The 225,736-nt window shown below is 71.2% G+C and carries 206 protein-coding genes (2 of these 206 cut by a window edge); 131 read left to right on the top strand and 75 right to left on the bottom strand.

The window, feature by feature from the left end; genetic code table 11:
• A protein-coding gene (locus EJV46_RS03185) for a CoA ester lyase (protein ID WP_131547131.1) crosses the window boundary here: on the top strand, positions 1-54 show its 3' end. Its footprint begins 849 nt before the window's first position; only the last 54 of its 903 coding nucleotides appear in the window; the start codon falls outside the window, past its left edge; its stop codon occupies positions 52-54.
• A gap of 7 nt (positions 55-61) precedes the next feature.
• On the opposite strand, the gene EJV46_RS03180 is transcribed toward EJV46_RS03185, so the two are convergent.
• A complete protein-coding gene (locus EJV46_RS03180; RefSeq protein WP_131547130.1) occupies positions 62-1,390 on the bottom strand; it encodes an LLM class flavin-dependent oxidoreductase in 1,329 nt (442 codons plus the stop codon).
• A 204-nt stretch (positions 1,391-1,594) separates the two neighbouring features.
• On the opposite strand from EJV46_RS03180, the gene rpmH reads away from it, so the two are divergent.
• From rpmH to EJV46_RS03145, 7 genes are all read left to right on the top strand, one after another.
• Positions 1,595-1,729 carry a 50S ribosomal protein L34 gene (gene rpmH / locus EJV46_RS03175; RefSeq protein ID WP_131547129.1) on the top strand — a complete coding sequence of 45 codons (135 nt, stop codon included), beginning with the start codon at positions 1,595-1,597 and terminating at the stop codon, positions 1,727-1,729.
• A gap of 36 nt (positions 1,730-1,765) precedes the next feature.
• Entirely contained in the window at positions 1,766-2,113 is a 348-nt protein-coding gene (rnpA, locus tag EJV46_RS03170) for a ribonuclease P protein component (RefSeq protein WP_131547128.1), read from the top strand.
• A complete protein-coding gene (gene yidD / locus EJV46_RS03165; RefSeq protein ID WP_131547127.1) occupies positions 2,110-2,379 on the top strand; it encodes a membrane protein insertion efficiency factor YidD in 270 nt (89 codons plus the stop codon). The genes rnpA and yidD overlap by 4 nt, the downstream gene beginning before the upstream one ends.
• 9 nt (positions 2,380-2,388) lie before the next feature.
• Positions 2,389-4,176 (top strand): membrane protein insertase YidC, encoded by a 1,788-nt coding sequence (yidC, locus tag EJV46_RS03160; protein WP_131547126.1) that lies wholly within the window; start codon positions 2,389-2,391, stop codon positions 4,174-4,176.
• Positions 4,173-4,844: a ribosome biogenesis GTP-binding protein YihA/YsxC gene (yihA, locus tag EJV46_RS03155; RefSeq protein WP_206020686.1), complete on the top strand. Its 672-nt coding sequence runs from the start codon at positions 4,173-4,175 to the stop codon at positions 4,842-4,844. The genes yidC and yihA overlap by 4 nt, the downstream gene beginning before the upstream one ends.
• A gap of 95 nt (positions 4,845-4,939) precedes the next feature.
• Entirely contained in the window at positions 4,940-5,821 is an 882-nt protein-coding gene (argB, locus tag EJV46_RS03150) for an acetylglutamate kinase (protein WP_131547125.1), read from the top strand.
• Positions 5,822-6,050: 229 nt separating this feature from the next.
• Positions 6,051-8,846: an ATP-binding protein gene (locus tag EJV46_RS03145; RefSeq protein WP_165585306.1), complete on the top strand. Its 2,796-nt coding sequence runs from the start codon at positions 6,051-6,053 to the stop codon at positions 8,844-8,846.
• Between the two features lie 24 nt (positions 8,847-8,870).
• Here the strand turns inward: EJV46_RS03145 and EJV46_RS03140 are convergent, their stop codons facing one another.
• Entirely contained in the window at positions 8,871-9,320 is a 450-nt protein-coding gene (locus EJV46_RS03140) for a thioesterase family protein (RefSeq protein ID WP_131547123.1), read from the bottom strand.
• 83 nt (positions 9,321-9,403) lie between these two features.
• Here EJV46_RS03140 and EJV46_RS03135 point away from each other — a divergent pair, with 83 nt between their 5' ends.
• Positions 9,404-10,363, top strand: coding sequence for a tripartite tricarboxylate transporter substrate binding protein (locus EJV46_RS03135; RefSeq protein WP_165585305.1), 960 nt, complete (start codon positions 9,404-9,406; stop codon positions 10,361-10,363).
• Between the two features lie 66 nt (positions 10,364-10,429).
• Positions 10,430-11,407, top strand: coding sequence for a tripartite tricarboxylate transporter substrate binding protein (locus EJV46_RS03130; protein WP_131547121.1), 978 nt, complete (start codon positions 10,430-10,432; stop codon positions 11,405-11,407).
• Positions 11,408-11,934: 527 nt separating this feature from the next.
• On the opposite strand, the gene EJV46_RS22650 is transcribed toward EJV46_RS03130, so the two are convergent.
• Together EJV46_RS22650 and EJV46_RS03120 are read right to left on the bottom strand one after the other, a co-directional pair.
• Positions 11,935-12,399 carry a hypothetical protein gene (locus tag EJV46_RS22650; protein WP_165585304.1) on the bottom strand — a complete coding sequence of 155 codons (465 nt, stop codon included), beginning with the start codon at positions 12,397-12,399 and terminating at the stop codon, positions 11,935-11,937.
• Positions 12,400-12,707: 308 nt separating this feature from the next.
• Entirely contained in the window at positions 12,708-13,685 is a 978-nt protein-coding gene (locus EJV46_RS03120) for a hypothetical protein (RefSeq protein WP_131547119.1), read from the bottom strand.
• Positions 13,686-13,861: 176 nt separating this feature from the next.
• Between EJV46_RS03120 and EJV46_RS03115 the strand changes: the two genes are divergently transcribed.
• Positions 13,862-14,272 (top strand): hypothetical protein, encoded by a 411-nt coding sequence (locus tag EJV46_RS03115; RefSeq protein WP_131547118.1) that lies wholly within the window; start codon positions 13,862-13,864, stop codon positions 14,270-14,272.
• 63 nt (positions 14,273-14,335) lie between these two features.
• Here EJV46_RS03115 and EJV46_RS03110 read toward each other — a convergent pair whose 3' ends face one another.
• The 6 genes from EJV46_RS03110 to EJV46_RS03090 form a co-directional block, all read right to left on the bottom strand.
• Entirely contained in the window at positions 14,336-14,587 is a 252-nt protein-coding gene (locus EJV46_RS03110) for a hypothetical protein (protein ID WP_131547117.1), read from the bottom strand.
• 196 nt (positions 14,588-14,783) lie between these two features.
• Positions 14,784-15,599 (bottom strand): ABC transporter permease, encoded by an 816-nt coding sequence (locus tag EJV46_RS03105; RefSeq protein WP_165585303.1) that lies wholly within the window; start codon positions 15,597-15,599, stop codon positions 14,784-14,786.
• An 85-nt stretch (positions 15,600-15,684) separates the two neighbouring features.
• Positions 15,685-19,581, bottom strand: coding sequence for a hypothetical protein (locus EJV46_RS22645; RefSeq protein ID WP_165585302.1), 3,897 nt, complete (start codon positions 19,579-19,581; stop codon positions 15,685-15,687).
• Positions 19,582-19,678: 97 nt separating this feature from the next.
• The gene (locus tag EJV46_RS03100; protein WP_131547115.1) at positions 19,679-23,713 is read right to left on the bottom strand and encodes a glycoside hydrolase family 99-like domain-containing protein; all 4,035 of its coding nucleotides are present in this window, start codon (positions 23,711-23,713) and stop codon (positions 19,679-19,681) included.
• A gap of 45 nt (positions 23,714-23,758) precedes the next feature.
• Positions 23,759-24,853 carry a bifunctional 2-polyprenyl-6-hydroxyphenol methylase/3-demethylubiquinol 3-O-methyltransferase UbiG gene (locus EJV46_RS03095; protein ID WP_165585301.1) on the bottom strand — a complete coding sequence of 365 codons (1,095 nt, stop codon included), beginning with the start codon at positions 24,851-24,853 and terminating at the stop codon, positions 23,759-23,761.
• Between the two features lie 179 nt (positions 24,854-25,032).
• Positions 25,033-26,403 (bottom strand): ABC transporter ATP-binding protein, encoded by a 1,371-nt coding sequence (locus EJV46_RS03090; RefSeq protein WP_131547113.1) that lies wholly within the window; start codon positions 26,401-26,403, stop codon positions 25,033-25,035.
• Positions 26,404-26,623: 220 nt separating this feature from the next.
• On the opposite strand from EJV46_RS03090, the gene EJV46_RS03085 reads away from it, so the two are divergent.
• Positions 26,624-27,754 carry an acyltransferase gene (locus EJV46_RS03085; protein ID WP_131547112.1) on the top strand — a complete coding sequence of 377 codons (1,131 nt, stop codon included), beginning with the start codon at positions 26,624-26,626 and terminating at the stop codon, positions 27,752-27,754.
• Here EJV46_RS03085 and EJV46_RS03080 read toward each other — a convergent pair.
• The 9 genes from EJV46_RS03080 to EJV46_RS03040 form a co-directional block, all read right to left on the bottom strand.
• Positions 27,724-30,546: a glycosyltransferase gene (locus tag EJV46_RS03080; protein ID WP_165585300.1), complete on the bottom strand. Its 2,823-nt coding sequence runs from the start codon at positions 30,544-30,546 to the stop codon at positions 27,724-27,726. The genes EJV46_RS03085 and EJV46_RS03080 overlap by 31 nt on opposite strands.
• A gap of 131 nt (positions 30,547-30,677) precedes the next feature.
• Positions 30,678-31,589 (bottom strand): glycosyltransferase, encoded by a 912-nt coding sequence (locus EJV46_RS03075; RefSeq protein WP_131547110.1) that lies wholly within the window; start codon positions 31,587-31,589, stop codon positions 30,678-30,680.
• 10 nt (positions 31,590-31,599) lie between these two features.
• Entirely contained in the window at positions 31,600-32,010 is a 411-nt protein-coding gene (locus EJV46_RS03070; protein ID WP_240782377.1) for a GtrA family protein, read from the bottom strand.
• Entirely contained in the window at positions 32,007-33,290 is a 1,284-nt protein-coding gene (locus tag EJV46_RS03065) for an NAD(P)/FAD-dependent oxidoreductase (RefSeq protein ID WP_131547109.1), read from the bottom strand. Before EJV46_RS03065 ends, EJV46_RS03070 begins: the two co-directional genes overlap by 4 nt.
• Before the next feature lies 1 nt (position 33,291).
• Entirely contained in the window at positions 33,292-34,221 is a 930-nt protein-coding gene (locus EJV46_RS03060; RefSeq protein ID WP_131547108.1) for an NAD(P)-dependent oxidoreductase, read from the bottom strand.
• 2 nt (positions 34,222-34,223) lie between these two features.
• A complete protein-coding gene (locus EJV46_RS03055) occupies positions 34,224-34,967 on the bottom strand; it encodes an SDR family oxidoreductase (RefSeq protein WP_131547107.1) in 744 nt (247 codons plus the stop codon).
• Positions 34,964-36,310 (bottom strand): FAD-binding oxidoreductase, encoded by a 1,347-nt coding sequence (locus tag EJV46_RS03050; RefSeq protein ID WP_206020684.1) that lies wholly within the window; start codon positions 36,308-36,310, stop codon positions 34,964-34,966. Before EJV46_RS03050 ends, EJV46_RS03055 begins: the two co-directional genes overlap by 4 nt.
• The gene (locus tag EJV46_RS03045; RefSeq protein WP_165585299.1) at positions 36,307-37,767 is read right to left on the bottom strand and encodes a UbiA family prenyltransferase; all 1,461 of its coding nucleotides are present in this window, start codon (positions 37,765-37,767) and stop codon (positions 36,307-36,309) included. The genes EJV46_RS03050 and EJV46_RS03045 overlap by 4 nt, the downstream gene beginning before the upstream one ends.
• Positions 37,768-37,901: 134 nt before the next feature.
• Positions 37,902-39,167: a DNA polymerase IV gene (locus EJV46_RS03040; protein ID WP_131547104.1), complete on the bottom strand. Its 1,266-nt coding sequence runs from the start codon at positions 39,165-39,167 to the stop codon at positions 37,902-37,904.
• A gap of 89 nt (positions 39,168-39,256) precedes the next feature.
• On the opposite strand from EJV46_RS03040, the gene EJV46_RS03035 reads away from it, so the two are divergent.
• The gene (locus EJV46_RS03035; RefSeq protein WP_131547103.1) at positions 39,257-40,210 is read left to right on the top strand and encodes a tripartite tricarboxylate transporter substrate binding protein; all 954 of its coding nucleotides are present in this window, start codon (positions 39,257-39,259) and stop codon (positions 40,208-40,210) included.
• 63 nt (positions 40,211-40,273) lie between these two features.
• Complete coding sequence (locus EJV46_RS03030; RefSeq protein ID WP_131547102.1) at positions 40,274-41,320, top strand: AI-2E family transporter; 1,047 nt, start codon at positions 40,274-40,276, stop codon at positions 41,318-41,320.
• Positions 41,321-41,329: 9 nt separating this feature from the next.
• Here EJV46_RS03030 and EJV46_RS03025 read toward each other — a convergent pair whose 3' ends face one another.
• Positions 41,330-42,091: a bifunctional 2-polyprenyl-6-hydroxyphenol methylase/3-demethylubiquinol 3-O-methyltransferase UbiG gene (locus tag EJV46_RS03025; protein ID WP_165585298.1), complete on the bottom strand. Its 762-nt coding sequence runs from the start codon at positions 42,089-42,091 to the stop codon at positions 41,330-41,332.
• A gap of 112 nt (positions 42,092-42,203) precedes the next feature.
• Between EJV46_RS03025 and EJV46_RS03020 the strand changes: the two genes are divergently transcribed.
• From EJV46_RS03020 to EJV46_RS02980, 9 genes are all read left to right on the top strand, one after another.
• Positions 42,204-43,610: an amidase gene (locus EJV46_RS03020; protein ID WP_131547100.1), complete on the top strand. Its 1,407-nt coding sequence runs from the start codon at positions 42,204-42,206 to the stop codon at positions 43,608-43,610.
• Between the two features lie 54 nt (positions 43,611-43,664).
• Positions 43,665-44,549 (top strand): fumarylacetoacetate hydrolase family protein, encoded by an 885-nt coding sequence (locus EJV46_RS03015; protein ID WP_131547099.1) that lies wholly within the window; start codon positions 43,665-43,667, stop codon positions 44,547-44,549.
• Between the two features lie 36 nt (positions 44,550-44,585).
• Entirely contained in the window at positions 44,586-44,774 is a 189-nt protein-coding gene (locus tag EJV46_RS03010; RefSeq protein WP_131547098.1) for a hypothetical protein, read from the top strand.
• Positions 44,771-45,745, top strand: a complete 975-nt coding sequence (locus EJV46_RS03005) for a tripartite tricarboxylate transporter substrate binding protein (RefSeq protein ID WP_131547097.1) — start codon at positions 44,771-44,773, stop codon at positions 45,743-45,745. The genes EJV46_RS03010 and EJV46_RS03005 overlap by 4 nt, the downstream gene beginning before the upstream one ends.
• A 27-nt stretch (positions 45,746-45,772) precedes the next feature.
• Positions 45,773-46,969, top strand: coding sequence for a M20 family metallopeptidase (locus EJV46_RS03000; protein WP_131547096.1), 1,197 nt, complete (start codon positions 45,773-45,775; stop codon positions 46,967-46,969).
• 130 nt (positions 46,970-47,099) lie between these two features.
• The gene (locus EJV46_RS02995) at positions 47,100-47,489 is read left to right on the top strand and encodes a hypothetical protein (protein WP_131547095.1); all 390 of its coding nucleotides are present in this window, start codon (positions 47,100-47,102) and stop codon (positions 47,487-47,489) included.
• Positions 47,489-50,074, top strand: a complete 2,586-nt coding sequence (locus tag EJV46_RS02990; RefSeq protein WP_131547094.1) for a response regulator — start codon at positions 47,489-47,491, stop codon at positions 50,072-50,074. Before EJV46_RS02995 ends, EJV46_RS02990 begins: the two co-directional genes overlap by 1 nt.
• Positions 50,075-50,398: 324 nt before the next feature.
• A complete protein-coding gene (locus EJV46_RS02985; RefSeq protein ID WP_131547093.1) occupies positions 50,399-52,582 on the top strand; it encodes an EAL domain-containing protein in 2,184 nt (727 codons plus the stop codon).
• Positions 52,583-52,586: 4 nt separating this feature from the next.
• Positions 52,587-55,082: an ATP-binding protein gene (locus EJV46_RS02980; RefSeq protein WP_131547092.1), complete on the top strand. Its 2,496-nt coding sequence runs from the start codon at positions 52,587-52,589 to the stop codon at positions 55,080-55,082.
• A 43-nt stretch (positions 55,083-55,125) separates the two neighbouring features.
• Here the strand turns inward: EJV46_RS02980 and EJV46_RS02975 are convergent, their stop codons facing one another.
• A complete protein-coding gene (locus EJV46_RS02975; RefSeq protein WP_131547091.1) occupies positions 55,126-56,076 on the bottom strand; it encodes a crotonase/enoyl-CoA hydratase family protein in 951 nt (316 codons plus the stop codon).
• Positions 56,077-56,357: 281 nt separating this feature from the next.
• Here EJV46_RS02975 and EJV46_RS02970 point away from each other — a divergent pair, with 281 nt between their 5' ends.
• Positions 56,358-56,678 carry a plasmid stabilization protein gene (locus EJV46_RS02970; protein WP_131547090.1) on the top strand — a complete coding sequence of 107 codons (321 nt, stop codon included), beginning with the start codon at positions 56,358-56,360 and terminating at the stop codon, positions 56,676-56,678.
• A 109-nt stretch (positions 56,679-56,787) separates the two neighbouring features.
• Here the strand turns inward: EJV46_RS02970 and rpoH are convergent, their stop codons facing one another.
• Both rpoH and EJV46_RS02960 read right to left on the bottom strand, forming a co-directional pair.
• Positions 56,788-57,648 (bottom strand): RNA polymerase sigma factor RpoH, encoded by an 861-nt coding sequence (rpoH, locus tag EJV46_RS02965; RefSeq protein WP_131547089.1) that lies wholly within the window; start codon positions 57,646-57,648, stop codon positions 56,788-56,790.
• 273 nt (positions 57,649-57,921) lie between these two features.
• Positions 57,922-58,923: an RluA family pseudouridine synthase gene (locus EJV46_RS02960; protein WP_240782376.1), complete on the bottom strand. Its 1,002-nt coding sequence runs from the start codon at positions 58,921-58,923 to the stop codon at positions 57,922-57,924.
• On the opposite strand from EJV46_RS02960, the gene EJV46_RS23160 reads away from it, so the two are divergent.
• The 5 genes from EJV46_RS23160 to EJV46_RS02940 all read left to right on the top strand — a co-directional run bounded on the left by EJV46_RS23160 (position 58,924) and on the right by EJV46_RS02940 (position 65,968).
• Positions 58,924-59,214 carry a DUF6476 family protein gene (locus EJV46_RS23160; protein ID WP_240782375.1) on the top strand — a complete coding sequence of 97 codons (291 nt, stop codon included), beginning with the start codon at positions 58,924-58,926 and terminating at the stop codon, positions 59,212-59,214.
• Between the two features lie 183 nt (positions 59,215-59,397).
• Positions 59,398-60,579 (top strand): efflux RND transporter periplasmic adaptor subunit, encoded by a 1,182-nt coding sequence (locus EJV46_RS02955; protein ID WP_131547087.1) that lies wholly within the window; start codon positions 59,398-59,400, stop codon positions 60,577-60,579.
• A 9-nt stretch (positions 60,580-60,588) separates the two neighbouring features.
• On the top strand, positions 60,589-63,750 hold the full coding sequence (locus tag EJV46_RS02950; RefSeq protein ID WP_131547086.1) for an efflux RND transporter permease subunit: 3,162 nt from the start codon (positions 60,589-60,591) through the stop codon (positions 63,748-63,750).
• A gap of 2 nt (positions 63,751-63,752) precedes the next feature.
• Positions 63,753-65,207 (top strand): efflux transporter outer membrane subunit, encoded by a 1,455-nt coding sequence (locus tag EJV46_RS02945; RefSeq protein ID WP_131547085.1) that lies wholly within the window; start codon positions 63,753-63,755, stop codon positions 65,205-65,207.
• 74 nt (positions 65,208-65,281) lie between these two features.
• Positions 65,282-65,968, top strand: coding sequence for a TetR/AcrR family transcriptional regulator (locus EJV46_RS02940; RefSeq protein ID WP_165585297.1), 687 nt, complete (start codon positions 65,282-65,284; stop codon positions 65,966-65,968).
• Positions 65,969-66,043: 75 nt separating this feature from the next.
• Here the strand turns inward: EJV46_RS02940 and EJV46_RS02935 are convergent, their stop codons facing one another.
• Positions 66,044-67,357 carry a cytidylyltransferase domain-containing protein gene (locus tag EJV46_RS02935; RefSeq protein ID WP_131547083.1) on the bottom strand — a complete coding sequence of 438 codons (1,314 nt, stop codon included), beginning with the start codon at positions 67,355-67,357 and terminating at the stop codon, positions 66,044-66,046.
• Between the two features lie 149 nt (positions 67,358-67,506).
• On the bottom strand, positions 67,507-68,340 hold the full coding sequence (gene kdsA, locus EJV46_RS02930; RefSeq protein WP_131547082.1) for a 3-deoxy-8-phosphooctulonate synthase: 834 nt from the start codon (positions 68,338-68,340) through the stop codon (positions 67,507-67,509).
• 261 nt (positions 68,341-68,601) lie between these two features.
• Here kdsA and rfbB point away from each other — a divergent pair, with 261 nt between their 5' ends.
• From rfbB to rfbD, 4 genes are read left to right on the top strand one after another with little or no spacing between them, the layout of a single operon-like run.
• On the top strand, positions 68,602-69,657 hold the full coding sequence (rfbB, locus tag EJV46_RS02925) for a dTDP-glucose 4,6-dehydratase (RefSeq protein ID WP_131547081.1): 1,056 nt from the start codon (positions 68,602-68,604) through the stop codon (positions 69,655-69,657).
• Positions 69,654-70,535 carry a glucose-1-phosphate thymidylyltransferase RfbA gene (gene rfbA / locus EJV46_RS02920; protein WP_131547080.1) on the top strand — a complete coding sequence of 294 codons (882 nt, stop codon included), beginning with the start codon at positions 69,654-69,656 and terminating at the stop codon, positions 70,533-70,535. Before rfbB ends, rfbA begins: the two co-directional genes overlap by 4 nt.
• The gene (gene rfbC, locus EJV46_RS02915; RefSeq protein ID WP_131547079.1) at positions 70,532-71,098 is read left to right on the top strand and encodes a dTDP-4-dehydrorhamnose 3,5-epimerase; all 567 of its coding nucleotides are present in this window, start codon (positions 70,532-70,534) and stop codon (positions 71,096-71,098) included. Before rfbA ends, rfbC begins: the two co-directional genes overlap by 4 nt.
• A gap of 22 nt (positions 71,099-71,120) precedes the next feature.
• On the top strand, positions 71,121-72,005 hold the full coding sequence (gene rfbD / locus EJV46_RS02910; RefSeq protein WP_131547078.1) for a dTDP-4-dehydrorhamnose reductase: 885 nt from the start codon (positions 71,121-71,123) through the stop codon (positions 72,003-72,005).
• Positions 72,006-72,080: 75 nt separating this feature from the next.
• Here rfbD and EJV46_RS02905 read toward each other — a convergent pair whose 3' ends face one another.
• Positions 72,081-73,457, bottom strand: a complete 1,377-nt coding sequence (locus tag EJV46_RS02905; RefSeq protein ID WP_131547077.1) for an amidase — start codon at positions 73,455-73,457, stop codon at positions 72,081-72,083.
• Positions 73,454-73,648, bottom strand: a complete 195-nt coding sequence (locus EJV46_RS02900) for a hypothetical protein (protein ID WP_131547076.1) — start codon at positions 73,646-73,648, stop codon at positions 73,454-73,456. The genes EJV46_RS02905 and EJV46_RS02900 overlap by 4 nt, the downstream gene beginning before the upstream one ends.
• Positions 73,649-73,756: 108 nt before the next feature.
• On the opposite strand from EJV46_RS02900, the gene EJV46_RS02895 reads away from it, so the two are divergent.
• The 6 genes from EJV46_RS02895 to EJV46_RS02870 all read left to right on the top strand — a co-directional run bounded on the left by EJV46_RS02895 (position 73,757) and on the right by EJV46_RS02870 (position 80,318).
• On the top strand, positions 73,757-75,385 hold the full coding sequence (locus EJV46_RS02895) for a thiamine pyrophosphate-requiring protein (protein WP_131547075.1): 1,629 nt from the start codon (positions 73,757-73,759) through the stop codon (positions 75,383-75,385).
• Complete coding sequence (locus tag EJV46_RS02890) at positions 75,385-76,434, top strand: ABC transporter ATP-binding protein (RefSeq protein ID WP_131547074.1); 1,050 nt, start codon at positions 75,385-75,387, stop codon at positions 76,432-76,434. The genes EJV46_RS02895 and EJV46_RS02890 overlap by 1 nt, the downstream gene beginning before the upstream one ends.
• A 37-nt stretch (positions 76,435-76,471) precedes the next feature.
• On the top strand, positions 76,472-77,800 hold the full coding sequence (locus tag EJV46_RS02885; RefSeq protein WP_131547073.1) for an ABC transporter substrate-binding protein: 1,329 nt from the start codon (positions 76,472-76,474) through the stop codon (positions 77,798-77,800).
• Between the two features lie 101 nt (positions 77,801-77,901).
• Positions 77,902-78,858 carry a carbohydrate ABC transporter permease gene (locus EJV46_RS02880; RefSeq protein WP_131547072.1) on the top strand — a complete coding sequence of 319 codons (957 nt, stop codon included), beginning with the start codon at positions 77,902-77,904 and terminating at the stop codon, positions 78,856-78,858.
• Between the two features lie 222 nt (positions 78,859-79,080).
• A complete protein-coding gene (locus EJV46_RS02875) occupies positions 79,081-79,956 on the top strand; it encodes a carbohydrate ABC transporter permease (protein ID WP_131547071.1) in 876 nt (291 codons plus the stop codon).
• On the top strand, positions 79,956-80,318 hold the full coding sequence (locus EJV46_RS02870) for a VOC family protein (protein WP_131547070.1): 363 nt from the start codon (positions 79,956-79,958) through the stop codon (positions 80,316-80,318). The genes EJV46_RS02875 and EJV46_RS02870 overlap by 1 nt, the downstream gene beginning before the upstream one ends.
• Before the next feature lie 10 nt (positions 80,319-80,328).
• Here the strand turns inward: EJV46_RS02870 and EJV46_RS02865 are convergent, their stop codons facing one another.
• Entirely contained in the window at positions 80,329-80,949 is a 621-nt protein-coding gene (locus EJV46_RS02865; protein ID WP_131547069.1) for a transglycosylase, read from the bottom strand.
• 531 nt (positions 80,950-81,480) lie between these two features.
• Between EJV46_RS02865 and EJV46_RS02860 the strand changes: the two genes are divergently transcribed.
• The 6 genes from EJV46_RS02860 to EJV46_RS02835 all read left to right on the top strand — a co-directional run bounded on the left by EJV46_RS02860 (position 81,481) and on the right by EJV46_RS02835 (position 85,949).
• Positions 81,481-82,374, top strand: coding sequence for a tripartite tricarboxylate transporter substrate binding protein (locus EJV46_RS02860; RefSeq protein WP_165585296.1), 894 nt, complete (start codon positions 81,481-81,483; stop codon positions 82,372-82,374).
• A 153-nt stretch (positions 82,375-82,527) separates the two neighbouring features.
• Positions 82,528-83,694 carry a thiolase domain-containing protein gene (locus tag EJV46_RS02855; RefSeq protein WP_131547067.1) on the top strand — a complete coding sequence of 389 codons (1,167 nt, stop codon included), beginning with the start codon at positions 82,528-82,530 and terminating at the stop codon, positions 83,692-83,694.
• A gap of 5 nt (positions 83,695-83,699) precedes the next feature.
• Complete coding sequence (locus EJV46_RS02850) at positions 83,700-84,095, top strand: Zn-ribbon domain-containing OB-fold protein (RefSeq protein WP_131547066.1); 396 nt, start codon at positions 83,700-83,702, stop codon at positions 84,093-84,095.
• Positions 84,096-84,208: 113 nt separating this feature from the next.
• The gene (locus tag EJV46_RS02845) at positions 84,209-84,850 is read left to right on the top strand and encodes a hypothetical protein (protein WP_131547065.1); all 642 of its coding nucleotides are present in this window, start codon (positions 84,209-84,211) and stop codon (positions 84,848-84,850) included.
• Positions 84,851-84,886: 36 nt separating this feature from the next.
• On the top strand, positions 84,887-85,219 hold the full coding sequence (locus tag EJV46_RS02840; protein ID WP_131548005.1) for a DHCW motif cupin fold protein: 333 nt from the start codon (positions 84,887-84,889) through the stop codon (positions 85,217-85,219).
• A gap of 1 nt (position 85,220) precedes the next feature.
• The gene (locus EJV46_RS02835; RefSeq protein WP_131547064.1) at positions 85,221-85,949 is read left to right on the top strand and encodes a bifunctional 2-polyprenyl-6-hydroxyphenol methylase/3-demethylubiquinol 3-O-methyltransferase UbiG; all 729 of its coding nucleotides are present in this window, start codon (positions 85,221-85,223) and stop codon (positions 85,947-85,949) included.
• A 7-nt stretch (positions 85,950-85,956) separates the two neighbouring features.
• On the opposite strand, the gene EJV46_RS02830 is transcribed toward EJV46_RS02835, so the two are convergent.
• Positions 85,957-86,934 (bottom strand): tripartite tricarboxylate transporter substrate binding protein, encoded by a 978-nt coding sequence (locus EJV46_RS02830; protein ID WP_131547063.1) that lies wholly within the window; start codon positions 86,932-86,934, stop codon positions 85,957-85,959.
• A gap of 82 nt (positions 86,935-87,016) precedes the next feature.
• Between EJV46_RS02830 and EJV46_RS02825 the strand changes: the two genes are divergently transcribed.
• Positions 87,017-88,099: a mandelate racemase/muconate lactonizing enzyme family protein gene (locus EJV46_RS02825; RefSeq protein WP_165585295.1), complete on the top strand. Its 1,083-nt coding sequence runs from the start codon at positions 87,017-87,019 to the stop codon at positions 88,097-88,099.
• Here EJV46_RS02825 and EJV46_RS02820 read toward each other — a convergent pair.
• A complete protein-coding gene (locus EJV46_RS02820) occupies positions 88,075-89,115 on the bottom strand; it encodes an amidohydrolase (protein WP_240782373.1) in 1,041 nt (346 codons plus the stop codon). The genes EJV46_RS02825 and EJV46_RS02820 overlap by 25 nt on opposite strands.
• A 173-nt stretch (positions 89,116-89,288) precedes the next feature.
• On the opposite strand from EJV46_RS02820, the gene EJV46_RS02815 reads away from it, so the two are divergent.
• The 6 genes from EJV46_RS02815 (at position 89,289) to EJV46_RS02790 (ending at position 94,112) form a co-directional block, all read left to right on the top strand.
• Complete coding sequence (locus EJV46_RS02815) at positions 89,289-90,089, top strand: SDR family NAD(P)-dependent oxidoreductase (protein WP_131547060.1); 801 nt, start codon at positions 89,289-89,291, stop codon at positions 90,087-90,089.
• Positions 90,090-90,192: 103 nt separating this feature from the next.
• Positions 90,193-90,549: a hypothetical protein gene (locus tag EJV46_RS02810; protein ID WP_131547059.1), complete on the top strand. Its 357-nt coding sequence runs from the start codon at positions 90,193-90,195 to the stop codon at positions 90,547-90,549.
• Positions 90,550-90,560: 11 nt separating this feature from the next.
• A complete protein-coding gene (locus EJV46_RS02805) occupies positions 90,561-91,334 on the top strand; it encodes an ADYC domain-containing protein (RefSeq protein ID WP_131547058.1) in 774 nt (257 codons plus the stop codon).
• 84 nt (positions 91,335-91,418) lie between these two features.
• Positions 91,419-92,219: an SDR family NAD(P)-dependent oxidoreductase gene (locus EJV46_RS02800; protein ID WP_131547057.1), complete on the top strand. Its 801-nt coding sequence runs from the start codon at positions 91,419-91,421 to the stop codon at positions 92,217-92,219.
• A 12-nt stretch (positions 92,220-92,231) separates the two neighbouring features.
• Positions 92,232-93,092: an aspartate/glutamate racemase family protein gene (locus EJV46_RS02795; RefSeq protein WP_131547056.1), complete on the top strand. Its 861-nt coding sequence runs from the start codon at positions 92,232-92,234 to the stop codon at positions 93,090-93,092.
• A 72-nt stretch (positions 93,093-93,164) separates the two neighbouring features.
• Positions 93,165-94,112 carry a tripartite tricarboxylate transporter substrate binding protein gene (locus tag EJV46_RS02790; RefSeq protein WP_131547055.1) on the top strand — a complete coding sequence of 316 codons (948 nt, stop codon included), beginning with the start codon at positions 93,165-93,167 and terminating at the stop codon, positions 94,110-94,112.
• A 1-nt stretch (position 94,113) separates the two neighbouring features.
• Here EJV46_RS02790 and EJV46_RS02785 read toward each other — a convergent pair whose 3' ends face one another.
• Together EJV46_RS02785 and EJV46_RS02780 are read right to left on the bottom strand one after the other, a co-directional pair.
• Positions 94,114-94,587, bottom strand: a complete 474-nt coding sequence (locus tag EJV46_RS02785; RefSeq protein ID WP_131547054.1) for a DUF192 domain-containing protein — start codon at positions 94,585-94,587, stop codon at positions 94,114-94,116.
• A gap of 8 nt (positions 94,588-94,595) precedes the next feature.
• Complete coding sequence (locus EJV46_RS02780; RefSeq protein WP_131547053.1) at positions 94,596-95,741, bottom strand: acetoin utilization protein AcuC; 1,146 nt, start codon at positions 95,739-95,741, stop codon at positions 94,596-94,598.
• Between the two features lie 36 nt (positions 95,742-95,777).
• On the opposite strand from EJV46_RS02780, the gene EJV46_RS02775 reads away from it, so the two are divergent.
• Entirely contained in the window at positions 95,778-96,173 is a 396-nt protein-coding gene (locus tag EJV46_RS02775) for a low affinity iron permease family protein (RefSeq protein WP_131547052.1), read from the top strand.
• On the opposite strand, the gene prpB is transcribed toward EJV46_RS02775, so the two are convergent.
• Together prpB and EJV46_RS23390 are read right to left on the bottom strand one after the other, a co-directional pair.
• Complete coding sequence (gene prpB / locus EJV46_RS02770; protein WP_131547051.1) at positions 96,174-97,097, bottom strand: methylisocitrate lyase; 924 nt, start codon at positions 97,095-97,097, stop codon at positions 96,174-96,176.
• Positions 97,098-97,109: 12 nt separating this feature from the next.
• Positions 97,110-97,232, bottom strand: a complete 123-nt coding sequence (locus tag EJV46_RS23390) for a hypothetical protein (RefSeq protein WP_255465941.1) — start codon at positions 97,230-97,232, stop codon at positions 97,110-97,112.
• A 216-nt stretch (positions 97,233-97,448) separates the two neighbouring features.
• Between EJV46_RS23390 and EJV46_RS02765 the strand changes: the two genes are divergently transcribed.
• The 7 genes from EJV46_RS02765 to EJV46_RS02735 are packed head-to-tail and all read left to right on the top strand — an operon-like array spanning position 97,449 to position 103,102.
• Positions 97,449-98,060, top strand: coding sequence for a carbon monoxide dehydrogenase subunit G (locus EJV46_RS02765; protein ID WP_131547050.1), 612 nt, complete (start codon positions 97,449-97,451; stop codon positions 98,058-98,060).
• A gap of 5 nt (positions 98,061-98,065) precedes the next feature.
• On the top strand, positions 98,066-98,944 hold the full coding sequence (locus tag EJV46_RS02760; protein WP_131548004.1) for a MoxR family ATPase: 879 nt from the start codon (positions 98,066-98,068) through the stop codon (positions 98,942-98,944).
• Positions 98,945-99,000: 56 nt separating this feature from the next.
• Positions 99,001-100,215, top strand: a complete 1,215-nt coding sequence (locus EJV46_RS02755; protein ID WP_131548003.1) for a VWA domain-containing protein — start codon at positions 99,001-99,003, stop codon at positions 100,213-100,215.
• Positions 100,216-100,231: 16 nt separating this feature from the next.
• A complete protein-coding gene (locus tag EJV46_RS02750; protein ID WP_131547049.1) occupies positions 100,232-100,546 on the top strand; it encodes an XdhC family protein in 315 nt (104 codons plus the stop codon).
• Complete coding sequence (locus tag EJV46_RS02745; protein WP_131547048.1) at positions 100,543-101,217, top strand: XdhC family protein; 675 nt, start codon at positions 100,543-100,545, stop codon at positions 101,215-101,217. Before EJV46_RS02750 ends, EJV46_RS02745 begins: the two co-directional genes overlap by 4 nt.
• Positions 101,214-102,866 carry an NTP transferase domain-containing protein gene (locus tag EJV46_RS02740; RefSeq protein WP_131547047.1) on the top strand — a complete coding sequence of 551 codons (1,653 nt, stop codon included), beginning with the start codon at positions 101,214-101,216 and terminating at the stop codon, positions 102,864-102,866. The genes EJV46_RS02745 and EJV46_RS02740 overlap by 4 nt, the downstream gene beginning before the upstream one ends.
• Entirely contained in the window at positions 102,863-103,102 is a 240-nt protein-coding gene (locus tag EJV46_RS02735) for a hypothetical protein (protein WP_206020682.1), read from the top strand. Before EJV46_RS02740 ends, EJV46_RS02735 begins: the two co-directional genes overlap by 4 nt.
• 43 nt (positions 103,103-103,145) lie before the next feature.
• On the opposite strand, the gene EJV46_RS02730 is transcribed toward EJV46_RS02735, so the two are convergent.
• On the bottom strand, positions 103,146-103,595 hold the full coding sequence (locus EJV46_RS02730) for a Fur family transcriptional regulator (RefSeq protein ID WP_240782371.1): 450 nt from the start codon (positions 103,593-103,595) through the stop codon (positions 103,146-103,148).
• A 44-nt stretch (positions 103,596-103,639) separates the two neighbouring features.
• Between EJV46_RS02730 and hisI the strand changes: the two genes are divergently transcribed.
• The 9 genes from hisI to EJV46_RS02690 all read left to right on the top strand — a co-directional run bounded on the left by hisI (position 103,640) and on the right by EJV46_RS02690 (position 113,831).
• Positions 103,640-104,068: a phosphoribosyl-AMP cyclohydrolase gene (gene hisI / locus EJV46_RS02725; protein ID WP_131547045.1), complete on the top strand. Its 429-nt coding sequence runs from the start codon at positions 103,640-103,642 to the stop codon at positions 104,066-104,068.
• A complete protein-coding gene (locus EJV46_RS02720) occupies positions 104,065-105,069 on the top strand; it encodes a GTP-binding protein (protein ID WP_131547044.1) in 1,005 nt (334 codons plus the stop codon). Before hisI ends, EJV46_RS02720 begins: the two co-directional genes overlap by 4 nt.
• On the top strand, positions 105,066-105,653 hold the full coding sequence (locus tag EJV46_RS23155; RefSeq protein WP_240782370.1) for a GNAT family N-acetyltransferase: 588 nt from the start codon (positions 105,066-105,068) through the stop codon (positions 105,651-105,653). Before EJV46_RS02720 ends, EJV46_RS23155 begins: the two co-directional genes overlap by 4 nt.
• The gene (locus EJV46_RS23150) at positions 105,650-106,534 is read left to right on the top strand and encodes a carbon-nitrogen hydrolase family protein (protein ID WP_240782369.1); all 885 of its coding nucleotides are present in this window, start codon (positions 105,650-105,652) and stop codon (positions 106,532-106,534) included. Before EJV46_RS23155 ends, EJV46_RS23150 begins: the two co-directional genes overlap by 4 nt.
• The gene (gene lpxB, locus EJV46_RS02710) at positions 106,531-107,640 is read left to right on the top strand and encodes a lipid-A-disaccharide synthase (RefSeq protein WP_131547042.1); all 1,110 of its coding nucleotides are present in this window, start codon (positions 106,531-106,533) and stop codon (positions 107,638-107,640) included. The genes EJV46_RS23150 and lpxB overlap by 4 nt, the downstream gene beginning before the upstream one ends.
• Before the next feature lie 33 nt (positions 107,641-107,673).
• On the top strand, positions 107,674-108,375 hold the full coding sequence (locus tag EJV46_RS02705) for an ABC transporter ATP-binding protein (protein ID WP_131547041.1): 702 nt from the start codon (positions 107,674-107,676) through the stop codon (positions 108,373-108,375).
• A 160-nt stretch (positions 108,376-108,535) separates the two neighbouring features.
• Complete coding sequence (locus EJV46_RS02700; protein WP_165585294.1) at positions 108,536-109,708, top strand: ABC transporter permease; 1,173 nt, start codon at positions 108,536-108,538, stop codon at positions 109,706-109,708.
• Between the two features lie 355 nt (positions 109,709-110,063).
• Positions 110,064-111,578 (top strand): TolC family protein, encoded by a 1,515-nt coding sequence (locus tag EJV46_RS02695; protein ID WP_131547039.1) that lies wholly within the window; start codon positions 110,064-110,066, stop codon positions 111,576-111,578.
• A gap of 6 nt (positions 111,579-111,584) precedes the next feature.
• Positions 111,585-113,831 carry an HlyD family efflux transporter periplasmic adaptor subunit gene (locus tag EJV46_RS02690; protein WP_131547038.1) on the top strand — a complete coding sequence of 749 codons (2,247 nt, stop codon included), beginning with the start codon at positions 111,585-111,587 and terminating at the stop codon, positions 113,829-113,831.
• 27 nt (positions 113,832-113,858) lie between these two features.
• Here EJV46_RS02690 and EJV46_RS02685 read toward each other — a convergent pair whose 3' ends face one another.
• Positions 113,859-114,656 carry a class II aldolase/adducin family protein gene (locus EJV46_RS02685; protein ID WP_131547037.1) on the bottom strand — a complete coding sequence of 266 codons (798 nt, stop codon included), beginning with the start codon at positions 114,654-114,656 and terminating at the stop codon, positions 113,859-113,861.
• Between the two features lie 173 nt (positions 114,657-114,829).
• Between EJV46_RS02685 and EJV46_RS02680 the strand changes: the two genes are divergently transcribed.
• Positions 114,830-115,609 carry a DUF2189 domain-containing protein gene (locus EJV46_RS02680; protein ID WP_131547036.1) on the top strand — a complete coding sequence of 260 codons (780 nt, stop codon included), beginning with the start codon at positions 114,830-114,832 and terminating at the stop codon, positions 115,607-115,609.
• A 98-nt stretch (positions 115,610-115,707) separates the two neighbouring features.
• Entirely contained in the window at positions 115,708-118,497 is a 2,790-nt protein-coding gene (locus EJV46_RS02675) for a hypothetical protein (protein ID WP_131547035.1), read from the top strand.
• A 9-nt stretch (positions 118,498-118,506) separates the two neighbouring features.
• On the opposite strand, the gene hemA is transcribed toward EJV46_RS02675, so the two are convergent.
• Entirely contained in the window at positions 118,507-119,718 is a 1,212-nt protein-coding gene (gene hemA, locus EJV46_RS02670) for a 5-aminolevulinate synthase (protein WP_131547034.1), read from the bottom strand.
• 232 nt (positions 119,719-119,950) lie between these two features.
• Here hemA and hemC point away from each other — a divergent pair, with 232 nt between their 5' ends.
• The 8 genes from hemC to EJV46_RS02630 all read left to right on the top strand — a co-directional run bounded on the left by hemC (position 119,951) and on the right by EJV46_RS02630 (position 128,164).
• The gene (gene hemC, locus EJV46_RS02665; protein ID WP_131547033.1) at positions 119,951-120,964 is read left to right on the top strand and encodes a hydroxymethylbilane synthase; all 1,014 of its coding nucleotides are present in this window, start codon (positions 119,951-119,953) and stop codon (positions 120,962-120,964) included.
• A gap of 165 nt (positions 120,965-121,129) precedes the next feature.
• Positions 121,130-121,870, top strand: coding sequence for a sulfite exporter TauE/SafE family protein (locus EJV46_RS02660; protein WP_131547032.1), 741 nt, complete (start codon positions 121,130-121,132; stop codon positions 121,868-121,870).
• A gap of 35 nt (positions 121,871-121,905) precedes the next feature.
• Positions 121,906-122,199: a hypothetical protein gene (locus EJV46_RS02655; RefSeq protein ID WP_131547031.1), complete on the top strand. Its 294-nt coding sequence runs from the start codon at positions 121,906-121,908 to the stop codon at positions 122,197-122,199.
• A gap of 178 nt (positions 122,200-122,377) precedes the next feature.
• The gene (locus EJV46_RS02650; protein ID WP_131547030.1) at positions 122,378-123,670 is read left to right on the top strand and encodes an ArgE/DapE family deacylase; all 1,293 of its coding nucleotides are present in this window, start codon (positions 122,378-122,380) and stop codon (positions 123,668-123,670) included.
• 321 nt (positions 123,671-123,991) lie between these two features.
• Positions 123,992-125,842, top strand: a complete 1,851-nt coding sequence (locus EJV46_RS02645; RefSeq protein WP_131547029.1) for a ribonucleoside-diphosphate reductase subunit alpha — start codon at positions 123,992-123,994, stop codon at positions 125,840-125,842.
• A gap of 168 nt (positions 125,843-126,010) precedes the next feature.
• Positions 126,011-127,063, top strand: a complete 1,053-nt coding sequence (locus EJV46_RS02640) for a ribonucleotide-diphosphate reductase subunit beta (RefSeq protein WP_131547028.1) — start codon at positions 126,011-126,013, stop codon at positions 127,061-127,063.
• 34 nt (positions 127,064-127,097) lie between these two features.
• Positions 127,098-127,793 (top strand): SCO family protein, encoded by a 696-nt coding sequence (locus EJV46_RS02635; RefSeq protein WP_131547027.1) that lies wholly within the window; start codon positions 127,098-127,100, stop codon positions 127,791-127,793.
• 83 nt (positions 127,794-127,876) lie between these two features.
• The gene (locus tag EJV46_RS02630) at positions 127,877-128,164 is read left to right on the top strand and encodes a hypothetical protein (RefSeq protein WP_131547026.1); all 288 of its coding nucleotides are present in this window, start codon (positions 127,877-127,879) and stop codon (positions 128,162-128,164) included.
• A gap of 92 nt (positions 128,165-128,256) precedes the next feature.
• Here the strand turns inward: EJV46_RS02630 and EJV46_RS02625 are convergent, their stop codons facing one another.
• The 3 genes from EJV46_RS02625 to EJV46_RS02615 form a co-directional block, all read right to left on the bottom strand.
• Positions 128,257-129,840, bottom strand: coding sequence for an ABC transporter substrate-binding protein (locus EJV46_RS02625; protein WP_131547025.1), 1,584 nt, complete (start codon positions 129,838-129,840; stop codon positions 128,257-128,259).
• An 83-nt stretch (positions 129,841-129,923) separates the two neighbouring features.
• Positions 129,924-130,904 carry an isopenicillin N synthase family oxygenase gene (locus tag EJV46_RS02620; RefSeq protein WP_165585293.1) on the bottom strand — a complete coding sequence of 327 codons (981 nt, stop codon included), beginning with the start codon at positions 130,902-130,904 and terminating at the stop codon, positions 129,924-129,926.
• Between the two features lie 92 nt (positions 130,905-130,996).
• Positions 130,997-131,953 (bottom strand): polyprenyl synthetase family protein, encoded by a 957-nt coding sequence (locus EJV46_RS02615; RefSeq protein ID WP_131547023.1) that lies wholly within the window; start codon positions 131,951-131,953, stop codon positions 130,997-130,999.
• Positions 131,954-132,161: 208 nt separating this feature from the next.
• On the opposite strand from EJV46_RS02615, the gene EJV46_RS02610 reads away from it, so the two are divergent.
• Both EJV46_RS02610 and EJV46_RS02605 read left to right on the top strand, forming a co-directional pair.
• Positions 132,162-132,359: a DUF2007 domain-containing protein gene (locus EJV46_RS02610; RefSeq protein WP_131547022.1), complete on the top strand. Its 198-nt coding sequence runs from the start codon at positions 132,162-132,164 to the stop codon at positions 132,357-132,359.
• 19 nt (positions 132,360-132,378) lie between these two features.
• Entirely contained in the window at positions 132,379-133,131 is a 753-nt protein-coding gene (locus EJV46_RS02605) for a tRNA1(Val) (adenine(37)-N6)-methyltransferase (RefSeq protein ID WP_240782368.1), read from the top strand.
• Here the strand turns inward: EJV46_RS02605 and EJV46_RS02600 are convergent.
• Positions 133,124-133,912, bottom strand: coding sequence for an SDR family NAD(P)-dependent oxidoreductase (locus EJV46_RS02600; RefSeq protein WP_131547020.1), 789 nt, complete (start codon positions 133,910-133,912; stop codon positions 133,124-133,126). The two genes, EJV46_RS02605 and EJV46_RS02600, sit on opposite strands and share 8 nt — an antisense overlap.
• Before the next feature lie 22 nt (positions 133,913-133,934).
• Entirely contained in the window at positions 133,935-134,873 is a 939-nt protein-coding gene (locus EJV46_RS02595; RefSeq protein ID WP_131547019.1) for an alpha/beta hydrolase, read from the bottom strand.
• A gap of 216 nt (positions 134,874-135,089) precedes the next feature.
• Between EJV46_RS02595 and EJV46_RS02590 the strand changes: the two genes are divergently transcribed.
• The 7 genes from EJV46_RS02590 to EJV46_RS02560 all read left to right on the top strand — a co-directional run bounded on the left by EJV46_RS02590 (position 135,090) and on the right by EJV46_RS02560 (position 148,046).
• Positions 135,090-136,028, top strand: coding sequence for a PfkB family carbohydrate kinase (locus tag EJV46_RS02590; protein ID WP_131547018.1), 939 nt, complete (start codon positions 135,090-135,092; stop codon positions 136,026-136,028).
• 72 nt (positions 136,029-136,100) lie between these two features.
• A complete protein-coding gene (locus tag EJV46_RS02585) occupies positions 136,101-138,599 on the top strand; it encodes a glycogen/starch/alpha-glucan phosphorylase (RefSeq protein ID WP_370323056.1) in 2,499 nt (832 codons plus the stop codon).
• 5 nt (positions 138,600-138,604) lie between these two features.
• Entirely contained in the window at positions 138,605-140,845 is a 2,241-nt protein-coding gene (gene glgB / locus EJV46_RS02580) for a 1,4-alpha-glucan branching protein GlgB (RefSeq protein WP_131547017.1), read from the top strand.
• Positions 140,838-142,103: a glucose-1-phosphate adenylyltransferase gene (gene glgC, locus EJV46_RS02575; protein ID WP_131547016.1), complete on the top strand. Its 1,266-nt coding sequence runs from the start codon at positions 140,838-140,840 to the stop codon at positions 142,101-142,103. Before glgB ends, glgC begins: the two co-directional genes overlap by 8 nt.
• Positions 142,104-142,159: 56 nt before the next feature.
• Complete coding sequence (gene glgA / locus EJV46_RS02570) at positions 142,160-143,602, top strand: glycogen synthase GlgA (RefSeq protein WP_206020731.1); 1,443 nt, start codon at positions 142,160-142,162, stop codon at positions 143,600-143,602.
• A 1-nt stretch (position 143,603) separates the two neighbouring features.
• Entirely contained in the window at positions 143,604-147,575 is a 3,972-nt protein-coding gene (glgX, locus tag EJV46_RS02565) for a glycogen debranching protein GlgX (RefSeq protein WP_131548000.1), read from the top strand.
• 36 nt (positions 147,576-147,611) lie between these two features.
• A complete protein-coding gene (locus EJV46_RS02560; RefSeq protein WP_131547014.1) occupies positions 147,612-148,046 on the top strand; it encodes an MgtC/SapB family protein in 435 nt (144 codons plus the stop codon).
• A 57-nt stretch (positions 148,047-148,103) separates the two neighbouring features.
• Here EJV46_RS02560 and EJV46_RS02555 read toward each other — a convergent pair whose 3' ends face one another.
• The 4 genes from EJV46_RS02555 to petA all read right to left on the bottom strand — a co-directional run bounded on the left by EJV46_RS02555 (position 148,104) and on the right by petA (position 151,813).
• Complete coding sequence (locus tag EJV46_RS02555) at positions 148,104-148,985, bottom strand: S-methyl-5'-thioadenosine phosphorylase (protein ID WP_370323068.1); 882 nt, start codon at positions 148,983-148,985, stop codon at positions 148,104-148,106.
• A 139-nt stretch (positions 148,986-149,124) separates the two neighbouring features.
• On the bottom strand, positions 149,125-149,904 hold the full coding sequence (locus EJV46_RS02550) for a cytochrome c1 (protein ID WP_131547012.1): 780 nt from the start codon (positions 149,902-149,904) through the stop codon (positions 149,125-149,127).
• Between the two features lie 3 nt (positions 149,905-149,907).
• Complete coding sequence (locus EJV46_RS02545; RefSeq protein ID WP_131547011.1) at positions 149,908-151,191, bottom strand: cytochrome b/b6; 1,284 nt, start codon at positions 151,189-151,191, stop codon at positions 149,908-149,910.
• Positions 151,192-151,255: 64 nt separating this feature from the next.
• On the bottom strand, positions 151,256-151,813 hold the full coding sequence (petA, locus tag EJV46_RS02540) for a ubiquinol-cytochrome c reductase iron-sulfur subunit (RefSeq protein ID WP_131547010.1): 558 nt from the start codon (positions 151,811-151,813) through the stop codon (positions 151,256-151,258).
• Positions 151,814-152,096: 283 nt separating this feature from the next.
• On the opposite strand from petA, the gene hemF reads away from it, so the two are divergent.
• The 5 genes from hemF (at position 152,097) to EJV46_RS02515 (ending at position 156,851) form a co-directional block, all read left to right on the top strand.
• The gene (gene hemF / locus EJV46_RS02535; protein WP_131547009.1) at positions 152,097-152,987 is read left to right on the top strand and encodes an oxygen-dependent coproporphyrinogen oxidase; all 891 of its coding nucleotides are present in this window, start codon (positions 152,097-152,099) and stop codon (positions 152,985-152,987) included.
• A 303-nt stretch (positions 152,988-153,290) separates the two neighbouring features.
• A complete protein-coding gene (locus EJV46_RS02530) occupies positions 153,291-153,788 on the top strand; it encodes a ferritin-like domain-containing protein (RefSeq protein WP_131547008.1) in 498 nt (165 codons plus the stop codon).
• Between the two features lie 104 nt (positions 153,789-153,892).
• Positions 153,893-154,873: a tripartite tricarboxylate transporter substrate binding protein gene (locus EJV46_RS02525; RefSeq protein ID WP_131547007.1), complete on the top strand. Its 981-nt coding sequence runs from the start codon at positions 153,893-153,895 to the stop codon at positions 154,871-154,873.
• Between the two features lie 102 nt (positions 154,874-154,975).
• Positions 154,976-156,088, top strand: a complete 1,113-nt coding sequence (locus EJV46_RS02520; RefSeq protein ID WP_131547006.1) for an S-(hydroxymethyl)glutathione dehydrogenase/class III alcohol dehydrogenase — start codon at positions 154,976-154,978, stop codon at positions 156,086-156,088.
• A gap of 256 nt (positions 156,089-156,344) precedes the next feature.
• The gene (locus EJV46_RS02515; protein WP_131547005.1) at positions 156,345-156,851 is read left to right on the top strand and encodes a hypothetical protein; all 507 of its coding nucleotides are present in this window, start codon (positions 156,345-156,347) and stop codon (positions 156,849-156,851) included.
• Positions 156,852-156,956: 105 nt separating this feature from the next.
• On the opposite strand, the gene EJV46_RS02510 is transcribed toward EJV46_RS02515, so the two are convergent.
• Positions 156,957-158,132 (bottom strand): deoxyguanosinetriphosphate triphosphohydrolase, encoded by a 1,176-nt coding sequence (locus tag EJV46_RS02510; protein ID WP_131547004.1) that lies wholly within the window; start codon positions 158,130-158,132, stop codon positions 156,957-156,959.
• Positions 158,133-158,213: 81 nt separating this feature from the next.
• On the opposite strand from EJV46_RS02510, the gene EJV46_RS02505 reads away from it, so the two are divergent.
• A complete protein-coding gene (locus EJV46_RS02505) occupies positions 158,214-158,561 on the top strand; it encodes an iron-sulfur cluster assembly accessory protein (protein WP_131547003.1) in 348 nt (115 codons plus the stop codon).
• 120 nt (positions 158,562-158,681) lie between these two features.
• On the top strand, positions 158,682-159,446 hold the full coding sequence (gene xth, locus EJV46_RS02500; protein ID WP_131547002.1) for an exodeoxyribonuclease III: 765 nt from the start codon (positions 158,682-158,684) through the stop codon (positions 159,444-159,446).
• Between the two features lie 247 nt (positions 159,447-159,693).
• Here the strand turns inward: xth and EJV46_RS22640 are convergent, their stop codons facing one another.
• From EJV46_RS22640 to EJV46_RS02485, 3 genes are all read right to left on the bottom strand, one after another.
• Positions 159,694-159,861 (bottom strand): hypothetical protein, encoded by a 168-nt coding sequence (locus EJV46_RS22640; protein ID WP_165585291.1) that lies wholly within the window; start codon positions 159,859-159,861, stop codon positions 159,694-159,696.
• 95 nt (positions 159,862-159,956) lie between these two features.
• Positions 159,957-161,897 (bottom strand): PhoX family phosphatase, encoded by a 1,941-nt coding sequence (locus EJV46_RS02490; RefSeq protein WP_240782367.1) that lies wholly within the window; start codon positions 161,895-161,897, stop codon positions 159,957-159,959.
• 102 nt (positions 161,898-161,999) lie between these two features.
• On the bottom strand, positions 162,000-162,875 hold the full coding sequence (locus tag EJV46_RS02485) for an ROK family protein (protein ID WP_131547000.1): 876 nt from the start codon (positions 162,873-162,875) through the stop codon (positions 162,000-162,002).
• A 77-nt stretch (positions 162,876-162,952) separates the two neighbouring features.
• On the opposite strand from EJV46_RS02485, the gene EJV46_RS02480 reads away from it, so the two are divergent.
• The 11 genes from EJV46_RS02480 (at position 162,953) to EJV46_RS02435 (ending at position 173,213) form a co-directional block, all read left to right on the top strand.
• A complete protein-coding gene (locus EJV46_RS02480; protein ID WP_131546999.1) occupies positions 162,953-163,198 on the top strand; it encodes a sulfurtransferase TusA family protein in 246 nt (81 codons plus the stop codon).
• Positions 163,195-164,121: a histone deacetylase family protein gene (locus EJV46_RS02475; protein WP_240782366.1), complete on the top strand. Its 927-nt coding sequence runs from the start codon at positions 163,195-163,197 to the stop codon at positions 164,119-164,121. The genes EJV46_RS02480 and EJV46_RS02475 overlap by 4 nt, the downstream gene beginning before the upstream one ends.
• 88 nt (positions 164,122-164,209) lie before the next feature.
• Positions 164,210-164,470 (top strand): exodeoxyribonuclease VII small subunit, encoded by a 261-nt coding sequence (gene xseB / locus EJV46_RS02470; protein ID WP_131546998.1) that lies wholly within the window; start codon positions 164,210-164,212, stop codon positions 164,468-164,470.
• 41 nt (positions 164,471-164,511) lie between these two features.
• The gene (locus EJV46_RS02465) at positions 164,512-165,432 is read left to right on the top strand and encodes a polyprenyl synthetase family protein (RefSeq protein WP_240782365.1); all 921 of its coding nucleotides are present in this window, start codon (positions 164,512-164,514) and stop codon (positions 165,430-165,432) included.
• Complete coding sequence (dxs, locus tag EJV46_RS02460; RefSeq protein ID WP_131546997.1) at positions 165,432-167,357, top strand: 1-deoxy-D-xylulose-5-phosphate synthase; 1,926 nt, start codon at positions 165,432-165,434, stop codon at positions 167,355-167,357. Before EJV46_RS02465 ends, dxs begins: the two co-directional genes overlap by 1 nt.
• Before the next feature lie 141 nt (positions 167,358-167,498).
• Complete coding sequence (locus EJV46_RS02455; RefSeq protein ID WP_131546996.1) at positions 167,499-168,281, top strand: TlyA family RNA methyltransferase; 783 nt, start codon at positions 167,499-167,501, stop codon at positions 168,279-168,281.
• Between the two features lie 130 nt (positions 168,282-168,411).
• Positions 168,412-171,108 (top strand): PAS domain-containing protein, encoded by a 2,697-nt coding sequence (locus tag EJV46_RS02450; RefSeq protein WP_165585290.1) that lies wholly within the window; start codon positions 168,412-168,414, stop codon positions 171,106-171,108.
• 86 nt (positions 171,109-171,194) lie between these two features.
• Positions 171,195-171,437 (top strand): YMGG-like glycine zipper-containing protein, encoded by a 243-nt coding sequence (locus tag EJV46_RS22635; protein WP_165585289.1) that lies wholly within the window; start codon positions 171,195-171,197, stop codon positions 171,435-171,437.
• An 8-nt stretch (positions 171,438-171,445) separates the two neighbouring features.
• The gene (locus EJV46_RS02445) at positions 171,446-171,931 is read left to right on the top strand and encodes a Dps family protein (protein ID WP_131546994.1); all 486 of its coding nucleotides are present in this window, start codon (positions 171,446-171,448) and stop codon (positions 171,929-171,931) included.
• A 27-nt stretch (positions 171,932-171,958) separates the two neighbouring features.
• Positions 171,959-172,321 carry a YqjD family protein gene (locus tag EJV46_RS02440; protein ID WP_131546993.1) on the top strand — a complete coding sequence of 121 codons (363 nt, stop codon included), beginning with the start codon at positions 171,959-171,961 and terminating at the stop codon, positions 172,319-172,321.
• A gap of 220 nt (positions 172,322-172,541) precedes the next feature.
• Complete coding sequence (locus EJV46_RS02435) at positions 172,542-173,213, top strand: PRC-barrel domain-containing protein (protein WP_131546992.1); 672 nt, start codon at positions 172,542-172,544, stop codon at positions 173,211-173,213.
• A 439-nt stretch (positions 173,214-173,652) separates the two neighbouring features.
• Here EJV46_RS02435 and uvrB read toward each other — a convergent pair whose 3' ends face one another.
• Positions 173,653-175,842, bottom strand: coding sequence for an excinuclease ABC subunit UvrB (uvrB, locus tag EJV46_RS02430; RefSeq protein ID WP_131546991.1), 2,190 nt, complete (start codon positions 175,840-175,842; stop codon positions 173,653-173,655).
• Between the two features lie 76 nt (positions 175,843-175,918).
• Here uvrB and EJV46_RS02425 point away from each other — a divergent pair, with 76 nt between their 5' ends.
• The 6 genes from EJV46_RS02425 to EJV46_RS02400 all read left to right on the top strand — a co-directional run bounded on the left by EJV46_RS02425 (position 175,919) and on the right by EJV46_RS02400 (position 180,591).
• A complete protein-coding gene (locus EJV46_RS02425) occupies positions 175,919-176,155 on the top strand; it encodes a hypothetical protein (protein WP_131546990.1) in 237 nt (78 codons plus the stop codon).
• Between the two features lie 11 nt (positions 176,156-176,166).
• Positions 176,167-176,907: a hypothetical protein gene (locus tag EJV46_RS02420; RefSeq protein ID WP_131546989.1), complete on the top strand. Its 741-nt coding sequence runs from the start codon at positions 176,167-176,169 to the stop codon at positions 176,905-176,907.
• A gap of 156 nt (positions 176,908-177,063) precedes the next feature.
• Positions 177,064-177,885, top strand: a complete 822-nt coding sequence (locus EJV46_RS02415; RefSeq protein ID WP_131546988.1) for a CoA transferase subunit A — start codon at positions 177,064-177,066, stop codon at positions 177,883-177,885.
• Positions 177,882-178,622, top strand: coding sequence for a CoA-transferase (locus EJV46_RS02410; protein WP_131546987.1), 741 nt, complete (start codon positions 177,882-177,884; stop codon positions 178,620-178,622). The genes EJV46_RS02415 and EJV46_RS02410 overlap by 4 nt, the downstream gene beginning before the upstream one ends.
• A complete protein-coding gene (locus tag EJV46_RS02405; RefSeq protein WP_131546986.1) occupies positions 178,619-179,857 on the top strand; it encodes a CaiB/BaiF CoA-transferase family protein in 1,239 nt (412 codons plus the stop codon). The genes EJV46_RS02410 and EJV46_RS02405 overlap by 4 nt, the downstream gene beginning before the upstream one ends.
• Complete coding sequence (locus tag EJV46_RS02400; RefSeq protein ID WP_131546985.1) at positions 179,857-180,591, top strand: hypothetical protein; 735 nt, start codon at positions 179,857-179,859, stop codon at positions 180,589-180,591. The genes EJV46_RS02405 and EJV46_RS02400 overlap by 1 nt, the downstream gene beginning before the upstream one ends.
• A 40-nt stretch (positions 180,592-180,631) precedes the next feature.
• Here EJV46_RS02400 and EJV46_RS02395 read toward each other — a convergent pair whose 3' ends face one another.
• Together EJV46_RS02395 and EJV46_RS02390 are read right to left on the bottom strand one after the other, a co-directional pair.
• On the bottom strand, positions 180,632-181,498 hold the full coding sequence (locus tag EJV46_RS02395; protein ID WP_131546984.1) for a phosphatidylcholine/phosphatidylserine synthase: 867 nt from the start codon (positions 181,496-181,498) through the stop codon (positions 180,632-180,634).
• Positions 181,495-182,193, bottom strand: coding sequence for a phosphatidylserine decarboxylase (locus tag EJV46_RS02390; protein WP_131546983.1), 699 nt, complete (start codon positions 182,191-182,193; stop codon positions 181,495-181,497). Before EJV46_RS02390 ends, EJV46_RS02395 begins: the two co-directional genes overlap by 4 nt.
• 49 nt (positions 182,194-182,242) lie before the next feature.
• On the opposite strand from EJV46_RS02390, the gene EJV46_RS02385 reads away from it, so the two are divergent.
• Entirely contained in the window at positions 182,243-182,632 is a 390-nt protein-coding gene (locus EJV46_RS02385) for a hypothetical protein (protein ID WP_131546982.1), read from the top strand.
• Here the strand turns inward: EJV46_RS02385 and EJV46_RS02380 are convergent, their stop codons facing one another.
• Positions 182,633-183,511, bottom strand: a complete 879-nt coding sequence (locus EJV46_RS02380) for a LysM peptidoglycan-binding domain-containing protein (RefSeq protein WP_131546981.1) — start codon at positions 183,509-183,511, stop codon at positions 182,633-182,635. It lies immediately after the preceding gene.
• Between the two features lie 712 nt (positions 183,512-184,223).
• Between EJV46_RS02380 and EJV46_RS02375 the strand changes: the two genes are divergently transcribed.
• Complete coding sequence (locus EJV46_RS02375) at positions 184,224-185,864, top strand: ABC transporter substrate-binding protein (RefSeq protein ID WP_131546980.1); 1,641 nt, start codon at positions 184,224-184,226, stop codon at positions 185,862-185,864.
• Between the two features lie 151 nt (positions 185,865-186,015).
• Here the strand turns inward: EJV46_RS02375 and EJV46_RS02370 are convergent, their stop codons facing one another.
• Together EJV46_RS02370 and aroC are read right to left on the bottom strand one after the other, a co-directional pair.
• On the bottom strand, positions 186,016-187,221 hold the full coding sequence (locus EJV46_RS02370) for a hypothetical protein (protein WP_165585288.1): 1,206 nt from the start codon (positions 187,219-187,221) through the stop codon (positions 186,016-186,018).
• A gap of 144 nt (positions 187,222-187,365) precedes the next feature.
• Entirely contained in the window at positions 187,366-188,472 is a 1,107-nt protein-coding gene (gene aroC, locus EJV46_RS02365; protein WP_131546978.1) for a chorismate synthase, read from the bottom strand.
• 90 nt (positions 188,473-188,562) lie between these two features.
• On the opposite strand from aroC, the gene EJV46_RS02360 reads away from it, so the two are divergent.
• Positions 188,563-190,329 carry a cation:proton antiporter gene (locus EJV46_RS02360; protein WP_131546977.1) on the top strand — a complete coding sequence of 589 codons (1,767 nt, stop codon included), beginning with the start codon at positions 188,563-188,565 and terminating at the stop codon, positions 190,327-190,329.
• Positions 190,330-190,359: 30 nt separating this feature from the next.
• Here EJV46_RS02360 and fabI read toward each other — a convergent pair whose 3' ends face one another.
• Positions 190,360-191,202: an enoyl-ACP reductase FabI gene (fabI, locus tag EJV46_RS02355; RefSeq protein ID WP_240782364.1), complete on the bottom strand. Its 843-nt coding sequence runs from the start codon at positions 191,200-191,202 to the stop codon at positions 190,360-190,362.
• Between the two features lie 187 nt (positions 191,203-191,389).
• On the opposite strand from fabI, the gene pdxH reads away from it, so the two are divergent.
• Genes pdxH through EJV46_RS02340 form a run of 3 tightly spaced genes read left to right on the top strand, consistent with a single transcriptional unit; the run spans position 191,390 to position 194,336 of the window.
• Positions 191,390-191,974 carry a pyridoxamine 5'-phosphate oxidase gene (gene pdxH, locus EJV46_RS02350; protein ID WP_131546976.1) on the top strand — a complete coding sequence of 195 codons (585 nt, stop codon included), beginning with the start codon at positions 191,390-191,392 and terminating at the stop codon, positions 191,972-191,974.
• Positions 191,974-193,422: a bifunctional aminoglycoside phosphotransferase/ATP-binding protein gene (locus tag EJV46_RS02345; RefSeq protein ID WP_131546975.1), complete on the top strand. Its 1,449-nt coding sequence runs from the start codon at positions 191,974-191,976 to the stop codon at positions 193,420-193,422. Before pdxH ends, EJV46_RS02345 begins: the two co-directional genes overlap by 1 nt.
• Before the next feature lie 35 nt (positions 193,423-193,457).
• Positions 193,458-194,336, top strand: a complete 879-nt coding sequence (locus tag EJV46_RS02340; protein WP_131546974.1) for a universal stress protein — start codon at positions 193,458-193,460, stop codon at positions 194,334-194,336.
• 139 nt (positions 194,337-194,475) lie between these two features.
• On the opposite strand, the gene EJV46_RS02335 is transcribed toward EJV46_RS02340, so the two are convergent.
• Positions 194,476-195,348: a LysR substrate-binding domain-containing protein gene (locus EJV46_RS02335; protein ID WP_131546973.1), complete on the bottom strand. Its 873-nt coding sequence runs from the start codon at positions 195,346-195,348 to the stop codon at positions 194,476-194,478.
• Positions 195,349-195,434: 86 nt separating this feature from the next.
• Between EJV46_RS02335 and EJV46_RS02330 the strand changes: the two genes are divergently transcribed.
• The 4 genes from EJV46_RS02330 (at position 195,435) to EJV46_RS02315 (ending at position 197,937) form a co-directional block, all read left to right on the top strand.
• Entirely contained in the window at positions 195,435-196,196 is a 762-nt protein-coding gene (locus EJV46_RS02330) for a sulfite exporter TauE/SafE family protein (protein ID WP_131546972.1), read from the top strand.
• On the top strand, positions 196,193-196,441 hold the full coding sequence (locus EJV46_RS02325; protein WP_131546971.1) for a hypothetical protein: 249 nt from the start codon (positions 196,193-196,195) through the stop codon (positions 196,439-196,441). Before EJV46_RS02330 ends, EJV46_RS02325 begins: the two co-directional genes overlap by 4 nt.
• A gap of 81 nt (positions 196,442-196,522) precedes the next feature.
• Positions 196,523-197,230, top strand: coding sequence for a pirin family protein (locus tag EJV46_RS02320; protein ID WP_131546970.1), 708 nt, complete (start codon positions 196,523-196,525; stop codon positions 197,228-197,230).
• 134 nt (positions 197,231-197,364) lie between these two features.
• A complete protein-coding gene (locus EJV46_RS02315) occupies positions 197,365-197,937 on the top strand; it encodes a GNAT family N-acetyltransferase (RefSeq protein WP_131546969.1) in 573 nt (190 codons plus the stop codon).
• Between the two features lie 13 nt (positions 197,938-197,950).
• On the opposite strand, the gene EJV46_RS02310 is transcribed toward EJV46_RS02315, so the two are convergent.
• The 9 genes from EJV46_RS02310 to EJV46_RS02270 form a co-directional block, all read right to left on the bottom strand.
• The gene (locus EJV46_RS02310) at positions 197,951-198,607 is read right to left on the bottom strand and encodes an ABC transporter ATP-binding protein (protein ID WP_131546968.1); all 657 of its coding nucleotides are present in this window, start codon (positions 198,605-198,607) and stop codon (positions 197,951-197,953) included.
• On the bottom strand, positions 198,594-199,355 hold the full coding sequence (locus EJV46_RS02305; protein WP_131546967.1) for an ABC transporter ATP-binding protein: 762 nt from the start codon (positions 199,353-199,355) through the stop codon (positions 198,594-198,596). The genes EJV46_RS02310 and EJV46_RS02305 overlap by 14 nt, the downstream gene beginning before the upstream one ends.
• Positions 199,352-200,284, bottom strand: coding sequence for a branched-chain amino acid ABC transporter permease (locus EJV46_RS02300; RefSeq protein WP_131546966.1), 933 nt, complete (start codon positions 200,282-200,284; stop codon positions 199,352-199,354). The genes EJV46_RS02305 and EJV46_RS02300 overlap by 4 nt, the downstream gene beginning before the upstream one ends.
• The gene (locus EJV46_RS02295) at positions 200,281-201,216 is read right to left on the bottom strand and encodes a branched-chain amino acid ABC transporter permease (RefSeq protein ID WP_131546965.1); all 936 of its coding nucleotides are present in this window, start codon (positions 201,214-201,216) and stop codon (positions 200,281-200,283) included. The genes EJV46_RS02300 and EJV46_RS02295 overlap by 4 nt, the downstream gene beginning before the upstream one ends.
• A gap of 27 nt (positions 201,217-201,243) precedes the next feature.
• The gene (locus EJV46_RS02290; protein ID WP_131546964.1) at positions 201,244-202,560 is read right to left on the bottom strand and encodes an ABC transporter substrate-binding protein; all 1,317 of its coding nucleotides are present in this window, start codon (positions 202,558-202,560) and stop codon (positions 201,244-201,246) included.
• A gap of 116 nt (positions 202,561-202,676) precedes the next feature.
• Positions 202,677-203,798 carry a 2-methylaconitate cis-trans isomerase PrpF family protein gene (locus tag EJV46_RS02285; RefSeq protein ID WP_131546963.1) on the bottom strand — a complete coding sequence of 374 codons (1,122 nt, stop codon included), beginning with the start codon at positions 203,796-203,798 and terminating at the stop codon, positions 202,677-202,679.
• Positions 203,799-203,874: 76 nt separating this feature from the next.
• Entirely contained in the window at positions 203,875-204,579 is a 705-nt protein-coding gene (locus EJV46_RS02280; protein ID WP_131546962.1) for an SH3 domain-containing protein, read from the bottom strand.
• Between the two features lie 40 nt (positions 204,580-204,619).
• Positions 204,620-206,245 carry an NAD(P)/FAD-dependent oxidoreductase gene (locus tag EJV46_RS02275; RefSeq protein ID WP_131546961.1) on the bottom strand — a complete coding sequence of 542 codons (1,626 nt, stop codon included), beginning with the start codon at positions 206,243-206,245 and terminating at the stop codon, positions 204,620-204,622.
• A 12-nt stretch (positions 206,246-206,257) separates the two neighbouring features.
• On the bottom strand, positions 206,258-207,490 hold the full coding sequence (locus tag EJV46_RS02270) for an ABC transporter substrate-binding protein (RefSeq protein ID WP_131546960.1): 1,233 nt from the start codon (positions 207,488-207,490) through the stop codon (positions 206,258-206,260).
• A gap of 127 nt (positions 207,491-207,617) precedes the next feature.
• Between EJV46_RS02270 and EJV46_RS02265 the strand changes: the two genes are divergently transcribed.
• The gene (locus tag EJV46_RS02265; protein WP_240782442.1) at positions 207,618-208,511 is read left to right on the top strand and encodes a LysR family transcriptional regulator; all 894 of its coding nucleotides are present in this window, start codon (positions 207,618-207,620) and stop codon (positions 208,509-208,511) included.
• On the opposite strand, the gene EJV46_RS02260 is transcribed toward EJV46_RS02265, so the two are convergent.
• From EJV46_RS02260 to EJV46_RS02240, 5 genes are read right to left on the bottom strand one after another with little or no spacing between them, the layout of a single operon-like run.
• On the bottom strand, positions 208,490-210,238 hold the full coding sequence (locus EJV46_RS02260) for an ABC transporter ATP-binding protein (protein WP_131546958.1): 1,749 nt from the start codon (positions 210,236-210,238) through the stop codon (positions 208,490-208,492). The two genes, EJV46_RS02265 and EJV46_RS02260, sit on opposite strands and share 22 nt — an antisense overlap.
• A 13-nt stretch (positions 210,239-210,251) precedes the next feature.
• Positions 210,252-211,454 (bottom strand): CCA tRNA nucleotidyltransferase, encoded by a 1,203-nt coding sequence (locus EJV46_RS02255; protein ID WP_131546957.1) that lies wholly within the window; start codon positions 211,452-211,454, stop codon positions 210,252-210,254.
• A complete protein-coding gene (locus EJV46_RS02250; RefSeq protein ID WP_131546956.1) occupies positions 211,451-211,696 on the bottom strand; it encodes a hypothetical protein in 246 nt (81 codons plus the stop codon). Before EJV46_RS02250 ends, EJV46_RS02255 begins: the two co-directional genes overlap by 4 nt.
• Positions 211,697-211,706: 10 nt before the next feature.
• Positions 211,707-212,300, bottom strand: a complete 594-nt coding sequence (locus EJV46_RS02245) for a CoA pyrophosphatase (protein ID WP_240782363.1) — start codon at positions 212,298-212,300, stop codon at positions 211,707-211,709.
• 13 nt (positions 212,301-212,313) lie between these two features.
• Positions 212,314-212,850 carry a DUF1285 domain-containing protein gene (locus EJV46_RS02240; RefSeq protein ID WP_240782362.1) on the bottom strand — a complete coding sequence of 179 codons (537 nt, stop codon included), beginning with the start codon at positions 212,848-212,850 and terminating at the stop codon, positions 212,314-212,316.
• 175 nt (positions 212,851-213,025) lie between these two features.
• On the opposite strand from EJV46_RS02240, the gene EJV46_RS02235 reads away from it, so the two are divergent.
• The 8 genes from EJV46_RS02235 (at position 213,026) to EJV46_RS02200 (ending at position 223,319) form a co-directional block, all read left to right on the top strand.
• On the top strand, positions 213,026-214,021 hold the full coding sequence (locus EJV46_RS02235) for a MoxR family ATPase (protein ID WP_131546955.1): 996 nt from the start codon (positions 213,026-213,028) through the stop codon (positions 214,019-214,021).
• On the top strand, positions 214,014-214,877 hold the full coding sequence (locus EJV46_RS02230) for a DUF58 domain-containing protein (RefSeq protein WP_240782361.1): 864 nt from the start codon (positions 214,014-214,016) through the stop codon (positions 214,875-214,877). Before EJV46_RS02235 ends, EJV46_RS02230 begins: the two co-directional genes overlap by 8 nt.
• A 55-nt stretch (positions 214,878-214,932) precedes the next feature.
• A complete protein-coding gene (locus tag EJV46_RS23455; RefSeq protein WP_206020680.1) occupies positions 214,933-217,620 on the top strand; it encodes a DUF4159 domain-containing protein in 2,688 nt (895 codons plus the stop codon).
• Positions 217,620-219,740: a hypothetical protein gene (locus tag EJV46_RS02220; protein WP_131546954.1), complete on the top strand. Its 2,121-nt coding sequence runs from the start codon at positions 217,620-217,622 to the stop codon at positions 219,738-219,740. The genes EJV46_RS23455 and EJV46_RS02220 overlap by 1 nt, the downstream gene beginning before the upstream one ends.
• A 98-nt stretch (positions 219,741-219,838) precedes the next feature.
• Positions 219,839-220,303 carry a peptidase S1 gene (locus EJV46_RS02215; protein ID WP_131546953.1) on the top strand — a complete coding sequence of 155 codons (465 nt, stop codon included), beginning with the start codon at positions 219,839-219,841 and terminating at the stop codon, positions 220,301-220,303.
• Positions 220,304-220,402: 99 nt separating this feature from the next.
• Positions 220,403-220,738, top strand: coding sequence for an FKBP-type peptidyl-prolyl cis-trans isomerase (locus EJV46_RS02210; RefSeq protein WP_131546952.1), 336 nt, complete (start codon positions 220,403-220,405; stop codon positions 220,736-220,738).
• A gap of 122 nt (positions 220,739-220,860) precedes the next feature.
• Entirely contained in the window at positions 220,861-222,603 is a 1,743-nt protein-coding gene (locus EJV46_RS02205; RefSeq protein WP_131546951.1) for an NAD(P)/FAD-dependent oxidoreductase, read from the top strand.
• A 119-nt stretch (positions 222,604-222,722) separates the two neighbouring features.
• The gene (locus EJV46_RS02200; protein WP_131546950.1) at positions 222,723-223,319 is read left to right on the top strand and encodes a hypothetical protein; all 597 of its coding nucleotides are present in this window, start codon (positions 222,723-222,725) and stop codon (positions 223,317-223,319) included.
• A gap of 83 nt (positions 223,320-223,402) precedes the next feature.
• Here the strand turns inward: EJV46_RS02200 and EJV46_RS02195 are convergent, their stop codons facing one another.
• The 3 genes from EJV46_RS02195 to EJV46_RS02185 all read right to left on the bottom strand — a co-directional run.
• A complete protein-coding gene (locus EJV46_RS02195; RefSeq protein ID WP_131546949.1) occupies positions 223,403-224,380 on the bottom strand; it encodes a tripartite tricarboxylate transporter substrate binding protein in 978 nt (325 codons plus the stop codon).
• A gap of 303 nt (positions 224,381-224,683) precedes the next feature.
• A complete protein-coding gene (locus tag EJV46_RS02190) occupies positions 224,684-225,484 on the bottom strand; it encodes a MetQ/NlpA family ABC transporter substrate-binding protein (RefSeq protein WP_131546948.1) in 801 nt (266 codons plus the stop codon).
• A 53-nt stretch (positions 225,485-225,537) separates the two neighbouring features.
• Positions 225,538-225,736, bottom strand: partial view of a hypothetical protein gene (locus EJV46_RS02185; protein WP_131546947.1) — the 3' portion only. It continues 8 nt past the right edge of the window; the window shows 199 of its 207 coding nt (coding positions 9-207); its start codon lies beyond the right edge, outside the window — the gene reads right to left on this strand; the stop codon is at positions 225,538-225,540.

The following is a 225,736-nucleotide window of genomic DNA, read 5'->3' as shown; positions in this document are numbered from 1 at the left end:
GCGCTGCTGGCCCGGGCCCGCGCGATCGCCGATCGGGCGAAGCGCGCCGGCTGAGCCGCCCTCAGGGCGTGTGGCGGTTCCTGGGCTTCGCCAGCCCGAGGTGGTCCCGCAGCGTCGGTCCGGAATATTCCGTCCGGAACATCCCGCGCGCGCGCAGCTCCGGCAGGACCAGCTCCACAGTCTGGTCCAGGCCGAGCGGGAGGACCGGCGGGCAGAGGTTGAAGCCGTCGGCGGCGCCGGCTTCCACCCATTCCTGCATGTCGTCCGCGACGTCCTTCGCCGTGCCGATCAGGCAGCGGCCGCCGAAGCCGGGGGTGATGGTCTGGTAGAGCTGGCGGATGGTGAGGTTGTCGCGCCGGGCCAGGGCAAGCAGCTTCGCGGCCATGCTCTTGATGCGCGGATCCGGCGGCTCGGGGACCGGCCCGTCCAGGTCATGGCCGCTGAGGTCGCCGAACTGCTGGTAGAGGTAGGAGAGGCCGAGCTCCGGCACGACCAGCTCGTTGAGCTGGTCGTATTGCGCGCGGGCCTCGGCGCGGGTGCGGCCCAGGAAGAGCGTCACGCCCGGCATGATCTTGAGCGTGTCCGGCGCGCGCCCGTATTTGGCCAGCCGGCCCTTGAGGCCGCCGTAATAGGCCTTCGCCGAGGCCAGGTCGAAATGCGAGGAATAGACCACGTCGGCGCTCCGGGCCGCGATCTCCATCCCCTGCTCCGCCGCGCCCGCCTGGACCAGCACCGGACGGCCCTGCGGCGTGCGCTGGATGGTCAGCGGCCCCTCGACCCGGAAATGCTTCCCCTTGTGGTGGAGCGTGTGCATCTTCGAGGTGTCGAGCAGGATGCCGCTCTCCTTGTCGAAGACGCCGGCCCCCTCCTCCCAGCTGTCCCAGAGGCCCTTCACCACCTCCACGAACTCGGCCGCGCGCTCGTAGCGCAGGTCGTATTCCATGTGCTTTTCGCGGCCGAAGTTGCGGGCCTCGATCTCGGACCAGGAGGTGACGACGTTCCAGCCCGCCCGGCCGCCGCTCAGATGGTCCAGCGAGGCCCATTTCCGGGCGACGTGATAGGGCTCGTTGTAGGTGGTGGAGGCCGTCGAGACGAGGCCGATCTGCGAGGTCACGGCGGAGAGCGCCGAGAGCAGCGTCAGCGGCTCCAGCTCGAAGGTCTGGTGCGAGCGCTGCAGGGCGCCGGGCGGCGTGTCCGGCGTGCGCAGCCCGATGCCGTCGGCCAGGAAGACCATGTCGAGCTTCGCGCGCTCGGCGGTCTGGGCGATGTATCTGTAGTGGCTGAACTTGGAGGCCGCGTCCGGATCGGCCGAGGGGTGCCGCCAGGCCGCGGCGTGGTAGCCGAGGTAGCGCATGGAAAGGCCGAGGCTGATCCGCTTCGGGCTGCTCATCATTCGGGTCTCGCCGCTGCCTGGCGGCACGCTGCCCGGCCTGCCGCGGGAGGTCCAGGGGGACCGCCGGCGATCTCCCCGCCCCGCGAATCCGCCCGCGAGGTTGACCCCCCGGACCCGCCTGCCTATACACCGCCGCACCGCCGGGGTGGGTCGCCCACCGCCGGCCCCTTCCCTTGTAGTGATACTACCCAGGAGCCTGCCGTGAAGCGCACCTATCAGCCCTCCAAGCTCGTCCGGAAGCGCCGGCACGGCTTCCGCGCCCGCACGGCCACGGTCGGCGGCCGCAAGGTGCTCGCCAACCGCCGCTCGAAGGGCCGGGCGAAGCTCTCCGCCTGAACCACCCCCCTCGCGGCGCTCGATGGAGGACCAGCCATGCTCGGTCGCCTCAAGCGCCGTGCGGAATTCGTGCAGGCCAGCAAGGCCGGCCGCAGGGCGGCGCGCGATTCGCTCGTGTTGCAGGCCCTCGCGCGTCCTGACGGCGAGACCCGCCTCGGCTTCACCGCCACCAAGAAGATCGGCAATGCCGTGGCGCGCAACCGCGCCAAGCGGCGGTTGCGCGCGGCCGCCCGGCTCGCGCTCGCCGCGGCCCCGCCGCCCGGCTGGAACCTCGTGCTGATCGCCCGCGACGCCACGGGCCGCTGCCCCTTCCCGAGCCTGCTCGCCGACCTCGAGGGGGCGCTGCGCAAGGCCGGCGTGCCGCGCCCCAGGGACGAGGCATGAGCCCCGCGGCCGGCATTCTCAAGGGGGCCGTGGTCACCTACCAGTGGACCCTGCGGCCCTTCATCGGCAGCCATTGCCGATTCCACCCTTCCTGCTCGCATTACGCGCTCGAGGCGCTGACCGAGCACGGGGCCCTGCGCGGGTCCTGGCTCTCCGCGCGGCGCGTCCTGCGCTGCAACCCCTGGCACTCCGGCGGCTACGACCCGGTGCCCCCCTCCCCGCTTCCGGCCGCGCCCGCCTCGGGCCGCGCCGGCTCCGGGATCTGATCGAGACCCATGGACCAGAAGCGCCTTATCGCGGCGATCGCGATCTCCATCGGCATCCTGCTGACCTTCGAGGTGTGGAACAAGTCGAACGCCCCGGTGCCGGCGCCCGCCGTCACCGCCCAGGCGCCGGGCGCCGGCCCCGCCCCGGCGGTGCCGGCGCCCCGCACGTCGGCGGGCCCGGCGGCCGCGCCGGCCGGCACCGAGGCCTCGGCGGCCGCACAGGCCGCTCCCGCCCAGGTCGTCACGGTGAGCAACGGCCGGGTGGAGGGCCGCCTCTCGGCCCGCGGCCTGATCCTCGAGCAGCTGACCCTCACGGACTACCGCGAAACGATCGAGCCCAACTCGCCGCTGGTCACCCTGCTCGCCCCGCGCGGCACGCCGGAGGGCTACTTCGCCCAATGGGGCTGGACCGCCGCCGACAACCGCACGCGCGTGCCGGACAACGACACCGACTGGACCGTGACCGGCGGCCCGCTCTCCGCCACCACCCCGGTGACGCTGAGCTGGGACAACGGCCAGGGCCAGGTCTTCGAGGCGGTGGTCTCGCTCGACGGCGACTACATGTTCCACGTCGACCAGCGGGTGCGGAACAATGCCGCCGAGCCGATCACGGTGCTGCCCTGGGGCCGCATCCGGCGCGAGCGCACGCCGCAGCTCGCGGGGTTCTACATCCTGCACGAGGGCTTCATCGCCGTGCAGGACGGTCGGCTGACCGAGATCACCTACAGCGACGGCAAGACCGCGCAGACCGGCGAGCGCCGCGCCCAGGGCTCCGCCTGGGACAACGAGGCCGTGCAGGGCTGGGCCGGCCTCTCCGACAAGTACTGGCTGACGGCGCTGACCCGCGCCGATGACGGCACCGCGCTGCGCAGCGCCTTCCGCCACATCGGCGACGGCGCGATCGACCGCTGGCAGGTGGACGTGGCGCCCCCGGCCGCCGTGACCGTGGCGGCGGGCGCGACCTCCAGCCTCGCGACCCGGCTCTTCGCCGGCGCCAAGGAGGTGCGGCTGCTCGACCGCTACCGCGACGGCCTGCACATCCAGGATTTCGACAAGGCGATCGACTTCGGCTGGTTCTACTTCATCACCAAGCCGTTCTTCTACGCGATCGATTGGCTGTTCAAGTTCACGGGCAACTTCGGCATCGCCATCCTGATCTTCACCTTCGCGCTCAAGGTCGCCTTCTTCCCGCTGGCGAACAAGGCCTACAAGAGCATGAGCCGGATGCGCATCCTCGGCCCGAAGATGACCGAGATCCGCGAGCGGTATAAGGAAGATCCGCAGAAGATGCAGGCCGAGATGATGGCCCTGTACAAGACGGAGAAGGTGAATCCCGCCTCCGGCTGCCTGCCGATCCTGATCCAGATCCCGGTCTTCTTCGCGCTCTACAAGGTGCTCTTCGTCACCATCGAGATGCGGCATGCGCCCTTCTTCGGCTGGATCCGCGACCTCTCGGCGCCCGACCCGACGAACCTGTTCAACCTGTTCGGCCTCCTGCCCTTCGATCCGCCCAGCTTCTTCCACCTCCCGGCCTGGGCCCTGATCATGGGCGTCACCATGTGGATGCAGCAGCGCCTGAACCCGCAGCCGCCGGATCCGATCCAGGCCAAGGTCTTCGCCTGGATGCCGGTGATCTTCACCTTCATGCTGGCCAGCTTCCCGGCCGGCCTGGTCATCTACTGGAGCTGGAACAACATCCTCTCCGTCGCGCAGCAGTGGTGGATCATGCGGCTGGATGCCAAGGGCAATCCCAAGCCGCCGGCCCAGGGCGGCTTGGCCGCCGCGGCGAAGAAGTGAGCCTTCCCGCCGGCGGCCTGATCGAGGCGCGCGACGAGGAGGAGCGCGCCCGGCTGATCGAGGCGGGGCGGCTGCTCTTCGCGCGGCACTGCGCCTTCTTCACCGCGGCCCAGGGCCTCGACCACCTGCCGCCGCCGGACGGGATCGAGGTCGCCCTGGCCGGCCGGTCGAACGTGGGCAAGTCCTCGCTCATGAACGCGCTGACCGGCCAGACCCACCTGGCCCGGGTCTCGGTCACGCCCGGGCGCACCAAGCAGCTCAACTTCTTCCGCGTCGAGGAGAGCCCGCTCACCCTCGTGGACATGCCGGGCTACGGCTATGCGAAGGCGTCCAAGGCGGTGAAGGAGGACTGGCAGGGGCTGATGTTCGACTTCCTGCGCGGCCGGCCGAACCTGCGCCGGGTCCTGCTGCTGATGGACAGCCGAATCGAGACCAAGCCCTCCGACACCGCCGTGATGGACCTGCTGGACCGCGCGGCCGTGCCCTTCCAGCTCATCCTCACCAAGGCCGACAGCGTGAAGCCCGGCCCGCTCGCGCGGCGCCGCGCCGAGGTCGAGGCCCTGGCCCGCAAGCATCCCGCCGGGCATCCGCTGGTGATCACCTCCAGCAGCGAGACCGGCCTGGGGATGGACGAGCTGCGCGCGGAGCTGGCGGCGCTGGCGGCGTGATCCGCGCCCCGGCCTGAACCGAGCCTGACCCGGCGCGGGTTGACGCGCCGCGGCGCGCATCGGATAGCCGGGTCAAAGCCTCCCAAGGACACGCCATGGACGACGCCCTCGCGCAAATGCAGACGCTGACCGGCGCCCTGCCCTATCTCAAGCGTTACGACGACCAGATCGTGGTGGTGAAATACGGCGGCCACGCGATGGGCGAGGAGGAGACCGCGCTGCGCTTCGGCCGCGACATCGCGCTGCTGGAGCAGGTCGGCGTCAATCCCGTCGTGGTCCATGGCGGCGGGCCGCAGATCAACGCGATGCTCTCGCGCCTCGGCGTGAAGTCCACCTTCGTGCAGGGCCTGCGCGTCACCGACCAGCAGATGGTCGAGGTGGTCGAGATGGTCCTGGCGGGCACCGTCAACAAGCAGGTGGCCGAATCCATCACCCGCGCCGGCGCGCTGGCGGTCGGCATCTCCGGCAAGGACGGCGGGCTGATCCGCGCCCGCAAGGCCACGCGCACGATCAAGGACCCCGGCTCGAACATCGAGCAGGTGCTGGACCTCGGCCTCGTGGGCGAGCCGGAGGAGATCGACACCAAGGTGCTGAAGCTGCTGATCGGCGCGGACATCGTGCCCGTCATCGCGCCGGTCGGCGTGGGCCCGGACGGCCAGACCTACAACATCAACGCCGACACCGTGGCGGGCGCCGTCGCGGGCGCGCTCTCGGCCGAGCGCATGCTCATGCTGACCGACGTGCCGGGCGTGATGGACGCGGACAGGAAGTTCATCACCGAGATGACGGTGGCCGAGGCCCGGGCGGGCATCGCGGCGGGCTGGATCGCGGGCGGCATGATCCCCAAGGTCGAGACCTGCATCTACGCGGTCGAGCAAGGGGTGAAGGGCGCCGTGATCCTGGACGGGCGCGTGCCGCACGCCGTCCTGCGCGAGCTCTTCACGGTCGGCGGCGCGGGCACCCTGATCAAGCCCTGAGGGCCCGACGGGAATGGCGGGCGGCGCGGCCGCTATTCGCGCCGGACGCGAAAATCCGCGCGACAGTTTCACCTCCAGGTAGTAGGAGTTCCGGCCAGAAGACGGCCCGCCACTGCGGCGCGCCGCGGGCTGCCGTGCCCAGGGGTGAGATCATGCGGGATTGCCAAGCCGAGGCATGGAGATGCGGGGAAGGCCCGGCCCGCTGGCATCGGCCCCCCTCGGCTTGAGCATGAGCCACGCCCGCCTGAAGAACCTCGTCATCGTCGCGACCGCGGCCGTGCTGCTGGCGCTGGGCGTGCTGGTGGCGCGGCTGCTGTGGCGCGGCGAGCTGATGTCGGTGACGGCCGCCGAGGGCGTGGTCACCCGCGCCGCCGACGTCGCGCAATCCCTGCTCAACCGCCACCTCCTGCAGGTGGAGGGCCAGATCACCAGCCTCGGCGAGCTGATGGGCCAGGACTTCCTGGACGTGGGGGATGCCGACCGGACGAGCCGGGCGCTACGCGAGATGACGGCGCACAGCTTCACCTACCGCAACCTCCTGCTGGCCGACACCGGCGGCATGGTCTGGGCCTCGGCCGTGGAGACGCGGCGCGGGCGCCCCCTGGCCATCCCGGCGGCGCAGCTCCAGGCGGAGCTGAAGCCCGACGCCGCCTCGATCCTCGGCCCCGTGCCGCATCCGCAGACCGGCGAGCTCATGCTGGTCATGGTCCGCCGCATCCCGTCCGGCGCCGGGCGGCCGGACGTGCTGGCCGCCGCCGAGATCCCGACGGCGCTGATCACCTCGGCCCTCGCCCCCATGGTCAACCCCTCGGCGCTGCGCATCCGGCTGGAGCGGGCGGACGGGCTGGTGCTCGCCGCGGGGCCCGGCCAGGAGGAGCTGGAGGGCCGCAGGCTGCCGGCCCCGGCCCGCATGCTGGCCCGGGAGGCGAGCGTCGTCCGCAGCCCCAACCGGCAGGGCGGCGGCGATGTCTTCGCCACTGCGCGGGCCATCTTCTATCCCGGTCTTTTCGCCGTCGCGGTGCTGCCGGAGCAGGTGGCGCTGGCCGAGTGGTTCCATATCCGCCAGCGCGTCCTCGGCGGCGGGGCGCTCATCGCCGCGCTCGTCCTGGCCTTCTCCGCCGCCCTGCTGATCGCGCTCAGCGCCCGCCAGCGGGCCGCGTGGGAGCGCGAGGCCGCCAGCCGGCGCCTCGTCGACGCGGTGGAGAGCCTGCCCGACGGCTTCGTGCTCTGGGACGCCGAGGACCGGCTGGTGGTCTGCAACTCGCGCTACCGGGCGCTGATGGGGGTGGAGGAGGGCCTCCTCGTGCCGGGATACCGCTACGAGGAGCTCGTGCGCGGCTGGCTCGCGCGCGGGCTTTACCGGGTCCGCCAGCCGGCGCCGCTGGAGGTGCAGGTCGCGACCGCGCTCGAGTCGCACCGCACCGCGGACGGCTATTTCGAGCGCGAGCTGGCCGACGGGCGCTGGCTCCGCGTCGCGAAGCAGCGGGTGGCGGAGGGCGGCACCGTCGTCATCCTCTGCGAGATCACCGCGGCCCGGCAGACCATGGCCGCCCTGGCCGAGGCGCGGGACACGGCGGATCGCGCCACCGCCGCCAAGTCGCGCCTGCTCGCCCATGTCAGCCACGAGCTGCGGACCCCGCTCTCCAGCCTGCTGCGCCTGGCGGAGCGCCTGGGGGGCGAGACCAGCCTCCCGGTGGCCCAGCGCCGCCAGGCGGTGCTGGTCGGCGCGACGGCGCGCCACCTGCTCGCGCTGGCCAACGAGGTTCTCGACATCGCGGCCATGGAGGCGCACAGCCTCACGCTCAACCTGGCCCCCGCGCCGCCCGCCGCCATCTTCGAGGATGCCCTCGCGATGGTGCAGCCGCTCGCCGAGGCCAAGGAGGTCCGGCTCAGCTTCAAGGCCGAGGGGCTGCCGGCGCGCATCAAGGCCGACGCCACGCGGCTGCGCCAGATGGTGCTCAACCTGCTCGCCAATGCGGTGAAGTTCACGCCGCCGGGCAGCACCGTCCGGCTGGATGCGACGGTGCATTCCAGCCCGGCGCTGCTGCGCTTCGAGGTCGCCGACCAGGGACCGGGCGTGCCGGAGAGCGAGCGCGACCGCCTCTTCACCGACTTCACCCGCCTCGCCCCCTCCGAGGCCGAGGGCACGGGACTGGGCCTCTCCATCACCGCGCGCCTCGCCGCGCTGATGGGCGGGCGGATCGGCTGCGCCGACGCGCGCGGCGGCACGGGCGCCTGCTTCTGGGTGGAGCTGCCGCTGGTCCTGGCCGGAGAGGATCGGGCGGAGAGGGAGCCGGAGGCCGCGCCCTTCGACGCCGGGCGTCCGCTGCGGCTGCTCGCGGTGGACGACGTGCCGGCCAATCTCTCCGTCCTGCGGGCGCTGCTGGCCACCACGGGCTTCGAGCTGGAGACCGTCACCGAGGGGGTGGCCGCGCTGGAGGCGGCGGCCGTCGCGGCGCGGGAGGGCCGTCCCTTTGACGTGGTGCTCATGGACGTGATGATGCCCGGCCTGGACGGCATCGAGACCACGCGGCGGCTGCGGGCCATGCCCGGGCCGGCGGGCCGCGTGCCGGTCGTGGCCCTCACCGCCAGCGCCTTTCCCGAGGATGTCGCGGCCTGCCGCGCGGCGGGCATGGTGGCGCATCTGAGCAAGCCGGTGGAGCGCGGGCAGCTCCTGCGGGTGCTGGCCTCGCTGGTCTCGGGCAGGCCCGCCGGGGGCAAGCCGGCCGGCGACGCGGCGTCGGAGGAGCTGGGCGCGCTCCGGCCGCTCTTCCTGGCGGAGCTGCGGAAGCGGCTGGACCAGCTGGAGGCCGCCGGGACGCAGAAGGGCGCCCTGCTGGAGGCGCTGCACGCGATCGCCGGGACGGTCGGGCATCTGGGCGAGCCGGAACTGGTCGCAAGGGCGCGCGGCGTGCTGAAGGCGCTGCAGGACGAGGAGCCCGGCGCGCCGGAGATGGCGCGGATGCTGCTGGCGGAGCTGCGGCGCGCGGTTCGGGGCTTCATGGCGGTGGAGGCGGCGGCCTGAGGGGCTGCCGGGGGCGCCGGCCGTTCAGGCCGGCCTGATTCCCTCGGCCTTCGCCCCATCCCGCTCGATCATCAGCCGCCGCGCCTCGGGCGGGATGGGCGTGCTGGCGCCGTCCCGCACGCAGACCAGCAGCGCCCGGCACTCGAAGCAGAGCCCCTTCCGCCAGACCGCGTAGTCCTGCGTGAAGCTGGTGTTGCGCAGGCCGGCCACGCGCAGGGTCAGCAGCACCTCGTCCTCGAAGGCGAGCGCGCGGAGGTAGCGCGCCTCCAGCTTCGCCACGACCGGCCCCGGCTGGTCCGCCCGCAGCGCCTGGCCGAGCGAGCGCCAGTGGTCCACGCGCAGGTCCTCGAACATCACGAGATAGGCCGTGTGGTTCACATGGCCGTAGAGGTCGCATTCGGCCCAGCGGATGCGATGGCGCACGGCCATGCTCCACTCGCCCTCGACGCCGAATTCCTCCATCAGCGATGCCATTCCATGCTCCTGCTTCCTGTCCGCAGGCTGGACGGAATCGGCGCGGGCATCCACCCTGCACGGCGTATCGAGCGAGAAACGACATGCCGCGCCGCAGGGCGTTCCTGCTGGCGGGGGGCGCGCTGGCCGCGCCGGGCGTGGCCCGGGCCGCCTGGCCCCTCGACCGCCCCATCGAGATCATCGTCCCCGCACCGGCGGCCAGCGCGCATGACGCCATCGCGCGCCTCGTCGCGCAGCACCTGCCCCGGCAGATCCCGGGCGCGCGCTGCGTCGCGACGAACCGGCCAGGCGCGGGCGGCCAGATCGGCTTCGAGGCGCTCTTCCACGCGCCCGCCGACGGCTACACGCTCGGCATGGTCACCGCGACGCCGCTGCACGCCATGGCGATCGAGCGGCGGCCGCGCTACGATCCGGAGGGCTTCACCTTCCTGGCCAATATCGTGGACGATCCCGGCGGCTTCTGGGTGAAGGCCAACAGCCCCTGGACCAGCCTGGCCGACCTCCAGATGGCGGCGCGCGGCGCGCCGGGCGAGATCGGCATCGGCACCACGGGCATCGGCAGCGACGACCACCTGCTCGTGCTGGGCTTCGAATCGGCCGCCGAGATCACGCTGCTGCACGTGCCCTATGCCTCGACCGGACCGATCCAGCGCGACCTGCTGGTGGGCACGCTGGCCGTCGGCGCCTTCAACGCCAGCGAGGCGCTGCCGCTGCTGCGTGGCCGGCGCATCCGCGGCCTGGCCCAGGCGGGGCCCGAGCGCTGGCCCGCGGCCGGGACCCTGCCGACCTTCCGCGAGGGCGGCTTCGACGTGACGGGCGGCGCGGCCCGCGGCATCGCGGCGCCGCCGGGCCTGCCGGCCGAGATCACCCTGCAGTTCGAGCTCGCGCTGAAGGACATGCTGGCCGATCCCGGCTTTCTTCAGGAGGCAGAGGCCCAGATGCTGCCGCTGCGGCCCCTGGTCGGCCTGCCCTACCGGCGGAGGATGGCGGCCGACCATGCCGCATTGCAGGCGCTGTGGCAGCGCCGGCCCTGGCGCGACTGAGCAGATTGCCCTTGCGCCGCGTGGTCCGGAGCCTCCAGGCTCCCTGAAAAATCCAGGGAGGAAGTCATGTCCGGTCGTCGCCAGATCCTGGCGGGAGGCGCCGCCGCGCTCGCGGCGCCGCGCCTCGCCCATGCCCAGGCGGCCGCCTGGCCGAACGAGCGCCCCGTCGAGGTCATCATCCCCTTCCCCGCAGGCGGCGGCGTGGACGTGATGGCGCGCCTGGTGATGCCGCTGGTCGCGGCGCAGATCCCGGGGATGCGGCACGTCGTCACGAACCGCAGCGGCGCGGCGGGGCAGATCGGGCTGGAGGCGATCTTCAACGCGGCGCCGGACGGCTACACGCTGGGGGCCACCACCCTGCCCGCGCACAACGCCATCCCGATGGAGCGGCCGGCGCGCTTCCGGGCGATGGACTTCACCTTCCTCGCCAATGTGGTGGGCGACGCGAACTGCTTCTACGTCCGCGCCGACAGCCCCTTCCGCCGCGTGGCCGACCTCGTGGCGGCGGCGCGGGCGCGGCCGGGCCAGCTCACCTACGGCACGACGGGGGTGGGCTCGGACGACCATCTCTTCATGATGAACTTCGAGCAGGCGGCGAATGTGCCGCCGCTGGTCCACATCCCCTTCGCCGGCGCGGCGCCGCTGATCCCGCAGCTGCTGGGCGGGCACATGGACCTCGCCGCGATCAACGTGGGCGACGCGCTCGCCATGAAGCGCGAGGGGCGGCTGCGCATCCTGGCCCAGGCCGCCGAGCGGCGGTGGGAGGAGGCGACGGACGTGCCGACCTTCCGGGAAGAGGGCTTCGAGGTGCTGAACGGCGCGGAGCGCGGGCTGATCGGGCCGCCCGGCCTGCCCGGGGCGGTCACGGCGCGGCTGACCGCGGCCTTCGCCGTGGCGCTGCGCGACACAGACTTCCTCCGCGAGGCGAAGCGGCAGTTCATGCCGCTGCACACGCTGATCGGGGCGGAGTACCGGGCGATGGCGCAGCGGACGGAGGCGCAGCTGCAGGCGCTGTGGCAGCGGAGGCCCTGGCGGGAGCGGTAGCTGAAAACCGGCCGGCAGCCGTTCGCGATGTGGGCCGGCGGGATCATGAATCTGTCGCTGCCCGCCGCTTGGACGTCCCTGTGTCCGCTCCTTGAGGCCACCAACGAATGGCACTGGAGATACCGACGCCAAAGCGCGCTGCCACGCCCCGTCGCTAAGCACCCGCAGCCGCCGCAGCAACCACACGTTCCCCCAAATCCACCGATAGGGCTTTCGACATCTCTGCCAACCTCCTCGCCGGCAGAGAGCTTGAAGCAGACTTCAATCGTGTCGGAAAAGGCTACCGATTCATTTAGGTCGAGGAACGCTCTAATCGCATATCAATTGTCGCTTCGGCTTGGCACCAGCTCGATGAAGGCGGCGCGGGTGGGACGGAAACCGCCTTCACGGAGCTGCTGTCGGGCCGCTGCCTCGATCTGCGGAAGCGATGGAAAGCTGCTCTGGCCTTGTGGAGAGGCAATTGATTGCGCCGATGAAGGGGCAGCCAAGCAAAGGCTAAGGACGAAGTAAAATTATCGTCTTGTACATCATCTAATCCTTCTAAATTTTTCCTTATCTAATTTTCTTTCTATAATAACTAAAAGATTTGCTACATTTTGAATTGTCTCGTCAAAATCAATGGCGATATTTCTATTATATAAGCCAACACCGACAATTTTCCATGAATGGATATTTCTTCCTTGTGTCGGATCATAATCACATCTTTCTTCTATCGTAACAACTTCAGTCCACAAGATACGTCTAATGACGTTACCAAAAACGATTTTTGAAATACTATCTGGACTAGTTATTATAGGGCTCCTATAAATATACCAATTTATACCGCCACAGAAAAATAATATCGAAGCAAGAAGCCAAAATATTACGAAATAAATGGATATGTATTGAATAACGCCTAAAATAGATATTGATATTCCCCACATGCTAACTATAAATATACAGATTAGTACAGTCCAACTCCTTGTTTCGTAATGAAATATCTGTTCCGACACAATCATTTCCTAGATGGAAAAAAATGGCAGATCCAATATATAAACTCGGCGCAGAAGATTGATTCTGAAGAGCCACAGGAGATAAGGGGCTGATAAAATCCACCCCTGCACCTAAACCTTGAACATAGCAGTCTGTCCAGAGAAAACGTCGTCAACTATCTTCGGCAGACCTAGTCGAGCTGCTCCGCCTAAGCCGATCAGCCCTACTTCAGCACTTAAAATTGGTGCTACAGCGCCGCTGAGAAGGCCGTTTAGCCTAGCGATTGGGACCGGCACTCGTCAGCAACGGTCCGGCTGACGAATGCAGATCACGCCCCCCGATACAGCGCCTTCAGTTGCAGCCGCCGCAGCATGTTGCGGCACAGCGCGTCCACCTCCCGCCGGTCCGTCAGCTGCGGATGCACGCTCGACCAGGCCGCCGCCAGCCTGCGCCAGAAGATGCCGAGGTCGACCAGCCGGTCCCGCACCTCCGCCTGGGCCGCGGCCAGCCGCGTCGCCGCCCCCAGCGTCGCATCGCCGTCCAGCATCGCGACGGCCGCGACGCGCAGGTTCTCCGCCGTCTCGCGCGGGGTGGCGGCCAGCGGATCGATCTGCCGCAGCGCATGCGCCAGCAGGTCGCCCGACCAGCCGGCGTCGCGCACGAGCACGCGGGTCGTGGCCGTGACCATCCGCTCCATGCCCTCGTAGTCGGGCTGGGCCGCGGAGGCGGCCAGCACCTCGGCATGGGCGCGGGCCAGCCGCTGCAGGCCCTTGGCGAGGCCCGCCATGCGCTCGAGCGCGAAGCCGCCCTCGCTGATGCAGCGCGCGGCCGCGACCTCGAACATGTTCAACCCCGGCGGCGTGCGGCGCAGCGCGTCGAGGAAGGCGCCGCCCGCCTCGCCCGCGCCCCGCTCCAGCGCCGCCACGAGCGCGGTGGTCGCGGCATAGAGCTGGTGGTCCTCGGGCGGCGGCAGCGGCTCGCCGCGCAAGGTCGGCGGCACGGGGTCGCCCGGGCTGACCGCCTCGACCAGCCGCAGCGCCGAAGGCACGAGGCGCAACAGCCGGAAGTCCCGGCTGCCGGGCGGGATGTCGAGCGCGGAATGCGCGTTGTCGATGTCGAGCACCAGCCGCAGCGCCTCGAAGCGGCGGACGAAGACGATCTCGCCCGAGATGCCGCGCTCGAAGGCCAGGCTGTCGCCGGCGAGCCAGGGGGCCGCGAAGTCGAAGGCCTCGGGCGGCCAGGCCTCGTCCGGCGCGACGCCCGGGAAGCGCACGGGATCAAAGGTCTGGGCGTCGGGGAGCGGCACGCGCGCAGCCTGCCGCGGGCCTGGTTAACGGAAGATGAGCGCAGGCCCTGGCAGTGTCTCGGTTTGAAATTGACGGCTGAGCGAATGCCGCATCGCGCCTAGCGCGCCGACCCTATATGGTTAACGGAAAGCATGGGCGACGACGATGACGATGAGCGACCTGGAAGCGTTCGTTGATGAAGGGGATCACCCGATGCCAGGCACGGGGCTACAATCCACACGTGTTTATGGACATGCGTGATCGGCACGGCACGGTGACAGCAATCAATCGATTGCTGCTGGAGGGCGAGATCCAAAGTGGCTTTCGGAAGCTTTACAGCATGAACATGCTGGAATGGACAATCGAGGCTGCCGCGCTTCGCTTCCCTGATCTTTTCAAAGCGGGAAGCCGCGAAGCAGCGCAGTTTCGATTGGATCAGGCCAACGGAAGGAATGGAATGCCTAAAGGCCCTCGCGGAGAGAACCTGATCAGGCGCCGCTATCCAAGGCCGCGCGCGTCGCCACTGCCGAGGAGCAGGACGACGCGCCTGCGCGCTCTGCCGGCGTGTCGGATCGGCTCTGGTCCATGGATGAATTGGTGGCGCTGATCGATGCGCGCGAGGCGCTCCCAATAGCGCGGGGCCTTACAAGCCACGGCAGATCGCCACGGCTTAGCGCCCAACTCCTTTTTGCGGCGCGCCGAGGGACTCAAGCGAATTTAGGTCAAGTTTGAAATTCGGGCCCGATACATTCCCTGTGGACCTGCCGTCCTCGGCCTTACTGAACCGGATACCGGATTCGCAGAACCAGAAGTTCGGGGTCTCACGGACCTTCACGTAGAGCCGAACAATTTCCGGGATTCGGTTAGCTGGCCCAGGACCGAAGATTTCGATGCGACCCAGGTGAGTCAGCAGCTTGCTCATGTGGCCTCCCGCAGCGTACCCGCGCCGTCAGGGTAGCGACAGGAGCAGCCGGGCGGCAAGGACCCGCAGGATTTCAAACTGAGACACTACCCCAGGCCCTAAATCATGATGCGTCCCGTTCACTCACTGGTATAGCCCAGTCGTTATAGCGCACGATTCAGTCCTACGGCGCCTTCGCGCCTTCGATCATCGCGCACTAAAGAACGTCGGCGAAGCCCGGCCGCAGCCGCTGGAAGGCCCAGAAGCCGATCGCCAGGCTCAGCAGCGCGCAGAGCGAGTAGATCGCCAGGCTGGCGAAATCCGGCAGCCCGCCATGGATGATCACGGTGCGGCTCTGCTCGATGATCGAGGTGAGCGGGTTCAGCCGCATGACGATGCGGAAGCGCTCGGGCACCGCCTCCAGCGGGTAGAAGATGGGCGTGAGGAAGAAGGTCATCGTCACCATGAGGCCGATCACCTGCGACAGGTCGCGCATGAAGACGCCGATGGCGGCGCAGAGCATCACCCCGGCGGCCACGAAGACCAGATAGGGCAGCAGGATCACCGGCAGGAAGACGACGGTCCAGTGCGCCACCCCCTTGAGCACGAGCTGTCCGCCGATCACGATCGCGAGCATGATCGCCGCGTTCAGCACCGCGGCCAGCACCGCCACGACGGGCAGGATCTCCAGCGGGAAGATCACCTTGGTCACGTAGCTCGGATTGCCGACGACCAGTCCCGGCGCGCGGCCCACGGCCTCGGCGAAGAGGCTGTGCACCGCCATGCCGATCAGCAGCATCAGCGCGAAGTCGGCATGGCTCTGGCTGTTGCCCCAGCGCGACTGGAAGATGGCGCTGAAGACGAAGGTGTAGACCACCGCGGTCAGCAGCGGCAGGAGCAGCGCCCAGCTCAGGCCCAGCATGCTGCCGCGGAAGCGCTGGGAGACCTCCCGTCCGACGAGCCGCGCGATGAGCTCGCGATGCATCAGGCAGGAGCGGAAGAACGCCGGGAGTCGGGACGGAAATCGCTGCATCTTCGACGCCTCTTCGGGCGGGGGGCGGGTGGTGTCAAGCGAGGCCGCCGGCCCCGCGCAACCGCGCCCGCCCAACCGCCGCCGCCTAGCCGCCCCCGCCTTCGCGCTCGGCCGACAGGATCCGGCAATGCCCCGCCTGGGCGAGCACCCGGCGCCCGGCGAGGAAGGCCTCGATCTGCTGATGGATCGCGGGGGCGTAGGGGTAACCGCCATGCAGGCAGTCCACGACCCCGGCGTAACGGGTGCCGGCGAGATGGGCCTGCGGGTCGCGCAGCACGGCCTCGACCTGCGCCGGCGGGGCCCATCCGGGCACGGTGAGCGCCTTCCGCCGGGCGTAGTAGGGCACCATGGAGGACCAGTCGTCCCCGACCACGATCAGCGCGCCGTCCTCCGGGATCGCGTCCCGCGCCAGCAGGCCGATCCGCTGCGTCGGGCTGCCCTGCGCGCCGGCGGCGATCCAGCCCATGTTCTGCCTCTGGAACCTCGCCGCCTGCGAGCCCAGCAGCAGCAGCAGCACCAGCGCCGCGAGGGGGGCACCGAGGCGGTATCGCGCCAGCGTCCCGAGGGCGACGGCCATGGCGGCGATCAGGAAGGCGCCATTGGCATATTGGTAATAGTTGTGGACCAGATGGAGGTTGGTGAAGACCAGGATGGGCGTCAGGAATGCCAGGATGCCGACCGCCACGGCCAGGAGGCTGCGCCGGCAGAGCAACGCGGCGAGCAGCGGGATCAGCGCGAAGGCGCCGAGCGTGCCGAAGATGTCCGGCAGGATCCGCCGCCCGATCACCTGCTCCCAGAGACGCCCGCTGAATCGCTGGTCCAGCGTGCCGTAGTTCCAGGTGCCCAGCGAGGCCGAGGTCAGGAACCCGCCGAGCATGTTCATGCCCTTCACGCCGTCGCTATAGGCCACCCAGGCGAGGCCGCTCACGAAGGGCAGGAACAGGGCCGCGCCGCCGCAGAGCACCAGGCCGAGGAGCCGGAGCGACAGGCCCTGACGCAGCCAGCGCCATCCATGGGGCAGCGCGATCAGCCCGCCCACCAGGGCAAAGGCCGGAAAGCTCGTGGCCTTGGCCAGGGTCGCGAGGCTGCCGGCCAGCACGGCGGCCAGCGCCGGCGCCGCGCGCCGGGTCAGCAGGAAACGCACGAACAAGGCCAGCCAGAGCAGGCCGAAGAACCAGGCGCAGGATTCGATCAGGAAGGTCCGGCCCCAGAAGAGGTAAAGCGGGGAGGCCAGAAGCAGCGCGCAGGCCATCGGATAGCCGACGGGCGGAAGCTTGAGGTCCCGCCAGAGCATCCGCATCGGCCAGGCGGCGGCCAGCAGGAAGGCAAAGCTCATCAGTCGCCCCGCCGCGTCCAGCGGCACGCCCAGCCTGGCCAGGAGCGCCACCGGCAGGTGGTAGACCGGCGCCTCGAAGGGGATCGCCCAGGGCGAGCCCAGCACCGGCGTCTCATAGGCCAGCCAGGGGCCGCCCTGCGTGATCCAATAGACGGAGAGGGCCGTCTGCGTCTGCCGGAAGGAATGCTGGTCGAGCAGCGGATCGTTCAGCGAGGCCAGCAGGATATAGGCGGCGTAGAGGCAGACGCCGCCGAGCGCGCCCCAGGCCAGCCTCGTCAGCCAGGGCGGCGCGGGCAGGTCGTTCCGGGCGAGCAGGCCGCGACGAAGCCCGGACAGGCTGGCACCGCGAAGCCCGGACAGGGAGGAACCGATCCGGGCCGTGGCCCGGCGGAGCTCTGCCCTGCCCGGAAGGAGCCGGATGATCGCCCGATGGCCCGTCGCGCCCGCAGCGAGCGCCAGGCCCGCCGCTAGGCCCAGCAGGCCCGTCCAGGCCAACCGATCGGCCCAGAGCAGGGTCGGGGCCACCCAGACCACGGCGGCATAGGTCACGGCGGCCGCCGGCACCGCCCAGGCCAGGCGGCGGGGCAGTCCATCGGCGAGCAGCAGCAGCCCCAGCAGGAGCAGCAGGACGCTGCCATAGGGCTGGTGGTGCAGCCAGGACGGCGGCAGGGTGACCAGAAGCGTGAAGGCGAGGCCCGCCAGGCCGAGTCCGATGAAGACGCCCGCGAGGCGCGGCGGCGAGAATTCGAGCCTCCCGACGCGGGCCAGCAGGGCCAGGGGCAGGACCAGCAGGGCGGCGTTGAGTGCCCGGGCCAGCGAGAAGAAATCCGCGATGCGCCAAGTTCCGAGGCCCGGCTGGCGGGGCGCCAGCGGGGCGGTCTCAGGCATGGCCATCCATGGCCGGGGAAGGCCCGCCAGCAAATGCAGGCCCTCCAGCTTCGCCGCGATCCAGCCTCTCAGGCCCAGGCCGCGATAGCTGGCCGCGATATCGGGCCAGATGGGGTCGCCGCGCCGATAGAGGCCGAAGTCATGGGCCAGGGCGAAGCGGAGCAGCGAGGTCGCGCCGGGCTGGATGAAGGCCTGCCACCAGAGCCAGGGCGCCACGACGACGAGCATCGTCAGGACCCCGGCCAGGATCGAGGGCAGCCCGGCCTGCCAGATCACGGGAACCGCGACGAGGGCCATCGGCACCAGCGCGAAGGCGTTGCTGGCATGGGCCAGATAGGCCAGGCCCGCGGCAGCCGCGATCGCCGGCAGGATTCCCGCCTTGCCGATCCTGGACCGGGCCTCGGGCGCGAAGAGCAGGATGGCGCAGAGGACCACATAGGCCGCGCCGAGCAGCTTCGGCCAGGCGTAGAGCGTGTTGAAGATGAGGAAGGGCGAGGCCACGAGCGCGGCCAGCATCCAGCCAGGGCGGCGGATCCCCACCTTCGCCGCGAGATAGGGCACCAGGAGAACCCAGCTCGCCTGCAGGAGGATCGCGGCCCCGGTGTAGATCTGCACGAAGAAGGAGCTGCCCCAGTGGCGGCCGAGCTCGGTCAGCATCACGCGCGGGAAGGCGAGGAGCGCGGTCATGAGCGGACCGCGGTCGGTCACCAGCCATGGCCATGAGAAGCGGAACTGCTCCCGGGCCTCCTTCGACATCAGCGCCTCGGTGAACTGCATGGGCAGCTGGTTGTCCGTGGACCAGCGCAGCGGCGCGAACAGGCCGTTGATCGCCCAGCTGCCGCCGCCGCTGTCGGCGGCGGCGACCAGCGACGTCGCGGCCAGCGAGACGCCGAGCCAGGCCAGGAGCGGAGAGGCCGCCTCATCCAGATCGGCCCTGAAGCGCGAGGGCGTCCGCCACGCGCGCGCCACCGTCACGAGCAGCGCGCCGATCACCATGGCCCAGACCCCCACCCGGCCATGAACCGGCCCGAGGGTGAAGAGGACGAACTGGACCATGGCCAGGATGCCGACCCCGATCATCGCGGCCGGCAGGGGATCCAGCGCGGGCAGCAGGCGCCCGAGCACCGCGATGCAGGCATAGCCGAGGAGGACGAAGATCAGCCAGCTGCCCAGGGCGGCCAGCAGCCGCGGGCCGGCCTGCGTATGGGCGATCCAGGCGAAACGGCTCGCCTCGAAGGGCGTGGCGACGCCCACGAGGGTCCTGGAGGTCGCATTGCTGGCGATCAGGCGCAGCGGGCCGGTGCAGAAGCCCCGCATGTCCAGGAACGCGACGGCCCATTGATTGTTGGTCCGCGAGCTCGACACGCGGCGTTCCGCGCCATTGGCCTCGCAGCGCACCGAGATCCGGGTGCCTTCCTCCTCGCCGGGAGACCCGACATAGGGGATGGCCAGATAGTCCCGCGGCCGGAAGGCGGCGGAGACGAGGGTGCCCGGCATCATGCCGAGCTCGGGCGCATAGCTCCTCCAGGCCCGGAGGCCGGGAAAGCCCCGGATCGCGGCGGGGGCGTCGAGCGGGTCCGACGGTCCGGCCGAGGCGTGGAAGTTGTCGGTCACCTCCCAGCCGGCCGGCCCCGCCACCTCGCCGATCGGCGTGAAACGCGCCGGCCCGCGGGCCTGATAGGCCCCCAGCAGAACCAGCGCGAGGATGCCGAGCAGGCCGTAGAGGACCAGTCGTCCGGCAAGGCGCTCCCCGGTCAATTCAGGCTCTCCGCGATGGCGCGGGCGCGGGCCACTCCGCTGGAGGCGCGCGAGGAGCGCGGAGCCGGGAACCGGGCTCCGGCGCGCCCGCCGTCGCTCAACCCCCCGCCCCCACCTTGCGCAGGAAGATGATGGGATGGGTCTGCCGCTCCGGATGGAACTGGAACTCCGCCAGCTCCATGCCCGGCAGCCAGGCCCTGCGCGCATAGGCCTCCGGGATGAAGGTCTCGCCGTAGAAGCTCGTGTCGCGCACGCCGCCGCCGGAGGTGCCCACCGAGGTCGCGAAGATGAGCTCCCCCGCATCGTAGCGGCGCATCGCCTCGTCCACGTCCGGGAAGAGCCGGCCGAGCTCGGCCTGGTAGGCCCCGATGCCCTCCGTGTCCGGATGGTCCGCGAAGGACCTGCAATATTCGAAGAACCAGCGGCCCCGCGTCGTCATCGCGACCATGCCGCCCGGCTTCAGGATGCGATGGAACTCGCGCACCCAGCCGTCCGTCGCCTCCTGGGAGAGGTGCGAGAAGACCGAATAGGCGACGCAGAAATCCACGCTCGCATCCGGCAGGTCGACCGGCGGATGCGGCTGGCAGACCAGGAACCGCCCCTCGGCGAACATGTCCCGGCAGAGGCCCACGAATTCGGGGTCCACGTCGATGCCGACGAGGTTCGCGGGGTCGAGGTCGCGCAGGAAGAAGCGGCCGATGCGCCCCCAGCCCACGCCGAAGTCGACCAGCCGGCTCCGGGCCGTCAGCGGCGCGCCGTGCCGCGCGAAGGTGTCGCGGCAGTCCTGGTAGAAGGCGAGCGCCTCCTTCAGCGTCGGGCGGCCGGCCTGCCCGGTCGTGGAGATCTGCAGCTCCGGCGTGGGGAAGCCGGGCAGGACGGCGCGCGGGACATGGGGCGGCCGGCGGCCCTCGGCCGTCTCGCAGACGGCCTCGAACCAGGCCGCGTCATCGGCCAGCGCGGCGATCGCGGCCATCCGCTCGGCCTCCTGCGGCGGCAGGCCGAAGAAGGCGCCGGCATGGCGCAGGAAGCCCGCGCCCAGCGCCCGCTGCGCCGGGTCCACGGGGGCAAGCCGCGCCGCCTCGGCCTGCATGCGCGCGATCTCGCGCAGATGCGCGGAATTGGCGGCGGCGAGGGTCACGCCGCCGGCGTGGCGCCGGTGCAGGTTCAGCGCCGCCGCGCGGAAGGCGATGCGCCCGGCCTTGGCCATGCGCAGGTAGAAGAGCCAGTCGGCCGCGTTGCGCAGCGCCACCATCTCCGGCAGGGCGCGGCCGAGAACCTCCAGCGCCGTGTCGCGCCGGAAGACCACGGCGCTGACATTGGGGATGGTGTTCTTCACCGCGAGCGCGCGGGAGATCTCCTCCGTCCCGTCCCGCACGTAGTCGGCCTTCCAGGCCGCGGCGCCGAGATCGGCCACGTAGTCCAGGTAGTCCGGGGCGGTGACCCGACCCTCGGCGTCGATCTGCTTGGACTGGGCATAGGCCAGCACGACGCCCGGCTCGTCCAGCGCGGGCAGCAGCCGCTCCAGGAAGGCCGGCTCGGCAAGGTCGTCGGCCTCGGCGATCCAGACCAGCGGCGTGCGGGCCATCTCCACCCCCCGCGCCCATTGCCGCGAGACGGAGCCGGAATTCTCCGCATTGCGATGCAGGCGGATGGGCAGGTCCAGCTCCTCGGCCAGCCGGCCGATGACCTCCCAGCTCTCGTCGGTGGAGCCATCGTCCAGCACGATGATCTCGGCGACCTTGCGGGTCTGCGCCGCGATGGAGCGGATCCGCTCCTCCAGGTAGCGGGCGTAATTGTAGTTCGGCACGACGGCCGTGACCGGCGAGGCCGCGCGAAGGGCCAGCTCGGCCAGCCGGTCCGCGTAGCGGCCGAAATCATGCCGGCGCGCGACCAGCGCCTCGGCCGCCTCGCCCGCCCGCCGGCACAGGGCCGTGTCGTCGATCAGCGCCGCGACGGCGCCAGCCATGGCGCGGCTGTCGGCCATCGGAACGGGGGCGAGGCCGGTCTCCTCGACGAAGGCGGGGAAGCCGCCGCTCCCGGCGAAGCAGAGCACCGGCACGCCGTGGGCCGCGGCCTCCAGCGCGGAGCTCGGGAAGGGATCCTCGCGCGAGGAGAGCAGAAAGGCGTCCGCGGCCGCGAGGAACTCCTGCGGCGCATCGGTCCGGCCGGGCAGCAGGAGCGACGATCCCAGGCCCTGCGCGTCGATGGCGGCGCGAAGCTCCGCCGCGACGGAGGGCTCCAGCGCGCCCACCCAGACGAGCCGCGCCTTGCGGCCGAGCGCCTGAAGCTCCGCGAGGATCGAGGGCCAGAGGTCGAGGCCCTTGCGCCGGTCGCCATAGCCCAGGCCGAGCACGACGAACTCGTCGCCGCCGATCCCGAGCCTCGCGCGCAGCGCGGCCCGCGCGGCGGCCCGCTTCTCCCGCGCGAGCACCGGCTGGTAGAGGCCCTGCGGCATCACGACCGCGCGGCCCGCGACGGCGCCGAAGGCGGCCTCGAAGCTCTCCTGCACGGCCGCATTCGGGAAGACGACCACATCCGCGCCCTGCGCGAGGTCGCGCGCCGCGCCGGCCAGGCCGTATTCCTCGATGATCCGGGGCAGTTCGTGCACGAGGCAGACGGTGGCCAGCCCCTCCGCCTGCAACGCGGGCAGCGCCTGCGCGGACACGACCGTGTTGACGAGGACGCTGCGCACGCCCTCGGCGGCCAGCCGGGACGCCTCCTCGCGCCAGGCCTCCGCGTCGCCGAAGCCCTGGCCGATGCGGCGGACCGGCGCCGCCTGGCGCATCGCCTCCTCCAGCTCGCCGCCCAGGCCGAGGGCGATGCGGAGCTGCGCGCGGCCGCGGGCGTAGTGGCGCGCGAGGTTGAGCGCCAGCATCTGCGCGCCGTGGAAATGCGCGTCATGCACCACGAGGCCGAGCCGGGGCGTGCCCTTCTCCTCGCGCGCGGCGAAGGGGCGCGGGGTCCGGACGGGCTTGCCGGTGGCGGCGGCGGCCTCGGCCAGCGCGGCGGCGGTGGCCGAGAGATAGGCGTGGCCGTAACGCCGGTCGGGCTCGAGATTCGCGCCCTCGGCCCATTCGTTCCAGGCATTGACGAAGACCAGCCGGTGCTCCGGCGGCCGTTCGCGGATCGTCTTCACGCAGGCCTGCGTCAGCCATTCCTGGTAGCGCGCGGGCGTGGCGCCGCTATAGGCCGTGCCGCGGCCCGGCTTGCGCGCCTCGTTGTCCCAGCGCGGGCAGACGCCGCGGAAGAGCAGGTAGGGGGGCGTCGCCTGCGCGAGCGAGCGCTCCACCATGTCGTCGTAGTCGAGGACGGTGCCTTCGTAGCCGGGCTGGTGGGGCGCGACGGGGATTTCCCGGCTGACGCCGAAGCCCACATTGTGCGGCGGGAACTCCACGGCGGCGTCGAAGCCCACGAGGCGCGGATCCTCCTGGCGGAAGCTGCGCGCCATGACCAGAAGCGGCTCGCCGAGGCCGGCGCGGGCCATCTCCACCCGCCAGCGGCGCGCGGTCGCGACGGGGTTGGGCAGCAGCTGCGGCCGGTACATCACCAGCAGCGGGCGGCCGTCCACGCGGATGTAGCGGGGGTCGCGGAAGGCCGGGAAGAGCGAGCGGATGAAGGCGACGTCGTCCTCCGGGCTGTGCTGCTGGCCCATCAGGACCTCGCTGTCGAGGCCGTCCCAGCGCCGCGTCCAGCTCTCATTGGCCCAGCAGAGGCAGAAGGGCAGGTCGATGGAGGGGTTCTCGAGCAGGATTTCCAGCGGCCGCTGCAGGAGCTGCTTCCCGGCGAACCAGTAGTGATGGAAGCAGAAGCCCTCGATGCCGTAGCGATGGGCCAGCTCGGCCTGGCGGGCGAGGATGCCGGGCAGCCGCAGGTCGTAGAAGCCGAGATCCGCCGGCAGGATCGGCTGGTGGTGGCCTGGGAAGCGCGGCAGGCCGCGGGTCACATTGGTCCATTCGGTGAAGCCCGTGCCCCACCAGGCGTCGTTCTCGGGGATCGCATGGAATTGCGGGAGGTAGAAGGCGAGCATGCGGACCGGCAGGCTGTCCGGCGGCCGCACCGCCTCCTCCGCGCCGAGGTGGTCCTCGCCCGGCGCATGGGCCTTCCGGAGGTCCTCGAAGAACGACGAACTCAACAGCAATCCTCCAGCTGGGCGGCCCACCAGCCAATGATATGGAAGTTAGTGCCTCGACAGGCGTTTTATGATGCCGACCGCCTTACGGAGCGGGGCCGTGATTCGCCAGGAGGTGGAATTGCGTAGGGCCGCCGCCTCGTCGCGGCTCGCCTCGAGCCGGGCCGCGATGGCCTGGGTCGCGATCTGCGCCGCGAGCTCGGCCTTTTCGCAGGAGACCTCGAGAGCGGAAATCTCGCGCCGAAGGGCGGCTGTCTCGCCCCGGAGGGCGGCTATCTCGCGCCGGAGGGCGTCGTTCTCGGCCGTGAGCGGCTCGCTCGCCTTGGATTCGGCCAGCAGCCGCAGCTCCTCCAGCCGCCAGATCCAGCGCGGATTGTAGAAGAGGCTGTCCGGCACGCTCAGCCCGGGCCGGTCGGAGGCGACGGCCAGCACATAGGGCGCATCGGGAACGCCGCCGACCCGCGTGAAGTTCTCGCAATCGGTGGTCCCGAAGCCCTCGACGGCCGAGGCCCGCGGACGCCCCCCCTCCCGGACGATGACCGAGCCGACGAAGGCCCGCTGCTCGAGCGGCGTCACATGCGCGAAGTGCCGCGAGACGACGTCCAGGAACTCCTGCTTGTCGAGCTCCTTGAGGTGGTAGGGATTCTCCTCGGCGTCCTTCAGGTACAGGTCCTTGTTGGGCGAGGACATGACGAGGATGCCATCGGGCCGCAGCACCCGCTTGATCTCGCGCAGGAAGGCGTCCTGGTCGGCGACGTGCTCGATGGTCTCGAAGGAGACCACCACGTCCACGGACTGGCTGGCGACGGGCAGCGACGTCGCGTCGCCGAGCTGGAAGGACACGCCCTTCGAGAGGTAGTTCCGGTTGGCGAAGTCCACCGATTCCTTGTCGATATCGACGCCGACGACGCTGCGCGCGACCTTGCCCAGCAGCGCCGAGCCGTAGCCCTCGCCGCTGGCCACATCCAGCACGTCCAGCCCCTCGCAGAGGCCGAGCGCGAAGAAGTAGCGGTGATAGTGCTCGTTCTGGATCTCGCCCACGAGGCCGCTCACATAGCGCTCGCCGGTGAATTCCAGGCTCTCGGCCGGCTTCGGCAATGCGAAGACCCGGGGCACCGACGTGCCGGTTTCGGCTTGGGGCATGATCGTCATCTCTGGGACACCTTCGCGGGCGGGACGGCCCGGCGAATCGAGGCGGGCGGGACAGGGGGGAGTCGAGCGGCCTGCGTGATCGCACGCGGCGGCAAATCGCTCCAGCGCCAGGGGTGCGGACGGGGGCGCGGATGGGGGCGCGAGCGGCGGCGGGGCCGGGGCGGTTCGGGTCACCCTGCCCGCTCCGGCAGCCGCTCGATGCCGCGATGGCTCACCTCCAGCAGCATCACCGCGCCCACGTCGCGGGTCGGGTGGACCTCGAAGACGATGGCGTCGTGGATCCAGTGGTGCTGGACGTGGTTGGCCAGGGTGCCGGAGGCGAAGGCCGGGCTGATGGAATAGGAGCCGCGGCGCAGGGCCGGCATGCGGAAGCGGAAGACGGCCTGCGCCGTGCCGCCCGCGGGCAGGTCGATCGGGGCATCCGCGTAGAGGTCGGCCGTGTTCTCGCCCAGGATGGGCTGGCCCAGCCGGTCCTTCACGACGATGCCGGCGATGCCGCCGAGGATCGCCGAGCGCGCCTCGATCCGGAAGGCGAGCTCGACCTCCTCCCCGCCCACGATCCAGGCCAGCGGCTGGCCGTCGACCCGCGCCAGGGTGACCTCGGCGATCTCGGCCTGGCCGGAGCCGTAGCTCGTCCGCTCGCCCTCCATCCGCAGGCCCCGCGACGGGTCCGCGAGGGCCATCGCCGGCCCTGGCGCGGGGTCCGCGACGGGGCCGGGCGCCCGGGCCGCGACCGGCGCCTCCGGCGGCAGCTGCCCCGAATGGACGAAGATGTTGTAGGCCTCCATCACGTCGCGCGCCGGGCCCGCCATCCGCACGTCGCCGCGGTCGATCCAGATGGCCTTCTGGCAGAGGCCGAGGATCGCGCCCGTGTCGTGCCCGCAATAGAGCAGGATGCCGCGCTCCTGGAAGCCGCGCAGCCAGCGGAAGCACTTCTGCTGGAAGATGGCGTCGCCCACCGCCAGCGCCTCGTCGATGACCAGCACGTCCGCATCGACATGGGCGACGACGGCGAAGGCCAGCCGCATGGCCATGCCGGAGGAATAGGTCTTGATCGGCTGGTCGATGAAGGCGCCGATCTCGGCGAAGGCGATGATGTCGTCGAGCCGGGCCTCGATCTCCTCGCGGGCCAGCCCGAGCACGCTGGCATTGAGGAAGATGTTCTCCCGGCCGGTGTATTCCGGGTTGAAGCCCGAGCCGAGCTCCAGCAGGGCGGCGATCCGCCCCCGCACCGTCACGCTGCCGAGGCTCGGCGTGAGGGTGCCGCAGACGATCTGCAGCAGCGTGGACTTGCCCGAGCCGTTCCGGCCGACGATGCCGATGGACTCGCCGATCACCGCCTCGAAGGAGAGATCGCGCAGGGCCCAGAACTCGGTGAAGTAGGACCGGTCCCGCAGCCGGCGCGCGAGCGGCGGCGCCAGGCGCGAAAGCAGCCAGCCCAGCCGCGGGAACACGGCCTGGCGCAGCCGGTCCTTCGGGTCCGCATAGACACGGTACGCCTTGAACAGCCCTTCCGCGCGGATCGAGACCTCGGTGGACATCAGCCGGCGCTGGTGCCCCGGAGCCTATGGCGGAAACCCCCGGGGATTCCCTGAATTCTGCGCGAAGAGCCGGTCATCTGAGCCTATGGACGGAGGGGCACCCGTGGGGCCGCCCCCATTCGGACGCCGGACCCGCAATGTCAAGGACGGCGCGGCTGCCCGCTTTACGGCGCGGGACCGCCCTCCGATAAGAGGTCTTCCCGCCTGAGGATCGCTATTCGTGCAGAGACTGGGTTTCCTGGATGGGCTGCGCGGCTTCGCCGCCTTCTACGTCCTTCTCTTCCACATGGCCCTCCTGCCGGTCTCGAAGCCGCCCCTCTCGGACTGGTGGCAGGGCGTGGTCATGTTCGGCGGCTCGGGCGTGACGCTGTTCTTCGTGGTCAGCGCCTTCTCGCTCTGCCTGACCATGGGCCGGCATGTCGGCACGGGCTCGACCTATCTGAGCTACGGGATCAGCCGCTTCTTCCGCATCGCGCCGCTCTTCTGGTTCCTCATGGCGGCGACCTATGTGATCCACGTCCTCGCCTTCGGCGTCTGGCACGGGCCGGCGGCGGTGCTGACCAGCCTCACCTTCGTCTTCAACCTCATCCCCGGCCAGGAGCAGGGCTATGTCTGGGCGAGCTGGACGATCGGCGTGGAGATGCTGTTCTACCTCGTCTTCCCCTATCTCTACTTCCGCCAGGGAACGCCGGCCCGGCAGGTCGCGACGCTTTGCGTCGCGCTGGCGGCCAGCATCCTGTTCAAGGGCGTAACGGCGGGCTTCGTGCCCGAGCCGCCGCGCACCTCCTTCGAGACCTTCAGCATCTTCCGCCACCTGCCGAGCTTCGTGATCGGCATGCTGGCCTACAGCGCCTATGCGAGCCCGCTCCTGGCCGGGCCGCGGCGGGACTATGCCGGCGCGCTGATCGCGCTCGGCCTGCTCGTGCTGGTCGGCATCGCCTCCGGGCGGCTGACCGGCGGGCTGGTGGACACCACCCACCTCATCGCGGCTGGCTATGCCCTGGTCCTGCTGGGCGTCTCCGCCGTGGAGTTCCGGCCGCTCGACAACCGCGTCACGCGCTTCATGGGCCAGATCAGCTATTCCATCTATCTCTGGCACGCGCCGGTCGTGTGGTTCATGTCGCCCGTCTACGCCTGGTTCACGGCCCTGCCGCTGCCCTCCTCCCTGCGCTTCGCCCTCTGCCTGGCGGCGACGCTCGGCGCCGTGCTGCCGCTGGCCTGGGCCAGCTATCGCCTCGTCGAGCTGCCGGGGATCGCATGGGGCAGGCGCGTCTTCCGGCGCTTCGCGCCGCTCGGCCAGGCGATCGACCGCGGCGCGGGTCAGGCCCGCCGCGCGGCCGCCGCCTCGTAGGCCTCGAGATAGGCGGCCGCGACCGTCTCCATGCCATAGGCGGCGCCGAGCGCCGCGGCGTCGCGGGCGAAGGCCGCGCGATCGGTGTCGTCCGTCATCGCCAGCATGGCCCCGGCCAGCGCCGCCACGAAGCGCGCGTCATCGGGGTCCGGCGCGAGGACGATGCCCGCCCGCCGCCCGTCGCGCAGCAGCATCCGGGCGATCTCGCCGAGGTCGGTCGAGATGGCCGGCCGCCCCTCCTGCATCGCCTGGACGAGCGCCAGCGGAAAGGACTCGCCCGCGAAGCGGGTCGGCAGGAGGACGACGTCGGCGAGGCGGTACACGCCCTGCACCCGCTCCTGGAAGCCGAGGAAGATCACCCCCGGCGCCCCCCCGCCCGGCCGCCCGAGCCGGTCCGCCTCGGGCCCGTCGCCGCAGAGCAGCAGGTGCAGCCGCCGCCCCGTCCGGGACTGGGCCAGGGCCAGGGCCTCGATCGCCGCCGCCCAGCCCTTCTCCGGAATGGCGCGGGAGGCCAGGGCGAAGACGAGGTCGTCCTCGCCGATGCCGAGCTCCGCCCGGCTCCGCCCGAAGGGGCGCGGGTCGGGCGGCATGCCGTTGGGGATCTGCCGCGTCGCGATTGCGGCCCGCTCCGCCTCGGAGAGCACCCGCAGATGGTCGAGGTTCTTCTCCGTCAGATAGACCCAGAGGTCCACATGCCGCGCCACCTTGCGCGTGAAGTCGGGATCGACCGCCGTGACCTCGTAGGAGCCGTGCATGGAGGCCACATAGGGCACCGCCGGCACCTCGCGCCCGGTGAGGAAGAGGTGCTCGGCGCCGACGAAATGCGAATGCACCACGTCCACGCCGGCCTCGGCCAGGAAGGCGGCCGGGCCGCGTGCCCGCACCGCCGCCGCGCCGTAGACCGGGATGCGCCGGTCCAGCCGGGCGCGGATGCCCGGATTCCAGTCCTCCGGCTGCAGCGCGAGCACCGAGACGGTGACGCCCCGCCGCACCAGCTCGTTGGCCAGGTGGATCGGGAAGATTTCGCCCCCGCCCAGGTAGAAGCCCAGGAGGACCATCAGCACGTGCCGGCCCTCGCGCGGGGTGGCGAGGACCTTCGCCTCGTCGAAGACCGTCTCCAGCGGGCCGAGCGCCGCGGCCGAGCGGTCGAACTGCGCGCGGAGCTCTTCGGCGAAGCGGTGCACCGTGGCCTCCGGCACGCCCCAGCGCGCGCGCAGCAGGCGGATCAGCCGCTCGTGCTCGGCGTAGTAGGCCGCCGTGCCGAAGGCGGAGGCCGAGGTGTTGCCGCCGTGCTGGCGGAAGTAGCTGACGGCCTGCGGCTCGTAGGCGATGCGCCCGCCGCGGGCGAGGCTCGCGTAGAGATACCAGTCGCCGAGGATCCCATAGGTCGCCGCCTCCCGCCACACGGCCTCCTCGACCGGCTGGGCGCGCAGCAGGCAGCCGCCGACATTGGCGATGACGTTGTGCACGCCGAAGGCGGTGTCGAACCAGGCCTTGGCCGGGCGCAGGTTGCGGCCCTTCCAGATGCCGGGCTGCGAGCGCTCGCGATAGGCGTCCAGGCCGGCATAGGGCTTGCCCGCGGCATCGGCGAACTGGATGCGGCCGAAGCCTATCATCACGCTCTCGTCGAGGAAGGCGGGCACCAGCGCTTGCAGGAAGTCGGCCTCGGCGAAGTCGTCGCTCTCGCAGATCCAGAGCAGGTCGCCCCGCGCCTCCTCCACGCCGCGGCGCCACTGGCGGAAGACGTTGCCGGAATTCTCCGCGTTCGCGATCACGCGGATGCGCTCCGGATGGGCCGCGCGATAGCGCTCGATCACGGCGAGGCTGTCATCCGTGGAGGCGTCGTCCAGCACGATCACCTCGAGATTCGGGTAGGCCTGGCCGAGGATGCTGTCGAGCCGCTGCGGCAGGAACCGCGCATGGTTGAAGTTGGGCACGATGGCGCTGACCAGCGGGGCGAATTCCGACTGGCGGCGCCGGCGCACCCGCCGGTGGCGCAGCGTGTGGCGCGAGCGGTAGATCCGGCGCAGCCCCTCGCGCAGCGCCCGCCGCAGCCCGGGAAACTTGGAGAGGATCCGGCGCAGCGGCCCGCTCGCGCGCCAGATGGTGCTGGTCTCGATGGCATTGGCGCGCTGGCGCTCGATCTCCAGCCGGTCACCGGTGGCGCGGGCGCGGGCCTCGCAATCCGCCAGCTCGTCGCGCAGCCGGTCGAGCTCGGCCAGCAGCGCCGCGATCCGGGGCGCGGCGCCGCCGGCGCCCGGTTCGGGCGGCAGCGGGGCGTCGGAGGCGAGCAGCAGCGGGCCGGTCTCCGGCCGGCGGACCGGGCCTTCGCGGGTCCAGGCGACGCCTTCCGGCATGGGGGCGCCGAAGAAGCGTTCCCCCTCCTGCCCCGCCGCTGGAAGCCCCCCCTCGCCCAGCACCGCGACCTCGGCGAAATGCGCGCGCAGCAGCTCCTCCACGCCGCCGGCCGGATCGCCGGCGGCGATGAGCAGCCCGCCCGGCCGCAGGAGGCGCCGGATGCCTGGAATCTCCGCGAGGCGGCCGGACAGCGCGAGAACCACATCGGCGCCCTCGGGCAGCTCGGCGCCGGGCGGCAGGAATTCCAGATTGGGAAGCCGGTGCCGGCCCGCCGCCGCGCCCGCGGCCTCGGCGGAAGGCGCGATCGCCGTGACCTGCGCCGCCCCGGCCGCCAGCATCGCGGCACCGGCGCCGTCGCCGCAGTCCAGGTCCAGCACGCGGCGGCCGGCCACGAAACCGCTGGCGAAAAAGTAGCGCGGGGCCAGTCCGACCATCCCTTCGCCGGAAGCCTTCGAACCCATCCAGATGCCCCTATGGCGCCGTCGCGAGACGGTCCTCGCATGAGGCGGTTCGCTCGCGATTCTCTATAGCGCGGAGATGCCGCCCGCCCAATTCCGCCGGCCGACTATTTCCGCCCGGGCAGCGGATGCAGCGCCACCCAGAGCCGAAGAAGCCAGTTCGCGCCCCGCGCATGATGCGCGAGGCCGGCACGCCGCAGGGCCGCGAGGCGCCGGAACGGCGAGGCGGCCCGCAACCCCTCCAGCGCCGCCAGGACCTGGCGGGCCGGATCCGTCAGCGGCGCGGCACGCAGCGCCTCCAGGTGTTGCGACAGCGGGGCGAGGAAGCCCGCCGCCCCCCGGCCGAGCGCACGGCCGGCGCGCTGGCGCAGCCCCGAGGCGCCGCCCACGAGGTTCCCCCCGTGCTGGCGGTAGAGCAGGCTCGGCTCGGGATCGAAGACCAGCCGCCCGCCGCAGCCCGTCACCAGCAGCGCGCACCACCAGTCGTGGTGGCCGCCCTCGGGCAGCGGCGCGGACAGCGCCAGCCGGCGCGCGGCCCCGTTCAACACCAGGGTGCAGCCGGCGGCGACGTTGTGCGCCAGCAGGGTCGCGAAGACGGGGGGGCGCGACGGCAGCGGCGAGAGCCCGAGCGGCGCGAGGGCGGATGACGCCAGCCGGAGCCGCGTGCAGACCGCCATGGGCTCCTCGCCGAGCTGCGCGGCCGCCCGCGCCAGCTTGCCCGGCAGCCAGACATCGTCCTGGTCCATGAAGGCGTAGAGCCCGCCCTCCGGCGCCGCCGCCAGCAGCGCCAGGAAGGAGGCGCCGGCGCCGAGGCGCCCCTCCGGCCGGGCGAGCCGCGCGACCCGGCCGGGATGGGCCTCCGCGAACCGCTCCAGGATCGCGACGGTCGCGTCCGTGGAGCCGTCGTCGCGCCAGAGCAGCGACCACTCCACCCCCTCCTGCGCGGCGAGGCTCGCGAGCTGCTCGCCCAGATGCGCGGCGCCGTTCCAGGTGGCCAGCAGGACGTGGACGGACGTCATGGGCCCGCCGTCATGCCCCGCGGCGGGCAAAGCTGAAGCGGCGGTGGCCGATGTAGCTGGTGCCGATGGGGCTCAGCACGCCGATGACATGGGCCACGGTCTCGGCGTGGAAGGTGAAGCCGATGGCGGGGAAGACCAGCCGCGCCAGCCCCACGCTCACCAGCCAGACCTGCGCGAGGGCGATCAGGTTCACCAGGGCGAAGCGCCAGAATTCGCCGGCCATGCTGCCGCCGCTGGCGGCGAAGACGAAGCGCCGGGCGAGGAGATAGGCCGTCGCCATGCCGATGAGATAGGCCACTGCCACCGCCGCCTCGTAGGGCATGGCCAGCGAGAGCAGCATCCGCGCGCCGATGTTCACGGCCGCGGCCGTGCCGCCGGTCAGCACGAAGCGGACGAACTCGTGGCCCAGCAGCGCCCTCACCGCGGGACGGCCTCCGCCATCATCCGGCCGAAGCGGATGCTCTCGGCGACGCCGCGATCCTCGGGGTAGTAGTGCGAGGTGTCGGCGATGAAGAGCCCCTCGATGGGCGAGCGGAAGGGCGGCAGGCCGTCGAGGAAGTTCGGCTCGCAGACCGGCTGGGCGTGGCGCAGGCGGCCCGCCCGGGAATCGATCAGGTCCGCCTCGGTGATGGAGGGGTTCACGCTGCGCACGGCGGCGAAGGCCTCGGCGATGAGCCGGTCGTCCGTCCAGGCCCATTTCGGATGGGTCACCGGCATGTAGTAGGGGACATAGACGATGGTGTCCCCGGTCGGGCGCAGGTTGGAGAACTCGATGATCCCCGGCACCTCGATGGCCGGGTCCACGATGTTCACCCAGAAGTTCCGCGTGACCGGCCGCTTCAGCTTCAGGATCACGCAGACCACGCCGATGTTGCGCAGCCGCGCATAGGCCGCGCGCGTCGCCTCCGGCAGGTCGGGCACCAGGCCCGGCACCAGCGGCAGGGGGATGGTGGAGATCACCGCATCGGCGCGGAACTCCCGCCCGCCGGCGACCAGGCCGGTGACGCGGCCGCTCTCCACGGTCACGCGCTCGCCGGGCGTGCCGGTGTGGATGCGGCCACCGCGCGCGCGGATGTCGCGCTCCAGCGCGTCCACCAGCGTCTGCGAGCCGCCCTCGATATAGCCCAGCCGCTCCTCGAAGATCGACTTGCGCGAGCGGCCGATGCGCTTCACCCGCGTGGCGATCCAGGAGGCCGAGACCTCGTCCGCCATCTCATGGAACTTGAGCTGCATCAGCCGCGACCAGAGCTTCGCATAGACCTCGCGGCCCGAGCCGCCCTCGATCCATTGCCGCGTGGTGAGGCCCTCGATGCGCTCGAAGCTTTTCGCCCGCGTGGTGAGGAACATCTGCAGGCCCGTGCGGAACTTCGCGATCCAGCTCAGATGCGGGAAGCGCAGCAGCGCGACGGGATCGCCCCAGGGATGCACCTTGCCGCCCATGAAATAGGCCATGCGCGTGTGCACCCAGCGCATCGAATCGCCGAGCCCCAGCTCCTGCATCAGCTCGAAGGTCGGGTGATCGGAGAGGCAGCAGAAGTGGTAGAAGCGCTCGATCGAGAGCCCCCCGAAGTCGAAATGCGCGGCCATGCCGCCGAGCACGGAATCCGCCTCGACCAGGTCCACCTCATGGCCGAGAGCCAGTGCGCGATGGGCGGCGGCCAGGCCCATGGGCCCGGCGCCGAGGACGAGGACACGTGTCACGTCAGAACTCCAGGACGGTGCCGGAATAGACCGGGTGGGTGAAGGTCTCGCGCAGTGCCGTCTCCAGCGGGGTCTCCGTGACGCCGAACCGGGCGGGCCAGTCGGTGATCGGGAAGGTCTCCGGGATCACCAGCGCCTCGAGCTGCGCGGTGGTGAAGGGCGGGTTGCGGTCGAGGCGCGCATAGAGCCAGAGCAGCGCCCAGAAGAGATGGTAGGGGATGTGCACGATCCGGGCGCGCGGTTTCACGATGCGGTGGATCATGCGGATCAGCTCGCCGTATTCCACCACGCTGCGGCCGGAGATGTCGTGTGTGCCGGTGGTGCGATTCGCGATGCAGCTCGCGATGATGGCCGCGAAGTTGCCCACATAGAGCGGCTGGCGCAGGAACTTCCCGTCGCCGGGGATGGGGAACACCGGCGCGCGGTCCATGAAGCGGCGCAGCCAGCCGAGATGCTTGCGGTCGAACCAGCCGAACATGAGCGTGGGCCGCAGCGAGGCATGCGGGATCTCGACCCCGTCCATATAGGCTTCCTGCCGCCGCTTGGTGTCCACGTAGAAATCCGAGGCCTGGCTGCGCACCACGGAGGAGGAGATCTGCACGAGGTAGCCCACGCCATGGGCGCGCGCGGCCTCCACGATGCGGGCGGTGGCGGCGACGTTGTTGCGCTCGAACTCGGCCGCGTCCAGGCCGCCGATCTGCGCCTGGTTGATCACGACCGTGTCGATGCCGGCGAACGCCTCCGCCCAGTCGCCCGCCTCGGCGAGATCGGCCTGGATCACCTGGACCTCGGGGTGCAGCCGCCGCAGCGTGGCGGTGTTCGCCGGATGCTTGTCGATGGCGAGGAGCCGCAGCGAAGGGTCCGCCTTCAGCCGCGCGATCAGGTTCTGGCCGACGAGCCCGGCCGCGCCGGTGACGAGGATTCCGCGCATGGTCAGAGCTTCGACCTGTGGAAGATCGGCCGCGGCAGCGACCTCACGATGAGGAGGATGAACCGCCAGAACCAGGGCGTGTAGAGCACCGCCTTGCGGCGATCGATGGCGGCGAGGATGTCGCCCGCCACCTTCTCCGGCGTCGCCCAGAGCGGGCCGCCCTGCGGGAGGTGCGCCGTCATGGGCGTGGAGACGAAGCCCGGGCGGATGTCCAGCACCGCGACTCCGGCCGGGTGCAGCCGGTGCCGCAGCCCCTCCAGGAAGCGCTGCAGCCCGCCCTTAGCGGCGCCGTAGACATAGTTGCTCTGCCGCCCGCGATCGCCGGCGACGGAGGAGATGGCGGCGATCACGCCGGCGCGCTGCGCCTCGAACCGGTTCGCGAGCTCGCCCAGAAGCAGGGCCGGGCTGTTGAAGTTCAGCGCCAGCGCGGCGGCGGCGGCCTCGGCCGAGGCGGCGCATTCCGCCTGCTCGGGCAGCGAGCCATAGGCGACCAGCGTGAGGTCGAGCCCGCCGAAGGCCGTCCAGGCCGCCTGCGCGGCCTCGGGCAGCGCGGCCAGATCCGCGAAGTCGGCCTGTTGCAGCACCACCTGCTCCGCGCCACGGACCAGCAGGTCCGCCTGCTCGCGCTCCAGCGCCGCCAGGTCGCGGCCGACCAGCACGAGGCGCGCCTTGCGATCGGCGTAGCGCCGCGCGACGGCCACGGCGATGGCGGAGGTTCCGCCCAGGATCGCGACGCGGGGGCTCAAGGCCGCAGCCCCACGCGCCGGGCGAAGCCGGAGGAAAAGGCGGGGTCGATCCACTCGGCAAAGGCGCCGGCGGCCGGGTAGCCACTCCGAAAGGTCTCGGCGGTCATGACGCTGTCCTTGGCCGGGTAGAGGCGCCCGCGCGCCTCCACGGTGATCGCCTCCAGGCGGGCGAGGAGCCGCAGCGTGTCGGGGCCCCTGGCGGGAAAATCAAGGGCCAGGGTCGTGCCCTCCCTCGGAAAGGAGAGCATTCCCGGTGAGGGAAGGTCGCCGAAGCCCTTCAGCACCACCAGCGGCGAGCCCTGCCCGCTGCGCGCGATCTCGCGCAGCAGCTCCGCCACCACGGCCGGCGCGTCGGCCGGCGGCACGACGCCCTGGAACTGGTGGAAGCCGCGCGGGCCGTAGAGCCGGTTCCAGCCGCCGATCGCGTCCAGCGGATAAAGCACCTTCTCGTAGCCGCCCACCGCATGCGACCGGCCGGAGCTGCCCAGCCGCCGCCGGTAGGCCGCGTTGAAGGCGCGCAGCGAGAGCCCGTTCACCATCGACAGGGGCGGCGTCGCCGGCAGGCGGCGGCGCGGCGCGGTGGGCGGCGGCGCGGCCCCCTGCCCGGCCGCGTGCCGCGCGCGGGAGAAGATGCCGCGGCCGAGCGCCTCGCCGGTGGCCAGGCAATCCACCCAGGCCGCCGTGTAGTCCCAGGACTGCTCGGATTCGGCGGCCAGAGCGAAATAGCCGGCGAGCGAGCCGAAAGCGATGTCCTCGGCCTCCATGGCCAGCCCCTCCACCCGCATCATCGCCAGCCGCAGGCGCAGGATCAGCCCGGTCAGCCCGAGCCCGCCGATCGTGGCGGCGAAGAGGCCGGCATTCTCCTGGGGCGAGCAGGTCATGACGCGGCCGTCCGAGCGCGCCAGATCGAGGGAGAGCACATGCCGCCCGAAGCTGCCCGTGCGGTGGTGGTTCTTGCCGTGCACGTCGTTGGCGACGGCGCCGCCCAGCGTCACGAAGCGCGTGCCGGGCGTCACGGGGAGGAACCAGCCGCCGCCGCCCGCCTCGGGCCGCGCCAGCACGGCCAGGACCTCGGCCAGGGCGACGCCGGCCTCGGCGTCGAGAATGCCCGTCGCGGGATCGAAGCGGAGGAAGCGGTCGAGCCCGCGCGTCTCGATCAGTGCGCCGTCCGGGTTCAACGCCACGTCGCCATAGGAGCGCCCGAGGCCATGGGCGAGCCGCGTCCCGCCGGGCGCGGCGGCGCAGGCCGCGGCGGCCTGCGGCGTGGCCGGCCGGCTCACCCGGTGCTCGGCGCGCAGGTTGCGGCCCCAGCCGAGATGGTCCCGCGAGGGGACCGCGCTCACCCCCATGCGGCGACCAGCACGATCGCGGAGACGACGCCCAGCCCGAGCGAGAAGCGGTCCGTCAGGGCGAAGGCCACGGGATCCTCGTTCATCCTGCCGTGCAGCGTGAGGTGCCAGACCCGCAGCAGCCAGACCATGATGATCGGCACCATCATCCAGAGCAGCCCGGGCGTGCCGTAGATCTCGCGCGGATACTGCTCCTGGATCAGGTAGATGGTGAAGATCACGATGGCGCTGAAGCCGGAGGCGAGGCCGGCGCCCAGCAGCAGCGCCAGGTCCTTGGCGGTGTAGCCGCGCGAATCGATGCCGGCGCCGCCCGCCGCCACCACCCGGTCGAGCTCCGCGTAGCGCTTCACCATGGCGAGGCCGACGAAGAACAGCATCGAGAAGGTCAGCAGCCAGAGCGAGACGCGCTCCTCCAGCAGGGCCGAGCCCGCCAGGATGCGCACGGTGAAGAGGCCGGCCAGCGTGATCACGTCCACGATCGGCATGCGCTTCAGCGCGAAGCTGTAGCAGGTCGTGGTGACGAGATAGACGCCCAGCACCAGCGTCGCGAGATAGGGCAGCAGCACCAGCGAGAGCAGGAAGGCCGCCGCCAGCATGCCGGCCGAGACGAGGGCCCCCTGCTGCGCCGTGATCAGCCCCGCGGCCAGCGGCCGGTAGCGCTTCACCGGGTGCCGGCGGTCGGCTGAGAGGTCGAAGAGGTCGTTGGCCAGGTAGCTCGCCGAGGCCACCATGCCCATCAGCACGAAGAGCAGCACGGCCTCGAGGAGGGTGGCCGGCGCGCGGTCCACCGGGAAGCCCAGCAGCGGCGCCACGAAGACGAGCAGGTTCTTCGACCAGTGCGAGAGCCGCAGCGCCTTGCGCCAGACGGCCCAGCCGGCGGCGGGCGCCGGGAACTCGGCCTCGACGCGGCTGCCGGGCGGCAGCATGCCGCGCAGCCGCGCCACGTCCCCCACCAGGATGGCGGCCTCGGCGCGGGCGAAGATCGGCACGTCCACCGCCGCATTGCCGACGTAGCAGAAGCCCTCGGGAAACTCGGCGGCGATGGCGTCGGCCTTGCGCGCGCCGGACAGGTTGAGGTGCCCGTCCGAGCCGCGGACGACCTCGAAGAGGCCCGGCAGCCGGGCGGCCACCGCATCGGCGACCGACTGGTCCGCCGCGGTGAAGAGGCCGAGGCGCCGGCCGCCGGCCTGCTCGGCCCGCAGCCAGGCGAGCAATTCTTCGTCAAACGGCAGCGTCTCGACGTCGAGCTCGGCGGCCTCGGCGACGGACCGCTTGAAGGCGGCCTTTCCCTCGCGGATGCGCAGCAGCGCGCCGGCCATGCCCGCCGGGTCGCTTTTGGCGAAGGAGCAGAGCGATTCGTGCAGCGTGTCGATGCGGAGGAGCGACCCGTCCAGGTCGACCGCGATGGGTGGGAGCCGCGCGCCCGGCGCGGCGGGAGATGGGTGGTCCACCATGCCTCTCTGACCGGTTCCCGCGGCGCGGCCCTCGGCGCGTTTCGGGCCGGGCGGCGAGGAGCCTCGCGGGCCTGCCTAACCAGAAAGGCCCGGAGGCGCAAGGCGCGGATGGCGGCCCATGGCGGCCCGGCTCAGCCCCCGCGCCGGCCGCCCAGGGCGCGGCCCGCCACCACGCTCCCGGCCCCGAACTTCTCGCGCAGCGCCTCGATCGCGCGCCACTTCGCCGCCCGCCGCGGGGCGTCGGGATCGGCGAGGTCGCCGTGATCGGCGTCGGCCGCCCCGGCCAGGGGGGCGGCGCCGACGCCCAGCAGGCGGAACCGCGTGCCGTCCGCCGCGCGCGCGAGCAGCGGCCGGGCCGCCGCGAAGAGCGTCTCGGGCAGCAGGGTCGGCGCGGCCATCCGGGCGCTGCGGGTGATCGTCTCGAAGCCGGAGGTCTTCAGCTTCAGCACCACGCCGCCCGCCGCGAGACCCTTCGCCGCCAGGCGCTTCGCCAGCTTCTCGCAGATCCGCCAGAGCACGGCTTCCAGCTCGGCGAGGCCGGCGAGGTCCTCGTCGAAGGTGGTCTCGGCGCTGACGCTCTTCGTCTCGCGGTCGGGAACCACCGGCCGGCCGTCCTCGCCGCGGGCGCGCGCGGCCAGCGACGGCCCCTCCGCGCCCAGCCGCGCCACCGCCGCCCGGTCGTCGAGCGCCGCGAGCTGGCCGAGCCGCGTGATCCCCGCCGCCTCCAGCCGCCGCGCCGCCGCCGGGCCGATGCCCGGCAGCACGCCCACCCGCTGCGGCGCCAGCCAGCCGGCCGCCTCGCTCCGGCCGATCACCGCGAAGCCGCGCGGCTTGTCCCGCCCCGCGGCGAGCTTGGCCATCAGCCGGTTGCCCGCGAGCCCGACCGAGACGGTCACGCCCACCTCCCGCTCCACGCGCCGGGCGAATCGCGCCAGCACCGCGGCCGGCGGCGCGTGGTGCAGGCGCTCGGTGCCGGCGAGGTCCAGCACGGCCTCGTCGATGGACAAAGGCGCGACCAGGGGCGTGAGCGCCTCCATCATCGCCCGGATGCGGCGGCCCTCGGCCACGTATTTCGCGATGTCCGGCCTGATCACCACCGCGTCCGGGCAGGCCGCCAGCGCCTTGAACATGGGCATGGCGCTGTGGATGCCGTAGCCGCGCGCGATGTAGCAGCAGGCCGCCACCACGCCGCGCCTCGAGCCGCCGACCAGCACGGGCCGGCTCGCCAGCTCGGGACGGTCGCGCTTCTCGACGCTCGCATAGAAGGCATCGCAATCCACATGGGCGATGGTCAGCGAAAGCAGCTCGGCATGGCGCAGCAGCCGGCGGCCGCCGCAATGGCGGCAGGCGGCGTCGGGGCCCGGATCCTGGAAGCAGTCGCGGCAGAGCGCGTCCATGGCGCGAGCATGAACCCCGGGCGCGCCTCGCGAAAGCCCCCGGTGACCTCCGCCGCGGGCTGGTCCAGACTGCGCGCGGAGGAATTTCCATGAAGCGTCGTACCGCCCTCGCGCTGCTCGCCACCCCTGCCCTCGCGCATGCGCAGCCCGCCTGGCCCCAGCGCCCGATCCGCATCGTCGTGCCCTTCCCGCCCGGCGGCTCGAACGACGTGGTCGCGCGCCCGCTGGCCGAGAAGATGCAGCAGCGGCTCGGCCAGCCCGTGGTCATCGAGAACCGGCCCGGCGCCGGCGGATCGATCGGCGCCGGGCAGGTCGCGCAATCGGCGCCCGACGGCTACACGCTGATGGTCTCCAGCAGCAGCTTCGCCGCCTCGGCCGCCATCCAGCGCACGTCCTACGACGCCATCGGCAGCTTCGACACCGTCTCGCTGCTGGCCCGCGCGCCCTTCCTCGTGCTGACGAACAGGAACTTCCCGCCGCGCAGCATCCAGGAGCTCGTCGCCTATTGCCGCGCCCGTCCGGGCGAGGTGGATTTCGCGAGCTCAGGCCCCGGCGGCATCAACCACTTCGTCACCGAACTCTTCGCGCTCCGCGCGGGGCTGCGGCTGAACCACGTGCCCTATCGCGGCATGCCGCCCGCCGTGACCGACCTCATCGCCGGCCACGTGCCGATGCTGATCACGACGATGGCCAGCGCGTCGGCCGCCATCCGCGAGAACCGCGTGCGCCTGCTGGCCTATTGCGCCCCCGGCGCGCCCCCGGGCAGCCCGCCGGCGCCCCTGGTGAGGGAGGCGACGGGCATCGACTACGAATCCTCGATCTGGTGGGGGCTGCTGGGCCCGCGCGGCATCCCGGCCGAGCCCCTGCGCCTCCTCAGCGCGGCCGTCGCCGCCGCGCTCGCCGAGCCGGAGGTGGCGCGGGTCTACGAGGCCGAGGGTGCGACGCCCGGCGGCTCGACGCCGCAGCACTATGCGGAGGTGCTCCGGCAGGACATCGCGCGCTTCCGCGAGGTGGCGCAGGCGGCGAATATCCGGCTGGACTGAGCGCCGCCTTCCCTTTTTCGGAAGCCGCGGCAACCGCGCGGCATCCGCCGTCATTCAGCGCCCATGTCCCGCACGCTCCTCTCCGCGCTCATCCTTCTCGCCACGCTGCTGGTGCTCTTCATCCTGACGCCGGGCGTGCTGCTGGTGCTCTTCGCCGGCGCGTTGCTGGCCGTGGCCCTGCGCGCGCTGGCGGTCCCGATCGCGGCACGCCTGGGGGTCGGGGAAGGCTGGGGCGTGGCGGCGGTGGCGCTGCTCGCGCTCGTGCTGGCCGGCCTGGCCTTCTGGTTCGCCGCCGACGCGCTCTCCGCCCAGGCCGACAGCTTCCGGCAGGAGCTGCCGGGCCTCGTGCAGGGCGTGCAGGAGCGGCTGTCGCGCTATGGCTGGGGCCGCTGGATCATCGAGCAGGTCGATCCCCGCCGCCTCATGCCCTCGGGCGAGACGGCGGGCCAGGTGGCCAATTATGCCGTCACCAGCCTCGGCGGATTGCTCGGAGGGCTCGGCGACGCCGTGCTGATCCTGCTGCTCGGCCTCTATCTGGCGAGCGACCCGGCGACCTACCGGAAGGCCGCGCTGTGCCTGGTGGCCCCGCCGGCCCGGCCGCGCTTCCGAGCGCTGCTCGACGAGGCCGGGGAGACGCTGCGGGGCTGGCTGCTGGGGCAGCTCTTCGCCATGGCCGTCACGGGCCTCATCACCGGCCTGGGGCTCTGGGCGCTCGGCGTGCCGCTGGCCGGCCTGCTGGCCCTGATCGCCGCGATCTTCGGCTTCATCCCCTATATCGGGCCGGTGATCTCGGTGGTGCCGGCGCTGCTGGTGGCCCTGGGCGAGGATCCGTCGCTGATCCCCTGGGTCATCGGGCTCTTCGTGCTGTCGCAGAACGTGGAGGGCAACCTGCTGACGCCCATGGTGCAAAGCCGCACCGCGGACATGCCGCCCGCCTATCTGCTCGGCGCCCAGGCGCTGATGGGCTCGGGCTTCGGGCTGATCGGGGTGGTGCTGGCGGCGCCGCTCGCGGCGGTCGTCATGGTGGCCGTGAAGGTGGGCTATGTGGAGGGTTGGGTGGAGGCGCCGGCCGAACCCTCCGCCGGACAGGTCACGGCCGAGGGCGTCTGACGGCGCCCGCTACAGCCGCCGGACCACGTAGAGATCCTGGTGCCCCCACCAGTATCCCTCGTCCAGGTCGAGGAGCTCCAGGCCGGGAATGGCCGCGATCTCGGCCTTCACGAAGGACGGCATCACGATGGTCTGGCCGTATTCCGCCGTGGAGAGGTCGATCTGCTCGCTGGTCGGCTGGAACCAGAAGCCGGATTCCGGAATGTCCGGATAGCCGAAGTGCATGCGGCTCGGCATGCCCTGGGTGGTGAAGATCAGGATGCCGCCCGGCCGCACCGCCCGTGAGAGCCGGGCCAGCCACCGCCCCCAGCTCTGCCGCGGCATGTGGGAGAAGAAGGAGAGCGCGAAGGCCACGTCGTAGCTCCGCGGCAGCTCCAGCGCCTCGGGCGCCGGGGAGGAGAGCACGGGCCTGGCGCCGATCCGGTCGCGCAGGAAGTCCATCGCCTGCTCGTGGATGTCGCAGCAATCCATGTCGAAGCGGTCCATCTTCACGAGATGGCGCGAGACGCAGCCATAGCCGCAGGCGAATTCCAGGAGATCCATCCTGGCGCGGCCCGGCAGGTGCTGGCCCACGATGTGGCACAGGGTCCGGGCGGAATGGGCGCCGTCGCGGAAGTAGTACTTCACGCGGGCGGCGTCGGTGGTGAAGGAGGGATGCTGGATGACGAAGTTGTAGATATGGTCTTCCGGATGGATCGCCGGCGAGACGCCGTAGAGGGCGGCGCAATCGCGGATCGCCTCGTCGACGGCGGACAGTTCTGTGGCAGTCATGGTGCTTCCAGCTCGCAATGGGCTCCGGATTAGCAAAGGCGCCCCCCCGCCACAATCGACCCTGCCGGAGCGCGGGCGTGACGGCCAGGCCGGTTCGGCGCATGCTTCCCCCATGCACGACATCACGACCAAGACCGACCCTGCGCTCATGGCGGCGGAGGAGCTGCTGTCCCTCTATGCCCGCCGGGCGCTCTCGCCGGTCGAGGCGCTGAAGGCCGTCTCCGAGCGCATCGCGCGGTACAATCCCTGGGTGAACGCCTTCGCCGCGCTGAACCCGCGCGCCGTCCAGCAGGCCGGCGAGAGCGAGGCGCGCTGGATGGCCGGGCGCCCCATGGGCCAGCTCGACGGCGTGCCCGCCACCGTGAAGGACCTGCTGAACCTGGCCGGCTTCCCCACCCGGCGCGGCAGCCGCACGACCGACAACACGCCCGCAGCCGAGGACGCCCCCTCGGTGATGGGGCTGAAGCAGGCCGGCGCCGTGATCGTCGGCAAGACCACCACCACCGAGTTTGGCTGGAAGTCGCCGGGCGACTGCCCGCTGCACGGCATCACGCGCAACCCCTGGAACCGGGAGCGGACGCCGGGCGGCTCTTCGAGCGGCGCCGGCGCGGCGGGCGCGGCCGGGTTCGGGCCGCTGCATATTGGCACGGATGCCGGCGGCTCCATCCGCATCCCCGCCGCCTTCTGCGGGCTGGTGGGCGTGAAGCCGAGCTTCGGCCGCATCCCGCAATGGCCGCTGGGCGCCTTCGCCAATGTCGCGGTGGCCGGGCCGATGACCCGCTCGGTGCGCGACGCGGCGCTCATGTTCAACGCCCTCGCGCGGCACGACCTGCGCGACCCCTTCTGCCTCCCCGACGAGAAGCGCGAATGGCGGGACGGCATCGAGGAGGGCGTGACGGGGCTGCGCGTGGCCGTCGTCCGGCGCCTCGGCTTCGACGCCCCGCTGGATGCCGAGGGCGAGGCGGCGCTGGACGAGGCCGCGAAGGCACTGGAGGCGGCGGGCGCCATCGTCGAGGAGGCCGATCCGCGGCTGCCCGACACCCGCGCCATCTTCGGCCGCGTCTGGGGCGTGGCGCTGGCCCGGCTGGTCGCGACGGTGCCGGCGGAACGGCGCGAGATGCTGGACGACGGCATCCTGGAGGTCGCTCAGGCCGAGACGGCCATGAGCGCCGTGGACTTCCTGGGCGCCGACGCGCTGCGCATCGAGGCCGCCCATGCCATGGCCCGCTTCCACCAGGTCTACGACCTGATGCTCACCCCCTGCACGCCCACCGCCGCCTTCGCCGCCGACCAGCCGACCCTGCATCCGCAGATGGCGCTCTGGCGCGACTGGGCGCCCTGGACCTTCACCCACAACCTCACGCGCCAGCCGGCGATCTCCGTGCCCGTGGGCCTGGATTCCGAGGGCATGCCGCGCGCGGTGCAGGTGGCGGCCGCGCTCTATCGCGACGACCTCTGCTTCCGCGCGGCGCGGGCCCTGGAAATCGCGAGGCAGATCCCCACCGCCCCGATCTTGTAACGCAGACGTAAAACTGCTTTCTCCCCCCTCACGGAATTTGGGCGGAATGGCAGCATGCGGTTGGTGACCTTCACCCGCACCGGGCAGGTGCGGCAGGAAGTCGGCGCGCTCGACGCGAGCGGCGCCATCCTCGACCTGGGCGCCGTCGAGCCGCTGCTGCGCGGCCAGACCATGATCGACGTCGCCGCCGGCGAGCCCGCCTTGCTCGGCAAGCTCCGCGAGGCGGCGGCCAAGGCTCCGGTCCTGGCCGAGGCCACGCTCTGCGCTCCCATCCCCCGCACGCCGAAGAACGTCTTCTGCGTCGGCAAGAACTACCATGAGCACGCCAAGGAATTCGCGGGCTCGGGCTTCGACGGCGGCGCCAAGGACGTGGTGCCGCCCTATCCCGTGGTCTTCAGCAAGCCGCACACCGCCATCATCGCCCATGGCGAGCCGATCCTGGGCCATCTCGATCCGACCGGCGGGCTCGACTACGAGGGCGAGCTCGGCGTCGTCATCGGCAAGGGCGGCCGCGGGATTTCCAAGGCCGACGCGCTCAGCCACGTCTTCGGCTACACCATCGTCAACGACGTCACGGCGCGCCACCTGCAGAAGCGCCACAGCCAGTGGGTCCTGGGCAAGGGGCTCGACAGCTTCTGCCCGATGGGCCCCGCCATCCTCACCGCCGACGAAGTGCCCGACCCGACCCGCCTCACCCTGACCACCTGGGTGAACGGCGAGAAGCGGCAGCACGCGCCCGTCTCCGACCTGATCTTCGACATCCCGACCCTGATCGAGGCGATCAGCGTGGCCATCACGCTGGAGCCGGGCGACCTCATCGCCACCGGCACGCCGGCCGGGGTGGGCATCGGGTTCAACCCGCCGGTCTTCCTGAAGACGGGCGACGTCGTGCGGATCGAGGTGCCCGGCATCGGGACCCTGGAGAATCGGGTGGCCTGAGGGCCATAAGGCAGTCCCGTGACGGGAGGATGACGAATGCGTGCTCTGAAGCTTCTTCCTTTGGCGCGCCGCCGCTGCCTGATGGCGGCGCCGGCAACCCCGCCCGAGCGCCTGCCGGACGCGGCCTCCTTCTATGAGCCGCCGCGCGGCGGCGCGGAGGCGGAGATGGCCGAGGGCCGCCCTTGGCAGAGCGAGACCGTGACGCGGATCGGCCCCAAGGAATGAGCCGGGCGTCGCTGCCGCGGCGCCTCGTCCTGGCGGCGCCCTTCGCCGCCCTGCCCGCCCGGGCGCAGGACTTCCCGAGCCGGGCCGTCACCGTCGTCGTGGGCTTTCCGCCGGGCGGCCAGGCCGATCTCGCGGCCCGGCCCGTCGCCGGGGCGCTGGAGCGCCTCCTGCGCCAGCCGGTGGTGGTGCAGAACCGGCCGGGCGGCGCCGGAGCGATCGGGTCGGGCTTCGTCGCGCGCGCCCCGGCCGACGGCCACACGCTGCTGATGGCGCTCTCCTCGCTGGCGGTGATCCCCGAGGCCGAGAAGCTCTTCGGCCGGCCCCCGCCCTATGCCGTCGACCAGTTCGCGCCCATCGCGCTGGTCAATGCCGACCCGACCATGCTGGCGGTCCCGGCCAATGCGCCCTGGCGCTCCATCGCCGATTTCGTGGCCGATGCGAAGGCGCGGCCGGGCGACATCCCCTACGGCTCCTCGGGCGCCTACGGCACGCTGCATGTGGCCATGGAGATGTTCGCGAGCTCGGCCGGCCTCCGCCTGCTGCACGTGCCCTTCCAGGGCGCGGGGCCGGCCATCACCGCCCTGCTCTCGGGCGACATCAAGGCCCTGGCCTCGGCGCCCGGCACGCTGACCCAGCACGTCCAGTCCGGGCGGCTGCGCGTGCTGGGCTGCTGGGGCCGCGAGCGCGCGCCGGCCTTCCCGGAGGTGCCGACCTTCATGGAATCCGGCTTCCCGGAGGTGGAGTTCTACATCTGGGCCGGGCTCTTCGCCCCCGCGGCGACGCCGGCGCCCGTCGTGACCCGCCTGCGCCAGGCGATGCGCGCCGCCATGCAGGACGCGGACCTGCTGCGCGCCTTCGAGGCCGCCGGCTCGCCCCCGCGCTACATGGACGCGCCGGATTTCGCCCGATTCCTCGCCGAGGACAGCGCGCGTCTCGTCAGGGCGGTTCAACGGATCGGCCGGGTGGAGTAGCCTGTCTCCCATTCCATGGAGGCCCGCATGAACACCGAAACCACCGAAGGCAAGATCACCGCCTGGCTCGCCACCCAGCAGCAGGCGATGCTCGACGCCCTGGAGGCCATGGTGAACACCGACGGCGGCAGCTACGACAAGGCCGGCGTCGATGCGGTCGGCCGGATCGTCAGGGATTTCTGCGAGTCCCACGGCATCGCGGTCGAGACCGTGAAGGGCGAGAAGCATGGCGACTGCCTCCGCGCCGTGCTGCCGCATGAGGGGGCGGGCGCCATCCGCACGCGCGGCAACCAGGCCGCCAACATCGTGCTGATGGGCCATCGCGACACCGTCTTCCCGAAGGGCGAGCCGACCCGCCGTCCCTTCACCATCCGCGACGGCCGCGCCTATGGCCCCGGGGTCGCCGACATGAAGGCCGGCCTCGTGATGAACATGTTCGTCCTCGCCGCCTTCAAGAAGTTCGGCGGCGCGCCGGGCCCCATGGTCGGCCTCTTCACCGGCGACGAGGAGATCGGCTCCCCCGAGGGCCGCGCCGTGATCGAGGAGGAGGCGCGCGGCGCCCGCGTCGTCTTCAATTCCGAGCCGGGCCGGCTCACCGGCAACGTGGTCACCGGCCGCAAGGGCGGCGTCTTCAGCATCTTCGAGATCGAGGGCAAGGCTGCCCATTCCGGCGGGAATTTCGAGGCCGGCATCTCCGCCATCGGCGAGCTGGCGCACAAGATCGTCGCGATCCACGCGCTGACCGACCTCAAGCGCGGCATCACGCTCAATGTCGGCCTCGTCTCGGGCGGGCAGAGCGTGAACACGGTGGCGCCCTCCGCCGCCGGCCAGATCGACCTGCGCTACGTGAATCCGGCCGATCGCGACGAGATCATGGGCAGGATCCACGAGATCGTCGCGAAGAGCTACGTGCCCGGCACGAAGGCGAAGCTGACCATCAAGGGCGAGTTCCTGCCGCTGACCCAGGACGAGGCCGCCGCGCGGCTCTTCACCATGTATCAGGGCGCCGCCAAGGACGCCGGCCTCGAGGTGAAGGGCGAGTTCTCCGGCGGTTGCGCGGATAGCGGCTTCACCGCCGCCCAGGGCGCGCCGACCCTGTGCTCCGTCGGTCCGGTGGGCGGGCTCGCGCATAGTCCCGAGGAGTATCTGGAGGTCGCGAGCTTCGTGCCGCGGGCGCAGGCGCTCGCGCGATCCGTGCTGCGGCTGGAGAGCGCGGGGCTCTGACCTTCCGCGCGGGGGCCGTCCCCGCGCCTTCGCGGCCGGGAGCCCAGGGCAAGCGCCGGCCGCGACGGAATGTTGCAGCTCGGCGCCGGGCGACGTGCTATATTCCTTATAATACTATGTGAGCTTATCGATGTTCGTCTCCCTCGCTGCCTCCGGCAGGAAGCACCCGACGGCGCCCGGCCCGCGTGACGGCCGCCGCCAGGACGGGGCCGCGGCGGTTCCCGTCCTTGCCCTTCTGCTCTTCAGCCTCCTGGCCCCTGTTGCGGTCGGGCTGATGCCGCAGGACGGGCAGACGCAGTTCGCCATCATCGCCGCGCCCTGGAAGGGATCCGATGCGATGGTGGCCCTCGTGGCCGCGGCCGACGGCACGATCGTCGATGCCGGCGGCCTGCCCAACGTGATCTTCGCCCATTCCGACAGCCCCGGCTTCGCCGCCGCCGCCTATCGCGCGGGCGCCTGGCTCGTGCTCGATCCCGTGCTGCTGCGCGGCTGCCTCGGCTCCGGCGGAGGGGCCGGCTGATGTCCGAGCTCGACGGCCTCCGGCGACGCTTCGGCCGCGCCTTCGTCGGGCTGCTCTGGCTGCATGTCCCTGCGGTCGCGCTGAGCGCGGTCCTGCTGGGCCGCGCGCCGGCCGCGCCGGCCGCCTTCTCCGCCGCCCTGGTGGCCGCCTACCACCTCTGCTGGTGGCTCCGGGGCCCCGCGCCCGTGTCGCGCTACGTCTCGGCGATCGCGCTGATGGGGCAGCCGGCCCTGATGCTCTACCTGCTGGCCGGGCACGGCTGGCAGATGGACATGCACATGTACTTCTTCGCCGGCCTCGCCCTGCTGATCGGATGGTGCGACTGGCGCGTGATCGTGGTCGGCGCGGGGACCGTCCTCCTGCATCACCTCCTGCTGAACTTCCTGCTGCCGGCGGCGATCTTCCTCGGCGGGGCGGATCTCGCGCGGGTCTATCTCCATGTCGCGATCGTCCTGTTCCAGAGCGCCGTGCTCGTCGCGCTCTGCGTCACCCTGGTCCGGACCTTCCGCCGGATCGCGTCGATGAGCGCGGAGATCCGGCACCAGAACGAGACGCTGGAGCTGCGCGTCGGGCAGCGGACGCGGGAGGCCCAGGCGGCGAATGCGGCGAAGAGCATCTTCCTGGCCAATATGAGCCACGAGATACGCACGCCGATGAACGCGATCCTCGGCTTCAGCCATCTCGCCCTGCGCACCGAGATGACGCCCAAGCAGCGCGACTACCTCGTCAAGATCCGCTCGGCGAGCGGCGCCCTGCTGGGGCTGGTGAACGACATCCTGGACTTCTCGAAGATCGAGGCCGGCAAGCTCACCCTCGAGCGGGCGCCCTTCGACCTGCGGGCCACGCTCGACGGCGTCGCCTCCATCGCCGGCGTGCGGGCCCAGGAGAAGGGCGTGGGCCTGCGCTTCGTGGTCGATGCCGGGGTGCCGGCGGCGCTGGTGGGGGATTCCCTGCGGCTCAACCAGGTGGTGCTCAACCTGGTCTCCAATGCGGTGAAGTTCACGGAACGCGGCGAGGTGACGGTCACCGTCCGGCCGATGTCCCCGCCGGGCGAGGACATCGCGCTCGAGATCGCCGTCCGCGACACGGGAATCGGCATGACGCCGGACCAGCAGGCCCGCCTGTTCCGCTCCTTCACCCAGGCCGACAGCTCCACCACGCGCCGCTTCGGCGGGACGGGCCTGGGGCTGGCCATCAGCAAGCAGCTGGTGGAGCTGATGGGCGGCACGATCTTCGTGGACAGCACGCCCGGCGAGGGAAGCTGCTTCCGCTTCATCCTCCGGCTGGGCGTCGCCGATGCGGCGACCATCGCGCAGCGGCCGGCGGTGGAAGCCCTCTCGCGCCTGCGCATCATGGTCGTGGACGACAACGCCGCCTCGCGGGCGATCCTGCAGGAGATGTTCGCGGCCTGGTCCGTCGGGGTGGAGCTCTTCGCCTCCGCCGCCGAGGCGCTCAGCGCGCTGGACGACGCCGAGGCGAGCGGCGCGCCCTTCGACCTCGTCCTCATGGACTGGAAGATGCCGGGCATGGACGGGATGGAGGCGGCCAGGCGAATCCAGGGCAAGGCGCCCGGGGTCAGGACGCCGCTCGTCGTGATGGTGAGCGCCTATGGCCGCGAGGAGATCGCCGAGAAGGCCGAGGCGAACGGCATCTCGGCGGTGCTCGTGAAGCCGGTGGATCCCGGGCTGCTGCTGGACACGCTGACAACCCTCCTCGGCGCCGGCCCCGAGGCCGTCCCCACGCCGCCCGGCCCGGCCCCGATCCCGCGTGTCGCGCCCGAGTTCCACGGGGCGCGAGTCCTGCTGGCGGAGGACAACGAGATCAACCGCCAGCTCGCGGTCGAGCTCCTCACCGATGCCGGCCTCGTCGTCGAGATCGCGGAGAACGGCCGCGTCGCCTGCGACAAGGCCCTGGCCGAGCCGCTGGGCTTCGCCGCCGTGCTGATGGACGTGCAGATGCCGGAGATGGACGGGATCGAGGCCACGATCCGGATCCGCCAGCGCATTCCCGCGCAGGACCTGCCGATCATCGCCATGACCGCGCATGCCTATGAGCAGGAGCGGGAGCGCTGCCTGCGGGCCGGCATGAACGACCATGTCGCCAAGCCGGTCGATCCGGCGGCGCTGATCGCGACGCTCGATCGCTGGCTCGCGGCCGGCCCCGCCGCGCCTCCGCCCGCACCGGCGGCGCCCGATGCCGACGGCCTTCCCCCCGCGCTGCCGCCCTATGATCTGGAGGCCGCGCTCGTCCGCGTGAACGGGAAGCGGAAGCTCCTGCGCAAGCTCATCGTCGACTTCGGCGAAAGCTTCGGCGACACCGCCGCCACGCTCGCCCGGCAGATCGCGGAGGGCCGCCTGGACGAGGCCGCGCAGCTCACCCACGCGCTCCGGGGCACCGCGGCCTCCCTGGAGGCCGGCGGCGTGGCCGAGGCGGCCCTGCGCCTGGAGGATGCCCTCACCGGGCGGGAACAGGCCGATCCGGAACCGCGGCTGCGGCGGTTGGAGGAGGCGCTTCGCCCGGCCATCGCCGCGGCCCGGTCGCTGAGCACGGCGCGGGGGCGGGAGGCTTTGGCGCCCTTGCCGTAGCGGTGCGGCCGCCGATGCGGGCGGATCTTCTGACCCCTGACGCGGCGTCGATGCGCCGCGGTCGCCCTGTCGGCCGGCGCTACGCCGCGCCCTATTTGCTTTGCAAGCCGGGCAAAGAACTGGGCAGCATGCGGGGCCTAAGCCGCACGCCAGGCGCAGGAGGGAGCAGTCCGTGAATCCTCTGGCATTTCAGCAGCTTCGCCTTGAGCTCGCGCGGCGCGGCGGGCGTCACGCCGCGATAGCCATGGCCATGGCACCCGGAAAGGTGCATCAGCATCCTTCGGCCGGGCAACCGCCGGATGCAAAACCACGGCCGGCGCCCCCATGTCCCTGATCCTGATCCTCGACGACCGCGGCACCAACCGGAAGATCCTCGCCCAGCTCGCGGTGTCGGTGGAACCCTCGGCCGAGGTCGTCACCTTCGGCAATCCGCTGCTCGCGCTGGCCTGGATGGACGGGCATCAGCCGGACCTCGTCATCAGCGACTACCGCATGCCGCATCTCGACGGCGCCGAGGTCGCGGGCCGCATCCGCGCCAAGGCGACCGGCGCCGACGTGCCCATCATCGTCGTGACCGCCTACAACGATCCCGTCTTCCGGCTGCGCGCGCTCGAGGCCGGCGCCACGGACTTCCTGGTCTCCCCGGTGGACCATGCCGAGTTCCGCACCCGCGTGCGGAACCTGCTGGCGCTGCGCCGGCACCAGCTCCAGGCCCGCCGGCAGGTGCAGGCGCTGGCGCGCGATCTCGAGGCCTCGGAGCGCTCGCGCCACGCGCTGCTGCGCGAGAGCCGCGAATCCCTGGCCCAGCTCATCGACACCGTGCCCGCCATGATCAGCGCGACCGACCGCGCGGGAAAGCTCATCTTCGTGAACGCCCGGCAGGCCACCATCGCGGGCTCCACCCCGGCCGAGCTGGTGGGCCACGGCGCGCTGCGCATCCTCGGCCAGGCGCGGCTGGAGCGGGGCCTTGCGGCCGATGCCGAGGTCTTCGCCTCCGGCCTGCCCATGGCCGGCTTCGAGGAGGAGCTTTCGGACGGCCAGGGCGGCTCGCGCACGCTGCTCACCACCAAGGCGCCGCTGCGCGACGGCGAAGGCCGGGTCACCGCCGTCGTCACCACCTCGATCGACATCACCGACCGCAAGCGGGCCGAGGAGCAGCTCCTCTACCTCGCCCGCCACGATGCGCTGACCGGCCTGCCCAACCGCTCCATGCTGGGCGAGCGGCTGCGCGACCGCTGCGCGCAAGGCCGCCAGGACGGGCGGCAGCCGCCACGCCCCGGCGGCCGACGCGGCGAGGCGGCCTTCGCGCTCCATATCCTCGATCTCGACCGCTTCAAGGCGGTGAACGATGCCCTGGGCCACGAGGCGGGCGACCGGATGCTGCGCGACGTGGCGGCCCGCCTCACCGAGGCGGTCGGCCCCGACCACCTCGTCGCGCGGCTCGGCGGCGACGAGTTCGCCATCCTCCAGGCCGAGATCGGGGCCGCCCAGGAGGCCGCGCAGCTGGCCCTGCGCGTCCAGGAGGCGCTGGAGCGGCCCTTCACCGTGCTGGGCCGCAGCGTCCAGGTCGCCGTCAGCATCGGCGTCGCCCTCTTCCCCGGCGACGCCACCTCGGCCGAGGAGCTGCTGCGCCACGCCGACCTCGCCATGTCGCGGGCGAAATCCGAGGGCGGAAAGGGCTACTGCTTCTTCGACCCCGCCATGGACCACGCCGCCCGCGAGGCGATGCAGCTCGAAGCCGACCTGCGCGGCGCGCTGGCCAGGGGCGAGTTCGAGTTGCGATGGCAGCCGCAGGTGTGCCTCTCCACCGGCCGCATCGTCGGCGCCGAGGCCCTGCTGCGCTGGAACCATCCCGAGCGCGGCCTGCTCGCCCCCGGCGCCTTCCTGGGCGCCGCCGAGGAGACCGGGCTCATGACGCCCATCACCGCCTGGGTGCTGCGCGCCGCCTGCCGCCAGGGCGCGGCCTGGGCCCGGCGGCCCGGCGGCGGCGTCCGCGTCTCGGCCAATATCTCGCCCTCGCTCTTCCGCCAGGCGGATGTGCGCGGCATGGTCGCGGCCGCCCTGGAAGAGGCCGGGCTCGCGCCGGCGACCTTGGACCTGGAGCTCACCGAGCGCGTGCCCATGGACGACCTGGAGAAGGTCGCGGCGACGCTGCGGGAGCTGCGCGAGCTGGGCGTCTGCCTCTCCATTGACGATTTCGGGGTCGGCTATTCCTCGCTCCTCTACGTGAAGAGCTTCCCGGTCCAGCGGCTCAAGATCGACCGCTCCTTCGTCGCGGAGCTGCCGGGCAACGCCGTGGATGCCGCGATCGTCGCGGGCGTGGTCTCGCTGGGCCGCAACCTCGGGATGCGGGTGGTGGCCGAGGGCATCGAGACGGAAGCGCAGCTGGAGGCCGTGCGCAGGCTCGGCTGCGACGAGATCCAGGGCTTCTTCGTGAGTCACCCGATCACGGCCGCGGCGCTGGAGCGCCGGCTGGCCGGGGCCGAGGCCCCGGTGCCCGGCACGTGACGCCGTGAGCCCGCAGCCCCCGGAGCAGCGGCGCGCCCGCCTCCTCAGCTTCCGGGCGCTGCGCGGACGGCCGGACACCGAGCACGAGATGAGCTTCAACCGGCTCGCCTTCGCGCTCCTCATCACGGTCTTCCTCCTGCTGGAGGACGCGCCCTGGCACGCGCTGGAGGTGGTGGCGGCCTATTGGGTCTTCGCGATCGCCGTCTTCGCGCACATCCTGGCCTTCCCCGCGGTCAACAACCTCCGGCGCGTCGTCACGCTGGCGCTCGACATGGCCCTGCTCTCCTACGAGATGCATGTCGGCGGCGAGAAGACCTCGGTGCTGGCGGCGCTCTACCTCTGGGCCATCCTGGGCAACGGCTTCCGCTTCGGCGTGACCTGGCTCTACATCGGGCAGGCGCTGGGCATCCTGGGCTTCGCCGGGGTCGTGATCTTCACACCCTTCTGGCACGACCAGCCGCATCTCTCGGCCGGCTTCCTGCTCGGGCTCATCGCCATCCCGGCCTATGCGGCGACACTGGTCCGCAAGCTCTCGGCGGCCAAGGCCCAGGCCGAGGCCGCCAACCAGGCCAAGAGCATGTTCCTGGCCAGCGTCAGCCACGAGCTGCGGACGCCGCTCAACGCCATCATCGGCATGGGCGGGCTGCTGCAGCAGTCCGAGCTCGACGCCGAACAGCGCGAGATGGCCGGCACCGTCACCGATGCCGGGCGCAACCTGCTGCGGCTGATCGAGAGCATCCTGGACTTCTCGCGCATCGAGGCCGGGCAGATGCCCGTCCAGCGGGAGGAGTTCGAGCTCCCCGCGCTGCTGGACGAGGTCCGCCGCATGCTCGCCGGCACCGCGCGGGAGAAGGGGCTGCGCTTCACCTTCCACGCCACGCGCCGCACGCCGCGGCGGCTCCTGGGCGATCCCTCGCTCACCCGCGAGGTGCTGCTGAACCTGGTCGGCAACGCGCTGAAGTTCACCGCCTCGGGCGGCGTCGTGGTCGCCGCCGACGCGGTGCCCTCGGAGGAGGGCGTGCTGCTGCGCTTCGAGGTGACGGACACCGGCATCGGCATCGCGCCCGAGGCCCAGGCGCGCATCTTCGAGGCCTTCTCCCAGGCGGATGCCAGCATCATCAACCGCTTCGGCGGCACCGGACTGGGGCTCGCGATCAGCAGGCGGACGGCCGAGCTGCTCGGCGGCAGGATCGGGGTCGAAAGCCTGGAAGGCGTGGGCAGCACCTTCTGGTGCGTGCTGCCGATGGGCCTCGCGGCCCCGCTGGAAGAGGCGGCCGCGCCCGAGGCGGTCCTGCTCGTCCCCGACGCCGCCGCCCGCGCCAGGGACTGGGCCGCGGCCGGCCTGCAGCTGCGCCCCGCGGCCACGCTGGCCGAGGCCGTCGGCGCGCTGGAGGGCCTGCCGGCCGCCGCCCCGCGCCTCCTGGTGGTCGATGTTGAGGCGCTGCGCCAGGGGGGCGACATGACGCCCGCCATCCTCGCCCAGACGCTGGAGGCGCTCGACCCCATGGGGGCCTGGCGCACCATCCTGCTGGCGCCCGAGCCGCCGGAGGAGCTCCCGCCTTTGCCGCTGCGCCGCGCCTTCGTCACGCTGCTGCCCCCCGCCCCGGCGCCGGACCAGCTTTCGGCGGCGCTGCTCCTGGCCGGCGGGACGGCGCGTCGGGAGCCGGCGCGGCTGCCGCAGCCCGCGCCCCGGCGCCGGCTCTCCGTGCTGGTCGCGGACGACAACCGGGTCAACCTGCGGGTGGTCGCGCGCATCCTGGAGAGCGTCGGCCACGAGTCGACCCTCGTCTCGGACGGCGAGGAGGCGCTGGACGCGCTGGAGGCCCGCGACTTCGACCTCGTGCTGATGGACCTCAACATGCCGCGGCTGGACGGCATCGAGGCCGCGAAGCTCTATGCGATGCAGGCGCTGGGCCGCCGCCGCGTGCCCTGGCTCGCCGTCACCGCCGATGCCACTGACGAGGCGCGCCGGCGCTGCGAGGAGGCGGGCTTCGCCGCCTGCCTGGTGAAGCCCCTGACGCCGGCCGCGCTGCTCGCCGCCATCGACGCGCTGCCCTGGCCCGAGCAGGAGGGCCCGGAACACCCGCCGGCCATCGCCGCCATCGCCAGCCATCCGCGCTTCCGCCCCACCGGGCCGGTGCTGGTGGACCGGCGCGCGCTGGACGATCTGGACCTGCTGGGCGGCGCCGAATTCGCGCGCGAGGTGGTGACCGAGTTCCTGGAGGATGCCGAACTCACACTCGGCGAGCTGTCGCGCGCCGTGGCGGCGGGCGATTCCGGCGCCTTCCGCGCCAAGGCGCATGCGCTCCACAGCGCGGCATCCCATGTGGGCGCCCGCGCGCTGTGCGAGCTGTGCCAGCTCTGCCGGAACGTCGGGCCCGACGTGCTGCGCGAGCAGGGCCGGTCCATCGTGGAGCGGCTGGCGGCCGAGCTCGAGCGGGCACGGCCGCTGCTGCTGCGCGAGGGCCCGGAGGGTGGGACCGGGCAGTTGCGGAGCTGAATGGCCTGCGCGCCCTCGGCCCCCCGGCGGGTCGTGGCGGGCCTCACTCCGCCGCCAGGACCATCGGCTCCCGGGCTCCCAGCTCCGCGGCCAGGCGCTTCTCCTGCGCCTGGGTGAGGCGCAGCATCTTGCGCAGGTCCATCTCCGAAATGCCCAGCGCCGTCTCGGCCCAGATGTCCACCACATCCTTCAGCTCGGGCAGGGTCACCGGGTCGACGCGCCGGCGCACGCGCAGCAGCGCCTGCTGGGCATTGTGCTTGCGCGTCGCGTTGTCGATGTAGTCGCGCACCGCCGCCTCGCCCTGCCCCGGCTCGGCCAGCACGGTCACGATGCCCATGGCGTGCAGCTCCTCGGCCGAGTAGAGGCGGCCGGACATGATCATTTTTTCCGCCTCCACCTGGCCGATCCGGCGGGAGAGGAAGCTGTAGGCGCCCATGCCGGGGAAGAGGTTGAAGAGAATCTCGGGCAGGCCGAACTTCGCCTGCCGCTCGGCCACGATGACGTCGAAGGCGAGCGCGCATTCGAAGCCGCCGCCCAGCGCGTCGCCCTGGACCAGCGCGATGGTGACGACCGGTGCCTGGAAGGCCTCGGCATTGCCGTGGATCGCCTCGACGCAGAGATGGCCGTAGCGGCGCAGCGCGGGCAGGTCGCGGCTGCGGATCTTCTCGGCGAAAAGGGAGAGATCGCCGCCCAGGTTGAAGATGCCGGGCAGCCGGCTGCCCATCACGTAGTAGCGCAGGGTCGGGCCGAACTCGGCGCGGCGGGCGGGCGAGAGCGCGTCGCGCAGAAGGGCCTGCTGGGCCAGGATGTCCTGCAGCAGGTCCAGCGTGAAGCAGGGCTTCGGGCCGGGGCGCATATGCGCCCAGAAGCTCGCGGTGTCCGGCTCGAGCCGGGTCTCCAGCGTGGCAAAGCGCGCCGCGGCCAGCACCGCGGCGGGATCGCCGAAGGAGGAGCTGGGGACGGATTGGGTTTCCGGGAGGGAGAGGAAGGTCATCGCAGGCTCCGTTTTGGGTGGATCGGCCATGAGGACTCGAAGTCGGCCGTAGGCGCATGTTAGCCGCGAACGCATCGCGTTTAAGTTGTAAACAAGCACTTTCACTCGCGTGTGCGGTGGCCCGTTTGGCCAGACCAGCAACGTAGCGGCTCCTGCCCCGTTGGCGGGGGCGCGGTCAAATGCCGGGACATGGGCTTCGCCGCCCCGGAAGGCGGGATGCGGCAACTCTCCGGGCATGTCCCTCGTTTTCCAGAGGAAGAACCGCTCTCGAGGAGGACAGCATGCCCCGCGGAGACAAGTCCAAATACACCGGCAAGCAGGAGCGCAAGGCCGACCACATCGCCGAGGGCTACGAGAAGCGCGGGGTGCCGGAAAAGGAGGCCGAGCGGCGCGCCTGGGCGACCGTCAACAAGGACGACGGCGGCGGCAAGAAGCCCGGCGGCTCAGGACGGGGGAAGGAGACGGGCCATCCGGCCGCGCATGAGGGTGGGAAGGCGGGCGGCAAGGCCGCCGCCTCCCGAACGGCCGCGGAGCGCTCGGCCTCGGCGAAGAAGGCGGCCGCCACCCGCAGGCGCAACGCGGCGGCGCATGCCCATCACTGAAGCGGCGTGAAAAAGGCGGCGCCGGTTGCCCGGCGCCGCCCCATTTACGCTCATACTTGCTTATCCGACGCGAGCCTTCGCTGGCTATCCGACCGCGAGCCTTCGCTGGCTATCCAACCGCGAGCCGCCGCTCGACGATCTGCTGCTTCATGCTCTTCTGCAGCTTCTCGAAGGCGCGGACCTCGATCTGCCGGACGCGCTCGCGGCTGATATTGTACTGCTGGCTCAGCTCCTCGAGCGTGGTCGGCTCATCCTTCAGGCGCCGCTCGATCAGGATATGGCGCTCGCGCTCGTTCAGCGTGCGCAGCGCGCCGTTCAGCATGTCCTTGCGGTTGGACATGTCCTGCCGCTCGGCGAGCTCCTCCTCCTGGCTCTCGGACTCGTCCACCAGCCAGTCCTGCCACTCGCCCTCGCTATCGGCGCGGACGGGGGCGTTCAGGCTGTTGTCCGGCGAGGCCAGCCGGCGGTTCATGCTCACCACATCCTGCTCGGGCACGGCCAGCGTCGTCGCGATCTTGGTGACGACCTCGGGCTGCAGGTCGCCATCCTCCAGCGCCCCGATCTGGCCCTTGAGCCGGCGGAGGTTGAAGAAAAGCTTCTTCTGCGCCGCGGTGGTGCCCATCTTCACGAGCGACCAGCTGTGCAGGATGTATTCTTGAATCGCGGCACGGATCCACCACATCGCATAGGTGGCGAGGCGGAAGCCGCGTTCCGGGTCGAACCGCTTCACCGCCTGCATCATGCCGACGTTGCCTTCGCTGATCAGCTCGCCGACGGGCAGGCCGTAGCCGCGATAGCCCATGGCGATCTTGGCGACGAGACGCAGGTGCGAGGTCACGAGCTTGTGCGCGGCGCCTTCATCGGCGGAGTCGCGCCAGCGCTTCGCGAGGCTCAGCTCCTCCTCAGGGGCGAGCATCGGGAACTTGCGGATGTCCTGCAGGTAGCGGGACAGGTTGCCTTCGGGGGCCATGGGTATGCTGAGGGACGCCATAGTGAGCCTTCCATCTGCGACGCGCCCCACCCCGTGACGGCGGCAGGTGCGCGACCTTTGCGGCATAACGCGACCGGGGCCCTCCGGGCTGCATCCGCCCCGGTCACGGAAGGGGCGGTTTCAGCAGCCAGGATCTAGGAGCGGCACCCCGGGGTCGTTGCCAATGTCGCAACCCTAGACGGGTTGTAGCGCCATGTCCAGTAAAACCGACCATATTGGTCCGGATAGGACATTCCGCCGGGCGGACAAGGTTTACCGGGGCATGGCGCCGAGCTGGGCCAGCAGGTTCTCCATGTCCTTCGGTGGGTCCGACCGAAAGGTTAGCATCGCTCCCGTGACCGGGTGCTTGAAGCCGAGCGTCGTCGCGTGCAGGGCCTGGCGGGGGAAGGCCAGCAGGGATTCGCGCAGCTCCTCGGGCAGCAGCCGGCTCGCCGCCGGGATGCGGCGGAGATAGACCGGGTCCCCCACCAGCGGATGGCTGCGATGGGCCAGGTGCACGCGGATCTGATGGGTCCGTCCCGTCATCAGCTTGCAGCGCAGCAGCGAGGCGGCGCCGAACCACGAGGCTTCCGTCCGGTACCGGGTCACGGCGTGCTTGCCGGAGGTGGCGCCCGCCGCCCCTCCCCTCGAGCGCGGCTCGACCACCGCCATGCGCTTGCGGTCGGTGGCGTGGCGGCCGATGGCGGCCTCGATCTCCCCCTGGGACGGGTTCGGCACGCCCCAGACCAGGGCCAGGTACTCGCGGTCCAGGTCGCGGGCGGCGAAGGCCTCGGAGAGGGCCTGGTGCGCGGCCTGCGTCTTGGCCACGACCATGATGCCGGAGGTGTCCTTGTCCAGCCGGTGGACGATGCCCGGCCGCTTCTCCCCGCCGATTCCCTCCAGCTCCTCGCCCGCATGGGCCAGCAGGCCGTTGACCAGCGTGCCGTCCGCATTGCCCGGCGCGGGGTGGACGACGAGGCCGGCCGGCTTGTCCAGCACGATCAGGTCGCGGTCCTCGTGGAGGATGTTCAGCGCCATGGCCTGCGCCTCGGGCCGGGCCGGCACCGGCGAGGGCGGCGAGAGGGCGTAGGTGGCGCCGGCGCGGACGGCATGGGCGGGCTCGGTCACCGCCTCGCCGTCGCGGGTCGCGTGGCCCTGCTCGATGAGCGCCTTGACGCGGGAGCGCGAGAGGCCGCCTATCCGCTCCGCGAGGAAGCGGTCCAGGCGCGTGCCCTGGTCGGCTTCGGTCGCTGCGATTTCATGGGTCTTGGACAAATGCGGGCACTCAAAATCCTGGTTGTGGCGATGGGGGTGATGATCGTCGCCGGCACGGTGGCCCTCGTCGTGGTCCTCGTCCAGCGCGCCGGACGCGGGGGTGGCGCGCCCCTGCCGCCGATGAGCCTCGACCTGCCGGCCGGCAGCCGGATCCTGGGGATCGCGGCGGCCGAGGGGCGCTTCGCCGTGCTCGTGCAGCGACCGGACGGCGACCGGATCGTCTTCCTCGACGCGAAGACGGGCCGGCCTGTGGGAGAGGTCATTCCCGGCGCTTCGGTGCCCGTGCGGTAGCGACGGCGGGCGGAGAACCAGCCGGGCAGTCCACCGCCTGCTGCGCCGCAGCATAGCTTGACGGCATGGAAACTCGCGAGTACCCATATCGAAACTCGTCAGTTTCCATCTCGGAAGTCTCGCATGCCCCTATCCCGGCCGCGCCCGCCCTTTTCTCCTTCACGTGTCGCCGGACTGGTCGCCATGTTCGGGGCAACCGTGGCGATCGTCGGCTGCGAGGAAAAGCAGGCCGCGGCGCCCGAAGCGCCGCCGCCGCCCGCCGTGACGGTCGTCAGCCTCCGCCAGCAGCCCGTCACCATCACGACCGAGCTGCCCGGCCGCACCTCGGCCTTCCAGACCGCCGAGGTCCGACCGCAGGTCGGCGGCGTGATCCGCGAGCGCCTCTTCACCGAGGGGGCCGAGGTCCAGGCCGGCCAACCGCTCTATCAGATCGACCCGGCCCCCTATCAGGCCCAGCTGGACAGCGCCGAGGCGGCGCTGCGGCGCAACGAGGCGGCGGCGGCCTCGGCGGCGGTGACGGTGAACCGCTACCGCCCGCTGGTCCGCGCCCGGGCCGTGAGCCAGCAGGATCTCGACCTCGCCGAGGCCGCGCTGCGCCAGGCCCAGGCCGATGTCGCCTCCGGCCGCGCCGCCGTCGAGACCGCCCGCATCAACCTCGACTACACGAGGGTGACCTCGCCGATCGCCGGGCGCACCGGCCGCTCGGCCGTGACGGCCGGCGCGCTGGTGACCTCGCAGCAGACCGCCTCGCTCGTCACCATCACCCAGCTCGATCCGATCTATGTGGACGTGACCCAGTCCGCCGCGCGCGTGATGCGGCTGCGCCGCGACCTCGCCGAGGGCACGCTGCGCCAGGACGGCGAGGGCCAGGCGGTGGTCCATCTGACGCTGGAGGACGGCACCGAATACCCCGAGGCGGGCCGGCTGCAATTCTCCGAGGTCATCGTCGATCCAGGAACCGGCTCCATCACCCTGCGCGCCGTCTTCCCCAATCCGAACGGCCAGCTGATGCCCGGCCTCTTCGTGCGGGCCCGCATCGAGGAGGGCGTGACCGACCGCGCGCTCATGGTCCCGCAGCAGGCGGTGACCCGCACCCCGCGCGGCGAGGCCACGGCCATGGTCGTCGACGCCGAGGGCACGGTGGCGGCGCGCATCATCAAGGCCGAGCGCGCCATCGGCACGGCCTGGCTCGTCACCGAGGGGCTGAGCGAGGGCGACCGCGTGATCGTCGAGGGGATCCAGCGCGCGCGGCCCGGCGGCAAGGTGAACGCCACCGAGACCACGCAGCAGGCGCTGAACGAGCGTGGCGCGGCCGCCGCCTCCGCCTCCGCCTCCGCTAACGCCGCTCCCGCGGCAGGTCGTTAGGCCCGCATCATGGCCCGTTTCTTCATCGACCGCCCGATCTTCGCCTGGGTGCTCGCCATCGCGACCATGCTCACGGGCGTGCTGGCGATCCGCTCGCTGCCCATCGCGCAGTATCCGAGCATCGCACCGCCCTCCATCTCCATCTCCGTCGTCTATCCCGGCGCCTCGGCCGAGACGGTGCAGAGCACGGTCGTGCAGGTCATCGAGCAGCAGCTCAGCGGCATCGACAACCTGCTCTACTTCACCTCCGAGACCGGCAAGGACGGCAGCGCCGCCATCACGCTGAGCTTCGCCCAGGGCACCGATCCGGACACCGCCCAGGTGCAGGTGCAGAACAAGGTGGCGCTGGCCACGCCCCGCCTGCCGCAGGCGGTGCAGCAGCAGGGCCTGCGCATCGCCAAGGCGACGCGCAACTTCCTGCTGGTGGTCGGCTTCGTCTCCACGGATGGGCGCCTCACCAATATCGACATCGGCGACTTCATCGCCTCCAATGTCCAGGACCCGCTGAGCCGCACGCCCGGCGTGGGCGACTACCAGCTCTTCGGCGCGCAATACGCCATGCGCGTCTGGATCGATCCCGCGAAGCTGGTGAACTTCAACCTGACGCCCTCCGACGTCACGGCCGCCATCCGGGCGCAGAACGTGCAGATCGCCTCGGGCGAGCTCGGCGCCCTGCCCTCCGTGCCGGGGCAGCAGCTCAACGCCACCATCATCGGCCCGACCTATCTGCAGACGCCCGAGCAGTTCGGGGGGATCCTGCTGAAGGTCCAGCCGGACGGCTCGCGCGTGCTGCTGCGCGACGTCGCCCGCGTCGAGCTGGGCGGCGAGAACTACGCCATCTCCTCGCAGTTCAACGGCAATCCCGCCGCCGGCATCGCCATCAAGCTCGCCAGCGGCGCCAATGCGCTCGACACCGAGCAGGCCGTGCGCGCCACCATCGAGCGGCTGCGCCCGAGCTTCCCGGCCGGCGTGGACGTGGTCTATCCCTACGACACCACGCCCTTCGTCCGCCTCTCCATCGAGGAGGTGGTGAAGACGCTGATCGAGGCCATCGTCCTCGTCTTCCTGGTGATGTTCCTCTTTCTGCAGAACTTCCGTGCGACGCTGATCCCGACCATCGCGGTGCCGGTCGTGCTGCTGGGCACCTTCGCCGTGCTCCTGGCGCTGGGCTACAGCATCAACACGCTGACGCTCTTCGGCATGGTGCTGGCCATCGGCCTGCTCGTGGACGACGCCATCGTGGTGGTCGAGAACGTCGAGCGCCTGATGGAGGAGGAGGATCTCTCCCCGCTCGAAGCCACGCGCAAGTCGATGACGCAGATCACCGGCGCGCTGGTGGGCATCGGGCTGGTGCTCTCCGCGGTCTTCCTGCCGATGGCCTTCTTCGGCGGCTCGACGGGCGTGATCTACCGGCAGTTCTCCATCACCATCGCCACGGCCATGGCCCTGTCGGTGCTGACGGCGATCATCTTCACGCCCGCGCTCTGCGCCACGATCCTGAAGAAGCCCACCAAGGCGAGCCATGAGAAGCGCGGCTTCTTCGGCTGGTTCAACCGCAATTTCGACCGCGGCGCGCACGGCTATCAGCGCGGCGTGGGCCATGCGCTGAAGCGGCCGAAGCGGGTCCTGCTGATCTACGCGCTGATCGTCGCGGGGATGGCCTTCATCTTCCTTCGGCTGCCCACCTCCTTCGTCCCGGACGAGGACCAGGGCACGCTCTTCATCCAGGTCTCGGCCCCGCCGGGCGCCACGGTGGAACGCACCCAGCGCGCCGTGGACGAGGTCACGCGCTATCTCCTGGAGGAGGAAAAGGACGTGGTCGCCTCGGTCTTCGGCATCACCGGCTTCAGCTTCGGCGGCCGCGGCCAGAATTCCGGCATGGCCTTCGTCAGCATGAAGCCCTGGGACGATCGCCCCGGCGCACAGGGCAGCGTGCAGGCGCTGGCCGGCCGCGTGATGCGGCGCTTCGGCGGCTACCAGGATGCAATGATCTTCGCCTTCGCGCCGCCCGCCATCTCCGAGCTCGGCAATGCGGCGGGCTTCGAGTTCCAGCTGCTCAACCGCGGCGGCCTCGACCACGCGCAATTCCTGGCGGCGCGCAACCAGCTTCTGGGCCTCGCGGCGCAGAGCCCCATCCTCGTCGGCGTGCGGCCCAACGGCCTGGACGACGAGCCGCAATACCGCCTCGTCATCGACTGGGAGCGGGCGAGCGCGCTCAGCCTCTCCATCGAGAGCATCAACAGCACCGTCGCCTCCGCCTGGGGCTCCAGCTACGTCAGCGACTTCATCGATCGCGGTCGCGTGAAGCGCGTCTTCATCCAGGGCGCGCCCTCCTCGCGCATGCTGCCGAGCGACCTGGAAAGCTGGTTCGTGCGGAACGCGGGCGGGCAGATGGTGCCGTTCTCCGCCTTCGCGACGGCGGAATGGACCTTCGGCGCGCCGAAGCTGGAGCGCTTCAGCGGCGTCGCCTCCTTCGAGATCCAGGGCGCCGCGGCGCCGGGCTCCAGCACGGGCGCGGCCATGGCGGAGATGGAGCGCCTCGCGGCACAGCTGCCCGCCGGCATCGGCTCCGACTGGAGCGGCCTCTCCTACGAGGAGCGCCAGTCGGGCTCGCAGGCGCTGCCGCTCTACGGGCTGTCGCTGCTGGTGGTCTTCCTCTGCCTGGCGGCGCTCTACGAGAGCTGGGCCATCCCCGCCGCGGTGATGATGGCGGTGCCGCTCGGCGTGCTCGGCGCGGTCGCCGCCACCTGGGGCTTCGGCATGGCGAACGACGTGTATTTCCAGGTGGGCCTGCTCACCACCGTGGGCCTGACCGCCAAGAACGCCATCCTCATCGTGGAATTCGCGAAGGAGGAGTTCGAGCGCGGGAGCAATCTCCTCGATTCCGCCCTCTTCGCCGCCCGGCAGAGGCTGCGGCCCATCCTGATGACCTCGCTCGCCTTCGGGCTCGGCGTGCTGCCGCTGGCCCTCTCCACCGGCGCGGGCGCCGGCGGGCGCAACGCCATCGGCATCGGCGTGGTGGGCGGCGTGCTGTCCGGCACGATTCTCGCGCTGCTCTTCGTGCCGGTCTTCTTCCTGGTGGTGCTGCGCCTGTTCCGGGTGAAGCCGAAGCTCCATGGCGAGCCCGGGCCGGGCTCTGCCGCCCAACCGCATCCCGCGCCGGGAGAGTGACCATGCGCCGTTCCGTTCTCGCGCTGCCGCTGGCGGCAGCGCTGCTCTCCGGCTGCAGCCTCATCCCCGAGATCGCGCGGCCGGCCCCGCCCGTCCCGGCCGCATGGCCCGAGGGGCCGGCCTATCGCCGACCGCCCACGGCCATGCCGGCGAACACCGATCCCGCCATCGCGGCGGATGCGATCGGCTGGCGCGAGGTGCTGCGCGACCCGCAGCTCCAGCGCGTGGTGGAGCTGGCGCTCGCCAACAACCGCGACCTGCGCGCCGCGGCGCTGAACGTGGCGCAGGCCGAGGCGCAGTACCGCATCCAGCGCGGCGAGCTCCTGCCGCAGCTCGGCGCCTCGGGCTCCCTCACGGCCCAGCGCATCCCCTCCAGCTTCGCCCCCGGCGGCGGGGCGATCACGAGTCGCGTCTGGTCCGGCGGCATCGGCTTCACCTCCTACGAGATCGACCTGTTCGGCCGGGTGCGGAGCCTGAGCCAGCAGGCCTTCCAGCAGTATCTCGGCTACGGGGAAACGCGCCGCGCCTCGCAGATCAGCCTCGTCGCCCAGGTGGCCAATGCCTGGCTGGCCTTGCTGGGCGACCGCGAGCTGCTGGCCCTGACCGAGCGGACGCTGGCGAACCAGCAGGAGGCGCTGCGGCTCACCCAGGCCGGCTTCGACGGCGGCAACGCCACCGCCCTGGCCCTGCGCCAGGCCCAGACCGCCGTGGAGACGGCGCGGGCGAGCCTCGCGCAGTACACGCGGCAGCAGGCGCAGGACATCAATGCGCTGAACCTGCTGGCCGGAACCACCGTGACACCGGATCTGCTGCCATCCGCGCCCCTCGACGGCCCCGTGGTGGCCGAGGTGCCGGCGGGGGTGGATTCCGCCATCCTGCTCCGCCGCCCCGACGTGCTGGCGGCCGAGCACAACCTGCTCGCCGCCAATGCCAATGTCGGCGCCGCGCGGGCCGCCTTCTTCCCCTCGATCACCCTGACCGGCAGCGCCGGCACCGCGAGCACCAGCTTCAGCCGCCTCTTTGCGCCCGGCACGGCGAGCTGGAGCTTCGCGCCGCAGATCAACGTGCCGATCTTCTCGGCCGGCATCCTGCGGGGCAGCCTGGACCTGGCCAAGGTGCAGACCCAGCTTCAGGTCGCGGAATACGAGCGCACCATCCAGACCGCCTTCCGGGAGGTGGCGGACGTGCTGGCGGCCCGGGGCACCTACGACACGCAGATCGCGGCCCAGACGGCGCTGGCCAATGCCTATGCCGACGCCTATCGGCTCTCCCTGCTGCGCTTCCGCAGCGGGCTCGACACCTATCAGGCGCCGCTCGACTCGCAGCGCCAGCTCTTCGCCGCGCAGCAGGAGCTGATCTCGCTGCGGGTCCAGCGGCTGCAGACGCTGGTCACGCTCTACAAGGCCTTGGGCGGCGGGTGGTCCGACACGAGCCGGCCGCGCGGCGCTCATCCCTGATGCGCGGCGCCGGCCATCGCGTAGACTTGAAGCCTGCCTCGCGTGGAGGGCTGGGAATGACGGAAACCGTGCCTATGAAAGCCGGCCTGGCCGGGCTGCCGCCCTCAGGCGCCCCGGCGGCAGGGATCCCGGCGGCAGGCGTCCCGGCGGCTGGCCCCCGGCCTCGCCTGCCCGAGGCGGAACGCCGCCAGGCGATCCTCCGCGTGGCCGAGAGCGTCTTCCTCGCCCAGGGCTATGCCGCGACCAATATGGACGACGTGGCGCGCGGCGCGCGGATGTCGAAGAAGACCCTCTACCAGCTCTTCTCCTCCAAGGAGGCGCTGTTCGAGGCGGTCATGACGGAGCATCTCGCGCCCTTGCTGGTCGCCACGCCGGAGGAGGCCGAGGACGACCTGCGGAAGGGCCTGATCGCCTTGCTGGATCGGGCCGCGACCCACCTTCTGGACGAGCGGCATGCCGGCTTCTTCCGGCTCATCTCCGCCGAGGTGAAGCGCACGCCGGAACTCGCGGAAGCCTTCCACCGTGCCGGACCCGCGCGCGGCAAGGGCGCGCTGGAGCGCTATCTCGCCGCCCAGGCGGCACGCGGGAACCTTCGCCTGGAGGATCCGGAGGAGGCCGCGGGCATGCTGTTCGGCCTGGCCATCGGAGAACCGCATATGCGGATGATCCTGGCGCAGCGCCATGCTCCAGGCCCGGAGGAGATCTCGGCCCGCGTGGCCAGGGCCGTGGACATCTTCCTGAACGGAACCTTGCCAGGTTGACCGAGGGGCCGGCTCGGCCGGCATGCGGCGACGGGGCCTGGCCGGCGGCCGATCGCGGCGGCAGAGGCCGGCGCGTCAGAAATATCCGAACCTGTCCAGCAGCTCGCCCACCGGGCGGCCCAGCGCCGCGTTCAGCCGGACCTGGGACTCGTTCACGATGGCCTCCAGGCTCAGGCGAAGCACTTCGTCCCACCGCTCATGCGGGATCACCACCACGCCGTCGGCATCGCCATAGACGATGTCGTTGTTCCGCACCGGGACGCCGCCGATCTCGACGGCCGTGTTCATCGCCGAGGTCGTGCCCTCGTATTTGATGTCCTTCGCCCAGACGCCGCGGGCGAAGACCGTGAGGTCCAGCGGCTGCACCGCCTCCACGTCGCGCGTGAAGCCGTCCACCACGACGCCGACGGCGCCCGCCCGCAGGGCGAGATGCGCGTTCAGCTCGCCGAAATAGGCGCGGTCCTTCACCTCGGTCGAAACGACGATGACGTCGCCGGAGCGGATGAAGGCGTAGGATTTCAGCGCCTCGTAGATTCCCTTCCACTCGCCGCTCTCGCGCGTCGCATTCGCCGGCAGCGCGCCGAGCTTCAGCGTCTTGGCGCGTCCCAGGATCCGCCGCCCGGCGACGGGCTTCAGCTCGGCCGGCAGCGTGCAGCTCAGCCCGAGCTCCTTGGTGAGGTCCGAGAAGACGCAGGCGCTCAGGTGCGGGCGCAGGGCGCGGAAGAGCATCGTCTCGCGCTGCCGCCCGCCGCCGCAGATGGCCTCGGCGAGGTCGAGATCCGCCTGGTAGTTGATGTCGAGCCGCTCCTCGGTCGTCAGCTCGAAGAAGACGGGCTTCTCGCCGAAGCGCCTGTTCGGGAAGTCGCGCGCGGTCGAGCGCATCATGTAGAGGCTCATCGCCTCGATCGTTCGGAAGGGCAGATCCACGCTGTTGGGGATGCGCCCCCGCCCGTAATGCGGCTCGCCCTCCACCCATTCGTAATGCTTCTCGCTCGTCACCGCGACGAGGCTGTCGGCGTCCGGGGCGCCCTTCAGGGCCGCGACGGCACGGCGCAGCGTGTTCGCGTCCACGAAGGGGGCCGTGCACAGCGCCTGCACATAGATGTCGCCCCCAGGCGCCGAGCGGCATTCATTGGCGAAGAGCTCGTGGCCGTCGGTCGCGTTGCTGGCCAGGGCGGCGTCGCGGCGCAGGAGACGGACGGGCATGTCGCTCGCCAGCTTGGCGATCTCCTCGGATTCCGTGTCGAGCCACACCTCGTCGAAGGCACCGCTCTCCAGCAGCTGGCGCAGCTTCCGGCGGAAGAGATACTCGCCGTCCAGGATCTGCATGTTCTTCGATATGATCCGCTCGCTGGATCCTTTGACGGGAACAAAGCCGATGACCCGCATGACTCCCGCCCCCTGTCCTCGAAACTATCTGAACGACCTGCCGGAGAATATCCAGACCGGGCGGGACGCCGCGCAGCGCCCCGTCCGGGCCGGCGCAGGAGCGGCCGCGCCGAGCAGCCCCGGCGCGGAGGCGGACGGCCCGGCTGGCCTCACATCCAGCTCTTGGCCAGCGAGTCGATGGCCTGCAGCCGTGTCATCAGCGCCTCGAAATCCTTCAGGGGCACCATGTTCGGCCCGTCGGAGGGCGCGTTGTCCGGATCCTCGTGCGTCTCGATGAAGACGGCCGCCACGCCCACGGCCACGGCCGCGCGCGCCAGCGTCTCCACGAATTCGCGCTGGCCGCCGGAGGAGGTCCCCTGCCCGCCCGGCTGCTGCACCGAATGCGTGGCGTCGAACACGACGGGAAGCCCGGTGTCGCGCGCCATGATCGGCAGCGCGCGCATGTCGCTGACCAGGGTGTTGTAGCCGAAGGACGCGCCGCGCTCCGTCAGCAGGACCCGCGGATTGCCGGCGCCGGTGACCTTGGCCGCGGCGTTCTTCATGTCCCAGGGGGCGAGGAACTGGCCCTTCTTGATGTTCACGGCGCGGCCGGTCGCGGCGGCGGCGAGCAGCAGGTCGGTCTGGCGGCAGAGGAAGGCCGGGATCTGCAGCACGTCCACCGCCTCCGCGACCGGCGCGCAATGCGTGACCTCGTGCACGTCCGTCAGGGTGGGCAGGCCCAGGCTGTCGCGGATCTCGGCGAAGACTTCCAGCGCCTTCGCCATGCCGACGCCGCGCGCCGCCTTCGCCGAGGTGCGGTTGGCCTTGTCGTAGGAGGTCTTGTAGATCAGCCCGAGGCCCAGGCGGCCGGCGATCTCCTTCAGGGCCGTCGCCGTCTCCAGCGCATGGGCCCGGCTTTCCATCTGGCAGGGACCGGCTATGAGCGCGAGGGGACGGCGGTTGCCAAGGGTGACCGGGCCGATCGCGACTTCCGCGTCTTGCATGCAAGGGGCTCCAATTGTTGTGGGCGGGTCTCGGTGGGCCGCCGGTATGACCTATCCCAGGGCGGCCACCAGGGCCAGTCCTGGGGCCAGTCCTTGGGGCCAGTCCTTGGGGCCAATCCTCGGGGCCGTCCGCCCGCATGGGAGGGACGCGGAAAGCCAGTCCTCCGGCCTGGCCACGGTCCGGGCGGGCAGCTGTTTCTTGACCGCCCAGGTAAAGGCCGCTAACCGCGGGCCCTCGCAGGCTGGGCTATTGGGGGCACCTTGACGCTACTGATCACGGGCGGGTTTGGCTTCATAGGATCCGCCGTGGTGCGCCGCCTCCTGACGGCGACGGATCATGCGGTCGTCAACGTCGACAAGATGACCTACGCGGCGACGCCGGCCTCGCTGGGCATGCATGCGTCCGACCCGCGCCACATTCATATCAAGGCCGACATCTGCGATCCCGAGGCGATGCGCGCCGCCTTTGCGGCGCATCGGCCGACCGCGGTGATGCACCTCGCCGCCGAGAGCCATGTCGACCGCTCGATCGACGGCCCGGCGGAGTTCATCCGCACCAATGTCGTCGGCACGCAGGTGCTGCTCGAGGCCGCGCGCGAGTACTGGAACACGCTCGAGGCCGGCGCCAAGGCCGCCTTCCGCTTCCATCACGTCTCGACGGACGAGGTCTTCGGCTCGCTCTATCCCGGCGATGCGCCCTTCACGCCCGAGACGCCCTACGACCCGCGCAGCCCCTATTCCGCGAGCAAGGCGGCGTCGGACCATCTCGTGCGCGCCTGGAACCACACCTACGGCTTCCCGTCCTTCGTCTCCAACACGACGAACAACTACGGGCCGTGGCAGTTCCCCGAGAAGCTGATCCCGCTCGTCACGCTGAATGCGCTGGAGGGCAGGCCGCTCCCCGTCTACGGCGAGGGCACCAATATCCGCGACTGGCTGCATGTCGAGGACCATGCCGAGGCGCTCGTGCTGGCGCTGCTCAACGGCAGGCCCGGCGAGACCTATTGCATCGGCCCGCGGCAGGAGCGCACGAATCTCGAGGTGGTGAAGGCCATCTGCGCCACGCTCGACCGGCTGCGCCCCGATCCCGCCGGCCCGCGCGAGCGCCTCATCACCTTCGTGCGCGACCGGCCGGGCCATGACTTCCGCTACGCCATGGATCCCTCGGGCGCCGAGACCGCGCTGGGCTGGAAGCCGCGCCACGGGTTCGAGGACGGGCTGGAGCACACCATCCGCTGGTATCTGGACAACGAGGCCTGGTGGCGGCCGATCCGCGAGAAGGCCTATGCGGGCCAGCGGCTGGGGACGAGCAAATGAAGGGCATCATCCTCGCCGGCGGCTCCGGCACGCGGCTGCACCCGATGACGCTGGCGGCGAGCAAGCAGCTCCTGCCGGTCTACGACAAGCCGATGGTCTATTACCCGCTGGGCACGCTCATGCTGGCGGGCATCCGCGACATCCTGCTGATCTCCACCCCCGCCGACCTGCCCTCCTTCCAGCGGCTGCTGGGCGACGGCAGCGCCTTCGGCGTGACGCTCACCTATGCCGAGCAGCCCTCGCCCGACGGCCTCGCCCAGGCCTTCCTGATCGGCGCGGACTGGATCGGCGGCGAGGCCTGCGCGCTCGCGCTCGGCGACAACATCATCTACGGCGAGGGCCTCTCGGACCGGCTGCTCAGCGCGGCCGAATGGGCCCGGAAGGGCGAGGCCACGGTCTTCGGCTACCGCGTCGCCGATCCGGAGCGCTACGGCGTGGCCGAGTTCGACGGCAGCGGCCGCGTGATCTCGCTGGAGGAGAAGCCGCTCGTCCCCAAGTCCGACTGGGCGGTGATCGGCGTCTATTTCTACGACAGCCGCGTCACCGAGCTCGCGCGCCAGGTGGTGCCCTCCGCCCGCGGCGAGCTGGAGATCACCGACCTCAACGCGATCTACATGAAGGACGGCACGCTGCGCGCCGAGCAGCTCGGCCGGGGCTGCGCCTGGCTCGACGCCGGCACGCCCGCGAGCCTGCTGCAGGCCGCGACCTTCGTGCAGACGGTGCAGGAGCGGCAGGGCCTCCAGGTCGGCTGCCCCGAGGAGATCGCCTTCCGCCGCGGCTTCCTCACCGCCGACGAATTGCGGGCACGCGGCAAGGCCCTCGGCAAGACCGCCTATGGCCGATACCTCATCGAGATCGCCGACGGAGAGCACGGGTGAAGGTCACGCCGCAAGCCATTCCCGAGGTCCTGCTCATCGAGCCGAAGCGCTTCGGCGACGCGCGCGGCTTCTTCAGCGAGGTGTGGAAGCGCAGCGCGCTGCGGGCCCAGGGCTTCGACGTGGACTTCGTGCAGGACAACCACAGCCTCTCGCGCGAGGCCGGCGTGCTGCGCGGGCTCCACTTCCAGCGGCCGCCCTCGGCGCAGGGCAAGCTGGTGCGCGTCGTGCGCGGGCGCATCCTCGACGTGGCCGTGGACATCCGCGTCGGCAGCCCGAGCTACGGGCAGCATGTCGCCTGCGAGCTCTCGGCCGAGAACTGGCAGCAGCTCTGGGTGCCGCGCGGCTTCGCGCATGGCTTCCTGACGCTCGAGCCCGACACCGAGGTGCTCTACAAGGTGGACGCTGAATACGACGCCGAGGCCGATGGCGGCATCGCCTGGGACGACCCGGCGCTCGGCATCGCCTGGCCGGTGCCGGCCGGCGGCCTCGTCCTCTCGGACAAGGACCGCGCGGCCCCGCGGCTGGCCGGCATAGCGCCGCCCTTCCCCGCGGGATCGGTCTGATGCCCCGCCGCGGAGCGGCCTGATGCGCCGCATCCTGGTCACCGGCAAGGGCGGCCAGCTCGCCACCGGCCTGGAGGAGGCCCTGCTCGCGCAGGGCTTCGACGCGCTGCTCGTGGGCCAGCCGGAGTTCGAATTCGACCGGCCGGAGACCGTCGTCGCGCATTTCGAGGCCTTGCAGCCCGACGCCGTGGTGAACTGCGCGGCCTGGACGGCGGTGGACGCCGCCGAGGAGGACGAGGCCGGCGCCTTTCGCGCCAATGCGCTGGGCCCTGCCCTGCTGGCGAGGCTGTGCGCCGCGGCCGCCATCCCGCTCCTCCAGATCAGCACCGACTATGTCTATGACGGGCTGAAGGGCGCGCCCTATGTCGAGACGGATGCGCCCAACCCGCTCAGCGCCTATGGGCGCACCAAGCTCGCGGGCGAATGGGCGGCGCTGGCCGGCAACCCGCGGACCACGGTGCTGCGCACCGCCTGGGTGTTCTCGCCGGTCGGGAAGAACTTCGTCAGGACCATGCTGACCGTGGGCGCGACGCGGCCGGAGCTGCGCGTGGTGGCCGACCAGTTCGGGCATCCGACCGCCGCGCCGGATCTCGCCGACGCCATCGCCGGCGTGCTGGGCTGTGTCCGCGACACGGGCTGGCAGGACCGCTATCGCGGCGTCTTCCACGCCATGGCCGACGGCTCGACCAGCTGGCACGGCTTTGCCGAAGCCATCTTCGCCGCGGCCCAGCCCTATGGCGGGCCCATGCCCAAGGTCCACCCGATCGCCACCCACGAATACCCCGTGAAGGCCGTCCGGCCGGCCGATGGGCGAACCGACGGGGCTAGGCTCCGCGACACCTTCGGCGTCGCCCTGCCGACATGGCAGCGCGGGCTCGAGCGCGTGATGCAAGCGCTCCACGCGTGAGGCCGCCGTCGCGCTCGGCTCGGGCCCAGGGGTGAGCGGCGGCGGCCGGGTCCGGCCGCCGCACCCGCTCCCGCTTCAGGCACCCGGCGGGCGCTTGCCGCGCGTGCCGTTCTCGCGCTCCAGCGCATGGCCGGCGGCGAGCACGAAGCCGTCCGTCCAGGGATGGCCGACGAGCTGCGCCGCCACCGGCAGGCCGCCCTCGCCGAAGCCCGTGCAGACCGTGAGCGCGGGCCAGCCGGTGAGGTTGAAGGGGATGGTGAAGTTGGGCTTCTCCAGGCTCGCCCATTTCGTCACCTCGCGGATCTTCGCCGCCTCGCCGGGCTGCGCCGCGGTGACGAGGAGATCGAAGCCCGCGCTGGCGGCGAAGCTGCGCTCGATGAGCGAGCGGCGCCTGCGCTGCGCCTGGATATAGTCGCCGGCCGAGAGCAGCCCGCCCAGCGCGAGGCGGCCGCGCAGGAACTCGCCGTATTGCAAGGGCCGCTCGCGCATCCACGTCTCATGGATCGCCCAGGCCTCGGCGGAGAGCGTCACCCAGCCGGCCGCGTTGAACTCCTGCAGGCTCGGCAGCGTCACCTCCGCGACCTCGGCGCCGAGCTTGCGGAAGATGGCGCAGCTCTCCTCGATGCCCCGGAGCGTGGCATCGGAGACGCGGTGGTCCGTCTCGTGGAAATGGCGGATCACGCCGATGCGGCGGCCGCGCATGTCCGGCGCGAGGTCGAAGCCCAGCGCGGGGCGGTCGGCGCTGCCCGGGTCGGCCGGGTCGTGGCCGGCCATGGCCTCCAGCAGGATGGCGCAATCCTCGCTGGTCCAGGCGAGCGGGCCCGCATGGTCGAGCGTCTGCGCGAGCGGCAGGATGCCGGTGCGCGAGCAGAGCCCGTAGGTCGGCTTGATGCCGGCGACGCCGCAGAGCGCCGCCGGCCCGCGGATGGAGCCGCCCGTGTCCGAGCCCGTGCCGCCCAGCACGAGGCCCGCCGCGACGGCCGCGCCCGTGCCGGAGGAGGAGCCGGCGGTGAAGCGCTCCGTGTCCCAGGGGTTGCGCGCCGGCGGCCAGGGCAGGTCGAAGCTCGGGCCGCCGAAGGCGAATTCATGCGTCGCCAGCTTGCCGAGCAGGACCACGCCCGCCTCGCGCCACTTCGCCACGGTGACGGCGTCGGTCTCCGGCACATGGCCCTGCATCTGCGCGGAATGCCCCGTCGTGGCGATGCCGGCCGTCGTGTAGATGTCCTTGTGGCCGATCGGGATGCCGTCGAGCCTCCCCTTCAGCGCGCCCGCCATCTGCCGCGCCTCCGCGGCCCTGGCATCGGCCAGCGCGCGCTCCTCGGTGACGAGGATGAAGGCGTTCAGCTCGCCGTTGCGGGCCGCGATTCGGGCGAGGCAGTCGCGCGTGAGCTCGACCGGGGAGACCTTCTTAGCCGCGATAAGGGATGCGGCCTCCGCAATGGTCGGGATCATGCGTCGCCGCCCGGGGCGAAGGTGAAGGCCGGCTCCGCCGCGAGCGGCACCGGCGGGTCGCGCAGGATCGCGAGCATCGTCATGAGCTTGGCGTGCGCGTGGCGCAGGTCCTCCGCCTCGGCGGGCGGCAGCGCGATGCCGGCCTGCGCGAGAAGCGTGGCGAAACTTCCGGGGGAAAGTGGTTCGGCCATGGAACGTCCTAAGCTGTTCGGGAAAAATAGTTTGCCATGCTTGCAGCCCATGCGAAGCGGAGGCTAGCTTCCAGGCAAGAAAATTTCACTCGGGAGTAGAAAGCGGCCATGAAAGTTGGCGACGCCATCGCGGAGATCATGAAGCGGGAGGGGATCGAGGTCCTCACCGGCTATCCGGTGAACCACCTCATCGAGAATTGCGCGGCCATCGACATCCGCCCCGTGATGGTGCGGCAGGAGCGCATCGGCCTGCACATGGCGGACGCCATCAGCCGCGTGACCTCCGCCAGGCAGCTTGGCGCCTTCTGCATGCAGCATGGCCCGGGCGCCGAGAACGCCTATGGCGGCGTCGCGCAGTGCTTCGGCGAGAGCATCCCGGTGCTGGTGCTGCCGATGGGCTATCCACGCCGCATCGCGCATGTGCCGCCGAACTACAACAGCTCGGTCCAGATGCGCGGCATCACGAAATCCGCCGAGCCGATCATGAGCGCGGCGGAGGTGCCGAACATCATGCGCCGCGCCTTCGCGCGGCTGCGCAACGGGCGCGGCGGCCCGGTGGTCGTCGAGATCCCGACGGACATGTTCAACGAGGAGATGCCGGCCGACTGGAGCTACACGCCCGTCGTCGTCACGCGCTCCGGCCCCGACCCGATCGACGTGAAGCGCGCGGCCGAGATGCTCGCCAAGGCGCGGCGCCCCGTGATCTATGCCGGCACAGGCGTGCATTGGGCCAAGGCCTGGCCGCAGCTGAAGGAACTCGCCGAACTGCTGGCCGCGGCGGTGACGTCGAGCCTCGGCGGCAAGTCCTCCTTCCCCGAGGACCATCCGCTGGCGCTGGGTTCGGGCGGCCTCGCCATTCCGAAGCCGGTGCGGCACTTCCTCGACAATGCGGACGTGATCTTCGGCATCGGCTGCTCCTTCACCGAGACGAATTTCGGCGTGAAGATGCCGAAAGGCCCGAAGATCATCCACGCCACGCTGGATCCGGATCATCTGGAGAAGGACCAGCATTGCGATATCGGCCTCGTCGGCGATGCCGCGCTGGTGCTGGACGCGCTGCTCGCCGAGCTGAAGGGCATGATCAAGGAGGCACGTCCGCACAAGCCCGTGCAGGACGAGATCGAGGCGATCCGCGCTCCCTGGCTCGCCGAATGGGCGCCCAAGCGCGACAGCGACGCCTCGCCCCTCAACCCCTATCGCGTGCTGCGCGACCTGTGGCGCACGGTGGACGTGGACAACACGATCATCACGCATGACGCCGGCTCGCCGCGCGACCAGCTCTCGCCCTTCTGGGTGTCGCGCACGCCGCTCTCCTATCTCGGCTGGGGCAAGACGACGCAGCTCGGCTACGGGCTCGGCCTCGCGATGGGCGCGAAGCTCGCCGCGCCGGACAAGCTCTGCATCAATGTCTGGGGCGATGCGGCCATCGGCTTCACCGGCATGGACTTCGAGACGGCGGTGCGCGAGCGCATCCCCATCATGTCCATCCTGCTGAACAACTTCTCCATGGCGATCGAGCTGAAGGTCATGCCGATCAGCACGGAGAAGTTCCGAAGCACCGACATCAGCGGCGACTATGCCGCCATGGCCCGTGCCTTTGGCGGCTATGGCGAGCGCGTGGAGAAGGTGGAGGACATCATCCCCGCCATCCAGCGCGGCATCGCCAAGACCAAGGAAGGCATCCCCGTTCTCCTGGAGTTCATCACCTCCAAGGAGACGCAGGTGTCGAGGCTCTGATGGCGACGGTCCAGATCAACCAGGTCCGCAAGGCCTTCGGCAGCACCGCGGTGCTGCACGGCGTCTCCGTCGACATCGAGGATGGCGAGTTCGTCGTGCTCGTCGGCCCCTCGGGCTGCGGCAAGTCCACCCTGCTGCGCATGCTGGCGGGGCTCGAGAACATCACCGGGGGCGAGATCTCCATCGGCGGGCGCGTGGTCAACACCGTCCCGCCGAAGGATCGCGACATCGCGATGGTGTTCCAGAACTACGCGCTCTATCCCCACATGACCGTCTTCGACAACATGGCCTTCTCGATGAAGCTGGCCAAGGCGTCGAAGGACGTCATGCAGACGGAGGTGACGCGCGCGGCGAAGATCCTGGGCCTGGAGCAGTTGCTGGACCGCTATCCGCGCCAGCTTTCCGGCGGGCAGCGGCAGCGCGTCGCCATGGGCCGCGCCATCGTGCGCGATCCGCAGGTTTTTCTTTTTGATGAGCCGCTCTCCAACCTCGACGCCAAGCTGCGCGTGCAGATGCGCTCCGAGATCAAGGAGCTGCACCAGCGCCTGCGCGTCACCACCGTCTATGTGACGCACGACCAGATCGAGGCCATGACCATGGCCGACAAGATCGTCGTGATGGAGCTCGGCCATATCCGCCAGGCCGGCCCGCCGCTGGAGCTCTACGACCGGCCGGCCAATGTCTTCGTCGCGGGATTCATCGGCAGCCCGGCGATGAACCTGCTCGACGGGCGCATCGAGAACGGCGCCTTCCTCACGCCCGACGGCACGAGCTGGCCGCTGCCGCCCGCCCAGGACGCCCGCCCCGGCCCCGCCATCTACGGCATCCGGCCCGAGCATTTCCGCCTTGCCGGCGACGGCATGCCCGCGCGCGTGACCCTCGTGGAACCGATGGGCAGCGAGACGCAGGTCATGATGCGCATCGGCGACACGGCCGTGAACGGCGTCTTCCGCGAGCGCATCTCGGCCCGGCCCGGCGACACCATGCCGGTCCTGCCCTCCGCGGCGCAGGCGCATCTCTTCGACAAGGGAACCGGACAGCGCATGTAGCCGGCCCAAGGTTTCACACAGGGAGGACAACAAGAAAATGGCATACCTCATCAAGCGCCGCGACATCGCCGGGATCGGCGCTGCGACGATGCTCGCCGGCACCGCCGCCGCCCAGAGCAACATCCCCACCCAGCCGGCCACGGCGCCGCGGCTGCCGATCGAGAACGGCGCCACGCTGCGCATGCTGCGCCCCGTGCGCTTCGTGCAGCCCGACGAGGAGGTGTTCCGCGCCAATTGCGCGCGCTTCACGCAGCAGACCGGCGTGCAGGTGCGCGTGGATTTCGTGGGCTGGGAGGACATCAACCAGCAGACCGCCGTCACCGGCAACACCGGCGCGGGCCCCGACCTCATCATCGGCTTCGGCGACGCTCCGCATGTCTATGCCGACAAGCTGGTCGAACTGACCGACGTCGCCGAATACATCGGCACGAAATACGGCGGCTGGAAGACGCTGGCCCAGCGCTACGGCAAGCGGCACGGCACCAACAACTGGATCGGCCTGCCCTTCGGCGCCTCGGGCGGCCCGCTCGTCTGGCGGAAATCCGCCCTCACGGAGGTGGGCTTCGAGAAGCCGCCCGAGGACCATGCCAACTACCTGCGCCTCTGCCAGGCGCTGAAGCGCGCCAACAAGCCGGCCGGCTTCGCGCTCGGCAATGCCGTGGGCGACGGCAACGGCTTCGCCAACTGGCTCATCTGGTCCTTCGGCGGCCATCTCGTGAACGAGGACGGGACGCCGGGCATCAACAGCCGCGAGACCATCGCCGCGCTGAACTACCTGAAGGAGCTCTACGCGACCTTCATTCCCGGCACGATCGCCTGGAACGACATCAGCAACAACCGCGCCTATTCCTCGAACGAGCTGTTCCTGACGGCCAATGGCGTGTCGCTCTACTTCTCGTTGAAGAACGACCCGGCCACGGCGCCGATCGCGGCCGACACCGAGCACACGCTGCTGCCCAAGGGCCTCGCCAGCACCTCGCCCATGGCGGGGCTGACGCTCAACGCCATGGTGTTCAAGCACAGCCGCTACCCCAACGCCGCCAAGGCGCTGCTGCAGTTCCTGCTGGAGACGGAGCAGTACGATCCCTGGCTGCAGGCCAACCTCGGCTACTGGGCGCAGCCGCTCAACGCCTATGGCCAGAGCGCCGTCTGGAGCAGCGATCCGAAGGTCTCGATCTTCCGCGACACGATGGATACCGGCTTCTGGAACGGCTACCGCGGCCCGATCACCGAGGGGACGGCGGCCGCGAATGCGGACTACGTCATGGTGCAGATGTGCGCCTCCGTCGCCTCCGGCCAGGCCACGCCGGAAGCCGCGGCGCGCGAGGCCGAGCGCCGCGCGGCGCGCTTCTTCCGCCGGCGCTGAAATCGCCGACAGGCTGATCCAGGCCGCAGATCGCGGCGATCAGCCCCGATCCTCTATCCCCCCGCGCGGCGATGCGCCGCGCGGGAACCGGAGCACCCGTCATGGACGCCACCACCCAACTGCATTGGTCCAAGATGCGCCAGGAGCCCGGCTGGCTCGTGCGCGTCCTGGACAACAAGGCGGTGCTCATCGTGGCCTGCCTGCTGCCGGCCGTCGGGCTGCTCACGGTCTTCCTGACCTATCCGCTCGGGCTCGGCATCTATCTCGCCTTCACGGACACGACGATCGGCCGCAGCGGCTACTACGTGGGCCTCGAGAATTTCGAATTCCTCTTCACGGATCCGATCTTCTGGAACGCCGTCTTCTTCAGCGTCTTCTACACCACGCTCGCGACGATCGGTAAGTTCGGCCTGGGGCTTTGGCTCGCGCTGCTGCTCAACCAGCACATGCCCTTCAAGTCGTTCCTGCGCGCCATCATCCTGCTGCCCTGGATCGTGCCGACGGTCCTCTCCGCCATCGCCTTCTGGTGGATCTACGACCCGCAATTCTCGATCATCAGCTACATCTTCGTGGACGTGCTGGGCTGGCGCGAGACCAACATCAACTTCCTCGGCAGCGAATGGCCGGCACGCTTCTCGCTCATCGCGGCCAATATCTGGCGCGGCATCCCCTTCGTCGCCATCTCGCTGCTCGCCGGGCTGCAGACCATCTCGCCCTCGCTCTACGAGGCCGCGCTGCTGGACGGCGCTTCCTCCTGGCAGCGCTTCCGCTTCATCACCTTCCCGATGCTGCTGCCCATCCTCGCCATCGTGATGACCTTCTCGATCATCTTCACCTTCACCGACTTCCAGCTCGTCTACGCCATCACCCGCGGCGGGCCGGTCAACTCCACCCATCTGCTCGCCACCCTCGCCTTCCAGCGCGGCATCCCGGGCGGACAGCTGGGCGAGGGCGCGGCCATCGCCGTCTCGATGATCCCCTTCCTGATCTTCGCGACGCTGTTCAGCTACTTCGCCCTCGCCCGCCGCAAGTGGCAGCAGGGAGAAGGCAATGACTGATGGCCTGGGCCTCGCACGGGCCGGTTGCGCAAATTGGAAAGGACGCCGGGAGAGGGGCATGGCGGGACCGCCGGTTCATCGCTCGCTTCGTGCTCCTCTCCCCAATCCCCATAAACTCGCGGGTTCCAAGGGCTCGATGGCCCTTGGCGGGGAGCGCGAGGGGCAGAGCCCCTCGCATCCGTTCCCAACCCGCGCAACCCACCCATTCGCGAGGACCACGCCATGAGCAATGCTTCCACGGCTGCCCCCGAGACGATGCATTGGGACAGCCGGGCGCGGCGCATGGTGGTGCTCTGGCTGCCGCTCGCCTGCTTCGTGCTGATCCTGCTCTTTCCCTTCTACTGGATGACGGTGACGGCCTTCAAACCGGATGCGGAGCTCTATGACTTCGGCTCCCACAACCCGTTCTGGATCACGTCGCCGACCCTGCAGCACATTCGCAAGCTGCTCTTCGAGACGGCCTATCCGAACTGGCTGCTGACCACGATGCTGGTCTCGATCGGCGCGACGACGCTGTCGCTCTTTTCCAGCACGCTGGCGGCCTATGCCATCCAGCGGCTGAGGTTCCGCGGCAGCCAGTATGTCGGCCTCGCGATCTACCTGGCCTATCTGGTTCCGCCCTCGATCCTATTCATCCCGCTGGCGACCATGGTGGTGCAGCTCGGGCTGTTCGACAGCCCCTTCGCCCTGGTGCTGGTCTATCCGACCTTCCTCGTGCCCTTCTGCACCTGGCTCCTGATCGGCTACTTCAAGTCGATCCCCTACGAGCTCGAGGAATGCGCGCTGATCGACGGCGCCACGCGGCTGCAGATCCTGCGCCGGATCACCCTGCCGCTCGCGGTGCCGGGGCTGATCAGCGCGGGCATCTTCTCCTTCACGCTGAGCTGGAACGAGTTCATCTACGCGCTGGCCTTCATCCAGAGCAGCGAGAACAAGACCGTCCCCGTCGCGATCCTGACCGAGCTGGTGACCGGCGACGTGTATCAGTGGGGCGCGCTGATGGCCGGCTCGCTCATGGGCTCGCTGCCGGTCGCGATCTTCTACTCCTTCTTCGTGGACTACTATGTGAGCAGCCTCACGGGCGCGGTGAAGGAGTGATGCTCACGGGTGCGGCGACGGTGTTCGTGGTCCAGGACATCGCCGCCAGCGTCCATCACTACCGCTACGCGCTCGGCTTCGACGTCACCTTCGAATACGGCAAGCCGGTCTTCTGCGCGGGGCTGTGCCGCGACGACGTGGAGCTGCACCTCATCGCCGCGAGGCGGACGAAGCGCCCGGCCGGACAAGGTGCCATCGCGATCTTCGTGCAGGATGTGGACGCGCTCTATGCCGAGGTGAAGGCCCGCGGGGCGCGGGCACCGAAGCCGCCGCAGGACCATCCCTACGGGATGCGCGACTTCAACGTCATCGATCCCGACGGCAACCAGCTCACCTTCGGCATGGGAACCGAGCGCGGCTGATCAGCTTGCCTCAGTTCGAGAGGCGCTGGGCGGTCGCAAGATGCGCGGCGCCGTTGCGGCGCGTGCGCTCGGCGAGCGCGCCGTTGCAGCTGTAGCTGTCGAACAGCGTGCTGTCCGGATTGGTGACTTCCATCTTGGCGCGAACGCGGCACACCAGGCGCTGGGTGGAGGACGGACTGCCGCCATGCCAGCGCCGCAGCGCCTCCGACCAGCTGCCGGTCTCGGCGGCCCAGCGGGCCATGATCCCGCCCGCCCAGTCCGCCGAGCGCATGGGATCGAGCGGCCAGGCGGAGTTGCGCGCATGCACGCGGGCGTTCACCTGCACGCAGCCGGCCATGATGCTCCGCTGCGGCGGCACGCTGGCATAGAGGGCGCGCGCCTGCTCCTCGGTCTGCGGGAAATGCGCGCGGCCGCCGATCGAGAGCGCATAGGCGTGCAGCCCGCTCTCGGCCAGCGCGATGGCGGTGAGAAGCCCCCGCGGCACGCCGTGGACGGCCTCGGCGCGGCGCGTCGCCGCCAGGCAGGCGCCACGAGGGTCGGTGGGGATGCCGGCGCGCATGTCCGGGCCGATCACCGGGATCAGCTCCTGCGGCATGTCCCGCATGCGGGGCCGCGCCTGCATGTCCGACATGGAGGTGCGCACATGGGTCCGGCTTGCGACCCTGGTCCGGGCGGAAGCGTTGCGGGAGGGACGCCTCGCCTCGGCGCGACGGGCCTGCGGGGCGCGGGGTGCAGCCTGGGCCGGATGGCGCGGAGCCTGGACGCCACGCGATGTGGAAACGCGCTCGGCAGCCATGGCGCCCGGCATGGCGAAGCCCATCGCGCCCATCAGGCAGGCTGCCAAGGCACCCAGCGCGAGGAGACGACGAAAGCTCCTCCGTCTGGAGGGCCCGCGCGGGCCGAGCGGTCTCGGTGCGCGGGGCGTGTGCCGGGGCGTCGGGAGGGGGTTTCCCCCACCGTGCGGGCCAATCTCGGTCAACATGCAACACGCGGTAGCATGCCGTGAATGCGGAGGGCAACCCCGCCCGCCCCGCAGGGTTCTAGTCTGGGGGTAGGTTCAGCGGCCGGCAGGGGGTGGGTGATGTTCACGCGGCGAAGCATGCGCATGGTTGCGGCGGGAATGTGGCCGTGCGCCGCGCGGTCCCAAGGGCCGGCGCGCGCGGTGACGCTGGTGGCGCCCTTCACGCCCGGCGGCGCGGCCGACATTGCCGCGCGCACCTTCGCCGCGCATGCGGTGAAGCATATGGGCCCGGACCCGCAGGCCATGATGGTCGAGAACCGCGCCGGCGCCTCGGGCGCGATCGGCACGCAATACGTCGCCCGTGCCCGCCCGGACGGGCAGACGCTGCTGCTCGCGCGCGTCGCGGCCTCGGCCATCCTGCCCGCGATCGATCCGCGCACGCCCTACCGCATCGACGACTTCACCTGGCTCGGGCTGCTCGACCTCAACCCCTATGTGGTCTGCGTGCGCGAGGACGCGCCCTACCGGGACCTGGCGGCGCTGCTGGACGCGATCCGCGCCGCGCCGGGCACGCTCAACTTCGCGACCAGCGGACCCGCGACGATCCTCGACCTCGGCATCCGTCACCTGCTCGCGACCGCCAACCTGCCGATCGACGCGGCGCAGGCCATCCCCTATCGCGGCGGCGGCGAGGCGCTGGCCTCCCTGCTCGGCGGGCAGGCGCAGTTCGGCGGCAACAACCTCGGCGACATGATGGGGGCCATCCGCAACGGGCAGGTGCGCGCGCTGGTGGTGACGGGCCATGCGCGCCTGCCCGGGCTGCGGGACGTGCCGACGGCGGCCGAGGCCGGCGTGGCCGCGCTGTCGCAGATCGCAGGATGGAACGCGCTCGCCGGCCCCGCGGGCATGGCGGCGGAGACGGTGGAATTCTGGGCGCGCGTGGTCGCCACGACGGGCCGGGATCCCGAGTGGATCGAGGCGACGCGGCGCATCGGCAGCGTGCCGCAGGTGACGGATGGCGCGGCCGCGCGCGCGCATGTCGCGGCGCAGATCGAGCTCTACCGCGGGCTGGCCCGGCAGCTGAACCTCGGTTGATTCGCAAGCCTTTCCAGATGCATGACGTGACCGACCGACCGAGCGGTTGACTGTTGCGCCCAGCGCGGCGAGGCTGCCTCCCGCCGCCTCATGAGATGGCGGCCCACTCATCCGGGAGGATGCGATGATCGCCAGGAAAGGGCTGTGCCGCCCATGAAGAACCCCGCCTATATCGTGGGTGCTTTCGAGCACCCGACGCGCAAGGCCGAGGACAAGTCCACCGCGCAGCTCCATGCGGAGGTCGCCTACGGCGCGCTGCAGGATGCGGGCCTGACCGCCTCCGACATCGACGGCTACTTCTGCGCCGGCGATGCGCCGGGCATGGGCGGCCTCTCCATGCTCGACTACATGGGGCTGACCAAGATCCGCCACTACGACACGACGGAGAGCGGCGGCTCCTCCTACGTCATCCATGTCGGCCATGCGGTCGAGGCCATCATCGCGGGCAAGTGCAACGTCGCGCTGATCACGCTCGCCGGCCGTCCGCGCGCCGAGGGCATGCAGACCGGCACGGCCGTGCGCTCCACCGGCGTGGGCGTGCCCGACGAGCCCTTCGAGCTTCCCTATGCGCGCACCATCGCGACGATGCACGCCAACGTCGCCTCGCGGCACATGTACGAGTTCGGCACCACCTCCGAGCAGCTCGCCTGGGTGAAGGTCGCGGCCTCCACGCATGCGCAGTACAACCCCCATGCGATGCTGCCCAAGGTCGTCACCGTCGAGGACGTGGTGAACTCGCCGATGGTGGCCGATCCGCTGCACCGGCTCGACTGCTGCGTCATCTCCGACGGCGGCGGCGCGCTGATCGTTGCGCGTCCGGAGATCGCCGCCACGCTGAAGCGCCCGAAGGTCGGCGTGAAGGGCTGGGGCGAGGCCTACAAGCACCAGAATGCCGGCGGCATCGACCTCACCTATTCGGCCGCGGCCTTCTCGGGCCCGATGGCCTTCGGCAAGGCGGGCGTGAAGCCGGCCGACATCAAGTACGCCTCGATCTACGACAGCTTCACCATCTCGGTGATCCTGCAGCTCGAGGATCTCGGCTTCTGCGAGAAGGGCAAGGCGGGCGCCTTCGTGCAGGATGGCGGGCTCATCTCCGGCGTCGGCAAGCTGCCCTTCAACACCGATGGCGGCGGGCTCTGCAACAACCACCCGTCCAACCGCGGCGGCATGACCAAGGTCATCGAGGCGGTGCGCCAGTCGCGCGGCGAGGCGCATCCCAAGGTGCAGGTGCCCAACCCCGACCTCGTTCTGGCCAACGGCAAGGGCGGCAGCCTCGGGACGCGGCATGGCTGCGGCACCGTCATCCTGGAGAGGGAGTGAACACCATGGCGACGCAAGCCTTCGACCGTACCCCCCAGTGCCCCGGCGAGACGCCCGACAACAAGGTCGTGCTCGAAGGGTACAAGGCCGGGAAGTTCCTGCTCGGCAAGTGCAAGGACACGGGCAAGCTCTTCCACTATCCGCGCCACGTCTCGCCCTTCACCCTCTCGAACAACGTCGAGTTCGTCGAGGCCAGGGGCACGGGCGAGATCTACAGCTACAGCGTGGCGCGCGGGAAGGAGCCCTTCTGCGTGGCCTATGTGAAGCTGGATGAGGGGCCGACCGTGCTGACCAACATCATCGAGTGCGACCTCGATGCGCTGAAGGTCGGCCTCAAGGTGAAGCTGAAGTTCAGGAACAGCGACGGCGACGTGCCGGTGCCGATGTTCGTCCTGGCCTGAGGCTTTCGTGACGCCGGCGGCGGCCCTCTCCGGGGGGCGGCCGCCGGTTTTTTTGTGCCCGGAATCCGGGTGCATGACATCGAATATTTCGGGGTGACCGCGTGGCCCGTGCCGTGAACGAAGCCTATTTCCTCGACAGCCGGCTGCGGATGGAGGCCGAGGGCTACCAGCTCGGCCCCGACGGCAAGCCCGGCATGATCCCCGACCCCAATCCCGACCCGGCGAAGCGCAATCCCAAGGGCCTGTTCCATCGCAATGGCGGGCTCGTCGCGATGCGGCGGGTGGAGCTCGCGGAGGACAACCGCATGTTCCGCATCGCGAGCAGCAAGGATCTGAAATGGGGCGGCCTGCCGAACCTGCTGAACTCGCCCTGGTGGATGGAGGAGGACCGCATGCGCCTCCTGCTCGATCGCGCGCGCACCGCCGGCGTGCGCCTCAGCGAGATGGCACGGCGGCAGCTCGCCCTGCCGGTCGCGGAGGGCTGGACGGATGCGGACATCATCGTGAGCGTGCACATCAGGCGCGGCATCGTGATCGCGGCCCATGCCGGGCCGGGCCGCACGGCGGCGGCGGGCGACGACCTGCGCATCATCGCGCCCGAGGCCCCTCACCTCTTCATGGACCAGCTCTATGTGCCCGGCCTGGGCAAGCCCGGCGGCGATCGCGCCAAGGGCATGGCCAATGCGAGTGCCTGGTTCGATACTGGAACGGCGAAGAGCTTCGATCCCGCGGCCAGGGGCTTCAATCCGGCCTGAGCGGTCCAGGGCCCTTCCTCATCGAAGGCGAGAATGATGAAGATTCCCGAGCTGCCCTTCACCGTCACCGACTGGTCCCGGGTGGAGCGCACCGAGCATCCCGGCGAGACCGGGATGGCTTACTGGCGCACCCTGAACATCGGCGACATCCGCATCCGCATGGTGGAGTACGGGCCGGGCTATCTGGCCGACCATTGGTGCGACCGCGGCCATATCCTCTACGTGATCGAGGGCGAGCTGGATTCCGAGCTGAAGGATGGCCGGAAGAGCAGGCTCACCGCGGGGATGAGCTACCAGGTTTCGGATTTCGGGGATTCGCCGCATCGCTCCTCGACCCGGACGGGCGCGAAGCTCTTCATCGTCGACTGACATGCCGCAGAACATCTACGACCGCGAGGAGTTCTTCGCCGGCTACGGCACGCTGCCGCGCTCGCGCGAGGGGCTGGCCGGCGCGCCGGAATGGCCTGCGCTGCGCGCGCTGCTGCCCGAGCTGCGCGGCGCGCGCGTGCTGGATCTGGGCTGCGGCTTCGGCTGGTTCGCCCGCCATGCGCGCGAGCGGGGCGCGGCGCATGTGCTGGGCCTCGAGCTCTCGGGGCGGATGCTGGAACGGGCGCGCTCGATGGGCGAGGATCCAGCCATCGAATACCGGCGCGCCGACCTGGAGAGCGTGGACCTGCCGGAGGGCGGCTTCGACCTCGCCTTCTCCTCACTCGTCCTGCACTACATCGCGGATCTCGGCGGGCTGCTGGCGAAGGTCTCGCGCGCGCTCGTGCCGGGCGGATCGCTCGTCGTGTCGATGGAGCACCCGATCTTCATGGCGCCCTCGCAGCCCGGCTGGCGCATCGGGGAGGGCCGGCCCGTCTGGCCGCTGGACGGCTATTTCCGCGAGGGCGAGCGCGTCACGGACTGGTTCACGCCCGGCGTGGTGAAGCAGCACCGGACCCTCGGCAGCACGCTGAACCTGATGATGGGCGCCGGTTTCCGCCTCGCCCATGTCGAGGAATGGTGCCCCACCGACGCGCAGATCGCCGCCGAGCCGGATTGGGAGAAGGAGCGCGAGAGGCCGATGTTCCTGCTGATCGCCGCGCGAAAGGCCTGACCGCCGCTCACTCCGCCTGGATGTTCCCGCGCCGGATGACCTCGCCCCACTTCTCGTTCTCCGAACGCAGGAAGGCGGCGAACTCCTCGCGCGAATTGCCGCCCGGCACGGCGCCCTGCTCGTGCAGCACGCGGGCGATCTCCGGGTCCCGCAGCGCGCCCGCGAGGGCACGGTGCAGCGCCGCCAGGATCGTCTCCGGCACGCGGGCGGGCGCGACGAAGCCGTGCCAGTTGCTGGCATCCACGCTGGGCAGGCCGAGTTCGGCCATGGTGGGCACATCCGGGATCCAGGAGAGGCGCCGCGGCGCGCCGACGGCGAGCGGCCGCAGCGTGCCGGCACGGATATGCGGCAGCAGCACGGGCAGGTCGGCGAAGCCCATCTGCACCTCGCCCTGCAGGACCGCAGTCGCGAGCAGGCCGCCGCTGCGATAGGAGATGTGGGTTATCTCGATGCCCGCGGCCGCCATCAGCTGCTCGGCGGCCAGATGCGGCATGCTGCCGGGCCCCGAGGTGGCGAAGTTCAGGCGCCCGGGGGCGGCCTTCGCGGCGGCGACCAGCTCGGCCAGCGTGCGGTAGGGCAGCGCGGCCGGCACCACCAGCGGCTCGGGCACGGCGACGCCGAGGGTAAGAGGGGAGAAGTCGCGCAACGGGTCGTAGGGCGTGCCGCGGCCGAGGCGCGGCGAGATGGCGAGGCCGCCCGCGCTGCCGAGGCCGAAGACGTAGCCGTCCGGCGCCGCGCGCGCGACGAACTCCATCCCGGTGATGCCGCCGGCGCCGGCGCGGTTGTCCACCACCACCGGCTGGCCGAGCACGGCGGTGAGGCGTGGCGCGAGGACGCGCGACACGATGTCGCTGGGGCCGCCCGCGGCGAAGGGAACGATGAGGCGGATGGGGCGTGCGGGCCAGGCCTCCTGCGCGGAGGCATGGGTTGAGCCGAGGGGGGCCAGCAGGCCCAGCAGGATGGCCAGGGCGGCGCGCAGCTTCATGAATGTTCCTCCGCCGGCTTCATCGAGCCGGTCACGGGTGCAAGTATCGGCCGGCGGCGGCACGGCCGGAAGGGGAAACGCGATGAAGATCACGAAGATCGAGAGCCACATCCACCGCAGCGGCTTCACCTATGGCGCGGGCGAGGCCGGCGTGGGCGGGAACCTGCACCTGCGGGGCATGGACACGCTGCTGGTGCGCGTGGAGACCGAGGACGGCCGCCATGGCTGGGGCGAAGCCTTCGGCTTCAACCTCGTGGACACGACCAGGGACGCGCTGGACCGCCTGCTGGCGCCCGCCGCCATCGGCCAGGATGCGGAGGACATCGAAGGCCTGGGCCGGATGCTCTCGAAGCGCTTTCACAATTTCGGCCGCAACGGGCCAGTGACCTTCGGCATCTCCGGCCTCGACATCGCGCTGTGGGACCTGAAGGCGCAGCGCGCGGGCGTGCCGCTGCATGCGCTGCTCGGCCCCGCCGCGCGCCGCCATGTGCCGGCCTATGCCAGCCTGCTGCGCTACGGCGTTCCCGGGGATGTCGCGCGTAACGTGAGGGAGGCGGTGCGGCGCGGCTACCGGCAGATCAAGCTGCACGAGGTGGATCTCGGCTGCATCCGCGCCGCGCGCGAGGCCGCCCCGGCGGAGATCCCGCTCATGCTCGACATCAACTGCGCCTGGGACAGCGCGGACGAGGCCGTCGCCTTCTGCCGCGCGGTGGAGGGCATGAACATCCGCTGGGTCGAGGAGCCGACCTGGCCGCCGGAGGACTTCGCCGCGACCGCCGCCGTGCGCGAGGCGGCGCATTGCGGCATCTCGGCCGGCGAGAATGCCGGCGGGCCGCGGGATTTCCGGCACCTCCTGGAGGCGAGGGCGCTGGATGTCGCGCAGCCCAGCGTGACGAAGCTGGGCGGCATCACGGCGCTGATGGAGGTTGCCGCCCTGGCCGCCGAGGCGGATGTGGAGCTGGTGCCGCACTGCCCCTATTTCGGGCCGGGGCTGCTGGCGTCGCTGCACTTCCTGGCGGCCTGCGCGACGGAGCAGCCGATCGAGATCTACTTCGCTGACCTCGCGTCGCCGCCCTATGGCGACGCGCTCGCGGTGCGGGACGGCTTCATCGCCGTCCCGGAAGGGCCCGGGCTCGGCCTTCAGCCGATACCCGGCAGCCGGTAGAACTTCGTCGCGGAGCGCCAGAAGAGATCCGCCTTTTCCCCGGCGCTCGCCGAGGCGGCGAGGCGCTTGAAGGCGTTCCACCCGGCGGCATAGCCGAAGCCGCCCTTGTCGACGGGGAAGTTGCTCTCGAACATGCAGCGATCCGTGCCGAAGAGCTCGATGCAGCGCTCCATATAGGGCCTCCAATGCTGCGCGAGGGTTTCGGAGGAAGGCGCCGTCGGGCGCGCCTCCAGCCCGAAGCCCGGCAGGCGCATGCCCAGGCCGCCCAGCTTCACCATGACGTTCGGGCAGGTGGCGAGCTCGGCCATCGCCCCGGACCAGGCCGCGAAGACCTCGGCGCGCTGTCCCTCGAAGCGCCCGATGCCGAGCACGCCGCCGCAATGGTCGAGCACGATCTGCGTGCCCGGAAAGGCCCGCGCCAGCGCGACCAGCCGCGGGATCTGCGGAAAGTAGAGCCAGGCGTCGTAGGAGAGGCCGAGCGGCGCCAGATGCGCGAAGCCCGCGCGGAACCCGGCGCTGTCCAGCATGTCCTCGGCGGGCTGATAGGCCGGGTTCATGAGCTGCGGGTCCGGATCCCAGGTGGCGATGTGGCGGATGCCGCGGAAGCGGTCGCCGCCGGCGCGGAGATGCGCCTCGAGCACGGGCCTGATCGCGTCGCCATGCCGCAGGTCGGCGAAGCCCACGATGCCGGCGCAGACGCGCACGTCGCCGTAGATGCCGCTCGCGCACATCGCGGCCACGCCATTGGCGAATTCGGTCTCGCCCACCGGCTTCATCGCCTCCGGTCCCGTGGCGCGGTGCATGGCGCGGGCCTGGACGAGCACCGTCGCGCGCACGTCGTGCCCGGTGCGGATGTCGGCCAGGATCTCGTCCAGCAGGTAGCGCCAGCCCTCGCGGTCCCAGAGGTGATGATGCGGGTCCACGATGAGCTGGCCAGGGTCCAGGATCTCCTCCTGGTGGGTGGCCAGCCAGTCCTCGCGGACGGGAAGATAATGCTGATGGGTGGCGGTGCTCATGGACGCTCCATTCGTTCTTCTGCGCGCAAGACTAGGCTCGTCACCCCGCGGCAAGAAGCGGCATGTCGCCGAGGCCGGGCGGCAAGGAAAAGCACGGCGCATGGTGGCGGCCTGTCGCGCGCACGGCCAACATCGTGCTGGAGTGACAGCGACAACACGCGGCGGAGTGGACCATGGGACCGAGATTTTCCGGCAAGATCGTGCTCATCACGGGGGCGGGCTCGGTGGGCCCCGGCTGGGGCAACGGGCGCGCGGCGGCCGTGGGCTTCGCGCGCGAGGGGGCGACGGTCATCGGCACCGACCGCGAGCCGGCGCCGATGCAGGAGACGGCGGATCGCATCGCCGAGTTCGGCGGCCATTTCGTCCCCATGACCTGCGACGCCACCGACAGCGCCGGCGTGGCCGCGATGGTCGCGGGCGCGAAGGAGCGCTTCGGCCGCATCGACATCCTCGTCAACAATGTGGGCGGCTCGGCCGCTGGCGGGCCCGTCGAGATGAGCGAGGAGGTCTGGGACGTGCAGATCGACACCAACCTCAAGAGCGTCTTCCTCACCTGCAAGCATGTGATCCCGATCATGGAGGCGCAAGGCGGCGGCGCGATCGTGAACCTGGCCTCGACCTCCGGCATCCGCTTCACGGGCTCCGCGCAGGTGGCCTATGCGGCGTCCAAGGCCGCGGTGATCCAGTTCTCCAAGGTGGTCGCCGTGCAATATGCGGCGCGGGGCATCCGCGTGAACACCGTGGTGCCGGGGCAGATGCACACGCCGATGGTGGAGGTGCGCCTGGCCGGGCAGCGCACGGGCGGCGACGTGGACGCGCTCATCCAGCAGCGGCTCTCGCGCATTCCGATGGGCTGGGCGGGCGATGGCCGCGACACGGCCCATGCGGTGATGTTTCTCGCCTCCGACGAGGCGCGCTTCATCACGGGGACGGAACTGGTGGTGGATGGCGGCATGTCGGTCCGCTGCGGCTGAAGCGCGACAAACGCGACGCGCTCCAGGATCGGGCTGCGACAGAGGTGGATCAAAAGCCCTGACACCGCGCCACATCCGGCGCGGATGAAACAGGAGAAGACACATGATCGCCAAGACCCTCGGCAGCACCGCCCTCCTCGCCCTCGCCATGCTCGCGAGCCCGGCGCAGGCCTTCATCGCCGGCAACGCGGCCACCGAGAACGGCATGCGGATGAACGGCATGCGGATGAACGCGCTGAACCTGAATGCGCTGAACCTGAATGCGCTGAACCTGAACGCACTGAACCTGAACGCGCTGAACCTGAACGCGCTGAACCTGAACGGCATGGGCGTGAACGGCCTGGGCGTGAATGCCCTGAGCAACAACGGACTGCTCACGAACGGCACGGACGCGCCCGCCACCACCGCCGGCATCACGGCGATCGAGCTGCCCTCCGGCGAGCGCCTGACGGCCCGCTGAGGAGCATGCCGATGCGCCGCCTTCTGCCCATCCTGCTGCTGGCCCTCTCCAGCCATCTCGCCACGGCCCAGCCGCGCCTGACGAGCGTGACGGCGGAAGGCGGCGACATCCGCGCCGAGCTTTCGGACGGCCGCGTCCTGCGCGGCACCGACCTGGTCGGCGCCGTCCTGCACCTCGACGGCGCGGCGCTCCGCATCGACGCCGCCCGCCGGGACGACACCGTGCCCCATGCCGGGCCGGACCCCGTGCGCGACGTCTGGCTCTTCGGGATCTCGGTCGGCGGCGAAGCCGGCGGCTGGGGCGAGCTCTGCGTGCCCGACCCGCAGGGCGAGCAGCTGGCCCTGGTCTATCCCGGCGAGGGCGGCGCGCTGAACCTCACCTGCTCCAGCGGATCCATGGGCAAGTGCATCCGCTTCGGCTACCGGCCCTGGGCCTTCCTGCCCGACGGGCGGCCGCTCGCGCCCTATCATGCCGCCTGCAACAACCTGGTCCGCGCCGCCTACGGCGGCGGCGAGCACGGCTGGACGCGCAACGGCATGCTCATCGACATCTACGACCATGTCGGCATCCAGGTGCCGGGGGACGATGCCACGACGAGCTTCGAGGCGGGCTGGACGCCGGAAGGCGCGGTCTGCGTCGCCCATACCCGCGTGCCGGAGAACGGCTCCGTCGCCGACGTGGCGCGCGAGGTGCCCTCGCTCGCCGCCCGGACCGGCGCGGAATGCACGGAGGAGCGCGCGATGGCCCTGGGCGCGCTGCTGCTCAACCGCTCCGTCCGGCGCTGATCTTCCTGTCCATATAAGGATAGGCCTGTTCAAGGAACGCGATCCATCCCAAGCTGCGACCACTCCCGCAGCCCAAGGATCCCCATGCCCGCCCGCCTCGAAGGACGCGTCGCCATCGTCACCGGAGCCGGCTCGGTCGGTCCCGGCTGGGGCAATGGCCGGGCGACCGCCGTGCTCTTCGCGCGCGAGGGCGCGACCGTCATCCTCGTCGACCGCGACCTCGCCGCCGCCGAGAACACCGCCCGCCTCATCCGCGAGGAGGGCGGCGCCTGCCTCGTCGCGGCGCTCGACGTGCTGGACCTCGCCGCGACGGAAGCGCTCGCGGCACGCTGCGAGCGGAGCTACGGCGGCATCGACATCCTCCACTGCAATGTCGGCCAGGGCCTGCGCGGTGGGCCGCTGGAGATGAGCGTGGAGCAGTTCCGCGCGCAGCTCGACATCAACGTCACTTCCGCCTTCATCGGCTGCAAGGCGGTGCTGCCCGCCATGCTCCGCCGCGGCAAGGGCGTCATCACCACCGTGGGCTCCATCGGCGGGCTGCGGCACCTGGGGCACGACCATGTCGGCTATTCCGCCGGCAAGGCGGCGCTCGTGCAGTTCACGCGGCAGATCGCGGCGCAGTACGGCCGCGGGGGCATCCGCGCCAATACCATCATCCCCGGCATGATCGACACGCCGCTGCTGCAGGAGCGCGTGGTGAAGTCCGGCCATCGCGGCGACCTCGCGGCCCTGCAGGAGGAGGCCCGCCAGCGCGTGCCCCTGGGCCATCGCGGCACCGCCTGGGACGTGGCGCATGCCGCGCTCTACCTGGCCTCCGACGATGCCCGCTATGTCACGGGAACCGAGCTGCTGGTCGATGGCGGCTTCATGACCCGCACCGTCTGAACGGAACCGTCCATGTCCAAGCCCCGCCTCCTGCTCATCCACGCCTTCAGCCTCGCCGAGGGCGCCGCCTACCACGTGCGTCCGCCCTCGGGCGCCAAGGAGCAGGTGCTGATGAACTACGACAGGCTTGCCCACCTGCTCGACACCGTGGAGTGGGACCTGCATCCCGGCGCGCCCTCCAGTCACGGCAACTGGCCCGTCGAGACGCGCGAGGAGTTCATGAGCGTCGGCTTCAACCGGCTGAGGATCGTCCGCGAGGCCTGCGAGAGCGGAAACTACGACGCCATCGTCCTGCTCGGCGGCGGCGATCCCGGCTTCGACGAGGCCCGCGAGATCGGCGTCCGGCACGGCATCCCCGTCACCGCCTGCGCCCATGCGCAGATGGTCGCGGCCCTCTCGCTCGGGTCGAGGTTCTCGATCATCGACATCTCCGAGGCGCACAACATGCAGATGGCCGCCCTCGTCCGGAGCTACGGCATGGCCGGGCGCTGCGCCTCCATCCGCAACATCGACCATCCCCTGCCCCGCCCGTCCTTCACCCATCCGCACCCCCTCTCCGGCGAGAGGGAGCGGTGGGCGCGGGGCGAGGTCTCCGGCATGCTCGAGGAAGCCGTCGCCCATGCCGTCGAGGCCATCGAGGAGGACGGCGCGGAAGTCCTCATCATCGGCTGCTCCGGCGCCTATTGGCTCTGCGAGCCGCTGCGCGACCGGCTCGCGGAGATGGGCTGGAACATCCCGGTGCTGGAGGGCTATCGCTGCGCCATCCAGGCCGCGCGGAACATGGCGGAACTGAAGGTCACGGCCAGCGCGCTGGCGTTTCCGAGCGACAATCCGGTCAAGATCCGGCGTAGAAAGCGCGTCGCAACAGATTGAGAGGGCTTCGCCCCGTCAAACTCCCCCAGCAGGAAACTCGGTTTCCTGTACCTTCGATCACAGGGAACGACCATGAAGATCACACGCCGCGCCATCCTGGGCACCGCACTCGCCACCCCCGCCCTCGCGCAAGGTGACTGGCCCTCGCGCGTCATCCGCATCATCGTGCCGCGCGCGCCGGGCGGCGGGTCCGACATCACCGCGCGCCTGCTGGCGCCCGGCGTCAGCGCGAAGCTCGGCCAGACCATCGTCGTCGAGAACCGGCCGGATGCCACCGCCATCGTCGGCGCCGAGCTCGTCTCCCGCTCGCAGCCCGACGGCTACACCATCTACGTCGCCGACAACTCCTTCTACTTCAACCCTTCGATCCAGCCGCGGCTGCCCTACGACACGCTGCGCGACTTCTCCTGCGTCACCATGCTGGCCGACGCGCCGGTCGTGCTCATGACCAAGTCCGACTTCACCGCCCAGAGCCTGCGCGAGCTGATCGACCTGGCGAAGGCCGAGCCGGGCAAGCTCGCCTTCGCCACCGGCGGCATCGGCGCCTCCACCCACTTTGCCGGCGTGCTCTTCGCGCTCCAGGCCGGCATCGAGATCGTGCACGTGCCCTACCGCTCCTCCGGCCCCGCCATGACCGCGCTGCTCGGTGGCGAGGTGCAGATGAACTTCGGCGGCTTCGCCTCGGGCACGCAGCTCATCAACGCAGGCACGATCCGGGGCCTCGCGAAGACGGCCGAAGGCGGCATGGACGCCATCCCCACCTTCGCCGCGGCGGGCCTGCCGGGCGTGGACGTGGCGAGCGTCTGGGGGCTGCACATGGCGGCCGGCACGCCGCTCGCGATCCGCCGCCGCCTGCGCGACGCCTTCGCCGAGGTCATGGCCGAGCCCGCGATGGCGCGGCGCCTGGTGGAGATGGGCTACCGCACCATCGCCAGCACGCCCGAGGAGCACGAGCGCCAGACGGCCGAGATCGTCAACAAGTGGATCGAGATCGGCAGACGCATCGACCTGAACAAGTAGGTCAGTTCGTCCCGAAGATCGGGTGGATCACCCGATCCCCGACGCGCAGGTTCAGCCGCTCCGCTGTCCCGCCCTGCAGCTCCAGCGTGGCCCGCACCGGCCCACGGCTGTCGATGGTGGCGAGGCTCTGCGGCACGGCGCGCTCGTGGATGCGGTGGATCCGCCCATCGGCGGCAATGAAGATCATGTCGAGCGGGATGAGCGTGTTGCGCATCCACATGCTGCTCTCGCGCGGCGCGCCCCAGTCGAAGAGCATGCCGTCGTCCGGCGCCATGCCGGTGCGGAACATCATGCCGACCGTCTGTTCGTTCGGCCCGAGCGCCATCTCGGTCCGGAAGACGTGGCGGGCGCCGTCGCGGCCGACGATGACCAGGTCCTCCGTGCGGAGCCTGGGCTGCGGCTGGTTCACGCCAGGCTGCGCTCGCGCCGCCGCGGGGGCCAGGAGGGAGCCGAGGAGGAGGAGGCGTCGCTTCATGCCCGCGATCATGCCACAGCTCCGAGGGCTTCGGGCAGGGTGCCCTGGATGAGATCGGCGACAGCTTCGCGGACCGGCCCCTCGCGCGGCGGGTCGGCCAGGGTGGTGAACCAGTGCCCGGGTGGGTTGCGGCCGGCAGCGCGGTTGAAGGTGAGCCGCCGCAACACCTCCTCGGCCTCGGGCGGCAGGCGTTCGGGGATGGGCAGGCGGTTCAGCACGGCCCAGTTCCGGGCCCAGCAACGCGCGACCGTCCAGGGGTTGTAGCCCCCTCCCCCCAGCAGCAGGAAGCGCGGCGCGGCCCGGCAGACGGCGCCGACGAACTCCGCATGCGCGTTGTTGGACAGGGAGAGCCGCGCCAGCGGATCCTCCTCCAGCGCATCGGCGCCGCATTGGAGCATGATGGCCTCGGGCCGCAGCCGGTCGATGAGCGGCAGGACCGCGCCGTGCAGCAGCGCGCGCATCTCCGCGTCGTTGAAGCCCGGCGGCACCGGGAGATTCAGCGCCTGCGGACCGGCGTGCCCGCTCCCGGAGAAGGGCCAGCGCCCCGCCTCGTGGATGGACAGCGTGGTGACGCGCGGCTCGCCGGCGAAGGCGATCTCCACCCCGTCGCCGTGATGCGCGTCGATGTCGAGGTAGAGAATCGGCGCGAGGCCCGCATCCAGCCAGGCCAGCAGCCCGAGCACGGCGTCGTTCACGTAGCAGAAGCCGCTGGCCCGCGCCCGCTGCCCGTGATGCGTGCCCCCTCCCGGGACATGGGCGATCCCCCCGTCGCGCGCGGTCATCCGGGCCGCCATCATCACCCCGCCGGCGCTCGTGGCGGGCCGGCGGAACACCTCGCGATAGACGGGGTTGCCGTCGGCGCCGATGCGATAGCGCTCGCGGTCCTCCGGCGCCACGGATTGCGTCTCCTCGGCCCGGCGCAGGGCGGCGATATAGGCGGGGTCGTGAAAGCGGCAGAGCTCGTCCGGGCTCGCCATCGGGCTGTCCAGGTAGCGCGCGGGGTCGAGCCAGCCCAGGGCCCGGATCAGGTCCAGCGTGGTCGAGACGCGCGGGATCGCGAGCGGGTGCTTCGGCCCATAGGTGGAGCCCCGGTAGATCTCGGAACCGATCAGCAGGGGTCCGGGCAAGAAAGCTTCCCATGAAGATTCTAACATCCGGCAACCAATGCCGGACGCTCGACTTGCAGCGATATGGCCGTCGGACACATCTTCGCAAGAATAGCCCAGCGCTCCTCGCAGGAGACGGGCCGCCCCTGGGCCTTCGTGATGGCCCTGGCGGTCGTCGTCGCCTGGGCCGCGAGCGGGCCCTTCTTCGACTACAGCGACACCTGGCAGCTGGTGATCAACACCGGGACCACCGTGATCACCTTCCTGATGGTCTTTCTCATCCAGAACGCCCAGAACCGCGACACCCAGGCGATCCAGCTCAAGCTGGACGAGCTGATCCGCGCAACCGAGGGGGCGCACAACCGCCTCATTGCCCTGGAGAACCAGAGCGAGGAGACGCTCGCCGAGGTGAAGGCCGAGCTGGCGGACGCCTGCGACGAGGACCCGCCGGCCCCGTTGGAGCCGGCCGGGGCGCGCTGATCAGGCCCGCTGGGGCATCGCCGTCGGGATCACCGTCCGCACGAGGCTGGCGTCCAGCTCCTCGTAGTTGTGGTAGCCGATGGTCTCGTAGAGCTCGGCGCGGGTCTGCATGCGGTCCACGGCGTTCTGCGCGCCGCCATCCCTGGCGATCTGCCCGTAGAGCTCCTCCCAGGCCTTGGCCGCGACGCGCAGATGCGACACCGGCCAGATCACCATCGCATAGCCGAGCGCCTGGAACTCCTCCGCCGTGAGGAAGGGGGTGCGGCCGAACTCCGTCATATTGGCCAGCAGCTTCACGCCCGGCATGCGCGAGGCGAACTCGCGGAACATCTCGGGCGTGGTCAGCGCCTCGGGGAAGATCGCGTCCGCGCCGGCCTCCAGATAGGCCTTGGCGCGGGCCACGGCGCCGTCCATCCCCTCGCTCGCCACCGCATCGGTGCGGGCGATGATGTAGAGGTGGCGCCGCGCCTTTCGGGCGGCCGCGACCTTGGCATACATCTCGTCCAGGCTCGCGAGCTTCTTGTCGTTCAGATGGCCGCACTTCTTGGGCAGCACCTGGTCCTCCAGCTGCACCGCGGCGCCGCCGGCATCCTCGAAGGAGCGGACCATGTGCATGACGTTGAGCGCCTCGCCATAGCCCGTGTCGCCGTCGACCAGCAGCGGCAGGTTGGTCGAGCGGGAGACCTGGCGGACGAAGAAGCAGACATCCTCGACGGTGATCATGCCGAGATCGGGCAGGCCCATGGTGGCGGACATGGCGGCGCCGGAGAGGTAGAGCGCCTCGAAGCCGTGCTTCTTGGCGACGAGGCCGGCCAGGCCGAGATGCGCGCCCGGCATGCGCAGGATCTCGGGGCGTTCCAGCAGGGCGCGGAAGCGCTCGCCGGCGGGCTCGTTGGAAAGGTCGGCGCCGATCACGTAGGGCATGGGGGACTCCTGTCAGCGGAAGAAGGGGAAGGCGCGGGGCCCGATGGGCGGGATCGGGATCATCATGGCCCAGCCGCCGCATCCGAAGAAGCCGGGCCTCCGGAATCCGCGCTCGACGACGATGGTCTTGACCATCAATTCGGGCGCCTTGCCGAGCGGCCCCTGGCGCCCATGGAGCGCACGCCCGCCGAGAGGACGGCCAGGGTTCCGCGCGAAGGAAACGTCCCCGCCATCCCCCGGCTTTTCCGGAATTCAGTTCCCCCGTCAACCACGCCCGCGCGGTTTGCGGGCGGGGGGTTTGCAGCCGGGGGGTCCGACGCCTAATAACGATGCAACTGGCGGAGTATTCCCATGGAAATGTCTGGCGAGCGGCTCATCGCCGCCCCGCGCGAGCAGGTCTGGCAAGCGCTCAACGATCCCGAGGCCCTCAAGGCCGCGATCCCCGGCTGCGAGGCGATCGAGAAGGTCTCCGACACGGATCTGACGGCCCGCGTGGCCATCAAGATCGGCCCGATGGCGGCCAAGTTCTCGGCCAAGGTCAAGCTCGAGAACCTGAACCCGCCCGCGAGCTACACCATCTCCGGCGAGGGCAATGGCGGCGCCATGGGCTTCGCCAAGGGCGGCGCCGACGTGGCGCTGACCGAGATGAGCCCGACCGAGACGCTGCTGAAATACGAGGTGAGGGCGCAGGTCGGCGGGAAGATGGCCCAGCTCGGCGCCCGACTGATCGACAGCACCGCCAAGCAGATGGCCGACCAGTTCTTCGACCGCTTCGCCCATGCGCTGGTGGCGGAGAAGATGGGCGTCGACCCGGCCGATCCCGCCGCGCCGCCGGTGCCGGCGCCGATGGCCTTCTCGGTCTTCTCGCTCGTGCCGACCCAGTATGCCGGCTTCCCCATCATCGCCTGGCTGGCCTTCGGTGCCATGGCCGTCGTGCTCTACCTGCTGTTCCTGTCCACGTGAGCGGCATGCCGCCAGATGTCGCGGCCACGGCCGCGATGCTGGCCGCCGGCGGCTATGTGGCGGACACGGCGCTCGCGACCACGGTCCATCTCGCGCTGCGCATGGGCCGGCCGCTTTTCCTCGAGGGCGAGCCGGGCACCGGCAAGACGGAGATCGCGAAGGTGCTCGCCGCGCAGCTGCCCCGGCATCTCGTGCGGCTGCAGTGCTATGACGGAATGGACCTCTCGGCCGCCGCCTACGAGTGGAACCATGCGCGGCAGCTGATGGCGATCCGGCTGGCCGAGGCCTCCGGCGAGGTCGCCGGCATCGAAAGCTCCATCTACGACCGGCGCTACCTGGAGGCGCGCCCCCTGCTCCAGGCCCTGGAGGGGGAGCCGGCGGTGCTGCTCATCGACGAGTTGGACCGGGCGGACGAGCCTTTCGAGGCCTTCCTCCTCGAGGTCCTGGCGGATTTCCAGATCACCGTGCCCGAGCTCGGCACGCTGAAGGCGGCCACGCCGCCGGTGGTGATCATCACCTCCAACCGCACCCGCGAGGTGCATGACGCGATCCGCCGGCGCTGTCTCTATCATTGGGTGGACTACCCGGATGCGGCCCGCGAGAAGGCCATTTTGGCCCTGCGCGCGCCCGGTGTCGGGGAGAAACTCTCGGCGCAGGTCGTGGCCTTCGTGCAGCGGCTGCGCACCGGGGACTACTTCAAGCTGCCTGGCGTCGCCGAGACCATCGACTGGGCCAATGCGCTCGCCGCCCTGGACGCGCGCGAGCTGGAGACCGGCGCCGTGGATGCGACGCTCGGCGTGCTGCTGAAATACCAGGACGACATCGCCAAGCTGAAGGGCGAGGAGGCCGCGCGGCTGGTGGCCGAGGCCCGGGACGCCGCGTGATCCCTCCCCGGGAGGCGCTGAGCGAGGCCGCGCAGCGCGCCTTCGGCAGTCCGCTCCTGCCGCGCGACCAGCCCTCCGCCGAGGCCCTCGCCCCCAACCTGCTCGCCTTCCTCCGCCTGCTGCGGCGGGTCGGCCTCCAGGTCGGGCCGGGCGACGCGCTGGCCGCGGCCGAAGCGCTGACCCTCGTCGGCGTCGAGACGCGCGCCACGGTCCGCGCCGCCCTCGCCGCCACGCTGTTGCGCCGGCACGAGCAGGCCGGGCTCTTCGATGCGGCCTTCGCCCTCTTCTGGCGCGATCCCGAAAAGGGCGCGACCGAGGCCGCCTTCGCCATGCTGGAGGAGCAGAAGGCGCCGCAAAAGCCGAAGGCCGGCGATCGCCGCCTGGCCGAGGCCATGGCCGCGGACCGCCCCCGCCCGCCGCCCCCGCCGCAGGAGCAACCACCCCAGCTCGACGCGGCGATGACCGTCTCCGAGCGCGAGCGCCTCCAGCAGATGGATTTCGAGGCGATGGGGGCCACCGAGATCGCGCTGGCCAGGCAGGAGATCCGCCGCCTCGTCCTGCCGCTCGACGCCCGGCCGACGCGGCGCTTCCGCACCGATCCGCTGGGCCCGCGCGTCGATCTCAAGGCGACGATCCGCGCCGGCTCCCGCAGCGGCGGCGAGCTCGTCAGGATCCTGCGCCGGCGGCGCGTGGTGCGGCCGCCGCCGCTGGTCGCCATCTGCGACATCTCCGGCAGCATGGCGCGCTACGCCCAGGTGCTGCTGCACTTCCTCCACGCCGTCACCAACGACCGCGAGCGCGTGCACAGCTTCCTCTTCGGCACGCGGCTCTCCAACATCACGCGCCAGCTCAAGCACCGCGACCCCGAGATCGCCTTCGAGATGGTCGCGCACATGGTGCCGGACTGGTCCGGCGGCACGCGCATCGGCGAGGCGCTGGAGCGCTTCAACCAGGATTGGGGACGCCGCGTGCTGGGCCAGGGCGCGGTGGTGCTGCTCATCACCGACGGGCTCGACCGCGAGGGCGGGCGCGGCCTCGCCGAGGCGACCGACCGGCTGAAGCGCTCCTGCCGCCGGCTCATCTGGCTGAACCCCCTGTTGCGCTATGCGGGGTTCCAACCCAAATCCCAGGGCATCCGCGCGATGCTGCCGCATGTGCACGAGTTCCGCCCCGTGCATAATCTCGCGAGCCTGCGACAGCTGATCGAGGCGCTGAAGCGGGATGATCGAAGGCGCGCAGGCGCCGGAGGTCTGAATCGCGCGACCGGATGAGACAAGGGAGCCGCCGATGAGCGAGGATATTCTGGGCACCGCCGCCGCCTGGGCCGCCGAGGGCGAGCAGGTCGCGCTGGCGACCGTGGTCGAGACCTGGGGCAGCAGCCCGCGCCCCGCCGGCTCCATGCTGGCCGTCACCGCCTCGGGCCGCATGGCCGGCTCGGTCTCGGGCGGCTGCATCGAGGGCGCGGTCGCCGATGTCGCGAGGCAGACCATGCAGGACGGCAAGCCGCAGCTGCTCGATTTCGGCATCAGCGACGAGCGCGCCTGGGAGGTGGGGCTCGCCTGCGGCGGCAAGCTGAAGGTCTTCGTGGAGAAGCTCGGTTGACGCCCGAACACCTGGCCCGGCTGCAGCGCGCGCGCGCTGCCCTCACGCCCGTCGCCCTGCTGACGAGGCTGTCCGACGGCACGCAGTTCCTCTTCCCGGAGGATGCCGTTCCCGGCGCGCTCGCGGAAGCGGCGCAGCGATTGCTCTTCGACGACAAGGCCGCCAATGTCACGCTCGACGGCGAGGCCTGGTTCCTCCAGCCGCACAACCCGCCGCTGCGAATGATCGTGGTGGGCGCCGTGCATGTGGCGCAGACCCTGGCGCCGATGGCGGCCGAGCTCGGCTTCGCGGTGACGGTGGTGGATCCCCGCCGCGCCTTCGCCAGCGAGGAACGGTTCGCCGCCGTCGCCCTCAACCACGATTGGCCCGACGAGGCGATGGAGGCGCTGGCGCCCGACACGCGCACGGCCGTCGTCACGCTGACGCACGATCCCAAGCTGGACGATCCCGCGCTCGACGTCGCCCTGAAGAGCAAGGCCTTCTACATCGGCGCGCTCGGCAGCAAGCGGACGCATGCCAAGCGTATCGAGCGGCTGAAGGCGCTCGGCCATGGCGAGGCCGCGCTCGCCCGCATCGCCGCCCCCGTCGGGCTGGACATCGGCGCCGTCACCGCGCCCGAGATCGCGCTCTCCATCCTGGGCCAGGTCGTGGCCCGCCGGCGCGGCAAGTGAATTTCGGCCCGACGCCGCTGGACGAGGCGGAGGGCGCGGTCCTCGCGCATTCCATCCGGCTGAAGGAGCGCGCGCTGAAGAAGGGCATGGTGCTCGACCACGCCGCCATCCTGGCCCTGCGCGCCGAGGGCCACACGCAGGTCATCGCCGCCCGGCTCGACCGCGACGACGTGCCGGAGGACGAGGCCGCGCGCCGCGTGGGCGAGGCGATGGAGACGCCCTTCGTCGCGCGCACGCGTGCCTCGACGGGCCGCGTGAACCTCGTCGCGGAATCCGGCGGGCTGCTGGTGCTGGACGCGGCGACGATCGACCGGCTGAACGCGCTGGACGAGAGCCTCACCGTCGCGACGCTGCCCAACTACAGCATGGTCCGGCCGAAGGAGATGCTGGCCACCATCAAGGTCATCCCCTTCGCCGTGCCCGGCGCCGCGCTCGGCGTCGCGGAGGCGCTGCTGCGGAAGCAGCGCGTGCTCTCGCTGCACCCCTTCCGCCCGCTGAAGGTCGGCCTCGTGCTGACCGAGCTGCCGGGCATGAAGGAGAGCGTGATGACCAGCGCCGTCGAGATCACCGGAGCGCGCGTCGAGGCGCTGATGGGCACGCTGCTGCCGGTCGAGCGGGCGCGGCACGAAGCCGGCGCCGTGGCCGAGGCGCTGAAGCGGCTGCTGCGCCAGGGGGCGGAGATGCTGCTCGTCATGGGGGCCTCGGCGACCATCGACCGGCGCGACGTGGGCCCGGCCGCCATCCTGCGCGCGGGCGGACGGATCGAGCATTTCGGCATGCCGGTGGACCCCGGCAACCTGATCTGCCTGGGCGAGGTCGGAGAAGTCCCTGCCCTGGTGCTGCCGGGCTGCGCGCGCAGCCCCAAGGTGAACGGCTTCGACTGGGTGCTGCAGCGGCTGTTCGCCGGCGTGCCCGTGCGCGCGCGCGACGTGATGGCGATGGGCGTGGGCGGGCTGCTCAAGGAGATCGAGACGCGCCCCCTGCCCCGGGCCAAGGCGCCCGCCACGCCGCCGCCCGCGCGCGCGCCGCGCAAGGCGCGCCAGGTGGCGGGGCTGGTCATGGCGGCCGGCCGCTCCAGCCGGATGGCGCCGCTCAACAAGCTGCTGGTCACGGACGACCAGGGCGTGGCGATGGTCGCGCGCGTGACGGAAAAGGTGCTGGCGAGCGGGGTGAGGCCGGTGCTGGTCGTGACCGGCCATGATCGCGAGCGCGTGCAGGAAGCGCTGGCCGGCAGGCCCGTGAGCTTCGTCCATGCGGAGGACTATGCCGAGGGCCTCTCCGCCAGCCTCAGGGCCGGGCTTTCGGCCCTGCCGCCGGAGGCCGAGGGCGTGCTGGTCGCGCTCGGCGACATGCCGCTGGTGGAGCCGGCGGTCATCGCGCGCATCCTCGCCGGCTTCGACCCCGAGGAGGGCCGCGCCATCGTCCAGCCGACCTTCCGGGGCAAGCACGGCAACCCGATGCTCTGGGGGCGCGAGTTCCTTCCCGAGATGATGCAGCTGACCGGCGACATGGGCGCGCGGCAGCTCGTCGCGAAGCACGCGGACCGGCTGGTCGAGGTGGAGGTGCCGGATGACGGCGTGCTGCGCGACTTCGACACGGCCGAATCGCTGAAATCCGCGGCGGGCTTCGGCTCCAAGGTGCCGGCGTGAGCGACTCGCGCATCCCGCGGGACTGGACCATGCTCGAAAGTCCCGAGAACGAGCAGCACAACCGTTGCGTCGACATCTTCCGGCGCCCGGACGGGACCTTCGGCTTCGAGGAGTTCCGCCGCGATGTCGAGGATCGCGGGCGCTGGACGCCGGTCAGCTACTTCCTCGGAAACGTCTACGCCACGCGCGAGGCGGCCCGGGAGGCCGCCGTCCAGGCCGTCGCCTGGTTGCGCTGACGGCCGGCCGGCTTCCTCGCGCCCGATGGGGGCGGTGCCCCCCTCAGGCCGCGCAGCGCGCGCAGATCCCTTCGATCTCGACCGTCATCTTCTCCGGCCTGAAGCCGGCCTTTCCGGCGGCGTGCTCCAGCGCATGCGCCACGGCATGGTCGGTCAGCTCGATGGTGTCGCCGCAGGCCTTGCAAATGAGGAACTGGTGCGGATGGCCATGCGCGCCGTGGTCGTGGCCCGCCTCGATGCAGGGGGTGAAGGCGTTCAGCCGCTCCAGCTTGTGGACCAGGCCCTGCTCCAGCAGGAAGTCCAGCGCCCGATAGACGGTGGGCGGCGCGGCCGGCCCTCGTTCGTCGCGCAGCCTGTCGAGCAGCGCATAGGCGCCGACGGGCTGGCCCGCCTCCAGCACCAGGCGCATCACCTTGCGCCGCAGGGGCGTGAGCTGGGCCCCGCGCGCCGCGCATTGCTCGGCCGCTCGGTCCAGCGTCGCTTCCAGGTCCATGGGGTTCTCACCGGGCATGATCACACCCCATATAGTGTCTCGCCATGCCAAACACCCCCTCCCCTGTCCCCGTCGCCTCCGCCGAAGCCCGCGTCGCCGTGCTGGCGGCCGTGCGTTTCGACGCGAAGGGGCTCGTCGCGGCCATCGCCCAGCAGCACGACACCGGCGAGGTGCTGATGATGGCCTGGATGAACGCTGAGTCGCTCGCCGAAACCATGGAGACGGGCCGCGCCTGCTACTGGAGCCGCAGCCGCGGCGGCCTCTGGCGCAAGGGCGAGAGCTCGGGCCAGGTCCAGACCGTGCTGGACCTGCGCCTGGATTGCGACGGCGACACGCTGCTGCTGCTGGTCGACCAGAAGGGCGTCGCCTGCCACACGGGGCGACGGAGCTGCTTCTATTCCGCGCCCCGCGACGAGGGGCTGGTGGAGCTGACGGCGCCGCTGGTCAGCCCCGAAAGCCTCTACAGCGCATGACCCCGATCCCCGTCACGCTGCTGACCGGCTTTCTCGGGGCCGGCAAGACCACCCTGCTGAACCGCCTGCTGCAGCAGGAGGCGATGGCGGGGACGGCGGTGCTCATCAATGAGTTCGGCGAGATCGGGCTGGACCATCTGCTCGTCGAACGGCTGGACGAGGACGCCGTGCTGCTGGCCGCCGGCTGCCTCTGCTGCACCGTGCGCGGCGACCTGTCGCGCGCGCTGCGCGACCTCGCGGAACGGCCGCAGGAGATCCGCCGCGTGGTGGTCGAGACGACGGGTCTGGCCGATCCGGCGCCCATCCTCCAGACGCTGATGAGCGACCCCTGGCTGCTGCGGCAGTACCGGCTGGACGGGGTGGTGACGCTGGTCGATGCGGTGCACGGCATGGCCACGCTCGACGCCCAGCCGGAAGCGCTGCGCCAGGCGGCGGTGGCGGACCGGATCGTGCTGACCAAGACCGACCTCGCCACGCCCGAGGAGGTCGCGGCGCTGCGCGGCCGCCTGTCCGCGCTCAACCCGATCGCGCCCGTGCTGACGGCCGTGTCCGGCGGGATCGAGGCCGCCGCGCTGACCGATGCGGGGCCCTTCTCGGCCGACGGCAAGCTGGCGGACATCGACAGGTGGATCGAGGCGGCCGGGCATCACCATCATCACCACCACCAGCACGACGTGAACCGCCACGATGCGCGCATCCGCGCCGTCGCGCTGCGCTTCACGGAGCCGCTGCCCTGGGAGGGCCTCGCCTCCTACCTGGAAATGCTCGCCGTCACCCAGGGCCAGCACGTGCTGCGCATGAAGGCCCTCCTGAACCTGCGCGGCCAGCCCGCCCCCGTGGCGATGCACGGCGTGCAGCACAGCTTCCATCCGCCGCAGCTGCTCGATGCCTGGCCGGAAGGGGACGACCGCTCCAGCCGCATCGTCTTCATCCTGCGCGACCTCGATCCGCGCGTGGTGGAGGACGGGCTGCGCGCCTTCCTGCAAGCCGCGCCCGCATGAGTCTCCGGATCGAGACGGTCACCGGCGAGGCCGCGCTGGCGCATGTGCCGGCGCTCGCGCATCTGCGCACGGTGGTCTTCGCGGAATGGCCCTATCTCTACCGGGGCGAGGCCGAGGACGAGGCGCGCTATCTCCGCCACTACGCCGAGGACGAGGCCTCGGCGATCATCCTCGCCTGGGACAGCGACCGCATCGTCGGCGCCGCCACCGCCCAGCCGATGGCCGCGACGCACGGCCCGGTCCGCATGGCCTTCGAGGCGTCGGGCCGCAACCCGGCGGATTACTGCTACTTCGGGGAGTCCGTGCTGCTGAGGGCCTATCGCGGCCAGGGTGCGGGCGTCGCCTTCTTCGCCGCGCGCGAGGCGCATGCGCGGAGCCTGGACCTACCCTTCGCCACGTTCTGTGCCGTGGTCCGCAACATCAACGACCCGCGCAGGCCGGCCGATCACACGCCGCTGGACGGCTTCTGGGGCAAGCGCGGCTATACGCACCATCCCGAGCTCTCCTGCGTCTTCAACTGGCGCGAGCTGGGCGACGAGCGCGAGACGCCGCACTCCCTCTCCTTCTGGATCAAGGCGCTTTGACCACCCTGACGCTCGCGGCGCTCGCCTGGCCGGTGGAGCCGACGGCGGGCATCGCCGCCTATGCCGCGAAGCTGGACCGCTGGGTCGGCGCGGCGAAGGCGGGCGGGGCCGATCTGGTCGTGATGCCCGAATATGCCTGCGTGGAGCTTGGCGCCGCGCTGGCCGGCCGCAACGCCCCGGATGCAGCCACGGAGCTGCGCGCCATGGTCGAGGCCTCCGACGGGGTTCTCGCCGCCATGCGCGGCGCGGCCCTGCGGCACGGCATCTGGCTGCAGCCCGGCACGCTGCCCATGCGCGCCGGCGATGCCGTCGTGAACCGCGCGCCGCTCGTCGCGCCGGACGGGCGGATCGCGATGCAGGACAAATGCCGCATGACGCGGTTCGAGACCGAGCATTGGGGCGTCTCCTCCGGTGCCCCGCCCAAGGTCTTCGACACGCCCTGGGGCAGGATCGGCATCGCCGTCTGCTACGACGCGGAATTTCCGGACATGGTGCGCGCGCAGGTCGAGGCCGGCGCCTGGCTGATCCTCGTGCCCACCTGCACCGACACCGACCACGGCTTCAGCCGCGTCCGTATCGGCGCCCGGGCGCGCGCCATGGAGAACCAGTGCTTCGTCGCCGTCGCGCCCACGCTGGGCGGCTTCGAGGGCTCGGTCGCGCTGGACGAGAACCACGGCGCGGCGGGCATCTACGGCCCGGTGGACCGCGGTTTCCCGGCCGACGGCATCATCGCCGAGCTGGCCCACGACACGCCGGGCCTCCTCTTCGCCACGCTCGATCCGACGCGGCTTGAGGCCGTGCGCGCCGACGGCGCCGTGCGCAACCACCGCGACTGGCCCGCCGCACCCGTGCCCCGCAGCACCCCGGCCGTCTTCGCGTGACGCTGATCTACATCGCCGCCGGCGAGGCCTCGGGCGACATCCTCGGCGCCCGCCTGATCGCCGCCCTGCGCGCCCGCGACGCCACGCTGGAATTCGCGGGGATCGGCGGCGAGCGCATGGCAGAGCAGGGTTTTCAGTCCCTCTTCGGCATCCGGCAGCTGGCGCTCATGGGGATCATGGAGGTGCTGCCCAGCCTGCGCCGCCTGTCCCAGCGCATGGATGAGGCGGTGGCCGACATCACCGCCCGCCGCCCGCGACTCATCGTCACCATCGACAGCCCGGGCTTCACGCTGCGGCTCGCCGCGCGGGTGAAGCCGCTGGGCATCCCGATCCTCCACTACGTCGCCCCGCAGGTCTGGGCCTGGCGCCCGGGCCGCGTGAAGAAGATCGCCAGGCGCGTGGACCGCATCCTCGCGCTCCTGCCTTTCGAGGCGCCGATCTTCGAGGCGGCCGGCATCCCCGTCGATTTCGTGGGCCATCCCATCCTGGAGAGCGAGGCCGCCCATGGCGACGCCGCGCGCGTGCCCTGGTCCGGGCGCTCCCTGGTCGTCATGCCCGGCAGCCGGCGCGGCGAGGTCTCGCGCATGCTGCCCCCCTTCGCCGAGACGGTGCGCCGGCTGCCGGCGGATATCCTGCCCGTCATCGGCCTCGCCGGCACGGTGGAGGAGGTCGTCCGCAATCAGGCCGCCGCCTGGGGACGCCCCATCCAGACGGTCCGTGCCCCGCAGGAGAAGGCCGACGCCTTCGCCTCGGCCCGCGCCGGGCTGATCAAGTCGGGCACCTCCTCGCTTGAGGCGGCGGTGGCCGGCCTGCCGCACGTCATCGGCTACACCTTCAACCCGATCTCCAACGCCATCATCCGCCGGCTGTTCCGCGTCAAATACGCCAGCCTCGTGAACCTGCTGGCCGACGAGCCGGTGGTTCCGGAGCTCCTGCTGGAGAAGTGCGAACCGGACGGCCTCACCGCCGCGCTCCGGCCGCTGATCGAGGACGACGAGGCCGTCGCCCGTCAGCGTGCCGGCTTCGCCCGGGCCCTCGCCCGCCTGCATCCCGAAAAGGGCTTGCCCAGCGAGGCGGCGGCGGACGCCGTCCTGCGGATGCTTTGACGCGGCTCCGGCGCGGGCCATAGGCTCCCGCCCATGCTCGAACTGCGCGGCATCAGGCGAAGCTTCAGGATCGGCCCCACCGAGCGGACCGTGCTGCACGACCTGGACCTCGACCTCGCGGCCGGCGAGCTCGTCTCCATCATGGGCGGCTCGGGCTCGGGCAAGACGACCTTCATGAACATCGTGGGCCTGCTGGACAGGCCCACCGCCGGCACCTACCGCATCCGCGGCGAGGACGTGCTGGCCGCCGGCGTCGACCAGCAGTCGGCGATGCGCAACAGGATGATCGGCTTCGTCTTCCAGCAGTTCTTCCTGATGCCGCGGCTCAATGCCTGGCGGAACGTGGCCCTGCCGCTGATGTATCGCGGCACGCCGGAAGCCGAGGCGCGCCGCCGGGCCGAGCACATGCTCACCCGTGTCGGGCTCGGCCAGCACCTGGCGCATTTGCCCAACATGCTCTCGGGCGGCCAGAAGCAGCGCGTGGCCATCGCCCGGGCGCTGGTGGGCGAGCCGGCCGTGCTGCTGGCCGACGAGCCGACCGGGGCGCTGGACCCGGTCGTCAGCCGCGAGATCATGGGCCTCTTCGAGGAGGTGAACCGCGAGATGGGGGTGCTGGTCCTCATCATCACGCATGATCCGGGCGTCGCGGCCCGCTGCCGCCGGCGCCTCGTCCTGACGCAGGGCCACCTCGCCGACCAGACCCACGCTCCCCAGCCGAAAGCGCATGCGGCGTGACGGCTGCCGGTTCCCGCCTTCGCGCATCCGCGCTTCGGCGATCGGGGGCGCGGCTGGCCGCCGATTCACGCCTTCGCGCATCCGCGCTTCGGCGATCGGGGGCGCGGCTGGCCGCCGATTCACGCCTTCGCGCATCCGCGCTCCGGCGATCGGGGGCGGCATGATCCGCCAGACCCTCATGGAGGCCGCCGGCAACCTGATGGCCGCCTGGCAGCGCAGCCTGCTGGCGCTGCTCGGCATCGTCGTGGGCGCGGGCGCGGTCATCGCCATGCTGCATGCCGGCTCCATGGCCCGGCAGGAGACCATCCGCCAGTTCCGCCAGATGGGCACGGACACCCTCATCCTGCGCGCCGACAGCCCCAGCGGCCTCGGCAATTTCCGCCTCGGCGACATCGAATCCGTCCCGCAGATGGTCCCGACCGTGCGCGAGATCGCGCCCTTCATGATCGGCGGCGGCCCCGTCGCCTTCGAGGGGCAGACGCGCAATGCCGGCTTCCTCGGCGCCACCGACAGCTTCGACGACGTGGCCCGGCTGCCCATGGCCCGGGGCCGCTTCCTCTCCGCCTTCGACCGTTTCGAGCTGCATGCGGTGCTGGGATCCGAACTGGCCGAGCAGCTCTCGCAGCCCTTCTCGCCGATCCGCGTGGGCTCGCAGATCCGCGTCGGCCGCTACGTCTTCACCGTCATCGGCATCGTCGAGCCAGTCCTGATGAACCCCATGCTGCCGGTCGACATCAACGGCACCCTGTTCCTCTCCCTGCCCAATGCGCGGCGGGTGATGGCGATCCCGCAGCTCTCCATGGCGGTGGCCCGCCTCGCGCCGGAGGCCGATCCCGACCTCGCCTCGACGCAGCTCCAGCAGCACCTCGGCCCCGGCCTGCGCGATGCCACGCTGAACGTGATGTCGGCGCGCCAGCTCATCGCCGGCATGAACAGCCAGGTGCGACTGGTGGCGCTGCTGCTGGGCGCGGTGGGCAGCATCGCGCTGGTGCTGGGCGGCGTCGGCGTCATGAACATCATGCTGATGTCGGTCGCCGAGCGGAAGCGCGAGATCGGCATCCGGCTGGCCATCGGCGCGCGGCGCCGCGACGTGCGCCGGCTCTTCCTCTCCGAGGCGCTGATCCTCTCGGTGCTGGGCGCCCTCCTCGGCGTGGCGCTGGGCTTCGCCGGGGGCTTCGGCTTCGCCTGGATGTCAGGCTGGCCGGTGAGCTTCTCGCCCATGGCCGCGCCGCTCGGCGCCGGCGTCTCGCTGGCCGTCGGCGTCTTCTTCGGCTTCTACCCGGCCGTCATGGCCGCGCGGCTGGATCCCATCGAGGCGCTGCGATCGGAGTGAAGGTCGCGGCGTCGGGCAGCGCGATCGGCGGATCGCCCGTGCGCTCCATCACCGCGGGCAAGGGCGGCAGCGCGGATTCCACCGGCCTGTAGCTGGCGCCGCGCACCGGCTCGCGCAGCACGCCCGGCGGCGCGCAGCCCGCCAGGGCCAGAAGAACCGCCCCGGCCGGCCAGCCCCGCCCCCATCGCCTCGCCCGACACGCCATGGATGCAGGGAACCACGAAGCCGGCGCGCCGGTCCACCCCGCATGCGCCGATCGCACCGATGGGAAACACCGATCGGACAAGGGCTTATGCCCGCTTGCGGCCACGTCCCGGAGGATGGGATAGTGAATGTGTAAAATCCGGAGACACACATGGGGGGCCGACACATGGGAGGCCGCGGGCCATCCTGCCTGCTGCCGGCGATCCTCGGCGTGGTCCTGGCCGCCTCCGGCGCCGCGGCGCAGCCGCGCGAGCGCGCGCCGCGCACGGCCGCGCCCGCCGCCCCACCCTCCACGCGCAACATGCCCGAGGGCAGCGTCCCGCTGACCCTGCCCGAGGCCGTCTTCCTCGCGATCCGCAGCAACCGCTCGATCCGCAGCCAGTACCTCCAGCGCGTGGCGGACCGCTTCTCGCTTCGCGTGGCGGAGGCGCGCTTCGACCCGCAGTACAATATCGGCGCCAGCACGAACCGCACGCGCCTCAGCGGCGTCACCACGACCACGACGCTGATCAACCCCACCGCGACCATCCTGCTGCCGACGGGCGCGCAGTTCACCTTCGGCTGGCAGGGTTCGCAGAGCAATATCCGCAACGGGCGGCCCCAGGCCGTCGGCCAGGCCACCTTCCAGGTCATCCAGCCGCTGCTGGCCGGCGCCGGCATCGACTACAACATGGCGCCCACCCGCATCGCGCGGCTGCAGGAGATCGGCAGCCAGCTCCAGCTCAAGGCGCTGGTGATCGACCAGATCAGCCAGACCATCCTCGGCTATCGCGCGCTGCTGCAGGCGCAGGAGCAGCTGCGCATCTCCGACGAGGCGCTGCGCCGCGCGCGCGAGCTCGCCAGCGTGAACGTGGCGCTGGCCGCCGCCGGGCGCATCGCGCAGGTGGAGCTGATCCAGGCCGAGACCTCCATCGCCCAGCAGGAGCTGGCGCTGGTGGGCGCGCGCAACGCGCAGCAGCAGGCCCGCCTCGCGCTGCTCACCCTGCTCGCGGTGAACCAGTCGCAGCAGATCTGGGCGGTGGAGCGGCCGGCGGCGGATTCCGCGCGCGTGCCGATGGAGCGCGCGCTGAACGTGGCCGCGGACAACCAGCCGGACTACCTGCGCAGCATCCTCGCCATCGAGGTCTCGCGCATCAACCTCGACGTCGCGCGCAACCAGCGCCTCTGGGACCTCTCGCTGGTCGCGGGATCGGCCGCCGGCTCGCAGACCGCCGACATCGCGCGCACGCTGGAGCAGCTGAGCTCGGCCCGCAACGACTTCAACATCGGGCTGCGGCTGAACATCCCGCTCGGCCAGATCGCCCGCGAGGCGCCGGAGGTGCAGGCGACCATCGGGCTGCGCCAGGCGGAGATCGCCCGCGACGCCGCGCGCGACCGGCTGCGCCAGCAGGTCGAGGACACGGTGCGCAACATCGACGCGCTGCGCCGCCAGGCGGAGCTGGCCAGGCGCGCCCGGGAGCTGGCCGGCCTGCAGCTCGAAACCGAGCTCGTGAAGCTGCAGGCCGGCCGCTCCTCGAATTTCCAGGTGGTCTCCTTCCAGGGGTTCCTGCAAGCGGCCGAGAGCGCGGAACTCGCGGCCGTCATCGCCTATGCCAATTCGCTCACGCAGCTCGACCAGGTGCTGGGAACCACGCTCGACACCTGGCGCATCGCGCTGAATGACTGACCTGGAATGACCCATCCGGGCAGCTTCGCCGCGGGCGTGACCGCGGCGCCCGCCTTCGACGACCTGGCCCGGCTCGCGGCGATCCTCTGCGAGGCGCCGATCGGCTACGTCGCGCTGCTCGACAGCACGCAGCAATGGATCCTCGGCGCGCAGGGCATGCCGTCCAGCGCGCTGGATTGCCCGCGGGAGCACGCCTTCTGCGGCGAGACCCTCGCCAACGACAACCTCACCGAGATCGAGGATCTCTCGCGCCATCCCCGCTTCCGGGACCACCCGCTGGTCCAGGGCGAGCAGGCGCTGCGCTTCTATGCCGGCATGCCCGTGCGAAGCGGGGCGGGCGAGGTGCTGGGCACGCTCTGCGTGCTGGACCGCGTGCCGCGCCGCCTCCGCGAGGCGCAGCGCGACGGCCTCGCCCGCCTCGCCGCGCGCGTGACCGCCGAGCTCGAGCTGCGCCGCCAGGGCGCGGAGCTGCACGCCGCCACCGCGAAGCTCGCCGCGAGCGAGGAGGCGATGCGCGGGATGGGCGAGGCGATGGCCGCCGACTACGGCCGCGCCCTGGATTCCATGGCGGACGGCGTGCTCACCATCGGGCCCGGCGCGGGCATCATGACGGTGAACCCGGCGGCCGCGCGGATGCTCGACCTCGATCCGCAGGAGGCCGTCGGCCGGAGCCTCGCCGCGATGCTGCACGAGCGCGAGGGCACGGACGAGTTCATCGACGCCGTCCTGGCGCCGCTGCACGGCGAGAGCGGCCAGCGGCGCACGGTCTCCTTCCCCGGCGGCCGGCGGCTCTCCGTCGAGGCGACGGTCTGGCGCGTGCGGCAGGGCCCGGAGGCGGGCCGGCCCGCGATCACCGCCGTCTTCTCCGACGTGACGGAGACCGAGCGCCTGCAGGCGGAGATCGCCGAGCAATACGCGAAGCTGCAGGACGCCTTCCTGAAGCTGGAGGAGTCGGCCGTGCGGGCGGCGCGCACCGGCCGGCGCCTCGCGCTGATGCGGACCGGCGCGATCGGGCTCGCCTGCCTCGCGGTCTTCGGCGTCGCCGCCTGGACCTGGCAGTCCTCGGGCAACGGGCCGGGCTTCCCGCAGGAGCTGCCGGCCGGGGTCCTCACCATGACGGCCGCGGCGCAGCCGGTCAGCGCGCGCATCGCGATCGTGGGTGTGCTGGAGCCGGGCGCCAATGTCAGCGTGATCGCGCCCTTCGACGGCACGGTGCGGGAGCGGCTCTTCCGCTACGGCGGCGCGGTGACGCGCGGCGACGTGCTGCTGCGCCTGGACCGCGGCGAGGTGGAGACGCGGCTGCGCGAGGCCCGCGCCGCCGAGATCCGCGCGCGGCAGAAGGTGGACGAGCTGAGGAGCTGGGCGCAGGGCTTCGAGGTGGCGCGGGCCCGGCGCACGCTGGCCGGTGCGGAGCTGGAGACCTCTAACCTCCGCGCGCGGGTGGGGCAGAGCGCCATGCTGCTCGGCCGCGGCATCATCCCGGCCGAGGAGCATCGCAACCTGCTCCAGCAGCAGCGGAACCAGGAGTTGCAGCTGCAGGCCGCGCAGCAGGACCTCGCGGCCACCCTCGCCCGCGGCGACGAGCTGAACCTGCGCACCGCCGAACTCGAGCTCGCCAATGCCGAGACGAAGCTGCAGGAGGTCGAGACCGACCTGCGCAACGCCGAGGTGACGGCGCCCGTCTCCGGCGTCGTGCTCGCGCCGCCCGAGCAGCCGGGCGGCGGCCAGCGGGCGCCGACGATCGAGACCGGCAGCCGGGTCAGCCGCGGCCAGGCCATGTTCAGCCTCGGCGATCTCGCGGGCTTCCTGGTCCGCGGCCAGGTGGACGAGATCGACGTGAACTCGGTGCGACCGGGCCAGGCGGTGACCGTCACCGGCGACGCCTTTGCCGGCGAGGTGCTGAACGGCCGCGTCGCCTCGGTGGCGGCGCAGGCGAGCACGGACCAGGGCGGCGGCGGCCGCGGCATGCCGAGCTTCGCCGTCTCCATCGCGATCGCCGAGCTCAGCGAGGCGCAGCGGGCACGGCTCGCGGTCGGCATGTCGGCGAGCCTGTCCATCATCACCCATCAGCGCGAGGACGCTGTCGTGCTGCCGCCGCAGGCGGTGCGCGACGAGGAGGGGGCGCGCGTGGTGCGGGTGCGCGAGGGCGCGCGCATCGTGTCGCGGCCGGTGACGCTGGGGATCTCCACGCCGGAGGGGGTGGAGATCCGGACGGGCGTCCAGCCCGGGGAGGTCGTGGTGCTGCGGGAGTAGCTTCCCCGCAGCGAAGGCCCCCTCGCCTCAGTCCCGGAAGCTGGGGTCGATCCGGTCCAGCTTGCGCAGCAGCCCCGGCCATTCCATCACGCCGTAGGGGCGGCGCGTCTGCGGCTGGTAGTTCATGTAGGTCTCGTCCAGCACCTTCTGCGGCACCGGATGGATCGCCGCGTTGCAGGCCAGCGCCGCCAGCTGCGCGCGGCAGCTCAGCTCCAGCCGGTGCATGGCGTTGAAGGCCTCGGCGATGGTCCTGCCCACCGTCAGCAGGCCGTGATTGCGCAGGATCAGCGCGTTGTTGTCGCCGAGGTCGCGGACCAGCCGTTCCTGCATCGAGAGATCGAGCACGACGCCCTCGTATTCGTGGTAGCCGATCTTCAGGAAGCGCATCGCCGTCTGGTTCATCGGCAGCAGTCCGCATTCCAGCGAGGAGAGCGCCATGCCGGGCCAGGTGTGCGTGTGGATCACGCAGTCGATCTCGTGGCTGTGCTCGTGGATGGCGCCGTGGATCACGAAGCCCGCGCGGTTCACGCCGTAGTTCAGCTCGCCGAAGTCGGGCTTGAGCAGGATGTTGCCCTTCACGTCGATCTTGATGAGCGAGGACGCGGTGATCTCGTCGTAGCTCATGCCATAGGCGTTGATGAGGAAGGCCCCGTCCTCGCCCGGCACGCGGCAGGAGATGTGGTTCGCCATCATGTCGCTCATGCCGTAGAGGTCGACGAGGCGGTAGCAGGCGGCGAGGTTCACGCGCGCCTCCCACTCCTGCGGCGAGACCTTGTTGCGCAGCGATTCGATGCGAAGCGTGGGGGCCGGGGCCTGTTCGAGCATGGGACATCTCCTGGTGGTTCGGCCGAGACTAGCGCGGCCCGTACCGGAACGAAACGGCGTGATTTTCTGGCCTCCCGCGCGCCGGCGGGCGTAGGATGCCCCATCGGGCGGGCACGCCTGTTCCCGCCCGAGCCGCGAGCGGCCTCGGCTCACTGGGCCGCGGAGGAACGAACATGGCACGAACGGCCTATGCGGCGCCCGGCGCCGCGGCGCAGCCCCGCATCAACCGCATCGCCCCCGCCGACCTGTGGCTGTCCCTCAGGCAGGGCTGGGCCGACTTCATGGCCGCGCCGACGCAGATCTTCTTCCTCTGCCTCGTCTATCCCGTCTTCGGGCTGGTCCTGGCCCGGGCGGCGGCGGGCGGCGCGCTGCTGCCGCTGGTCTGGCCGCTGCTGACGGGCTTCGCGCTGGTGGGACCGGTGGCGGCGCTCGGCCTCTACGAGATGAGCCGGCGGCGGGAGCTCGGATTTGCCGTCACCTGGCGCGACATGTTCGGCGTGCTGCGCTCGCCCGCGGTGGTGGGGATCCTCCTGCTGGGGCTGGCGCTGGTGGCGATCCTGGTGGTCTGGCTCGGCGCGGCGCGGCTGCTCTACCACGGGCTGATGGGGCCGGAGGTGCCCGCCACGATCGCGGCCCTGCGCGACCAGCTGCTCACGCGCGAGGGCCTGATGCTGGCCGTGCTCGGCCATCTCATGGGGGCGGGCTTCGCCCTGCTCGTGCTAGCGGTCAGCGTGGTGTCCTTCCCGATGATGCTGGACCGCGAGGTCTCCCCGGGCGAGGCGGTGCAGACCTCGCTGGCGGCCTTCTGCGCCAATCCCTTCGTGCTCACCCTCTGGGGCGTGGTGGTGGCGGTGCTGCTCTTCGTGGGGATGGCGACGCTGGTGGGGCTGGCGGTGGCGCTGCCGGTGCTGGGCCATGCCACCTGGCACCTGTACCGGCGGCTGGTGTTCTGAATATCTTACAGGTGTTCAGGCGGATTGCTGAAATGATTTCCAGATCTATTTGATCTCTACTAGCGTCTCCGCCTGATCCAAGATCGACGGAGCGGGAAATGGCCGAAGATACGCCGGGGAACGACCCCGTCATCTCGCAGATCTCCACGGCCGAGTTGAAGCGGATCCTGACGGACCGCTTCGCGGCCAGTGTCGTAAAGGAGTCCTGGAACCGGATCTGGCGGCCGCTCGCCTTCCTGGGCGTCACGGGCATCGCCCTCGCCGGAACACTTGCCTTCAACCTGATCGACGCGCGCGTGGCGACACAGACGAGCGACATCCGGGAGAAGCTCCAGACTTCCCTCTCCGGGCAGCTCAGTCGTGACATTCCGTCCGGCGCGCGTCTCGCCGTCGCCGACGCCTTCGTGACCCAGTGGGGCCAGCGGGCCATGGCGTCCCTGGAGCACGCGCTTGAGCCCGGGGGGGAACTCCGGGCGCGCCTCGACAGCCTTGTCAGGGAAGGTCTTCTGGAGGCCTGGCGGACGAACAGCGAGCATCTCCGCACCGCGTTCCTCCAGCAACTGAGGGACCAGTCGGATTTCCGGGCCAGCTTCGCGGGCGACGTCGTCCAGGAACTCGCGCGAAGCGGGGCCGTGCCGCGCATGACCTCAGATGCGCTGCGGCGCTCGGTCGAAACACGTTCGGCGGAGGATTCCGGCATACTGATCGCGCTCGCGCTCCTGGCCTCCATGGATCAGGCCAGGGCGAACGCCGGAGTTGCCGCCCTCGTCGAAAGGGCCGCCACGCGCGAGGAGCGTTCCGTCGCGCTGAAGGCGCTGGCCACGGTGAGCTTCGCCGGCACGACGAGCGAGGGGGACGACACGGCCGCGCTGCTGCGAAATGCCCTGCGGAGCTGGCGCCTCTATTGCGCGGAGGTCGTCTGCGCCAGCGACGCCACCGCCCGAACCTCCCTGGCGAACTTCTTCCGCCGCGGCCGCGAGCTGCCGATCGACCAGCGCCAGGCCTGGGTCGCGGCCCTGAGCCGTTGGCACCAGGACTTCGTCCAGCAACTCGATGCCCCCGGGCGGGAGAGTTCCCTGGACATCGTGCCCCAGGCCCTGGCCCGGATAGGCTCGGCCGAAGCCATCGAAGTGCTGGCGACCTGGGCGCAATCGGACAACCTGGACCTGGCGCTTTCGGCGGCCTCCGGCATCGGGAGCCTGTCGGCCGAGGCCTATCCCGACAACCTTCGCATCGCGCTGTTCCGGGCCGTCTGGAACAAGCTCGTGGACCCCACGACCATCAATGCCGCCGTGGAGGAGGCCGCCTGGATGGCGATCGGCATGATCTCCCGCGGGACCGCGAGCGCGACGCGCGGCCCCTATCTCACGGAGGCCTCGCTGTCGCGCTCCTTCCTGCGCAGCGCCAGCGGCAGCGGCAGCAGCCTCGCCGCCTGGACCACGGGGCGGAGCTTCGACTTCCAGGATTTCTCGGAAATCCGCCGTCCGCCCCGCGATCCCTGCAGCATCGAGGCCGATCAGCGCAGCCAATCGGTCTCGCGGATGCGGCCGGGCCTCTGCTCCCTGGTCGCCCTGATGCGCCCCGCCCGCGGCACGGCCGAATGGTTCGAGCTGCGGCCCTACCTGACGCATCGCGACCGCGTGGCGCTCCTCGGACTGCTCTGGGCCATGTCGGCCAACGCGGCCTCCCACGGCGCCATAGCGCCTTCCGCCAAGGAGGCGCCCCTGTCCGATCTCCTGACACTGGCGCAGCCGACCCCGCCGCTCCTCCAGCTGGCGGCCATCCTGATCGCGCGCACCATGTCGGACCGCGAGGCGTGGGGCGCCTTCGACGCCTTCCGGAACGTGATGTCCGACGCGACGCCCTTCCTCGCCGCGAACCGATGGATCCACCGCCCTTCCGACGAGGACAGGACATGGTTCCTGGACAGGGTGAGGCAGCTGCCGCGGCCGGAGCGGCGATCCGTGCTGATGGCGATGTTCGGTTCCCTCGACCCGCGCGTCGGCAGCGGCTCGCCGCGATCCTCCACCCCCTTCTCCCGCTCGCTGCGCGAGAACCCCACCGGCATCCTCAACGTCCTCGCGCTCGCTCTTGCCGCCGACGCGCCGGTCGCGGTCGAACTGCTGGAGCGTTACGACGGGTTTCGCGAATTGTACCGCCTCATGGAGAGTTCCCGGCTGCCCTTCGGCTTCGATGATTCCTCCGCGCGCCGGATCGGCGCGGACATCATGCAGGCCGCCGGCTGGACCCCGCTGGAGCGCAGCGGCCTTTCGCCCGCCTCGTTGAATGCGGAAGTGGCGCCCCTCGCCCCGCAGGCCGACGAGCGGTTTGGCCTTTTGCGTCTGCCGAGCGGTCCGGAAGTCTTCCTGCGGCTCTCCAGCCCTGCCGGACCGGTCGCCTTCTTCGAGATCGACCGGCGGGAGGCTCGCCTTCTCCAGCACAACGAGATCTGGATTCTGCCCCGCGCGGCGGGCACGAACCCCCAGCCCCGGACCTGGGCCTACCGCCTCTCCTCCCACGAGGCGGCCGAGCTCAGGGTCGAGATGCCTGTCCCCCTCGACATCGCGTCCGGCGGCACCAGCGTGATCGAGCCCGACCGGCTGTTCAGGGTGCACCTCAATTCCGGCAGCGACGGCACCGCGCGGGTGGATGGAATCTCCCGCGGCGACATCATCGAGGTGGCGACCTATGGCCTCGACCGGGACGTGGATACGGTCGTGACGCTCTTCCGCGATGAGACCGGCCTGGTCAATGATGACGACGGGGGCGACGGCCTCGCCTCGCGCCTGTCCTGGGAGGCCGATCGCGACGGCCCGCTGCGACTCCGGCTTCGCAACATCGGCCGCAGCGGCGGCTTCAGCGTCCTGCTGACCGTCCGCAAGCCGTGAGGCGCGCCATCAAGCCGCGCGCCTGAGGCGGAACTCCGCCCAGACCTCAGCCAGCGCGCCCATCAGGTGGTCGATGTCGGCGTCGGTGTGGAGCGGCGAGGGCGTGAAGCGGAGGCGCTCGGTCCCACGCGGCACGGTCGGGAAGTTGATCGGCTGCACATAGACGCCATGCCGCTCCAGCAGCAGGTCGCCGATGCGCTTGCAGGCCACGGGGTCGTGCACCATGACCGGCACGATATGGCTGGGGTTCGGCAAATGGGGGATGTGCAGCGCGTCCAGCCGGGCCCGGACCTGCGCCACGCGCGCGTGCATGGCCTCGCGCTCGGCGGAGCTCCGCTTGAGGTGGCGGATGCTGGCCGTGGCGCCCGCCGCGATCGCCGGCGGCAGCGAGGTCGAGAAGATGAAGCCCGAGGCGAAGCTGCGCACGAAGTCGACCAGGTTCGCCGAAGCCGCGATATAGCCGCCGATCACCCCGAAGGCCTTGGCCAGCGTGCCCTCGATGACGGTGAGGCGGTGCCGCACCCCGTCCCGCTCCGCGATGCCGCCACCGCGGGGCCCGTAGAGGCCGACGGCGTGCACCTCGTCGAGATAGGTCATGGCGCCGAACTCGTCGGCGAGGTCGCAGATGGCAGCGATGGGGGCGATGTCCCCGTCCATGGAATAGACGCTCTCGAAGGCGATGAGCTTGGGCAGGTCGCGCGGCAGCGCCTCGAGGTGGGCGCGCAGGTCGCCCAGGTCGTTGTGGCGCCAGATCTCGCAGCGGGCGCGGCTGTGGCGGATGCCCTCGATCATCGAGGCGTGGTTCAGCTCGTCGGACAGCACCACGCAGCCAGGCAGCCGGCCGGCCAGCGTCGTCAGCGTCGCCCAGTTGGACATGTAGCCGGAGTTGAAGAGGAGCGCTGCCTCCTTGCCGTGGAGGTCCGCCAGCTCGCGCTCCAGCAGGATGTGCTCGTGGTTCGTGCCGGCGATGTTGCGCGTCCCGCCCGAGCCGGCGCCCGTCCGGTCCAGCGCCTCGTGCATGGCTGCCAGAACCTCGGGATGCTGACCCATGCCGAGATAGTCGTTGGAGCACCAGACGGTGACCTGCCCCGCGCCGTCCGGATGGTGGAGCGTGGCGCGCGGAAAGGCGCCGGCCTGCCGTTCGAGGTCGGCGAAAACGCGGTAGCGGCCCTCGCGGCGAAGGCCGTCGAGCTGGGTGCGGAAGAGGTTTTCGTAGTCCATGGCTGGCCTTTCCCGGGCCGAAGCCCGTCGCCGCAATCTAGCGGCCCCGGGCCGCGGAAGCAGCCCCCGCGCGCATATGGCAGGAATATCGCCGCACGAATTGACAAGGATCAAGGCACGGGTCACTCGCTTGCGCCAATCGCTGTGCTATGCAGCGCCCGCATTTCCGAAGGATGTTCCATCTCGTGTTGGGATCTGGCAGCCCGGCCCCGTTACCGGCGATCTTTGGCGCATGAGGCACCCTGATCCCGCCGGCGCGCCCGCGCGCAACACGCGGCCGCACGCCCCCGCCATCCCGATGCGCGTCGGCACCCGCGGCTCGCCGCTGGCGCTGTTCCAGACGCGCCTCTTCCTGGACCGCATCCGCGCCGTCTGTCCCGTGCTGCGTAACCTGGACGCCTTCGAGGAATGCGAGATCGCGACCTCGGGCGACCGCGCGCAGGAGAAGCGGCTGGCCGAGATCGGCGGCAAGGGGCTCTTCGCCAAGGAGATCCACGAGGCGCTGCTCGACGGCCGGGTGGACTTCGCCGTCCATAGCCTGAAGGATCTGGAGACGGAGCTGCCGGCCGGCGTCGCGCTGGCCTGCACCCTGCGCCGCGAGGATGCGCGCGATGCGATCGTCCTGGGCGAGACCTGCCGGCGCGGCGGCTTCTCCGGCGCGGCCTGGGATCCCTTCTCCGCCCTGCCGCAGGGCGCGCTGGTGGGCACGGCCTCGGTGCGCCGCCAGGCGCAGCTGCTGCACCTGCGGCCCGACCTGCGCTGCGAGATGATCCGCGGCAATGTGCAGACCCGCCTCTCCCGCGTCGCCAGCGGCGAGTTCGACGCGACCCTGCTGGCGCTGGCCGGCCTGAAGCGGCTCGGGCTCGAGGCGCATGCCGACGTGATCCTCGACGAGGAGGAGATGGTGCCGGCGGCCTGCCAGGGCGTCATCGGCGTAACCGTCCGCGCCGACGACGTCGAGCTGCGCGAGCTGCTGACGGCCATCTGGGACCCGGCCTCCAGGGCGGTGAGCCTCGCCGAGCGGGCGCTGCTCGGCGCGCTGGACGGCTCCTGCCGGACGCCGATCGGCGCGCATGCGGTGCTGCTGCCGGAAGGGCGGCTGCGGCTGACGGGGCTGATCGCGCGCGGGGACGGGAGCTTCCTGATCCGGCGGAGGGTCGAGGGGGCGGCGGGCGACGCCGTCCGGATGGGCCGGGCGCTGGGCGAGGAGCTGTTCCGCGAGACGCCGGCGGACGTGTTCGCCTGAGGGCCGGCGCCGGCGGCCGGACGGTCCCCACAGGACGTCCCGGACGCGGCGACCTCCCGCCCCACCCCGCCGGCGAGCCGCGGCCTGACCCTCGGCGCCCGATCGCCCCGGCGGCATTGGCCCGCCTGGCGGTTCCAGCCAGGATGCCCGCATCCGGAAAGCACCATGCCCGCCGATTTCCTTCCGACCATCGTGGTCCCCCTGGGACTTTTCGTCGCTGCCTTCTGCGCCGGGCTCGCGGGCTTCGCCTTCAACCTGATCGCCGCCGGCATCCTGCTGCATTTCGTCTCGCCCCAGGTGCTGGCGCCGGTGCTGGTGCTCGGCAACCTCGTGGTCCAGTCGATCAGCCTGCCGACGGTGCTGCGCTCGGTGCGATGGCGGCCGCTGCTGGGGCCGATCCTGGCCGGCGTGCTGGGCCTGCCGATCGGGATCCTGATCCTGCGCGTCGCCGATCCGCGGCAGGTGGGAATCATCGTGGGCGTGCTGCTGGCGGGCTATGGCGGTTACGCGCTGGCGCGCATGGCCCTGCGCATCAAGCCCCGGCCCGTGGCGGCGAACCACTGGATCGACAAGATCGTGGGCTTCCTCTCCGGCATCCTGGGCGGGATCGGCGGCTTCTCCGGCGCGCTGCCGGCCATGTGGGTGGACCTCCAGGGCCTGACCAAGGAGGAGGCCCGCGCCCGGCTGCAGCCCTTCGTGACCACGATGCAGGTCATCACCGCGGCCTGCCTCGCCCTCGGCGGCTTCGTCACGCGGGAGACGGGATGGACGCTGCTCACCGGCCTGCCCGCCCTGATGCTCGGCACCTGGCTCGGCCTCAAGGCCTATCGCATCATCCCGGCGCAGGGGTTCCGGCTGGTGCTGGTGGGGCTGCTGTTCCTCTCCGGCATCTCGCTGCTGCTTTAACGAAATCGAAAGCCTTCCGGCCCGACCTTGCGGGGATGCCAGACGCCTCCCCCGATGCCGCGCTCTTCGCCGCCCTCCTGGCCAGCCGCCCCTCGCCGGCGACGCCTCCGCCGGACGGGACGGCGGAGCTGGTCCTGCGGCTCGCCGATTCCATCCGGCACGGCAGCGCCCTCCTGCGCGAAGCGGCCGCCGAGCTTGCCGGCGGGCGGGGCATCGCACGCCTGCCGGACCTGCTCGCCCAGGCCGAGCTCGCCTCGCTCGAGCAGGCGGCCTGCGCGCGCGGATTGCTGGAAGTTCTCCCTCGCCCGGGGGAAAGGCGGGCCGCCTAGGCGAGATCCGCCGACCAGGCTTCTTCGCGGGCCGGCAGAGATGCTCGCGCCGCCTGGCTGCCCGTCCGGCGAGCATCGGCGGCCCTTGCGGCCATATCTCCTTCGCGCGCCGGGCAGCGCAGGGCCGCCGCCTGCGTTATCATGGCCACGTCGACCGAATGCCCGAGGTGGAGACCCCATGCCCGACAAGACCACGCTGCAGACGCTTTCGGCCGCTGTGGAGGCCAATTTCGACGAGCAGGTGCGATTCCTGGCCGATATCGTCCGCCATCCCTCGCTGCGCGGCCGCGAGGCGCCCCTGCAGGACCATATGTACCGGTGGTTCGCCGGCCGCGGCTTCGGCTACACGGTCGACCGCTTCTCCATCGCCGATGTCCGCTGGCAGGATCATCCCAAGGCCAGCCCCATGGTGGACGTGGACCCCGCCGGCTCCTTCCAGGTCGTGGCTTCGAAGCGCTGCGCCGCGCCGACCGGCCGCAGCCTGATCATCCAGGGCCATATCGACGTCGTCCCCGAGGGCCCGGCCGAGATGTGGACCTACCCGCCCTATGGCGGCACGGTGAAGGACGGCTGGATGTACGGCCGCGGCGCGCACGACATGAAGTCCGGCGTCTCGGCCATGTGCTTCGCCATGGAGGCGTTGCGCACGGCCGGATTCGCCCCGGCCGCCGACGTCTTCCTGCAGACCGTCACCGAGGAGGAGAGCACCGGCAACGGCGCGCTGGCGACGCTGCTGCGCGGCTACCGCGCCGACGCCTGCCTGATCCCCGAGCCCACCGGCGGCACCATCACCCGCGCCCATACCGGCACGCTCTGGTTCCGCATCAAGGTGCGGGGGGTGCCGGTGCACGTGGCCGTGGCCCAGTCGGGCAGCAACGCCATCATGAGCGGCTACCACCTCATCCAGGCCCTGCAGGAGCACACGAGGGAGCTCAACAGGGCGGCCAGGGAGGACCAGTGGTATTCGGGGCTCCAGGATCCCATCAAGTTCAACCCGGGCATCATCCGGGGCGGCGACTGGGCCAGCTCGACCCCGGCCTGGTGCGAGATCGACTGCCGGATCGGCCTCCTCCCCGGCCAGGACGTGGCCGCCCAGCAGCGCGCCGTCGAGAAGGCCGTGGCGGCGGCCGCGAAAACGGACAACTTCCTCGCCAACAACCCGCCCGAGGTGCAGTGGCACGGCTTCCTGGCCGACGGCTACGTGCTGGAGCCGGGCAGCGAGGCGGAGGCCGTCCTCGCCGAGGCCCATCGCGCCGCCTTTGGCGCGGAGATGCCGGCGCGGATCACCACCGCCGTGAACGACACCCGCTTCTACGGGCTGTATTTCGACATGCCGGCGCTCTGCTACGGGCCGAAGGGCGAAGGCGCCCATGCCTTCGACGAGCGGACCCACCTCGAACATCTCAAGACGACCACGCTGGCCATGGCGGCCTTCATCGCGGATTGGTGCGGACTCAAGGCGCTGGAATAGGAGACTCTGCCCCCGGCCCCCGCCAGGGCCATCCCTCGGGACCCGCGATCTGTGGATTCGGGGGATCATGGGGATAAGCGAATCCAGCCCTTCCGCGCTTGTCCTGTTGCTGCCATGACACAGCACGTTGCGCGCGCACAGATTCGGCGGCATATGAACGAAGCGAGAACAAGCGCGGAGTTCCTAAGCTTTCACTAAAATCGCACAAACCACTCCATCTTGTGTGCAGCCGGGGCGGCCATCCCCATATGTAGCGAGGCTGTTGATAACCCGGATCGGCTGGGGCATGTTCCCCGACCGGGGGATTGAGGGGATTTGACCGTGTTCGACGCAGTTCAGCTTCAGGGCCATCATCAGGTTCAGGTGGATCGCAGCCGCGATGCCCTGCTGACCGATTTCGGCCGCGCCACGCTCGACGACCGCTACCTGCTGCCCGGCGAGAGCTACCAGGACCTCTTCGCGCGCGTGGCCTCCGCCTATGGCGACGACGCCGCGCATGCGCAACGGCTCTACGACTACATCAGCCGGCTGTGGTTCATGCCGGCCACGCCTGTGCTGTCGAACGGGGGTACGACGCGCGGGCTGCCGATCAGCTGCTTCCTGAACGAGGCCAATGACAGCCTCGAATCCATCGTGGGCCTCTGGAACGAGAATGTCTGGCTCGCCTCCAAGGGCGGCGGCATCGGCTCCTACTGGGGCAACCTACGCTCCCTCGGCGAGAAGGTCGGCCAGAACGGCAAGACCTCCGGCATCGTGCCCTTCATCCGCGTGATGGACAGCCTGACGCTCGCCATCAGCCAGGGCTCGCTGCGCCGCGGCTCGGCAGCGGTCTACCTGCCGATCAGCCACCCCGAGATCGAGGAGTTCATCGACATCCGCCGCCCGACCGGCGGCGATCCGAACCGCAAGGCGCTCAACCTGCACCACGGCATCCTCGTCAGCGACGCCTTCATGCGCGCCGTCGAGACCGACGACACCTGGGCGCTCACCTCGCCCAAGGACGGCGCCATCGTCCGCACCCTCTCGGCCCGCTCGCTCTGGATCCGCCTGCTGACCGCGCGCCTCGAGACCGGGGAGCCCTACATCGTCTATTCCGACCACGTGAACAACGCGCGGCCAGAGCACCACAAGCTCGCCGGCCTCGAGGTGAAGACCTCGAACCTGTGCAGCGAGATCACGCTCCCCACGGGCCTCGACCAGCATGGCGAGCAGCGCACGGCCGTGTGCTGCCTCTCCTCGCTCAACCTCGAGACCTGGATGGAGTGGAAGGACGACCCGCGCTTCATCCCCGACGTGATGCGCTTCCTCGACAACGTCCTGCAGAACTTCATCGACACCGCGCCCGACAGCATGGCGCGCGCGCGCTACTCGGCGATGCGCGAGCGCTCGGTGGGCCTGGGCGTGATGGGCTTCCACTCCTTCCTCCAGGGCCTGAACGTTCCCTTCGAGAGCGTCATCGCCAAGGTGTGGAACAAGAAGATGTTCCGGCACATCCGCGAGCAGGCGGATGCGGCGTCGCGGCTGCTGGCCGAGGAGCGGGGCCCCTGCCCCGATGCCGCCGAGTACGGCTTCCTGGAGCGCTTCTCCAACAAGATGGCGATCGCGCCCACGGCGTCCATCTCCATCATCTGCGGCGGCGCCTCGCCCGGCATCGAGCCGATCGCAGCGAATGTCTACAACCACAAGACCCTCTCCGGCTCCTACATCGTGCGCAACCCCTATCTGAAGGCGGTGCTGGCAAAGCACGGGCGCGACGACGACGAGACCTGGACCACGGTGACCGTCAACAAGGGCTCGGTGCAGCATCTCGACTTCCTGGACGAGCAGGAGAAGGCCACCTTCAAGACGGCCTTCGAGTTGGACCAGCGCTGGGTGATCGAGCATGCGGCGGACCGCACGCCCTATATCTGCCAGTCGCAGTCGGTGAACGTCTTCCTGCCGGCGAACGTCCACAAGCGCGACCTGCACCAGATCCACATGACGGCCTGGAAGAAGGGCATGAAGTCGCTCTACTACTGCCGCTCGCTGTCGATGGCGCGGGCCGACACCATCAGCGAGAAGGTCGCGGTGCAGCCCCGGCTGGGCTATACGGACGAGCAGCTGGCGCTGCAGCTGCTAGCGCCGGCGGCGCCCGCTTCGACGAATTATGAGGAATGCCTCGCCTGCCAGTAAGAACGTGAGAGGGCTTTGCCCCCTCACACTCCCCCACCAGGGCTTTTGGCCCTGGACCCCTTTACGAAGGAAGGTGCAGGAAACGAGTTTCCTGTCGGGGGTTGGCCGCGAAGCGGAGACAACGGGCCAGAGCCCCTGGCCTCAAACCATCAACCCAAGGCGCCCCCCATGGCCGACGGCACCATCGACGAGCTCCCCATCAAGTTCGACCTGCTGACGGCCAACCCCGTCTACAAGCCCTTCCGCTACCCCTGGGCCTATGACGCCTGGCTGATGCAGCAGCGCGTCCACTGGCTGCCGGAAGAGGTGCCGATGGCGGACGACGTCAAGGACTGGCAAAAGAACCTGACGGACGGCGAGAAGAACCTCGTCACGCAGATCTTCCGCTTCTTCACCCAGGCCGATGTCGAGGTGAACAACTGCTACATGAAGCACTACTCCCAGGTCTTCAAGCCGACGGAAGTGCTCATGATGCTGTCGGCCTTCTCGAACATCGAAACGGTCCACATCGCGGCCTACAGCCACCTGCTTGATACCATCGGCATGCCCGAGCTCGAGTACTCCGCCTTCCTCAAATACAAGGAGATGAAGGAGAAGTACGACTACATGCAGAACTTCTCGGTGGAGAACAAGGTCGAGATCGCCAAGACCCTGGCGGCTTTCGGCGCCTTCACCGAAGGGCTGCAGCTCTTCGCCTCCTTCGCCATCCTCATGAACTTCCCGCGCCACAACAAGATGAAGGGCATGGGGCAGATCGTGACCTGGTCAGTGCGCGACGAGACGCTGCACTGCCTCTCGGTCATTCGCCTCTTCCGCACCTTCGTGCAGGAAAATCCGGAGATCTGGAACGAGGAGCTGCGACGCGACCTCTACCTCATCTGCGCGACCATCGTGGACCACGAGGACGCCTTCATCGACCTCGCCTTCTCCATGGGCCCGGTGCAGGGCCTCAGCGCGGCCGAGACCAAGCTCTACATCCGCTTCATCGCGGATCGCCGCCTGCAGCAGCTGGGCCTCGAGCCGCTCTACCACATCGAGAAGAACCCCCTGCCCTGGCTCGACGAGATGCTGAACGCGATCGAGCACACGAACTTCTTCGAGAACCGCTCGACCGAATACTCGAAGGCCTCGACCGAGGGCTCGTGGGAGGAGGCCTTCGCGGACGATGTCTTCACCTCGCCGCAGCCCGAGGGCGTGATCGAGCTCGACGGGCGGCATTGAAGCCTTGGGCGGGGAGGCGTAAGCCCTACCCGCCATGCTTCGTGTCATCCGGATCTCCTCCCTTCTCCTCCTCGCGCTCGTCGCGGGCATCTGGGCCTATGCCTGGGTCACCAAGGGCCCGCAGGAGACGCTGGGCGAGGCCTTCGCGTCCCGCCTGGCCGGCGTCTTCGGCCAGGACATGGCGGTGCCCTCGGCGGGCGGCGGCGGGCTCCAGACCCCGGGCGGCATCTCGCTCGGTGGCCCCTTCGAGCTGGTGGACCAGAGCGGCAAGACCGTCACCGAGCGCGACTATGCCGGCCGCTGGCTGCTCGTCTATTTCGGCTTCACCTATTGCCCCGACGTCTGCCCGACCGAGCTCGGCACCATGGCCTCGGCGCTGGACATCCTGGGTGCCGCCGGCGAGGCGGTGACGCCGCTGCTCGTCACCATCGACCCGCAGCGCGACACCCCGGCGGCCCTCGCCGACTACGTGCCGCGCTTCCATCCTCGGCTGCAGGGGCTGACCGGCACGCCGGAGCAGATCGCCGCCGTGGCGCGGCGGTACCGGGTCTATTACGCCCGCGTGCAGCGGCCGGAGATGACCGACTATCTGATGGACCATTCCAGCTTCATCTATCTGGTCGGGCCCGAGGGCCGGGTCCGCTCGCTCTTCCGGCCCGAAATGACGCCCGAACAGATCGCCGCGGCGGTCGAGGGCCAGATGCGCGCGGCCCTGCGCGCCGGCTCGTGACTCTTGGCGAAGCGCTTCGATTCGGCGCATAACCTTCCTATGGATTCGCTCGATTCGGCGCCGGTCCCCTGAGGAGTTTTCGAATGGCTGACGAGGAAGACCGGGGCGAGAGCGGGGAAGACACCGCCCGGGCCGGCTCCGCGCCGCGCCAGGGACGGCGGCTCTCGGACAAGATCCTGGTCGCCTTCCACCAGGCCTGCGATCAGGGGGACTTCGAGGTCGCCGAACAGCTTCTGCGCGTGCTGGAGATGATGCTGACCCGCCGCCCGGTTTCGCCCGACATCAACCGCCGCCGCAACATCGAGACGCTGGTGGCCGCGCATGAGCGCCTGTGGCACCTGCGGCACCCCGAGGCGGCGGGCGAGCAATAGCGGGCAGGCAGGTCAGGGCCGGGAGCCCTGGCGAAGTCGGCCGCGAAGCGGAGGCGACCGAAGGGCGGTGCCCCTCGGCTGCCGCCGGCCCTCTATCGCCGCCGAGCCATGTTCCAGAACACCGCGATCGGGAAGTCGATCACGCCCTGCAGATCCGCCCGATAGGCGGCCGGCGCCGTGAACTGCCCGGCCAGGATGAAGTTCACATTGTCATGGAACGCCGCCTGGAGCTCGTCGGCGAAACGGCGCCGATCCTCGGGCGAGCGGGCCGTCGCCAGCTGCCGCAGCAGTTCCGTCTGCCGCTCGTCGCAGATCCAGCCGGGATAGTTCTGGCAGTTGTAGGCGATGCCGGGATTGGCGAGCGGATTGATGAGGTCGATGCCGTTCCAGATGACGTTCATCGCGCTCCATCCGCCGGCCGTGATCGGGCCGCGGTTGAGCCGCCGTGCGGCCGCCGTCGCGTAGTCCGTCGTCACGTTCTGCACGTTGAAGCCGGCCTGCCGCAGCTGGTCCATCATGACGAGGCCCATCGGGTTCAGCAGCGCCGAGCTTTCGGAATGCAGGAAGACCACCGGCTCGTTGGCATAGCCGGCCTCGCGCAGGAGCTGGCGCGCGCGCGCCGTGCCGGCGCCGCGGAAGATCTCCGTGCCCGCGTCGCTCTGGCCTTCCGTGTCGCACATGTAGAGCGCCTGGCAGCTCTGCATGTAGAGCCCTTCGGGCAGGCCGAGCGAGGCCATCACGTCGGACTGGTTGATCGCGATCTGCGCCGCGCGCCGGATCGCCGGATTGTTGAACGGCGGCTGGGCGTGGTTGATGTTGAGGATGCTCATGATCTGGCCCGCGCCGCGCGGATTGGCGATGCGGATGTTCCGGTTGCGGCGCATGGGCGCGATGTAGTCGGCCGCGATGATCTCGATGAAGTCGATCTCGCCCGCCTGCAGCGCGGCGGCACGGGTCGCCTGGTCGGGCATGCTGATCACGTCGATGCGGTCGAAATGCGCGACCTTGCCGCCGGCGAGGCCGGAGGCGGGCTCGGCGCGCGGCCGGTAGCGCGGGTTGCGGCGGAAGATGGCGCGCTCGCCGGGCCGCCAGGTGGAGCGCTCGAAGATGAAGGGGCCGGAGCCCACCTGGTCCGCGACGGCGGTCGTATGCGGCGTGCCGGCGGCGAGCCGCGCCGGCATGATCATGGGGATGGCGTTGCCGGGCTTGCCGAGCGCCTCGATGACATAGGCGAAGGGCTCGCGCAGCTTCAGCTGGAAGCTGCGGGCGTCGAGCGCCTGGAAGCTCTCGGCCACGCGCATCATCTGCTGCGCGAGCGCCTCGCGCCGCGCCCAGCGGTTGAGGGAGGCGACCACGTCCTCGGAGGTGACGGGCTGGCCGTCATGGAATTCCAGCCCCTCGCGCAGGCGGAAGGTATAGGTCAGCCGGTCGTCGCTGACCGTGAAGTCCTCCACCATCTGCGGGTGGTAGTTCCCCGCGTCGTCGATGGCGAAGAGCATGTCGTAGACGAGATAGGTGAAGACGCGCGTCGCGTTCGTCGTGGTGACGATGCCGTCGAGGATCTGCAGCTCGGTGTTGAGCGAGACGCGCAGCGTGCGCTCCTGCGCCCGGGCTTCCGCGCCGCCCCATCCGGCGGCGAGGGCAAGGACGGCAAGAACGGTCCGGCGCAGGGTCATCGACAAATCTCTCCTCCAGGGGTCCGGCACGATAGGCGGGGCTTTGCTGTGGGGCGCCCCCTTTCCCGGGGGGCGCCGTCAGTCTACTCGGCCGCGGCGGCCTGGGCCGCCTTCGCGGCCTCCGCCTCGGCCGCGGCCTTGCGGATGTGGTCGTAGTTCCGGCCGCGGAACCAGGCCATGTACTCGCCGACGGTCTGGGTCGGGAATTTCGCCTCCTCGCCCGCGGCCCTGCAGGTCGGCAGGCATTCGATGACCGTCTCGGAATTGGGGTGGAAGAAATAGGGAATGGCGTAGCGCGGCTGGTCGGAGATGTTGAAGGCGCGATGCGGCGTCGAGAGGAAGCGGCCGTTCGTCCAGCGGTTCAGGATGTCGCCGGTGTTGACGATGAAGGTGCCCTCGAGGACGGGCGCGTCGATCCACACGCCGTCGGCCCGGCGGATCTGCAGGCCCGGCACCTTGTTCTGCGCGAGCAGCGTGATGAAGGTGCTGTCCGTGTGCGGCGCGATGCCGAACTGGTTCTCGTCGTATTCCTGCACCGGCGGGTAGTGGCTGAGGCGGAGCGAGCTGAAGGGGCGCGAGCACTTCTCGTCGAAGTAGTCCGCCGGCAGCTCCAGCGCGCGGGCATAGAGCGGCAGGATGCGCTGCGCGAGGCCCTCCAGCGCGTCGTAATAGGCTGTCGCGGCCTCGCGGAAGCCGGGCACCGTGGGCCAGCGGTTGGCGACGCCCGTCTGGTCCTCGCGCTTGAGGAAGAAGGCCTCGTTCTCGTTGGGCTTGTTGTTCGCGTTGATGGTGGAGCTGCGCGTGGTCGAGCCGCGCATGGGCAGGTAGCCCTGCATGGCGGCATCCACCTTGAGCTCCATCTTCGTCTCGATGGGCTGGGCGTGGAAGGCCGCGGCGGCCGCGAAGGTGCGGTCGATCAGCTCCTGCGGCACGCCGTGATTGGCGATGTAGAGGAAGCCGACGGTCTCGTTGGTGCGGCGCAGCTGCGCCGCGGTGGCTTCCAGGGCGTCGGGATCGCCCGCGAGGAAGGGGCCGAGGTCGAGGACGGGAATATCTTGGGACATGGGAGCCTCCGGTTCCATGAAACGGTCGCGGCAGCGGGGCTCCGGGTCAAACCAAAAGAACTCGCCCTCGGTTGAATTTTTCTAAAGCGAGTTCAGCGCGCCCGGTCGATGCAGAACCGGACCACGTCGATCAGCGCGAGCTTGGCCTCGCTCGCCGGAAAGATGTCGAGGGCCCGGATCGCCGCATCGCCATAGGTTTCCGCACGATCGACGGTCCGCGCGATGCCCCGGCACCGGGTCAGCAGCCGCTGCGCCTCGGCGAGGTCGCCGCCGTCCTGCTCGCCCTCCTCCAGCGTGCGCCTCCAGAAGGCCCTTTCCGCCTCGTCGCCGTCATGGAAGGCCAGGAGGACGGGAAGCGTGATCTTTCCTTCCCGGAAGTCGTCGCCCACGGTCTTGCCGAGCCTGGCCTGTTCGGCCGAGTAGTCGAGCGCATCGTCCACGAGCTGAAAGGCGATGCCGAGATTGTGGCCATAGGCATCCAGCGCCTCGGCCTCGGCTTGTGGCCTGTCGGCGACCACGGCGCCGATGCGGGTCGCGGCGGCGAAGAGCGAGGCCGTCTTGCCCTCGATCACCTCGAGGTATTGCGCCTCGGTGCTGGACAGGTCGTTCTGGGTGATGAGCTGCAGCACCTCGCCCTCGGCCAAGGTGGCCGAGGCGGCGGCCAGGATGCGCAGCACCTCCAGGCTCCTGTCCTCGATCATCAGCTGGAAGGCGCGGGCGAAGAGGAAGTCGCCGACCAGCACGGAGGGCTTGTTGCCGAAGAGCGCATTGGCGCTGGCCTGCCCGCGGCGAAGCTCGCTCTCGTCCACCACGTCGTCGTGCAGGAGCGTGGCAGTGTGGATGAACTCCACGCAGGCGGCCAGCGCCACATGGCGCGTGCCCTCATAGCCGCAGAGCTTCGAGGCCGCGAGGGTCAGCAGCGGCCGCAGCCGCTTCCCGCCCGCCGCCACGATATGCGCCGCGAGCTGCGGAATGAGGGCCACCTGGCTGTGCATGCGCTCGACGATGAGGCGGTTGCAGGCGGCGAGGTCCTCGGCCACGAGGTCCATCAGGCGCGAGAGCGCAGCCTCCCCCCCGTCCCGCGACGGATGCCCGAGCCTGGTGCCATCCCGTTTCGCGTCGATCGCACCCGCCACTCGTCCAAACCCCTGAAGTTCATGTCCTTGCCGACCGGCAACTTGACCCCGGCCGGGCGCATGCAGGATACCCGAGCAGCCGACATGGCGGCAAGGCAAGGCAAATCAAGGATTTTTCGCGGTGGACGTGGTGGCCGAGGATGCCGATCCGGTGCGAATCCAGTTCCTTGCGGCGCTCCTGCGGGATGCCGGGATCGAGGCGGTGCAGCTCGACCAGAACCTGGCGGGGCTGGGCCTGCCGATCTTCCCGCGCCGCCTCGCCGTGAAGGCGGAGCATGCCGCCCGGGCGCGGCGGCTGCTCAGGGATTCCGGTGTCTGAATCGCCGCCCCCCGGAGAATTGACCGAGGACGGGCTGCTCGGCGGCCGGGTGCGGCTGCTGCAGCCCCGCCAGGGCTTCCGGGCGGCGATCGATCCGGTGCTGCTGGCCGCCTTCGTGCCGGCCAGGTCCGGCGAGGCGGTGCTGGAGATCGGCTGCGGGACGGGCGCGGCCTTCCTGTGCCTGGCGGCCCGGGCGCGGGGCGTCACCGTCACGGCCATCGAGCGCGATCCGGAACTGGCCGCGCTCGCCCTCCGCAACGCGGCGCTGAACGGGGCCGAGGCCACGATCCTGGCCGAGGATTGCTGCGCCCTGCCCACCTTGCCGCCCATGCACCACGCCATGGCGAACCCGCCCTATTGGACCGCCGGCACCGCCTCGCCCCACGCCGGGCGCCGGCAGGCGGCGCATGAGGACGTGCCGCTCTCCGCCTGGATCGCGGCGCTGACCCGGCCGCTGCGCCACAAGGGGACGGTCTCCCTCGTCCTGCCCGCGGCCCGCCTCGCCGAGGCGGCGGCCGGGTTCCGCGATGCCGGCTGCGGTGCGGTGCGGCTGCTGCCGCTCTGGCCGCGCGCCGGCGCCCCGGCCAAGCGCGTCCTCCTCCAGGCCAGGAAGGGCGGGCGCGGAGCCGACGAGATGCTGCCCGGCCTCGTGCTGCATGAGGCGGATGGGAGCCTCACCTCGGAGGCCGAGAATGTGCTGAGGGATTGCGAGGGCCTCTGCCTCCCGCGCGTCCCCGGCAGGGAGGCCCTCCCCGGGGCCTCGACTACCTGAGGGCGCTGCCCCCCGGGCATGCCGTGCGCCCGCCATCCACCTGGAACTGGCCGCCAGTGATGGCCGTTGCCGCGTCCGAGCACAGGAACAGCACCATCGCCACCACCTCCGTGACGGTCGCGTAGCGGCCCAGCGGGATCGCCGCGCGATACCGCTCGGCCACGTCGTTCGAGCCCAGGGCGCTGGCCTGATCCTCCAGCGAATGAATCATCCGCGTGTCGGTCGGCCCCGGGCAGAGCGCGTTCACCCGCACCCCCTGCCGCGCCACCTCGCCCGAGACGCTGCGCGTCAGCCCCAGCACGGCGTGCTTGGAGGCCGTATAGGGCGAAATTCCCGCCGAGCCGACCAGCGCCGCCGTCGAGGCCGTGTTCACCACCGCGCCGCCGCCCTGCCGGATCATCACCGGCAGCACGTGCTTGAGGCCCAGGAAGACGCCGCGTAGATTGACGGCGATCACCCGGTCGAAATCCGCCTCGTCCTGGTCCTGGACGGCGGCGACCTTGCCCTCGATGCCGGCATTGTTGAAGAAGCAGTGGATGCCGCCCCAGGCGTCCACGGCCGCCTCGACATAGCCGCGCACGTCCTCGGATTTCGTCACGTCGGCCTGCTGGAACCGGGCCTCGAAGCCCTCCGCCCGCAGCGCGGCGGCCCTGGCCTCGCCGGCGGCGTCGCGGTCCACCAGCAGCACCTTCGCGCCTTCCCGGCAGAAGCCCTGGGCCGCCTCGAGCCCGATCCCGTTGGCGGCGCCGGTGATCACGGCGACCTTCCCCTCGAAGCGCATCCTCTTTCCTCCCGTCGGATCCTCAGGCCATCGCGTCGCGCAGCGCCCGCGCGGCCATGTCGATGTAGCTCAGCGCCGGCTTGATGATGGCGCCCATGGTCATCACCCCGTGCAGCATGTCGGCCGCGTGGACATGGGTGACGCGTACCCCCTCGCGCTCCAGCCGCGCCGCGTAGTCGCGGCCCTCGTCGCAGAGCGGGTCGTGGCCCACCGTCAGCACGAAGGCCGGCGCCGCGCCGGCGAGGTTGGAGGCCCGCAGCGGCGAGGCCCGCCAGTCGTCCCAGCTCGCGGGCTCGGGCGCGTAATGCGCGCGGAACCAGCGCATGGTGGCATCGGTCAGCGGCAGGCCCGAGGTGAAGCGCGCGTAGCTGCCATGGGTCTGCGCCATCTCGACGACGGGGTAGATCAGCATCTGGAACCGGAGCGGCGGCAGCGTGCCGTCGCGCGCCATCAGCGCCGCCACGGCCGCGAGGTTGCCGCCCGCGCTGTCGCCGCCCACGGCCAGCCGCTCCGGATCGAGGCCGAGGGCCGCGGCGTTCACATGCGCGTAGTGGACGGCCTCGCCGAAATCCTCCACGGCCGCCGGGAAGCGGTGCTCCGGCGCGAGCCGGTAGTCCACGCTGAGCACCGCGCAGCCGGAGAGGTTGGCGATGGTCCGTGCCGGATGGTCGTGCGTGTCGAGGTCGCCCACCACCCATCCGCCGCCATGGGCGAAGACCAGGCAGGGCAGCGCTTCGCCGGCCGCGCTGCCCATCGGCCGGTAGAGCCGCGCCGGAACGCCGCTGGGCAGCGCGAGGTCGCGGGCCTCGGCCACCTCCGGCGAGGGCGGCTGCAGCACCTTGCGGCCGCCGGCATAGAGGGTGCGCGTCTCCGCGTATTCCATGTCCTCGAAGCGGGGCCGGCCCAGCTCCTCCACGAGTTTCAGGAAGGCCACGCAATCGGGGTGCAGCGGTGACGCCATGTCGGTCCCGGATCCTTTTTTCCTCGCCTCATCCCATCATGGCCGCAGCGCCCGCCGCGCGGCAACCTCGGCGCCCTGCATCCTGCGCGCCCGCCGGGCGTTACCCTCCGGATACGCTCCCGGCCTCCCCGATGACTTCCCTCCAAAGCGGTTTTCCATGCGGCATCGCGTCACCCCGGTTCCACCATCCACAGCACATGGTCTAGCGTCGCGCCGATGAGCACATCAAAGCCTCCCCTCGTGATCTGCCTGGGCAATGTCGTGGCGGACCACGTCTTCCGGGTGGAAGAGGTGCCGCAGCCTCCCGCCAAGGCCCAGGCCAAGGGCTACCGGCTCAATGTCGGCGGCATGGCGGCCAATGCGGCGATCGCGGTGACGCGCCTCGGCGGCCGCGCCGCCTTCTGGGGCCGCGTCGGCGACGATCCCAATGCCGGCCTGCTGATGGACGGGCTGAAGGACGAGGGGATCGACCTGACCGGCATGAAGCAGGTGACGGGCGCGCGCAGCCCCGTCTCCGCCGTGCTGGTCGACCGCTACGGCGAGCGCGCGATCATGGGCTATCGCGGCGACGGGCTCGGCACCGATCCGTCGTGGCTGCCGCTGGAGATGCTGGACGAGGCGAAGGCCGTCCTCTGCGATCCGCGCTGGCCCGAGGGCGCGCACGTCCTGCTGGAAGAAGCCGAGAAGCGCGACATCCCGACGGTGCTGGACGGCGAACGCAGCGAGACGCGCCTGCTGCTCGACCTCGTGCCGCGCGTCCGCTACGCGATCTTCTCCGTGTCGGGGCTGACCAATTACGGCTCGGGCGCGCGGGCTCCCGAAGCGCTGCGCAAGGCCGTCTCCGAGGGCGTCACGCGGATGGCCGCCGTGACCCGCGGCGAGAAGAGTACGCTCTGGATCATGCGGGGCGAGGAGAAGATCCGCGAGACGCCGGTCTTCCGGGTCGAGGCGCGCGACACGACCGGCGCGGGCGACGTCTTCCACGGCGCCTTCGCGCTCGCGATGGCCGAGGGGATGGAGATGGAGGCCGCGATCCGCTTCAGCAGCGCCGCCGGCGCGCTGCGCGCCCGCGACGGCGCCACCGCGCATCGCAAGGAGCTGGAGGCGTTCCTTCAGGAAAACGCAGCAATTCCGAGGGAGAATGCCGGCACCTGAAACGCTCCAGGTCGCCCGCGTGATCCATGTCCCATTCGCCCGGTTCCCCGGGAAGAGAGCCGAGGTACTTCCGTGAACGAATTCGAGACGCCCGCCAGTTCCGCTCGGCAGATCCCCCGCGAGCACGGGGAGGCCCTGCCTCCCCCGCCCAGTGGCGAGACGCTGCGCGACACCATCCTGCGCAAGCTCACCTACGATCTCGGCAAGAGCCGCGCCGGCGCGCTCGACCGCGACTGGTTCATCGCGACGGCGCTCGCCGTGCGCGACCAGGTGGTGGAGCCCTGGCTGAAGGACATGCGCGGCACCTACGAGCAGGGCCAGAAGCAGGTCTACTACCTTTCGCTCGAATTCCTCATCGGCCGGCTGCTGCGGGAGAACATCTCCAACTTCGGGCTGACGGCCCAGGTGAAGGAGGCGCTGGCCTCGCTGGAGGTGGACCCCCAGAAGGTCTTCGCCAGCGAGCCGGACGCGGCGCTCGGCAATGGCGGCCTGGGGCGTCTCGCCGCCTGCTTCATGGAGAGCCTCGCCAGCCTGCAGATCCCGGCCTTCGGCTATGGCATCCGCTACGATCACGGCCTGTTCCGCCAGGTCATCCGCCAGGGCTGGCAGGAGGAGTATCCGGAGAACTGGCTGGAATACGGCAATCCCTGGGAATTCGCCCGGCCCGAGATCGCGCACCGCATCGGCTTCGGCGGCACGGTCGAGGATGTGGAGGGCGAGGACGGCGAATCCCGGCAGGTCTGGAAGCCGGGCGAGACGGTGCTCGCCGTCGCCTATGACACGCCCATCGTGGGCTGGCGCGGCAAGCACGTGAACACGCTGCGCCTCTGGTCGGCCCGCGCGGCCGATCCATTGCAGATCGAGGCGTTCAACCGCGGCGACCATATCGGCGCCCTCTCCGACCGAGTGCGCGCGGAGGCGATCTCGCGGCTGCTCTACCCCTCGGACGACAGCCCCGCCGGCCTGGAGCTGCGGCTGCGGCAGGAGTTCTTCTTCTCCTCCGCCGCGCTGCAGGATCTGCTCCGCCGCCACATCCGTGTCTATGGCAGCCTCGAGACGCTGCCCGACCGCGTGGCGATCCAGCTCAACGACACGCATCCGGCCATCGTGGTGGCCGAGCTCATGCGCATCCTCCTCGACGACCACGGCATGGAGTGGAACGAGGCCTGGCGAACCACCCAGGCCACCGTCTCCTACACCAACCACACCCTCCTGCCGGAGGCGCTGGAGACCTGGCCGGTGCCGCTGATGGAGCGGCTGCTGCCGCGCCACATGCAGATCATCTACATGATCAACGCCATCCACCTCGACGTCGTGGCGGCGGCGCATCCGGGCGACATGGGGCTGCTGGCCTCGGTCTCGCTCATCGAGGAGGGGCATGGGCGGCGCGTGCGCATGGGCAACCTCGCCTTCGTGGGCTCGCACAAGGTGAACGGCGTCTCGGCCCTGCATTCGGACCTGCTGAAGAAGACCGTCTTCCGGGACTTCAACATGCTGTTCCCCGGGCGCATCACCAACAAGACCAACGGCATCACCTTCCGGCGCTGGCTGCAGCAGTGCAATCCGGGGCTGACGGGGCTGCTGACCGACGCGATCGGCCCGGAATTCCTGGACAGGCCGACGGCGCTGGCCGCGTTGAAGCCGCTCGCCGCCGATGCGGGCTTCCAGCAGCGCTTCGCCGCGGTGAAGCGGGCGAACAAGGAGGCGCTGGCCGCGCTGATCCGGCGCGAGATCAACGTCCGCGTCGATCCCTCCGCGCTTTTCGACGTGCAGATCAAGCGCATCCACGAGTACAAGCGGCAGCTGCTGAACCTGCTGGAGACGGTCGCGCTCTACAACGAGATGCGCGCGCAGCCGCACCGGGACTACGTACCGCGCGTGAAGATCTTCGCCGGCAAGGCGGCGGCGAGCTACCATCGCGCCAAGCTCATCATCAAGCTCGCGCACGACATCGCGCGCACGGTCAACCGCGACCCGGCCATCCGCGACCGGCTGAAGGTGGCCTTCCTTCCCAACTACAACGTCTCGCTGGCCGAGATGATCGTGCCCGCCTGCGACCTCTCGGAGCAGATCTCGACGGCGGGGATGGAGGCCTCGGGAACCGGCAACATGAAGCTGGCGCTCAACGGCGCGCTCACGATCGGAACGCTGGACGGCGCGAATGTGGAGATCCACGAGCATGTCGGCGCGGAGAACATCTTCATCTTCGGCCTGACCACCGAACAGGTGGCGCACCGCCGGGCCGACGGCTGGAAGGGCCAGGATTCCATCGACGCCTCGGAGCGGCTGCAGCAGGTGCTCGAAGCCATCTCCTCCGGCGTCTTCTCGCCCGACGATCCGGGCCGCTACAGCGACCTCGTGCAGATGCTGCGCGACCACGACCACTTCCTGGTCACGGCCGATTTCGACAGCTACTACGACACGCAGCGCATGGTCGCGCAGCGCTGGGCGCGGCCCGCCGACTGGGGCCGGGCCGCCATCCTGAACACGGCCAATATGGGCTGGTTCTCGTCCGATCGCACCATCGCGGAATACGCGCAGGAGATCTGGCGCGTCCCGGTGCAGGGATAGCCCGCGTGGGGCCGGGCTGGCGCGCGAGCGATGCGGATGTGGCCGCGCTGCTGGAGGCCCGGCACGCCGATCCCTTCGCGGTGCTCGGCCCACACGAGGCCGCGGGCGGCGTGGCGATCCGCGTCCTCCGGCCCAATGTGGACGCGGTGGAGGCCATCTTCGACGACGGCCGCTGCCTGCGGCTGGAGCGGCGCGGCGCCACGGCCTTCCTGGAGGGCTTCCGGGCGGGCGCGACCCTGCCCGCGCCCTACCGCCTGCGCGTCCGCGAGGGCGGCGGGCAGATGGATATCCTGGACCCCTATGCCTTCGGCCCCTCGCTCGGCCCGCTCGACGACCACCTGCTGATCGAAGGCACGCACCGGCGCCTGCACGAGCGGCTCGGGGCCCATCTCCTCACGCATGAGGGCGTGGGCGGCGTGCGCTTCGCCGTCTGGGCGCCCCATGCCAAGCGCGTCTCGGTGGTCGGCGAGTTCAACCGCTGGGACGGCCGCTTCCACCCGATGCGCCGCCGCGTGGATTCCGGGCTGTGGGAGATCTTCCTCCCCGGCCTGGGCGAGGGCGTGGCCTACAAATACGAGATCCTCGGCGCACGAGGCGAGCTCATGCCCCTGAAGGCGGACCCGGTGGGCTTCGCGGCGGAGCTGCGGCCGGCCAATGCCAGCGTCGTGGCCCGGCTCGACGGCTTCGCCTGGACCGACCAGGCGTGGATGGACGCCCGCGTGGGGCAGGATCACCGCCGCGCGCCGATGAGCATCTACGAGGTCCACGCCCCCTCGTGGAAGCGGCATCCCGACGGCCGCTTCTGGCACTGGGACCAGCTGGCCGCCGACCTCATCCCCTATGCGAAGGATCTCGGCTTCACCCATATCGAGTTCATGCCCGTGATGGAGCATCCCTTCGACGGCTCCTGGGGCTACCAGCCGATCGGGCTGCACGCCGTCACGGCGCGGATGGGCCACCCGCTCGGCCTGGCCCGCTTCATCGACGCGGCGCATGCGGCGGGCATCGGCGTGCTCCTCGACTGGGTGCCGGCGCATTTCCCCGAGGATGCGCACGGCCTCGCCCGCTTCGACGGCACCGCCCTCTACGAGCATCCCGACCCGCGGCGCGGCTACCACCCGGACTGGCAGACCGCGATCTACGACTACGGCCGCAAGGAGGTGCAGGCCTTCCTGGCCTCCAACGCGCTTTTCTGGCTGGAGCGCTTCCACGCCGACGGGCTGCGCGTGGACGCCGTCTCCTCCATGATCCATCTCGACTATTCGCGCGGCCCCGGCGAATGGGAGCCCAACGAGGATGGCGGCAACGACAACCGCGACGCCATCGGCTTCCTGTGCCGCACGAACCGGATGCTGGCCGGGCAGGCGCCCGGCGCGCTCGTGATCGCCGAGGAATCCTCCGACTGGACCGGCGTCTCCGCCCCCGTGGAGGAGGGCGGCCTCGGCTTCGGCTTCAAGTGGAACATGGGGTGGATGAACGACACCCTGCGCTACGTGGAGAAGGATCCCGTCCACCGCCGCTGGTATCACCAGCTCATGAATTTCGGCCTCGTCTACGCCTTCAACGAGGCCTTCGTGCTGCCGCTCGGCCATGACGAGGTCGTGCACGGCAAGGGCTCCATCCTCGGCCGCATGCCGGGCGACGAGGGCGACGACTGGCGGCGCTTCGCCAATCTCCGCGTCTATTACGGCTTCATGTGGGGCCATCCGGGCAAGAAGCTGCTCTTCATGGGCCAGGAATTCGGCCAGCGGCGCGAATGGTCGGAAGAGCGCGAGCTCGACTGGTGGCTGCTGGAGCACGGCAGCCACCGGGGCGTGCAGGACCTCATCCGCGAGCTGAACCGGCTGCATCGCGAGCTGCCGGCGCTGCATGCCCGCGACGCCGAGCCGGAGGGCTTCGCCTGGATCGACGCGAACGACGCGCAGCACTCCGTCCTGACCTGGTTGCGCTTCGACGGCGAGGGCGGGCCGCCGGTCGCGGTGCTCTGCAACTTCACGCCCATTCCGCGGGTTGACGCCGTGATCGGCCTGCCCCGGGCCGGAATGTGGCGAGAGGTGCTGAATACGGATGCCGAGGAATACGGCGGCTCGGGCCTGGGAAATCTGGGCCGCGTGACCGCAGTGGCGGAGCCCGCTCTCGGGCAGCCCGCCTCGGCGAAAGTGCTTCTGCCGCCCCTCGCGGCGATCTATCTCGTGCCCGAAGCTTGGGAGGCGCAGAATGCGTCCCCGGAGGAAACCTATGCCTGAACGCGCACTCGCGCCCGCGCCGCTCGCCCGTACCGCCATGGCCTTCGTGCTGGCCGGCGGGCGCGGCTCCCGCCTCATGGAGTTGACCGACAGGCGGGCCAAGCCCGCGGTCTTCTTCGGCGGCAAGTCGCGGATCGTGGACTTCGCGCTGTCCAACGCCATCAATTCGGGCATCCGCCGCGTGGCGGTGGCGACGCAGTACAAGGCGCACAGCCTCATCCGCCACCTTCAGCGCGGCTGGAATTTCCTCCGGCACGAGCGCAACGAGAGCTTCGACATCCTGCCCGCCAGCCAGCGCGTCTCGGAGCAGTCCTGGTATCTCGGCACGGCCGATGCGGTCTTTCAGAACATCGACATCATCGAAGACCTGGCGCCGCAGCACATGGTCATCCTGGCCGGCGACCACATCTACAAGATGGACTACGAGCGCATGCTCCAGCAGCATGTGGAGCAGGGCGCCGACTGCACCGTCTCCTGCATGGCCGTGCCGCGCATGGAGGCCACCGGCTTCGGCGTCGTCCATGTCGATACGGGCAGCTGGGTGGTCGATTTCGTCGAGAAGCCCGCGGACCCGCCCGGCATCCCGGGCCGCCCGGACCTCGCGCTGGCCTCCATGGGCATCTACGTCTTCGAGACGAAGTTCCTCATCGAGCAGCTGAAGCGCGACGCGGCGGATCCGAATTCCAGCCGCGACTTCGGCAAGGACATGATCCCCTGGCTGGTGAAGAACGGCCGCGTGGCCGCGCATCGCTTCGAGCGGAGCTGCGTGCGCTCCAGCATGGAAGCCGCGCCCTATTGGCGGGATGTCGGCACGGTCGATGCCTATTGGGAGGCGAATATCGACCTCACCGACATCATCCCGCCGCTCGATCTCTTCGACAAGGCCTGGCCGATCTGGACCTATGGCGAGGTCGTGCCGCCTGCGAAGTTCGTCCATGACGAGATCGGACGGCGCGGCGAGGCCATCTCCTCGCTGGTCTCCGGCGGCTGCATCGTGTCCGGCGCCGCGGCGCATCGCTCGCTGCTCTTCACGGGCGTTCACCTGCATTCCTATTCGAAGGTGGATTGCGCGGTGCTGCTGCCCGAGGTCGATGTCGGCCGCAATGCGCGGCTGACCAAGGTGGTGGTGGACCGCGGCGTGCGCATTCCCGAGGGCATGGTCGTCGGCGAGGATCCGGAACTCGACCGCCAACGCTTCCGCGTCTCCGAGAAGGGCGTCTGCCTCATCACCCAGGCGATGCTCGACCGCCTGGCATGAGCGCCGCGACGCAGGGAGCGCGACTCAGACCGGCCCCCGCCCAGCCGGCCGCGCCACTGCGCGTTCTGGCCGTCGCCTCGGAGGGCTTCCCCTTCGTCAAGACCGGCGGCCTCGCCGATGTGGTGGGCGCCCTGCCCGGCGCGCTGGCGGCGGAGGGCGTCGCGGTCACCACGATGCTGCCCGGCTATCCGGCCGTGATGGGCGCGCTCGGCCCCGTGCGGGCGAGCGAGCCCGTCGCCGATCTCTTCGGCGCGCCGGCGCGGCTGGTGCGGGCCGAGGCCGAGGGGCGCGACCTGCTCGTGCTCGATGCGCCGCATTTCTTCGCCCGTTCCGGCTCGCCCTACCTGGCGCCGGCCGGCGGCGACTGGCCCGACAACGCCCTGCGCTTCGCAGCGCTCGGCCGCGCGGCCGCGCGGGCGGCGCAGGGCGCCGGCGGCATGGCCGGCTTCGACGCGGTCCATGCGCATGACTGGCAGGCCGGGCTGGCGCCGGCCTATCTTCGCCATGCGGGCTCGAAGGTCCCCACGCTCTTCACCATCCACAACCTGGCCTTTCAGGGGCAGTTCCCCGCGAGCATCTTCGGCCTGCTGGGCCTGCCTCCCGAGGCCTTCGCGACCGACGGCCTCGAATATTTCGGCATGGTCGGCTACCTCAAATCCGGCATCTGGTATGCCGACCGCGTCTCCACCGTCTCGCCCGGCTACGCGGCCGAGATCCGCACGCCGCAATGGGGGATGGGCCTCGACGGGCTGCTGCGCGGCCGCGGCGCGACGGTCGGCGGCATCCTCAACGGGCTGGATACGGTGGAATGGGATCCGGCCGCCGACGCCCATCTGCCCATGCGCTTCACGGCGGAGACCGTCGCCGCGCGGGCCGCCAACAAGGCGGAGCTCCAGGCCCGCATGGGCCTGGCCTCCGCGCCGGACGCGCCGCTCTTCGCCTTCATCGGCCGCCTCGCCTGGCAGAAGGGCGTGGACCTGATCCTGGAGGCGCTGCCCGCCCTCCTGGACCATGGCGGGCAACTCGCCATCCTCGGCAGCGGCGAGCCGGCGCTGGAGGAGCGGGTCCACGGCGCCACCGGCGCGCAGACCGGCCGCATCGGCAGCTTCATCGGCTTCGACGAAGGCCTCGCGCGCCTCTTCTACGGCGGCGCCGACTTCATCCTGATGCCCTCGCGCTTCGAGCCCTGCGGCCTCGGCCAGCTCTGCGCGCTGCGCTATGGCGCGCCGCCGGTCGTCGCCCATGTCGGCGGGCTGGCGGACACGGTGGTGGACGCGAACGAAATGGCCCTGGCCTCGGGCGTGGGCACGGGATTCAACTTCGCGCCGGTCGGGCCGGAGATGCTGGCCGCGGCCATCGAACGGGCCGTCGCGCTGTATCGCGAGCCGGCGCTGATGCGGCGGGTGCAGGCGAACGCCATGGCGCAGGACGTGTCGTGGAGGCGGTCGGCGGCGAAATACGCGGCGGCGTTCCGGACCATGGTCGCGGCCCGTGGCTAGCGTGAGGGGCCTGCCCCCCCTGGCGCTCGCCTCGTCACTCGGAGTGACTCCAGCCGGGGACGGAGTCGACATCGCCATCCCGGCGCCAGGGGCGACGCGACTCCTCTTCTGCGTCTTCGAGGACGGAACGGAGATCGCGCGGCACGCCCTGCCGAACCGCCGCGGCGACGTCTTCCACGGCCATATCCCCGGCATCGCCCCCGGCACCGCCTACGGCCTGCGGGCCGAGGGCCCCTGGGACCGGCGCTTCAACCCCCGGAAGCTCCTGCTCGACCCCTGGGCGCGCGCCCTCGAAGGCAGGCTGCACCTCCATCCCACCGCCTTCGACACCGGAGAGGAACCCGACCCGGCCGACAGCGGGCCGCATCTCGCGCGCGCCATCGTCCAGGCGCCGCTGCCACCCCAGGACTGGCATCCCCTGCCCGCCCGCCCGGAGGTGGTCTACGAGCTGCACGTCCGGGGCTTCACGCGGCAGCATCCCGACATCCCCGAGGCGATCCGCGGCACCTTCGCCGGCCTCGCCCATCCGGCCGCCATCGCGCATCTCACCCGTCTCGGCGTCACCCTGGTCGAGCTGCTGCCCACCGCCGCCTGGGTGGACGAGCGGCATCTCGGCCCGCTCGGGCTGACCAATTACTGGGGCTACAACACGGTCTGCTGGCTCGCGCCCGACCCCCGCCTGGCCCCGGGCGGCATGGCTGAGGTCCGCGCGGCCGTGGGCGCGCTGCGCGCCGCCGGCATCGGCGTGATCCTCGACATCGTGCTGAACCACAGCGGCGAGGGCGATGCGCTCGGGCCGACGCTCTCCCTGCGCGGCTTCGGCAACGGGGCTTGGTACCGGCTGCGCCCCGGCGGCTATGTCGACGACACGGGCTGCGGCAACACCATGGCGCTCGACCAGCCCTGGCCGCTGCGGCTCGCCATGGACGCCATGCGCCACTGGGCCGGGCAGGCCGGCGTGGACGGCTTCCGCCTGGATCTCGCCACCACCCTCGGGCGGCGGGCGCAGGGCTTCGACCCGCATGCGCCGCTGCTCGCCGCCATGCGGCAGGATCCCATCCTGCGCGCCCGGCGCATCATCGCGGAGCCCTGGGACCTGGGGCCGGACGGATACCAGCTCGGCAATTTCCCGCATGGCTGGCCGGAATGGAACGACAAGTTCCGCGACGACATCCGCCGTTTCTGGCGCGGCTGGGAGAGCGGAAGGCTGGGCCCGCTGGCGACGCGGCTCGCGGGCTCGGGCGACATCTTCGCCGGGCGCGTGGCCGACAGCCTGAACTACGTCACGGCGCATGACGGGTTCACGCTGCGCGACCTCGTCAGCCACGAGCACCGGCACAATCGCGCGAATGGCGAGGAGAACCGCGACGGGGCCGGCGACAACAACTCCTGGAACCACGGCGCCGAAGGCCCCACCGACGATCCCGCCATCCAGGCCCGCCGCGCCGGCGACGTCCGGGCGCTGCTGGCGACGCTGCTGAGCGCGCGCGGGCTGCCGATGATCTCCATGGGCGACGAGGCGGGCCGCAGCCAGGACGGCAACAACAACGCCTATGCGCAGGACAATGCGACCTCCTGGTTCGACTGGGCGGGCATGGACCAGGGGCTGGTGGACTTCACCGCACGGCTGATCGCCGCGCGGCGGGCGCACCCCGCGCTGCATGCGACCGCGACGCTGACCGGCGGTCCCGTCGACGGCACCGGCCTGCCCGATGTCGCCTGGCTGCACGCCGACGGCCGGCCCATCGAGCCCGCCGAATGGGAGGAGGCCCGCTGCCTCGTCGCGCTGCTCCATGCCGAGGGCGACCGCGTCCTGCTGGCCTGCAATGGCGGCGACGAGGCGCTGGCGTTGCGGCTTCCCCCGGCGCGGTGGGACTTCTCCTGGCGCCTGCTCGCCGACAGCGCCCGGCCCCAGGCCGACACGGTCGGAGAGCTGGCGCCGCGCTCCGTGATGCTGCTGGCCGAGCGGCCCTCGGCGGGGCGCGGCCCGGAGGCCGCCGATCCCGACCTGCTGGCGCGGCTGGCACGAGAGGCCGGCCTCTCGCCCGTCTGGCCCGACCTGGAGGGCCGCGAGCACCAGGTGCCCGAGGCCACGCTGCGCCACATCCTCGGCGCGCTCGGCCTGCCCGCCGCGACCGCGGCCCAGGCACGCGACAGCCTCGCGCGCCGCCGGCATCGGCCGCCGCTGCCCCTGCATCTCGCCGCGCGCGCCGGGAGGCCGACGGTCCTGGCCCTGGGCGAGGGCCTTCCGGCAAGGCTGGACCTGCATCTGACGCTCGAGGACGGCAGCAGGCGCGACCTGGCCCTGGAGTCCGAGGACGGCCGCACCACCCTCCCGGCCCTTCCCCTCGGCCGCCACGAGCTGCGCTTCCGCGACACGCTCTGCCGGATCACCGCGGCGCCGCCCTCCTGTTTCCTGCCGCGCTCCATGGAAGCCGGCCGGCGCCATCTCGGCGTGACCGCGCAAAGCTATTCGCTGCGGCACGCGGCCGACCAGGGCATGGGCGACTTCACCGCCATCGCCGGGCTCGCCCGCCGGGCGGGGGCCGAGAAGGCGCTCTGGCTCGGCATCAGCCCGCCGCACGCGCTCCATCCCACGGAGCGCGAGCGCGCCAGCCCCTACCAGCCCTCGGACCGCCGCTTCCTGGAGCCGATGCTGATCGACGTGTCGCGTCTCGGCGGCGCCGGGGATTTTTCCGGCCTCCGCAGGCTGGATTCGGTGGACTATCCCGCCGTCTGGCAGGCCAAGCGCCGTGCGCTGCACGCCGCCTGGACGCGCTGCGACCACGACGACCCGGATTTTCGCGCCTTCCGCGCCGCGGGCGGCGCGGCGCTGGAGCGCTTCGCGGCCTTCAACGCCCTGGCCGAGCTTGCGGGCCACAGCGATGCACGCCGCTGGCCGGCCGGCCTCCGTCATGGCCGGGACGCGGGCGTGGAATCCTTTTGCGCGCAGGAGGCGGATGCGGTCGGCTTCCACGCCTGGCTGCAATTCCTCGCCGACCGCCAGATGGCCGGGGCGGCCGAGGCGGGCGCCGGCCTCTATCGCGACCTCGCCGTGGGGACCGCGCCGGACGGCGCCGAGCTCTGGTCCGGGGACATGGACTTCCTCCCCGGCCTCTCGGTCGGCGCGCCGCCGGACCCGCTGGGTCCGCTCGGCCAGGTCTGGGGCGTGCCCCCCCTCGACCCCGTCGCCTCGGAGGCCACCGGCCACGCCGCCTTCGCGGCGCTGGTCCGCGCCAATATGCGCCATGCGGCCGCGCTCCGGATCGACCATGTGCTGGGGCTCAAGCGGCTCTTCCTCGTGCCCGACGGCGCCACGGCGGCAGAGGGCTGCTACCTCGACCAGCCCTTCCACCCCTGGCTGGGCGAGGTCGCGCTGGAATCCCACCGGGCCTCCTGCGCCGTGGTGGGCGAGGATCTCGGCACGGTGCCGCCCGGGCTGCGCGAGGAACTGCAGGAGGCGCGGCTCCTCTCCTACCGGGTGCTCTGGTTCGAGCGCGACGGCGCGGGCTTCCGCAGGCCGCAGCGCTACCCGGTGCTGGCCGCGGCCTGCATCTCCACCCACGACCTGCCGACGCTCGCCGGCTGGTGGGAAGCCGCCGACATCGCCGAGCGCGAGGCCCTGGGCCTGCTCGACGCCGAGGCGGCCGGGAGCGCGCGCGCGGACCGGCTGGCCGAGCGGGATGCCCTGCTCGCGGCGCTGCGCGAGGCCGGCATCGACCTGCCCGGGACCGTCCGGGACGAGCTGCCGCCCGAGCTGGCGGGCGCGATCCATGCCTATGTCGCGGCCACGCCCTCGCTCATGCTGCTGGTCCAGGCCGAGGATCTCGCCGGCGAGCGGGTCGCCGTGAACCTGCCCGGCACCGATCGCGAGCGGCCGAACTGGCGCCGCCGCCTCGCCCTCGACGCCGAGGGCGTCTTCGCCACCCCGGCAGCCCGGGCCATCCTGGCCGGGCTGGCCGGCCGGCGCTGACGGCGCCGGGTTGATTCAGGGAGGAGGCTCCATCCGATGATCGACCAGTTCTCCATCGTGCCGCACCTGATCGCGCTGGGCACCGCCTATGCCCTGGCCGTCCCGATCGGCTGGGACCGCGAACGCTCCGAGCGCAGCGCCGGGCTGCGGACCTTCCCGCTGGTCGCGCTGGCCGCCTGCGGCTTCATCCAGGCGACGGAGGGCATCACGGCGGCCCATCCCGAGGCGGCGGCCCGCATCGTCGAGGGGATCATCACCGGCATCGGCTTCATCGGCGGCGGCGCCATCATCAAGCACGGGACGTCGGTCTTCGGCACGGCGACGGCGGCGAGCCTCTGGGCCACGGGGGCGGTGGGCGTCTCCGTGGGCCTGGGCGTCTACGACGTGGCGGTGGTGATCTCGGTCATGACCTTCCTGACGCTCCGCTACCTGGTGCCGCTGAAGAGCGAAGGCACGGAGCTCAAGAGATGACCCTCCGGGCCCAGGGCGGAAGGCCCTGTCCGGGATGCGCGGGCAAAGCCGCCGAGCCTACTTCAGGATGCGTCCCGCCACCGCGTCCAGCTTCCGCAGCAGCTGCGGATCGCGCTTCTCCGGCGCCGTGATGATCGCGTGGTCCAGCGCCCGGTCGCAGCCCGCGGGGCAAGGTCCGCGCGGCGCGCCGATCCGCGGGATCAGCGACCTCACCAGCGCCTTGGCCTTGTCGGCGTTGGAGAAGAGCACCTTCACCACCTGGTCGACGGTGACGTGGTCATGGTCCGGGTGCCAGCAGTCGAAGTCCGTGACCATGGCGACGCTCGCGTAGCAGAGCTCCGCCTCGCGGGCGAGCTTGGCCTCCGGCATATTGGTCATGCCGATCACGTGGCAGCCCCATTGCCGGTAGAGCAGGCTCTCGGCCTTGGTGCTGAACTGCGGGCCTTCCATGACGAGGTAGGTGCCGCCGCGCGTCATCGGCAGGCCGAGCTCCCTGCCGGAGTCCTCGATCGCGTCGGAGAGGCGCGGGCAGGTCGGGTGGGCGACGCTGACATGCGCAACGCAGCCCGTGCCGAAGAAGGACTTCTCCCGCGCGAAGGTGCGGTCGATGAACTGGTCGACGATCACGAAATGGCCGGGCGGCAGGTTCTCCTGCAGTGAGCCCACGGCGGAGAGCGAGATCACGTCCGTCACGCCGGAGCGCTTCAGCGCGTCGATATTGGCGCGGAAGTTGAGGGCGGAGGGCGGCGTCGGATGGCCGCGGCCGTGACGCGGCAGGAAGACGCATCTGATGCCGGCGAGGCGGCCGAAGAGGAGGTCGTCCGAGGGCTCGCCCCAGGGGGTGGAGACGCGCCGCCACTCGCGGTCCTCCAGGCCCTCGATGTCATAAAGGCCGGAGCCGCCGATGAGGCCGATCACCGGTTCCACCGTCTCGCTCACGCTGGGGGTCTCGCTCACGCTGGGATTCTCCAAATGCGAAGGGGGGACGCCGGAAGCGTCCCCCCAAAGGAAACTAGACGAGGTCTAGATCAGATGTCTGCCTGGCGACATCAGCCGCCGATGACAGTCCCGCGAAGGCTCAGTGCGCGTCGGCCCAGATCTTCCGCTTCGTCAGATAGGCGAGCACGCCCAGGATGCCGAGGAAGATCAGGATCTTCACGCCCAGCGCGCGCCGCGCCTCGAGTTCGGGCTCGGCGGCCCAGGCGAGGAAGGTGGACACGTCGCGCGCCATGGCCTCGACCGTGTTCGGCGCGCCGCCCGCGAACTCCACCTGGCCGTCGTTGAGCGGCGGCGCCATCGCGATCTGATGGCCGGGGAAGTAGGCGTTGTAGTGCATGCCCTCCATCACCGTGACGCCGGCCGGCGGCTCGCGATAGCCGGTGAGCAGCGCGTGGATGTAGTTGGCGCCGCCCTCGCGGGCCTTGGTGATCACCGAGAGGTCCGGCGGGAAGGCGCCGCCATTCGCCGCGCGGGCGGCGTTGTCGTTGGCGAAGGGCCGGCGGAAATGGTCGGAGACGCGGCCGGCGCGCTCGAACATCGCGCCCTCGTCGTTCGGGCCGTCGGTGATCTGGAAGCTCGCCGCGATGTTGCGCACCTGGTCCGGGCTCAGCCCGAGGTCGGTGAGGTTGCGGTAGTACATCTGCCGCATCGAGTGGCAGCTGGAGCAGACCTCCTTGTAGACCTGGAAGCCGCGCTGCGCCGACGCCCGATCGAAGGTGCCGAAGATGCGGTTGAAGCTGAAGCCGGCATCGGGCGCCTGGGGGGCCGCGTGGTCGTCCGCCGCGAAGGCGGGCGCCGCGCCGGAGAGGCCGCCCCCGAGGAGGCCGGCGACGAGGAGAAGGGCCTGGATCTTACGCATGGTTCAGGCCTTTTCCATCGGCTTGGCGGTGACGCCGCCCGGCAGGGGGCCGGCGCCGAGGGCCTTCGGCCCCAGCACGGCGACGGCGATGCTTTCGGGCAGCGGCAGCGGACGCTCGAAGCGGCCGAGCAGCGGCAGGGCGACCAGGAAGTAGCCGAAGTAGATCATGGTCGAGATCTGGCTGATCAGGACGTAGGGCTGCTCCGCCGGCTTCGCGCCGCACCACATCAGGACGAAGAAGTTGATCGTCCAGAGAAGGAAGAGCACGCGGCTGATCGGGCGGAAGCGCAGCGAGCGCACCTTCGACGTGTCGAGCCAGGGCAGGACGAAGAGCAGCACGATCGAGCCGCCCATCAGCAGCACGCCGCCGAGCTTGTCCGGCACCGCGCGCAGGATCGCGTAGAAGGGCAGGAAGTACCATTCCGGGACGATGTGCGCCGGCGTCACCATGGGATTGGCCGGGATGTAGTTGTCCGGATGGCCCAGGTAGTTCGGCGCGAAGAAGACCAGCACCGCGAAGACCATCAGGTAGACGACGATGCCGACGCTGTCCTTGATCGTGTAGTACGGGTGGAAGGGCAGCGTGTCCTGCGGGCCCTTGGGCTCGATGCCCAGCGGGTTGTTCGAGCCCGTGATGTGCAGGGCCGCGATGTGCAGGAACACCACGCCCGTGATCACGAAGGGCAGCAGGTAGTGCAGCGAGAAGAAGCGGTTCAGCGTGGGGTTGTCGACCGAGAAGCCGCCCCACAGGTAGGTCACGATGGTGTCGCCCACGAGCGGGATCGCGCTGAACAGGTTGGTGATGACGGTCGCGCCCCAGAAGGACATCTGGCCCCAGGGCAGAACGTAGCCCATGAAGGCGGTGGCCATCATCAGCAGGAAGATCACGACGCCCAGCATCCAGAGCAGCTCGCGCGGCGCCTTGAAGGAGCCGTAGTACATGCCGCGCCAGATGTGGATATAGACCACGATGAAGAACATCGAGGCGCCGTTGGCATGGGCATAGCGGATCAGCCAGCCGAAGTTCACGTCGCGCATGATGCGCTCGACGCTGTCGAAGGCCATGGTGACATGCGGCGTGTAGTGCATCGCGAGCACGATGCCGGTCACGATCATGATCACGAGATTGATCATGGCGAGCGCGCCGAAGTTCCAGAAGTAGTTGAAGTTACGCGGCGTCGGGAAGACGCCGTATTCCTTCTGCATCATGGTGAACACCGGCAGCCGCTGGTCGATCCAGCGGATGACGGGGTTCGCGATTTGAGAGTCGTGCAGGCCGCCGGCCATGTTGCTCGTCCTCTAGAAGTTGCGGCATGGGCGGCGCGGCGTCATGCCGCCCGCCCGGTCTCGGTCAGCCGATGCGGATGGCGGTGTCGGAGGTGAAGGCGTAGCCCGGCACCGGCAGGTTCAGCGGCGCCGGCCCCTTCCGGATGCGCGCGGAGGTATCGTAGTGGCTGCCGTGGCAGGGGCAGAACCACCCGCCGTAGTCGCCCTTCGGATCGGTCGGCTTCTGGCCGAGCGGAATGCAGCCCAGATGGGTGCAGACACCGACGACGACGAGCCAGGGCGCGCGCTGCACGCGGGATTCGTCGGTGGCGGGGTCCTTGAGCTCGTCCATCGGCACGGCGCGCGCGGCGGCGATCTCCTCCTCCGTGCGGTGGCGCAGGAAGACGGGCTTGCCGCGCCACATCACGGTGACGGCCTGGCCGACCGTGATGGGCCCGATGTCGACGTCGGTGCTGGCCAGCGCCAGCACGTCGCGGGCCGGGGCCAGCTGGGAGACGAAGGGCCAGACGATGGCGCCGGTGCCCACCGCGGCGAAAGCCACGGCCGTGAGCTTGAGGAAGTCCCGCTTGGTCGAGCCCGGGTGGTCCCCGTGCGTCCCAGGCGTTGCCAGCGCGTCAGCCATTCAGGTCACCTCTCTGCCCATCCGTCGAAGTCCGGATGAAACCCTTGCTCCCCGGGGCTTTGGGCACGCGTCGCCTGGCCCCGGAGACCTCCGTGCCTATTACGGTCGGTTTGAGAATGTGGCAACCGCGCCGCGGCTTAAGAACGCGCAATTGCCTCCGTGGCTTGACGGTTTCCTGGCGGCGGAGCGCCGGCCTGCCGGTTGACCGGGCGGCCACGGCGATTCGTGAGGCCGCCGCCCCCCCTCGCCCGTTCGGCGCGCGATGCGATAAGCTCGCAACATCATGACCGAACCGCCCCTCGCCCCCCCGACACACCCTCTCGCCGGCGCCGCCGAGGCCTGGTTCGTCCAGCTCCGCGACCGGCTCTGCGCCGCCTTCGAATCGAACGAGGACGCCCTGGCCGCCGGCCCGCATGCGGACCTCCCCGCCGGGCGCTTCACCTATACGCCCTGGCAGCGGCCGGAAGGCGGCGGCGGGACCATGGGCGTGATGCGCGGCCGGGTCTTCGAGAAGGTCGGCGTCAACGTATCGACCGTGCATGGCGAGTTCTCCCCCGAGTTCCGGTCGCAGATCCCGGGCGCCGAGGAGGATCCGCGCTTCCTCGCGACGGGCGTCTCGCTGGTGGCGCATCCGCGGTCGCCCCGGGTGCCGACGGCGCATATGAACACGCGCTTCATCATCACGCGCCGGGCCTGGTTCGGCGGCGGCGGGGACATCACCCCGATGAACCTGACGGCGCCGGAGAGCCTGGAGGATGCCGCCTTCTTCCACGCCGCCTTCCAGCGGGCCTGCGACGCGCATGACCCGACCTACTACCCGCGCTTCAAGCAGTGGTGCGACGAGTATTTCTACCTGCCGCACCGCAAGGAGACGCGCGGCCTCGGCGGCATCTTCTACGACTGGCTCGGGGACCGGACGCCGGGCCGCGGCGCCGAGGCGGATTTCGCGTTCACGAAGGATGTCGGGCTCGCCTTCCTGGAAGCCTACCCCGCCATCGTCGCGAAGCGGATGCACGAGGCCTGGACGCCGGAGGAGCGCCAGCATCAGCTCCTGCGCCGCGGCCGCTATGCCGAGTTCAACCTGCTCCACGACCGCGGCACGGTCTTCGGGTTGAAGACGGGCGGCAATGTCGAGGCGATCCTGATGTCCCTCCCGCCGGAGGCGGCTTGGTAAATTCCGCGCCGGAGGCGGCCTGGTAGAAGCCCCGCAGCAGGCGGCTGGAAGCTAGCGGGCCGAGCCCCGCATGTACCTGCGCTCGGGCCGGTAGCCGATCCAGCGCCGGAACTTGTGCATGAGCCGAGCGAACATCGTCGGGGAGCCTCCAGATCACCTGGCTCCCTTCTGGCGCCGCGCTGCGGCGGACCTTGGCCCGCGGCGGGGCAAATTTGTGGCAGCCGCGGTGAACGAAGCCTGAAGGCGGGCGTTGTTGGAGGCGAGGAGCGCGACGCTTCTGACCTCGAAACAACGGAGACCCCCATGGCCAAGACCAAGACGATCGAAGACCTGTTCCACGACACGCTCAAAGACATCTACTACGCCGAGCGCAAGATCCTGAAGACGCTGCCGAAGATGGCCCGCGCCGCCCAGTCGGAAGAGCTGAAGGCGGCCTTCCAGAAGCACAAGACCCAGACCGAGGGACAGATCGAGCGCCTGCAGCAGGTCTTCGAGATCATCGGCAAGCGCGCCCAGGGCAAGACCTGCGACGCCATCGAGGGCATCGTGGCCGAGGGCGAGGAGATCATCGAGGAATACGCCGGCACGCCGGCCGTCGATGCCGGCCTCATCGCCTCCGCCCAGGCGGTCGAGCATTACGAGATCACCCGCTACGGCACGCTGAAGCGCTGGGCGCAGGTGCTCGGGCACCAGGACGCGGTCGCCCTCCTCGACGAGACGCTGCAGGAGGAGAGCCAGACGGACCAGGACCTGACCGTGCTGGCCGATTCGGGCGCCAACGAGATGGCCAAGGCGGCCTAGAACCAGCGGGATGGCGGCGGAACGAACCGCCATCCCCCCTCGCCCTCGTCGGCGCGATGCGCCATCCTCCGCGGCAAGACCAAACGTCCGGAGAAAGAATCAGCATGACCACCCGCCGCCACGTCCTGGCCGCCAGCCTCTTCGCGCCCGCCCTCGTCACCTCGGCGCAGGCGCAGACCTCCAGCTGGCCGGAGCGCCCCGTGCGCGTGATCGTCCCCTGGCCCCCGGGCGGCAGCACGGACGTGCTCTGCCGCCTTCTCTGCGAGCAGCTGTCGACCCGCCTCGGCCAATCCTTCGTGATCGAGAACCGTCCCGGCGCGGGCGGCAATATCGGCGCAGAGGCGCTCGCGAAGTCGACGCCCGATGGCTACACCCTGGGCCCGCTGACGCTCGGCGTCTGGTCCATCGCCAACTACCTCTACAGCCGCCTGCCCTTTGACTGGGACAAGGACTTCCAGCCGATCTCGCTGCACTGGCAGCTGCCCAATGTGGTGGTCGCACCCGCCCAATACGTGCCCTCCACCAACATGGCGGAATTCGTCGCCTGGGCGAAGGCGCGCCGCCAGGGCGTCAGCTTCGGCAGCCCGGGCGTGGGCACCACGGCCCAGCTCTGCGGCGCGCTGTTCTGCAACCGGCAGGGCATCGACGGCCAGCACGTCCCCTTCCGCGGCGCCGCGCAGATCATCCCGGCCATGCTGTCCGGCGACCTGACCTTCGCCATCGACAACCTCGCCAGCTACGTCCCCGTGATCCAGGAGGGCCGCATGCGCGCCTTCGCGGTGACCGGCGAGGAACGCCATCCGGCGCTGCCCAATGTCCCGACCATGGCCGAGGCGGGCGTGCCCGATTTCGTCGTGAATTCCTGGTGCGCGATGGCCTTTCCCTCCGGCGTGCCGGCGCCGATCGTCCAGAAGGCGTCGCAGGCCATGCAGCAGATCGCCAACGACCCGGAGGTGAAGGCCCGTTTCCTCCGCACGGGCGCCATCGCGCTCGGCTCGGAGCCGGACGCGGTCTGGCAGCGCGCCCGGCGCGAGCGTCCGCTCTGGCAGGACATGGTGCGCATCGCCGGCGCGCGCCTGGACTGACGAGCCGCCGGGCCGGCCCCCTCGCCAGCGGGGTGGGACCGGCCCTTGAGACGGCGCGCTTTTGCGGACAGTTTGGCGATCTGGATTCTGGGGTTCCCGATCATGAAGTCTCGCGCCGCCATCGCCTTCGAGGCCGGCAAGCCCCTCACCATCGGCGAGGTCGACATCTCCGGCCCCATGGCCGGCGAGGTCCTGGTCGAGGTCATGGCCACCGGCATCTGCCACACCGACGCCTATACGCTGTCGGGCCTGGACCCGGAGGGCCTCTTCCCCGCGGTCCTCGGCCATGAGGGCGCGGGCATCGTGCGCGAGGTCGGCCAGGGCGTGACCTCGCTGAAGCCCGGCGACCATGTGATCCCGCTCTACACGCCGGAATGCCGGCAGTGCAAAACCTGCCTCAGCCAGCGCAGCAACCTCTGCACCGCCATCCGCGCGACCCAGGGCAAGGGCGTGATGCCCGACGGCACCAGCCGCTTCCGCTGCGAGGGCACGGACGTGATGCACTACATGGGGTGCTCCACCTTCGCGAACTTCACCGTGCTGCCCGAGATCGCCCTGGCCAAGGTCCGCGAGGACGCGCCCTTCGAGAAGATCTGCTACATCGGCTGCGGCGTGACGACGGGCATCGGCGCCGTCATCAACACGGCGAAGGTCTGGCCGGGCGCGACCGTCGCGGTCTTCGGACTGGGCGGGATCGGGCTGAACGTGATCCAGGGCGCGCGGCTGGTGGGCGCGGACAGGATCGTCGGCGTGGACATCAACCCGGCGCGTCAGGAGATGGCCCGGCGCTTCGGCATGACCCATTTCGTGAACCCGGACGAGGTCGGGCGCGACAAGGTGGTGCAGGCCATCCAGGACCTCACCGACGGCGGGGCGGATTTCAGCTTCGAATGCATCGGCAACACCAGCGTCATGCGCCAGGCGCTGGAATGCACGCATCGCGGCTGGGGCAGCTCGATCATCATCGGCGTGGCGGCCTCGGGACAGGAGATTTCGACGCGTCCCTTCCAGCTCGTCACCGGGCGGAACTGGCGCGGCACCGCCTTCGGCGGCGCGCGCGGCCGGACCGACGTGCCGAAGATCGTGGACTGGTACATGGAGGGGAAGATCGAGATCGACCCGCTCATCACCCATGTCCTGCCCCTCGAGAAGATCAACGAGGGCTTCGACCTCATGCATGCCGGCGAGAGCATCCGGAGCGTGGTGAAGTTCTGACCGTCCCGGAGCCCGGAGCCCGGAGCCCGGCTTCCGAACGAGGGGACCGCTTCGCTCTGTGCCCAGAAAGACACATGCGTTATAATAGACACATCACTCGGCGCAGAGGCCTTTCATAACGGCAATCTGCGCTATTCGGCGCAGCAAGGTTAATGCTAGCGTTCGAGGGTCGATACAGAGGACGGGCGGACTGATCCTGCGGCCGCCCCTCCCAGAAAGCGTTGCAGGGCTTGGGAAGATGAGACAAATGTCGAACATGAAGCCGCTTTTCGCGATGGGCGCGATGCTCGCCCTCGCGGCGTGCGAAACCGGCAACACGAGCCGGGCGGGTTTCTCGGAGATGTTTCCTCTCCTGGACAACACCGGCCGCATCGTCGGCTATGCGCCGCCGTCCGCCGCCCAGGGCGTTCCGCCGGGCACCGCGATCCGCATGAACATCAACGGCACCGATCAGCTGGTGACCCTCGGGCCACGCGTCAGCCCGCCGACCTCGGCCGGCACGCCGGTCATCATCGGCACCGACAACGGCCGCCCCATCATCGGTCATATCGGCCAGGGCACGGGCAACCTGGCGCCGGGCGGCATCCCGGTCGTCACCGGCACCCAGGGCGTCGGCAACCGTCCGACCATCACCTACGTGCAGCCCGGCCAGCAGGCCCCCCAGGGCACCGTCGCCGGCCGTCGCGGCTCGCGCAACGTCGCCCCGACGGCCCCTGGCGAGCTGCAGCCCGGCACGCCGGCCGTCGTTCAGCCGGCCCGCTGAAAACGGCGCGCCCCGCAAGGGGCGCTCCGACCAGGACTTCGACAACCCGCGGCTATCGGCCCGCGGGTTGTTGCGTTTCAGGGGGATCCGTTCCTCCCGATCGCGTCACCCGCCCACATGCGGGTCGGTGAGCCGCCGGTACTCCTCGAGCGCGAATCGGTCGGTCATGCCGGCGATGTAGTCGCAGACGGTCTCGGCGGCCTGGAGCGTTCCCGCCTCGCCGGCGCGGGCGCGCCATTCGTCGGGCAGCATCTGCGGCCCGCCATGCAGGAGCTGGAAGAGCATCTGCAGCGCGCGCTTGGATTTCTGGGTCGCGCGGTTCACCCGGAAATGGCGGTACATGCGCTCCATCAGGAAGGCGCGGACATCGGCATTGGCGCGGGCCATCCCCTCGCTGAAGGCCACGACCGGCGCCGGCGCCGCCCGGATGTCCTGCGCCGAGGCGGGGGCCAGGAGGCGGATGCGCCGCTCGGATTCGGCCGCCACGTCGTTCACCATCGCCGAGATCACGCGGCGGACCATCTCCGGCGCGGCCCGGCCGGGCGGCATGTCCGGATGCGCGGCCCGGGCCTCGGCCAGCGCGCCGCCGGGCAGCGAGAGCTCCGCCACCTCCTCCAGCCGGAAGAGCCCGGCGCGGATGCCGTCCTCCAGGTCGTGGTTGTTGTAGGCGATGTCGTCGGCGAGCGCGGCCACCTGTGCCTCCGCGCTGGCATGGGTGGGGAGTTCCAGGTCGTGCCGCTCGTTGTACTGCACGAGGTAGGAGGCCGGGCGCCGCACCGGGCCGTTGTGCTTGGCCAGCCCTTCCAGCGTCTCCCAGGTCAGGTTGAGCCCATCGAAGCCGGCATAGCGCCGCTCCAGCAGGGTCACGTGCTTGAGGCTCTGGGCATTGTGGTCGAAGCGGCCCTTGGGGCGCATGGCGGTGTCCAGCGCCTCCTCGCCGGCATGGCCGAAGGGCGGGTGGCCGAGATCATGCGCGAGGGCCAGCGCCTCGGCGAGGTCCTCCCCGAGTCGCAGCCGGCGCGCCAGGCTGCGGGCAATCTGTGCGACCTCGATGCTGTGGGTCAGACGGGTGCGGAAATGGTCGCCCTCGTGGAAGACGAAGACCTGCGTCTTGTACTGGAGGCGGCGGAAGGCGCGGGAGTGGATGATGCGGTCCCGGTCGCGCTGCCAGGGGCTGCGCGTGGGATCCTCCGGCTCGGGGTAGAGGCGGCCGCGCGTCGAAGTCACGGCCCAGGGGGCCAAAGAGGTGGGTGACAGAGGCTGGGCGAGGATCTCCGGCATGGGCGCAGGCGTATCAGGCCGGGGCGTCTGTGGAAATCCTGGAGCGGCGGCCCTACATTGCGGTGCAAGGAGAGCCTGCCCATGCCCGACGGCAACCAGATCCGCGCCTTCCACGTCACCCCCCGCGCCGCGGAGGAGATCGCCGCCATCGCCGGACGGCAGGGCCGCGCGGGAGCGGGGCTGCGCGTGAGCGTCTCAGCGGGCGGCTGCTCGGGGCTGCAATACGGCTTCGATCTCGAGGACAAACCCTCGGAGGACGACCTCGTGGTCGCCGTCGAGGGAATCCGCGTCTTCGTGGACGGGGTCTCGCTCGATTTCCTGGCGGGGTCGGAGCTGGACTGGCACGACGCGCTGATCGGCTCGCATTTCGTGGTGCGCAATCCACAGGCGACGAGCGGCTGCGGCTGCGGGGTCAGCTTCGCGGTGTGATTTCCAGGCCCGCGGATCCCGGGCGGGAACCTCGGACGCCCTGACGCGCGTTGAAGGTTTTCCCTGCCCCGCGGCCATGCCGGCTTGCCGCAGGCCTGCCCTCCCGCCACAACAGGGCCCATGCGCCTCGCCACCTTCAACGTGAACTCCATCCGCCGCCGGATGCCGCATCTCGGCCGATTCCTGGCGCGGCATGAGCCCGACCTGGTCTTCCTGCAGGAGACCAAGTGCAAGGACGAGGAGTTCCCCGCGCTCGAGGCCGAGGGCTACAGCCTCAGGGCCATCGGCCAGCATGGCGGGCGCAACGGCGTCGCCGTGGTCGGGCGCGGGGACTTCGAGGTGGTCGCAGAGGCCCTGCCCGGCGAGGAGGACGACAGCCAGGCGCGCTTCATCGCCGTCCGGAAGGACGGGATCGTCGCGGCCGGCATCTACCTCCCGAACGGCAATAGCGGCGGCGAGGAGGGCATGGCCTACAAGTGGCGCTGGATGGACCGGCTGCGCCACTGGGCTGCCTCGCAGCTCGACGGCTTCGAGCCGCTGGTCATCCTCGGCGACTACAATGTCTGCCCCACGGATCACGACCTCTCGCCCGGCGCGCTGCCGCCGACCGATGCGCTGGTGCATCCGGAATCGCGCGCGCGCTGGCGGGCGCTGACGCATCTCGGCCTGACCGACGCGCTGCTGGCGCTGCATCCGAAGGACGCGCCCTTCACTTATTGGGACTACGGCTCGGCCTTCGAGCAGAACCGGGGGCTGCGCATCGACCATGCCCTGCTCTCGGCGGAGCTCGCCGAGCGGCTGCTGACCTGCGGCGTGGACCTCACGGCCCGGTCGGAAGAGAGCCCATCGGATCACGCCCCGGTGTGGATCGACCTGGCCGACTGATCCGCAGCGGCCCGCCGACCGTCATGGGCGGCGCGTCGATCCAGCCCGAGGCCCAGGGAATGTAGCGGCCCAGGCCCGCGGCCGGCGCGGGGTAGAGGGTCGGGTCCGGCGCCGTCACCTGCTGCCCGGGCGAGCGGGAATAGAAGCCGCAGCCCGGCAGCATCGATGCGGCCAGCAGGATCAGGATCGGCGCAGGCCTCATGCCGCAAATGCAGCACGCGGCGAGGCCCCGGTCCATCGCCGCCGATCAGCCGATCGCGAAGCGCGTCAGCACCCAGGCCAGAATGAATCCCGTGGCGGCCGCGGCGGCGAGCTGCATCGGCAGGGTCGAGGCGCGTGGCCGCGCGGCGATGCGGATTGTCCGCGGCATCGGCGGGATGCGGAGGTCGTCGCAGGAGGAAAGGGTCGTGCTCATGGGAGCGATCTAAACGCGAACATTCAAAGAACGCAAGCGGATTTTTCGTGGTTTGTTCTCATGACAGAGGCGGAGTTTCCGCCGCCTTTCGCCCTTCAACTCCCCACCGCGCCGCCCCCCGCCCTGGTGATCACGACCACCGCAGGCCGCGGCGGCATGCCTTCCGCGAAATCCGGCCAGCGGGTCGACGGATTCTCGAAGGTGCTGCCCGGCTCCTCGCCCGGATGCTGGATCGCCAGGAACAGCGCGCTGTCGTCCGGAAGGATGAAGGGCCCGCAGACCTCGGCGCCAGCGGGCGCCTGGTAGAAAAGCCGCGTCAGCGCCCGGCCTGGCCCCGCGGTGTCGGCGGCATAGATCCCATCCGCCACGCCGGCCGCCGCCGGCGCGCCGTCCGTCGCGATCCAGATGCGGCCCTTGCTGTCGAAGGCGCAGTTGTCCGGGCAGGAGAGCCAGCCCTGGTCGCTCGTCGCGCGATGATAGGCGGCGCCGGCATCGAGGCCGGGCTTGCCGGCGCGCAGGAAGAGGCTCCAGCGCATGCTCTCCGCCGCGTGGTCGCGGCGTCCCTCGGCGCCGGGCGGGATGATCTCGACCACATGGCCGTGGTCGTTGCGGGCGCGCGGGTTTGCCGCGTCCACGCGCTCCGGCGTGCGAGAGGCGTTGTTGGTCAGCATGACATAGACCATGCCCGTGACCGGGTTGGCCTCGACATCCTCGGGCCGGTCCATGGGCGTGGCCTCCAGCACGTCGGCCGCGCGGCGCGTCTCGATGAGGACGTCGGCCTGGCTGTGGAAGCCGTTGGCCTCGGTCAGCGGGCCCTGGCCGTGGACGAGCGGCAGCCAGCGCATGGTGCCGTCGGCCTCGAACCTCGCGACGCTGAGCACGCCCTCGTCCAGCAGGTCGCGATTGACCGCGAGGTCCTGCGGGTCCCAGGGCCGCGCGGTGACGAAGCGGTAGACGTAGTCGAAGCGCTCGTCGTCGCCCATGTAGATCACGACGCGGCCGTCGGGCGCGATCGCATGGGTCGCGCCCTCGTGCTTCACGCGGCCGAGGGCCGTGCGCTTGATGGGCGTGCTGGCCGGATCGTAGGGGTCGATCTCGACCACCCAGCCGAAGCGGTTGGCCTCGTTGGGCTCGCGCGAGCGGTCGAAGCGCGCGACGTGGCGGTGCCAGCCATAGCCGGGGCTCGCCACGATCCCGTAGCGGCGGTGGCTCTCCGCCTGCGCGGAGTTGGCCAGCTCGCCGCCGAAATAGACGTTGAAGTTCTCCTCGCAGGTGAGGATCGTGCCCCAGGGCGTGGTGCCGCCGGCGCAGTTGTTCAGCATGCCGAGCACCCGCGCGCCGGACGCGTCCTCGCTGGTGCGCATCCGCGGATGGCCGGCCGCGGGGCCGGAGACGGTCATGGGCGTGACGCCTGTGATGCGGCGGTTGAGGCGCGGCGCGGCGGCCGGCTTCCAGCGGCCGTCGACCCGCTCCAGCTCCACGATGCTGCCGCCATGGGCCATCAGCTCGGCCTCGACCTGCGCGGCCGTGACGCGGGCGCGGGCCTCGCGGCCGGTGCCCATGCCGGGAAACATCAGGTTGGTGTTGGTGTATTCGTGATTGGCCCAGAGGATCGCGCGCGCGCCGATCGTGCCTCCGCGCTCGGGCGGGAGCACGGCGATGTAGTCGTTGTTGTAGCCGAACTGCATGGCCTGCGCGGCGGCGGTGACGTTGCGCGGGTCGAATTCCGGCGCGCCGGGCAGCACGGGGTCGCCCCAGCGGATCACGACGTGTTTCTCATGCCCCTCGGCCACGGCGTCGGTCTGGGCGAGCTGGTGGCTGAGCTCCGGGAAGGTCAGCGTGGAGGGGCCACCCTGCATGGGCACCTGCGCCCCGGCCGTGCCGGCCACACCGGCGGCCAGCGCCCCGAGCAGCGGTCCCCGGCGGGAGAAGCGCGCCTCGATGATCTCGCTGATGGTGGCGCGCGGCGCGGGGTTGCTGCCGATGTCTTCGAGCTCGATGGTCATGGCGTCACGTTCGGCATGGTAAGTGTTCACGGCTGTTTGCTCCCACCCCGGTTCTCGGGGGGTGATCGTTTCGTGACGAATCCTATCCGGTCGGGTCCGCCGACTTCTATTGCCGGTCGTGAGACACCGCTTCTAATCCCACAGCCGGGCCGCGCCGAGCACGCCCGAGCTGTCTCCATGCCGGGCCGGCACGATCCGCGTGCGCACCACATCCGAGAAGACATGGCGCCGCAGAATGTCCGGCAGCTCCCCGTAGAGATGCCCCATGTTGGACAATCCGCCGCCCAGCACGATCACCTCCGGGTCGAGGATGTTCACGACATGCGCCAGCGCCCGCGCCAGCCGGTCCGTGTGGCGCGCCAGGGCGGCCCTTGCGGCGGAATCGTTGCGCGCCGGCAGGCCCGAGGCGTTCCGCGAGCCTGGCCCATCCGCATCCGCCGCGAGCGCCGGGCCGCAGAGGAAGGTCTCGATGCAGCCGCGCTGGCCACACCAGCAGGCCGGGCCGGGAAACTCCTCCGCCGTCATCCAGGGCAGCGGATTGTGGCCCCATTCGCCGCCGATCCGGTTGAAGCCCTCCAGCAGGCGACCCTTCACCACGATGCCCGCGCCCACCCCCGTCCCCAGGATCACCGCGAAGACGCTGGAAGCCCCCGCCCCCGCGCCGTCTGCCGCCTCGGAGAGGGCCAGGCAATTCGCGTCGTTGGAGATGCGGACCTCCCGCCCCAACGCGGCCGCGAGGTCCGCGTCCAGCCGGCCGCCGTTCAGCCAGGTGGAATTGGCGCCGCGCACCAGCCCGGTCGCGGGGGAAAGGCTGCCTGGGATGCCGACGCCGACCGTGCCGCGCGCGCCGAGCTCGGCCTCCGCCCCGGCCACCAGCGCCGCGATGGCCGCGATCACGCCGGCATAGTCGGGCGGCGTGGGCCGGCGGCGGCGCAGCAGCTGCGCGCCCCCGGCGTCCAGCGCCGCCACCTCGATCTTGGTCCCGCCCAAATCCACGCCGATCCGCATGCGGCTCAGGCTGCGTCGGCGGCCCCTTGCGGGCAAGGTCTTGCGGGCGGGCCTGGGGAGATGCTGGATAGGCGCCCATGCCCGACCCCCTCGACCTCCGCGGCCTCGCCTGCCCGCTCCCCGTGCTGAAGGCCAACAAGGCGCTGCGCGGCATGGCGCCGGGCGAGACCCTCGTCCTGCTCGCCACCGACCCCGCCGCCGTGAAGGATTTCCACGCCTATGCCCAGGAGACGGGGCATGAGCTGCTGGCCTGGGCCGAGGAGGCCGGCCCGGCAGGCGAGCGCGTCTTCCGCTTCGCGCTGCGACGGAGGGAAGACCCGTGACGGTCCTGCTGCTCACCCATCGCGACGGGTTGGCCCATGACATGGGCGAGGGCCATCCCGAATGCCCCGATCGGCTGCGCGCCGTGCTCCAGGCCCTGGATGCGGAGGAATTCGCCGACCTGCTCCGCGACGAGCCCGGCGAGGCCACCGGGGAACAGCTCGCCCGCGTCCATCCGGCCGACTATGTGGCGGCGATCCTCGGCATCCGCCCGCAGCCCGGCGACCGGATCGCGCTCGATGCCGACACCGTCATGTCCCATGGCAGCGCCCGGGCCGCCCTGCTCGCCGCCGGGGCCGCGGTCCGCGCGGTGGACGAGGTCTGCACCGGCCAGGCGCTGCGGGCCTTCTGCGCCACGCGCCCGCCCGGCCATCACGCCGAGCGGCGCCGGCCCATGGGATTCTGCTTCTTCTCCAATGCGGTGGTCGCGGCGCGGCACGCCCAGGCCGTCCACGGGCTGGAGCGGGTGGCGATCCTCGACTTCGACGTCCACCACGGCAACGGAACGCAGGATTGCGTCCGGGAGGACCCGTCCATCCTCTTCGCCTCCTCGCAGCAGATGCCGCTCTATCCGGGAAGCGGCGCGGCCTCGGAGACGGGCGTGGGCAATGTCTTCAACGCCCCCCTGCCCCCCGGCGCCGACGGCGCCGCCTTCCGGGCGGCCTGGGGCCCGCTGCTCGCCGCCGCCGAGTCCTTCGCGCCCCAGCTGATCGTCGTCTCGGCCGGCTTCGACGCCCATGCGCGCGACCCCCTGGCCCAGCTCCGCCTGCACGAGGCCGACTTCGCCTGGATCACGGAGGAAATTTGTTGGCTTGCGGACCGCTGCTGCGGGGGGCGGGTGGTCAGCCTCCTGGAGGGGGGCTATGACCTCGAGGCGCTCGCCGCCTCGGCCGCGGCGCATGTCCAGGCCCTGCTGCGCAGCTGATACCGATCGGTCCGCGCCAGTTGGGTTTTGTAACCGAAAGTTCTATACTCGTCCGCTCCGCGGGAGGATGCCCAATGGAGGGGCAGCGATGACAACCGACGCCCCTTTGCAGGCCCCACCCGCCGGCGACGACATCAGGAACCTGCCGTTCGAGGAGGCGTTGAGCCAGCTCGAGGGAATCGTCCGCTCTCTCGAGGGTGGCAAGAGCACCCTTGCCCAGGCCATCGCCGAATACGAGCGGGGGACGGCGCTGCGCCGGCATTGCGAGGCGAAGCTGGCCGAGGCCGAGGCGAAGGTGCAGGCGGTGGTCGAAGGCGCGGGCGGGCTCGCCCTGCGGGACGTCGAATAAGCGCCGTTGAACCACGTGGGAATAGGATCGCGGGAACAGGTATGGACATGGTGACGGGCGGGAATTCCGCCGCCTCCCTCTCGGCCGCGATGACGCAGGCCGCCCAGGACATCGACGCGGCGCTGGATCAGCTGCTCCCCATCGCCGAGGGCGACGAGGCGCGGCTGTTCGATTCGATGCGCTACTCGACCATCGGCGGGGGCAAGCGGCTGCGCGGCTTCCTGGTGCTGGAGGGGGCGAGGCAGTTCGGCGTCTCGCGCACCTCGGCGCTGCGCGTGGCCTCGGCGATCGAGATGATCCACGCCTACAGCCTCGTCCATGACGACCTTCCGGCCATGGACAATGACGACCTGCGGCGCGGCAAGCCCACCAACCACAAGGCCTTCGACGAGGCGACCGCGATCCTCGCCGGCGACGCGCTGCAGAGCCAGGCCTTCACGGTCCTCGCCGAGGAGGCGACCCACCCCGACCCGCAGGTGCGGATCGAGCTGGTGCGCATGCTCGCCCATGCGGCCGGCCCGCGCGGCATGTGCGGCGGCCAGATGCTCGACATGATGGCCGAGCAGGCGGCGGCCCCGCTGGAGGAATCGGCCATCGGCCGGCTCCAGCTGCTCAAGACGGGCAAGCTGATCGAATTCTCGGCCGAGGCCGGCGCCGTGCTGGGCAAGGCCGCCCCCTCGCAGCGCCACGCGCTGGAGAGCTACGGCCGCAATCTCGGCGCCGCCTTCCAGATCGCCGACGACCTGCTGGACGCCACCGCCTCCGCCGAGGCGATGGGCAAGGCCACCGCCAAGGACGCCGGTGCCGGAAAGGCCACTCTGGTCGGGCTTCTGGGCGTCGAACGTGCCAGACTCCAGGCGGAACGACTCGTGGCCCAGGCCCGGGACCATCTCGAGGTCTTCGGCGAGAAAGCCTCCTTGTTGCGCGCCCTGGCCGATTTCGTGATCGAGCGGAGGAACTGATGCAAGACCGCCCCGTAACGCCCCTGCTCGACCGGGTCCGCTTCCCCTCGGACATGCGGAACCTGTCCAACGACCAGCTCAAGCAGCTGGCCGACGAGGTCCGCGCCGAGACCATCGGCGCCGTCTCCGTCACGGGCGGCCATCTTGGCGCCTCGCTCGGCGTCGTGGAACTGACCGTCGCCGTCCACGCGGTCTTCGACACGCCCAAGGACCGGCTGATCTGGGACGTCGGCCACCAGGCCTATCCGCACAAGATCCTGACCGGCCGCCGTGACCGCATCCGCACCCTGCGCCAGGGCGGCGGGCTCTCCGGCTTCACCAAGCGCAGCGAGAGCGAATACGACCCCTTCGGCGCGGCCCATTCCTCGACCTCGATCTCGGCCGGCCTCGGCATGGCGGTGGCGAGCGAGCTGCAGGGCGACGACCGGCACGTGATCGCCGTCATCGGGGACGGCTCCATGTCCGCCGGCATGGCCTATGAGGCGATGAACAATGCGGGGGCCGGCAAGGCCAACCTCATCGTCATCCTGAACGACAACGACATGTCGATCGCGCCGCCCGTGGGCGCCATGTCGGCCTATCTGAGCCGCACCATCTCCTCGCGCCCCTTCCTCTCGGTGCGCGAGTTCATGGCGAGGATGGCCAAGAATTTCCCGGGGCCGATCGAGCGCGCGGCCAAGCGCGCCGACGAATATGCGCGCGGCCTGCTGACCGGTGGCACCCTCTTCGAGGAGATGGGCTTCTACTACGTGGGCCCGGTGGACGGGCACAACCTCGACCACCTGCTGCCGGTGCTGCGCAACCTGCGCGATTCCGGGCACCAGGGCCCCTTCCTGCTCCATGCTGTGACGCAGAAGGGCAAGGGCTATGCGCCCGCCGAGGCCAGCGCCGACAAGTATCACGGCGTGGTGAAGTTCAACGTGGTGACCGGCGAGCAGCAGAAGCCGCCGCCGGGCCCGCCGAGCTACACCAAGGTCTTCGCCCAGTCGCTGATTGCCGAGGCCGAGGCCGACGCGCGCATCGTGGCAGTGAACGCGGCCATGCCCTCGGGCACGGGGCTGGACCTCTTCGCGAAGAAGTTCCCGAAGCGCTGCTTCGACGTGGGCATCGCCGAGCAGCATGCCGTGACCTTCGCCGCCGGCATGGCGACCGAGGGCATGAAGCCCTTCTGCGCCATCTACTCGACCTTCCTGCAGCGCGGCTACGACCAGGTCGTGCATGACGTGGCGCTGCAGTCGCTGCCGGTCCGCTTCGGCATGGACCGCGCGGGCCTGGTCGGCGCCGACGGCGCGACGCATGCCGGCAGCTTCGATATCGCCTACCTCGGCTGCCTGCCCGGCTTCACGCTGATGGCCGCGGCCGACGAGATCGAGCTCGCCCACATGGTCGCCACCATGGCGACGATCGACGACGGCCCCTCGGGCGTGCGCTATCCGCGCGGCGAGGGCCTGGGCGTCGAGGCGCTGCCGGCCCGCGGCACGGTGCTGCCCATCGGCAAGGGCCGCGTGCTGCGCGAAGGCAGCAAGGTTGCGATCCTCTCCTATGGCGCGCGGCTACAGGAATGCCTCAAGGCCGCCGACGAGCTGGCGACCTTCGGTCTCTCCACGACCGTCGCCGACGCCCGCTTCGCCAAGCCGCTCGACACGGCGCTGGTGGAGCAGCTGGCCCGCCATCACGAGGTGCTCATCACCATCGAGGAAGGCAGCGTGAACGGCTTTGGTGGGCTGGTGATGCACCATCTCGCCACGCAGGGGTTGCTGGACCACGGGCTGAAGCTTCGCCCGATGACGCTGCCCGACATCTGGATCGACCACGAGGCGCCGAAGAAGCAGTACGACCTCGCGCGGCTGAACGCGCCGCAGATCGTCGAGACGGCGCTGGCGGCGCTGGGCAAGGCGGCGCTGGCGGTTCCCGCCACGGCGTAGTTGGGAGGGGCTTTGCCCCTCCCAAACCCTCCCCACCAAAGGCCGAGGGGCCCTTGGAACCCAATAGTTGGAGGGTGCAGGGCATAAAGCCCTGCTGGGGGAGTTTGAGGGGGCAAAGCCCCCTCAAGTGAGGGCTCGAGGATGGCTGCAGGAAAAAAGGGCATCCGCGCGGACGTCGCGCTGGTCGAGCGCGGCCTCGCGGAATCCCGCACCCGCGCCCAGGCCTTCATCATGGCCGGCCTCGTCTATTCGGGCGAGCAGCGCATCAACAAGCCGGGCGAGGTCATCGCGCCCGACCGCGCCATCGAGCTGCGCGGGCAGGATCACCCCTGGGTCTCGCGCGGCGGCGTGAAGCTGGCGCACGGGCTGGCGCATTTCGGCCTCTCGCCGGAGGGGCGGGTCTGCATGGACCTGGGCTCCTCCACCGGCGGCTTCACTGACGTGCTGCTCACGCAGGGCGCCGCGCATGTCTACGCCGTCGATGTCGGCCACGGCCAGCTCGCCTGGAAGCTGCGCAACGACCCGCGCGTGACCGTGATGGAGCGCGTCAATGCCCGCCATCTGACGGCCCTGCCGCCGCGCCCGGGCGCCGGCGAGGAGGGCGAGGCCGCTCCCCTCGGCGTGCTGGTCTGCGACGCCAGCTTCATCGGCCTGCGCGTCGTCCTGCCGGCGTCGCTCGCCCTCTGCCGCCCCGGCGCCTGGGCCGTGGCGCTGATCAAGCCGCAATTCGAGGTCGGGCCGGCCATCGCCAAGGGCGGCGTGGTGCGCGACGCCGCCGTCCACGAGCGCGTCTGCGGCGAGATCTCGGCCTGGTGGGCCGCCCTGCCCGGCTGGCGCGTGCTGGGCGTTGAGGCGAGCCCCATCCTCGGCCCGGAGGGCAATCGCGAGTTCCTGATCGCGGCGGAGCGCGATCCCGGCCTCTGACGCCTCTCGATTCCCGCGAATGGCGAAACCGCGAGGCCCCGGCATCGTTGGAGAGGGCAGACCAGATCCGGGGAATGCCTCGGGATCGCAACCCCTTCGCGACAACGAGGTCGCGCGAGAGCCGCGCATCGTGCCCCTCGCCCTACGAGCTTTCCTGGGGCTTCTCCTGGCCCTCGTCCCCGCCGGTTTCGTTCTCGTGCAGATGGAGCACGACGCCAGGACGGAACGCGCGGTCCGGCTGGCGGATCAGGCCTCGCAGCTCCTGCAGCGCGTCGCGGCCCGTCAGGCCGCGACCGTCGGTGCCGCGCGGCAGCTGATCAGCGCGATCGCCGCGGCGCAGCCGCTCCAGGGCGACGGCTGCGCCGCCTTCCTGCGCCGGGTGCTCGAAGCCAATCCGCGCTACCTCGCCGTCGACCTCTCGGATGCGGAGGGACGCCCCGCCTGCTCCTCCCGCGCCGACCCGCCCCGCGAGCCCGGCCTCCAGAACCTCCTGCGTGCCGATGCCTTCCAGCTGGGCGCCTATCAGGCCGGCACGCCGCCGGCCGCCGGCTCGCTCGCCCTCGCCGCGCCGATGCGGGACGGCGCGGATCGCCCGACCGGCGCCGTCGTCCTGACGCTCTCGCTGGACTGGCTGGGCGGCGACCTGCGCTCCCTCGGCCTGCCCCCGGATAGCACGGCCACCATCGCGGACCGGAACGGCATCGTCCTCGCCAGCTCGCACGACGCGGAGACGCGGGTGGGCCGGGCTCTGCCGGGCCTCGCCCATCGCTTCCTCGGCGCGGCCGCGGCCGGCGTGGAGGCCGTGACCGGCGAGAATGGGCTCCGACAGCTCGCCTATATCCCGCCCGACGGCGGCACGGGCGGGCTCTTCCTGGCCGTGGGGCTCCACGAGCATCCGGGCGCCACGCTGCTGGCCGACCGCCGCGTGGCCCTCATGATCGTGGGCGCCCTGCTGCTGAGCTTCCTGCTGGCGCTGCTCACCTTCCACGTGTCGGCCGAGGGGCCGGTGCAGGCGCTGCTCAGCGCCGGCCGGCGCTGGTCCCGGCAGGACTGGAGCGCCCGCGTCGGCCGCATCGGAGGTGGCCGGGACTTCCAGCGGCTCGCCTCCGCCTTCGACGGGATGGCGGAAGCGGTCGAGACGCGCCAGCGCGCCGAGGCCCGCTGGCAGGCCCGCATGGAGGCCGCGCCGCTGCTGGTGCTGGCCGCCGATCGCGAGGGCCGCGTGGAATGGGCCAATGCCCATTGGCGCGAGGTGACGGGCCTCGGCCTTGGGGAGAGCCGCGGCGACGGCTGGCTCGCCGCCGTCTCGCCGCAGGACCGTCCGGCCGTCGAGGCCGCGTGGCGCGCGGCCCTGGCGGATCCCGGGGGCGCGCCGCTGCTGCAGGAGATGCGGCTGCAGGGCGGCCACCGCTGCCTGCTCAAGGGCGCGCCGGCGGTCTCGGCCGAGGGCGAGGTGGCCTGGGCGCTCTTCGGCCTGGACGTTCGCGAGCTGCGCCAGGCCGAGGCCCTGGCCGACGCGGCCGATGCGCGGCTGCGCGCCGTCTATGCCCATGCGCCCGTGGGCCTCTGCCTGCTCGACCGCGAGCTGCGCTTCCTCGACGTGAACGAGCGGCTGGCCCGGGCGCATGGCGCCCCGCTCGCGGACCATATCGGCCGCCGCCTGGACGAGATCGCACCGCATTTCGCGACCGAGCTGGACGCCCGCCTGCGCCGCCTGGTCGAGACCGGCGAGCCCGTCGAGGACCTGGAATTCTGCGCGGAGACGGAGGGGGAGGAGCGCTGCTGGCTCTGCAGCTACCACCCCGTCCGCGACCGCAAGGGCGCGGTGGCCGCCGTCAGCGGCGCCGTCGTCGACATCACCGCGCGCCGCCGCATGGAGGACTCGGCCCGGAAGCTCTCGCAGGAGGTGGACCATCGCGCCCAGAACGCGCTCAGCGTGGTGCGGGGCCTGCTGCGCCTCTCCGCCGCCGACGCGCCGGACGACGTGCCCGCCCTGGTCGACGAGCTGGAGGGCCGCATCGGCGCGATGAGCCGCGCGCACGACGTGCTCTCGCGCGAGAACTGGCTGGGCGCCGACCTCGGCGAGATCGTCGTGCGCGAACTTGCCGCGCATCCGGGCCGCGTGGAAGCCGGCGGCCCATCGGTGCGGCTGACCGCGCAGGCGGCGCAGCCGCTGGCGCTGACGCTGAACGAGCTGGTCAGCAACGCCCAGCGCCACGGCGCCCTCTCCGGGACGGGCGGGCACGTCGCGCTGAGCTGGGCGCGGACGGAGGACGGCGCGGAGCTGCGCTGGGTCGAGCGCGGCGGGCCGCCGATCGCTGGGCCCCCGGAGCGCATCGGCTTCGGCTCCATGCTCGTGGACGCCAATATGCGCACGCAGCTGGCCGGCGACGTCCGCCGCCTCTGGGAGCCGGAGGGCCTGACCTGCATTCTCGTCATCGGCGCCGAGGCGCTCGCCCGGGAGTCCGAATCCCCCGGGCTGGCCGAGGGCCCGCTCGCGGGGCGGCGCGTGCTGCTGGTGGAGGACGATCCGGTCCTGGCCCTGTCGATCGCCGCGACGCTGCGCGAGGGCGGCTGCGACGTGCTGGGGCCGGCGCGCTCGGCGGCCGAGGCGATGTTCCTCGCGGGCCAGGCCGGGCGCGTGGACGTGGTCGTGCTGGCCGGGAAGCTGGGAGGGCGGCCCGTGCGGCAGCTCGCCGAGACGCTGCGCGACCGCGCGGGCGTGGTGCTGCACCTCTCGCCGCAGGGGCTGAAGGGCCGCCCCGTCACGCCGCGCGGCCTGCGCGAGGCCCTCGCCGAGGCGCTCGCGGCGCCGCGCGAGGAATGAGCTGCGCGACGGCGCCACAAAAGGCCATGCAACGCGGGCGAGGTTCCATCGTTCTGAATCCACCAGAACCCAATGGAGACGCGATCATGGGAACGACTTCCAGAATAGCCGGCGCCGTGCTCCTGCTCGGCAGCCTTTCGGCCTGCGGCTACAGCACGGGCGACCGCGTGGGCTCGGGCGCCCTGATCGGTGGCGCGGGCGGCGCGGCGATCGGCGCCATGGCGGGCAACCCCCTCGCGGGCGCGGCGGCCGGCGCCGTGGCCGGCGGCGCCGTGGGCGGCCTGACCTCGCCCAACTCGGTCAATCTCGGCCGGCCGGCCTGGCGCTGAGTTCCGACATGCCGAGCGACATCAAGACGAAGAAGGGCCCCGCCTCCAACAAGGCGGAGGCGGGCGTCGGAGCCTCCCTCAACGGCTTCCTCGCCGACACCTACGTCCTGCTGGCCAAGACGCAGGCCTGCCACTGGAACGCGAAGGGGCCGAACTTCTACGGCCTGCACAAGCTGACCGAGGCGCAGTACGGCGAGCTCTTCGAGGCGATCGACGAGCTGGCCGAGCGCGTGCGCGCGCTGGACGTCCCGGCCCCCGGCGGCCTGAACGCCATGCTGCAGCTGGCCAAGCTGGAGGAGGCGCCGGACGGCCTGGTCTCCACGGTCGATGCCGCGCGCATGCTGGCCGAGGACAACGCCACCCTGGCGGCGCGCGCGAGCGAGTTGGCCGAGGAGGCGGACGACGCCGGCGACCAGGCCACGAACGACATGCTCGTGGCGCGCATCGAGGTTCATGAAAAGGCCGCCTGGCTGCTGCGCAGCCACCTCGGCTGATTCTCCCTCTTCATCAAGGAGCACATGATGTCCCAGACCTTTGACAACGCCCGCAACCTGGCCAACGATGCGAAGGGAGAGGCCACCCGCCTCGCCGGCAATGCCCGCGAGCTCGCCCACAACGCGAAGGACGACGCCTCGCGCTTCGTGGCCGATGCCAAGGCCGAGATCGTGCAGCTGCGCGAGAAGGTCGAGGCGCTGATGAACGACCGCGTCACCCCGGCCGTCTCGGCCGTGGCGGATCGCGCGAGCGCCTTCGGCAAATCGGCGACGGAGACGGTGCGGCATCAGGCCGACCGGGCCTCGGATGCAGTGCACGACAGGCCGCTGATCGCGCTCGGCGTGGCTGCACTGGCCGGCTTCGTGGTCGCGAGCCTCATGCGGCGCTGAAGCAAGGGGAGCCTGGCCCGCCCCCTGATCCCTCGGGGATGCGGGGCGGCGGCAGCCCGGCGGCGGAGCCCTTTTCGGATCGGGGACGGGGCGGGAGCAATCCCGCCCCTTTTGCTGCTGCAGGAAACGGCGGAAATCCGCCGTTTTTCATCAGCCTCGCCAGAAACTTTACACCGGTTCGATCGTTCAACCGGCGTCATCCTGAGAGAGGGAAAACACCATGAAGAGCCTTCACGCCAACCTGCTTCCCATGACGCTGGCCGCCGGCCTGGTCGTCGCTCCGATGCTGGCCTTCGCCCAGGCCGACGGCACGCCCGGCAATCCGCCGAGCACCATGACCGGCCGTGCGATCGACCGTGCGACGGGCAATCCGACCGTGCCGGACGGCGCCCCCGGCAATCCGCCCGGCACCGCGGCGGGCCGCGCCGCCGAGCGCGTCACCGGCCAGGCGACGACCCCCAACGGCACGGGCACCAACCGGCCCGGCTCGATGACGGATCGCGCCGCCGAGCGTTCCACCACGACGGCGCCCTCCACCGCCTCCACCACGCCCTCCACGAGCGCGACCACGATGGCCGTGACCTCGGGCTCGGTCGTGACGGAGCGCCCGCGTCTCAGCCAGATCATCGGCGGCAACGTCTACAACGAGCGCAACGAGCGCGTGGGCGAGGTCGATGACGTGATCCTGGCGACGCCTTCGGGTGCGGCCCAGGCGCCGATGGCCATCATCCAGGTCGGCGGCTTCCTCGGCATGGGCGGCCGTCTGGTCTCCGTGCCGCTGAACGACCTGCGCTGGAACTCCGAGAACAGCCGGATCGTGATGCCGGGCGCGTCGAAGGAGGCTCTGCAGTCGCGGGCGCCGTTCGACTACAACTCGCTCCGCCGCGGCTGATCGAACTGTCGTTTCCGGAAACCGGGGCGGCGCGGGATTCATATCCCGCGCCGCCCTTGCCGCATCCGCAGGATTGACATGCTATTTCACCCGCGAAACCCTTCGGCCCCGCTTGCGTTGTGACAATATGCTTTGCCACGCGACAATAATGTTCAGGAATGCATTTTGCCGGAACCCTTGCCGCTCCGGGGAGATCAGCTGTCTGCCATGAGCGACGGTCCTGAAGAGTCTGGAGACGAGAAGCGCATGCCGACCGCATCCCAATGGTCGCCGCGGCCACGCCGGAGTCCGCCCGCGGAAACCGGGTTCGATTGCTGGCTCAGCGGCAGCCTGCGCGCCTCCTTTGGCGACGTGGCCCAGGAGTCCGTGCCCGCGGAACTACTGGACCTTATCCGCAGGAACACCCAGTCGCAGTAACCTTGGTTAAGTCGCCAGTGACTTATTTGCGGCCGCGCTTCATCTTCTTCGGATCGTAGCCGCCACCTCCAGGGCCCAGGGGTTTGGGCTTCCATTCCTTCTTCGGCACCGCCTCGCGCAGGGATCGGCCCGCCTGGTTGGGCGAGAGCGCCGCCTCCCCCGGAATCCCCAGCTCCAGCGCCTCCAGCCGCTTGATCTCGTCGCGGTAGCGGGCGGCCGTCTCGAATTCCAGGTCGGCGGCCGCGGCGCGCATCTTCTTCTCCATCTCGGCGATCGCCTGGCGGAGATCCTTGCCGACGAACTGCGCCTCGGCATCGCCCTCCACCGCCTCGACGGTCACGTAGTCGCCCTGGCTGACGTCGCGCAGCACGTCGGCGATCTCGCGGCGGATGGTCGTGGGCGTGATGCCGTGCTCGGTGTTGTAGGCGATCTGCTTGGCGCGGCGGCGCTCCGTCTCCTCCAACGCGCGCTTCATGCTGTCGGTCATGCGGTCCGCGTAGAGGATCACCCGGCCCTCGGCGTTGCGGGCCGCGCGGCCGATGGTCTGGATCAGCGAGGTGGTGGAGCGCAGGAACCCCTCCTTGTCCGCGTCCAGGATGGCGACGAGCCCGCATTCGGGGATGTCGAGCCCCTCGCGCAACAGGTTGATGCCCACCAGCACGTCGAAGACGCCGCGCCGCAGGTCGCGGATGATCTCGATGCGCTCCAGCGTGTCGATGTCGCTGTGCAGGTAGCGGACCTTCACGCCCATCTCGGTGAGGTATTCCGTCAGCTGCTCGGCCATGCGCTTGGTGAGCACGGTGACGAGGGACCGGAAGCCCTTGGCCGCGACGGCCTTCACCTCGGCGAGCAGGTCGTCCACCTGGCCCTCGACGGGGCGGATGTCACAGACCGGATCCACGAGACCGGTCGGGCGGATGACCTGCTCGGCGAAGACGCCCTGGGTGCGCTCCATCTCCCAGGACCCGGGCGTGGCGCTGACGAAGACGGTCTGGGGGCGGAAGCTCTCCCACTCCTCGAACTTCAGCGGCCGGTTGTCGGTGCAACTCGGCAGCCGGAAGCCGAAATCGCTGAGGATGATCTTGCGGGCATAGTCGCCCCGGTACATGCCGCCGATCTGCGGCACGGTGACGTGGCTCTCGTCGACGACCAGCAGCGCGCCCTCGGGCAGGTATTCGAAGAGGGTCGGCGGCGGGTCTCCCGGATTCCGGCCGGAGAGGTAGCGGGAATAGTTCTCGATGCCTTTGCAGGAGCCGGTGGTCTCCATCATCTCGATGTCGAAGGTGGTGCGCTGGTCGAGCCGCTGGGCCTCCAGCAGCTTGCCCTCCGCCTCCAGCTCCGCCAGGCGCTCCTTCAGCTCGACCTTGATGCGGCCGATGGCCTGCTGGAGCGTGGGCCGCGGCGTCACGTAGTGGCTGTTGGCGTAGATCGAGATCTTGTCGAACTCGCCGGTGATCTCGCCCGTCAGCGGATCGAATTCGCGCAGCGATTCCACCTCGTCGCCGAAGAGGCTGATGCGCCAGGCACGGTCCTCCAGATGGGCGGGCCAGACGTCCAGGTTCTCGCCGCGCACCCGGAAGGTGCCGCGCTGGAAGGCGGCGTCGTTGCGGCGGTACTGCTGCTCGACGAGGCCCTTGAGCAGCGCGTCCCGCAGGATGGAGCCGCCGGTCTCCAGCTTCACGACCATGTTCGAATAGGTCTCGACCGAGCCGATGCCGTAGATGCAGGAGACCGAGGCCACGATCACCACGTCCCGCCGCTCGAGCAGCGACTGCGTGGCGGAGTGCCGCATCCGGTCGATCTGCTCGTTGATCTGACTGTCTTTTTCTATGTAGGTGTCGGTGCGCGGGACATAGGCCTCGGGCTGGTAGTAGTCGTAGTAGGAGACGAAATACTCGACCGCGTTGTCCGGGAAGAAGCTCTTCATCTCGCCGTAGAGCTGCGCGGCCAGGGTCTTGTTGGGCGCCAGGATAAGTGTGGGCCGCTGCACCGCCTCGATCACCTTCGCCATCGTGAAGGTCTTGCCGGACCCCGTGACGCCCAGCAGCACCTGGTCCCGCTCGGCGCCGTTCACGCCGCGGATCAGCTCCTCGATGGCGCGCGGCTGGTCGCCGTTGGGCTGGAACGGGCTGACGACCGTGAGCGGCTTGCCGGCCGGCGGCATGGGCTGCCGGATGGGCTGGAACAGCATGGGCATGGCGAGCAGGTTCATGGCGGCAATATAGGCATGGAGGCCGCCGCATGCAGCCGGGTGGGCGATCCTGCGTTCCGGCCCTATGCTGAAGCCCATGCCCGAAGATGTGGATCCCGACGACCTCTTCGTCAGCGACGACGCCTATGCGGCGGGTCGCCAGGCGTTCAAGGACGGCGCCTCGGTGCTCGAGAATCCGATGGCCCAGACCGGCGACTGGGGGAAGGCCTGGTTCGCGGGCTGGCTCGACGCGCTGGCGGACGCCGTCACCGGCCAGGACCGCGAGAAGGCCGGCTATGCCCGCCTGCTCCGGCACAAGGCCGAGCCCTTCTGAGGAGCCGCGCCATGCGACACATCGCCACTCTGCTCCTCGTCGCCGGCCTGGCGGCGCCCGCCGCGGCCCAGACCCGGATCGTCGCCCAGGCCAATGGCTGGTCCGCCTTCGGCGGCACGACCGAGGGCGGCGTGCCCACCTGCGGACTGGAGACGCGCGACCCCGGCACCGGGCGCCACCTCCTGCTGCAGCATCTGGTGGGCCAGGAGCGACCGATCCTGCGGCTCTCCCGTCCGGGCTGGAACCTGCGCGCCTCCTCCGCGCGGCCGGTGCGGATCGTGATCGACAACCGGCGCGTCGTCGCCGCCGACGCCACGGGCGCGGGGCGCGAGATGAGCTGGCCGCTCGCGCTGGAGGCCTTCGAGCCGGCCTTCCGGCTGGGCAGGCTCATGCGCATCGAATTCCCGGCCGGGCCGGACGCGCCCTGGAACCTGAGCCTGACCGGCACCAATGCCGTGATGGGCGCCTTCATGGGCTGCCTGCGCATGATGGCGATCACGCCCGGCGAGGCCCAGCCCATCCGGCCGCCGCCGCCCGCGGAGCCGCCGGCCCTGGCGCCTCCGCCGGAGGAGCCGCTGCGGCCGCCCGTCGAGCCCCCCGCCCCGTCGCCGGCGCCCGCCGCCCCCGCCGGGCCGCCGCGGATGGATCTGCCGGCGGACAAGGCGGCGCCGCCCACCCAGCGGCCGGCCGCGCCCACGCCGCCGGACGATGGCAAGCAGGGGCCGAAAGCCGGGCCGACCACGCCGCTCTGAGGGGGCGACATCGCGCGGGCCGCGCATCCGATGGGGCGGGCGCCGGCGCTTGGGACGCCCTCGTGCATGAGCCGCCGGGGCCTCGCAGGATCGTCCGCGCTTCCCCCTCGCCTCGCGTGCCGGTTCCGCGTAGTTTCGGCGGGGAAGGAACGCAAGATGACCCCGATCGACCTGGAAGCCATGGCCGCGAGCGTGCCCGACGGCGCGCTCATCGCCCTGCCGCCGGACAATTCCCTGCCTTCCGTGGCGCTGGCCAAGGCCCTCATCCGCCGGGGCGCGCGTGACCTGCGGCTGGTGGGCGTGCCGGTCTCGGGCTTCGCGACGGACATCCTGATCGGCGCGGGCTGCGTGGCCGCGGTGCAGACCAGCGCGGTGAGCCTCGGCGAGGCCGGCTTCGCCCCGCGCTTCACGGCGGCGCTGAAGGCGGGGAAGCTCTCCATCACCGATGCCACCTGCCCCGCCATCCACACCATGCTCCAGGCCGCCGAGAAGGGCGTTCCCTTCATGCCGCTGCGCGGGATCATCGGCAGCGACATCCTGGCGAACCGACCCGACTGGAAGGTCATCCAGAGCCCCTTCGACAGCGGCGAGAAGATCGTCGTCCTGCCGGCGCTGCATCCTGATATCGCCGTCTTCCACGGCGTGATGGCCGACAGTCATGGCAACGTCTATGTCGGCCGCCGGCGCGAATGCGGCACCATCGCGCATGCCAGCAGGCGCGCGCTGGTGACGGTGGAGCGCGTGGTCGAGGGCAATTTCCTGGAGGACGAGCGCCTCGCCCCCGGCACGATCAACGCGACCTATATCAGCGCCTTCGCCGTCGCCGAACGCGGGGCGCGCCCGGCGGCGCTGCTCGACGACTACGGCTTCGACGCTGCCTATGTTGCCGCCTATGCGCGCGCGGGGAAGACCGAGGCCGGCTTCGCCGAATGGTGCGCGGAGCATGTCTTCGAGGCGCGGGCGGTCGCCGCCGAATGAGCTACCGTCCGGAAGAATTGTTGGCCGTCACGCTGGCGAAGCTGATCCGCGCCGTGCCGACGCGCCACATCGCCGTCGGCGCCGCCTCCCCCGTCCCGGCCGCGGCCTGCTGGCTCGCGGTGAAGCAGGGCGAGCCGGTGCGGCTCTCGCTGCTCCACAAGCGCACCGGCAACCCCTTCACCGAGGGCACGCGCGAGCTCTTCGACCTCACCGGCCAGGGCCGGGTGGACCTCTTCTTCCTGGGCGGCGGCCAGATCGACGGGCAGGCCAACCTCAACCTCATCGGCACGGGCGAATGGCCCGGCCGCGAGGTGCGCTTCCCCGGCAGCTTCGGCTCGGCCTTCATGTACTTCATGACCGGCCGCACGATCCTCTTCCGCGAGGAGCACAGCCCGCGCGTGCTGGTGGACAAGGTCGCGCATATCTCGGCCCCGGGCATCAGCGAGCCGGGCGTCTATCGCCGCGGCCATGCGCAGGCCCTGGTGACGGGCCGCTGCGTCTTCGCCTTCCACCCCGATCGCGGCCGCTTCTCGCTGGCCTCCGTGCATCCGGGCGAAACGGTGGAGGGCGTGCGCGAGATGACGGGCTTCGCCTTCGACGTCGATGGCGAGGTGCCGCAAACGCCGGCTCCGACCGAGGAAGAACTTGCGCTGCTGCGCGGTTCGGTGTGTGACGAGATGATGGAAACCTATCCCGAGTTCTGCTCTCGGGTGTTCGACAGGAAGCTTGCGGCATGAACGACGCCCTTCCGATGGCCGGGGGCCGCGCCCTCGCCAGCGGTCCCGGCGCCCTCTCGGGGCTGCGCGTGGTGGACCTCACCCGCGTGCTCGGGGGGCCCTACTGCACCATGGTCCTCAGCGACCATGGCGCCGACGTCATCAAGCTGGAGCCGCCGCAGGGCGACGAGGTGCGCGACTGGGGCCCGCCCTTCGACGGCCATGGCGACGCCTCCTACTTCGTCGGCGTGAACCGCAACAAGAAGTCGGTGGGGCTCGACCTGTCGCAGCCGCAGGGGCGCGAGGTGCTGCTGCGCCTGCTCGAGGGCGCGGACGTGCTGATCGAGAACTTCAAGCCGGGCAGCATGGAAAAGTGGGGCCTCGGCTATGAGGAGGTGCTGGCCCAGCGCTTCCCCCGGCTGATCCATTGCCGCGTCTCCGGCTTCGGCGCGACGGGGCCGCTGGGCGGCTTCCCGGGCTACGACGCCATCCTGCAGGCGATGGTCGGCCTCATGTCGATCAACGGCACGGAGAATTCCGGGCCGACGCGCCTCGGCACGCCGATCGTGGACATCGCGACCGGCCTGTTCAGCACCATCGCCATCCTCATGGCCGTGGTGGAGCGCGAGAAGTCGGGCAAGGGCCAATACTGCGACATGACGCTGCATGATTGCGGCATGGCCCTGCTGCACCCGCATGCGGCCAACTTCTTCCTGAACGGCAAGCGGCCCGTGGCCACGGGCAATCCGCACCCGAACCTGGCGCCCTATGCCAAGTTCACCACGAAGACCTGCGAGATCTTCGTCGGCTGCGGCAATGACCCGACCTTCCGGAAATTCTGCAAGTTCCTGGGACTCGACGCGCTCGGCACCGATCCGCGCTTCGCCACCAACGGCCAGCGTGTGATCAACAAGGCGGCGCTGACCGAGATCCTCAATACCCGCTTCGCCGGCGAGGACGGCATCGATCTGTGCCAGCGCATGCTGGCGGCGGGCCTGCCCGCCGGTCCCGTGCTCGGCGTGGATCAGGCGATGTCCGCCCCGCACACGGCGCATCGAAACATGGTCACCGAGAAGGACGGCTTCGTCGGCCTCGGAACCCCCATCAAGCTCAGCCGCACGCCCGGCGGCACGCGCACGGCCCCGCCGCAATTCGCGCAGCACACCAACGAGGTGCTGGCGAAGCACGGCTTCTCGGAGGAGGAGATCGCGCGCCTCGCCGAGGCCGGCGTGCTGGTCGAGAAGCGGCGGAAGTAATGCTCGCCGAGGTCCGGGAGGCGGATGCGCCACCCGAGGTCGCGGCGATCTACGCCCAGCTGCGCGAGGCCTGCGGCCTGCCGCTGGTGAACCTCATCTGGCGCCATTTCGCGACGCTGGACGGGGTGCTGCCCTGGGCCTGGAATTCCGTGCGCCCTACCCTGCCGCTGCTGGCCGGCGCGCGCGAGCGGGTGCGCGCCGCCCTTGCCGTGCCCAGCCTGCCGGTCGGCGAGGAGGCGGCGCGGCTGGCCGCCCTCTACAATCGCGGCAATCTCGGCAACCTGATCCTGCTGACGGCGCTGCTGCGCGGGAAGCAGGGCCATTCCACCGCGCCCGAGGCCCCGCCGCCGGAAATGCTGCCGGCATCCGTGCCCCTGCCGAAGCTGGAAGAGTTGCCAGCGGCGACGGCCCGCGCCGTCCGCGCCCTCGGCGCGCTGCATGGGCACGAGGCCGGCGTGATCCCGACGCTCTACCTCCATCTCGCGCATTGGCCGGCGCTGCCGACGCCGCTCTGCGCCGCCCTCTCCCCGATGATCGCGACCGGCCGCATCGCCGCGCTCCGCGAGGCCGTGCTCGCCGCCGCCTCAGTCGAGGCGGATGGGCTGCGGCCCTGTCTCGCGGCGCCGCCGGAGCCGCCGGCCGAGGCGCTTTCGGCCGCGCGCGGCACGCTGCGGCTCTTCGTAACCCGGGTGATTCCGGAGATGGTGCCGATCGGGCTGATGCTGAGGCCCTGATACCGCCCGCCCCGGGACGGAACGGCTTGCGGCCGACCTGTCACTCCTGAGCGGGAGCGGCCTCCGAGACCCGCAGCGCCTCGGCCTCCGCCTTCAGCCGCGCGTAGGAGCGGACGGAAAGCACCAGCATCCCCATGTACATCGCGCCGCCGAGCGCGAGCGCCGCCCAGGGCTCGGTCACCAGGAAGGCGATGAAGGCGCCGGTGCCGAGCAGCAGCGGCAGGACCATCTGCGCCGGCACCTTGAAGTTCTTGAAGGACCAGGAGGGCAGCGTGCTGACCATGAGCCCGCCCACCACGAAGAGCACGATCGCGCTGAAGAGCGGATAGCGGATGGCGTTCGCGAAGCCGTCCCACTCCCATTCCGCGAAGGCGAGCGAGGCGAAGAGCGGGAAGAGCGCGAGCCCCGCGCCGGCCGGCGCGGGCACCCCCGTGAAGAAGTTGTAGGCATAGGCCGGCTTGGGCGGCGGGATCACGCCGGGCTCGGCGATGCTGGCCGCGTTGAAGCGCGCCAGCCGCAGCGAGCTGCACACCGCGAACATCACGCAGGGGATGAAGCCGAGCGGCCCCGCATGCTGCAGCGTCCAGAGGTAGAGGATCAGCCCCGGCGCCACGCCGAAGCAGAGGAAGTCGGACAGGCTGTCGAACTCGGCGCCGAAGCGCGAGGTGCCCTTGAGCAGGCGGGCGATGCGTCCGTCCAGCCCGTCGATCACGGCGGCCACCACGATGAAGGAGGCCGCCTGCGGGAAGCGCCCCTCGATGCCGAAGCGGATGGCGACCAGGCCGCAGCACAGCCCCACCATCGTCATCAGGTTCGGGATGAGCCGGTTGAAGGACGGCCCACGGAACCGCGGCCTCTGCGGCCCGCTGAGGCCGCGCAGCCGGCCGCGAAGGCTCGGCCGGGTCATCCGAAGGCCGCCGCCACCGGCGAGGTCGCGAGATCGGCCAGGACCGTCTCGCCGCCGATCATGGTCTGACCCACCAGCACCTTGGGCTTCACGCCCTCGGGCAGATAGACGTCGGTGCGGCTGCCGAAGCGGATGATGCCGAAGCGGTCGCCGGCCAGCAGCTGGTCGCCCTCGCGCACGCTGCAGACGATGCGGCGGGCGACGAGGCCCGCGATCTGCACGCAGGCGAGCTGGCGGCCGTCCGGCAGGTCGAAGCGGAGCGCGTTGCGCTCGTTCTCGGTGGAGGCCTTCTCCATGCTCGCATCGATGAAGGTGCCGTGGCGGTAGGCGATGCGGCTGATGCGGCCCTGCACGGGCGAATAGTTCACATGCACGTCGAGCACGGAGAGGAAGATGGCCACCCGCCAGCGCGGCGCGTCGCCCATCTCGAGCTCGGCCGGCGGGATGGCGGGGCCGACGAGGACGACCTTGCCGTCGGCCGGGGCGATGACGAGGTCACGCTCCTGCGGCGGCACGCGCTTGGGGTCTCGGAAGAAGTAGAGGCAGAAGAGGGTGAAGGCGACGCCGATCCAGAAGAGCCAAGGGCCGAGGATGAGCCCGCCCACGACGGCGACCGCGGCGCCGCCATAGATGAAGGGCTTCCCCGCCGGGTGCGGCGGCGAGAGGACGAGAGACAGGCTGTTCGCGAGGGACATGCGGCGGATTTATCCTCTGTTCACCTTTCTGCGGCAAGTTTCTGTCCGCATGATCACGCTCGGTCCCTTTGCCGTCGGCCGCGACGGTACGCTCTCGCCCCGATCGCCCGGGCTTCGGCCCGCCTTGAGCTTCGCCTGGCGGGGACGCCATTGCGAGGCCCTGATGGTGGAAGGCGCCCTGCGGCTGCGCGCTATGGCCGGCCGCATCCCCTCCACTGCGGAGCGCAACGCCGACCGCGCGGGAACGTTGCGCGCCGTGGCCGCGCTGCCGCCCGATCTGCCGGACGGCTGGCAGCTCCGGCTGACAGCCGACCATCGCCTGGCGCTGGAGGCGGAAGCCCCGGCGGGCGGCACGGCGGTGGCCTTGCTGGGCGAGATGGTGCGCTTCGCGATGGCGATGGATCCCTATCTGGACCGGCTGGAGGCGGCCGGGGCCTGATCAGGGCGTCGCTTGCGGCAGGGTGAAGATCTGCCCCGGATAGATCAGGTGCGGATTGCGGATCTGCTCGCGATTGGCCGCGAAGATGTCCGTGTAGCGGATGCCCTGGCCATAGGTGCCGCGCGCGATGCGCCAGAGATTGTGGCCGGGCTGGACCACGTGCCGCGTCGGCGCCTCCTCCGCACTGGCGACCGCCGGGGGCGGGTCACGCTGGAAGGGCTGCTCGACGCGCGAGAGCACCTGCCCCTGCGCGCCGATCTGGTCGGCGCGGAGCACGTGGCGGCCGTAGGCGGGCTGCGCCTGGGGGGAGTGGCTCCAGCGGCCCTGGGCGTCGGCGAAGACCTCGCCCGAGGGCGCGTCGTCGATGTAGAGGCGCAGCAACGCCCCGGCCGGAGCCGCGCCCGCGAAGCGCATGCCGGAGGTGCCGGCATAGTCCACGAGATCGATCGAAAGGCGGGCCGTGGCCGGCGCCTGCAGCGCCAGGACGGGCGCCCTCGCGCCGGGAGCCGGCAAGAGCAGCGCCACCGCCGCCGACGGCTGCGGCCCGGCGGCCGCGGGACGGGTCTCGGGCGTGGCATCCGGCGACGCGCCGGAGGGCGCCGGCGGCCGCGCCTCGGCCAGCACGGCGGGCGGCGGGCCGGGGACCAGGAGCACCACGCTGGCCTCCCCCGCCAGCGGCTCCCCGCCGGGGAGCCGCGCGGTCAGCGTCAGCTCGCGCGCGCCGGGCGTCAGCGGGGAATCGGGCAGGATCACCCATTCGCCGCGCGCATCGGCGCGGCCACGGCCGATCTCGCGGCCGTTCTCCAGCAGCACGACCTCGGCGCCCGGGGCGGCGCGGCCGGCGGTGACCAGGGCGCCACGGGCACCGACCCGCGCCACGTCGAAGCGCGGCGGGTCCTGGCGCGGGCGGGCCGGCTCGGGACGGGGCGCCGCAGTCTGGGGCGCCGCAGTCTGGGGCGCGGCAGTCTGGGCCGGCGGCGCGGCGGGCTCCGGACGAGGCGGAAGGGCTGCAGCTTCCGGGCGCGGGGGGACGGGTTCCGGAGCGGCCGCGACGGCGCTTGCCGGCGCCGTGGCCTCGGAGCGCGGGGCCGCCGCCTCCGGGGGGCGCTCGGGGAGCGATGCGGGCGGCTGCGTCGGCGCCGTCACGCCGGGCTCCGCGCGGCGCGGCGCTTCGGCTCCCGGTGCTTCGGCTCCCGGTGCTTCGGTTCCGGGCGCTTCGGTTCTGGGCGCTTCGGCCCGGAGTGCTTCCGCGTTCGGCCGGGGGGCGGACGGCGCGGCGGGGCGGGAGAGATCATCATGGGGCGCGGTCTGGAAGGCCCCGCCGAGCCAGGCGCCCAGCGCGAGCGTAAGCCCCGCGACCGCGAATATTCCCAAACGGCCCAAGCTGATCCCCACAGACTCGCAGATCGTAACTAAGCGGAAGCGCGCCCGCCGTCCACGCCGCAGCGGGATTCCGTCCAGGGAATCCGGGGCTTCGCGCCATTTTTGCCGCGGAGGGGTCCACGGCACGGTTTTTGGGGCGCCATGCGCCCGGCGGGCTGGCCCCCGTCTTGCTAGGCCGGCAGGCATCCCAGCCCTGGAAGAGACCCGAATGACCTCATCGCCCCTCTCCCGCCGCGACCTGCTGGCCCTCGCCACGGCCACCGGCGCCACCGGCATGCCCGCGCCTTGGGCGGGCAGCGGGGCGAGCGCTCAATCGCCGGGCGAGCGCGTGATCCGCTATGCCATCTCCATGGCCGATATCCCGCAGACCACCGGCCAGCCGGACCGCGGCGCCGGCGCCTACCAGTTCACCGGCTACACCATCTACGACCCGCTGGTGGCCTGGGAGATGGATGTCGCCGACCGTCCCGGCAAGCTCGTCCCCGGCCTCGCCACGGCATGGGAGGCCGACGCCTCGGACCGCAAGAAGTGGGTGTTCAAGCTGCGCCCCGGCGTGAAGTTCCACGACGGCAGCGACTTCGACGCCGATGCGGTGATCTGGAACTTCGAGAAGGTGCTGAACCCGCAGGCGCCGCATTTCGACAATCGCCAGGCCGCCCAGGTCCGCCCCCGCCTGCCGAGCGTGGCGAGCTGGCGCAAGATCGACGCCATGACCGTCGAGGTCACGACGCGCGCGGTGGACAGCATCTTCCCCTATCAGATGCTGTGGTTCCTGATCTCCTCGCCCGCGCAATACGAGAAGCTCGGCCGCAGCTGGGAGCGCTTCGCGAGCGAGCCCTCGGGCACCGGCCCCTTCCGCCTCGCCCGCCTCGTCCCGCGCGAGCGCGCGGAGCTGGTCAGGAACACGGGCTATTGGAACCCCGCCCGCATGCCCAAGGCCGACCGCATCGTGCTGGTCGTGGCGCCGGAGGAGACGACGCGGACCAACGCGCTGCTCACCGGGCAGGTGGACTTCATCGAGACCCCCTCGCCCGACCTCGTGCCGCGGCTGCGCGCCTCGGGCGCGCGGATCATCGAGAACGTGACGCCGCATGTCTGGAACTACCATCTGAGCCTGGTGGAGGGCTCGCCCTGGCGCGACCTGAAGCTGCGCCAGACGGCCAACCTCGCCATCAACCGCGAGGAGATCGTGGCGCTGATGAACGGGTTGGCGAAGCCGGCGGTGGGTGTCGTGGACCCAACCTCGCCCTGGTTCGGCCATCCCACTTTCCGCATCACCCATGACCCGGACCGCGCGCGGCGGCTGGTGCAGGAGGCGGGCTTCTCGCGCGCCAATCCCCTGAAGACGAAGTTCCTGGTGCCGAGCGGCGGATCGGGGCAGATGCTCTCGATGCCGATCAACGAATATATCCAGTCGGCCTGGCGCGAGGTCGGCATCGACATCGAGTTCCAGGTCGTGGAGCTCGAGGTCTCCTACACCTGCTGGCGCCAGGGCGCGGCCGGCGAGATCGCGCGCGCGGGGAACATCACCGCCAACAACGTGGCCTATGTGACGAGCGACCCGCTCTACGCGCTGATCCGCTTCTTCCACTCCAACCAGATCTCGCCGCGCGGCGTGAACTGGAGCCATTACCGCAACGCCGAGATCGACCGGCTGATCGACGAGGCGACGAGCAACTTCGATCCGGCGGCGGTGGACCGGCTGATGGCCCAGGTGCATCAGAAAGCGGTCGACGAGGCGCTGCTGGTCTTCGTGGTGCACGACACCAACCCGCATGCGGCGGGCCGCAACGTGCGCGGCTATACGCAGGCGCAGCACTGGTTCCAGGATCTGACGACTTTGGCGTAGCCAAGTCTGTCTTCTTGCCCTCGGACGCCGGGCGGCCGCCTCCGCGGCCCTGGCTTCGCCGGATCGGGGGCGCCTGGCCGAAAGGTCGGCCGGGCGGCGCAGGCCGCCGTGCGGTCGGATGCCTGGTCAGGTTCCCGCCCGCGCCCGCCCGTCAGTTGCTGCTGATCGCGGGCTCCAGCCCCGCATGCTTCGCCGCCGGATGCCCCGGATTGCGGAAGCGGAGCTCGCCCTCCGGCACCGAGGCGCCCGCCCCGAAGAACTCCTGCCGCGTGGTGCAGGTCACCGCCACGACGCGGCGCGCCACCGGCTCGGTGAGGAAGCGCCGTACGGCGCCCTCCAGCTCCAGCGTGTCGCGCAGCGAGTGCCATTCGGCGGCTTCCAGGTCGTCCAGGAAGACCGAGAGGATGCCCGGCTGCTTTCCCGAGAGCCGCGCGCCGGCCGTCAGGGCCAGCCGCCGGCCGACCGCCTGGGAGATCGCGTTCTCGCGCCCCGCCCGGGCCGCCATCACCAGCACGCTGCCGCTCGCCGGATCGGCCGTGACGGCGAGATGCGCCTCCACCCCGAAGACCTGCCGCAGGCGCGCCGGCAAAGCGCGCTGGGGGTCGCTCGCGGCCTGGGCGCCGGCCAGCACCAGCGGGTCCAGCTTCATGACGGCATCGGCGCTGGTGTCCTGCCGCCGCTCATCGGCCAGCATGGTCGAGATCCGGGCATGCAGGTCAGCGAGCTGCGTCGTGTCCGAGACGCCCTCGGGCAGGGTCATCTTGAGGATGTAGCGGCCGGGATGGGCGGCGAGCCAGGTCTGCAGCTCCGGATTCACCCGGTCAACCAGCATCGCCCAGTGGCCGCGATGCAGCGGCCGCCCCTCCTCGGCGGAGAGGGTCTCGCAAACCACCTCGGTGGCCGCGCCGCCGCGCTCGATCAGAAGATCGTGGTCGGTGCCGTGGAGCAGCCCGTCGAAGCGGACCTCGAAGCCCCGGGCGCGGAGCAGCGAGGCGGTGCGGACGAGGTGGAAGAGCGGGATCAGGTTCGCCTCGCCGGCGAGGCCCTGGGCCAGCATGGCCTTGACCCGCTTGCGCCCGGGATCGGGCAGCGCCCGGGCCAGCGCCGCGAGCTCACGGGCGAAGCCCAGCACCAGCCGCTCGGCGCGGCCAGCCCGGGCCATCATCTCCGGCCGGTCCAGCCGGGCCAGGATCAACTCCAGCATGTGGCGCTGCTGGGCGGCGCGGCCGGCCAGCGAGCCCGGCTGCGCCCGCGCGCCGAGATCGGCCACGCGCTTCCTCCATGTGGCGCCGCCCGCCAGGGCCACGAAGGCCTTCAGCGCGCTCACATCGGCAGGGGTCGATTCGTCAGGCGGCATAAGCCCTCGTCTGGGTGTCGGGGACATCGAGCACGGCCGACACCGCGCCGTCTTGCACGAAAATGCTATCAGGATTCATATTCCTGAGCCTCAAAATCCTTCGTCCGGTCCGCCGCCGGCCGGCGCGCCGGCCGGCGAGGCGGCTCACTCGCGCGGGAGCCGCCCCAGGACCGGCGCCCCGGGGTTCTGCGCCCGGTGGCGCAGCAGGTGGTCCGCCAGCACGCAGGCCAGCATGGCCTCGCCCACCGGCACGGCGCGGATGCCGACGCAGGGATCGTGGCGGCCCTTTGTCAGCAGGTCGGTGTTCGCCCCGGCCTGGGTCACGGCCTGGCGGGGGGTGAGGATCGAGCTGGTCGGCTTCACGGCGAAGCGGGCAACGATGGGCTGGCCCGTCGAGATCCCGCCGAGGATCCCGCCCGCGTGGTTGGCGAGGAACTCCACCGCCCCATCCTGGCGCATGCGCATCTCATCCGCGTTCTCCTCGCCGGAGAGGGCGGCGGCGGCGAATCCGTCGCCGATCTCGACACCCTTCACCGCGTTGATGGACATGAGCCCGGCCGCGATCTCCGCGTCGAGCTTGCCATAGATGGGAGCCCCGAGGCCCACGGGAACCCCCTCGGCCCGCACTTCGATCACAGCGCCGACGGAACTGCCGGATTTGCGCACCCCGGAGAGCTGCTCCTCCCAGCGCCTCGCGGCGGCCGGGTCGGGGCACCAGAATTCGTTGCCGCGCACTTCGGCCCAGTCCCAGGCCGCGCGGTCGATCGCATCCGCGCCGATCTGCACCAGCGCGCCGCGGATCACCACGCCCTCGCCCAGCACGCGCCGCGCCACGGCGCCGGCGGCCACGCGCATCGCCGTCTCGCGCGCCGAGGCCCGCCCCCCGCCGCGATAGTCGCGGATGCCGTATTTCCATTCATAGGCGATGTCGGCATGGCCGGGACGGAAGCTCTTCGCGATCTCGCCGTAGTCCTTGGACCGCTGGTCCTGGTTCTCGATGAGCAGCGCGATCGGCGTGCCGGTCGTGCGACCCTCGAAGACGCCGGAGAGGATGCGGACCTGGTCCGGCTCCTGCCGCTGCGTCACGAATTTGGACGTGCCGGGCTTCCGCTTGTCCAGGAAGGGCTGGATCCAGGCCTCGTCGAGCTCCAGCCCGGGCGGACAGCCGTCGACGACGCAGCCGATGGCGGGCCCGTGGCTCTCGCCCCAGGTGGTGACGCGGAAGAGATGGCCGAAGCTGTTGTGACTCATGGTGAGCCCTCCTAGCCCGGGCGGGGCGCCGCGGCCACTGGAAGGCGCAGGCGCGGCCTCGCGGCCCTGGGCCGCCAGCCTCCGTCCCGCATGCCCCGGCCGAATCGGCCGGCCGGGTGGAACCTCGCGCGGGGCACGCGCTACGCTTTGCGCGTGCACGCCGTCTCCACGCTCCTGGCGACCCTGGTCGTCGCCCTCGCGCTCGCCTTCGGACTTGGGCTCGTGGCGCGGCTGCTGCGGTTGCCGCCCCTGCTGGGCTACCTCGCCGCCGGCCTTGTGGTCGGCCCCTATACGCCGGGCTTCGTCGCCGACCGGGGGATGACCTCGGCCATGGCAGAGATCGGCGTGGCGCTGCTCCTCTTCGGCGTCGGCCTGCACTTCCGCCCGCGCGACCTGCTGGCGGTATGGCGCGTGGCGGTGCCCGGCGCGCTCGGCCAGGTGGCCGTCGGCACCACGCTCGGCGGCCTGCTGGGCTGGTTCGCCCTCGGCCTCGGCGCGGGGCCGGCGGCCGCCTTCGGCCTGGCGCTCTCCATCTCCTCCACCGCCGTCGCCACCCGCACCCTCGAGGAGCGCGGGCGGCTGGCCGGCGAGGCCGGGCGCGTCGCGCTGGGCTGGCTGGTCGCGCAGGACCTCGTCGTCGTCCTGGCCCTGGTGCTGCTGCCGGTCCTGGCCGGCAATCCCGGGGAGCTGGGCGGCGCGCTGGCGAAGACCGCGCTGGAGCTCGTGGCCTTCGTGCTGCTCCTGGGAGTCGCCGGGCGCGTGCTGCTGCCGCGCCTGCTCGCGCTGGTCGCCGCCACGGGGTCGCGCGAGCTCTTCACCCTCGCGGTGGTCGTGGCGGCCCTCGGCACGGCCTTCGGCTGCTCGGCGCTGTTCGGCGTCTCGCCGGCGCTCGGCGCCTTCTTCGCCGGCGTGCTGCTGGCCGAGAGCCCGCAGGGGCACCAGGCCGCGGCCGAGACCATGCCGCTTCAGCGCATCTTCGTGGCGCTGTTCTTCGTCTCCGTGGGCATGCTGGTGGACCCGGTCGCCATTCTCGCCGCGCCCTGGCTGGCGCTGGCCGCCTTCACCACCACCGTGCTCGGCACCGGCGTCGCCATCCTGGTCCTGCTGACGGCGCTGCGCGTGGCCCTGCCGACCGCGGCCACCGTCGCGGGCGGGCTGGCGCAGATCGGCGAGTTCTCCTTCGTCCTGCAGGAGCTCGCCATCGGCTTCGACGTGCTGCCGGCCGAGGCGCGCGGCCCCATCCTGGCGGCGGCGACGCTGACCATCATCCTCGCGCCCGTCTCGCTCTCGCTGGCCGAGCGGCTGGCCACGCGCGTCGTCGGCGAGCGGCGCTACCGCGCCTGGATCGCCCGCCGCGCCGGCGCCCGTGCCTTCGCCGCCCTGCCGGCCGGCCTCTCCGGCCACGCGATCATCGCGGGCTACGGGCGCGTCGGCCGCGTCGTCGCCAAGGCCCTGGCCGAGCACGGCATTCCCCATGTCGCCATCGAGGCCGACCACGGCGTCGCCATGCGGCTGCGCGCCAGGGGGATGCCCGTCATCTGGGGCGATGCCGCCCAGCCGGAGGTGCTCAAGGCGGCGCGGCCGGAGACCGCGAGCCTCATCGTCCTCGCCATGCCCGACGCCTTCGGCTGCCGCCGCGTGCTCGACATGGCGCGCGCGGCCAATCCGGCCATCGCGGCGACCGCGCGCGCCCATAACGACGAGGAGGCGCGATTCCTGGGCCGGCTGGACGGGGTGGGGCTCGTCGTGATGGGGGAGCGGGAGATCGCGCTGGGAATGGCGGGATTCGCGCTGCAGCACTTCGACCTGGAGGCGGACCAGGCGCAGCGGACGGTGGACCGGCTGCGGCAGGGGTGATGCGGCGCGGCGAGCGAAGCCCTCCCGCCTTCAGCCCTTGTCGATGGTGAGGTCCGGCGCGTCGGGGTTCTTCATGCCCACGATGTGGTAGCCGCAATCCACGTGATGCACCTCGCCGGACACGCCCGTGGAGAGCGGCGAGAGCAGGTAGAGCCCCGCCCCGCCGACCTCGTCCAGCCCGACATTGCGCTGCATGGGCGCGTTGTACTGGTTCCACTTGAGGATGTAGCGAAAGTCGCCGATGCCGCTGGCCGCCAGCGTCTTGATGGGCCCGGCGCTGATGGCGTTCACGCGGATGCCATCGGGTCCGAGGTCCGCTGCCATGTAGCGCACGCTGGCCTCGAGCGCGGCCTTGGCGACGCCCATCACATTGTAGTGCGGCACCCATTTCTCGGCGCCGAGGTAGCTCAGCGTGAGCAGCGAGCCGCCCTCGCTCATCAGGGCCGCGGCGCGGCGCCCGGTCGCGGCGAAGGAGTAGCAGGAAATGTCGAGCGCCTGGAGGAAGGCCTCGCGCGGCGTGTCGAGGAACCGGCCCCGGAGGTACTGCTTGTCCGCGAAGCCGATGGCATGGACGAAGAAGTCGAGCTTGCCCCAGCGCTCCTCGATCGCGCCGAAGGCCGCGTCCATGTCCTCGTCGCTGCCGACGTCGCAAGGAATGACGATGTCGCTGCCGATGCTCTCGGCGAGCGGGCGGACGCGCTTCTCCAGCGCCTCGCCCTGGTAGGTGAAGGCAAGCTCCGCGCCCTGCGCCGCGCAGGCCCGGGCAATCGCCCAGGCGATGGAGCGGTCGTTCGCCACGCCCATGATGAGGCCGCGGCGGCCCTGCATCAGCGTCCCGGCGGGCAGGGTGGCGGGGGCGGCGTCTTCCTTCATGGCGTTCCGTATCTCGGCGCGGGCGGACCGCGGCAGGTGGCGGGGACGGAAGTTGTGGTGACACATGCCCCACAACCCGGCAAGGCCCCAGGGAAGGCCTCGAAGGTTCGATGGAATCCGCGAGGGCCATCCCATCCCGTGTCGCGATCGGATACACGCCCCGCGCGATCCGGTCTAAGGAACGACCATGTCCGACCCGCAAGATCCCTACGCCCTCTTCGCCGAATGGCTGGCCGAGGCGGAGAAGTCCGAGCCGAACGACCCCAACGCCATGTGCCTGGCGACCTGCACCCCGGAGGGACGGCCCACCGCGCGGATGGTGCTGCTGAAGGGCCAGGACGAGCGGGGCTTCGTCTTCTACACCAACCTCGAATCGCGCAAGGGCGAGCAGCTCGCGGCCAATCCCTTCGCGGCACTGTGCTTCCACTGGAAGTCGCTGCGGCGGAGCATCCGCGTCGAGGGACGCGTGGAGGCGGTGACCGGCGCCGAGGCCGACGCCTATTTCGCCACGCGGGCGCGCGGCTCGCGCATCGGCGCCTGGGCGTCGCGCCAGTCGCGGCCGCTGGAGGGCCGCTGGGCGCTGGAGAAGGCGGTGGCGGAATACACGCTGAAATTCGGCGTGGGCGCGATCCCTCGGCCGGAGTTCTGGTCGGGCTTCCGCCTACTGCCCGACCGCATCGAATTCTGGCGCGACATGCCCTTCCGCCTGCACGAGCGGCGCGTCTTCACCCCGGAAGGCGCCGGCTGGCGAGAAGAGGCCCTTTACCCCTGATGGCGATCCCCGCCGGGCAAAGGGAGGCCGCCGCCTTCCTGGAGAAGCTGACCGGCGGCGGCGTCACGGAGACGCATGTCTCGGCCGTCTTCCTGGGGCCGGACGAGGCGCTGAAGCTCAAGAAGGCCGTGGATCTCGGCTTCCTCGACTTCACCCGGCTGGAGGAGCGCGAGCGGCTGGTGCGGTTCGAGCACGAGCTCAACGCCCCGCAGGCCCCGTCGCTCTATCTGGGCTGCGAGAAGCTCACGCGCGGCCCGGAGGGCCTGCGCCTCGGCGGCGAGGGCGAGGCGGTGGACTGGGTGCTGCGCATGCGCCGCCTGCCCGCCGATGCCTTCCTCTCCGAGCGGCCCTGCGAGCCGGAGCTGCTCGACCCCATGGCCGATGCCGTGGCGGCGCTGCATGCGGGCGCGCCGCGGCGCGAGGGCGACGGCGACATGACGCGCGTGCTGACCGGCAATCGGGAGGCCGGGCTCGCCGCCGGCCTGCCGCGCGAGGCGGTGCTGCGCTGGTCCCGGACGGCGCTGGCCCTGCATGGCCGGCTGCGGGCCTGGCTCTACGGGCGCGCCTCGCGCGGCTTCCTCCGGCGCTGCCATGGCGACCTGCATCTCGGGAACGTCTGCCTGATCGACGGCCGCCCCACGCCCTTCGACGCGCTGGAATTCGACGAGGCGCTGGCGACCATCGACACGGGCTACGACCTCGCCTTCCTGCTGATGGACCTCACGATCCGCCACGGGCGCGGGCCGGCCAACCGCGTGCTGAACCGCTACCTCGCCCGCACCGGCGACGTGGCGCTGCTGCGCGGGCTGCCGCTCTGGCTCTCGCTGCGCGCCTTCATCCGCGCGCATGTCGCCGCGCGCTCCGGCGACGATCCCGCCGGGCTGCTGGCGGCGGCGCTCGAGTGGCTGGAGCCGCCGCCCCGCCCCGTGCTGGTGGCGATCGGCGGCCTGCCCGGCAGCGGCAAGTCCACCGTCGGCCGGCTGGTCGCCGCCGCGCTCGGCCCCTCCCCCGGCGCGGTGCATCTGCGCAGCGACGAGATCCGCAAGCGACGTCATGGAATATCGCCCGAGGAGCGCCTGCCGCAAACGGCCTATGGGCCCGCCGAGGCACGGCAGGTCTTCGCCGAGCTGCGTGAACTCGCGGGCGCGGCGCTCAATGCCGGCTGCTCCGTCGTCGCCGACGGCGCGTATCTCGACCCTCGCGAACGAGAAGCCATCGCCAGCGCCGCGCCGGATTTCTTCGGCTTCTGGCTCGAAGCGCCGCTCGACACTCTGCGCGCCCGCGTGGCGTCTCGCTCCGGCGACGCCTCGGACGCCGATGTCGCGGTTCTCGACATGATGGCCGCGCGCGAGGCCGGACCGCTGGACTGGACGCGCCTCGACAGCACGTCCGACCCTGCGACCGTGGCGCGCAAGATGCTGGACTCATTGCCTTCCGCCCCGCCATAACCGGATCGGAACAACCGGCCTTCGGGGGACACGACATGGCCTATCGCCGCCTGCTTCTGCCCATGACGGGGACGGCCGCGGGAGAAGCCGCGCTCGCCACCGCGCTGCTCGTCGCCCGCATCTGGAACGCGCATGTCCATTGCCTGCATGTCCGCGTCGATGCGCGGGACGTGGCGCCGCTGGCCGGCGAGGGCCTCTCCGGCGCCATGATCGAGGAGATGATGGCCGCCACCGAGCGCGAGAGCGGCGACCGCGCCGGCCGCGTCCGCGCCCTGTTCGAGCGCTTCGCCGCCACCGCCGGCGACGTCATCATCGCCGATTCCGCCGAGACGGCGCTGAAGTCCGAGGGGCCCACCCTTTCCTTCGAATCCATCGCGGGGCGCGAGGAGGACATCGTCGCCCAGCAGTCGCGCCTCTACGACATGGCCGTGGTGCCGCATCCCGAGGCCGACGAGGACGTCTCCAGCTCCGACGCGCTGCATGCCGTGCTCTTCGACAGCGGCCGGCCGGTGCTGATCGCGCCGCGCGTGGCGCCGGCCACCATCGGCACGCGCGTGTGCTGCGCCTGGAACGGCTCGGCCGAGTCCGCCGCGGCGATCGAGGCTGCCCTGCCCTGGCTGCACCGCGCCGATGCGCGCCGCATCCTCTATGCCGACGAGTATCAGCGCCGCGGGCCCAAGGTGGAGGGCATCCTGGCCTATCTCCACTGGCACGAGATCTCGGCCGAGGCGATGCAGTTCAAGCCGATGACGAAGGATGTCGGCGCCGGGCTGCTGGGCGGCGTGCGCGACTTCGGGGCGGACCTGCTCTGCATGGGCGCCTACAGCCATTCGCGGCTGCGCCAGCTCATCCTGGGCGGCGTGACGCGGCACGTGCTGGAGAACAGCGACGTGCCCGTGCTGATGTGCCGCTGAACGGCTAAGGCTGGGGCTCTGCCCCGTTGTCTCACCTTCGGTGCCAACCCCCGCCAGGGCTTTTGGCCCTGGACCCTTTTACGGATCGAAGGTGCAGGAAACTGAGCTTCCTGCTGGGAAGTTTGAGGGGAGAAGCCCCTCAACCTTGCGCCGCCTCCACGATCCAGGCCCGGAAGGCCGCGAAGGCCGGATCCTCCTCGCGCCCCGGCCGGTGGATCAGGAACCATCCCTGCCCCTTCGGCACCGGCGCCGCGAAGGGCGCCACCAGCCGCCCCTGCCGCAGCGCGTCGTCGATATAGGGCCGGATGCCCATGGCCACGCCGAGCCCGTCCGAAGCCGCCTGCTGCGCCTGGCCATAGAAGTCGAAGACAGGCCCGCGCGCGGCGACCGCGCCGAGCCCCTGCGCGGCGAGCCAGAGCGGCCAGTCCTCCGCCGCATGGGCCACGCGCAGCAGCGGCACGCCAGCCAGCTGCTCGGGCCGCGCCAGCCCGGCCGCCAGGGCCGGCGCGCAGACCGGCAGGAGATCGGCCGCGAAGAGCGGCGTGGCGACGAAGCCCGGCCATTCGCCGCCGCCCAGCCGGATGCCGCAGCTCCAGCCCTCGTCGAAGGCGGCCGCGGCGCCGCCGGTGGTCACCCGCACCTGCAGGCCGGGTGCCCGCGCGTGCCAGTCGGCCAGCCGCGGAATCAGCCAATGCGAGGCGAAGCTGGGGCCCACCCCCAGGATCAGCGTCCGCTGCCCGGCCTGGGCGACGGTCGCGACCGTGAGCCGCTCCAGCTCGTCGAAAAGCGCGCCCAGGCCCGCGCGATAGGCCGCGCCCGCCGCCGTGAGCGCGAGCCGGTTCGCGCCGCGCTCGAAAAGGGCGATGCCCATGCGCTGCTCCAGCAGCCGCACCAGCCGGCTCACCGCCGCCGGGCTGACATGCAGCTCCGCGCCGCCGGCCGCGAAGCTGCCGTGGCGCGCCGCGGCCTCGAAGGCGCGCAGCCCGTTCAGGAAGGGCAGGCTCCGCGGCATCGTCTCTCCCACGCTCAGGAAAGCTGAGGCTAAGCCGAGAATATCTTCCCTATCGCCCCGTCGCGCCAGCGCGCAGATTTCGCGGCATGTCCTTGCCCCTCGCCGCGCTGCTCGGCGCCGTCATGATCTGCACCGCGCTGCTCTCCGGCATCTTCGGCATGGCTGGCGGGCTGATCCTGGTCGGCGTGCTGCTCGCGCTGATGCCGCTGCCCGAGGCCATGGCGCTGCATGCCATCACCCAGATGGGTTCCAACGGCTGGCGGGCCATCCTCTGGATCCGCTACGTGCGCTGGCGCAGCGTGGGCGCCTATCTCACCGGCTCCGTGCTCGCCACAGCCGCCTGGGCCACGGTGCAGTTCGTGCCCGACAAGCCCTGGGCGCTGCTCGCCCTCGGGGCGACGCCCTTCCTCGCCCGCGCGCTGCCGCAGGAGATGCGGCCGGACCCGGACCGAATCTCGCACGGCCTCTGCTACGGCGCGGCCTGCATGATGCTGATGCTGGTGACCGGCGTCACCGGGCCGCTCTCCGACGCCTTCTTCCTCAGCACGGGCCAGCAGGACCGGCGGCAGATCGTCGCCACCAAGGCCTTCTGCCAGGTGGTCAGCCATGCGCTGAAGTTCGTCTACTTCGCGGCGCTCATCCCGAATTCCGGCAGCGTCTCGGTCTCGCTGGCCGTGATGGGCGTGGCCTGCTCCATGATCGGCACCACCCTGGCCCGCCGCGTGCTGGACGCGATGACAGATACGAGCTTCCGCAAGTGGTCGCGGCGGCTGATCACCGTGATCGGCCTGTTCTACCTCGCCCAGGGAGCCTGGCTCCTGATCGCCGGATGGATGAGCGACCCATGAGCACGCCCGTCGTTAAGGCCCTCATGCTGGACATGGTCGAGTGGCTCGCGCGAAGGCCGCGCCCCTATGCCGAGGCCATCGAGGCCTGGCGCACCTCCTGCCCGCGCCTCACCGTCTGGGAGGATGCGATGGAGGAGGGCGTCATCGAGAGCCGCCGCGCGCCGGATGGCGGCCTCTACGTCGCACCCACCCAAAGAGGCCTCGACCTTCTGCGGGCGCGTCATCACCGCCCTGAATGGGAGTGATCCATCCGCCTGCATGGCGAAGCCACCCCCGGGGGCCTATCTCATCCCCGAAGCCACAAACCGGCTCACGGGATCAAATCCATGATCGACATCCGACCCTTCGACACCCTCGGCCATGCCGACCACGGCTGGCTCAACGCCCGCCACCACTTTTCCTTCGCGAACTACCACGACCCGGCCCGCATGAGCTGGGGCAAGCTGCGCGTGTGGAACGACGACGAGATCGCCGCGGGCAACGGCTTCGACCCGCACCCGCACCGGGACATGGAGATCATCACCTATGTCCGCGAGGGGGCCATCACCCATCGCGACAGCATGGGCAACGAGGGCCGCACCGAGGCCGGCGACGTGCAGATCATGTCGGCCGGCACGGGCGTCACGCATAGCGAGTACAACCTGGAGCCGGTCCGGACGACTCTCTTCCAGATCTGGATCATGCCCGATGTGCGCGGCGCCAAGCCGAACTGGGGCGCCAAGAGCTTCCCCAAGGCGGGGCGCGAGGCGCGGTTCGAGATTCTGGCCGGCGGCCGCCCGGGCGATGCCGAGGCGGGCGCGCTGCCCATCAACGCGAATGCCGCGGTGATGGCGGCCACGCTCTCCAAGGGCCAGGAGCTGCGCTACCTGCTGCCTGAGGGCCGCGCGGCCTATCTGGTCCCCGCCAGGGGCAGCGCGACCGTGAACGGCACGGAGCTCGGCCAGCGCGACGGCGCGGCGATCCACAAGGAGAAGGAGATCGTCATCGTCGCGAAGGACGAGGCCGAACTGGTGATGGTCGAAGTCGCGGCCTGAACACCTGCCGAAGGCGAGGGGGCGCCGCCCCCTCGCTCCTGATGGCGGATCGAATTTCCTGTTGCGCGCTCTGCGTCCTGGCGCTGCTTCACCGGTTGCATCTAAAGGCTATGCAGCAGAGGGAATTCGACTTCATGGATGCAGACGCCGGCCGCCGCGCCGTCGAGGCCGTGACCGTGCGCCACGTCACCGACGCGGACATGGAGGCTGTTGCCGCCATCTACGGCCATTACGTCCTCCACGGGACGGCGACCTTCGAGACGGATCCGCCGAGCCCGGCCGAGATGACCCGCCGCCGCGACGCGCTGGCGGCGCAGGGCTATCCGTATCTCGTCGCCGAGCGGGAGGGCGTGGTGCTGGGCTATGCCTATGTCAGCGCCTACCGCCCGCGCCCGGCCTATTGGAACACCGTCGAGAACTCGATCTACCTGCGGCACGATGCGGGCGGCATGGGCGTGGGCAAACAGCTGCTGCGGACGCTCGTGGAGACCTGCGAGGACCTCGGCTACCGGCAGATCATCGCGATGATCGGCGACAGCGCCAATATCGCCTCGCTGCGGCTGCATCTCTCGCTGGGCTTCGAGAAGCTCGGGACGCTGCGCTCGGTGGGCTACAAGCACGGCCGCTGGATCGACACCATCTGCCTGCAGCGCAGCATCGGCCTCGGCGATTCCGCGCCGCCGGATACCGCGCCGCCCCAGGCCTGATCGACTTCGCCAATCAGGCAGGCGCGATCTCGCCGCGCTCGATCACATAGGTGCTGTCCACCAGCGGACGCAGCAGACCGGGATTGCTTTCCGTAATCAGAATCGCGACGTCGGGTAGCGCGTCGCGCAGGCGCCGCAGCGCCTCGGCGTAGCGCAGCGCCAGCGCGGGGGCGAGGCCCTGAAAGGGCTCGTCCAGCAGGATGGCCCGCGTGCCGATCATCAGCGCGCGCGCCAGCGCCACCATCTTCCCCTGCCCGCCCGAGAGCCCCGCCGCCTTGCGGGGCGCGAGGTCGCGCAGCTCAGGCAGCAGGGTGAACACCGCCTCCATCCGCCGCGCCGTCTCGGCCGGCTCCAGCTTCAGCACCTGGGCCGGCAGCAGCATGTTGTCCTGCACGGTGAAGCTGCCGAAGAGCCGGCGGTCCTCCGGCGCATAGCCCACGCCCAGCCGCGCGCGGAAATGCGCGGGCACGCGCGAGGCGTCCTCGCCGGCGACCGCCACCCTCCCCTCGCGCAGCGGCAGCAGCCCCATCAGCGCCCGCAGCGTGGTGGTCTTGCCCGCGCCGTTGCGGCCGATCAGCGCGACGCGCCCGCCCGGCGGCACATGCAGCGAGACGCGCCGCAGCACCGGCACGCCGGCGATGTCCACGGAAGCTCCCTCAAGCCGCAGCATGGCGCTCGATCCCGATCACCTCGCGTTGCACCTCGGGGTCCGCCAGCACGGCGGCGGGCGGGCCCAGCGCGGCGATCTTGCCCTGCGACCAGACGGCCACCCGGTCGGCGAAGCGCTCGACCACATCCATATCGTGCTCGACGAAGACGGCCGTGACCTGGGCCGCGCGCAGCACGCGGGCCAGCGTCTCGACCACCTGCATCTTCTCGCTCGCGGCGACGCCTGAGGTGGGCTCGTCCATCAGCAGCAGGCGCGGCTTGAGCGCGACGGCCATGGCGATGTCGGCCAGCTTGCGCGCGCCCTCGTTGAGCGCGTCCGCGCGGGCATCGGCGATGGCGGAGAGGCCGAAACGCTCCAGCAGATCCCGCGCCTCCTCGCGCCAGGCGGGGCGCAGCAGCGGCTTGAGCGGCGACCAGGGCCCCTCGCGCGCGGCGATGGCGAGCGCGGCATTTTCCAGCACCGTATGCTCCGTGAAGAGCTGAGGGAGCTGGAAGGAGCGTGCGATGCCGCGAGCCACGATGCGCCGCGGGGCCATGCCGGTGATAGGCGCACCCTCATAGCTGATCGTGCCGGCCTGGGGGCGCAGATAGCCGGTGGTCATGTTGATGAAGGTCGTCTTGCCCGCGCCGTTCGGGCCGATGATGGCCAGGAACTCGCCGCGCATCACGTTGAGATCGATGCCATCGGCCGCTTTCACGCCGCCGAAGGCGAGGCGCAGGCCCCGCGCCGAGAGGAGCACGTCGCTCATGCGCGCTTCCTCGCCAGGCTCTCGACCATGCCCCAGAGGCCGCGCGAGAAGAACAGGATCACGCCCATCAGTACGAGGCCGAGGATGGCCTGCCAGGCATCGGCGAAGCTCGCCGCCGCATAGACGCGCACCAGCTCGAAGGTGACGGCGCCAAGGAAGGGGCCGAGCGCCGCGCCCGCGCCGCCGAGGATGGCGATGAAGACCAGCTCGCCCGAGACCGTCCAGTAGCCGAGCAGCGGCGTCACATGGCGCGTCGTCAGGGCGATGATGGCGCCCGCGAGCCCGCCCATCAGCGTGGAGAGCACATAGGCGGAGAGCAGCACCCCGCGCGCCGGCAGCCCCATGAACTCCAGCCGTGTCTCGCGCGTCTTGATGGCCGAGAGCGCCTGGCCCATCGGCGAGGCCAGGTAGAGCCGCACGAAGAAGCCGATGGCCAGCGCCAGCAGCAGCGCCGTCGCGAACATCGCCCATTCGAAGTCGTCGCGCTCCAGCACCATGCCGAGGAAGCGCGGCACGCCGACGCGGATGCCGTCCGTGCCCTTGGTGTAGTGGTAGAGCTTCTCCAGCAGCGAGTAGAAGACCATGCTGATGGCGAGGTTCAGCATGCCGAAGAAGATCTCGCGGTAGCGCGAGACGAAGAGGCCCACCACCAGCCCCAGCGCGCCCGAGAGCAGCATGGCGACCGGCATCAGGATCAGCGCCTCGGGCGACGAAGGCGCGAGGAAGGCCACCACATAGGCGCCGAAGGCCAGATAGAGGGCATGGCCGAAGCTCACCTGCCCCGCCCGCAGCAGCAGCAGGATGCCCAGCACCGCGATGCCCTTGGCGAGCGCGATGGTCAGCACGAAGCGCAGCCAGGGCGCGAGGAAGGCCAGCAGCACCAGCAGCGCGGCGCCGCCGATCGCGAGGATCGTTTCGGTCCTTCTCATACCCGCCGCGTCTCCGCGGCGCCGAAGAGCCCCTGCGGGCGGATCAGGAGCACGGCCACCATGATGAGATAGGGCGTCAGCACCTCCGCCTCCGGCATGAAGTAGACGGCGATGGAGCGGGAGAGGCCGATCATCAGCGCCGTCAGCGCCGCGCCCTCGATCTGGCCGAGCCCGGCCGTCGCCACCACGGCGAAGGAGAGCACGATGGTCTGCGCGCCCACGCCCGGCACCAGGGAGGCCGTGGGCGAGGACAGCGCGCCGCCCAGCGCCGCCAGCACCGCGCCGAAGGTGAAGGTCAGCAGATAGATGCGCGAGGCGTCTATGCCCATGGCCGTCGCCGCCTCGCGGTCGGTCGTGACGGCGACGATGACGCGGCCCGTCAGCGTCCGTCGCAGGAACCAGGCGAGACCCACCAGCGTCGCCACCGCGACACCGGGCAGCACGAAGAGCTGATAGGCGGTGAAGGGGATGAAATCGCCCGCGAAGGGCACGTCAAAATTGCCCAGCAGGCGCATCGCCGCGTCGTTCTGCACGGGTTGCGTGCCCCAGATCAGCTTCTGCGCATCCTCCAGGATCATGAAGAGCGCGAAGGTGACGAGGAGCTGCAGCACCGGCTCCTGCGCATAGATCCGCCGCAGCAGCAGCCGCTCGATCAGCGGGCCCAAGATGCCGCCGACCAGGGCGGCGGCCACTACCAGCACCGCGAGGCTCGCCCATTCGGGCAAGCCGCGGGCCGAGAGGAAGAGGCCCAGGCTCGCCGCCGTATAGGCGCCGATCGCATAGAGCGAGCCATGGGCCACGTTCAGCACGCGCAGCACGCCGAAGACGAGGTTCAGCCCCACCGCCACCATGAAGACGAGCGCCGCATAGGCGAGCCCGTCCAGCAGCGCGAGGCCGAGGAGCAGCCCGTTCTCCTCGAACCATCCATACATATTCGTCCCCTTGCCGCGCGCCTCCGCTCAGATCGCCGAGCCGGCGGTGTTCTCCATGCCGGCGCGCAGCGTCTTCAGCCAGTCGACGCTCTTCTGCCCGACCGGCGCGCTGATGCCGGCGGCGGGGTAGAGCATCATCTTCTCCGGCACGGCGTATGGATACGCGCTGCTGAAGGACGAAAGGCCGACGATCTGGTCCTCCAGCCCCTGCCCGTCCTCGCGGATGGTGATGGTGGCCGTGGGCGTGTCGAAGGTCAGGCCGCGGAAGGCCGCCGCCAGCTCCTGGTCGTTCGGCCAGCCGCCGCCCTTGGCCGCGATGGCCTTGTTGTAGGCGGCCTGCAGCGCGGAGAGCGCCTGGGCCATGTGATGGCAAGGATAGATGCTGGGCTGGTTGAAGCGCGCCTGATAGGCCGCGGTGAAGCGGTCGAGCGAGGCCTTGTCGCGCGGGCGCGGGTGGTTGATCCAATGGTCCCCGCGCGAGCCGATGATATGGCCCGCCGGCATGTTGCGGCCCAGCGAGGGCATCGAGGCCTCGGCCACCGGCAGCACCATCAGCGAGCGCTCCATCAGCCGCCGCTCGCTGGCCTGGCGCACCAGCGTGACCAGCTCGCCGCCCCAGGAGGTGGAGAGGATCACGTCGGGCCGCAGGGCCAGCAGGCGCGTGATCTCGGTCGAGAAATCGGTGCTGTTGAAGCGCGGGAAGAGCTCGGCCACGACGCGCACGCCGGGCTTCATGGCGTCCATGCCTGCCTTCCACAGCTCCCAGGAATCGCGGCCCCAGGCATAGTCCTGGTTGATGACGGCGATGCTGCGGAAGTCCGGCTTGTGCTTCAGCAGGTAGAGCAGCGGCGCCAGCACCTCCGGCGTGCCGTAGCCCTGGGTGCGGAAGGCGAAGGGATGGTTGCCCTCCTCGAAGATGCGCTGCGTGCCGCAGTCCCAGAGCACCGTCGTCTTGCGCAGCTCGTCCGAGAGCGGCGTGCAGGCGAGGCAGGAGCCGGAGGAGATGGAGGCGAAGACGACATGCACGCCCTCGGACTGCACGAGGCGGCGGAACTCGCCGACCAGATGCTCGGTGCCCGGCCCCTCATCCACGAAGATGGGGCGGATCGGCACGCCTCCGATGCCGCCGGCCGCGTTGATCTGGTCGGTCAGCATCTCGGCCGCCTGCTTGGCGGGGACGCCGAAGACGCTGGCCGGGCCGGAGAGGAAGGTGGTGATGCCGATCTTGAGCTCGGCGGGCTTGGCAGGCTGGGCCTCCGCGCCGGAGCCGGCCATCAGCAGGCTGCCGGAGGTGGCGGCGCCGGCGAGGACGGAGCGGCGGGACAAGGACGAGCTGGTCGTCATGATGGCGTTCTCCCTGGACGGGCCGATTCATATTCCGATCAGCCTCTTCGGGAACGCTGCCCGAGGCGCACGGGCAAAGCAAGTGCTCACCTTCGGCCGGCGCAGGGGCCGCGAACCTATTCGCGAACGCCGACGGCGCCCACCATCAGCATGCGCGCCGTCCGGTAAACCACCGCCGATTCCGCATGCCAGCCGGAGCCGTCCTGCCGGACCTCCGCGCCCACCGCCAGCATCCCGCTGGGCTGCGCCACGCGGATCTCGTCCCTCCCCGACGGCGCGCCGCAGAGGCTCGCCGGCAGGCTGCCCGCGATCCGGCAGGCGCAGGCCAGCCCCAGAGCGCCGGTCAGCGGCACGGCGCGGTGGACGCGCTCCATGGAGAGCATGCGGATCTGGATGTCGTGGCTGCCGGCGGCCATCACCGAGCCGTCCAGCAGGCGCGGGCGGCCCGGCGGCGCCACGAGCGCGATGCGCGGCAGGGCGAGGCCGACCTTCTCCGGCGCGTCGGCCAGCCCCATGCGCAGGCCCGCCAGCCGGCGCAGTACGTCCAGCCGCGCCATCAGCCCCGGGATGGCCTCCATGGCGTCCGGAGCTTCCTCGCCGGTCAGGCCGAAATCGGCAGCGGCGAAGAAGGCGGAGGGATTGGCCGCGTCGATCAGCGTGCAGGCCAGGCCCTCGATCTCGTCGACCGCGTTCCCGGTCGGCAGCAGTGCGCCGGTCTGGGTTCCGCCGGGGCTCAGGAAGTCGAGCCGGATGCGCGCGCCCGTGCCGGCGACGCCGGCGATGGCGTAGTCGCCCCTCACCTCCGCCCTGCCGTTCCGCACGGGGAAGCGCGCATGGATGATCTTCCTCGTATTCACCTGGTGGATGCGCACCAGCGCCTCGCCGTCGGGGACCGCGACCAGACCGGCATCCACCGCGAAGGGCCCGACCGCCGAGGACAGGTTCCCGCAATTGCCCTTCCAATCCACCGCGGGCTTGTCCACCACGACCTGCGCGAAGGTGTAGTCCACATCCGCTTCCGGGTGCGTCGGCGGGCCGATGATCACGCCCTTGGACAGCGAGGAGATGCCGCCCCCCATGCCGTCGAGCTGCCTCCCATAGGGATCGGGCGAGCCCAGGACCTCCAGCAACAGGGCGTCGAGCGCCGCGCGGTCGGACGGCACGTCCTTCGCGTGGAAGAACACGCCCTTGGAGGAGCCGCCGCGCAGGAAGGCGGCGGGGATGAAGCGTTGTGTCATGGGGACGACCTCCCAGGCCCTGGCGCGGGCCTCGTCCCGATGTGTGCCACGCCTGCGGCGGCGCGCAAGCGCCCGCCTAGCGGGGAGGCGTCTCCAGCACCGAGGCGTGGACCCATCCCATCGCGCTGCCGCGATCGCCCACCTGGTACCAGCCGCCCGGCGCCTCGCCGATCACTTCAAGCGTGCTCGAGGGCGGCAGCGTCCGGATGACCTCGCCGTTGCGCGTGGCGCTCCGCAGGTTGGCGGCGCTGCGCGAGGAGACCATGACGGTACTGGCGGGCCGGGCCGGCTCCGGCGCGGCGGCCACCTCCGCCGCCGCCTCGCCCTCGGCCTGCGGCGCCCCGGGCACCGGCAGCGGCGGAAAGCTGCGCGCCATGACGCGCGCCGTGGCGGGGCCGCCGCCGTCGAAGCAGCGGTCCGTCATCTCCACGAAGACGCGCGACGCCTCGGGGCCGGTCGCGCCCAGGACGAGGTTGGCGACGCGCGGCGACTCGCCCTCGAAGGACACGACGGCGACATAGGGAACGTAGGGCGCGCCCGAAGCGCCGGTCATGGTGGTCCTTCCGCAGATGGCAAGCGTATCGGGCAGGGCCTGGGCGAAGACCTGCACGCCGCGCTGCTGCGCCCCCTGCCCGCGCAGGCGCGCCTGAAGCGAGGCCTCGGCCGCGGCGCGCGCCGCCTGCTGTCGGCCCGAAGACGGTTCCGAGGCGGCCTGCTGCTCGCCGCAGGCGGCGAGGGCGATCAGGGAGAGGGCCAGGGCGGAGAGGGCTGGGGCTCGCATGCCGGCGTAACGCGGATCTCCCGCCCGCGTTGCGGCACGGTCATTCGGCCGCCACCGACACGCGCCGGCCTTCCAGCCGGAAACCCTCGTAGCCCTTCGCGGCGACCGCGTCGCAGATCTCGCGATAGGCCCCGACGCCGCCGATATACGGCATGAAGACCTGCGGCTTGCCGGGCACGTTCACGCCCATGTACCAGGAGTTGGCGCGCGGGTAGAGCGTGCGCTGCGCCACTTCGTTGCCGTGCTCCACCCACTGCGCCTCGGCCTCGGCCGTCGCTTCCATCGTCTCGATCCCGCGCGCCTGGGCATGGGCCAGGGCGCCGGCGATCCAGTCCACATGCTGCTCGATGGAGACGATCATGTTGCTCAGCACGGAGGGGCTGCCCGGCCCCGTCACCAGGAAGAGATTGGGGAAGCCCGCCGTCATCAAGCCGAGATAGGTGACCGGCCCGGCCTCCCACTTCTCCCCCAGCGTGAGGCCGTCGCGGCCGCGGATGTCCATGGCCAGCAGCGTGCCCGTCATGGCGTCGAAGCCCGTGGCGAAGACGAGGGCGTCGAGCTTGTAGCCGGCTTCCGCCGTGCGCAGGCCCTCCGGCGTGACGGCCTCGATGGGCGCGGAACGCACGTCCACCAGGGTGACGTTCTCGCGGTTGAAGGTCTCGTAGTAGTCGGTGTCCACGCAGATGCGCTTGGTGCCGATCGGGTGGTTGTGCGGGCAGAGCAGTTCGGCGACGGCGGGGTCGCTCACCGTCGCGCGGATCTGCCCGCGCACGAAATCGGCGGCGGTTTCGTTGGCCTTCTCGTCGAGGATGAGGTCGCCGAAGGCGGCCATGAAGGCCGTGCCGCCGCGCTCCCAGCGCGACTCGTATTCGCGCCGGCGCTCGGCCTCGCCGACCTCCAGCGCGGGCGTGGGGTTCACCGGATAATCGATGCCGGTGCGCATCTGCCGCGCCTTGGCCCGGCGGGCCGGATAGTCGCCCTTCCAGGAGTGCTCGTATTCCTCGTCCATCGCGCGGTTGCGCGAGGGGATGCTGAAGTTGGGCGTGCGCTGGAAGACGGTGACGTGCCGCGCCTGCCGCGCGATGACCGGGATCGCCTGGATCGCGGAGGAGCCCGTGCCGATCACGCCCACGCGCAGCCCGGTGAAGTCCACGCCCTCATGCGGCCATTGGCCCGTGTGGTAGCTCTTTCCGTGGAAGCTGCCGAGGCCCGGGAAATCCGGCATGCGCGTGTTGGAGAGGCAGCCCGTCGCCATCACGCAATGCCGCGCGGAGATGACGGCGCCGCCCTCCGTCCGCACCGTCCAGCGCGCGGCAGCGTCGTCGAAGGCCGCGGAGACGACGCGCGTGCTGAAGCGGATGTCGCGGCGCAGGTCGAAGCGGTCGGCGACATGGTTCGCATAGCGCAGGATCTCGGGCTGCGAGGCGAAGCGCTCGGACCAGCGCCACTCCTGCTGCAACTCCTCCGAGAAGGAGTAGGAGTACTGCATGCTCTCCACGTCGCAGCGAGCGCCGGGGTAGCGGTTCCAGTACCAGGTGCCGCCGACATCCTCGCCCGCCTCCAGCACCACGGCCGAGAGGCCCAGGCCGCGCAGCCGGTGCAGCATGTAGAGGCCGGCGAAGCCCGCGCCGACCACCACCACCTCGAACTCTTCCGCCTTCGACATGCGCCGTCCTCCCTATCGTCCCGCCACCAGCGGACATCCGCCCTCGGCGAGCGGCCGCCAGGCCTCCTCCGGGGACGAGGTCTGCACCAGCTTGAAGTAGTCCCAGGGGCCGCGCGATTCCGCCGGCGTCTTCACCTCGAAGAGATGGACCGGATGCAGCTTGCGGCCATCGGCGCGGATGCTGCCGGGGCCGAAGACGTCGTCGTCCGTCGGCATGCGCTTCATCAGCTCCACGACCTCGCGGCCCGAGGCCTTGGCGCGCGCGGCCCCGATCTGCTCGACGGCCTTGAGGTAGTGCAGCGCGGCCGAATAGGCGCCGGCCTGGCACTGGTTCGGATAGTTGTCGGGCGTGCGCGGCAGCACGCGGCGCGTGAAGGCGCGCGTGCGGTCGTTCATGTCCCAGTAGAAGCATTCGGTGAGCAGGAAGCCCTGGGCCGTGGGCAGCCCCAGCGTGTGGATGTCGTTGATGAAGCTGATGATGCCGAGCAGCTTCTGGCCCCGCCGCGCGATGCCGAACTCATTGGCCTGCTTCACGCAGTTGATGAGGTCCGCCCCCGCATTGAGGAAGGCCACGACCTTGGCGCGGCTCGCCTGGGCCTGGAGCAGGAAGGCCGAGAAATCCGAGGTTCCCGGGAAGGGATAGCGCACGCGCCCCGCCACGCGGCCCCGCCCCTCCTCGATGAAGCGCGAGAGGTCGCGCTCCATCTGGTGGCCGAAGGCCATGTCGGCTGTGATGAAGAAGAAGCTGTCGCCGCCCGCGCGGATCGTCGCCACGCCGGAGGAGCGCGCGGCCATGTAGGTGTCGTAGGTCCAGTGGATGGTATTGGGGCTGCAGCTCGGCCCGGTCAGCTCGGTGCTGGCCGCGCCCGTGTTGAGATGCACCTTGTCCTTCTCGCGCACGAGGCCGTTCAGCGCGAGGGCGATGGAGGAGTTGTTCACCTCCAGCACCGCATCCACGCCGCCGCGGTCGAACCATTCGCGCGTGATGGCCACGCCCAGATCGGCGCGCTGGAGGTGGTCGGCCTGTACCACCTCGACGGCGATGCCGCGCTCGGTCAGGCCGGAATCCTGCACCGCCTGGCGCACGCAGGCCACGTTGGTGGGGCCGGAGAGATGGCGGTAGGGGCCGGAGAAATCGCCCAGCACGCCGAGGCGGATGGGTGCCTGCCCCTGCGCCCTCGCCCGGCCTCCCGCGAGCGTCGGCGCGGCCGTGGCGGCTGCGAGCATCTGGCGACGTGTCGTCATCGCGTCCTCCCCTGCGGCCCTTCGGGCCCTGTTGTCCGGACATCGAAGCTGAGCAGGCATGGATTTGTCCAATACGGGATCGCGGTTATTATGACGGAAATCGTATGAGTGAGGGCCTGCCTTGAAGGTGGATATCCGCCTCGTGCTGCATTTTGGCGTCGTGGCGGAGGAGCTGTCCTTCACCCGCGCCGCCGCGCGGCTCGGCGTGGCGCAGCCCTGGCTCTCCACGCGCATCCGCCAGCTCGAGGCGCAGCTCGGAGTGCCGCTCCTGCTGCGGAGCACCCGGCGCGTGGAGCTGACCGAGGAGGGCCGCGCCCTGCTGGCACGCGCGCGGCCGCTGGTCGAGGCGGCGCAGGGCGTGGACGAGCTGGCCGCGACGCTGCGCGGCGGCTCCGGGCGGCTGCGCCTGGGCACGCCGCCCTATGGCGCCCACATCCCCGTCACCAACAGCCTGATCGAGGCTTTCCGCCGGCACTGGCCGAGCGTCAGCGTGGAGCTCGACATCGGCTGGACTCCGGTCCTGCTGGAGCGCGCGCGCCAGGGCGTGCTGGACCTCGCCTTCACGGTGGCCGTGGCTCCGCCGGCCGGGCTGGAGGCGCTGGCGCTGGCGCAGACCACGCAGGAGCTCATCCTCGCCCCCGGCGACCCGCTGCTGGCGCTGCCGGAAATCCCGCCGGCCGCGCTCGCCGGGCGCAAGGTCGCGGTCTTCACGCGCGGCCTCAATCCCGAGCTGTCGCGCGCGCTCTTCGAGCCGGTGGTCGAGGCCGGCGGCACGCTGGTGGAAATCCCCGACATCCTGGACTTCCGCCAGATGCGCGAGGGGTTCGGGGCGGAGCTGATCCTGGCGCTCTTCGGCTGGGTGGCGCCCGAGGCCGCCCGGCAGACGGGCCGCGTTACCCGGCCGCTGGCGCTGGCCGGCGGGCCGCTGCGCCTCTACCTGGTACGCGGGCAGGAGATGCCGCGCGACCCGGCACGGCATCTGTGGGAACTGGCGTCAACTCAGGCCTCGGCGAAGGCCTGAGTCCGCACCAGCCGCGCATAGAGCCCGTCCAGCGCCATCAGCTCGGCATGCGTGCCCTGCTCGATGGCGCGGCCCTCCTCCATCACCACGATGCGGTGCGCCTTCTGCACCGTCGCCAGCCGGTGCGCGATGACGAGCGTGGTGCGCCCCTCGCGCAGCGTCTCCAGCGCGGCCTGCACCGCGGCCTCGTTCTCGGCGTCGAGCGCGCTGGTCGCCTCGTCGAGCAGCAGCACGCGCGGATTGCGCAGCAGCGCGCGGGCGAGGCTCACGCGCTGGCGCTGGCCGCCCGAGAGCCGCCCGCCGCCCGGGCCGAGCGGCGTGTCGTAGCCGGCGGGCAGCGCCTCGATGAAGGTATGCGCCTGGGCGGCGCGGGCCGCGGCCTCGACCTCCGCGCGCGTGGCGCCGGGCCGGCCGCAGGCGATATTGGCCAGCGCGGTGTCGTCGAAGATCACGGCTTCCTGGCCCACATAGGCGATGGCGTCGCGCAACTCCGTCATGTGGACGTGACGGATATCCGCGCCATCCATCGTAATGGTGCCGGCGGTCGCGTCGTAGAGGCGCGGCAGCAGCGCGATGGCGGTGGACTTTCCCGCACCGGACGGGCCGACCAGCGCGACCGTCTCGCCGGGCGCCGCGCGGAAGCTCAGCTCCTTGATCGCGGGGACCGTGCTGCCGGGATAGTGGAAGCCGACATGGTCGAAGACGAGTTCGCCTTGGCCGGCGGGCAGCGCGCGCGCATCCGGCGCGTCGGCGATCTCGCGCTTCAGGTCCATCACCCCGAAGACGCGGGCGAGGCCGGCCAGCCCCTCCTGCAGTGCCGCGTTCAGCGAGCCGAGCGCGCGCACCGGGCGCGCCGCGATCAGCACGGCGGCCACGAAGCCGGTGAATTCGCCGATCGTCCCCTGCCCCGTCGTCACCCGCCAGCCGACGACGCCGAGCACGACGCCCACGGTCAGCCCGCCCAGCGCCTCCAGGATCGGATCGACGCGGGCGCGGACGCGCACGATGCGCTGGAGGCTGCCGCGCAGCTCGGCGAAGGCGGCGCGGGCGCGGCCCTCCTCCTGCGCCTCCAGTCGGTAGGTGCGCACCACGCGCGCGCCGGCGAAGCTCTCGTTGAGCAGGGCGCTGGTCTCGCCGGCGCGGTCCTGCATGCCGCGCGAGGCGCGGCGGATGCGCTTGCCGATGGTCAGGATCGGCCAGGCGGCGACCGGGTAGAGCAGCGCGGCCATGGCGGCGAGCTGCCAGTCCAGCCAGATCATGGAGGCGACGAGGCCGATGACCGTCAGCAGGTCGCCCAGGCCGTTGATGCTGCGCGACAGCGCCTCGCGGATCTGGGTCGCGTCCAGCGTGAAGCGGGTGACGTGGCGGGCCGGCGCCTCGGTGCTGACGGCGGCGTAGTCGGCGCGGGTGAGCGCGGAGAAGAGCGCGTTCTGCAGGTGCTCGATGCTGCCGAGCACGGCGCCCTGCATGGTGGTCTGCTGGAAGTACATCGCCGCGCCGCGCGCGGCGGTGACGAGGACGATGACCGGCGGCAGCAGCCAGACGATGCGGGAATCGCCGCTGCCGAAGCTGTCGAAGGCCTGCTGGATGATGACCGGGTAGAGTGCCGTGATGCCGGCCAGGACGAGGGTGAGGACGACCGCGAGCGCCAGCCGGCCGCGCTGCTCGCGCAGGTGGTCGCGCCAGAAGCGGCGGATCAGGGGGATCGAGGCGGTCTCGGAGGACATGGGGCGCGGGGTATCAGGAAGCATCCCGCTCCACCAGTTCGCGCAGCTTCTTCAAACTGGCGGCGTGATCGGCGGACGCGCCCGTCTCGAGCCACCAGTCGCGGACCTGGCCCAGCAGCCGGCCGATGCGCGGCCCGTGCGGAACGCCCAGGGCGACAGCGTCGCGGCCCTGGAGGGGGAAGGCCGGGCCAGGGCCGGGCTCCAGATGGTCGAGCAGGGGACCGTAGTCCCGTTCCGGATGCTGGGCCGCGGCGACGAGAAGGATCTCCGCCGGCAGGGCCGCCTCGCTGCGCAGGCGCGCGGCGGCGCGGAACCGGCGGAGGGCGCCGACTTCGCGCTCCGACGGGCCGGGGGCATCGGCGATGGCGTGCAAGGCGCGGAGCCGCGCGGCCTCCTCGCCGGAGAGCTTCAGGCGCGAGGCCAGGGCCGCGACATCCGTGCCGACCGGCAGGAGCATCGCGACGCGCAGCAGCACGTCGGCCACGCCGCGCGCCAGGGCGGCGTCCAGCCGCGACGGATCGCCCGCCTCGGGCAGCACGGCGGGCAGGACGCCCGTCTCGGCCATGAGGCGCAGCGCGGCGCGCGGATCCTCGGCCTCCATCAGCCGCTTGAGCTCGCTCCAGACGCGCTCGGCCGAGAGGCGGGCGAGGCCGGGCACCGCCTCGCGGATCGCCCGGACCGCGACGGGATCGGGCTCCGCGCCGCCATAGCGCGCGTGGAAGCGGAAGAAGCGCAGGGCGCGCAGATAGTCCTCGCGCAGGCGCTGGGCTGCATCGCCCACGAAGCGCACGCGGCGCGCCGCGAGGTCCGCGCGGCCGCCGAACTCGTCATGCAGCACGCCATCGGCGCCCATGGACATGGCGTTGATGGTGAAGTCGCGTCTTTCGGCATCCTCGCGCCAGTCGGTGGTCCATTCCACCTCGGCGTGACGGCCGTCGGTGGCGATGTCGCGGCGCAGCGAGGTCACCTCGATGGGCACGCCGCCCAGCACCGCCGTCACCGTGCCATGCGCGAGCCCCGTCTCGAAGACCTTGAAGCCGGCCGCCTTCAGCCGGTCCGCGATCGCCCGCGGCGGGAAGGGCGCGGCCATGTCGAGGTCGCGCACCGGCAGCCCCGCCAGCGAATCCCGCACGCAGCCGCCCACCGCGCGGGAATCCGGCAGCGCGGCGAAGACCTTCCGGGGCCCCTCGGCGCTCAGATAGTCGGGCAGGCTCACCGCGTGGTGCCGCGGACGATCCCGCCGCGCTCGATCCGCGCCGGTACGTAGTCGTCCCCCTCGAAGCTGCGCGAGAGGCCGTAATAGCTGGCCGCCGCCACGCCGCAGACCACGCCGATCGCGGCCAGCACGACCAGCCGGCGCGAGGGCTCGTGCCCCGGCTTCCGCCCGGCCAACCGCCACCAGGCGAGATAGGCCACGAAGGGCAGCGCGAAGAAGAACAATTCGATGAGGACGCCCATGGGGCTGTCCCTAGCCGGCCCGCAGCGCCGTGGCGAGGTTTACCAGGATGGTCGCCGTCGCCCCCCAGATGTGGTGCTCGCCATGAGGCCAGACCCAGTATTCCCGCATGCGCCCCTTCCACTCCGCCCGTTCCCGGCGCGGGGCCGCGGGGTCGAGCAGGATGGAGAGCGGCAGTTCGAAGGCCGATGCCACCTCGTCCGGCGAGGGGATCAGCGTGAAGCCCGGCCGCAGGGCGGCGATGACGGGCGTGATCTCGTAGCCCGTGCCGGTCAGGTGCCGCGGCAGGCGGCCCATCACCCGCGGCAGGCTGGGATCCAACGCCACCTCCTCATAGGCCTCGCGCAGCGCGGCCTCCTCGGGGGATTCGCCCGGCTCGATGCGCCCGCCGGGGAAGCTCACCTGGCCGGCATGGCTCCTCATATGCGAGGCGCGCTGGGTCAGCAGCACGCCCGGCTCGCGCGGATGCAGCACCATGGCCACCAGCACCGCCGCGGGCTTGATGACGGCGCCGGCCGGCAGCAGGGCGTCGTCGCCGGTCGGCGGCGGCATCGATTCCAGGAAGTGGGGATGCCGCAGCCGGGCGCAGAGCTCCTCGGCCGTCACGGCGCCTCGCCCGTCACTCCGCCGCCAGGCCGAGGGCGGGTTCCTCGTCGATCGGGAAGAAGACGCCCTCGCTCCAGACACCTATGATCTGGCGGTCCTCGATCCGCTCGGTCACGGCCAGCGCCACCATCTCGTAGAAGACGGGCCGGGCGATTCGCGCCTCGAGGCCCGGCCGGACGGTGATATAGGGCCGCGGCTCGCGCGTACGTGGGTCGAGCTGGATGCGGATCGGATGCTCGGCGTTGCAGGGAATGACCTCGTCGCAATTGGTGCGGAAGCTGAGGCACTGGCGGATCGGCCCGCCATCGCCGCAATCGCAGTCCCGCCAGACCATCTCCACAGCCACGAAAGGCGCGTCCTCGACTGTGATGCGGCCCTTTTCGACCGGCGTCTCAAGGAGATAGCCGCCATCCTCCTCGCGCTTCAGCACCGAGGCGAAGAGGCAGACCAGCTCCTTCCGATGGATCGGGCTGCCCTTGTAGTACCAGGTGCCGTCCCGCGCGATGCGCATGTCGATCTGCCCGCAATCGTGCTTCTGGCGCAGGAGCACCTTGCCTATGGACTGGTCAATGCGCCGCGCGCAGTCGGGGAGACCCTTCCCAATCGATGCTTTGATCCCAGCTTCGGGCGGCATAGGCTTTCCTGAGCAATCACCGTGTGGTCCCGGCGCGGCCGCCCAACGCAGCATCGCCCCCACACCTCGTCAATATGGGAATCGCAACCAGATGGGTGAAGTGGCCGACGCAGAATCCCTGATCGCCGAAATCGAGGTCCTGGGCGGCAAGCTCCAGAAGGCCCGGCAGTCGGTCGGCCGGGTGATCTTCGGCCAGGACGAGGTGATCGACCAGGTCCTCGTCACGCTCCTCTCGGGCGGCCATGTGCTGCTGGTGGGCGTGCCGGGCCTGGGCAAGACCAAGCTGGTGGACACGCTGGGCACCGTGATGGGGCTGGATGCGCGGCGCGTGCAGTTCACCCCGGACCTGATGCCGGCCGATATCCTGGGCTCCGAGGTGCTGGAGGAGGGCGCGGACGGCAAGCGCGCCTTCCGCTTCCTCCAGGGTCCCGTCTTCTGCCAGCTGCTGATGGCCGACGAGATCAACCGCGCCTCGCCGCGCACGCAGTCGGCGCTGCTGCAGGCCATGCAGGAGCACAAGGTGGCGGTCGGCGGGCAGATTCTGCCCCTGCCCGAGCCCTTCCACGTGCTGGCGACGCAGAACCCGATCGAGCAGGAGGGCACCTATCCCCTCCCCGAGGCCCAGCTCGACCGCTTCCTGCTGGAGATCGAGGTGGACTATCCGGACGCGGCGGCCGAGCGCGCCATGCTGCTCGCCACGACCGGAGCGGCCGAGCAAAGGCCCGTCGCGGCCATGACGGCGCGCGAGCTGATCGCGGCCCAGGCGCTGATCCGCCGCATCCCGGTGGGTGAGCAGGTGGTGGACGCCATCCTGAAGCTCGTTCGCGGGGCGCGGCCCGGGCCGGACGGGCTGGAGACCGTGCGCAACAACCTCGCCTGGGGCCCCGGCCCGCGCGCCGCCCAGGCGCTGATGCTGGCCACCCGCGCCCGAGCCGTGCTGGACGGCCGCCTCTCGCCCAGCCTGGACGACGTGCTGGCGCTCGCCGAGCCCGTGCTGCGGCACCGCATGGCCCTTTCCTTCGCCGCCCGCGCCGACGGGGTGAAGCTCTCGGATGTGATCGCCGAGCTGAAGGCCAGTCTTGGCTGATCCTGAAGCCGTCACCCATCTCCGGGCGGAGGTCGCCGCGGCCCGGCTGCCGCCGCTCGTCGTCGCGGCCGAGCGCGTCGCCAACACGGTGATGCAGGGCGTGCACGGGCGCCGGCGCTCGGGCCATGGCGACGCCTTCTGGCAGTTCCGCGCCTATTCGCCGGGCGATGCGGCCGCCTCCGTGGACTGGCGGCAGAGCGCCAAGGCGGACCGGCTCTTCGTGCGCGAGACGGAATGGGAGGCGGCGCAGACCGTGCTTCTCTGGCGCGATCCCTCGCCGTCGATGCATTGGCGTTCCGGCAGGACTCTCGAGGAGAAGTCCGCACGGGCCGACCTTCTGCTGCTGGCGCTGGCCTCGCTGCTGCTGCGCGGGGGCGAGCGGGTGCGGCTCACGCCGGGCGACCGGCAGGCCTTCATGGGGCGATCGGCGCTGCCGGCCCTGGCGGCGGCCATGATCCGCCCGGCGCGGGCGGAGGCCGGGGAGGTCACGCTGCCGCGGCATGCGCGGCTGGTGATGTTCGGCGACTTCCTGCAGCCCCTGCCCGAGCTTCAGGCGCTGCTGTCGCGCTACGCGGCACGGCCGCTGCGGGGGCAGATGCTGCAGATCCTCGATCCGGCGGAGGAGAGCCTGCCCTATTCGGGGCGCATCCGCTTCGACGGGCTGGAGGGCGAGGCGCCCCTGCTGGTGCCGCGGGTGGAGACGATCCGCAGCCTCTACGCCGAGCGGCTGGCCGCGCATCGCGAGGGGCTTTCGACGATGGCGCGGGCCGCGGGCTGGGGTTTTTCGACCCACCGCACGGACCAGCCGCCCCATCTGGCGTTGCTGTCCTTGTGGCAGGCATTGGCCCCGTCATGAGCCTTGGCCTAATCTGCCTGATGCCCAAGCATGAAAACAAGGGCAGAGCCTTCCGATGATCAGCTTCGCCGCCCCCTGGCTGCTGCTGGCGCTCCCGGCCCTCCCGCTGCTCTGGTGGCTGCTGCGCGTCACGCCGCCGCAGCCGCGCCGCATGGACTTCCCGGCGGCCATGCTGCTGCGCGATCTCCCCATCGCCGAGGAGACGCCCGCCCGGACTCCCTGGTGGGTGCTGCTGATGCGCATCGCCGCGGCGGCGCTGCTGATCCTGGGGCTGGCGCGCCCGGTTCTCGGCCCCGGCGCCTCGGGCTCCGGCGAGGGCATGCTGCTGCTGGTGCTGGACGACGGCTGGGCCTCGGGCCCCGACTGGCCGCTGCGGGTGGCCATCGCGCAATCCGAGCTGGACCGGGCGGAGCGCGAGGGGCGCCCGGCGGCCCTGCTCGCCACCGCGCCCGGCGAGGGCGGCGCGCCGCCACGGGTGATCGGCCCCATGCCGGCGGCCGACCTTGCGCCCCGGCTGGCGGCGCTGCGGCCGCGCTCCTGGCCGCCGGACCGGCGGGCGGCACTGGCCGCGCTGGAGGGCTGGAACCGCCCGGAGCGCATTTCCGCCCTGTATCTCTCGGACGGCATAGCCCATCGGAGCGACGACACGGCCGAGGCCTTCATGAACCGCCTGCAGGCGGGCGGCGCGCTGACCCTGGCGCGGGCCGAGGAGCGCCCGGTGCGGCTGCTCGCGCCGCCGCGCGCCGAAGGCGACCGGCTGATGCTGACCTTGCGGCAATCGCCGGTGAACGCGCCGGGCGAAGCGCAGGTCATCGCGCGCGCGCAGGACGGCCGGGCGCTGGCGCGCGCCAGCTTCCAGCTCGGCGCGGGCGCCACGGAATCCGAGGCGGTGCTGGAGCTGCCGACGGAGATCCGCAACCGCGTCCACCGGCTGGACCTCGCGGACGAGGCCGGCCCCGGCGGCGTGGTCCTGCTGGACGAGCGCTTCCGCCGCCGCCCGGTCGGCCTGCTGCCCGGCGCGGAGGAGACGGCGGCCGACGCTCCCCTGATCGGCGACCTCTTCTATCTGGAGCGCGCGCTGAACCCCTTCGCGGAGCTGCGGCGCGGCGACGTCGACCGGCTGATGGCGCGCCCCCTCTCGGTGCTGATCCTGGCCGACCGGCCCATCGCCGAGGGGCCGGAGATGGCCTCCCTCACCCGCTTCGTGGAGCGCGGCGGTATGCTGATCCGCTTCGCCGGCGCGCGGCTGGCCGAGCATCCGGATGGCCTGCTGCCGGTGCAGCTCCGGGCGGAGCGGCAGCTGGGCGGCTCGCTCTCCTGGGAGCAGCCGCAGCACCTGGCGCCCTTCGCCGAGGGCTCGCCCTTCGCCGGCCTCGCCGTGCCGGCCGAGATCAGCGTCGAGCGCCAGGTGCTGGCCGAGCCCTCCGCCCGGCTGGCCGACAAGGTCTGGGCGCGGCTGACCGACGGCACCCCGCTGGTCACGGCCGAGCCGCGCGGCCAGGGCCGCATCGTGCTCTTCCACGTCACGGCGACGGCCGAGTGGTCGGACCTGCCGCTCTCGGGCCTCTTCGTGAGCATGCTGCGGCGGCTGGTGGCGCTCTCCTCCGGCGTCCCGGGCCAGGAGGGCGACGGCGCCCTCGCGCCGCTGGAGGCGCTGGACGGCTTCGGCCGGCTGGTCCCGCCGCCGCCCGGTGCGCAGCCCATCCCGGCCAGTGGCGAGGCCGTGCCCTCGGCGCGCAACCCGCCCGGCTGGTACGGCACCGCCGGCGGCGAGGGGTTCCGCCGGGCGCTGAACCTCGGCGACACGCTCCCGGCGCCGCGGCTGCATGCGAACTCGCCGGCCGGGGCCGCGACGCGCACCATCGCCGGCATCCCGCCAGAGCGCGACCTCGGGCCCTGGCTGATGGCGGCGGCGCTGGCGATCCTGGCGATCGACCTGCTCGCCTCGCTGCGGCTGCGCGGGCTGCTGGGCTTCGCGCGGGCGGCGGGCGTGGCGCTGATCCTGATGGCGGCGACGGCCCAGGCCCAGGCCCAGGAGGAGAATCTTCCCGCGCTGGTCACGCGCCTTGGCTATGTCGTCACCGGCGACAACGGCACCGACGAGACCATGCGCCAGGGGCTGGCGGGCCTGTCCGACTTCGTGAACCGCCGCACGGCCGCCGCGCTCGCCGAGCCGGCCGGCGTCACGCCCGGGCGCGACGACCTCAGCCTCTATCCCCTCCTCTACTTCACGGTCCGGCCCGACGCGCCGACACTGAGCCCAGAGGCCGTCGCCGCGCTCAACGGCTTCATGCGCAACGGCGGCATCGTTCTCTTCGACACGCGCGACGAGGGCTCGGGCGAGGGATTTTCCCCCGGCGCGCGCGCCGCGCTGCGCCGGGTGACGCAGGGGCTGGCCATCCCGCCCCTCATGCCCGTGCCCGAGGAGCACGTCCTGCGCCGCGCCTTTTATCTGTTGGCCGAGCTGCCGGGGCGTTTCGCGGGCGGGACCGTCTGGGTTTCCCGGGAACAGGACCGCGCGAATGACAGCGTCAGCCCCGTGGTCATCGGCGGTCATGACTGGGCCGGCGCCTGGGCAGTCGATGCGCGCGGCCAGAACCTGCACGCCGCCGTGCCGGGCGGATCGCGCCAGCGTATCCTCGCCTATCGCTTCGGCGCGAACCTCGTGATGTACGCGCTCACGGGCAACTACAAGGGCGACCAGGTGCACGTGCCCGCCATCCTCGAAAGGCTGGGCAACTGATGCAGACCGCCCTCGCCTTCGACTTCGCGCCCATCCTGCCGGTCTGGCTGATCCTGGCGCTCGGCGCGCTCTGCCTCCTGGCGCTGCTGCCGGCCCTGCTGCGCCGGGCGCGGGGCGCCTGGTGGCGCGCGCTGGCCTTCCTGCTGGTGCTCGGCGCGCTCTCGCAGCCCCGCCTCGTCGAGCAGACGCGCGAGACGCGGCCCGACATCGCCTTGCTGCTGGTGGACCGCAGCGACAGCACCCGCGTCGCCGCCCATCACGACGCCGCCATCGAGGCCGCCCGCCGCCAGGTCGAGGCCCGCATCGGCCGCCTGCGCGAGGTCGAGCTGCGCGTGGTCGACATCCCCGAGGGCGGCAACCAGGGCACCCGCGCCTTCGCCGCACTGGAGCGCGCCCTGGCCGACATCCCCGCCACCCGGCTGGCCGGCGTGCTCCTGCTCTCCGACGGCCAGGTCCATGACGTGCCGACCGACGGCACCTGGGCGCCCGGCGAGGGCGTGCCGCTGCACCTGCTCATGCCGGGCCGCCAGGGCGAGGTGGACCGCCGCATCCGCCTGCTAGAGGCGCCGGGCTTCGGCATCGTCGGCCGCAGCGTGGAGCTGCGGCTGATCGTGGAGGACCTGGGCGTCCCCACCCAGACGGGGCAGGCCCAGCTCACCCTGCGCCGCGACGGCCAGGCGCCGATCACCGAAAGCGTGCCGATCGGCCGCGAGCACCGCATCACCCTGCCCATCGAGCGCGCCGGCCCTTCCGTCATCGACCTCGTGGTCGAGACACGGCAAGGCCCCGCCGGGGACCGGCAAGGCGGAGAGGTGTCCGACGTGAACAACCGCGTCGTCGTCGCCATCAACGGCGTGCGCGACCGGCTCCGCGTCCTGCTGGTCAGCGGCGAGCCGCATGCAGGCGAGCGCACCTGGCGCCGGCTGCTCAAGGCCGATCCGGGCGTGGACCTCGTCCACTTCACCATCCTGCGCCCCCCCGAGAAGGACGACCTGACCCCGCTCAACGAGCTGGCGCTGATCGCCTTCCCGGTGCGCGAGCTCTTCCAGGTGAAGCTGCGCGACTTCGACCTCGTGGTCTTCGACCGCTTCGCCAATCGCGGCATCCTGCCGCCGAGCTACCTGCGCAACATCGCTGAATACGTCCGCGGCGGCGGCGCGCTGCTGGTCTCGGTGGGGCCGGAATTCGTGGGGGGCACGAGCCTCGCGGGAACGCCGCTCGGCGCCGTGCTGCCGGCGCGTCCCGTGCAGCAGGCCATTCTGGACCAGGCCTTCCGGCCGCGCATCTCCATCCCCGGCTCGCGGCACCCGGTCACGGAGGGGCTGACGGGCGCCAATACCGAGGCCACCGAGGCCAGCTGGGGCCGCTGGTACCGCACCATCCGCACCGAGGCGCGGGCGGGCACGACCGTCATGGAGGGCGCCGGCGGCGCGCCGCTGCTGGTGCTGGACCGCGTGGGCCAGGGGCGGGTCGCGCTCATGCTCTCCGACCATATCTGGCTCTGGTCGCGCGGGCATGACGGCGGCGGGCCGCAGCAGGAGCTGTTGCGCCGCACCGCCCACTGGCTCATGCGCGAGCCGGAGCTGGAGGAGGAGGACCTGACGGCGCGGATCGAGGCCGGGCGGCTGATGGTGAACCGCCGCAGCCTGGATGCCGGCGCGCCGCCCGAAGTCACCATCACGGCGCCCGACGGCGCCACCAGCCGCGTGCCGCTGTCCCATGGCGGCGCCAATGGCGGCGGCGGCCGCGCCTCGGCCGAGGCGCCGGCGGCCGCGCCGGGGCTCTGGCAGGTGAGCGACGGGCGCCGGCAGGCCTTCGCGGCCGCCATGCCGGCCAACCCGCCCGAATTCGCCGACCTGCGCGCCGATCCCGCGCGCGTGCAGCCGCTGGTGACCGCGACCGGCGGCGCTTCCCGCTGGTTCGGCGACGGGACTTCCGTCCCCGAGATCCGCAGCGTCTCGGCCGGGCGCGACGCGCAGGGCTCGGGCTGGATCGGGCTTCGGCGCCGCGAGGACCACACGGTGACCGGCATCGCCGCCCTGCCGCTGCTGCCGCCCTGGCTGATGCTGCCGCTGCTGCTGGGAATCGCGATCGTGGCCTGGCGGTCCGAGGCGCGTTGAATTCCTCCGCATCGCATTACAAACGATGCAAGATTCCCATTGCCTCGCCGTGCCCGGCATAGGAGCCTGGGCCGGACTCAAAACGGGAGGCATGATTGTTGTCGCGAATCCTGGCCATTTCGGCCGCGGTCCTGGCCGTCACCGCAGGCAGCGTGGTGGCGCAGAACTACAATCGCAGGCCGACCTTCGGCACGGTGAACCTGAGCGCCAACTTCGCCCCCGACCCCTATGTCGTGAACGTGACGGCCGGCGGCAATATCCCGGCCGAGCGCATCGGCGGCCCGGGCTGCGTCGGCTCCATCGCCGACCCGCCGGATTTTCGGCTGAACTATCGCGCGGGCGGCTATCCGCTCTACCTCGCGGCGACCTCGCGCTCGGACGTGACGCTGGTGGTGAACCTGCCGAACGGGCGGTGGATCTGCAACGACGACTTCAAGGGCACGGACCCCGGCGTCGTGCTGAACAACCCGCAATCCGGCCAGTACGACATCTGGGTGGGCCACTACAATCGCGGCGCGGGCGTGCCCACGCAGTTGCTGATTTCGGAAATTCCGCCACGTTGAGGGCCGCCGGCCCATCGGGCCGGTGCCTGTCGCGTTGAACTGAGGGCCCTGGCGCTCCGGCGCCACGGGCCTGAAGCCATTTCACCGGAAAGAATCGCCATGATCACAGACATCAAGGAAGGCACGGGCGAAACCGCCGTCGCCGGCAAGCAGGTCGCCGTCCACTACACCGGCTGGCTCTTCGACGAGGCCGCGCCCGAGAACAAGGGCCGCAAGTTCGACAGCTCGCGCGATCGCGGCGACCTCTTCCGCTTCCCGCTCGCCGCCGGCCACGTGATCGCGGGCTGGGACGAGGGCGTGCAGGGCATGAAGATCGGCGGCCAGCGCCGCCTCGTGATCCCGCCCGAGAAGGGCTATGGCGCCCGCGGCGCCGGCGGCGTGATCCCGCCGAACGCGACGCTGGTTTTCGAGGTGGAACTCTACGAGATCGGCTGAGGCCGCCTCGATCCGCGTTTCCGAACGCCGCCGGCTCCGGCCGGCGGCGTTCGTCGTCCGGGGCGGTTGACGGCCCCGGCCAACTCCGCTCGGCTCGGGAAAACCGATCGAGGAACGCCGCCATGAACGTCATGGATCGTCCGGCCAGCAGCACCGCCGCCGCCTGGCTCGAGGCCTTCGACAAGGCCATGACCGCCGGTGACGCCGAGGCGGCCACCGCCCTATTCCTGCCCGATGGCCATTGGCGCGACGTGCTCGCCTTCGGCTGGGACATCGTCACCAGCAATGGCGCGGACGCCATCGCGGAACGCCTGCGCGCGGCGCTGGACCGCACCCGGCCCCGCGGCGTCCGCCTCTCCGGCCGCACCCCGCCGCGCCGCGTGAAGCGCGCCGGCACCGAGTGCATCGAGGCCATGTTCACCTTCGAGACCGCGACCGGCCCCTGCGAGGGCGTGCTGCGCCTCGTCACCGCCGAATCCGGTACGCGCGCCTGGATCCTGCTCACCACGCTCGACGCCATCCGGGGGCACGAGGAACGGCTCAACCGCGCGGGCGCAGGCGAGGCCGACTACCAGCGCGACTTCGGCGGCGAGAACTGGCTCGACAAGCGCCTCCGCCACCAGCGCTACGAGGATCGCGAGCCCGCCGTGCTGGTGATCGGTGCGGGACAGTCGGGGCTCGGCATCGCGGCGCGGCTCGGCGCGCTCGGCGTGGACACGCTGGTCGTCGACCGGCAGCAGCGCATCGGCGACAACTGGCGCAAGCGCTACCACGCGCTGACGCTGCACAACGAGGTGCACGTCAACCACCTGCCCTACATGCCCTTCCCGCCGACCTGGCCCGTCTTCATCCCCAAGGACAAGCTGGCCGGCTGGTTCGAGGCCTATGCCGAGGCGATGGACCTCAACGTCTGGACCGGCACGGATTTTCGCGGCGGCGACTGGGACGAGGCCGGTGGGCATTGGCGCGTCACGCTGCGCCGCGCCGATGGGAGCGAGCGCCTGCTGAAGCCGCGCCACCTCGTCTTCGCGACGGGCGTCAGCAGCATCCCGGTGAAGCCGAAGCTCCCGGGCCTCGAGGACTTCGAGGGCACGATCCTGCATTCCGGCGCCTATACGGAAGGCGCCGCCTGGGAGGGTCGCCCGACCCTGGTCCTCGGCAGCGGCAATAGCGGGCACGACGTGGCGCAGGACCTCGCGGCCAGCGGCTCGAAGGTCACGATCGTGCAGCGCAGCCCGACCTACGTGGTCGGCATCCGTGAGGCGCAGCGCGTCTATTCCATCTATGCCGAGGGCATTCCCTTCGAGGATTGCGACCTGCTGGCGATGGCCTCGCCCTTCCCGGTGATGAAGCACGGCTACCAGCTCTCGACGGCGCATTCGCGCCAGGTCGACAAGCCGCTGCTCGATGCGCTGGAGGCGCGCGGCTTCAGGCTCGACTACGGGCCCGACGAGACCGGCTTCCAGATGAAATACCTGCAGCGCGGCGGCGGCTACTACTTCAACGTCGGCGCCTCGGACATGATCGTGGAGGGCCGCATCGGCCTGCTGCAGTTTGCCGACATCGACCGCTTCGTCACCGGGGGCGCCAGGCTGAAGGACGGCTCGGTCGTGCCGGCGGAGCTGCTGGTGCTGGCCACCGGCTACCTCAACCAGCAGGAGGTGGTGCGCCATTTCCTCGGCAGCGCGATCGCCGACCGCATCGGCCCCGTCTGGGGCTTTGGCGAGGATGGGGAGCTGCGCAACATGTGGCGTCCAACCGGCCAGGACGGCCTCTGGTTCACCGCCGGCAGCCTGGCGCAGAGCCGCATCTACTCGAAGGTGCTGGCACTGCAAATCCAGGCGCGGGAACTCGGTCTGGCGTGACCCTGTCCCATCATCCGTGGAAAGGCTGACACTGCCCTTATATGCAGGACGCGGCATATGTTGATGCGGGCCCGGAACGGGGCGATGCTTTCGCACGGCCACATCGCCTGGGGAAACGCATGCGTCCAATCACCGCGATCCTGCTCGCCCTGCTTCTGACCGCCTGCGGCACGACGCAGTACCCTATGCCCTACGCGCCGACCTCGCCGGTGACGGCCCAGCAGCCGCCGGGGCCCGTGGCCCGCACGGCGGCGGTGCGGAACAGTCGCGCCACCGGCGGCGAGGATCCCGTCTGGATCGGCACCATCCGCGGCGGCTACGGCAATCCGATCAGGACCCTCCAGGCCGACCGTCCGCTGGACCAGGCGGTGCAGCGCGCCTTCAACGACGGGCTCGCCGCGCGCGGCTGGCTGGCGCAGCAGGCTCCGCGCGTCGAGATCGAGATCACCATTCGCGAATTCGTAGCCAACCGATATGTCCGGCTGGAGGCCACGGCGGAGCTGGAGCTCGTCCTGCGCGAGCGCGGCAGCGGCCGCGTCCTCTGGCAGGACCGGGAGAAGGTGAACAATGTGGAGGGCAGCATCCTCGCGCTGGATACGGGCGTCTTCGCCGATCCGGCAGGGCTGCATGCGCTCATGCTGCGGACGATGAACCAGGCGATCGACCGCCTGCTCGACCGGCCGGGCTTCGCGGCGGCGCTGCTCCAGGCGCGGTAGCGGGGCGGCGCTTCGGCTCCCGGGCCCGCGGCCTATCGGACCCAATCGTGCGAGTAGGCCGGGGCGTCCCTGACGCCGCGGCGTCACTCCGCCCGCAGCCCCGCGCGCCGCACCACCTCGCCCCAATGCGCGATGTCCCGCGCGGTCGCGGCCGCCATCTCCGCCGGGTCGCCCTGCAGCACCGTGAGGCCCAGGCTCACCAGCCGCTGCTGGATGTCCGGCATGGCGTTGATCTTCCGGAACTCCTCGTTCAGCCGCGCGACGGCCCCGGCGGGGGCACCGGCGGGCACCATCAGCCCGTGCCAGGTCGTGCTGACGAAGCCCGGCATGCCGCAGGCCTCGGCCACCGTCGGCACTTCCGGAACCTGCGGATGGCGCTCGGCCGAGGTGATGCCGAGGATGCGCACGCGCCCCGCACGCATGTCCTCGATGACCGTGCCGCTCTGGTAGAAGAAGAACTCCACCTCGCCCTGGTAGAGCGCGATCATCGCCGGCGGGCCGCCGCGATAGGGGACGTGCTGCACCTGCAGCCCCGCCGCCTGGAGGAACTGCGCCGCGGCCAGGTGCGTGGAGGCGCCCGCGCCGCTGCTGGCATAGTTGAGCTGGCCCGGCCGGGCGCGCAGCGCCGCCATCAGGGCGCGGCAATCGGTGTATTGCGGGCGCTGCGCGGTGCTGACCGTCAGCACGTTGGGCGCGTCGAAGACCCGCATGACGGGCAGCAGGTCGCGGGCTGGATCGATCGGCATGCGCAGCAGCAGCGGATTCACGGCGGCGAGGCTCGTGGTGGTGAGCACCACGGTGTGCCCGTCGGCGGGCGCGCGGGCGACCGCCTCGGCGGCGATGTTGCCCGTGGCCCCCACCCGGTTCTCGACGGCCACCGGCACGCCGAGGGCGGCCGAGATGCGCGGCCCCGCCAGCCGCAGGTAGACGTCGCCAGGCGTGCCGGGCGGGAAGCCGTAGATGAAGGTGACCGGGCGCCCCGGGACGGGGAAGGTCTGGGCCTGCGCGGCGGATGAGAGGGCCAGCAGGCCGAGCAGGGCATTCAGGATCAATCGGCGCATCCGGGCCTCGTTGGGTTGGGGTGGCAGGCCGTGCGGGGCGCCGCTTCTTGGACGCCGACGGCGCCAGGGGCGAGCGAAGCGCGGATGGGCGCGTTCGTAAAGGCCGATCTTCACGGGCAGCGCCTCGGGACGTCCGGCGGGTTGCGCCGCGAATGATTCACGATCCCGGATGGCGCCTGCCGGCCGCTTCAACGAGCCAGCCACGAGGCGGTGCGGGCGGCTGCGCGGGCAAGGTCATGCGAGACGAAGCGTCTCCGGAGGCGTCCTGGGAAGCAGGATTCCATCAACGACCCCCGTGCCGCCTCAGGCGCCGACGATCACCGCGCCGCCGAAGGTCGTCTCCACGAAGGCCTTCACCTCCGGCCGCGCATAGCCCCGCGCGACCCGCTGCGCCCAGGCCGCCGGCGCATCCGCGCGGCGCACCACCACGAGGCAGGTGTACACGCTCTGCTCCGTCTCCCGCGCCAGCGCGTCGCGCAGCGGGTTGAGCCCGGCCGGCACCGCGAAATTGCCCGTGATCGCCGCCGCATCCACGTCGTCCAGCGCGCGGACGATCGAGGCGGCCTCCAGCTCCACGATCCGGATGCGCTTCGGATTGGCCGCGATGTCCGCGACGGTCGCGCGGTGGTCGGCGCCGGCGCGCAGCGTGAAGGCCCCGTTCTGCGCCAGCAGGAGCAGCGCGCGGCCGCCATTGGTCGGGTCGTTCGGGATCGCCACGCGCGCCCCGCTCGGCAGCGCGTCGAGGCTGCGGTGCTTGCGCGAGAAGACGCCCATCAGCGTCAGCACCGTCTTGCCGACGGAAACGAAGTCGTAGCCGCGCTGGGCGCGCTGCGCCTCGAGGAAGGGCAGGTGCTGGTAGGCATTGGCCTCCAGGTCACCGCCGGCCAGCGCCGCATTGGGCTGGATGAAGTCGCCGAACTCGACGGCGCGCGTGAAGAAGCCGTTGGCGGCCAGCAGGTCGCGCACCTTCTCGAAGGTCTGGGCATGCACGCCCTGGGTGACGCCCACGCGCACGGGCCGGGCCTGGGTGCCGAGCTCCCCGGATTGGGCGGCGGCGAGGCCGGGCAGCAGGGCGGGCAAGGCGAGGATGGAACGGCGCAGCATGGGCGAACTCCGGGGGAAGGCCCAGGCTCGTCGGTGCCCGGGCAGAAGGGGGGTCAGGACCAGCGGGGCGGCGGGCCGGGCTGGCTGCGGCGCAAATGGGCGCGCGCCGCCACCTCGATCTCCTTCGCGCTGCCGAAGCTCGCGCGGTCGAGCGGCTCGAGGCGGGCATCGATCGCGATCAGGAACCAGCCCGCCTCCTCGTCCTGGGCGGCGACGGCGACGAGGGATCCGGCGTCGGTCACGGGCACGGAA

Origin of the sequence: Roseococcus sp. SYP-B2431 (assembly GCF_004336745.1) — a bacterium.
Taxonomy (GTDB): domain Bacteria; phylum Pseudomonadota; class Alphaproteobacteria; order Acetobacterales; family Acetobacteraceae; genus Roseococcus.
The sequence above is the reverse complement of the archived record's forward strand: the minus strand, read 5'-3'. Positions and strand labels throughout refer to the sequence as shown.

Bases quoted from the DNA above. Each gene is read 5' to 3' on its own strand.
- EJV46_RS03180 (WP_131547130.1), bottom strand. From the start codon at position 1,390: ATGAGCAGCCCGAAGCGGATCAGCCTCGGCCTTTCCATGCGCTACCTC.
- rnpA (WP_131547128.1), top strand. From the start codon at position 1,766: ATGCTCGGTCGCCTCAAGCGCCGTGCGGAATTCGTGCAGGCCAGCAAG.
- yidD (WP_131547127.1), top strand. From the start codon at position 2,110: ATGAGCCCCGCGGCCGGCATTCTCAAGGGGGCCGTGGTCACCTACCAG.
- yidC (WP_131547126.1), top strand. From the start codon at position 2,389: ATGGACCAGAAGCGCCTTATCGCGGCGATCGCGATCTCCATCGGCATC.
- argB (WP_131547125.1), top strand. From the start codon at position 4,940: ATGGACGACGCCCTCGCGCAAATGCAGACGCTGACCGGCGCCCTGCCC.
- EJV46_RS03145 (WP_165585306.1), top strand. From the start codon at position 6,051: ATGAGCCACGCCCGCCTGAAGAACCTCGTCATCGTCGCGACCGCGGCC.
- EJV46_RS03140 (WP_131547123.1), bottom strand. From the start codon at position 9,320: ATGGCATCGCTGATGGAGGAATTCGGCGTCGAGGGCGAGTGGAGCATG.
- EJV46_RS03135 (WP_165585305.1), top strand. From the start codon at position 9,404: ATGCCGCGCCGCAGGGCGTTCCTGCTGGCGGGGGGCGCGCTGGCCGCG.
- EJV46_RS03130 (WP_131547121.1), top strand. From the start codon at position 10,430: ATGTCCGGTCGTCGCCAGATCCTGGCGGGAGGCGCCGCCGCGCTCGCG.
- EJV46_RS03115 (WP_131547118.1), top strand. From the start codon at position 13,862: ATGAAGGGGATCACCCGATGCCAGGCACGGGGCTACAATCCACACGTG.
- EJV46_RS03110 (WP_131547117.1), bottom strand. From the start codon at position 14,587: ATGAGCAAGCTGCTGACTCACCTGGGTCGCATCGAAATCTTCGGTCCT.
- EJV46_RS03105 (WP_165585303.1), bottom strand. From the start codon at position 15,599: ATGCAGCGATTTCCGTCCCGACTCCCGGCGTTCTTCCGCTCCTGCCTG.
- EJV46_RS03095 (WP_165585301.1), bottom strand. From the start codon at position 24,853: ATGCCCCAAGCCGAAACCGGCACGTCGGTGCCCCGGGTCTTCGCATTG.
- EJV46_RS03090 (WP_131547113.1), bottom strand. From the start codon at position 26,403: ATGTCCACCGAGGTCTCGATCCGCGCGGAAGGGCTGTTCAAGGCGTAC.
- EJV46_RS03080 (WP_165585300.1), bottom strand. From the start codon at position 30,546: ATGGTCGGACTGGCCCCGCGCTACTTTTTCGCCAGCGGTTTCGTGGCC.
- EJV46_RS03075 (WP_131547110.1), bottom strand. From the start codon at position 31,589: ATGACGTCCGTCCACGTCCTGCTGGCCACCTGGAACGGCGCCGCGCAT.
- EJV46_RS03060 (WP_131547108.1), bottom strand. From the start codon at position 34,221: ATGCGCGGAATCCTCGTCACCGGCGCGGCCGGGCTCGTCGGCCAGAAC.
- EJV46_RS03040 (WP_131547104.1), bottom strand. From the start codon at position 39,167: ATGGACGCGCTCTGCCGCGACTGCTTCCAGGATCCGGGCCCCGACGCC.
- EJV46_RS03035 (WP_131547103.1), top strand. From the start codon at position 39,257: ATGAAGCGTCGTACCGCCCTCGCGCTGCTCGCCACCCCTGCCCTCGCG.
- EJV46_RS03030 (WP_131547102.1), top strand. From the start codon at position 40,274: ATGTCCCGCACGCTCCTCTCCGCGCTCATCCTTCTCGCCACGCTGCTG.
- EJV46_RS03025 (WP_165585298.1), bottom strand. From the start codon at position 42,091: ATGACTGCCACAGAACTGTCCGCCGTCGACGAGGCGATCCGCGATTGC.
- EJV46_RS03020 (WP_131547100.1), top strand. From the start codon at position 42,204: ATGCACGACATCACGACCAAGACCGACCCTGCGCTCATGGCGGCGGAG.
- EJV46_RS03015 (WP_131547099.1), top strand. From the start codon at position 43,665: ATGCGGTTGGTGACCTTCACCCGCACCGGGCAGGTGCGGCAGGAAGTC.
- EJV46_RS03010 (WP_131547098.1), top strand. From the start codon at position 44,586: ATGCGTGCTCTGAAGCTTCTTCCTTTGGCGCGCCGCCGCTGCCTGATG.
- EJV46_RS03005 (WP_131547097.1), top strand. From the start codon at position 44,771: ATGAGCCGGGCGTCGCTGCCGCGGCGCCTCGTCCTGGCGGCGCCCTTC.
- EJV46_RS03000 (WP_131547096.1), top strand. From the start codon at position 45,773: ATGAACACCGAAACCACCGAAGGCAAGATCACCGCCTGGCTCGCCACC.
- EJV46_RS02995 (WP_131547095.1), top strand. From the start codon at position 47,100: ATGTTCGTCTCCCTCGCTGCCTCCGGCAGGAAGCACCCGACGGCGCCC.
- EJV46_RS02990 (WP_131547094.1), top strand. From the start codon at position 47,489: ATGTCCGAGCTCGACGGCCTCCGGCGACGCTTCGGCCGCGCCTTCGTC.
- EJV46_RS02985 (WP_131547093.1), top strand. From the start codon at position 50,399: ATGTCCCTGATCCTGATCCTCGACGACCGCGGCACCAACCGGAAGATC.
- EJV46_RS02975 (WP_131547091.1), bottom strand. From the start codon at position 56,076: ATGACCTTCCTCTCCCTCCCGGAAACCCAATCCGTCCCCAGCTCCTCC.
- EJV46_RS02970 (WP_131547090.1), top strand. From the start codon at position 56,358: ATGCCCCGCGGAGACAAGTCCAAATACACCGGCAAGCAGGAGCGCAAG.
- rpoH (WP_131547089.1), bottom strand. From the start codon at position 57,648: ATGGCCCCCGAAGGCAACCTGTCCCGCTACCTGCAGGACATCCGCAAG.
- EJV46_RS23160 (WP_240782375.1), top strand. From the start codon at position 58,924: ATGCGGGCACTCAAAATCCTGGTTGTGGCGATGGGGGTGATGATCGTC.
- EJV46_RS02955 (WP_131547087.1), top strand. From the start codon at position 59,398: ATGTTCGGGGCAACCGTGGCGATCGTCGGCTGCGAGGAAAAGCAGGCC.
- EJV46_RS02950 (WP_131547086.1), top strand. From the start codon at position 60,589: ATGGCCCGTTTCTTCATCGACCGCCCGATCTTCGCCTGGGTGCTCGCC.
- EJV46_RS02945 (WP_131547085.1), top strand. From the start codon at position 63,753: ATGCGCCGTTCCGTTCTCGCGCTGCCGCTGGCGGCAGCGCTGCTCTCC.
- EJV46_RS02940 (WP_165585297.1), top strand. From the start codon at position 65,282: ATGAAAGCCGGCCTGGCCGGGCTGCCGCCCTCAGGCGCCCCGGCGGCA.
- EJV46_RS02935 (WP_131547083.1), bottom strand. From the start codon at position 67,357: ATGCGGGTCATCGGCTTTGTTCCCGTCAAAGGATCCAGCGAGCGGATC.
- kdsA (WP_131547082.1), bottom strand. From the start codon at position 68,340: ATGCAAGACGCGGAAGTCGCGATCGGCCCGGTCACCCTTGGCAACCGC.
- rfbA (WP_131547080.1), top strand. From the start codon at position 69,654: ATGAAGGGCATCATCCTCGCCGGCGGCTCCGGCACGCGGCTGCACCCG.
- rfbD (WP_131547078.1), top strand. From the start codon at position 71,121: ATGCGCCGCATCCTGGTCACCGGCAAGGGCGGCCAGCTCGCCACCGGC.
- EJV46_RS02905 (WP_131547077.1), bottom strand. From the start codon at position 73,457: ATGATCCCGACCATTGCGGAGGCCGCATCCCTTATCGCGGCTAAGAAG.
- EJV46_RS02900 (WP_131547076.1), bottom strand. From the start codon at position 73,648: ATGGCCGAACCACTTTCCCCCGGAAGTTTCGCCACGCTTCTCGCGCAG.
- EJV46_RS02895 (WP_131547075.1), top strand. From the start codon at position 73,757: ATGAAAGTTGGCGACGCCATCGCGGAGATCATGAAGCGGGAGGGGATC.
- EJV46_RS02890 (WP_131547074.1), top strand. From the start codon at position 75,385: ATGGCGACGGTCCAGATCAACCAGGTCCGCAAGGCCTTCGGCAGCACC.
- EJV46_RS02885 (WP_131547073.1), top strand. From the start codon at position 76,472: ATGGCATACCTCATCAAGCGCCGCGACATCGCCGGGATCGGCGCTGCG.
- EJV46_RS02880 (WP_131547072.1), top strand. From the start codon at position 77,902: ATGGACGCCACCACCCAACTGCATTGGTCCAAGATGCGCCAGGAGCCC.
- EJV46_RS02875 (WP_131547071.1), top strand. From the start codon at position 79,081: ATGAGCAATGCTTCCACGGCTGCCCCCGAGACGATGCATTGGGACAGC.
- EJV46_RS02870 (WP_131547070.1), top strand. From the start codon at position 79,956: ATGCTCACGGGTGCGGCGACGGTGTTCGTGGTCCAGGACATCGCCGCC.
- EJV46_RS02865 (WP_131547069.1), bottom strand. From the start codon at position 80,949: ATGTCGGACATGCAGGCGCGGCCCCGCATGCGGGACATGCCGCAGGAG.
- EJV46_RS02855 (WP_131547067.1), top strand. From the start codon at position 82,528: ATGAAGAACCCCGCCTATATCGTGGGTGCTTTCGAGCACCCGACGCGC.
- EJV46_RS02850 (WP_131547066.1), top strand. From the start codon at position 83,700: ATGGCGACGCAAGCCTTCGACCGTACCCCCCAGTGCCCCGGCGAGACG.
- EJV46_RS02840 (WP_131548005.1), top strand. From the start codon at position 84,887: ATGAAGATTCCCGAGCTGCCCTTCACCGTCACCGACTGGTCCCGGGTG.
- EJV46_RS02835 (WP_131547064.1), top strand. From the start codon at position 85,221: ATGCCGCAGAACATCTACGACCGCGAGGAGTTCTTCGCCGGCTACGGC.
- EJV46_RS02830 (WP_131547063.1), bottom strand. From the start codon at position 86,934: ATGAAGCTGCGCGCCGCCCTGGCCATCCTGCTGGGCCTGCTGGCCCCC.
- EJV46_RS02825 (WP_165585295.1), top strand. From the start codon at position 87,017: ATGAAGATCACGAAGATCGAGAGCCACATCCACCGCAGCGGCTTCACC.
- EJV46_RS02820 (WP_240782373.1), bottom strand. From the start codon at position 89,115: ATGAGCACCGCCACCCATCAGCATTATCTTCCCGTCCGCGAGGACTGG.
- EJV46_RS02815 (WP_131547060.1), top strand. From the start codon at position 89,289: ATGGGACCGAGATTTTCCGGCAAGATCGTGCTCATCACGGGGGCGGGC.
- EJV46_RS02810 (WP_131547059.1), top strand. From the start codon at position 90,193: ATGATCGCCAAGACCCTCGGCAGCACCGCCCTCCTCGCCCTCGCCATG.
- EJV46_RS02805 (WP_131547058.1), top strand. From the start codon at position 90,561: ATGCGCCGCCTTCTGCCCATCCTGCTGCTGGCCCTCTCCAGCCATCTC.
- EJV46_RS02800 (WP_131547057.1), top strand. From the start codon at position 91,419: ATGCCCGCCCGCCTCGAAGGACGCGTCGCCATCGTCACCGGAGCCGGC.
- EJV46_RS02795 (WP_131547056.1), top strand. From the start codon at position 92,232: ATGTCCAAGCCCCGCCTCCTGCTCATCCACGCCTTCAGCCTCGCCGAG.
- EJV46_RS02790 (WP_131547055.1), top strand. From the start codon at position 93,165: ATGAAGATCACACGCCGCGCCATCCTGGGCACCGCACTCGCCACCCCC.
- EJV46_RS02785 (WP_131547054.1), bottom strand. From the start codon at position 94,587: ATGAAGCGACGCCTCCTCCTCCTCGGCTCCCTCCTGGCCCCCGCGGCG.
- EJV46_RS02780 (WP_131547053.1), bottom strand. From the start codon at position 95,741: ATGTTAGAATCTTCATGGGAAGCTTTCTTGCCCGGACCCCTGCTGATC.
- EJV46_RS02775 (WP_131547052.1), top strand. From the start codon at position 95,778: ATGGCCGTCGGACACATCTTCGCAAGAATAGCCCAGCGCTCCTCGCAG.
- prpB (WP_131547051.1), bottom strand. From the start codon at position 97,097: ATGCCCTACGTGATCGGCGCCGACCTTTCCAACGAGCCCGCCGGCGAG.
- EJV46_RS23390 (WP_255465941.1), bottom strand. From the start codon at position 97,232: ATGGTCAAGACCATCGTCGTCGAGCGCGGATTCCGGAGGCCCGGCTTC.
- EJV46_RS02765 (WP_131547050.1), top strand. From the start codon at position 97,449: ATGGAAATGTCTGGCGAGCGGCTCATCGCCGCCCCGCGCGAGCAGGTC.
- EJV46_RS02760 (WP_131548004.1), top strand. From the start codon at position 98,066: ATGCCGCCAGATGTCGCGGCCACGGCCGCGATGCTGGCCGCCGGCGGC.
- EJV46_RS02750 (WP_131547049.1), top strand. From the start codon at position 100,232: ATGAGCGAGGATATTCTGGGCACCGCCGCCGCCTGGGCCGCCGAGGGC.
- EJV46_RS02730 (WP_240782371.1), bottom strand. From the start codon at position 103,595: ATGGACCTGGAAGCGACGCTGGACCGAGCGGCCGAGCAATGCGCGGCG.
- hisI (WP_131547045.1), top strand. From the start codon at position 103,640: ATGCCAAACACCCCCTCCCCTGTCCCCGTCGCCTCCGCCGAAGCCCGC.
- EJV46_RS02720 (WP_131547044.1), top strand. From the start codon at position 104,065: ATGACCCCGATCCCCGTCACGCTGCTGACCGGCTTTCTCGGGGCCGGC.
- EJV46_RS23155 (WP_240782370.1), top strand. From the start codon at position 105,066: ATGAGTCTCCGGATCGAGACGGTCACCGGCGAGGCCGCGCTGGCGCAT.
- EJV46_RS02705 (WP_131547041.1), top strand. From the start codon at position 107,674: ATGCTCGAACTGCGCGGCATCAGGCGAAGCTTCAGGATCGGCCCCACC.
- EJV46_RS02700 (WP_165585294.1), top strand. From the start codon at position 108,536: ATGATCCGCCAGACCCTCATGGAGGCCGCCGGCAACCTGATGGCCGCC.
- EJV46_RS02695 (WP_131547039.1), top strand. From the start codon at position 110,064: ATGGGGGGCCGACACATGGGAGGCCGCGGGCCATCCTGCCTGCTGCCG.
- EJV46_RS02690 (WP_131547038.1), top strand. From the start codon at position 111,585: ATGACCCATCCGGGCAGCTTCGCCGCGGGCGTGACCGCGGCGCCCGCC.
- EJV46_RS02685 (WP_131547037.1), bottom strand. From the start codon at position 114,656: ATGCTCGAACAGGCCCCGGCCCCCACGCTTCGCATCGAATCGCTGCGC.
- EJV46_RS02680 (WP_131547036.1), top strand. From the start codon at position 114,830: ATGGCACGAACGGCCTATGCGGCGCCCGGCGCCGCGGCGCAGCCCCGC.
- EJV46_RS02675 (WP_131547035.1), top strand. From the start codon at position 115,708: ATGGCCGAAGATACGCCGGGGAACGACCCCGTCATCTCGCAGATCTCC.
- hemA (WP_131547034.1), bottom strand. From the start codon at position 119,718: ATGGACTACGAAAACCTCTTCCGCACCCAGCTCGACGGCCTTCGCCGC.
- hemC (WP_131547033.1), top strand. From the start codon at position 119,951: ATGAGGCACCCTGATCCCGCCGGCGCGCCCGCGCGCAACACGCGGCCG.
- EJV46_RS02660 (WP_131547032.1), top strand. From the start codon at position 121,130: ATGCCCGCCGATTTCCTTCCGACCATCGTGGTCCCCCTGGGACTTTTC.
- EJV46_RS02655 (WP_131547031.1), top strand. From the start codon at position 121,906: ATGCCAGACGCCTCCCCCGATGCCGCGCTCTTCGCCGCCCTCCTGGCC.
- EJV46_RS02650 (WP_131547030.1), top strand. From the start codon at position 122,378: ATGCCCGACAAGACCACGCTGCAGACGCTTTCGGCCGCTGTGGAGGCC.
- EJV46_RS02640 (WP_131547028.1), top strand. From the start codon at position 126,011: ATGGCCGACGGCACCATCGACGAGCTCCCCATCAAGTTCGACCTGCTG.
- EJV46_RS02635 (WP_131547027.1), top strand. From the start codon at position 127,098: ATGCTTCGTGTCATCCGGATCTCCTCCCTTCTCCTCCTCGCGCTCGTC.
- EJV46_RS02630 (WP_131547026.1), top strand. From the start codon at position 127,877: ATGGCTGACGAGGAAGACCGGGGCGAGAGCGGGGAAGACACCGCCCGG.
- EJV46_RS02625 (WP_131547025.1), bottom strand. From the start codon at position 129,840: ATGACCCTGCGCCGGACCGTTCTTGCCGTCCTTGCCCTCGCCGCCGGA.
- EJV46_RS02620 (WP_165585293.1), bottom strand. From the start codon at position 130,904: ATGTCCCAAGATATTCCCGTCCTCGACCTCGGCCCCTTCCTCGCGGGC.
- EJV46_RS02615 (WP_131547023.1), bottom strand. From the start codon at position 131,953: ATGGACCTCGTGGCCGAGGACCTCGCCGCCTGCAACCGCCTCATCGTC.
- EJV46_RS02600 (WP_131547020.1), bottom strand. From the start codon at position 133,912: ATGCGCTTCGAGGGGAAGGTCGCCGTGATCACCGGCGCCGCCAACGGG.
- EJV46_RS02595 (WP_131547019.1), bottom strand. From the start codon at position 134,873: ATGGCGTCACCGCTGCACCCCGATTGCGTGGCCTTCCTGAAACTCGTG.
- EJV46_RS02590 (WP_131547018.1), top strand. From the start codon at position 135,090: ATGAGCACATCAAAGCCTCCCCTCGTGATCTGCCTGGGCAATGTCGTG.
- glgC (WP_131547016.1), top strand. From the start codon at position 140,838: ATGCCTGAACGCGCACTCGCGCCCGCGCCGCTCGCCCGTACCGCCATG.
- EJV46_RS02560 (WP_131547014.1), top strand. From the start codon at position 147,612: ATGATCGACCAGTTCTCCATCGTGCCGCACCTGATCGCGCTGGGCACC.
- EJV46_RS02550 (WP_131547012.1), bottom strand. From the start codon at position 149,904: ATGCGTAAGATCCAGGCCCTTCTCCTCGTCGCCGGCCTCCTCGGGGGC.
- EJV46_RS02545 (WP_131547011.1), bottom strand. From the start codon at position 151,191: ATGGCCGGCGGCCTGCACGACTCTCAAATCGCGAACCCCGTCATCCGC.
- petA (WP_131547010.1), bottom strand. From the start codon at position 151,813: ATGGCTGACGCGCTGGCAACGCCTGGGACGCACGGGGACCACCCGGGC.
- hemF (WP_131547009.1), top strand. From the start codon at position 152,097: ATGACCGAACCGCCCCTCGCCCCCCCGACACACCCTCTCGCCGGCGCC.
- EJV46_RS02530 (WP_131547008.1), top strand. From the start codon at position 153,291: ATGGCCAAGACCAAGACGATCGAAGACCTGTTCCACGACACGCTCAAA.
- EJV46_RS02525 (WP_131547007.1), top strand. From the start codon at position 153,893: ATGACCACCCGCCGCCACGTCCTGGCCGCCAGCCTCTTCGCGCCCGCC.
- EJV46_RS02520 (WP_131547006.1), top strand. From the start codon at position 154,976: ATGAAGTCTCGCGCCGCCATCGCCTTCGAGGCCGGCAAGCCCCTCACC.
- EJV46_RS02515 (WP_131547005.1), top strand. From the start codon at position 156,345: ATGAAGCCGCTTTTCGCGATGGGCGCGATGCTCGCCCTCGCGGCGTGC.
- EJV46_RS02510 (WP_131547004.1), bottom strand. From the start codon at position 158,132: ATGCCGGAGATCCTCGCCCAGCCTCTGTCACCCACCTCTTTGGCCCCC.
- EJV46_RS02505 (WP_131547003.1), top strand. From the start codon at position 158,214: ATGCCCGACGGCAACCAGATCCGCGCCTTCCACGTCACCCCCCGCGCC.
- xth (WP_131547002.1), top strand. From the start codon at position 158,682: ATGCGCCTCGCCACCTTCAACGTGAACTCCATCCGCCGCCGGATGCCG.
- EJV46_RS22640 (WP_165585291.1), bottom strand. From the start codon at position 159,861: ATGAGCACGACCCTTTCCTCCTGCGACGACCTCCGCATCCCGCCGATG.
- EJV46_RS02485 (WP_131547000.1), bottom strand. From the start codon at position 162,875: ATGCGGATCGGCGTGGATTTGGGCGGGACCAAGATCGAGGTGGCGGCG.
- EJV46_RS02480 (WP_131546999.1), top strand. From the start codon at position 162,953: ATGCCCGACCCCCTCGACCTCCGCGGCCTCGCCTGCCCGCTCCCCGTG.
- xseB (WP_131546998.1), top strand. From the start codon at position 164,210: ATGACAACCGACGCCCCTTTGCAGGCCCCACCCGCCGGCGACGACATC.
- EJV46_RS02465 (WP_240782365.1), top strand. From the start codon at position 164,512: ATGGACATGGTGACGGGCGGGAATTCCGCCGCCTCCCTCTCGGCCGCG.
- dxs (WP_131546997.1), top strand. From the start codon at position 165,432: ATGCAAGACCGCCCCGTAACGCCCCTGCTCGACCGGGTCCGCTTCCCC.
- EJV46_RS02455 (WP_131546996.1), top strand. From the start codon at position 167,499: ATGGCTGCAGGAAAAAAGGGCATCCGCGCGGACGTCGCGCTGGTCGAG.
- EJV46_RS22635 (WP_165585289.1), top strand. From the start codon at position 171,195: ATGGGAACGACTTCCAGAATAGCCGGCGCCGTGCTCCTGCTCGGCAGC.
- EJV46_RS02445 (WP_131546994.1), top strand. From the start codon at position 171,446: ATGCCGAGCGACATCAAGACGAAGAAGGGCCCCGCCTCCAACAAGGCG.
- EJV46_RS02440 (WP_131546993.1), top strand. From the start codon at position 171,959: ATGTCCCAGACCTTTGACAACGCCCGCAACCTGGCCAACGATGCGAAG.
- EJV46_RS02435 (WP_131546992.1), top strand. From the start codon at position 172,542: ATGAAGAGCCTTCACGCCAACCTGCTTCCCATGACGCTGGCCGCCGGC.
- uvrB (WP_131546991.1), bottom strand. From the start codon at position 175,842: ATGAACCTGCTCGCCATGCCCATGCTGTTCCAGCCCATCCGGCAGCCC.
- EJV46_RS02425 (WP_131546990.1), top strand. From the start codon at position 175,919: ATGCCCGAAGATGTGGATCCCGACGACCTCTTCGTCAGCGACGACGCC.
- EJV46_RS02420 (WP_131546989.1), top strand. From the start codon at position 176,167: ATGCGACACATCGCCACTCTGCTCCTCGTCGCCGGCCTGGCGGCGCCC.
- EJV46_RS02415 (WP_131546988.1), top strand. From the start codon at position 177,064: ATGACCCCGATCGACCTGGAAGCCATGGCCGCGAGCGTGCCCGACGGC.
- EJV46_RS02410 (WP_131546987.1), top strand. From the start codon at position 177,882: ATGAGCTACCGTCCGGAAGAATTGTTGGCCGTCACGCTGGCGAAGCTG.
- EJV46_RS02405 (WP_131546986.1), top strand. From the start codon at position 178,619: ATGAACGACGCCCTTCCGATGGCCGGGGGCCGCGCCCTCGCCAGCGGT.
- EJV46_RS02400 (WP_131546985.1), top strand. From the start codon at position 179,857: ATGCTCGCCGAGGTCCGGGAGGCGGATGCGCCACCCGAGGTCGCGGCG.
- EJV46_RS02395 (WP_131546984.1), bottom strand. From the start codon at position 181,498: ATGACCCGGCCGAGCCTTCGCGGCCGGCTGCGCGGCCTCAGCGGGCCG.
- EJV46_RS02390 (WP_131546983.1), bottom strand. From the start codon at position 182,193: ATGTCCCTCGCGAACAGCCTGTCTCTCGTCCTCTCGCCGCCGCACCCG.
- EJV46_RS02385 (WP_131546982.1), top strand. From the start codon at position 182,243: ATGATCACGCTCGGTCCCTTTGCCGTCGGCCGCGACGGTACGCTCTCG.
- EJV46_RS02375 (WP_131546980.1), top strand. From the start codon at position 184,224: ATGACCTCATCGCCCCTCTCCCGCCGCGACCTGCTGGCCCTCGCCACG.
- EJV46_RS02370 (WP_165585288.1), bottom strand. From the start codon at position 187,221: ATGCCGCCTGACGAATCGACCCCTGCCGATGTGAGCGCGCTGAAGGCC.
- aroC (WP_131546978.1), bottom strand. From the start codon at position 188,472: ATGAGTCACAACAGCTTCGGCCATCTCTTCCGCGTCACCACCTGGGGC.
- EJV46_RS02360 (WP_131546977.1), top strand. From the start codon at position 188,563: ATGCCCCGGCCGAATCGGCCGGCCGGGTGGAACCTCGCGCGGGGCACG.
- fabI (WP_240782364.1), bottom strand. From the start codon at position 191,202: ATGAAGGAAGACGCCGCCCCCGCCACCCTGCCCGCCGGGACGCTGATG.
- pdxH (WP_131546976.1), top strand. From the start codon at position 191,390: ATGTCCGACCCGCAAGATCCCTACGCCCTCTTCGCCGAATGGCTGGCC.
- EJV46_RS02345 (WP_131546975.1), top strand. From the start codon at position 191,974: ATGGCGATCCCCGCCGGGCAAAGGGAGGCCGCCGCCTTCCTGGAGAAG.
- EJV46_RS02340 (WP_131546974.1), top strand. From the start codon at position 193,458: ATGGCCTATCGCCGCCTGCTTCTGCCCATGACGGGGACGGCCGCGGGA.
- EJV46_RS02335 (WP_131546973.1), bottom strand. From the start codon at position 195,348: ATGCCGCGGAGCCTGCCCTTCCTGAACGGGCTGCGCGCCTTCGAGGCC.
- EJV46_RS02330 (WP_131546972.1), top strand. From the start codon at position 195,435: ATGTCCTTGCCCCTCGCCGCGCTGCTCGGCGCCGTCATGATCTGCACC.
- EJV46_RS02325 (WP_131546971.1), top strand. From the start codon at position 196,193: ATGAGCACGCCCGTCGTTAAGGCCCTCATGCTGGACATGGTCGAGTGG.
- EJV46_RS02320 (WP_131546970.1), top strand. From the start codon at position 196,523: ATGATCGACATCCGACCCTTCGACACCCTCGGCCATGCCGACCACGGC.
- EJV46_RS02315 (WP_131546969.1), top strand. From the start codon at position 197,365: ATGGATGCAGACGCCGGCCGCCGCGCCGTCGAGGCCGTGACCGTGCGC.
- EJV46_RS02310 (WP_131546968.1), bottom strand. From the start codon at position 198,607: ATGCTGCGGCTTGAGGGAGCTTCCGTGGACATCGCCGGCGTGCCGGTG.
- EJV46_RS02305 (WP_131546967.1), bottom strand. From the start codon at position 199,355: ATGAGCGACGTGCTCCTCTCGGCGCGGGGCCTGCGCCTCGCCTTCGGC.
- EJV46_RS02300 (WP_131546966.1), bottom strand. From the start codon at position 200,284: ATGAGAAGGACCGAAACGATCCTCGCGATCGGCGGCGCCGCGCTGCTG.
- EJV46_RS02295 (WP_131546965.1), bottom strand. From the start codon at position 201,216: ATGTATGGATGGTTCGAGGAGAACGGGCTGCTCCTCGGCCTCGCGCTG.
- EJV46_RS02290 (WP_131546964.1), bottom strand. From the start codon at position 202,560: ATGACGACCAGCTCGTCCTTGTCCCGCCGCTCCGTCCTCGCCGGCGCC.
- EJV46_RS02285 (WP_131546963.1), bottom strand. From the start codon at position 203,798: ATGACACAACGCTTCATCCCCGCCGCCTTCCTGCGCGGCGGCTCCTCC.
- EJV46_RS02280 (WP_131546962.1), bottom strand. From the start codon at position 204,579: ATGCGAGCCCCAGCCCTCTCCGCCCTGGCCCTCTCCCTGATCGCCCTC.
- EJV46_RS02275 (WP_131546961.1), bottom strand. From the start codon at position 206,245: ATGTCGAAGGCGGAAGAGTTCGAGGTGGTGGTGGTCGGCGCGGGCTTC.
- EJV46_RS02270 (WP_131546960.1), bottom strand. From the start codon at position 207,490: ATGACGACACGTCGCCAGATGCTCGCAGCCGCCACGGCCGCGCCGACG.
- EJV46_RS02260 (WP_131546958.1), bottom strand. From the start codon at position 210,238: ATGTCCTCCGAGACCGCCTCGATCCCCCTGATCCGCCGCTTCTGGCGC.
- EJV46_RS02250 (WP_131546956.1), bottom strand. From the start codon at position 211,696: ATGGGCGTCCTCATCGAATTGTTCTTCTTCGCGCTGCCCTTCGTGGCC.
- EJV46_RS02235 (WP_131546955.1), top strand. From the start codon at position 213,026: ATGGGTGAAGTGGCCGACGCAGAATCCCTGATCGCCGAAATCGAGGTC.
- EJV46_RS23455 (WP_206020680.1), top strand. From the start codon at position 214,933: ATGATCAGCTTCGCCGCCCCCTGGCTGCTGCTGGCGCTCCCGGCCCTC.
- EJV46_RS02220 (WP_131546954.1), top strand. From the start codon at position 217,620: ATGCAGACCGCCCTCGCCTTCGACTTCGCGCCCATCCTGCCGGTCTGG.
- EJV46_RS02210 (WP_131546952.1), top strand. From the start codon at position 220,403: ATGATCACAGACATCAAGGAAGGCACGGGCGAAACCGCCGTCGCCGGC.
- EJV46_RS02205 (WP_131546951.1), top strand. From the start codon at position 220,861: ATGAACGTCATGGATCGTCCGGCCAGCAGCACCGCCGCCGCCTGGCTC.
- EJV46_RS02200 (WP_131546950.1), top strand. From the start codon at position 222,723: ATGCGTCCAATCACCGCGATCCTGCTCGCCCTGCTTCTGACCGCCTGC.
- EJV46_RS02195 (WP_131546949.1), bottom strand. From the start codon at position 224,380: ATGCGCCGATTGATCCTGAATGCCCTGCTCGGCCTGCTGGCCCTCTCA.
- EJV46_RS02190 (WP_131546948.1), bottom strand. From the start codon at position 225,484: ATGCTGCGCCGTTCCATCCTCGCCTTGCCCGCCCTGCTGCCCGGCCTC.